The organism is Microbacterium sp. cx-55 (assembly GCF_021117345.1).
Classification (GTDB): Bacteria; Actinomycetota; Actinomycetes; order Actinomycetales; family Microbacteriaceae; genus Microbacterium.
The window spans coordinates 1,372,538-1,600,111 of record NZ_CP088261.1; the positions used below are offsets into that span (position 1 = coordinate 1,372,538).

At 68.8% G+C, this 227,574-nt stretch carries 230 protein-coding genes and 2 tRNA genes (2 of these 232 only partly in view); 118 read left to right on the top strand and 114 right to left on the bottom strand.

Features of this window, described 5'->3' with window-relative positions; genetic code table 11:
* From ftsZ to LQ938_RS06365, 7 genes are all read left to right on the top strand, one after another.
* Positions 1–178, top strand: partial view of a cell division protein FtsZ gene (ftsZ, locus tag LQ938_RS06335; protein WP_228360646.1) — the 3' end only. Its footprint begins 980 nt before the window's first position; 178 of the gene's 1,158 nt are visible here — the last part of the coding sequence; the start codon falls outside the window, past its left edge; it ends in the stop codon at positions 176–178.
* 135 nt (positions 179–313) lie between these two features.
* Positions 314–973 (top strand): YggS family pyridoxal phosphate-dependent enzyme, encoded by a 660-nt coding sequence (locus LQ938_RS06340; protein ID WP_223721637.1) that lies wholly within the window; start codon positions 314–316, stop codon positions 971–973.
* 33 nt (positions 974–1,006) lie between these two features.
* Positions 1,007–1,468 (top strand): cell division protein SepF, encoded by a 462-nt coding sequence (locus LQ938_RS06345; RefSeq protein WP_223721454.1) that lies wholly within the window; start codon positions 1,007–1,009, stop codon positions 1,466–1,468.
* A gap of 6 nt (positions 1,469–1,474) precedes the next feature.
* Positions 1,475–1,774, top strand: a complete 300-nt coding sequence (locus LQ938_RS06350; RefSeq protein WP_223721453.1) for a YggT family protein — start codon at positions 1,475–1,477, stop codon at positions 1,772–1,774.
* 89 nt (positions 1,775–1,863) lie between these two features.
* The gene (locus LQ938_RS06355; RefSeq protein WP_223721452.1) at positions 1,864–2,475 is read left to right on the top strand and encodes a DivIVA domain-containing protein; all 612 of its coding nucleotides are present in this window, start codon (positions 1,864–1,866) and stop codon (positions 2,473–2,475) included.
* Positions 2,476–2,483: 8 nt separating this feature from the next.
* A complete protein-coding gene (locus LQ938_RS06360; RefSeq protein ID WP_223721451.1) occupies positions 2,484–3,155 on the top strand; it encodes a signal peptidase II in 672 nt (223 codons plus the stop codon).
* A gap of 1 nt (position 3,156) precedes the next feature.
* Positions 3,157–4,077 carry an RluA family pseudouridine synthase gene (locus LQ938_RS06365; protein WP_223721450.1) on the top strand — a complete coding sequence of 307 codons (921 nt, stop codon included), beginning with the start codon at positions 3,157–3,159 and terminating at the stop codon, positions 4,075–4,077.
* A 15-nt stretch (positions 4,078–4,092) separates the two neighbouring features.
* Here the strand turns inward: LQ938_RS06365 and LQ938_RS06370 are convergent, their stop codons facing one another.
* Positions 4,093–4,563, bottom strand: a complete 471-nt coding sequence (locus LQ938_RS06370) for an NUDIX hydrolase (RefSeq protein WP_223721449.1) — start codon at positions 4,561–4,563, stop codon at positions 4,093–4,095.
* Positions 4,564–4,716: 153 nt separating this feature from the next.
* Here LQ938_RS06370 and dnaE point away from each other — a divergent pair, with 153 nt between their 5' ends.
* The 5 genes from dnaE (at position 4,717) to LQ938_RS06395 (ending at position 12,308) form a co-directional block, all read left to right on the top strand.
* The gene (gene dnaE / locus LQ938_RS06375; RefSeq protein WP_231341371.1) at positions 4,717–8,187 is read left to right on the top strand and encodes a DNA polymerase III subunit alpha; all 3,471 of its coding nucleotides are present in this window, start codon (positions 4,717–4,719) and stop codon (positions 8,185–8,187) included.
* A gap of 89 nt (positions 8,188–8,276) precedes the next feature.
* Positions 8,277–9,362, top strand: a complete 1,086-nt coding sequence (locus LQ938_RS06380) for a hypothetical protein (RefSeq protein WP_223721447.1) — start codon at positions 8,277–8,279, stop codon at positions 9,360–9,362.
* Positions 9,363–9,440: 78 nt separating this feature from the next.
* Complete coding sequence (gene hisD, locus LQ938_RS06385; RefSeq protein WP_223721446.1) at positions 9,441–10,742, top strand: histidinol dehydrogenase; 1,302 nt, start codon at positions 9,441–9,443, stop codon at positions 10,740–10,742.
* Between the two features lie 12 nt (positions 10,743–10,754).
* Entirely contained in the window at positions 10,755–11,231 is a 477-nt protein-coding gene (gene nrdR, locus LQ938_RS06390) for a transcriptional regulator NrdR (RefSeq protein ID WP_223721445.1), read from the top strand.
* Between the two features lie 42 nt (positions 11,232–11,273).
* Positions 11,274–12,308 (top strand): quinone-dependent dihydroorotate dehydrogenase, encoded by a 1,035-nt coding sequence (locus LQ938_RS06395; RefSeq protein ID WP_223721444.1) that lies wholly within the window; start codon positions 11,274–11,276, stop codon positions 12,306–12,308.
* 103 nt (positions 12,309–12,411) lie between these two features.
* Here the strand turns inward: LQ938_RS06395 and LQ938_RS06400 are convergent, their stop codons facing one another.
* Positions 12,412–12,969 (bottom strand): DUF3043 domain-containing protein, encoded by a 558-nt coding sequence (locus LQ938_RS06400; protein ID WP_374197463.1) that lies wholly within the window; start codon positions 12,967–12,969, stop codon positions 12,412–12,414.
* A gap of 57 nt (positions 12,970–13,026) precedes the next feature.
* Between LQ938_RS06400 and LQ938_RS06405 the strand changes: the two genes are divergently transcribed.
* From LQ938_RS06405 to LQ938_RS06430, 6 genes are all read left to right on the top strand, one after another.
* Positions 13,027–14,421, top strand: a complete 1,395-nt coding sequence (locus LQ938_RS06405) for a dipeptidase (protein WP_223721442.1) — start codon at positions 13,027–13,029, stop codon at positions 14,419–14,421.
* Between the two features lie 80 nt (positions 14,422–14,501).
* Positions 14,502–14,867, top strand: a complete 366-nt coding sequence (erpA, locus tag LQ938_RS06410) for an iron-sulfur cluster insertion protein ErpA (protein ID WP_223721441.1) — start codon at positions 14,502–14,504, stop codon at positions 14,865–14,867.
* A 155-nt stretch (positions 14,868–15,022) separates the two neighbouring features.
* Positions 15,023–15,919, top strand: a complete 897-nt coding sequence (ctaC, locus tag LQ938_RS06415; RefSeq protein ID WP_223721440.1) for an aa3-type cytochrome oxidase subunit II — start codon at positions 15,023–15,025, stop codon at positions 15,917–15,919.
* A gap of 2 nt (positions 15,920–15,921) precedes the next feature.
* On the top strand, positions 15,922–17,685 hold the full coding sequence (gene ctaD, locus LQ938_RS06420; protein ID WP_223721439.1) for an aa3-type cytochrome oxidase subunit I: 1,764 nt from the start codon (positions 15,922–15,924) through the stop codon (positions 17,683–17,685).
* Position 17,686: 1 nt separating this feature from the next.
* Positions 17,687–18,124 carry an aa3-type cytochrome oxidase subunit IV gene (gene ctaF, locus LQ938_RS06425; RefSeq protein WP_223721438.1) on the top strand — a complete coding sequence of 146 codons (438 nt, stop codon included), beginning with the start codon at positions 17,687–17,689 and terminating at the stop codon, positions 18,122–18,124.
* A 3-nt stretch (positions 18,125–18,127) separates the two neighbouring features.
* Complete coding sequence (locus LQ938_RS06430) at positions 18,128–18,922, top strand: PP2C family protein-serine/threonine phosphatase (RefSeq protein WP_223721437.1); 795 nt, start codon at positions 18,128–18,130, stop codon at positions 18,920–18,922.
* A gap of 10 nt (positions 18,923–18,932) precedes the next feature.
* On the opposite strand, the gene LQ938_RS06435 is transcribed toward LQ938_RS06430, so the two are convergent.
* From LQ938_RS06435 to ctaE, 6 genes are all read right to left on the bottom strand, one after another.
* Positions 18,933–19,346, bottom strand: coding sequence for a rhodanese-like domain-containing protein (locus LQ938_RS06435; protein ID WP_223721436.1), 414 nt, complete (start codon positions 19,344–19,346; stop codon positions 18,933–18,935).
* Positions 19,347–19,419: 73 nt separating this feature from the next.
* Positions 19,420–20,598, bottom strand: a complete 1,179-nt coding sequence (gene hpxO, locus LQ938_RS06440; RefSeq protein WP_223721435.1) for an FAD-dependent urate hydroxylase HpxO — start codon at positions 20,596–20,598, stop codon at positions 19,420–19,422.
* A gap of 110 nt (positions 20,599–20,708) precedes the next feature.
* Positions 20,709–22,499, bottom strand: a complete 1,791-nt coding sequence (gene qcrB, locus LQ938_RS06445) for a cytochrome bc1 complex cytochrome b subunit (RefSeq protein WP_223721636.1) — start codon at positions 22,497–22,499, stop codon at positions 20,709–20,711.
* 50 nt (positions 22,500–22,549) lie between these two features.
* Positions 22,550–23,629: a cytochrome bc1 complex Rieske iron-sulfur subunit gene (gene qcrA, locus LQ938_RS06450; RefSeq protein ID WP_223721434.1), complete on the bottom strand. Its 1,080-nt coding sequence runs from the start codon at positions 23,627–23,629 to the stop codon at positions 22,550–22,552.
* Positions 23,630–23,662: 33 nt separating this feature from the next.
* Complete coding sequence (gene qcrC / locus LQ938_RS06455; protein WP_223721433.1) at positions 23,663–24,466, bottom strand: cytochrome bc1 complex diheme cytochrome c subunit; 804 nt, start codon at positions 24,464–24,466, stop codon at positions 23,663–23,665.
* 19 nt (positions 24,467–24,485) lie between these two features.
* The gene (gene ctaE / locus LQ938_RS06460) at positions 24,486–25,121 is read right to left on the bottom strand and encodes an aa3-type cytochrome oxidase subunit III (protein ID WP_223721432.1); all 636 of its coding nucleotides are present in this window, start codon (positions 25,119–25,121) and stop codon (positions 24,486–24,488) included.
* Between the two features lie 166 nt (positions 25,122–25,287).
* Between ctaE and trpD the strand changes: the two genes are divergently transcribed.
* The 3 genes from trpD (at position 25,288) to LQ938_RS06475 (ending at position 28,313) form a co-directional block, all read left to right on the top strand.
* Positions 25,288–26,349 (top strand): anthranilate phosphoribosyltransferase, encoded by a 1,062-nt coding sequence (trpD, locus tag LQ938_RS06465; RefSeq protein ID WP_223721431.1) that lies wholly within the window; start codon positions 25,288–25,290, stop codon positions 26,347–26,349.
* Positions 26,350–26,448: 99 nt separating this feature from the next.
* Complete coding sequence (locus tag LQ938_RS06470; protein WP_223721430.1) at positions 26,449–26,943, top strand: aromatic ring-opening dioxygenase LigA; 495 nt, start codon at positions 26,449–26,451, stop codon at positions 26,941–26,943.
* 92 nt (positions 26,944–27,035) lie between these two features.
* Positions 27,036–28,313 carry an MFS transporter gene (locus tag LQ938_RS06475; protein WP_223721429.1) on the top strand — a complete coding sequence of 426 codons (1,278 nt, stop codon included), beginning with the start codon at positions 27,036–27,038 and terminating at the stop codon, positions 28,311–28,313.
* Here LQ938_RS06475 and LQ938_RS06480 read toward each other — a convergent pair.
* Positions 28,244–29,179, bottom strand: coding sequence for a 5'-3' exonuclease (locus LQ938_RS06480; protein ID WP_223721428.1), 936 nt, complete (start codon positions 29,177–29,179; stop codon positions 28,244–28,246). The two genes, LQ938_RS06475 and LQ938_RS06480, sit on opposite strands and share 70 nt — an antisense overlap.
* A 45-nt stretch (positions 29,180–29,224) precedes the next feature.
* Here LQ938_RS06480 and LQ938_RS06485 point away from each other — a divergent pair, with 45 nt between their 5' ends.
* Positions 29,225–30,223: a PHP domain-containing protein gene (locus LQ938_RS06485; RefSeq protein WP_223721427.1), complete on the top strand. Its 999-nt coding sequence runs from the start codon at positions 29,225–29,227 to the stop codon at positions 30,221–30,223.
* 4 nt (positions 30,224–30,227) lie between these two features.
* Here LQ938_RS06485 and LQ938_RS06490 read toward each other — a convergent pair whose 3' ends face one another.
* Genes LQ938_RS06490 through LQ938_RS06500 form a run of 3 tightly spaced genes read right to left on the bottom strand, consistent with a single transcriptional unit; the run spans position 30,228 to position 34,287 of the window.
* Complete coding sequence (locus tag LQ938_RS06490; RefSeq protein ID WP_223721426.1) at positions 30,228–30,743, bottom strand: hypothetical protein; 516 nt, start codon at positions 30,741–30,743, stop codon at positions 30,228–30,230.
* A 3-nt stretch (positions 30,744–30,746) separates the two neighbouring features.
* A complete protein-coding gene (locus LQ938_RS06495; protein ID WP_223721425.1) occupies positions 30,747–32,774 on the bottom strand; it encodes a primary-amine oxidase in 2,028 nt (675 codons plus the stop codon).
* A gap of 40 nt (positions 32,775–32,814) precedes the next feature.
* A complete protein-coding gene (locus LQ938_RS06500; protein ID WP_223721424.1) occupies positions 32,815–34,287 on the bottom strand; it encodes an APC family permease in 1,473 nt (490 codons plus the stop codon).
* 221 nt (positions 34,288–34,508) lie between these two features.
* Between LQ938_RS06500 and LQ938_RS06505 the strand changes: the two genes are divergently transcribed.
* A complete protein-coding gene (locus LQ938_RS06505) occupies positions 34,509–36,023 on the top strand; it encodes an APC family permease (protein ID WP_223721423.1) in 1,515 nt (504 codons plus the stop codon).
* The gene (locus LQ938_RS06510; RefSeq protein ID WP_231341361.1) at positions 36,004–36,726 is read left to right on the top strand and encodes a helix-turn-helix domain-containing protein; all 723 of its coding nucleotides are present in this window, start codon (positions 36,004–36,006) and stop codon (positions 36,724–36,726) included. The genes LQ938_RS06505 and LQ938_RS06510 overlap by 20 nt, the downstream gene beginning before the upstream one ends.
* Before the next feature lie 27 nt (positions 36,727–36,753).
* Here LQ938_RS06510 and LQ938_RS06515 read toward each other — a convergent pair whose 3' ends face one another.
* The gene (locus LQ938_RS06515; protein WP_223721421.1) at positions 36,754–37,476 is read right to left on the bottom strand and encodes a hypothetical protein; all 723 of its coding nucleotides are present in this window, start codon (positions 37,474–37,476) and stop codon (positions 36,754–36,756) included.
* Between the two features lie 71 nt (positions 37,477–37,547).
* Positions 37,548–38,072, bottom strand: a complete 525-nt coding sequence (locus LQ938_RS06520; RefSeq protein WP_223721420.1) for a hypothetical protein — start codon at positions 38,070–38,072, stop codon at positions 37,548–37,550.
* A 92-nt stretch (positions 38,073–38,164) separates the two neighbouring features.
* Here LQ938_RS06520 and LQ938_RS06525 point away from each other — a divergent pair, with 92 nt between their 5' ends.
* A complete protein-coding gene (locus LQ938_RS06525; RefSeq protein WP_223721419.1) occupies positions 38,165–38,755 on the top strand; it encodes a nucleoside deaminase in 591 nt (196 codons plus the stop codon).
* 24 nt (positions 38,756–38,779) lie between these two features.
* Positions 38,780–39,142: a TraR/DksA family transcriptional regulator gene (locus LQ938_RS06530; protein WP_223721418.1), complete on the top strand. Its 363-nt coding sequence runs from the start codon at positions 38,780–38,782 to the stop codon at positions 39,140–39,142.
* Between the two features lie 13 nt (positions 39,143–39,155).
* Here LQ938_RS06530 and LQ938_RS06535 read toward each other — a convergent pair whose 3' ends face one another.
* From LQ938_RS06535 to LQ938_RS06545, 3 genes are read right to left on the bottom strand one after another with little or no spacing between them, the layout of a single operon-like run.
* Positions 39,156–40,193, bottom strand: a complete 1,038-nt coding sequence (locus tag LQ938_RS06535; protein ID WP_223721417.1) for an FUSC family protein — start codon at positions 40,191–40,193, stop codon at positions 39,156–39,158.
* Entirely contained in the window at positions 40,193–40,681 is a 489-nt protein-coding gene (locus LQ938_RS06540; RefSeq protein ID WP_223721416.1) for a hypothetical protein, read from the bottom strand. Before LQ938_RS06540 ends, LQ938_RS06535 begins: the two co-directional genes overlap by 1 nt.
* A gap of 9 nt (positions 40,682–40,690) precedes the next feature.
* Complete coding sequence (locus LQ938_RS06545) at positions 40,691–41,434, bottom strand: LON peptidase substrate-binding domain-containing protein (RefSeq protein WP_308116156.1); 744 nt, start codon at positions 41,432–41,434, stop codon at positions 40,691–40,693.
* 57 nt (positions 41,435–41,491) lie between these two features.
* On the opposite strand from LQ938_RS06545, the gene LQ938_RS06550 reads away from it, so the two are divergent.
* From LQ938_RS06550 to LQ938_RS06570, 5 genes are all read left to right on the top strand, one after another.
* A complete protein-coding gene (locus tag LQ938_RS06550) occupies positions 41,492–41,893 on the top strand; it encodes a YchJ family protein (RefSeq protein ID WP_223721415.1) in 402 nt (133 codons plus the stop codon).
* 91 nt (positions 41,894–41,984) lie between these two features.
* Positions 41,985–42,629: an SDR family oxidoreductase gene (locus LQ938_RS06555; protein ID WP_223721414.1), complete on the top strand. Its 645-nt coding sequence runs from the start codon at positions 41,985–41,987 to the stop codon at positions 42,627–42,629.
* 38 nt (positions 42,630–42,667) lie between these two features.
* Positions 42,668–43,786 (top strand): NAD(P)-binding domain-containing protein, encoded by a 1,119-nt coding sequence (locus tag LQ938_RS06560; protein WP_223721413.1) that lies wholly within the window; start codon positions 42,668–42,670, stop codon positions 43,784–43,786.
* Between the two features lie 34 nt (positions 43,787–43,820).
* Positions 43,821–44,393, top strand: a complete 573-nt coding sequence (locus LQ938_RS06565) for a flavin reductase family protein (RefSeq protein WP_223721412.1) — start codon at positions 43,821–43,823, stop codon at positions 44,391–44,393.
* A gap of 218 nt (positions 44,394–44,611) precedes the next feature.
* Positions 44,612–45,859, top strand: a complete 1,248-nt coding sequence (locus LQ938_RS06570; RefSeq protein WP_223721411.1) for an MFS transporter — start codon at positions 44,612–44,614, stop codon at positions 45,857–45,859.
* On the opposite strand, the gene LQ938_RS06575 is transcribed toward LQ938_RS06570, so the two are convergent.
* The gene (locus LQ938_RS06575) at positions 45,808–46,893 is read right to left on the bottom strand and encodes a hypothetical protein (protein ID WP_223721410.1); all 1,086 of its coding nucleotides are present in this window, start codon (positions 46,891–46,893) and stop codon (positions 45,808–45,810) included. The genes LQ938_RS06570 and LQ938_RS06575 overlap by 52 nt on opposite strands.
* Positions 46,894–46,990: 97 nt before the next feature.
* Here LQ938_RS06575 and LQ938_RS06580 point away from each other — a divergent pair, with 97 nt between their 5' ends.
* Positions 46,991–47,209 (top strand): SCO4848 family membrane protein, encoded by a 219-nt coding sequence (locus LQ938_RS06580; protein WP_223721409.1) that lies wholly within the window; start codon positions 46,991–46,993, stop codon positions 47,207–47,209.
* A 17-nt stretch (positions 47,210–47,226) separates the two neighbouring features.
* Complete coding sequence (trhO, locus tag LQ938_RS06585; protein WP_223721408.1) at positions 47,227–48,138, top strand: oxygen-dependent tRNA uridine(34) hydroxylase TrhO; 912 nt, start codon at positions 47,227–47,229, stop codon at positions 48,136–48,138.
* Positions 48,139–48,180: 42 nt separating this feature from the next.
* Here trhO and LQ938_RS06590 read toward each other — a convergent pair whose 3' ends face one another.
* Positions 48,181–49,554: an HNH endonuclease signature motif containing protein gene (locus LQ938_RS06590; protein WP_223721407.1), complete on the bottom strand. Its 1,374-nt coding sequence runs from the start codon at positions 49,552–49,554 to the stop codon at positions 48,181–48,183.
* Between the two features lie 132 nt (positions 49,555–49,686).
* Between LQ938_RS06590 and LQ938_RS06595 the strand changes: the two genes are divergently transcribed.
* Entirely contained in the window at positions 49,687–50,250 is a 564-nt protein-coding gene (locus tag LQ938_RS06595; RefSeq protein ID WP_223721406.1) for a ribonuclease H family protein, read from the top strand.
* Between the two features lie 57 nt (positions 50,251–50,307).
* Here LQ938_RS06595 and LQ938_RS06600 read toward each other — a convergent pair whose 3' ends face one another.
* Positions 50,308–51,273, bottom strand: a complete 966-nt coding sequence (locus LQ938_RS06600) for an arsenic resistance protein (RefSeq protein WP_223721405.1) — start codon at positions 51,271–51,273, stop codon at positions 50,308–50,310.
* A gap of 60 nt (positions 51,274–51,333) precedes the next feature.
* On the opposite strand from LQ938_RS06600, the gene LQ938_RS06605 reads away from it, so the two are divergent.
* The gene (locus LQ938_RS06605; RefSeq protein ID WP_223721404.1) at positions 51,334–52,383 is read left to right on the top strand and encodes a zinc-dependent alcohol dehydrogenase family protein; all 1,050 of its coding nucleotides are present in this window, start codon (positions 51,334–51,336) and stop codon (positions 52,381–52,383) included.
* 10 nt (positions 52,384–52,393) lie between these two features.
* On the opposite strand, the gene LQ938_RS06610 is transcribed toward LQ938_RS06605, so the two are convergent.
* From LQ938_RS06610 to LQ938_RS06620, 3 genes are all read right to left on the bottom strand, one after another.
* Positions 52,394–52,933 (bottom strand): hypothetical protein, encoded by a 540-nt coding sequence (locus LQ938_RS06610; RefSeq protein ID WP_223721403.1) that lies wholly within the window; start codon positions 52,931–52,933, stop codon positions 52,394–52,396.
* Positions 52,934–53,133: 200 nt separating this feature from the next.
* Positions 53,134–53,877, bottom strand: a complete 744-nt coding sequence (locus LQ938_RS06615) for a YidC/Oxa1 family membrane protein insertase (RefSeq protein WP_223721402.1) — start codon at positions 53,875–53,877, stop codon at positions 53,134–53,136.
* A gap of 108 nt (positions 53,878–53,985) precedes the next feature.
* Entirely contained in the window at positions 53,986–54,270 is a 285-nt protein-coding gene (locus tag LQ938_RS06620) for a DUF6412 domain-containing protein (protein WP_223721401.1), read from the bottom strand.
* A 101-nt stretch (positions 54,271–54,371) separates the two neighbouring features.
* On the opposite strand from LQ938_RS06620, the gene LQ938_RS06625 reads away from it, so the two are divergent.
* The 3 genes from LQ938_RS06625 to LQ938_RS06635 are packed head-to-tail and all read left to right on the top strand — an operon-like array spanning position 54,372 to position 57,647.
* Entirely contained in the window at positions 54,372–55,223 is an 852-nt protein-coding gene (locus LQ938_RS06625) for an aldo/keto reductase (RefSeq protein ID WP_223721400.1), read from the top strand.
* Between the two features lie 30 nt (positions 55,224–55,253).
* Positions 55,254–56,711: a cryptochrome/photolyase family protein gene (locus tag LQ938_RS06630; RefSeq protein WP_223721399.1), complete on the top strand. Its 1,458-nt coding sequence runs from the start codon at positions 55,254–55,256 to the stop codon at positions 56,709–56,711.
* A gap of 45 nt (positions 56,712–56,756) precedes the next feature.
* Entirely contained in the window at positions 56,757–57,647 is an 891-nt protein-coding gene (locus LQ938_RS06635; protein ID WP_223721398.1) for a helix-turn-helix transcriptional regulator, read from the top strand.
* Here LQ938_RS06635 and LQ938_RS06640 read toward each other — a convergent pair.
* The gene (locus LQ938_RS06640; protein ID WP_223721397.1) at positions 57,631–58,917 is read right to left on the bottom strand and encodes an NAD(P)/FAD-dependent oxidoreductase; all 1,287 of its coding nucleotides are present in this window, start codon (positions 58,915–58,917) and stop codon (positions 57,631–57,633) included. The two genes, LQ938_RS06635 and LQ938_RS06640, sit on opposite strands and share 17 nt — an antisense overlap.
* Positions 58,918–58,992: 75 nt before the next feature.
* On the opposite strand from LQ938_RS06640, the gene LQ938_RS06645 reads away from it, so the two are divergent.
* Positions 58,993–60,072 (top strand): DNA glycosylase AlkZ-like family protein, encoded by a 1,080-nt coding sequence (locus tag LQ938_RS06645; protein WP_223721396.1) that lies wholly within the window; start codon positions 58,993–58,995, stop codon positions 60,070–60,072.
* A gap of 33 nt (positions 60,073–60,105) precedes the next feature.
* A complete protein-coding gene (locus tag LQ938_RS06650) occupies positions 60,106–60,906 on the top strand; it encodes an isocitrate lyase/PEP mutase family protein (RefSeq protein ID WP_223721395.1) in 801 nt (266 codons plus the stop codon).
* A gap of 88 nt (positions 60,907–60,994) precedes the next feature.
* Here LQ938_RS06650 and msrA read toward each other — a convergent pair whose 3' ends face one another.
* Positions 60,995–61,543 carry a peptide-methionine (S)-S-oxide reductase MsrA gene (msrA, locus tag LQ938_RS06655; RefSeq protein ID WP_223721394.1) on the bottom strand — a complete coding sequence of 183 codons (549 nt, stop codon included), beginning with the start codon at positions 61,541–61,543 and terminating at the stop codon, positions 60,995–60,997.
* Positions 61,540–62,004, bottom strand: a complete 465-nt coding sequence (gene msrB / locus LQ938_RS06660; RefSeq protein WP_223721393.1) for a peptide-methionine (R)-S-oxide reductase MsrB — start codon at positions 62,002–62,004, stop codon at positions 61,540–61,542. Before msrB ends, msrA begins: the two co-directional genes overlap by 4 nt.
* 182 nt (positions 62,005–62,186) lie before the next feature.
* On the opposite strand from msrB, the gene LQ938_RS06665 reads away from it, so the two are divergent.
* From LQ938_RS06665 to LQ938_RS06685, 5 genes are all read left to right on the top strand, one after another.
* Positions 62,187–63,008, top strand: coding sequence for an SDR family NAD(P)-dependent oxidoreductase (locus tag LQ938_RS06665; RefSeq protein WP_223721392.1), 822 nt, complete (start codon positions 62,187–62,189; stop codon positions 63,006–63,008).
* Between the two features lie 29 nt (positions 63,009–63,037).
* Complete coding sequence (locus LQ938_RS06670; RefSeq protein ID WP_223721391.1) at positions 63,038–63,745, top strand: NUDIX hydrolase; 708 nt, start codon at positions 63,038–63,040, stop codon at positions 63,743–63,745.
* Between the two features lie 52 nt (positions 63,746–63,797).
* Positions 63,798–64,895: a M4 family metallopeptidase gene (locus tag LQ938_RS06675; protein WP_223721390.1), complete on the top strand. Its 1,098-nt coding sequence runs from the start codon at positions 63,798–63,800 to the stop codon at positions 64,893–64,895.
* Positions 64,870–65,178: a protealysin inhibitor emfourin gene (locus tag LQ938_RS06680; protein ID WP_223721389.1), complete on the top strand. Its 309-nt coding sequence runs from the start codon at positions 64,870–64,872 to the stop codon at positions 65,176–65,178. The genes LQ938_RS06675 and LQ938_RS06680 overlap by 26 nt, the downstream gene beginning before the upstream one ends.
* Before the next feature lie 101 nt (positions 65,179–65,279).
* Positions 65,280–65,762 (top strand): pyridoxamine 5'-phosphate oxidase family protein, encoded by a 483-nt coding sequence (locus LQ938_RS06685; RefSeq protein WP_223721388.1) that lies wholly within the window; start codon positions 65,280–65,282, stop codon positions 65,760–65,762.
* 22 nt (positions 65,763–65,784) lie between these two features.
* Here LQ938_RS06685 and LQ938_RS06690 read toward each other — a convergent pair whose 3' ends face one another.
* Genes LQ938_RS06690 through LQ938_RS06700 form a run of 3 tightly spaced genes read right to left on the bottom strand, consistent with a single transcriptional unit; the run spans position 65,785 to position 67,999 of the window.
* A complete protein-coding gene (locus LQ938_RS06690; protein WP_223721387.1) occupies positions 65,785–66,375 on the bottom strand; it encodes a hypothetical protein in 591 nt (196 codons plus the stop codon).
* Complete coding sequence (locus LQ938_RS06695) at positions 66,372–67,208, bottom strand: endonuclease/exonuclease/phosphatase family protein (RefSeq protein ID WP_223721386.1); 837 nt, start codon at positions 67,206–67,208, stop codon at positions 66,372–66,374. The genes LQ938_RS06690 and LQ938_RS06695 overlap by 4 nt, the downstream gene beginning before the upstream one ends.
* A complete protein-coding gene (locus LQ938_RS06700; protein ID WP_223721385.1) occupies positions 67,205–67,999 on the bottom strand; it encodes a glycosyltransferase family A protein in 795 nt (264 codons plus the stop codon). The genes LQ938_RS06695 and LQ938_RS06700 overlap by 4 nt, the downstream gene beginning before the upstream one ends.
* A 209-nt stretch (positions 68,000–68,208) precedes the next feature.
* Here LQ938_RS06700 and LQ938_RS06705 point away from each other — a divergent pair, with 209 nt between their 5' ends.
* On the top strand, positions 68,209–68,739 hold the full coding sequence (locus LQ938_RS06705; RefSeq protein WP_223721384.1) for a hypothetical protein: 531 nt from the start codon (positions 68,209–68,211) through the stop codon (positions 68,737–68,739).
* Positions 68,736–69,278, top strand: a complete 543-nt coding sequence (locus LQ938_RS06710; RefSeq protein WP_223721383.1) for an RNA polymerase sigma factor — start codon at positions 68,736–68,738, stop codon at positions 69,276–69,278. The genes LQ938_RS06705 and LQ938_RS06710 overlap by 4 nt, the downstream gene beginning before the upstream one ends.
* A 19-nt stretch (positions 69,279–69,297) precedes the next feature.
* Here the strand turns inward: LQ938_RS06710 and LQ938_RS06715 are convergent, their stop codons facing one another.
* From LQ938_RS06715 to LQ938_RS06725, 3 genes are read right to left on the bottom strand one after another with little or no spacing between them, the layout of a single operon-like run.
* Positions 69,298–69,609 carry a hypothetical protein gene (locus LQ938_RS06715; RefSeq protein ID WP_223721382.1) on the bottom strand — a complete coding sequence of 104 codons (312 nt, stop codon included), beginning with the start codon at positions 69,607–69,609 and terminating at the stop codon, positions 69,298–69,300.
* 51 nt (positions 69,610–69,660) lie between these two features.
* Complete coding sequence (locus LQ938_RS06720) at positions 69,661–69,999, bottom strand: DUF2834 domain-containing protein (RefSeq protein ID WP_223721381.1); 339 nt, start codon at positions 69,997–69,999, stop codon at positions 69,661–69,663.
* Entirely contained in the window at positions 69,996–70,340 is a 345-nt protein-coding gene (locus tag LQ938_RS06725; RefSeq protein ID WP_223721380.1) for an HNH endonuclease, read from the bottom strand. Before LQ938_RS06725 ends, LQ938_RS06720 begins: the two co-directional genes overlap by 4 nt.
* 180 nt (positions 70,341–70,520) lie before the next feature.
* Between LQ938_RS06725 and LQ938_RS06730 the strand changes: the two genes are divergently transcribed.
* A complete protein-coding gene (locus tag LQ938_RS06730; protein WP_223721379.1) occupies positions 70,521–71,258 on the top strand; it encodes an alpha/beta fold hydrolase in 738 nt (245 codons plus the stop codon).
* Positions 71,259–71,280: 22 nt separating this feature from the next.
* Positions 71,281–71,820, top strand: a complete 540-nt coding sequence (locus LQ938_RS06735; protein ID WP_223721378.1) for a TetR-like C-terminal domain-containing protein — start codon at positions 71,281–71,283, stop codon at positions 71,818–71,820.
* A 5-nt stretch (positions 71,821–71,825) separates the two neighbouring features.
* On the opposite strand, the gene LQ938_RS06740 is transcribed toward LQ938_RS06735, so the two are convergent.
* Both LQ938_RS06740 and LQ938_RS06745 read right to left on the bottom strand, forming a co-directional pair.
* Positions 71,826–72,428: a response regulator transcription factor gene (locus LQ938_RS06740; protein WP_223721377.1), complete on the bottom strand. Its 603-nt coding sequence runs from the start codon at positions 72,426–72,428 to the stop codon at positions 71,826–71,828.
* Complete coding sequence (locus tag LQ938_RS06745) at positions 72,425–73,657, bottom strand: sensor histidine kinase (protein ID WP_223721376.1); 1,233 nt, start codon at positions 73,655–73,657, stop codon at positions 72,425–72,427. Before LQ938_RS06745 ends, LQ938_RS06740 begins: the two co-directional genes overlap by 4 nt.
* Before the next feature lie 149 nt (positions 73,658–73,806).
* Between LQ938_RS06745 and LQ938_RS06750 the strand changes: the two genes are divergently transcribed.
* Complete coding sequence (locus tag LQ938_RS06750; protein ID WP_223721375.1) at positions 73,807–74,304, top strand: small multidrug efflux protein; 498 nt, start codon at positions 73,807–73,809, stop codon at positions 74,302–74,304.
* A gap of 16 nt (positions 74,305–74,320) precedes the next feature.
* On the opposite strand, the gene LQ938_RS06755 is transcribed toward LQ938_RS06750, so the two are convergent.
* From LQ938_RS06755 to LQ938_RS06775, 5 genes are all read right to left on the bottom strand, one after another.
* The gene (locus LQ938_RS06755) at positions 74,321–75,544 is read right to left on the bottom strand and encodes a C2 family cysteine protease (protein WP_223721374.1); all 1,224 of its coding nucleotides are present in this window, start codon (positions 75,542–75,544) and stop codon (positions 74,321–74,323) included.
* On the bottom strand, positions 75,541–75,888 hold the full coding sequence (locus LQ938_RS06760) for a hypothetical protein (RefSeq protein ID WP_223721373.1): 348 nt from the start codon (positions 75,886–75,888) through the stop codon (positions 75,541–75,543). Before LQ938_RS06760 ends, LQ938_RS06755 begins: the two co-directional genes overlap by 4 nt.
* Positions 75,888–76,172: a hypothetical protein gene (locus LQ938_RS06765; RefSeq protein ID WP_223721372.1), complete on the bottom strand. Its 285-nt coding sequence runs from the start codon at positions 76,170–76,172 to the stop codon at positions 75,888–75,890. The genes LQ938_RS06760 and LQ938_RS06765 overlap by 1 nt, the downstream gene beginning before the upstream one ends.
* A 2-nt stretch (positions 76,173–76,174) precedes the next feature.
* On the bottom strand, positions 76,175–76,471 hold the full coding sequence (locus LQ938_RS06770) for a hypothetical protein (protein ID WP_223721371.1): 297 nt from the start codon (positions 76,469–76,471) through the stop codon (positions 76,175–76,177).
* A 124-nt stretch (positions 76,472–76,595) separates the two neighbouring features.
* On the bottom strand, positions 76,596–78,008 hold the full coding sequence (locus LQ938_RS06775) for an HNH endonuclease signature motif containing protein (RefSeq protein ID WP_223721370.1): 1,413 nt from the start codon (positions 78,006–78,008) through the stop codon (positions 76,596–76,598).
* A 212-nt stretch (positions 78,009–78,220) separates the two neighbouring features.
* On the opposite strand from LQ938_RS06775, the gene LQ938_RS06780 reads away from it, so the two are divergent.
* Together LQ938_RS06780 and LQ938_RS06785 are read left to right on the top strand one after the other, a co-directional pair.
* Positions 78,221–81,259, top strand: coding sequence for a DEAD/DEAH box helicase family protein (locus LQ938_RS06780; protein WP_223721369.1), 3,039 nt, complete (start codon positions 78,221–78,223; stop codon positions 81,257–81,259).
* Positions 81,260–81,365: 106 nt separating this feature from the next.
* Entirely contained in the window at positions 81,366–81,827 is a 462-nt protein-coding gene (locus LQ938_RS06785; protein WP_223721368.1) for a hypothetical protein, read from the top strand.
* On the opposite strand, the gene LQ938_RS06790 is transcribed toward LQ938_RS06785, so the two are convergent.
* The 5 genes from LQ938_RS06790 to LQ938_RS06810 all read right to left on the bottom strand — a co-directional run bounded on the left by LQ938_RS06790 (position 81,793) and on the right by LQ938_RS06810 (position 90,131).
* Positions 81,793–84,327 carry a beta-glucosidase family protein gene (locus tag LQ938_RS06790; protein WP_223721367.1) on the bottom strand — a complete coding sequence of 845 codons (2,535 nt, stop codon included), beginning with the start codon at positions 84,325–84,327 and terminating at the stop codon, positions 81,793–81,795. The two genes, LQ938_RS06785 and LQ938_RS06790, sit on opposite strands and share 35 nt — an antisense overlap.
* On the bottom strand, positions 84,324–85,553 hold the full coding sequence (locus LQ938_RS06795) for an MFS transporter (RefSeq protein ID WP_223721366.1): 1,230 nt from the start codon (positions 85,551–85,553) through the stop codon (positions 84,324–84,326). Before LQ938_RS06795 ends, LQ938_RS06790 begins: the two co-directional genes overlap by 4 nt.
* Positions 85,547–87,604, bottom strand: a complete 2,058-nt coding sequence (locus LQ938_RS06800; protein WP_223721365.1) for a hypothetical protein — start codon at positions 87,602–87,604, stop codon at positions 85,547–85,549. Before LQ938_RS06800 ends, LQ938_RS06795 begins: the two co-directional genes overlap by 7 nt.
* Before the next feature lie 169 nt (positions 87,605–87,773).
* The gene (locus LQ938_RS06805; protein WP_223721364.1) at positions 87,774–88,430 is read right to left on the bottom strand and encodes a TetR/AcrR family transcriptional regulator; all 657 of its coding nucleotides are present in this window, start codon (positions 88,428–88,430) and stop codon (positions 87,774–87,776) included.
* Positions 88,431–88,718: 288 nt separating this feature from the next.
* The gene (locus LQ938_RS06810) at positions 88,719–90,131 is read right to left on the bottom strand and encodes an HNH endonuclease signature motif containing protein (protein WP_223721363.1); all 1,413 of its coding nucleotides are present in this window, start codon (positions 90,129–90,131) and stop codon (positions 88,719–88,721) included.
* Between the two features lie 260 nt (positions 90,132–90,391).
* Here LQ938_RS06810 and LQ938_RS06815 point away from each other — a divergent pair, with 260 nt between their 5' ends.
* The 3 genes from LQ938_RS06815 to LQ938_RS06825 all read left to right on the top strand — a co-directional run bounded on the left by LQ938_RS06815 (position 90,392) and on the right by LQ938_RS06825 (position 93,186).
* Positions 90,392–90,937 (top strand): hypothetical protein, encoded by a 546-nt coding sequence (locus LQ938_RS06815; protein ID WP_223721362.1) that lies wholly within the window; start codon positions 90,392–90,394, stop codon positions 90,935–90,937.
* A 72-nt stretch (positions 90,938–91,009) separates the two neighbouring features.
* Positions 91,010–92,086 carry a hypothetical protein gene (locus LQ938_RS06820; RefSeq protein ID WP_223721361.1) on the top strand — a complete coding sequence of 359 codons (1,077 nt, stop codon included), beginning with the start codon at positions 91,010–91,012 and terminating at the stop codon, positions 92,084–92,086.
* 143 nt (positions 92,087–92,229) lie between these two features.
* Positions 92,230–93,186, top strand: coding sequence for a hypothetical protein (locus LQ938_RS06825; protein ID WP_223721360.1), 957 nt, complete (start codon positions 92,230–92,232; stop codon positions 93,184–93,186).
* Between the two features lie 179 nt (positions 93,187–93,365).
* On the opposite strand, the gene LQ938_RS06830 is transcribed toward LQ938_RS06825, so the two are convergent.
* A complete protein-coding gene (locus tag LQ938_RS06830) occupies positions 93,366–93,857 on the bottom strand; it encodes an FBP domain-containing protein (protein WP_223721359.1) in 492 nt (163 codons plus the stop codon).
* A gap of 208 nt (positions 93,858–94,065) precedes the next feature.
* On the opposite strand from LQ938_RS06830, the gene LQ938_RS06835 reads away from it, so the two are divergent.
* From LQ938_RS06835 to LQ938_RS06850, 4 genes are all read left to right on the top strand, one after another.
* On the top strand, positions 94,066–94,437 hold the full coding sequence (locus LQ938_RS06835; protein ID WP_223721358.1) for a DUF3054 domain-containing protein: 372 nt from the start codon (positions 94,066–94,068) through the stop codon (positions 94,435–94,437).
* Between the two features lie 70 nt (positions 94,438–94,507).
* The gene (locus LQ938_RS06840; RefSeq protein WP_223721357.1) at positions 94,508–94,765 is read left to right on the top strand and encodes a hypothetical protein; all 258 of its coding nucleotides are present in this window, start codon (positions 94,508–94,510) and stop codon (positions 94,763–94,765) included.
* Positions 94,766–94,796: 31 nt separating this feature from the next.
* Positions 94,797–95,459, top strand: coding sequence for a deoxyribose-phosphate aldolase (gene deoC, locus LQ938_RS06845; RefSeq protein WP_223721356.1), 663 nt, complete (start codon positions 94,797–94,799; stop codon positions 95,457–95,459).
* A gap of 70 nt (positions 95,460–95,529) precedes the next feature.
* Complete coding sequence (locus LQ938_RS06850; protein WP_223721355.1) at positions 95,530–96,090, top strand: NYN domain-containing protein; 561 nt, start codon at positions 95,530–95,532, stop codon at positions 96,088–96,090.
* A 16-nt stretch (positions 96,091–96,106) separates the two neighbouring features.
* On the opposite strand, the gene LQ938_RS06855 is transcribed toward LQ938_RS06850, so the two are convergent.
* Positions 96,107–96,541, bottom strand: a complete 435-nt coding sequence (locus LQ938_RS06855; protein ID WP_223721354.1) for a GNAT family N-acetyltransferase — start codon at positions 96,539–96,541, stop codon at positions 96,107–96,109.
* Positions 96,538–96,981: a GNAT family N-acetyltransferase gene (locus tag LQ938_RS06860; RefSeq protein WP_223721353.1), complete on the bottom strand. Its 444-nt coding sequence runs from the start codon at positions 96,979–96,981 to the stop codon at positions 96,538–96,540. Before LQ938_RS06860 ends, LQ938_RS06855 begins: the two co-directional genes overlap by 4 nt.
* A gap of 198 nt (positions 96,982–97,179) precedes the next feature.
* On the opposite strand from LQ938_RS06860, the gene LQ938_RS06865 reads away from it, so the two are divergent.
* A complete protein-coding gene (locus LQ938_RS06865; RefSeq protein WP_223721352.1) occupies positions 97,180–97,509 on the top strand; it encodes a hypothetical protein in 330 nt (109 codons plus the stop codon).
* A gap of 92 nt (positions 97,510–97,601) precedes the next feature.
* On the opposite strand, the gene LQ938_RS06870 is transcribed toward LQ938_RS06865, so the two are convergent.
* On the bottom strand, positions 97,602–98,678 hold the full coding sequence (locus tag LQ938_RS06870) for an LLM class flavin-dependent oxidoreductase (protein ID WP_223721351.1): 1,077 nt from the start codon (positions 98,676–98,678) through the stop codon (positions 97,602–97,604).
* A gap of 295 nt (positions 98,679–98,973) precedes the next feature.
* Here LQ938_RS06870 and rpsA point away from each other — a divergent pair, with 295 nt between their 5' ends.
* The 8 genes from rpsA to uvrB all read left to right on the top strand — a co-directional run bounded on the left by rpsA (position 98,974) and on the right by uvrB (position 109,950).
* A complete protein-coding gene (rpsA, locus tag LQ938_RS06875) occupies positions 98,974–100,434 on the top strand; it encodes a 30S ribosomal protein S1 (RefSeq protein ID WP_223721350.1) in 1,461 nt (486 codons plus the stop codon).
* 117 nt (positions 100,435–100,551) lie between these two features.
* Positions 100,552–101,115 carry a GIY-YIG nuclease family protein gene (locus tag LQ938_RS06880; protein ID WP_223721349.1) on the top strand — a complete coding sequence of 188 codons (564 nt, stop codon included), beginning with the start codon at positions 100,552–100,554 and terminating at the stop codon, positions 101,113–101,115.
* A 98-nt stretch (positions 101,116–101,213) separates the two neighbouring features.
* Positions 101,214–102,995 (top strand): sensor histidine kinase, encoded by a 1,782-nt coding sequence (locus LQ938_RS06885; protein WP_223721348.1) that lies wholly within the window; start codon positions 101,214–101,216, stop codon positions 102,993–102,995.
* Positions 102,992–104,197: a hypothetical protein gene (locus tag LQ938_RS06890; RefSeq protein WP_223721347.1), complete on the top strand. Its 1,206-nt coding sequence runs from the start codon at positions 102,992–102,994 to the stop codon at positions 104,195–104,197. Before LQ938_RS06885 ends, LQ938_RS06890 begins: the two co-directional genes overlap by 4 nt.
* A 51-nt stretch (positions 104,198–104,248) precedes the next feature.
* A complete protein-coding gene (locus LQ938_RS06895) occupies positions 104,249–105,994 on the top strand; it encodes a PAS domain-containing sensor histidine kinase (RefSeq protein WP_223721346.1) in 1,746 nt (581 codons plus the stop codon).
* The gene (locus tag LQ938_RS06900; RefSeq protein ID WP_223721345.1) at positions 105,991–107,178 is read left to right on the top strand and encodes a hypothetical protein; all 1,188 of its coding nucleotides are present in this window, start codon (positions 105,991–105,993) and stop codon (positions 107,176–107,178) included. The genes LQ938_RS06895 and LQ938_RS06900 overlap by 4 nt, the downstream gene beginning before the upstream one ends.
* 49 nt (positions 107,179–107,227) lie before the next feature.
* A complete protein-coding gene (gene coaE, locus LQ938_RS06905) occupies positions 107,228–107,824 on the top strand; it encodes a dephospho-CoA kinase (RefSeq protein WP_223721344.1) in 597 nt (198 codons plus the stop codon).
* Positions 107,825–107,883: 59 nt separating this feature from the next.
* On the top strand, positions 107,884–109,950 hold the full coding sequence (gene uvrB, locus LQ938_RS06910) for an excinuclease ABC subunit UvrB (RefSeq protein WP_223721343.1): 2,067 nt from the start codon (positions 107,884–107,886) through the stop codon (positions 109,948–109,950).
* Positions 109,951–110,014: 64 nt separating this feature from the next.
* On the opposite strand, the gene LQ938_RS06915 is transcribed toward uvrB, so the two are convergent.
* Entirely contained in the window at positions 110,015–110,257 is a 243-nt protein-coding gene (locus LQ938_RS06915) for a hypothetical protein (protein WP_223721342.1), read from the bottom strand.
* Positions 110,258–110,296: 39 nt separating this feature from the next.
* Between LQ938_RS06915 and LQ938_RS06920 the strand changes: the two genes are divergently transcribed.
* The 11 genes from LQ938_RS06920 to LQ938_RS06970 all read left to right on the top strand — a co-directional run bounded on the left by LQ938_RS06920 (position 110,297) and on the right by LQ938_RS06970 (position 122,242).
* Positions 110,297–110,728 carry a MarR family winged helix-turn-helix transcriptional regulator gene (locus tag LQ938_RS06920; RefSeq protein ID WP_223721341.1) on the top strand — a complete coding sequence of 144 codons (432 nt, stop codon included), beginning with the start codon at positions 110,297–110,299 and terminating at the stop codon, positions 110,726–110,728.
* Between the two features lie 91 nt (positions 110,729–110,819).
* Positions 110,820–113,717: an excinuclease ABC subunit UvrA gene (uvrA, locus tag LQ938_RS06925; protein ID WP_223721340.1), complete on the top strand. Its 2,898-nt coding sequence runs from the start codon at positions 110,820–110,822 to the stop codon at positions 113,715–113,717.
* A gap of 2 nt (positions 113,718–113,719) precedes the next feature.
* Complete coding sequence (gene uvrC, locus LQ938_RS06930; protein WP_223721339.1) at positions 113,720–115,645, top strand: excinuclease ABC subunit UvrC; 1,926 nt, start codon at positions 113,720–113,722, stop codon at positions 115,643–115,645.
* 27 nt (positions 115,646–115,672) lie between these two features.
* Positions 115,673–116,557, top strand: a complete 885-nt coding sequence (rapZ, locus tag LQ938_RS06935; protein WP_223721338.1) for an RNase adapter RapZ — start codon at positions 115,673–115,675, stop codon at positions 116,555–116,557.
* Between the two features lie 38 nt (positions 116,558–116,595).
* Positions 116,596–117,573, top strand: coding sequence for a DNA-binding protein WhiA (whiA, locus tag LQ938_RS06940; RefSeq protein ID WP_223721337.1), 978 nt, complete (start codon positions 116,596–116,598; stop codon positions 117,571–117,573).
* A 160-nt stretch (positions 117,574–117,733) separates the two neighbouring features.
* Positions 117,734–118,360, top strand: a complete 627-nt coding sequence (locus LQ938_RS06945) for a superoxide dismutase (RefSeq protein ID WP_223721336.1) — start codon at positions 117,734–117,736, stop codon at positions 118,358–118,360.
* Between the two features lie 148 nt (positions 118,361–118,508).
* A complete protein-coding gene (gene gap / locus LQ938_RS06950; protein WP_223721335.1) occupies positions 118,509–119,519 on the top strand; it encodes a type I glyceraldehyde-3-phosphate dehydrogenase in 1,011 nt (336 codons plus the stop codon).
* A 10-nt stretch (positions 119,520–119,529) separates the two neighbouring features.
* Positions 119,530–120,747, top strand: a complete 1,218-nt coding sequence (locus LQ938_RS06955) for a phosphoglycerate kinase (protein WP_223721334.1) — start codon at positions 119,530–119,532, stop codon at positions 120,745–120,747.
* Positions 120,735–121,526: a triose-phosphate isomerase gene (tpiA, locus tag LQ938_RS06960; RefSeq protein ID WP_223721333.1), complete on the top strand. Its 792-nt coding sequence runs from the start codon at positions 120,735–120,737 to the stop codon at positions 121,524–121,526. The genes LQ938_RS06955 and tpiA overlap by 13 nt, the downstream gene beginning before the upstream one ends.
* Before the next feature lie 106 nt (positions 121,527–121,632).
* Positions 121,633–121,884, top strand: a complete 252-nt coding sequence (gene secG / locus LQ938_RS06965; RefSeq protein ID WP_223721332.1) for a preprotein translocase subunit SecG — start codon at positions 121,633–121,635, stop codon at positions 121,882–121,884.
* A gap of 1 nt (position 121,885) precedes the next feature.
* Entirely contained in the window at positions 121,886–122,242 is a 357-nt protein-coding gene (locus tag LQ938_RS06970; protein ID WP_223721331.1) for an RNA polymerase-binding protein RbpA, read from the top strand.
* 71 nt (positions 122,243–122,313) lie between these two features.
* Here the strand turns inward: LQ938_RS06970 and pgl are convergent, their stop codons facing one another.
* From pgl to tkt, 6 genes are read right to left on the bottom strand one after another with little or no spacing between them, the layout of a single operon-like run.
* Complete coding sequence (pgl, locus tag LQ938_RS06975; RefSeq protein ID WP_223721330.1) at positions 122,314–123,096, bottom strand: 6-phosphogluconolactonase; 783 nt, start codon at positions 123,094–123,096, stop codon at positions 122,314–122,316.
* The gene (locus LQ938_RS06980) at positions 123,093–124,037 is read right to left on the bottom strand and encodes a glucose-6-phosphate dehydrogenase assembly protein OpcA (RefSeq protein WP_223721329.1); all 945 of its coding nucleotides are present in this window, start codon (positions 124,035–124,037) and stop codon (positions 123,093–123,095) included. Before LQ938_RS06980 ends, pgl begins: the two co-directional genes overlap by 4 nt.
* The gene (zwf, locus tag LQ938_RS06985) at positions 124,034–125,584 is read right to left on the bottom strand and encodes a glucose-6-phosphate dehydrogenase (RefSeq protein ID WP_223721328.1); all 1,551 of its coding nucleotides are present in this window, start codon (positions 125,582–125,584) and stop codon (positions 124,034–124,036) included. Before zwf ends, LQ938_RS06980 begins: the two co-directional genes overlap by 4 nt.
* Positions 125,585–125,599: 15 nt before the next feature.
* The gene (locus LQ938_RS06990) at positions 125,600–127,222 is read right to left on the bottom strand and encodes a glucose-6-phosphate isomerase (RefSeq protein WP_223721327.1); all 1,623 of its coding nucleotides are present in this window, start codon (positions 127,220–127,222) and stop codon (positions 125,600–125,602) included.
* A complete protein-coding gene (tal, locus tag LQ938_RS06995; protein ID WP_223721326.1) occupies positions 127,219–128,325 on the bottom strand; it encodes a transaldolase in 1,107 nt (368 codons plus the stop codon). Before tal ends, LQ938_RS06990 begins: the two co-directional genes overlap by 4 nt.
* Entirely contained in the window at positions 128,322–130,421 is a 2,100-nt protein-coding gene (gene tkt, locus LQ938_RS07000; protein ID WP_223721325.1) for a transketolase, read from the bottom strand. Before tkt ends, tal begins: the two co-directional genes overlap by 4 nt.
* Positions 130,422–130,558: 137 nt before the next feature.
* Here tkt and LQ938_RS07005 point away from each other — a divergent pair, with 137 nt between their 5' ends.
* The gene (locus LQ938_RS07005; protein ID WP_223721324.1) at positions 130,559–131,485 is read left to right on the top strand and encodes a heme o synthase; all 927 of its coding nucleotides are present in this window, start codon (positions 130,559–130,561) and stop codon (positions 131,483–131,485) included.
* A gap of 65 nt (positions 131,486–131,550) precedes the next feature.
* Here LQ938_RS07005 and LQ938_RS07010 read toward each other — a convergent pair whose 3' ends face one another.
* The gene (locus LQ938_RS07010) at positions 131,551–131,943 is read right to left on the bottom strand and encodes a dinucleotide-utilizing enzyme (RefSeq protein WP_223721323.1); all 393 of its coding nucleotides are present in this window, start codon (positions 131,941–131,943) and stop codon (positions 131,551–131,553) included.
* Between the two features lie 120 nt (positions 131,944–132,063).
* The gene (locus tag LQ938_RS07015; protein ID WP_374197457.1) at positions 132,064–132,999 is read right to left on the bottom strand and encodes a COX15/CtaA family protein; all 936 of its coding nucleotides are present in this window, start codon (positions 132,997–132,999) and stop codon (positions 132,064–132,066) included.
* Between the two features lie 249 nt (positions 133,000–133,248).
* On the opposite strand from LQ938_RS07015, the gene sufB reads away from it, so the two are divergent.
* From sufB to LQ938_RS07050, 7 genes are read left to right on the top strand one after another with little or no spacing between them, the layout of a single operon-like run.
* Positions 133,249–134,667 (top strand): Fe-S cluster assembly protein SufB, encoded by a 1,419-nt coding sequence (gene sufB / locus LQ938_RS07020; protein WP_223721322.1) that lies wholly within the window; start codon positions 133,249–133,251, stop codon positions 134,665–134,667.
* Entirely contained in the window at positions 134,667–135,848 is a 1,182-nt protein-coding gene (sufD, locus tag LQ938_RS07025) for a Fe-S cluster assembly protein SufD (RefSeq protein WP_223721321.1), read from the top strand. Before sufB ends, sufD begins: the two co-directional genes overlap by 1 nt.
* Positions 135,845–136,174 carry a non-heme iron oxygenase ferredoxin subunit gene (locus LQ938_RS07030; protein WP_223721320.1) on the top strand — a complete coding sequence of 110 codons (330 nt, stop codon included), beginning with the start codon at positions 135,845–135,847 and terminating at the stop codon, positions 136,172–136,174. Before sufD ends, LQ938_RS07030 begins: the two co-directional genes overlap by 4 nt.
* 11 nt (positions 136,175–136,185) lie before the next feature.
* Positions 136,186–136,956 carry a Fe-S cluster assembly ATPase SufC gene (sufC, locus tag LQ938_RS07035; RefSeq protein ID WP_223721319.1) on the top strand — a complete coding sequence of 257 codons (771 nt, stop codon included), beginning with the start codon at positions 136,186–136,188 and terminating at the stop codon, positions 136,954–136,956.
* Between the two features lie 9 nt (positions 136,957–136,965).
* Positions 136,966–137,295 carry a metal-sulfur cluster assembly factor gene (locus tag LQ938_RS07040; protein WP_223721318.1) on the top strand — a complete coding sequence of 110 codons (330 nt, stop codon included), beginning with the start codon at positions 136,966–136,968 and terminating at the stop codon, positions 137,293–137,295.
* Positions 137,296–137,303: 8 nt separating this feature from the next.
* Entirely contained in the window at positions 137,304–138,473 is a 1,170-nt protein-coding gene (locus LQ938_RS07045; protein ID WP_223721317.1) for a MalY/PatB family protein, read from the top strand.
* A gap of 31 nt (positions 138,474–138,504) precedes the next feature.
* A complete protein-coding gene (locus LQ938_RS07050) occupies positions 138,505–139,437 on the top strand; it encodes a siderophore-interacting protein (RefSeq protein WP_223721316.1) in 933 nt (310 codons plus the stop codon).
* A 6-nt stretch (positions 139,438–139,443) separates the two neighbouring features.
* Here LQ938_RS07050 and LQ938_RS07055 read toward each other — a convergent pair whose 3' ends face one another.
* From LQ938_RS07055 to LQ938_RS07075, 5 genes are all read right to left on the bottom strand, one after another.
* Positions 139,444–140,277, bottom strand: coding sequence for an ABC transporter ATP-binding protein (locus LQ938_RS07055; RefSeq protein WP_223721315.1), 834 nt, complete (start codon positions 140,275–140,277; stop codon positions 139,444–139,446).
* On the bottom strand, positions 140,274–141,320 hold the full coding sequence (locus LQ938_RS07060) for a FecCD family ABC transporter permease (protein ID WP_223721314.1): 1,047 nt from the start codon (positions 141,318–141,320) through the stop codon (positions 140,274–140,276). The genes LQ938_RS07055 and LQ938_RS07060 overlap by 4 nt, the downstream gene beginning before the upstream one ends.
* Positions 141,320–142,366: a FecCD family ABC transporter permease gene (locus LQ938_RS07065; protein ID WP_374197456.1), complete on the bottom strand. Its 1,047-nt coding sequence runs from the start codon at positions 142,364–142,366 to the stop codon at positions 141,320–141,322. The genes LQ938_RS07060 and LQ938_RS07065 overlap by 1 nt, the downstream gene beginning before the upstream one ends.
* Before the next feature lie 28 nt (positions 142,367–142,394).
* Positions 142,395–143,426, bottom strand: a complete 1,032-nt coding sequence (locus LQ938_RS07070; protein WP_223721313.1) for an iron-siderophore ABC transporter substrate-binding protein — start codon at positions 143,424–143,426, stop codon at positions 142,395–142,397.
* A gap of 84 nt (positions 143,427–143,510) precedes the next feature.
* Positions 143,511–144,140 carry a biotin transporter BioY gene (locus tag LQ938_RS07075; protein WP_223721312.1) on the bottom strand — a complete coding sequence of 210 codons (630 nt, stop codon included), beginning with the start codon at positions 144,138–144,140 and terminating at the stop codon, positions 143,511–143,513.
* Positions 144,141–144,305: 165 nt separating this feature from the next.
* On the opposite strand from LQ938_RS07075, the gene LQ938_RS07080 reads away from it, so the two are divergent.
* The gene (locus LQ938_RS07080) at positions 144,306–145,904 is read left to right on the top strand and encodes an ABC-F family ATP-binding cassette domain-containing protein (RefSeq protein ID WP_223721311.1); all 1,599 of its coding nucleotides are present in this window, start codon (positions 144,306–144,308) and stop codon (positions 145,902–145,904) included.
* Between the two features lie 42 nt (positions 145,905–145,946).
* On the opposite strand, the gene LQ938_RS07085 is transcribed toward LQ938_RS07080, so the two are convergent.
* Genes LQ938_RS07085 through LQ938_RS07100 form a run of 4 tightly spaced genes read right to left on the bottom strand, consistent with a single transcriptional unit; the run spans position 145,947 to position 147,922 of the window.
* Entirely contained in the window at positions 145,947–146,792 is an 846-nt protein-coding gene (locus LQ938_RS07085) for an SURF1 family cytochrome oxidase biogenesis protein (protein WP_223721310.1), read from the bottom strand.
* The gene (locus LQ938_RS07090; protein WP_223721309.1) at positions 146,789–146,995 is read right to left on the bottom strand and encodes a hypothetical protein; all 207 of its coding nucleotides are present in this window, start codon (positions 146,993–146,995) and stop codon (positions 146,789–146,791) included. Before LQ938_RS07090 ends, LQ938_RS07085 begins: the two co-directional genes overlap by 4 nt.
* Positions 146,992–147,366, bottom strand: a complete 375-nt coding sequence (locus LQ938_RS07095) for a DUF3099 domain-containing protein (protein WP_223721308.1) — start codon at positions 147,364–147,366, stop codon at positions 146,992–146,994. Before LQ938_RS07095 ends, LQ938_RS07090 begins: the two co-directional genes overlap by 4 nt.
* A gap of 40 nt (positions 147,367–147,406) precedes the next feature.
* Positions 147,407–147,922, bottom strand: a complete 516-nt coding sequence (locus tag LQ938_RS07100) for a DUF4190 domain-containing protein (RefSeq protein WP_223721307.1) — start codon at positions 147,920–147,922, stop codon at positions 147,407–147,409.
* Positions 147,923–148,068: 146 nt separating this feature from the next.
* Between LQ938_RS07100 and LQ938_RS07105 the strand changes: the two genes are divergently transcribed.
* Positions 148,069–148,779 carry a beta-ketoacyl-ACP reductase gene (locus LQ938_RS07105; protein ID WP_223721306.1) on the top strand — a complete coding sequence of 237 codons (711 nt, stop codon included), beginning with the start codon at positions 148,069–148,071 and terminating at the stop codon, positions 148,777–148,779.
* A 9-nt stretch (positions 148,780–148,788) separates the two neighbouring features.
* On the opposite strand, the gene LQ938_RS07110 is transcribed toward LQ938_RS07105, so the two are convergent.
* Positions 148,789–149,490, bottom strand: a complete 702-nt coding sequence (locus tag LQ938_RS07110; RefSeq protein ID WP_223721305.1) for an alpha/beta fold hydrolase — start codon at positions 149,488–149,490, stop codon at positions 148,789–148,791.
* 143 nt (positions 149,491–149,633) lie between these two features.
* Between LQ938_RS07110 and LQ938_RS07115 the strand changes: the two genes are divergently transcribed.
* Positions 149,634–150,080 (top strand): iron chaperone, encoded by a 447-nt coding sequence (locus LQ938_RS07115; protein ID WP_223721304.1) that lies wholly within the window; start codon positions 149,634–149,636, stop codon positions 150,078–150,080.
* Positions 150,081–150,084: 4 nt separating this feature from the next.
* Here LQ938_RS07115 and serB read toward each other — a convergent pair whose 3' ends face one another.
* Together serB and glgC are read right to left on the bottom strand one after the other, a co-directional pair.
* Positions 150,085–150,723: a phosphoserine phosphatase SerB gene (gene serB / locus LQ938_RS07120; protein ID WP_223721633.1), complete on the bottom strand. Its 639-nt coding sequence runs from the start codon at positions 150,721–150,723 to the stop codon at positions 150,085–150,087.
* A 25-nt stretch (positions 150,724–150,748) separates the two neighbouring features.
* A complete protein-coding gene (gene glgC / locus LQ938_RS07125) occupies positions 150,749–151,993 on the bottom strand; it encodes a glucose-1-phosphate adenylyltransferase (protein ID WP_223721303.1) in 1,245 nt (414 codons plus the stop codon).
* A 46-nt stretch (positions 151,994–152,039) separates the two neighbouring features.
* Here glgC and glgA point away from each other — a divergent pair, with 46 nt between their 5' ends.
* The 3 genes from glgA (at position 152,040) to LQ938_RS07140 (ending at position 154,407) form a co-directional block, all read left to right on the top strand.
* On the top strand, positions 152,040–153,230 hold the full coding sequence (gene glgA / locus LQ938_RS07130) for a glycogen synthase (RefSeq protein WP_223721302.1): 1,191 nt from the start codon (positions 152,040–152,042) through the stop codon (positions 153,228–153,230).
* 48 nt (positions 153,231–153,278) lie between these two features.
* Positions 153,279–154,064, top strand: a complete 786-nt coding sequence (locus LQ938_RS07135; RefSeq protein WP_223721301.1) for an ABC transporter ATP-binding protein — start codon at positions 153,279–153,281, stop codon at positions 154,062–154,064.
* Positions 154,065–154,155: 91 nt separating this feature from the next.
* Positions 154,156–154,407 carry a type B 50S ribosomal protein L31 gene (locus tag LQ938_RS07140; protein WP_223721300.1) on the top strand — a complete coding sequence of 84 codons (252 nt, stop codon included), beginning with the start codon at positions 154,156–154,158 and terminating at the stop codon, positions 154,405–154,407.
* A 57-nt stretch (positions 154,408–154,464) separates the two neighbouring features.
* Here the strand turns inward: LQ938_RS07140 and LQ938_RS07145 are convergent, their stop codons facing one another.
* A complete protein-coding gene (locus LQ938_RS07145; RefSeq protein WP_223721299.1) occupies positions 154,465–155,196 on the bottom strand; it encodes an exonuclease domain-containing protein in 732 nt (243 codons plus the stop codon).
* Between the two features lie 99 nt (positions 155,197–155,295).
* Between LQ938_RS07145 and LQ938_RS07150 the strand changes: the two genes are divergently transcribed.
* Positions 155,296–156,195, top strand: coding sequence for an alpha/beta fold hydrolase (locus tag LQ938_RS07150; protein WP_223721298.1), 900 nt, complete (start codon positions 155,296–155,298; stop codon positions 156,193–156,195).
* Here the strand turns inward: LQ938_RS07150 and LQ938_RS07155 are convergent.
* The gene (locus tag LQ938_RS07155) at positions 156,155–156,718 is read right to left on the bottom strand and encodes a CGNR zinc finger domain-containing protein (protein ID WP_223721297.1); all 564 of its coding nucleotides are present in this window, start codon (positions 156,716–156,718) and stop codon (positions 156,155–156,157) included. The genes LQ938_RS07150 and LQ938_RS07155 overlap by 41 nt on opposite strands.
* A gap of 72 nt (positions 156,719–156,790) precedes the next feature.
* Between LQ938_RS07155 and LQ938_RS07160 the strand changes: the two genes are divergently transcribed.
* Entirely contained in the window at positions 156,791–157,795 is a 1,005-nt protein-coding gene (locus LQ938_RS07160; RefSeq protein WP_231341364.1) for an EamA family transporter, read from the top strand.
* Here LQ938_RS07160 and LQ938_RS07165 read toward each other — a convergent pair.
* Genes LQ938_RS07165 through LQ938_RS07180 form a run of 4 tightly spaced genes read right to left on the bottom strand, consistent with a single transcriptional unit; the run spans position 157,767 to position 161,556 of the window.
* Positions 157,767–158,240, bottom strand: coding sequence for an Lrp/AsnC family transcriptional regulator (locus LQ938_RS07165; protein ID WP_223721295.1), 474 nt, complete (start codon positions 158,238–158,240; stop codon positions 157,767–157,769). The two genes, LQ938_RS07160 and LQ938_RS07165, sit on opposite strands and share 29 nt — an antisense overlap.
* A gap of 59 nt (positions 158,241–158,299) precedes the next feature.
* Entirely contained in the window at positions 158,300–160,051 is a 1,752-nt protein-coding gene (locus LQ938_RS07170; RefSeq protein ID WP_223721294.1) for an alkaline phosphatase family protein, read from the bottom strand.
* Positions 160,052–160,091: 40 nt separating this feature from the next.
* Complete coding sequence (locus tag LQ938_RS07175; RefSeq protein ID WP_223721293.1) at positions 160,092–160,688, bottom strand: histidine phosphatase family protein; 597 nt, start codon at positions 160,686–160,688, stop codon at positions 160,092–160,094.
* Between the two features lie 25 nt (positions 160,689–160,713).
* Entirely contained in the window at positions 160,714–161,556 is an 843-nt protein-coding gene (locus LQ938_RS07180; protein WP_223721292.1) for a Sir2 family NAD-dependent protein deacetylase, read from the bottom strand.
* A 201-nt stretch (positions 161,557–161,757) separates the two neighbouring features.
* Between LQ938_RS07180 and LQ938_RS07185 the strand changes: the two genes are divergently transcribed.
* Entirely contained in the window at positions 161,758–162,567 is an 810-nt protein-coding gene (locus LQ938_RS07185) for a TrmH family RNA methyltransferase (RefSeq protein WP_223721291.1), read from the top strand.
* Between the two features lie 30 nt (positions 162,568–162,597).
* On the opposite strand, the gene LQ938_RS07190 is transcribed toward LQ938_RS07185, so the two are convergent.
* Complete coding sequence (locus LQ938_RS07190; RefSeq protein WP_223721290.1) at positions 162,598–163,470, bottom strand: SGNH/GDSL hydrolase family protein; 873 nt, start codon at positions 163,468–163,470, stop codon at positions 162,598–162,600.
* A gap of 83 nt (positions 163,471–163,553) precedes the next feature.
* On the opposite strand from LQ938_RS07190, the gene LQ938_RS07195 reads away from it, so the two are divergent.
* Together LQ938_RS07195 and LQ938_RS07200 are read left to right on the top strand one after the other, a co-directional pair.
* Positions 163,554–165,485, top strand: a complete 1,932-nt coding sequence (locus LQ938_RS07195; RefSeq protein WP_223721289.1) for a DEAD/DEAH box helicase — start codon at positions 163,554–163,556, stop codon at positions 165,483–165,485.
* Between the two features lie 109 nt (positions 165,486–165,594).
* Entirely contained in the window at positions 165,595–166,692 is a 1,098-nt protein-coding gene (locus LQ938_RS07200; RefSeq protein WP_223721288.1) for a VIT1/CCC1 transporter family protein, read from the top strand.
* Between the two features lie 44 nt (positions 166,693–166,736).
* Here the strand turns inward: LQ938_RS07200 and LQ938_RS07205 are convergent, their stop codons facing one another.
* The 3 genes from LQ938_RS07205 to LQ938_RS07215 all read right to left on the bottom strand — a co-directional run bounded on the left by LQ938_RS07205 (position 166,737) and on the right by LQ938_RS07215 (position 168,893).
* Positions 166,737–167,228, bottom strand: a complete 492-nt coding sequence (locus LQ938_RS07205; protein WP_223721287.1) for a MarR family winged helix-turn-helix transcriptional regulator — start codon at positions 167,226–167,228, stop codon at positions 166,737–166,739.
* Positions 167,229–167,348: 120 nt separating this feature from the next.
* Positions 167,349–168,554, bottom strand: a complete 1,206-nt coding sequence (locus tag LQ938_RS07210; protein WP_223721286.1) for an ice-binding family protein — start codon at positions 168,552–168,554, stop codon at positions 167,349–167,351.
* A gap of 254 nt (positions 168,555–168,808) precedes the next feature.
* Positions 168,809–168,893, bottom strand: a tRNA-Leu gene (locus LQ938_RS07215).
* Positions 168,894–169,120: 227 nt separating this feature from the next.
* Between LQ938_RS07215 and LQ938_RS07220 the strand changes: the two genes are divergently transcribed.
* Together LQ938_RS07220 and LQ938_RS07225 are read left to right on the top strand one after the other, a co-directional pair.
* Entirely contained in the window at positions 169,121–170,434 is a 1,314-nt protein-coding gene (locus tag LQ938_RS07220) for a M20/M25/M40 family metallo-hydrolase (RefSeq protein ID WP_223721285.1), read from the top strand.
* 100 nt (positions 170,435–170,534) lie between these two features.
* On the top strand, positions 170,535–171,368 hold the full coding sequence (locus LQ938_RS07225; RefSeq protein WP_223721632.1) for an undecaprenyl-diphosphate phosphatase: 834 nt from the start codon (positions 170,535–170,537) through the stop codon (positions 171,366–171,368).
* Between the two features lie 25 nt (positions 171,369–171,393).
* On the opposite strand, the gene LQ938_RS07230 is transcribed toward LQ938_RS07225, so the two are convergent.
* On the bottom strand, positions 171,394–172,257 hold the full coding sequence (locus LQ938_RS07230; protein WP_223721284.1) for a PAC2 family protein: 864 nt from the start codon (positions 172,255–172,257) through the stop codon (positions 171,394–171,396).
* Between the two features lie 158 nt (positions 172,258–172,415).
* Here LQ938_RS07230 and LQ938_RS07235 point away from each other — a divergent pair, with 158 nt between their 5' ends.
* The 9 genes from LQ938_RS07235 to lnt all read left to right on the top strand — a co-directional run bounded on the left by LQ938_RS07235 (position 172,416) and on the right by lnt (position 182,306).
* The gene (locus LQ938_RS07235) at positions 172,416–173,108 is read left to right on the top strand and encodes an HAD family hydrolase (protein WP_223721283.1); all 693 of its coding nucleotides are present in this window, start codon (positions 172,416–172,418) and stop codon (positions 173,106–173,108) included.
* Entirely contained in the window at positions 173,105–174,136 is a 1,032-nt protein-coding gene (locus LQ938_RS07240; RefSeq protein ID WP_223721282.1) for a tRNA (adenine-N1)-methyltransferase, read from the top strand. The genes LQ938_RS07235 and LQ938_RS07240 overlap by 4 nt, the downstream gene beginning before the upstream one ends.
* A 4-nt stretch (positions 174,137–174,140) precedes the next feature.
* Positions 174,141–175,076, top strand: coding sequence for a peptidylprolyl isomerase (locus LQ938_RS07245; protein ID WP_223721281.1), 936 nt, complete (start codon positions 174,141–174,143; stop codon positions 175,074–175,076).
* Between the two features lie 31 nt (positions 175,077–175,107).
* Positions 175,108–176,112 (top strand): helix-turn-helix transcriptional regulator, encoded by a 1,005-nt coding sequence (locus LQ938_RS07250; RefSeq protein WP_231341366.1) that lies wholly within the window; start codon positions 175,108–175,110, stop codon positions 176,110–176,112.
* Positions 176,109–177,077: a helix-turn-helix transcriptional regulator gene (locus LQ938_RS07255; protein WP_223721279.1), complete on the top strand. Its 969-nt coding sequence runs from the start codon at positions 176,109–176,111 to the stop codon at positions 177,075–177,077. The genes LQ938_RS07250 and LQ938_RS07255 overlap by 4 nt, the downstream gene beginning before the upstream one ends.
* A 66-nt stretch (positions 177,078–177,143) precedes the next feature.
* Entirely contained in the window at positions 177,144–177,413 is a 270-nt protein-coding gene (gene tatA / locus LQ938_RS07260; protein WP_223721278.1) for a Sec-independent protein translocase subunit TatA, read from the top strand.
* Between the two features lie 63 nt (positions 177,414–177,476).
* Positions 177,477–178,232, top strand: coding sequence for a twin-arginine translocase subunit TatC (gene tatC, locus LQ938_RS07265; protein WP_223721631.1), 756 nt, complete (start codon positions 177,477–177,479; stop codon positions 178,230–178,232).
* Positions 178,229–180,700 carry a DEAD/DEAH box helicase gene (locus tag LQ938_RS07270; RefSeq protein WP_223721277.1) on the top strand — a complete coding sequence of 824 codons (2,472 nt, stop codon included), beginning with the start codon at positions 178,229–178,231 and terminating at the stop codon, positions 180,698–180,700. Before tatC ends, LQ938_RS07270 begins: the two co-directional genes overlap by 4 nt.
* 61 nt (positions 180,701–180,761) lie before the next feature.
* Positions 180,762–182,306 (top strand): apolipoprotein N-acyltransferase, encoded by a 1,545-nt coding sequence (lnt, locus tag LQ938_RS07275; RefSeq protein ID WP_223721276.1) that lies wholly within the window; start codon positions 180,762–180,764, stop codon positions 182,304–182,306.
* A gap of 28 nt (positions 182,307–182,334) precedes the next feature.
* On the opposite strand, the gene LQ938_RS07280 is transcribed toward lnt, so the two are convergent.
* A complete protein-coding gene (locus LQ938_RS07280) occupies positions 182,335–182,712 on the bottom strand; it encodes an RNA polymerase-binding protein RbpA (protein WP_223721275.1) in 378 nt (125 codons plus the stop codon).
* 164 nt (positions 182,713–182,876) lie between these two features.
* Positions 182,877–183,659 carry a glycerophosphodiester phosphodiesterase family protein gene (locus LQ938_RS07285; RefSeq protein ID WP_223721274.1) on the bottom strand — a complete coding sequence of 261 codons (783 nt, stop codon included), beginning with the start codon at positions 183,657–183,659 and terminating at the stop codon, positions 182,877–182,879.
* A 116-nt stretch (positions 183,660–183,775) separates the two neighbouring features.
* Between LQ938_RS07285 and LQ938_RS07290 the strand changes: the two genes are divergently transcribed.
* Positions 183,776–184,546 (top strand): SDR family oxidoreductase, encoded by a 771-nt coding sequence (locus LQ938_RS07290; protein ID WP_223721273.1) that lies wholly within the window; start codon positions 183,776–183,778, stop codon positions 184,544–184,546.
* A 65-nt stretch (positions 184,547–184,611) separates the two neighbouring features.
* Here LQ938_RS07290 and LQ938_RS07295 read toward each other — a convergent pair whose 3' ends face one another.
* The 3 genes from LQ938_RS07295 to LQ938_RS07305 form a co-directional block, all read right to left on the bottom strand.
* Complete coding sequence (locus LQ938_RS07295; RefSeq protein ID WP_223721272.1) at positions 184,612–185,163, bottom strand: HdeD family acid-resistance protein; 552 nt, start codon at positions 185,161–185,163, stop codon at positions 184,612–184,614.
* Between the two features lie 110 nt (positions 185,164–185,273).
* Positions 185,274–186,191 (bottom strand): AEC family transporter, encoded by a 918-nt coding sequence (locus tag LQ938_RS07300; RefSeq protein ID WP_223721271.1) that lies wholly within the window; start codon positions 186,189–186,191, stop codon positions 185,274–185,276.
* 65 nt (positions 186,192–186,256) lie between these two features.
* A complete protein-coding gene (locus LQ938_RS07305; RefSeq protein ID WP_223721270.1) occupies positions 186,257–186,841 on the bottom strand; it encodes a Dps family protein in 585 nt (194 codons plus the stop codon).
* Positions 186,842–187,002: 161 nt separating this feature from the next.
* On the opposite strand from LQ938_RS07305, the gene LQ938_RS07310 reads away from it, so the two are divergent.
* From LQ938_RS07310 to LQ938_RS07330, 5 genes are all read left to right on the top strand, one after another.
* A complete protein-coding gene (locus tag LQ938_RS07310) occupies positions 187,003–188,814 on the top strand; it encodes a glycoside hydrolase family 15 protein (RefSeq protein ID WP_223721630.1) in 1,812 nt (603 codons plus the stop codon).
* Between the two features lie 38 nt (positions 188,815–188,852).
* Positions 188,853–189,311 (top strand): helix-turn-helix transcriptional regulator, encoded by a 459-nt coding sequence (locus tag LQ938_RS07315; protein WP_223721269.1) that lies wholly within the window; start codon positions 188,853–188,855, stop codon positions 189,309–189,311.
* Complete coding sequence (locus LQ938_RS07320; protein ID WP_223721268.1) at positions 189,308–189,718, top strand: VOC family protein; 411 nt, start codon at positions 189,308–189,310, stop codon at positions 189,716–189,718. Before LQ938_RS07315 ends, LQ938_RS07320 begins: the two co-directional genes overlap by 4 nt.
* A gap of 89 nt (positions 189,719–189,807) precedes the next feature.
* Positions 189,808–192,183, top strand: coding sequence for an ATP-binding cassette domain-containing protein (locus LQ938_RS07325; protein ID WP_223721629.1), 2,376 nt, complete (start codon positions 189,808–189,810; stop codon positions 192,181–192,183).
* Positions 192,180–192,656 carry a hypothetical protein gene (locus LQ938_RS07330; RefSeq protein WP_223721267.1) on the top strand — a complete coding sequence of 159 codons (477 nt, stop codon included), beginning with the start codon at positions 192,180–192,182 and terminating at the stop codon, positions 192,654–192,656. Before LQ938_RS07325 ends, LQ938_RS07330 begins: the two co-directional genes overlap by 4 nt.
* A gap of 91 nt (positions 192,657–192,747) precedes the next feature.
* Here LQ938_RS07330 and LQ938_RS07335 read toward each other — a convergent pair whose 3' ends face one another.
* The 14 genes from LQ938_RS07335 to polA form a co-directional block, all read right to left on the bottom strand.
* Positions 192,748–192,990 carry a PLDc N-terminal domain-containing protein gene (locus tag LQ938_RS07335; RefSeq protein ID WP_223721266.1) on the bottom strand — a complete coding sequence of 81 codons (243 nt, stop codon included), beginning with the start codon at positions 192,988–192,990 and terminating at the stop codon, positions 192,748–192,750.
* 80 nt (positions 192,991–193,070) lie between these two features.
* Complete coding sequence (locus LQ938_RS07340; protein ID WP_223721265.1) at positions 193,071–193,748, bottom strand: hypothetical protein; 678 nt, start codon at positions 193,746–193,748, stop codon at positions 193,071–193,073.
* Between the two features lie 133 nt (positions 193,749–193,881).
* The gene (locus LQ938_RS07345) at positions 193,882–194,949 is read right to left on the bottom strand and encodes a FecCD family ABC transporter permease (RefSeq protein ID WP_223721264.1); all 1,068 of its coding nucleotides are present in this window, start codon (positions 194,947–194,949) and stop codon (positions 193,882–193,884) included.
* Positions 194,949–195,929: an iron chelate uptake ABC transporter family permease subunit gene (locus LQ938_RS07350; protein ID WP_442922922.1), complete on the bottom strand. Its 981-nt coding sequence runs from the start codon at positions 195,927–195,929 to the stop codon at positions 194,949–194,951. Before LQ938_RS07350 ends, LQ938_RS07345 begins: the two co-directional genes overlap by 1 nt.
* A gap of 92 nt (positions 195,930–196,021) precedes the next feature.
* The gene (locus tag LQ938_RS07355; RefSeq protein WP_223721262.1) at positions 196,022–197,017 is read right to left on the bottom strand and encodes an ABC transporter substrate-binding protein; all 996 of its coding nucleotides are present in this window, start codon (positions 197,015–197,017) and stop codon (positions 196,022–196,024) included.
* Positions 197,018–197,138: 121 nt separating this feature from the next.
* A complete protein-coding gene (locus tag LQ938_RS07360; RefSeq protein WP_223721261.1) occupies positions 197,139–197,918 on the bottom strand; it encodes a siderophore-interacting protein in 780 nt (259 codons plus the stop codon).
* Positions 197,919–197,920: 2 nt separating this feature from the next.
* Positions 197,921–198,790, bottom strand: coding sequence for a helix-turn-helix transcriptional regulator (locus tag LQ938_RS07365; protein ID WP_223721260.1), 870 nt, complete (start codon positions 198,788–198,790; stop codon positions 197,921–197,923).
* 148 nt (positions 198,791–198,938) lie between these two features.
* Entirely contained in the window at positions 198,939–201,512 is a 2,574-nt protein-coding gene (locus LQ938_RS07370) for an excinuclease ABC subunit UvrA (RefSeq protein WP_223721259.1), read from the bottom strand.
* Positions 201,509–201,766 carry a DUF6458 family protein gene (locus LQ938_RS07375; protein WP_223721258.1) on the bottom strand — a complete coding sequence of 86 codons (258 nt, stop codon included), beginning with the start codon at positions 201,764–201,766 and terminating at the stop codon, positions 201,509–201,511. Before LQ938_RS07375 ends, LQ938_RS07370 begins: the two co-directional genes overlap by 4 nt.
* Before the next feature lie 82 nt (positions 201,767–201,848).
* Entirely contained in the window at positions 201,849–202,616 is a 768-nt protein-coding gene (locus LQ938_RS07380) for an SGNH/GDSL hydrolase family protein (RefSeq protein WP_223721257.1), read from the bottom strand.
* 4 nt (positions 202,617–202,620) lie between these two features.
* The gene (locus LQ938_RS07385; RefSeq protein WP_223721256.1) at positions 202,621–203,976 is read right to left on the bottom strand and encodes an MFS transporter; all 1,356 of its coding nucleotides are present in this window, start codon (positions 203,974–203,976) and stop codon (positions 202,621–202,623) included.
* 17 nt (positions 203,977–203,993) lie between these two features.
* Positions 203,994–205,031: an LLM class flavin-dependent oxidoreductase gene (locus LQ938_RS07390; RefSeq protein WP_223721255.1), complete on the bottom strand. Its 1,038-nt coding sequence runs from the start codon at positions 205,029–205,031 to the stop codon at positions 203,994–203,996.
* Between the two features lie 72 nt (positions 205,032–205,103).
* Positions 205,104–206,777 carry a DUF885 domain-containing protein gene (locus LQ938_RS07395; protein WP_223721254.1) on the bottom strand — a complete coding sequence of 558 codons (1,674 nt, stop codon included), beginning with the start codon at positions 206,775–206,777 and terminating at the stop codon, positions 205,104–205,106.
* A 42-nt stretch (positions 206,778–206,819) separates the two neighbouring features.
* Positions 206,820–209,459 (bottom strand): DNA polymerase I, encoded by a 2,640-nt coding sequence (gene polA / locus LQ938_RS07400; protein WP_223721253.1) that lies wholly within the window; start codon positions 209,457–209,459, stop codon positions 206,820–206,822.
* Positions 209,460–209,522: 63 nt separating this feature from the next.
* On the opposite strand from polA, the gene LQ938_RS07405 reads away from it, so the two are divergent.
* Positions 209,523–209,954 carry a hotdog fold thioesterase gene (locus LQ938_RS07405; protein ID WP_223721252.1) on the top strand — a complete coding sequence of 144 codons (432 nt, stop codon included), beginning with the start codon at positions 209,523–209,525 and terminating at the stop codon, positions 209,952–209,954.
* Positions 209,955–210,073: 119 nt separating this feature from the next.
* Here LQ938_RS07405 and LQ938_RS07410 read toward each other — a convergent pair whose 3' ends face one another.
* Positions 210,074–210,688 carry an ANTAR domain-containing response regulator gene (locus LQ938_RS07410; protein WP_223721251.1) on the bottom strand — a complete coding sequence of 205 codons (615 nt, stop codon included), beginning with the start codon at positions 210,686–210,688 and terminating at the stop codon, positions 210,074–210,076.
* Between the two features lie 147 nt (positions 210,689–210,835).
* Here LQ938_RS07410 and LQ938_RS07415 point away from each other — a divergent pair.
* Positions 210,836–210,918: transfer RNA gene (locus tag LQ938_RS07415), tRNA-Leu, on the top strand.
* Between the two features lie 28 nt (positions 210,919–210,946).
* On the opposite strand, the gene LQ938_RS07420 is transcribed toward LQ938_RS07415, so the two are convergent.
* A complete protein-coding gene (locus LQ938_RS07420; protein ID WP_223721250.1) occupies positions 210,947–211,606 on the bottom strand; it encodes a hypothetical protein in 660 nt (219 codons plus the stop codon).
* Between the two features lie 104 nt (positions 211,607–211,710).
* Positions 211,711–212,562: a transposase gene (locus tag LQ938_RS07425; protein ID WP_223721249.1), complete on the bottom strand. Its 852-nt coding sequence runs from the start codon at positions 212,560–212,562 to the stop codon at positions 211,711–211,713.
* Between the two features lie 63 nt (positions 212,563–212,625).
* On the opposite strand from LQ938_RS07425, the gene LQ938_RS07430 reads away from it, so the two are divergent.
* On the top strand, positions 212,626–213,657 hold the full coding sequence (locus LQ938_RS07430; RefSeq protein WP_223721248.1) for an NADPH:quinone reductase: 1,032 nt from the start codon (positions 212,626–212,628) through the stop codon (positions 213,655–213,657).
* Positions 213,658–213,723: 66 nt separating this feature from the next.
* Here LQ938_RS07430 and pyk read toward each other — a convergent pair whose 3' ends face one another.
* The 12 genes from pyk to hisG all read right to left on the bottom strand — a co-directional run.
* Positions 213,724–215,172, bottom strand: coding sequence for a pyruvate kinase (gene pyk / locus LQ938_RS07435; protein ID WP_223721247.1), 1,449 nt, complete (start codon positions 215,170–215,172; stop codon positions 213,724–213,726).
* A 45-nt stretch (positions 215,173–215,217) separates the two neighbouring features.
* Positions 215,218–216,684 carry a glutamate synthase subunit beta gene (locus tag LQ938_RS07440; protein ID WP_223721246.1) on the bottom strand — a complete coding sequence of 489 codons (1,467 nt, stop codon included), beginning with the start codon at positions 216,682–216,684 and terminating at the stop codon, positions 215,218–215,220.
* A complete protein-coding gene (gene gltB / locus LQ938_RS07445; protein ID WP_223721245.1) occupies positions 216,677–221,266 on the bottom strand; it encodes a glutamate synthase large subunit in 4,590 nt (1,529 codons plus the stop codon). The genes LQ938_RS07440 and gltB overlap by 8 nt, the downstream gene beginning before the upstream one ends.
* Before the next feature lie 52 nt (positions 221,267–221,318).
* Complete coding sequence (gene lgt, locus LQ938_RS07450) at positions 221,319–222,338, bottom strand: prolipoprotein diacylglyceryl transferase (RefSeq protein WP_223721244.1); 1,020 nt, start codon at positions 222,336–222,338, stop codon at positions 221,319–221,321.
* 314 nt (positions 222,339–222,652) lie between these two features.
* Positions 222,653–223,441, bottom strand: coding sequence for a tryptophan synthase subunit alpha (trpA, locus tag LQ938_RS07455; RefSeq protein WP_223721243.1), 789 nt, complete (start codon positions 223,439–223,441; stop codon positions 222,653–222,655).
* Entirely contained in the window at positions 223,438–224,709 is a 1,272-nt protein-coding gene (trpB, locus tag LQ938_RS07460; protein ID WP_223721242.1) for a tryptophan synthase subunit beta, read from the bottom strand. The genes trpA and trpB overlap by 4 nt, the downstream gene beginning before the upstream one ends.
* A complete protein-coding gene (gene trpC, locus LQ938_RS07465; RefSeq protein WP_223721241.1) occupies positions 224,706–225,482 on the bottom strand; it encodes an indole-3-glycerol phosphate synthase TrpC in 777 nt (258 codons plus the stop codon). Before trpC ends, trpB begins: the two co-directional genes overlap by 4 nt.
* A gap of 2 nt (positions 225,483–225,484) precedes the next feature.
* Positions 225,485–225,715, bottom strand: coding sequence for a DUF6704 family protein (locus LQ938_RS07470; RefSeq protein ID WP_223721240.1), 231 nt, complete (start codon positions 225,713–225,715; stop codon positions 225,485–225,487).
* Between the two features lie 45 nt (positions 225,716–225,760).
* Positions 225,761–226,366 carry a Trp biosynthesis-associated membrane protein gene (locus LQ938_RS07475; protein WP_223721239.1) on the bottom strand — a complete coding sequence of 202 codons (606 nt, stop codon included), beginning with the start codon at positions 226,364–226,366 and terminating at the stop codon, positions 225,761–225,763.
* On the bottom strand, positions 226,366–226,722 hold the full coding sequence (gene hisI / locus LQ938_RS07480; protein ID WP_223721238.1) for a phosphoribosyl-AMP cyclohydrolase: 357 nt from the start codon (positions 226,720–226,722) through the stop codon (positions 226,366–226,368). Before hisI ends, LQ938_RS07475 begins: the two co-directional genes overlap by 1 nt.
* Positions 226,719–227,483, bottom strand: coding sequence for an imidazole glycerol phosphate synthase subunit HisF (gene hisF / locus LQ938_RS07485; protein ID WP_223721237.1), 765 nt, complete (start codon positions 227,481–227,483; stop codon positions 226,719–226,721). Before hisF ends, hisI begins: the two co-directional genes overlap by 4 nt.
* A protein-coding gene (gene hisG / locus LQ938_RS07490; protein ID WP_223721236.1) for an ATP phosphoribosyltransferase crosses the window boundary here: on the bottom strand, positions 227,483–227,574 show its 3' end. Its footprint extends 751 nt past the window's final position; the window shows 92 of its 843 coding nt (coding positions 752–843); the start codon falls outside the window, past its right edge; it ends in the stop codon at positions 227,483–227,485. The genes hisF and hisG overlap by 1 nt, the downstream gene beginning before the upstream one ends.

The window sequence follows — 227,574 nt, forward strand, 5'->3', positions numbered from 1 at the left end:
GCGCCCGGCGGTCAACCCGCTGACCACGCCCGACCCGGCCCCGATCGCCGAGAAGCCTGCGCCGCCCGTGCCCGTCGAGAAGCCGGTGGCCGTGCCGGTCGCGGCGAACGCCGAGCCGACGTCGTACGACTCCGCCTTCGGTGATGACGACCTCGACATCCCGGACTTCCTCAAGTAGGTCCGAGACACCCACTCGGGCGAGCCCGCCGGCCAGGTCGTCGGCGGGCTCGCCCGCACCACATCCCGCCCGTTCCGCCCCGCAGGAGGATCCGTGACCGACGCACCGAGCGCGCCGCTCTCCGAGCGTCTCGCGATGATCGACGAGCGGATCGCCGACGCCGCCCGGGCGGCCGGCCGGAACGCCGATGACATCACCCGCATCGTGGTGACCAAGTTCCACCCCGCGTCGCTCGTCGATGAGCTCTCCGCTCTCGGGGTCGGTGACGTCGGTGAGAATCGCCAGCAGGAACTCTCCGCGAAAGTGGGCGAGGTGCGGCCCGCGGGCCCGCTTCGCTGGCACTTCATCGGTCAGGCGCAGACGAACAAGGCGCGCGCCGTGCGTGCCGCTGCATCCGTCGTCCATACGGTCGACCGTGCCCGGTTGGCGGATGCTCTCGATCGGGCCGCCGAGCCGAGCGACGATCCGCTCGATGTGCTCGTGCAGGTCAACCTCACGGACGACGCGGACCGCGGGGGAGTCTCGCCCGAGGGGCTCGACGCCCTCGCCGCGCACGTCGCCGGATGCCGCACCCTTCGCCTCCGCGGGATCATGGCCGTCGCCCCCCTCGACGAAGAGCCCGCCCGAGCGTTCGCCCGGCTGCACGGCTACGCAGAACGACTGCGCGCGATCGTTCCCGACGCGCGCTGGATCTCTGCCGGAATGACCGGCGATTTCATCGAGGCGATCGACGCAGGCGCGACACACCTGCGGATCGGCTCGGCAATAACGGGTCCGCGCCCCTTGCGCGGATAGCCTCGAACTGACGAGCAGCAAACGGAGGATGCGATGTCGAACCCGCTGAAGAAGACCATGGTGTACCTGGGCCTCGCCGACGAGGAAGAGGTCTACGAGGAGCCGGCTCCCACGCGCGTGCGCAAGAGCGAGCAGGCCGTCGAGAAGGTCGCTGCGCCGATCACGCCGCTGCATCGTCCGGCGGTCGTGCGTCAGCCCGCCGTGGGTGCGGTCACCGAGATCCTCACGGTGCACCCGAAGCAGTACCGCGACGCGCAGATCATCGCGGAGAACTTCCGCGATGGCGTGCCGGTCATCATCAACCTCTCGCAGATGAGCGACGCCGACGCGCGTCGGCTGATCGACTTCGCGAGCGGGCTCTCCCTGGGTCTCTACGGGCGTATCGAGCGCGTGACCAGCAAGGTCTTCCTGCTGTCGCCGGAGAACGTCGCGGTGTCGGGAGACGGAGCGGTCGCTCAGGCCGATCCTGAGGCCGCCCCCTTCACTCAGCCGTAATCGATCGTGGAGATCGTCCGCCTCGTCGCATCGGTAGCGAACGTCCTGCTGTTGATCTACGTGCTGGTGCTGCTCGGGCGCCTGATCCTCGATTACATTCCCATCTTCAACCGTGAGTGGCGTCCCCGTGGCGTGGGACTCGTGGCCGCAGAACTCGTCTACACGGTCACGGACCCGCCCATCAGGCTGCTCCGTCGCTTCATCCCCCCGCTCCGCATCGGGCCGGTCGCGATCGATTTCGCGTTCGCCCTTACGATGCTGATCTGCTTCGTCCTGCTGTCGGTGACGCGGTCCCTCGCGGGCTGATTCGTCCCCGACTATGCTGTTCGAAGCGGCCCGTCCGCGGGCATCCCCCTGATATCGGCATGCCGCCACGCCCCGAAAGAGGAATCATCATGGCATTGACTCCGGATGACGTCGTCACCAAGCAGTTTCAGCACGTTCGCTTCAAAGAGGGTTTCGACCCCGACGAGGTCGACGACTTCCTCGACGAGATCGTCGTCGAGTGGCGCAAGACGATCGCCGAGAACGACGAACTGAAGGCGAAGCTCGCCGCGTTCGAGTCCGGTGACGCGACTCCCGCCGAGGCACCCGCGAAGGCGCCCGAGGTCGAAGAGGTCGTCGTCGAAGAGGCCGTCGTCGAGACGCCCGCCCCGGCTCCTGTGTCGAGTGAGGGCGGCACCGCCCAGACGGCCGGAATCATCGAGCTCGCTCAGCGTCTGCACGACGAGCACGTCGCCGACGGCAAGGCGCAGCGCGACCAGCTCATCTCCGACGCTCAGGCGCAGGCCGCATCCATCGTCGCCGAGGCCGAGGCCAAGGGTCGCGAAGAGATGGCCCGCCTCGACAAGGAGCGCACCGTTCTCGAGAGCCGCATCACCGAGCTCCGTCAGTTCGAGCGCGACTACCGCTCGCAGCTGCGCGGTTTCATCGAGGGCCACCTGCGTGACCTCGAGTCCTCCTCGAGCGGTACCGGCAACACCCCGGTCTCGGCTATCGGCCTCTAGGTCGGCCGTTGACGGCTCGACCCCCTTTGCGGACGGCGGCGGCCGGCGTCATCATCGCCTCTCTGGCGGTGCTGGTGCTGGCCGCCGACCAGTTCGCGAAGTTCCTTGCAATCGCCTTCCTGCCCAGTGAGCAGGCCGTTCCTGTCATCGGGGACGCGTTGGTCTTCTACCTGATCCGCAATCCGGGCGCCGCATTCTCGTTTGGTGAGAGCGTGACCTGGGTCTTCACGATCGCCCTCGCCGCGGTCGCCATCGCCATCGTGATCATGGCGCGGCGTATCCACTCGCGTGCGTGGGCCGTGATCCTCGGACTTCTGCTCGGCGGAGTGCTGGGCAACCTGACCGATCGGCTTCTTCGCGCACCGGGATTCGCCGTCGGTCATGTCGTCGACTTCATCTCGACACCGTGGATGATGCCGGCGATCTACAACGTCGCCGACATGTTCATCGTGACGATGATGATCGGCGTCGCCATCCTCGTGCTGATCGGACTGCGGTTCGACGGCACGCGTGACCGCGCGTCCACTTCGACGGATGCGGATGCCTCCGACGCCCCGCCCGAGGGCGACTCCGACGCAGCCACAGACCCCGCAGTTGTTGATGCGCGCGACCCGCTCTTCCCCGTTGCAGACCCGGATGCGGGCGCCCCGCCGCGTGCGGACGAACCGCGCCGGACCTGACGTGGAATCGCGTTCGCTTCCCGTCCCGGACGGGCTCGAGGGCGTCCGGGTGGATGCCGCCCTCGCGAAGCTGCTGGGGTTCTCCCGCACCTTCGCCGCGGATGTCGCCGATGCCGGCGGGGTGACCCTCGACGGTCGCGGCCTGGGCCGGTCGGATCGGCTCCGCGCGGGCGGGTGGTTGTCGGTCGAATGGACCCCGAAGCGGGAACCGGAGATCGTTCCGCTGGCCGTGCCCGATCTCGGCATCGCCTACGACGACGATGACATCGTCGTCGTCGACAAGCCGGCGGGAGTTGCGGCGCATCCGTCGCTCGGATGGGACGGGCCGACGGTGCTCGGCGCTCTCGCGGCGGCCGGCTTCCGTATCGCGACCACCGGTGCTGCCGAGCGCCAGGGGGTCGTGCATCGGCTCGACGTCGGCACGAGCGGTCTCATGGTGGTGGCGAAGACGGAGTCGGCGTACACCGCGCTCAAGCATGCGTTCAAAGAACGCGAGGTGGAGAAGATCTACCACACGGTGGTGCAGGGGCATCCTGACCCGCTCGCGGGCACGATCGACGCCCCGATCGGGCGCAGCCCCTCGCACTCGTGGAAGTTCGCGGTGCGGCCCGAGGGCAAGGACTCGGTCACCCACTACGAGACGCTCGAGGCGTTCCGCGGCGCTGCGCTGCTCGAGGTGCACCTCGAGACGGGGCGCACACATCAGATCCGCGTGCACATGGCGGCGCACCGCCATCCCTGTGTCGGCGACCCGCTGTATGGGGCCGACCCGACGATCGCGGCCAAGCTCGGCCTGACCCGGCAGTGGCTGCACGCGCATCAGCTGGGTTTCACGCATCCCGCCACGCGTGAGAGCGTCACCTTCACTTCGGCCTACCCGGCCGACCTGGCGCACGCGCTCGAGGTGCTCCGCGGGGACTGAACGCGTCTCGTCGGTTCAGCGTCCGCCCTCGAAGCGGGTCGGTCCGTCTTCGCGCGCCGCGGCGATGCGCGCGCGCATCTCGTCGGAGACGCCCTGCAGGTCATCGAGCGGGTACCAGCCCACCTCGGTCATCTCGCCGTCTGCCGGGTACGGCTCGCCCTCGATCCAACTGCACCCGAAGGTGAGATCGAGGTAGTCGCTCTGGTCGCCGTTCTCGTAGGTGACCCGAGGGATCTGGTGCACCCAGGCCAGGCGATCGACGCGGATGCGGACGCCCGCCTCCTCCTCGGCCTCGCGCACGGCGGCCGTCGCGGGCTCCTCGCCGGGGTCGATGATGCCCGTGATCGGCGTCAGTGCGCCGTTGTCGCTCCGCCGCCCCAGGAGTACCTCGCCGCCTCGGATGATGACGGCGGTCACACCGCTGAGGGGGAGCGGGCGGGTGCCCACGAAGCGGCGCAGGTCGAGGACGAAGTCGGGTGTGGGCATGGCCTCGACGCTAGCGGAGCAGGGGGCGACGCCGCATCCGTCCGCGCCGCCGCACGCGACTCGCCGACCGGGGCGAGTGTCGGAGTCCGAACGTAGACTCGACGAGTGGCAGCCGACTCTTTCGCTCATCTGCACGTGCACAGCGAGTACTCGATGCTCGACGGGGCGGCCCGGATCGGGCCGATGGTGCAAGAGGCCGCGCGTCTCGGGATGCCGGCCATCGCCGTCACCGACCACGGCAACACCTTCGCCGCGTACGAGTTCTACAAGACGGCCAAAGCCGAGGGCATCAACCCGATCATCGGCATCGAGGCCTACGTCACGCCGGGGACGCACCGCTCCGACAAGTCCCGCGTGCGCTGGGGCGGTCCCGAGCAGTCGAGCGACGACGTGTCGGGGTCGGGCGCGTACACGCACATGACCCTGTGGTCGCAGACGAGCGGCGGCATGCACAACCTGTTCCGCCTCTCATCCCGGGCCAGCATCGAGGGCTACTACTTCAAGCCGCGCATGGACCGCGAGCTGCTGCAGACCTATTCCGGTGGCCTCATCGCGACGACCGGATGCCCCTCGGGCGAGGTGCAGACCCGCCTCCGCCTGGGTCAGTACGATGCCGCGCGCGCGGCGGCCGCGGAGTTCCAAGACATCTTCGGCAAAGAGAACTACTTCGCCGAGATCATGGATCACGGGCTGTCCATCGAACGCCGGGTGATGACCGATCTGCTGCGTATTTCGAAGGACCTCGACATTCCGCTGGTCGCGACGAACGACTCGCACTACACGCATCAGCACGACTCGACGAGCCACGCCGCGCTTCTCTGCGTGCAGTCCGGCTCGACCCTCGATGACCCGAAGCGGTTCAAGTTCGACGGCGACGGGTACTACATCAAGTCGCCGGCGGAGATGCGCCAGATCTTCCGTGATCACCCCGAGGCCTGCGACAACACGCTGCTCATCGCCGAGCGGTGCCAGGTCGAGTTCAACACCGAGGCGAACTACATGCCCCGGTTCCCGGTGCCGGATGGCGAGACCGAGGAATCCTGGTTCGTGAAAGAAGTCGAGAAGGGTCTCGAGTTCCGCTACCCGGCGGGGATCCCCGACACCGTCCGCGCGCAGGCCGAGTACGAGACCGGCGTCATCGTGCAGATGGGATTCCCGGGTTACTTCCTGGTCGTCGCCGACTTCATCAACTGGGCCAAAGACAACGGCATCCGCGTCGGGCCGGGGCGTGGTTCCGGTGCCGGTTCGATGGCCGCCTACGCGATGCGCATCACCGACCTCGATCCGCTGCAGCACGGCCTGATCTTCGAGCGGTTCCTGAACCCCGACCGTGTGTCGATGCCCGACTTCGACGTCGACTTCGACGACCGCCGTCGCGGCGAGGTCATCCAGTACGTGACCGAGAAGTACGGCGACGAACGCGTCGCGCAGATCGTCACCTACGGCACGATCAAGGCGAAGCAGGCGCTGAAGGACGCGGGTCGTGTGCTCGGCTTCCCGTTCAGCATGGGCGACAAGCTGACCAAGGCGATGCCCCCCGCGGTGATGGGAAAAGACATGCCGTTGGACGGCATGTTCAACCGCGATCACCCGCGCTACAAAGAGGCATCCGAGTTCCGCACTCTGATCGAGACCGATCCCGAGGCGAAGACCGTGTTCGACACGGCCGTCGGCCTCGAGAACCTGAAGCGGCAGTGGGGCGTTCACGCGGCCGGCGTCATCATGTCCAGCGACCCGCTGATCGACATCATCCCGATCATGCGCCGCGAACAGGACGGCCAGATCGTCACCCAGTTCGACTACCCCGCGTGCGAGTCGCTCGGCCTCATCAAGATGGACTTCCTGGGGCTGCGCAACCTCACGATCATCAACGACGCGGTCGACAACATCGAGGCCAACCGCGGCGAGAAGCTCGTTCTGGAAGACCTCACCCTCGACGATCAGGCCTCGTACGATCTGCTCTCGCGCGGCGACACGCTCGGCGTGTTCCAACTCGACGGCGGGCCGATGCGATCGCTCCTCCGGCTCCTGAAGCCCGACAACTTCGAAGACATCTCGGCGGTCATCGCGCTGTATCGTCCGGGTCCGATGGGCGCCAACTCGCACATCAACTACGCGCTGCGCAAGAACGGCCAGCAAGAGATCACCCCGATCCACCCCGAGTTCAAGGAGTCGCTCGCGGAGATCCTGAACACCAGCTACGGCCTGATCATCTATCAAGAGCAGGTCATGGCGATCGCACAGAAGGTCGCCGGGTTCAGCCTCGGCCAGGCCGACATCCTGCGCCGGGCGATGGGTAAGAAGAAGAAGTCCGAGCTCGACAAGCAGTTCGCCGGGTTCCAGGCCGGTATGCACGCGAACGGCTACTCCGATGAAGCGGTGCAGAAGCTCTGGGAGATCCTGCTGCCGTTCTCCGACTATGCCTTCAACAAGGCGCACTCGGCCGCCTACGGGTTGGTCTCCTACTGGACGGCCTACCTCAAGGCGCACTATCCCGCGGAGTACATGGCGGCGCTCCTGACGAGCGTGGGGGACTCCAAAGACAAGATGGCGGTGTACCTGAACGAGTGCCGCCGGATGGGGATCCGGGTGCTGCCTCCGGACGTGGGGGAGTCCATCCGGTACTTCGCCGCCGTCGGGGAAGACATCCGCTTCGGCCTCGGCGCCGTGCGCAACGTCGGCGCCAACGTCGTCGACGGGATCATCGCCGCGCGTGCCGATGACAGCTTCGTCAGTTTTCACGACTTCCTGACGAAGGTGCCGCTGCACGTCGCCAACAAGCGCACGATGGAATCCTTGATCAAAGCGGGTGCATTCGACTCGCTCGGATCGACCCGTCGGGCGCTCCTCGAGATCCACGAGGACGCGACCGAGGCGGCCGTCGAGACCAAGCGGAAGGCCGCGACTGGCGCGATCGGGTTCGACTTCGACAGCCTCTACGACGAGGCCGAAGAGATCATGCCGGCCAAGGTGCCCGAGCGACCCGAGTGGACCAAGAAAGACAAGCTGGCGTTCGAGCGCGAGATGCTCGGGCTCTACGTGTCCGATCATCCGCTCGCCGGGCTCGAGATCCCGCTCGCGAAGCACGCCTCGATCGGCATCCACGACCTGCTGGCCGCAGAAGACATCGCCGACGGCGATCAGGTGACCGTGGCCGGGCTCGTCACGAGCGTGCAGCACCGGGTGGCGAAGGCGAGCGGCAACCCCTACGGCATGATCACCGTCGAAGACTTCAACGGCGAGATCACCGTGATGTTCATGGGCAAGACCTACACGGAGTTCCAGTCGCAACTCGTCGCGGACTCGATCATGGTCGTCCGCGGGCGGGTATCGCGGCGCGATGACGGCATGAACCTGCACGCGCAGAGCTGTTTCTCGCCCGATCTCGGGGCGGTGGACGCCTCCAGCGACCTCGTGCTCGTCGTTCCCGAGCAGCGGGCGACCCAGTCGGTGGTCGAAGACCTCGCGGCGGTGCTCGCCCGCCACCGCGGTGACACCGAAGTCGTCCTGAAGCTGCACCGCGATGGCATCGCGAAGGTCTTCGAGGTTCCGCATCCGGTGACCGTCAGCGCCGATCTCTTCGGCGACCTGAAGGGACTTCTCGGCCCGAACTGCCTCGGCTGAGCCTGCCATGGTCGCGGTGGCCTGCCGCGATTAGTATCGAACCCGACCTCCCCCCGGCCCGATCGGGCCCGCGCCCGGAAGGATGCGACATGACCGATGACCACACCCCGGCGAACTCCGTGACGGAGTTCGACCCCGATGCCCCCGAGCACGACGCGTCGCACGACGTCTCGGCTCCCCGCGACGACGCCGCTCTGCAAGACGGTGCCGTGCCCGAGACGTCCGCGACAGAGACGGCGGAACCGCCGCAGTACGGGGTCGGACCGTTCTCGATCCGCGAGGTCGTCCTCGCCGGGATCTGGGCGCTCGGGTTCCTCTTCTCCTTCTTCTCGATCTTCTCGCCGGGTTTCGAATCGGTCTGGACGAGCGGGCTCACGTGGGTGCTCACGATCGGCACGCCCACCGTCGCCGTCTTCCTGATCGTGCTCCGTCGCCTGTCGCCGGGCGGCATCCGGCGCGTCGGATCGCTCGGTATCGACCAGTTCGCGTCCGTCGCGTTCTCGGTCTCCGCCGTGCTCTGGCTGCAGATGGTCTGGGCATCCGTCACCTCGCTCGCCGACAACGGCGTCACCCCCTACAGCTGGGTGGTGTGGGTCGAGCTCGTGCTGATGACCGCCGGCGTCGTCTTCACCGTGTTCGCCCCCTTCGTGCCCGGGATCGGTGAGGACTTCCGTTACCGCGCAGAGATCGTCGCGCACCGGAACGCCCGGCCGCTGCGCCCCGTGACCGTACGCCCGGCGGCACCTCGCCCGGTGCGTCAGCCCGCTCCGTCTCCGGCTCCCGCGCCCGCTCCCGAGTACGCGACGGGCGCATACCCGGCCGCGGACAACGCGACGGGCGCTCAGCCGGCGTTCGCCGCGACGCAGGAGAACGCCACGGCCGTGTACGACACGGGCGAGTTCCGCCCCTTCGGCGACGCGTTCGTCGAGACCGGCGCTCAGCAGACCATCGACCCGGATCCCGAGCCCGTCGCCGAGCCCGCCGCGCAGCAGCCGTTCTGGGCGCTCGCTCCGGTCGAACGCGAAGTGCTCGACGAGCGCGGCGCACCGTTGTTCGTCATCGGACCGACAGCGTGGGCGCTCGTGATCGAGGATCGCGGCGAAGTGTTCGTCGTGCGCCACGAGGATGGTCGCATCGGTTACCTGCACGACGTCACGGACGTGACGCGCGGCTGACCCGCGAACCTGCGAACGCGGCGGCCCGGGGCGACCCGGCCGCCGCGTTCCCGTGTGCGCAGCCGGTAGCCTGGACGGATGCTCCGCACCATCGATCTCCGCGGCCGCACGCTCTCTGCGGCCGAGCTGCTGGCCGCCGTTCCGCGGGCCGGCGTCGCCCGCGACACCGCTCTCACGACCGCTGCCGAGATCGTCCGTGATGTCGCGCTTCGCGGCGAGGCCGCCGTACGCGAGCAGGCCGAGCGATTCGACGGTGTGTCGGGTCACGCGATCCGCGTTCCGAGCGTCTATCTCGATGAGGCACTCGACACACTGGATGCCGGTGTCCGTGCGGCGCTCGAAGAAGCGATCACCCGCGTGCGTGCCGCATCCGCCGCCCAGGTACCACCCGCGGTCGTGACCGAGCTCGCCCCCGGTGCCCGCATCACTCAACGCTGGCAGCCGGTGCGCCGCGTCGGGGTATACGTGCCGGGTGGCAAAGCGGTCTACCCGTCGAGCGTGATCATGAACGTCGTGCCCGCCCAGGTGGCGGGCGTCGACGTCGTCGCGCTCGCCTCGCCGCCGCAGCGCGACCAGGACGGTCGCATCCACCCGACGATCCTGGCCGCGGCGCGTCTCCTCGGCATCGACGAGGTCTACGCCATGGGCGGCGCGGGGGCCATCGGTGCCTTCGCCTACGGGATCGATGCGCTCGGCCTCGATCCGGTCGACGTCGTCACGGGCCCCGGCAACAACTTCGTCGCGGCCGCCAAACGGGCCGTCGCCGGTGTGGTCGGCACCGACTCGGAAGCAGGCGCGAGCGAGATCCTCATCGTCGCCGACGAGACCGCCGATGCGGGAATCGTCGCGGCCGACCTGATCAGTCAGGCCGAGCACGACGAGCAGGCGTCGTCCGTTCTCGTCACCACTTCGCCGGAGCTCGCCGACGCGGTGCGCGTCGAACTCGCGGCACGTGTCGCGCGGACGCGCCACTCGGTGCGCGTGACGGCCGCCTTCGACGGGCCGCAGTCGGCGATCGTGCTCGTCGACGACCTCGCGCAGGCGACGGCCTTCAGCAACGCCTACGCACCCGAGCACCTCGAACTTCATCTCGCCGATCCGCGGCCCGAGACTTTCGTGAACGCCGGCGCGGTGTTTGTCGGAGACCAGACGCCCGTGAGTCTCGGCGACTACCTCGCCGGCAGTAACCACGTGCTGCCGACCGGGGGACAGGCGCGGTACGCACCCGGATTGTCTGCCGCCACGTTCCTCCGTCCCCAGCAGGTCATCGAATACGACCGCGCGGCGCTGGCCGAGGTGCGCGACGCGATCGTGACTCTCGCCCAGGCGGAAGCGCTTCCCGCGCACGGCGAGGCCGTCGACGCCCGTTTCGAGAGTTAACCTGTCGCTGCCATGCATTGCCCTTTCTGTCGCCATCCCGATTCCCGTGTCATCGATTCGCGCACGAGCGACGACGGTCTCAGCATCCGTCGTCGTCGTCAGTGCCCCGAATGCGGAGGGCGTTTCTCGACGATCGAGACCGCGAGCCTGAACGTCATCAAGCGTTCGGGGGTGATCGAGCCCTTCAGCCGCGAGAAGGTCATGTCGGGCGTGCGCAAAGCGTGTCAGGGGCGACCGGTCACCGACGCCGACCTGGCCTTCCTCGCGCAGCGCGTCGAAGAGGCCGTGCGGCAGACGGGTTCGTCGCAGATCGACACCAACGAGATCGGGCTGGCCATCCTCGGCCCGCTCCGCGAGCTGGATGAGGTCGCGTTCCTGCGCTTCGCGAGCGTCTACCAGGCCTTCGACTCGCTGGAGGACTTCGAAGCGTCGATCAGCCAGCTGCGGGAGGACCGCGCGCGGCGACTGTCGGCCGAGCCCGCGGACTGACGCGCCGAAGAGCGAGGCCGCACGGCGGTAACCTGGGCAGCGATGTATCCGCTCATGTTCCGCCACGTCCTCTCCCGCATGGACCCGGAGACGGCTCACCACGCCGCCGTCCTCGTGATCCGGATGCTGGCATTCCCGCCGTTCTCCTGGGCGGCCCGCGCCCTCACGAAGCCCGACCCGGCGCTCCGCACCCGCGCCCTCGGGCTCGAGTTCGCGTCTCCGTTCGGTGTCGCGGCCGGGTTCGACAAGAACGGCGTCGCCGCCGCGGGGCTGCACTCCCTCGGGTTCGGCCACGTCGAGGTGGGCACCATCACGGCAGTCCCGCAGGAGGGAAATCCTCGCCCGCGACTGTTCCGCCTCATCCCAGACCGTGCGGTCATCAACCGGATGGGGTTCAACAACGACGGAGCGGCCGCTGCAGTCGTGCGGCTGCAGAAGCTCCGCCGCCGTTCCCGGCGCGCGGTGCTCGGCGTCAACATCGGCAAGAGCCGAGTCGTCGATGTGGCGGACGCGACCGACGACTACGTGCGGAGCACGCGACTGCTCGCGCCGCTCGCGGACTATCTCGTCGTCAACGTGTCGTCGCCCAACACGCCCGGGCTGCGGGGGCTGCAGGCGATCGAGACGCTTCGCCCGCTGCTGGAGGCGGTGCACGCGGCATCCGGATCCACTCCGCTCCTCGTGAAGTTCGCCCCCGACCTCGAGGACGATGAAATCCGAGCCGTCGCGCGTTTGGCCGTCGAGCTGGGGCTGGCCGGAGTCATCGCGACGAACACCACGATCTCCCGCGCGGGACTCCGCACCTCCGACGCCGTCGTCGAGGCCGCAGGCGCGGGCGGTCTCTCCGGGGCGCCGCTCAAGGGACGAGCCCTCGAGGCGCTCCGTCTGGTGCGAGCCGTCGTCCCGGCCGAGTTCTGCGTGATCTCCGCCGGCGGTGTCGAGACGAGCACCGACGTGCAGGAGCGACTCGCCGCCGGCGCGACGCTCGTGCAGGGGTACACGGCACTCCTCTACCGCGGCCCGCTCTGGGCGCGTCAGATCAACCGCGGCCTCGCCGCCGCATCCGCCCGGCGCTGAAAAAACCGCGAGACCGCAGTCCTTCGGCGAGACAGTGGCTCGAAGCCGATGTCTCGCCGCGAAATTGCAGTCTCGCGGGTATGGGCGATGGGGGCGCGTGCGCTCAGGCGGGGCGCTGGCCGCGCTTCACCTGCGCCTTGGGCTCGCGCATGAAGCGCATCTGCACCGTGCGCATCGCGCCGTACCAGCCGAGCCCGCGTTCGACGCGGTCCTCGCCGAACTTGGCGCGGGTCGCCTTCTTCACGCGGAACGACGTGAGCACCATGTCGAGCACCGCGACGACGATAAAGACCCAGAGCAGCACGTACGAGTAGAACTGCAGGAACGGGATGTTGACGAACATCAGCAGTAGCACGACGACCATCACGGGCATCACCATCTCGGCGATGTGCCAGCGCGAGTCGACGTAGTCACGGACGAAGCGCCGCTGCGGCCCCTTGTCGCGCGGCTGCATGTAGCGCTCGTCGCCGGCGGCCCGACCGATCCGCGCCTTCTCGCGCTGGGCAGCGAGCTCGGCGCGGGCGCGCGCCTTCGCCTCTTTGGTGTCGGCGACCAGGGGACGCTTGCGTGCGGCTTCCTGCTCGGCGCGGCTGGGCGTCGGGCGCCCCTTGCCGCTCGCGGAAGTAGGCTCGGCGTCGAGCGGAGCGGAGTCAGCGGTGATCTTGGCCACGGGAGTTCCCTCGGGAAGCGGATGGGGGTTCGACTTAAGATTACCCGCATGACCTCGGAGACACCCCGAAATTCCGCCGTGCATGATTCTGTCGCCGCCGGCATCCCCACCGCGCTGGCCGATCTCGGTGCGCTGGTGCGCATTCCCTCGATCGCCTGGCCGGCGTTCGATCAGACCGCCCTGGAGCGGAGCGCCGATGCGGTCGCCGCGCTGGCGACGAGTACGGGCGTGTTCGATCGGGTCGACGTCACGCGGTCTCGGATCCCGGGGACGGACGAGTTCGGGCAGCCCGCCGTGCTCGCGACGCGCGCCGCACGGAACGGGCGACCGACCGTGCTCCTCTACGCGCACCACGATGTGCAGCCGACCGGCGACGACGACCTGTGGGAGACCCCGCCTTTCGAACCGACCGTGCGGGAGGGCCGGCTCTACGGGCGCGGCGCCGCCGACGACAAAGCCGGCGTCATGGTGCACATCGCCGCGTTGCGCGCGCTGAAGGAGATCGCCGGCGACGACCTCTCCCTGGGCGTCGCCCTGTTCATCGAGGGCGAGGAGGAGTACGGGTCCCGTTCCTTCGGACAGTTCCTGAGCGACAACGCGGACGCCCTCCGCAGCGACGTCATCGTGGTGGCCGACTCGGGGAACTGGGATGCGGAGACCCCCGCGCTGACGGTCTCGCTCCGCGGCAACGCGCGATTCACGCTCACCGTGCGGACGCTGGATCACGCGTCGCACTCGGGCATGTTCGGGGGAGCGGTGCCGGATGCGTTCATGGCCACCGTGAAGCTGCTCGCGACCCTGTGGGACGACGACGGCGCGGTCGCTGTCGACGGGTTGCTCGAGCGGGACGCGGAAACGCCCCCGTACGACGAGGCCACGCTCCGCGACGAGGCGGGACTTCCCGACGGCGTGTCGCCGGTCGGGCGAGGTTCGATCCTCAGCCGGATCTGGAACAAGCCGTCGATCACCATCACCGGCATCGACGCGACGAGTGTGGAAGCGGCCTCCAACACGCTCGCTCCGGAGATATCCGTCGTGATCTCGGCGCGGGTCGCTCCGGGCCAGCGCGCCGAGCAGGCGTACGCGGCGATCGAGACGCACCTGCGCGCGCACGCGCCGTTCGGGGCGCAGCTCACGTTCACGGATGTGGACTGCGGTGACCCGTTCCTCGTCGACACCAGCGGATGGGCGGTCGAGGCAGCGCGTGCCGCGCTCAGCGTCGGTTACGGCGTAGACGCGGTCGACGTCGGCATCGGCGGGTCGATCCCGTTCATCGCCGACCTGATCGAGCAGTTTCCGGGCGCACAGATCCTGGTGACCGGCATCGAGGACCCGCACACGCGCGCGCACAGCCCGAACGAGTCGCTCCATCTCGCGACGTTCCGCCGCGCCGTGCTGTCCGAAGCGCTGCTGCTCGAGAACCTGGACTCGCGAACGATCTGAGGATCACCGGCGCCCAGGCCCGAGACGCGTCGTAGAATCGAGAAGTCCCGCGTCGTGCGGGCCCGCACCGAAGGAGAGTCATGACCGACACCGCACTGTCGACCGACCAGGCCACCCAGCCCCACGGTGTGGCGCTCAGCGATGCCGCCGCCGACAAGGTCAAGAACTTGCTCGAGCAGGAGGGCCGTGACGATCTGCGTCTGCGCGTCGCCGTCCAGCCCGGCGGATGCAGCGGCCTGATCTACCAGCTCTACTTCGACGAGCGTTACCTCGATGGCGACCAGACGGTCGATTTCGGTGGCGTCGAGGTCATCGTCGACGACATGAGCGTTCCGTACCTGGATGGCGCGACGATCGATTTCAAGGACACGATCTCCGAGCAGGGGTTCACGATCGACAACCCCAATGCTTCGGGCTCCTGCGCCTGCGGCGACAGTTTCCACTGACCTGCAATTCAGTTCGCGCAATCGGCGCGGTCGGCCCCGGAATTCCGCGGTTCGGCCGCGCCGATTGGCATATGCAGCCTGGACGGATGGCCTGAATAGGGTGAGACCTTGCCCTAGACTGAAGGAAGCTTCATCCGCAATCTGAAAGGTGCGCCGTGCCCTCGAAACGTCGTATCCGCTGGGCCGTTCTCCCCTTGGGGATCGCGTCGGCTGTCATCCTCGCCGGATGCAGCACGTCCGAGCTGCACGGCTTCCTTCCCGGCTTCGTCGAGGACGGTACTCCCACCACGAACCGCACCGACATGGTCGCGGGTCTCTGGGTCAACTCCTGGATCGTGCTGCTCGCGGTCGGAATCGTCACCTGGGGCCTGATGCTCTGGGCGATGATCGCCTACCGCCGCCGCAAGGGTCAGACCGGGCTGCCCGTGCAGCTGCGTTACAACATGCCGATCGAGATCTTCTACACGGTCGTGCCGTTGATCCTGGTGGTCGGCTTCTTCGCCTTCACGGCGCGCGACCAGACGATCCTCGAGACCCAGTACGACGACCCCGACGTGTCGATCACGGCGATCGGCAAGCAGTGGGCCTGGGACTTCCAGTACGGCAACGACGACACCCCGAGCGACGAGCCGGTCTGGTCCATGGGTATCCAGGCCCAGACCGATGCCGCGGGCAACGTCGACCAGGCGCAGCTGCCGACCCTCTACCTCCCCGTCGACAAGAGCGTCAAGATCCAGCTCGAATCGCGCGATGTCATCCACTCCTTCTGGATCGTGGACTTCCTCTACAAGAAGGACATGTACATCGGGCGGGACAACTTCTGGTCCTTCACGCCGACCCGTGAGGGAACCTACGCCGGCAAGTGCGCCGAGCTCTGCGGCGAGTACCACTCCGCCATGCTCTTCAACGTGAAGGTCGTCAGCGAGGACGAGTACGAGCAGTACCTCGACTCCCTCCGCGACAAGGGGCAGACGGGCGACATCCAGGACGCCTACGACCGGCTCGGGAACAACCCGGGCACCGGCGGCACGAACGCCGAGGGAGACGAGTAATCATGGCGACGACGCTTCCGCTCCAGGAGAAGGGCTCGTCCCGACCGACGACGCTGCCCCCTCGTCAGGCCGCCCTGCTCAGCGCCACGCGCGTCGAGCAGAAGGGCAACATCATCGTCAAGTGGATCACCTCCACTGACCACAAGACGATCGGGTACATGTACCTGATCGCGTCGTTCCTGTTCTTCCTGCTCGGCGGCGTGATGGCACTCATCATCCGTGCCGAGCTGTTCGAACCCGGGATGCAGATCGTTCCCACGAAAGAGCAGTACAACCAGCTCTTTACGATGCACGGCACGATCATGCTGCTCATGTTCGCGACGCCGCTGTTCGCCGGATTCGCCAACGCGATCCTTCCGCTGCAGATCGGTGCTCCCGACGTCGCGTTCCCGCGTCTGAACGCATTCGCCTTCTGGCTCTTCCTCTTCGGCTCGACCATCGCGGTCGCCGGCTTCCTGACCCCCGCGGGCGCGGCATCCTTCGGGTGGTTCGCGTATCAACCGTTGGCCAGTGCGTCGTTCACACCCGGCGCCGGAGGCAATCTCTGGATGCTGGGCCTCGGCATCAGCGGTTTCGGCACGATTCTCGGCGCGGTGAACTTCATCACCACGATCATCACGATGCGTGCCCCCGGCATGACCATGTGGCGGATGCCGATCTTCTCCTGGAACACGCTGGTCACCAGCATCCTGGTGCTGCTCGCGTTCCCGATCCTGGCCGCAGCGATCTTCGCGGCCGCCGCCGACCGCGTGCTCGGTGCGCACATCTACGACCCGCAGAACGGTGGCGTGCTCCTCTGGCAGCACCTGTTCTGGTTCTTCGGTCACCCCGAGGTCTACATCATCGCTCTGCCGTTCTTCGGCATCGTGTCGGAGATCTTCCCGGTGTTCAGCCGGAAGCCGATCTTCGGATACAAGACGCTGATCTACGCCACGATTGCCATCGCCGTGCTGTCGGTCGCCGTCTGGGCGCACCACATGTACGTCACGGGTGGGGTGCTGCTGCCGTTCTTCGCTTTCATGACGATGTTGATCGCGGTCCCCACGGGCGTGAAGATCTTCAACTGGATCGGCACCCTCTGGCGAGGCTCCGTGACGTATGAAACGCCGATGGTGTTCGCGCTCGGCTTCCTCGTGACCTTCGTCTTCGGTGGTTTGACCGGCATCATCCTGGCGTCGCCGCCGCTCGACTTCCACCTGTCGGACTCGTACTTCGTCGTCGCGCACTTCCACTACGTCGTCTTCGGTACCGTCGTGTTCGCGATGTTCGCCGGGTTCTACTTCTGGTGGCCCAAGTGGACCGGCAAGATGCTCAACGAGCGCATCGGCTACATCCACTTCTGGACGCTGTTCATCGGCTTCCACATGACCTTCCTCATCCAGCACTGGCTGGGCGTCGATGGCATGGTGCGTCGCTACGCGGACTACTCGGCCGCCGACGGCTGGACCTGGCAGAACCAGGTGTCGACCATCGGCTCGATGATCCTCGCCGCATCCGTGATCCCGTTCCTCTTCAACGTGTGGATCACGGCCCGGAAGGCCCCCTCCGTCACGGTCAACGACCCCTGGGGATACGGTGCATCGCTCGAGTGGGCGACGTCGTGCCCGCCGCCGCGTCACAACTTCACGTCCATCCCGCGCATCCGCAGCGAACGCCCCGCGTTCGATCTGAACCACCCCGAAGCGGCCGTGCCGGTCGGCGTGGGTCCGGCGAAGGATGCCCCCGATGCCCCGGTTGTCGACACGGCCGAGGGAGAGGTCAAGTAACGTGCGCACGAACACCACGATCTGGTGGATCCTGGTCGGCTTCTTCGTCTTCATCGATGTCGTGTACATCGGATGGAGCGTGCTGGCGCATCCCGAGATTCAGCCCTGGTACAAGGCGATCGAGTGGGTGGGTTCGATCGCGCTGCTGTTCGGTGCGCTGATGGCCGCCATGATCGGCTTCTACACTCAGCGCGTCTACATGGCGCAGGGCGGGGAGCTTCCCGAGGACACCCTCACTGCCGACATCGACGATGGCGACCCGGAGCTCGGCGAGTTCAGCCCGTGGTCCTGGTGGCCCATCGTGCTCGCCGCCTCTGCCGCCATCGCCGCGATCGGCCTCGCGGTCGGTACGTGGATGGTGCCCATCGGATTCGCGGTCTTCGCCATTGCCATCGTCGGCTGGGTGTTCGAGTACTACCGCGGGTATTTCGCGCGCTGATCCGTGTCGATCCGGTTGAATCCGGCCGTCGTCTCCGACATCGGCCCCCATCGTGCCTCCAATCAGGACGCAGCGTTCACCGCGTCCTGGGGAGCCGCGGTTGCCGACGGCGTCGGTGGCGGTCCGTCGGGCGACCTCGCCTCGGCCGCGCTCGTCCATCGGCTGGTGCCCGGCCCGATGCGGATCACCGAGCCGGAGGAGTTGCTCGCCCGCATCCGTGAGGCGAACTGGGACCTGCGCGCACACGTGCGCCGCGACCCCAGCCTGCAGGGAATGGCGACGACGTTCACCGGGATCTTCGTGACGCCCGATGACCGACTTCTCCTCGCGCACACGGGGGACTCGCGCGCCTACGTTCTGCGCCACGCCCAGCTGCTGCGGCAGACGCGCGACGACTCCTACGTGCAGGCGCTGGTCGACAGTGGGTTGCTCGCTCCGGAGGCTGCCGCATCCCACCCGCGTCGCAACATCATCACCGCGTCGCTCGGCGGCGGGGAAGAGGATGTCGTCTCCGTCGCAGAGCGGGAGGCCGTGGTGGGGGATCGCTGGCTGCTGTGCAGCGATGGAGTGAGCGACTACCTCGATGATGAAGAGATCGGGCTCACGCTCCTCCGTCACCGCGACGTCGGGTCCGCCGCTGAGGCGCTTGTCGCCCTGGCTCTCGACAGTGGCTCTCGCGACAACGTGACCGCGGTCATCTGCGACGTGGTCGACGGCCTTGCCGATCTGCACGAACGAGCCGCGTTCGCCGGTTCGGCCGCGGAGCGGTTCCAGGAGCAGCTCGACGTCATCGCCTGACTCCTTCGGGTCAGGCCTTGTCCCGCACGACCATGACGAGCGGGTCGAAGGTGCGTGGGAGTTCTCCCCGGTCGTTCTCGGTGGGCTGGCCCTCGCGCGCCCAGTACTCGAACCCTCCGATCATCTCGCGCACCGGGTAGCCCAGGAGTGCGAACTCGCGGGCGCCCTTCGCGCCGGCGTTGCATCCCGGGCTCCAGCAGTAGACGACCACGGCGGTACCGGCGGGGATCTCGACGGGCGCCCGCTCCGCGATCTGCCGATACGGCATGTGTATGGCACCGGCGACTCGACCCTGAGCCCACGCCTCATCGCCGCGTACGTCGATGAGCACGACATGCTCACCGTTCTTCTGAGCCGCGTACACGTCGGAGGGGTCGGTCTCGTGGGTGAGTTTCGTCGAGAAGAAGTCGAGGGCGTCGGTCATCGTCCGAGCCTAGGCCGGGCGTACCGCCGCCGACCCTGATCAGGCAGACGCCCGTCGGCGGATTCCTGCCGGATCAGGCCAAGAGCCCGCCGATCGAAACGGGGCTGTCGGCGATGTTGCCCACGATTCCCCGGATGACGTTCTCGCCGGTCTCACGCCGCAGGCCGTCGTACCAGGCCTCGGTCACGTCGGGCTCGAAACCGTGCGTCTCCGCGGCGCGCTTGCGGGCGCGCAGAACCAGATCGGCCGCGCGCTGCGTGCGGGCGTGCTCGTAGCGGCGCAGGGTGTCTTCGATGCCGAGTGAGGTGGTGGCGAAGAGCAGGCCGAGCACGTAGCTGTCCTCGAGCGCCGAACACGCTCCCTGACCGATGTCGGGGGCCGTGTTATGCGCGGAGTCGCCCAGCAGGACCACACGACCGCGCGTCCAGGTGTGGAACGGGTCGACGTCCCAGATCTCGACCCGGTTGAAGGATGTCGCCGGATCGATCGAATCGAGAAGTGTCTGCACGCCCGGGGCCCAGCCGGCGAACGCCTCGCGCAGGGGTGCGATCCCGGTGGAACGGTCGTAGGGGATGCCGGACGGCTGGGGTACGTCGCAGAAGAAGTAGAAGCGATCGCCGGCGACGGGCATGACCGAGACGCGCTTTCCTTCCGCGACGTACGTGGTCCACTGGTCGACCGGTCCGACGCGCGTGTCGATCGGGACGAGCCCGTTGAAGTTCGTGTAGCCGGAGTAGCGGCGTTCGGTCGGAGTGCCTCGGACGTAGTCGCGTGTCAGCGACCGCGCGCCATCCGCGCCGATGACGAGATCCGCCGTCGCCGTCTCACCGTTCTCGAAGGTCACGGTCACCTCGTCGTCGGTCTGCGAGATCGACTGCATCCGCATCCCGAGATGGATGCGGTCGGCACCGACGGTGTCCATCAGGAGGCCCTGCAGATCGGCGCGGGCGACGGGGTAGGAGCGTTGACCGGTCTGATCGGTGACCGGGTCGAGGCTGAACCGGCACATCGTGTCGCCGGTGTGGCCGTCGACGTAGGCCATGGTGTCGAGGTGGCCGCCGAGCGCCGCGACCTCGTCGCGCAGACCCAGCCAGTTCAGGACCTTGACGCCGTTCGGCCACAGTGAGAGGGCTGCGCCCACCGGACGGTTCTCACGGATCTGGTCGTAGATGCGCACATCGTGGCCGAGTCGCTGCAGGGCGATGCCCGCGCTCGTTCCGCCGATACCTGCGCCGATGATGATGACTCGCACTCCGTTACCGTAACCGGGCGCTGTCACGGCGATGTTACAACCACCAACATCGCACGCTACGGAAATGACGAATGCCCCGGCGGTCTGCCGGGGCATTCGGTGTCACAGCCTCAGCTGCGCGGTTCGTCGTCCTTCGGAGCGTTCAGCTCTTCGAGACGCTTCGGTGACGGGAACTCGACCTCGGCCTTGTCGTGCAGCGAGATGGTCGGGCGACCCTCCTTCTCCGCGCGTTCCGTCGCGCCAGCGATCTCGGCGTCTTCCTCGGAGTCGATGTGATCGAGCGTGTGATGCTGGTGAGCGACCGCGGCATCGAGCTCGGCCTGCGTCAGCGGTACGAGACGGTCCTCGAAGAACCAGCGCGAGATCGACGCGCGGAGGTTCTCGTGCCACGGGATGCGCCCCTGGGCGTTCGGACGAACCACGAGAGGCTCGTTCACCTCGTTGTCGACCAGCTTCCAGCGCTCGTACTCGTCGACGGGCTGGTGCACCTCGATGTACTCGCCGCCGGGGAGGCGGACGATGCGACCGGACTCGTAACCGTGCAGAGCGATCTCACGATCCTTCTTCTGCAGCGCGAGAGCCATCCGCTTCGTGACGAAGTAGGCGATGATCGGGCCGATGATCAGGAGCGCCTGCAGCGTGTGGATCACTCCCTCCATCGTCACCCAGAAGTGCGTGGCGATGATGTCGGAGGATGCCGCTGCCCACAGGACCGCGTAGAACGTCACGCCAGCGGCGCCGATCGCCGTGCGGGTGGCCGCGTTGCGCGGACGCTGAGCGATGTGGTGCTCCCGCTTGTCGCCCGTGACCCACGCTTCGATGAACGGGTAGATCAGCACGAGGACGATGAACAGGCCGAGGACTGCCAGCGGCAGGATGATGTTCCACGACCAGGTGTGGTCGAGGAAGACGGTCTCCAGGTGCGGCGGAACGAGGCGCAGCGCACCATCCGCGAATCCGATGTACCAGTCCGGCTGGGTACCGGCCGACACCGGGGAGGGGTCGTACGGTCCGTAGTTCCAGATGGGGTTGATCGTCACGAGCGACGCGATCAGCACGATCACACCGAACGTGATGAAGAAGAAGCCACCCATCTTCGACATGTAGACGGGCATCATCGGGTAGCCCACGACGTTGCTGTTCGTGCGGGCGGGACCGGCGAACTGCGTGTGCTTGTTGATGATCATCAGGATGAGGTGCAGCGCCAGGAGCGCGACGAGGATCGCCGGAAGCAGCAGGATATGCAGCGTGTAGAGGCGGCCGACGATGTCGGTTCCGGGGAACTCTCCGCCGAAGAGGAGGAACGAGATCCAGGTGCCGACGATCGGGATGCCCTTGACCATGCCGTCGATGATGCGGAGGCCGTTACCCGAGAGCAGGTCGTCGGGGAGGGAGTACCCGGTGAAGCCCTCGGCCATCGCCAGGATGAAGAGGATGAAGCCGATGACCCAGTTGAGCTCGCGCGGCTTGCGGAAAGCACCCGTGAAGAACACGCGGAGCATGTGCACGCCGATGCCCGCCACGAAGACGAGGGCGGCCCAGTGGTGGATCTGGCGAACCAGCAGACCACCGCGGACGTCGAAGGAGATGTGCAGGCTCGACTCGAGCGCCGCAGACATCTCGATGCCGCGCATGGGCTCGTACGCACCGAAGTAGTGCGTCTCGACCATGGATGCCTGGAAGAAGAACGTGAGGAACGTGCCCGAGAGCAGCACGACAACGAACGCCCACAGGGCAATCTCACCGAGCATGAACGACCAGTGGTCGGGGAAGATCTTGCGACCCAGCTCTTTCACGAGCCCCGAAAGGCTGGTGCGCTCGTCGAGATAGTTCGCCGCAGCGCCGACGAAACGGCCGCCGAGCGGCTTACCGTCGCGACCCGCGGGGGGAGCCGTCGTCACGCCCGAGGCAGGCTCGGTCGTGACGTTCTCCGTGGGGTGGGTGACGGTACTCAATGACGCTCCCAGAAGCTCGGGCCGACGGGTTCGGTGAAGTCGCTGCGTGCGACGAGGTAGCCCTCGGCGTCGACCGTGATCGGCAGCTGGGGAAGGGGACGCGCGGCCGGGCCGAAGATGACCTTGGCGCCGTCGGCGACGTCGAACTGCGACTGGTGGCACGGGCACAGCAGGTGGTGGGTCTGCTGCTCGTAGAGCGCCACCGGGCAACCGACGTGCGTGCAGACCTTGGAGTAGGCGACGATGCCGTCGTACGACCAGTCCTTGCGGTCCTCGGCCTCGATCAGCTTCTCCTGCGGCATGCGCATGAGCAGAACGATCGCCTTGGCCTTCTCCTCGAGGTACCCGTCGTGGTGGCTGACGCCGGCGAGCTCTTCGGGGATCACGTGGAAGGCGGAGCCCAGGGTGACCTCGGATGCCTTGATCGGCTCGCCGCTGGGGTCGCGCGCCAGGCGCGTGCCCTCGGTCCACATGGTGTGGCTGAGCAGGTGCACGGGGTCGCCCGCGTAGGGGTTCGCGGCGCTGTTCTGCGGAGCGAGACCGCGGAAGAGGACGACGCCGGGGATCACCGAGGCGACGAGTGCGGCGAACAGCGAGTTCCGGATCATCGTGCGGCGCCCGAATCCGGACTCCTCGTTCGCGACCTCGAAGTTCGCGATGACGGCTTCGCGCGTCGAGTCCCGACCGCGCGTGGCGTGGCGCGGCTCGATGAACTCCTTGTCGGACATGACGGCCTTCGACCAGTGGATCGCGCCGACGCCGATGGCGAGCAGCGCGAAGGCGATACCGAGGCCGATGAAGAGGTTGTTGTCGCGGATCGCGGCGAGCGATCCGCTCTCGATCGGGAAGATCAGGTACGCGATGACGGCCCAGATGGATGCCGCAACCGACAGGTAGAAGAGCGTGTAGACCGTGCGTACGGCGCGCTTCATCGCCGCCGGGTCCTTGTCCGTGATGCGTTCCCTGTGGTCAGGAAGACCGGGGTTCTGCACCGGGTCGGACACTGCCACAGCGAGACCACTCGACGGCTTCCAGGAAGCCCTCTCGTGCTCTAGCGGGTCGCCCTCGTGTGCCATGGTGCTCCTCGTGCGTTCGTTCGTGGGGGACGGTTAGTTCGACTTCGCGGTGATCCACACCGTGATGGCGATCAGTCCGCCGATCCCGAAGATCCAGATGAAAAGGCCCTCGGATACCGGACCGAGCGACCCGAGCGAGAATCCGCCGGGCGATTCGTTGTCCTGCATGTAGAGAAGCGCGGAGATGATGTCGCGCTTGTCTTCGGCCGAGAGGTTCATGTCGTTGAACACGGGCATGTTCTGCGGGCCGGTGACCATGGCCGCGTACATGTTCAGTGCGCTCGTGGTGTGCAGGTTCGGGGCGTACTTGCCCTCCGTGAGAGCGCCGCCGGCGCCCGCGACGTTGTGGCACATGGCGCAGTTGATGCGGAAGAGCTCGGCGCCCTCCGACACGTCGCCCTGACCGTCGAGGACCTCGGCCGCCGGGTAGGTGGGGCCGGGGGCGATGGACTGCACGTAGCTGGCCATCGCGTCGATCTGGTCCTGCGTGAACTGCACCGGCTTCTGCGGTGCCTGCGGCGCCTGCGCCTGGAGCGGCATCCGGCCCGTGGAGACCTGGAAGTGAACGGCCAGCTCGCCGACGCCGTACAGCGAGGGTCCGCTTTCCGTGCCCTGGACGTCGAGTCCGTGGCAGGTGGCGCAGTTGGCCTGGAACAGCTTCTTGCCGTCTTCGACGGTGAGCGTGGATGCCGCAGCCGACGTGTCGGTCGTTGCGGCCATCGCGGCCGATGCGCCGGCGTACACGCCGCCCGTCAGCAGCAGGCCGATGCCGATGAGGGCAGCGGCGGCCAGGGGGCTGCGACGACCGGACTGCCGACGCTTCTTCTCTCGTGCCATGAGTTCGTGGGGCTCCGCTCTATCGCAGGAAGTAGATGACGAGGAACAGGGCGATCCAGACCACGTCGACGAAGTGCCAGTAGTACGACACGACGATCGAGGTGGTCATCTCCTTGCGTCCGAAGTTCTTGACGGCGTACGCGCGGCCGATGACGAGCAGGAACGCGACGAGTCCGCCCGTCACGTGCAGGGCGTGGAAGCCGGTGGTGATGTAGAAGGCCGACGCGTACGAGTTGGCGCTGATCGGCATGCCCTCGGCGATGAGCTGGGCGTACTCCCATACCTGACCGGAGACGAAGACGGCGCCGAGGAAGAAGGTGAGGAAGAACCACTCGACCATGCCCCACTTGAGCGGGTTCTTGTCGGTGCGGTACGGCTGGTAGCGCTCGGCGGCGAACACACCCATCTGGCACGTGACCGACGACAGCACGAGGATGATCGTGTTGACGGTGGCGAAGGGGACGTTCAGCAGCGAGGACTCGTCGGCCCACAGCTCGGGGGAGGTGCTGCGCAGCGTGAAGTAGATCGCGAACAGGCCGGCGAAGAACATGACTTCGCTGCCGAGCCAGACGATGGTGCCGACGGCGACCGGGTCTGGCCTCTTAACCTTGCGAAGGGCCTGGGAATACGTCGCTGGGGTCGTCACAGTGTCCATTATGACCGATATCGGCTGCCTGTTCTCGCACCGCGTACCTGTGCGGAAGCCGCGTCGCGGCTTAGGGGAACCTAAGAAATAGGCCAGAGTGCGCGGGGAGTCGCGTCCTACCGGGACTTTGCCCCGGTGCGGCCCGAACCGCGGGCGGTCGATAGGCTTCGGAGTCATGGTGGACCTTCACGACTGGCCGACGATTCTGACCCGGCTGCTGGCTCGACGCGACCTCAGTATCTCCGAGTCGACCTGGGCGATGCGAGAGGTCATGGCCGGCGCGGCGACGCCCTCGCAGCTCGCCGGATTCCTCATCGCCCTCCGCGCGAAGGGCGAGACGGTGGACGAGATCGTCGGGTTCCGCGACGCGATCCTCGAAGCGGCGCTGCCGCTGCCGGTCGATTCCCACGTGCTCGACATCGTCGGCACGGGCGGCGACCGGTTCGGAACCGTGAACATCTCGTCGATGTCGGCGATCGTCGCGGCGGCCAGCGGTATCCCGGTGGTCAAGCACGGCAACAAGGCGGCCAGCTCGTCGTCGGGGTCCTCCGACGTGCTGCGCGCCCTCGGTGTGGACCTGGCGCTGTCGCCCGAGGCGGTGGCGGAAACTCTTGCCCGAACGGGGATCACCTTCGCCTTCGCGGCGGCGTTCCACCCCGGCTTCCGGCATGCGGGACCGACCCGGGCGGAGTTGGGGGTGCCGACCGTCTTCAATTTCCTGGGACCGCTCTGCAACCCGGCGCGGGCCGAGGCGAATGCGGTGGGCGTGGCGCATCTGGATCGCGTGCCGCTCATCACGGGTGTCTTCCGGACGCGGGGTGCGACGGCGCTCGTGTTCCGCGGCGACGACGGCCTCGACGAACTCACGACGACCGGGCACAGCCGGATCTGGGAGATCTCCCGCGGTGACGTGCACGAGCACGACCTGGACCCGCGCGACCTCGGGATTCCGCTCGCGCGCATCGAGGACCTGATCGGCGGCGGCCCCGAGCACAACGCCGAGGTCGTCCGTCGGGTTCTGGCCGGTGAGCGCGGGCCCGTCCGTGACATCGTGCTCCTGAACACCGCGGCGGGCATCGTGTCGTTCCGCCTGTTCCAGGATCCGGCGCAGGCGCAGCGCTCCATCGTCGAACGCCTCGCCGAGGCGAAGGATGCCGCCGCCGCAGCCGTCGACAGCGGCGCGGCCGAGGCGAAGCTCGCGCACTGGGTGGCGACGACCACCGAGCTCTCCGCCTGAACGGGGAGTTCGATTAAACACGGCGCGGTGTCGCGGGCGTGAAGTGGTCAGACCTCTAACGTGAGCATCAACAGCCCGCGATCCCCAGGAGGAACGCTCATGTCCGCAACCACCGCACCCACCGTCGATGTCATCGACACCCCGACCAAGAAGGTAGGCCTCGTCAAGCTCGCCGGCATCCTCGGCATCCTCGGCGGCATCGCATTGATCGTCGTCGGCCTGGTCGTCTGGATCATGGTCTCCTCGCAGCTCCGCGCCGAGAACATCACCGTGCCCGACGATGCCGCCGCGTTCCAGGGGCAGACCGTCGCGGGCCCGTTCACCGCGTACGTGCAGGCGGACATCATCCAGCACCACGCGCTGGCCGCATCCGATGGCAAGACCTACGCCCAGCTCGACCAGGACGACCCGGTTCGGGCGACGCTGATGAACGCGTCGTTCCTGCGGGCGTCTCTGTTCACCTCGGTCGTGTCCTTCGGCGTCGCGGCGTTCGCGATGGGCATCGGTGTGCTCTCGATCATCTTCGGCGCGGCGATCCACCGCCTCGCGTCCGTTCCGGTGATCGTGAAGCGCGCCACGGTATCGAGCAGCTGAGGTCACGGGTCGCCCCGCACCACCGCCTCCTCACGGCGGGTCCGCATCGATGCGGGCCCGCCGTCCGCGTTCGCCCTTCCTAGACTGGATCGGTGATCCGCCCTCCCGCATCCCGAGCCGCGTTCCCCTGGCTCGTCGTCGTGGGAGTTCTCGTGGCGGCCCTCAGCCTCCGCGGACCGATCGTCGCGCCGACACCGGTGCTGCGCGACATCGAGACCGATCTCGGTATCGGCGCGAGCACCGCAGGCCTGCTGACGACCGCGCCCGTGCTCATGTTCGCGCTCCTGACGCCGGTCGCCGCGATCGTGATCCGTCGGGCAGGTGCGGAGATCGCCCTTCTCGTGACGCTGCTCGGCGTTCTGGTCGGCACGGCGATCCGCGCGCTCCCCGGGTTCCCTTCGATGCTCGTCGGGATGATCGTGATCGGCGCGGCGATCACGATCGGGAACGTCGTCATCCCCGTCGTCATCCGCCGCGATGTTCCGCCGGAACGCGTCGGCATCGTGACCGCGTCGTACGCGGCGACCCTGAACGTCGGTTCGCTCATCACATCGCTCCTCACGGCGCCGCTCGCGGAGGTGGTCGGCTGGAACCTCGCCCTCGTCGCCTGGTCGGTGCTCTCCTTCGCGGGAGTGGCGGTCTGGGGCGCCCACCTGAGGCGGGAACGACGTCGCGCCGCCCATCCCGTTCCGATCGTGCGATCGGAGCCCCGGCCGCACCGCACCGATCTCGACCCGGAGACGATCACGGGGCCGCTGCCCATCGTCGCGCCGGCGTCATCGTCGGTCTTCCTCCGCCCCGCGTCGTGGTTGCTGCTGATCGCTTTCGCCCTGCAGGTCACGATCTACTACGCGCTGTCGACCTGGCTGCCGACCCTCGGAGCCGACCGCCTCGGCCTGGACTCGGCGACGGCGGGCGCGCTCGCGTCGATCTTCCAGGGCGTCGGGGTGCTCGGCTCGTTCGTCGTGCCGTTGCTCGCCCGCGTCGCCCCGCGCATCGTGCCGACCCTCGTGATCAGCGCCAGCTGGCTGCTGCTGACCGGCGGCATGCTGGCGGCGCCGGAGCTCACCTGGCTCTGGTTGTCGTTCGGTGCGATCGCGCACTCCGGCGGGTTCGTCGCCATCTTCTCGGCTCTGGTGAGCGTTGCGCGGACGGATGCCGAGGCCACCACGATGTCTGCCCTCGTGCAGGGCGGCGGCTACGGCATCGGCGCCTTCGGCGCACCCATCGCCGGGGCGTTGCACGAGGCGACGGGAGGGTGGGACGTGGCTCTGTGGGGGATGCTGGGGCTGGCGGTGCTCTACGCCGTCGCGCTGACGTCGGCGATGGCGGTCGCTGCGCGATCGAAGGCCGACCCGAGTCCCCACTGAGCGGTGAAGGATGCGGCCGCGCCGCGGGCATCCGCCGTCAACGGTGCGAGCGCCGTATCGGGTACGTCGAGGGGGAGGTCCCGGACCACCTTCACGACCGTCGGTGCCACGGTGAGGTAGTCGGCGCCGGCCTGCACCTTGGCCTGGGCGCTCGCGCCCATTCCCTCGCCGCGTTCGGCGGCTGCGATGATGCCGGCGAGGTCGCCGTGGGCGGCGAGCAGGGTCGCCGCGGTCTTCTCGCCGATGCCGGCCACCCCCGGAAGACCGTCGGATGCATCACCGCGGAGAACCGCGTAGTCGACGTACTGCGCGGCGCGAATGCCGTATTTCGATTGGACGGAGGAATCGGTGAGCACTTCGAGGTTGCTCATCCCTCGCGCCGTGTACACGACGCGCACATCGGCCTCGTCGTCGATGAGCTGGAAGAGATCGCGGTCGCCGGTGACGATGTCGACGGGCATGCCCGCATCCGTTGCCAGCGTGCCGATGACATCGTCGGCCTCGTGCTCGGCCGCGCCGACGATCACGACGCCCAACAGCCCGAGCGCCTCGCGGATGAGCGGCACCTGACGCTCGAGCGGGTCGGGGACCTCCTCGACATCCGGTCCCGCCGCGACGGCCTCGACCACGCGATGGGTCTTGTAGCTCGGGATCAGGTCGACGCGCCACTGCGGACGCCAGTCGTCGTCCCAGCACGCCACGAGGTGCGTCGGGCGGTACGTGCTGACGAGTTTCGCGATGATGTCGAGAAAACCGCGTACGGCGTTGATCGGGCTGCCGTCCGGGGCGGTGACCTTCTCGGGCACTCCGTAGAACGCGCGGAAATACAGGGAGGCGCTGTCGAGGAGCATGAGTCGGTCGGTCACGCGCTCATCCTGTCACGGGGGCTCGGCGCGCGGCAGACTGGGCGGATGGACCCGCTCGATGCCCTGAACGAGATCGCGGCGCTGCTCGAACGCGAACGGGCGTCGCGGTACCGCTCGAAAGCGTTCCGTGCCGCCGCGAAGGCGTTCGCGGAGCTGCCGGAGGCGGCGCGAACCGACCTCGGCCGCATCCAGCGAACGAAGGGCATCGGCGACACCACGTTCCGGGTGATCCGCGAGGCGATCGAGGGCGGGGTTCCGGACTACCTGGTCGAGCTCCGGGGGAGCGCCGGGGTCGCGGCCGTCGAGAGCGGCTTGCGCGCGCTGCTCCGGGGCGACCTGCACGCCCACTCGGACTGGTCGGATGGGCTCACCCCGATCGATCAGATGGTGGATGCGGCACGCGCGCTCGGCCACGAGTACCTCGCCCTTACCGATCATTCACCGCGGCTCCGGGTCGCGAACGGCCTGAGCGCCGAGCGATTGCGGGCGCAGATCGACCTCGTCGGCGGGTTCTCGGGCGACGGATTCACGCTCCTCACCGGAATCGAGGTCGACATCCTCGACGACGGGGCCCTCGATCAGGAGCCGGAGTTGCTCGATCGCCTGGACGTCGTGGTCGCGAGTGTGCACTCGAAACTCCGAATGGAGTCGCCCGCCATGACCCGCCGGATGCTGGCCGCAATCCGCGACCGGCACACCGACGTGCTGGGCCACTGCACGGGACGACTCGTGGAGGGCGCGCGGGGGACGCGCCCCGCATCCGTCTTCGATGCGCCCGCGGTCTTCGCAGCATGCGCCGAGAACGCCGTGGCGGTCGAGATCAACGCGCGTCCGGAGCGGCAGGATCCCCCCGATGAACTGATCGCGATCGCCCTCGAGGCGGGATGCCTGTTCTCCATCGACAGCGACGCGCACGCGCCCGGCCAACTGTCCCTGCTCGATCACGGCGCGCGCCGTGCGGAGGCGGCGGGTGTTCCCGCGGAGCGGATCGTCACGACCTGGCCGCTGGATCGGGTGCGCCAGTGGCTCGCCCGGGAGCGCTGAACGCTCACACCACGATGGCCGCGGCCATCACCACGGTCGCCAGCCCCATCGCGCCGAACTGCGCGCGCACGAGTCGCCCGTGCGCGCGCTGCGCCGCGATCGCGGACCACGCCCCGTACGCGATGGATGCCACCACGAACAGGCCCGTCGTGGCCCCGGCGCCCAGTCCGTGCGCATGCGCCGGAGCAGCAGCGGAGGCGGGCGCCATCGCGAGCAGCAGCGCTGCCATCGCGACGAGTCCGAGCGCGGCGTGCACCGTCATGAGGGCGTCGTCGTCGGAGCGGGGCCGGTGCCGGCGGCGCGGGCTCCGCAGTGCCGCCAGCCCGACCGCGCCGACGATCAGCAATGCCGCCCAGTACGGGCGCGGGACGATGCCGAGGAGCGCCGCATCCACCATCGCGAGCAGCATGATGACGGATGCGGCGAGTTCGGGCACACGGACCCGCCGCCGGTCGGCCGCCACACAGCAGGCCGACGCGGCAGCGGGGACGAGCGCCCAGACGTGCAGGGCCTCGTTCACGGTTCAGTGGTGCGCGTGCGAGCCGTGATCATCGAGCCCGGCTTCCGGGCCGTGACCGTGGGCGTGCGCATCGTGGTGGCCGGGTGCGCAGTGCGCGCTCTGCGGTGCCGGCACGTTCAGCACGGGGCTCCGCTCGAAGAAGTTGTACGGCTTGAGCGTGAACTTGGCGTAGTCCATCGGCATGACCGGCCAGTCCTCGTTGCGAGGGAAGTGCGTGAGACCGAACGTGTGCCACAGCACGACGTCCTCACCGACGAGGGGCTCGTCGCCCGCGATGAAGGCGGGAATCCCCGCACCTCCCGGATGCTGGTTCACGAAGTCGCCGGCGGCGTAACGCTCCGCAGGGTCGTACTTCGTGACGAACAGGTTCTTGGTCGCGAACGCCGCGCGTGCGGCGATGGAGGAGTCGGGATCGGCGAGGAGTACCGGAGTCTCCGTCGGGAACAGCACGTAGGACGTGGGCTGGCCCATCGACGTCGACTTCTCGGTCGATGCGATCTGCCACACGCGGTTCACGGCGCCATCCGCGACACGACCCGACACGCCCTCCGATTCGATCGGTGTCACGCGCTTCGTGAAGGCGTTGCCCGCCGGGTTGGCGGAGGAGATCGGCAGGCGCACCGCGTCGATCTCGTTCACGACGTTGGCGGTGCCGTCGACGGTCATGTCGAGCCGGGCGGAGAAGAGGTGCTGGTGGTAGGGGGCGCCGAGTCCCGGAGCGACCTCGGAGGCGTACGGGTAGGGCGAGCCGTCGTCGTTCGCACCCGGGTACGCCGACGTGAACAGGATGCCGGTGAGCTTGGCCTCGCACTCGATGGTGCCGTCGAGGTACAGGTACCAGAAGAACCCGTAGTCGTAGTTGCCGACCGTGGTGAAGAACGAGATCACGAGCCGACGCGACCGGCGCACCTCGCTCGCTCCGGTGAAGATGTCGGTGTGCTTCCAGAGCGTGCCGAAGTCCTCTTCGTGGATGCAGACGCCGTTGCGGACGGTGCGGGGCAGCCCGAGCTCGTCGGCGATGGTGACGTCGAGGTACGTGATGTCGCCGACGCAGTCGCAGCCGAGCTCCAACTCGTTCGTGTACCGCCCGAACAGGTACTCGCCGGTGTCGAAGTAGTTCTGCCAGAAGCGGTTCGGCGCCGGATCGGCATAGGGGACGACCATCTCGCTGATCGATCCGCGGTACATGACGGGCCTGCCCGCGAACGCCAGCTGGCGCACCACGAGCCCCTCGCGGGTGTCGAACCCGATACGGAGGTCCCACTCGCCCCAGGTGAGGTGTTCCCCATCGACCGTGAAGCTCGATCCCTCCGGCTGCGTGATGACGATCGGCTTCAGCCCCTCCAGAGGCGGTCCCTGCAGCTCCGGGTCGTCGTAGTTGCCGCTCGTGGCGGGAATCTCGAATCCGGGAGTGTCGACGATGCGGATGACCCGACGATCGGCGACGTCGATGTAGGCGGTGAGACCGTCCACCGGGTGCGCCCACGGGTGGTCGGCCGGGTAGTCCTGGCGGAACGCGAAGGTACGCAGGATGCGGCGTCCGACCTCGTCCTCGTACCCGTAGCTGCCCGCGCTCAACGGCACGAGCACCACGTCGGCGACCGTGAGGCCGCGGGCGGCGAGTGCCGCGACCCATTCGGCGCTCTCGTTCGCGATGATCCCGACCTCTTCGAACTCCGCATCCAGGATCGGCAGCTGCCCGTCGCTGCCGTCGAGTTCGACCTGTGAGAGCACCGTGCCGGCGTCGATCGAAACGATCATGTCGAGCGATCGGGTGGTGGCCATGTCGAGCAGCTGCACCCGCGCCGTCCGTTCCGGCACGGGCCCGCCCGCCTGCCACTGGGCGATCAGGCTTTTCGACGGCTCCTCGAGGCCGACGTAGGCGAAGCGGGTCGTCGGGGTTGCATCCGGGCGGCCGAGCACGATGCCGCGCACGGCCTCGATCTCGGCGCCGGTCAGTGACGACAGCGGATGCTGCGGGGCTTCGGGCGCGGTGTATTCGGACGAGGTGGCGGTATCGAGGGTACTCATGGGGAGATCTCCTGACGGTGTCGCGGGGGAGGGAAGCGGGTCACGCGATCGAGTCGGTGAGTTTCGTGTAGGCGGCCGGGCGGCGTCGGCGGATCCACACGGCCTGCAGATAGCCGAAGACGGGGAAGACGACGACCAGCGCCAGCAGGAACCAGCTGACGGCGCCGAAGACGGGGGTGCCCTCCGCATCGACGTCGCCCACCATGAGGGGGAAGTACACGACGATCAGCGCGGCCGACAGGATGAGCCCGACGAACCCTAGGGCCGGGGCGATGACCGTGTTCCAGATCCGGCGATCCTGACGGGTCCGCGCGAAGTACACGATCACCGCGATCGACGTGACGGCCATCAGAAGCGCGATCGCGAGCGTCGCGACACCGGCGAACCAGGTGAACACCTGCAGCACCGGGTCGAGCTGGAACACGGCGAAGACCGCGATCAAGACGACCGAGGTGATCGTCTGGACCAGCGACGACGCGTGCGGGGAGAGGTGACGGTGGTGCACGGCGCCCAGGCGATCGGGCATGACGCCCGCACCGGCCATGGAGTGCTGATAGCGAGTGAGGACGTTGTGGAACGACAGCACGCACGCGAACATCGACGTGATCAGCAGCACGTTGACCGTGACCTCGCCGACGATGCCGAGATACTGCGCGACCGTCCGGAGGATCAGCGTTCCCGGGTTCTCCGCCGCAGCGTCGAGGACGCCATCCGGTCCCCACGCCATCACCAGCGCCCACGAGGCGAGCGTGTAGAACACGCCGATCCCGATGACGGCGCCGTACGTGGCGCGCGGGATGGTGCGGTTCGGGTCACGGGCCTCGTCTCGGAAGATGGCCGTCGCCTCGAACCCGATGAAGGCCGCGATCGCGAACATGAGGCCGACGCCGGGGGAACCGCTGACGACGTTCTCGGGGGCGAACGGCGCGAGACTCAGTCCCTGGGCGCCGCCGGAGAACACCACGGCGGCGACCAGAACGAGAACGATGCCGACCTCGGCCACGAGGAGCACGCCGAGGACCTTGCTGGAGAGGTCGATGTGCCGGTAACCGAGGATCCCCACGAGGGCCACGGTCAGCAGCGAATAGATCCACCAGGCGATCGCGGGTCCGCCGAGCGAGGTGACCGTGACGCTCAGGATGTAGCCGACGTAGCCGTACACCGATACCTGGATGGTCGTATAGGTCAGCATCGCCGTCCATGCCGCCGCGAGGCCCGTCGATCGGCCGAGACCGTAACCGACGTAGGTGAAGAACGCCCCCGGCTTCGGCACGTGCCGTGTCATCGCCGCGAGGCCGACCGCGAAGAACAACAGAATGACGGCGCTGATCGCGTACAGGGCGGGGAACCCGGCGCCGTTGCCGAGCAGGATCCCGAGGGGGGCCGCGCCACCGACGACCGTGAGGGGGGATGCGGCGGCGACGACCATGAAGATGATGGCGGTCACCCCGAGCGATCCCTGAAGACTGCGGGCCGGCGCCGAAGCGACGCCGGGAGATTCGATCCGGGTCATGAGAGTCCTTGTCGGGTACGTGGTCGGGGAGCGGGACGGTTCGGGAGCGAGCCTTCCGGTCGGCCGTTGCCCTGCCGTCACCGCGCGAAGAAGACCTGGTACGCGCCGAACGGGACACCCGCGGTCCCCTGTCTCATTCGGGTGTCACGTCGCGGAAACACCGACGTCGCGACGGGGCAATCAGCACTGGATAGCGTCGGCGCAGCATCCGGAGGTGACCCATGACCGCTCTCGAACGAGCGATAGCGCGCCCGGATCCGGTGAGTGATTTCGGATCGCGCTCGCCGCTGCACGGCCTCGCGCGGCGGAGCGTCGGGTTCTTCGACGTGCTCGCGCAGTCCGTATCGGCTGTGGCGCCGTCGGCGGCCGCCACGACCGTGGTGCTCCTCGTCGCGGGGGTCGAGCCGTCGGCGACCGTGCCGGCCGTGCTGCTGGCCGGCATCCTGAGCCTGTTCGTCGCGCAGACGGTCTCGCAGTTCGCGCGCCGTTTCGCCGCCACGGGAGCGCTGTACACCTACGCGGTGCGTGGACTCGGCCCGGTGCCCGGCCTGGCCGCCGGCGCCGCGATCATCGTGGGGTACGCCGCGATCGCGATGTTCGCCCTGCTCGGCGGCGCGTATTACACATCGATGCTGCTCGGTGCGCTCTGGCCCGCGGTGCACGGACCGGGGGCAATCGCTGGCACCCTCCTCGCGGAGGCGCTGCTGCTGGTGCTCGTGCTGGTGCGCGGCATCCGTATCTCCTCGCGTGTCGCGCTCGTGGTGGAGGCGGTGTCCGTGGCGATCATCGCGGCTCTCCTCGTGGCGCTGCTGGTGCGGATGGGGCCCATCGATCCGTCGGTCCTGCTGCCGGCGGATGGCGTATCGCTCGCGACCGTGGGGGCGGGCGCACTCGTGGCGCTGACGGCGTTCGTGGGCTTCGAGAGCGCTGCGACGCTCGGGGTCGAGGCGCGGACCCCGCTTCGCACCGTCCCTCGCGCCATCGCCTGGACCGTGCTGGTCTCGGCGGTTCTGTACCTTCTCGCCGCCGTGACCCAGGTGGCGGGTTTCGCCGCGATCGACGGCTCGATCGCGGACAGCGCCTCACCCATCAACGAGCTGAGCGCGGCATTCGGGTTGGGCGGATGGGGCGTGCTGGCGGACGTCGGGATCGCTGCATCCTTCCTCGCCTGCGCGATCGGCTCGGCGACGGCCCTCACTCGTGTCGTGTTCACGATGGCGAGGGACGGCGTCGTGCCGAAAGCCATCGGCCGCACGCATCGGCGCTGGGGCACCCCGACGGGCGCGTTGATCGTGTGCCTGCCCGTCATCGTGCTCGTCCCGCTCGCCCTCGTGCTCGCCGGGGTCGACATCCGTGCCGCGATGCACGTGACGATCGCCCTGGGCGGCGCGGGGTACATCGTGGCGTACGTCCTGGTGTGCGTGGCGGCTCCCGTGTTCCTTCGACGCATCGGCGAGCTGACGGTGGGCGGTGCGCTCATGGCGCTGTTCAGCGCCGCGGCCCTGACCGCCGCCCTGGCGGCGTTCTTCATCGTGGATGCGGCGGGCGGCGGCGCGGTGGTCTGGCTCGCGGTGGCCGTGGCGATGGCCGCGACCGGGGCGATCGCCTGGCGGCTTCGCGGAGGTCGCCGCCTCCCGGAGCGGATCGGCACCTACGACGAGCCGATCGCGACGCAGGTGCTGGGCGGAGTTCCCCGCGCCGATCAGGCGGCGGGTGGTGACACCGTTCGTGGCTGAGCGCGAGTCCGCTCCGGCCGTCCCGACCCTCACCGCGCGCCAGCCCCGCGCGATCCATAGCGCGCTTACCGTGCTGGAGTGCGTCGCCGCCCTCGGCGCCGGTGTCACGGCGCGGGAGATCTCCGATGCCCTGAAGCTGCCGCGCGCGACGACCTATCGGCTGCTCAACCTGCTGGTCGAGGACGAGTACCTCGTGCGGACCCCGGATCTTGCCGGGTTCGCGCTCGGGGCGAAGGTGACGCAGCTGGCAGCAGTCGCGTCTCCCGTTCGCATCACGACGGCGGCCCGGTTGGTGCTCGCGGAGACGCGTTCGGCGCTTCGCGGGGGTGTGCATCTCGTGCTCTACGACCACGGCCGGGTGATGGTCGCGGATGCGGACCCGGATTTTCCGTTGAGCGATGAACTGCGCCTCGTCCGCGAACCCGCACGGTATGCGCTCGGGCGTCTTGCCTACCTCGAGAGCGGGGCGCACGACGACATCACCCGCGCGGCCGCGGCCGATCTCGCCCGCTACGGAGCGACACGGCAACTCGGCGAGAACACGCCGGGCACGGCATGCGTCGCCCGGCCGATCCGTGATGTGGACGGCAGATTGGCCGCGGCGATCGGCTTCTCCGGACCGCTGCGACGGGCTCAGGAGCCGGAAGAGGTGCTCACGGTTCTCCGCGGCGCGGCCGAGAGGCTAGCGCCGCTGCTCACCTAGTGCGTGCGTCGTGCGGTCGGCGTGGCGTCAGCATCCGGGCCCGGTCGGGTTCTCCACGCACGTGCGGTCGACGAGCGCCGTGCGGGCCTCGACGATCTGCACGGGGTGGCCGCCGGTCGTCGCCTCGACGATGCCGTCGATCTCGCGCCATCCGCCACCGTCGAAGCTGACCTCGGGCGCGTACTGCACCGTCACCGCGGCGATGTAGTCCCCGCGCGCCGGATAGGCATGGCTCGTGCCGGTGGGCGTGAACTGCGCCTGACCGAGCGCGGTCCACGACGCGCCGCCGGACGCCGCGGTCCGCGTCGCACCGTCGCCGTACGCGAAGCGGTAGCCGATGGGGGTGAACCGCACGACCACGTCGTATCCGAACAGAGTGCCCGGAATGCTCTGCGCGGATGCGGCCGACACCAGGTTCGTCGGCATCCCGACGATGCCGATACCGGCGGGTTCGCTCGCCAGAGACGGCGCAGCCGGCCGGAACGACGCGATGTCCGCGAGCGTCACGTCGGGGAGCCCGACCGCCGTGTAGTTACCCCGGCACAGCACGGTCTCGCACCCCGGGCGCAGCAGATTGCCGTTCTCGTCGTAACGCGGGGCGTCGGGATCGACGGGAGCGCCGCTGTTGCCGCCGTTACTGTTGCCGCCGTTGTTGGCGCCCGGACCGGTATTACCGCGGCCGGGGCCGCCGCCGGTTTGCGCTCCGATGTCGATCTGCGAGCCGGAATTCTCGACGGAACACGCACCCACCGCGACCAGGTCTGGACTGCAACTTGTCGCGGCGGATACTGCCGTGAGAATTCCCAGAGTCAGAACCAAGCTCAGCACTGGTCTTCCCCGATCAGCTGGCTGTCCGAAATCAGCCACACATCGGAATCGCGAACAAGATCGACGCTTAGCCGACTCACTGTTGCCCGATCAGCGGGAGTCTTGTCTTGTCCTGAATCGTCAACCACGCGAGTCTCACTAGAGTCCAGACAGACGACTATGGAGACCTGGTCCGGAAGCTCGAAGGTGCTAGGTAGCACTCGCTCTACAGATGACGCTCCAGTGATACGAAGTCCAGCCTCATCTAACTGGCGCTGAGAGTCCACATCGGAATCAAGCGCGTTGCCCGATAAGAACTGTTCAGGAGTCGGATTGCCGGTAGGGTCCTCGCGTCGTCGGTTCAGGGCGTCCACATAAGCGCGGTAGGTCTCCTCGGCGGCGGCGAACGCCTCTGCCTCGTCCGTGAATCCGGTGGCGCTCGGCGTCGGAGCAGGCGCGGGTGTCGTGCAGGCGGCAAGCGTCATCATCCCGGCCACCGCGAGGGTAGCCAGCAGCGCGCGGAACGGACGACGGATCACACGCACACCGTAACCGTCCCGCATCCGGCGCCGCAGCCGTTATCCACAGCCGCCGTAACAGCGCCGACACACGGACCGGCGAAGATGGCGGAATGCACCTCGCGTCCTCTCTTTCTGCGTCCCTGCCCGCGTGGCTCCTCGGTGAGCTCGATGACCTGCCCGCCGTGCTGCCGACGCTCGAGGACCGGATGGACCTCGTCAACGCGCTCGCGGACCGCAACTGGCGCGAGGGCAGCGGCGGTCCGTTCGCCGCGATCGTCGTCGACGCCACCACCGGCGCGCTCGTCTCGGCGGGGGTGAACGTCGTGTTGGCGTCCGGTCTCAGCTCGATGCACGCCGAGGTGACGACGCTGAGCCTCGCGCAGACGGCCCTCGGCCGCTGGGACCTCGGCGCGGAGGGCGCTGATCTCGAGCTCGTCGTCAACTGGCGTCCGTGCGTCATGTGCTACGGCGCGACCATGTGGAGCGGCGTCCGATCGCTCGTCGTCGCCGGCGAGGGTCCGCTGCTCGAGGAGCTCACGAAGTTCGACGAGGGCCCGGTCGTGGCGGACTGGGCGGCGCAGTTCGAGGCCCGCGGCATCCGCGTCTCCATCGGCACGCGTCACGATGAGGCCGTCGCGGTATTCGCGGCCTACGGCGACAGCGACTCGATCGTCTACAACGCACGCGGAGCCGTCGACTGACCGACGGGCTTATCGTGGCCTGCGATGACGGATGCGGATTTTCGGGCCGAGTTCGATGCCCGGCTGGAGGCGCTCCGTGCGCAGGCGGTGCGTGACGCGATCACGCGCGGAGACGCGCTCGGCGGCGTCCTCGCCGCGCGCGGTGACCCAGCCGGCGCGGACGACGAGCACGACCCCGAGGGTGCGACGCTGTCGGACGAGTGGTCGCGCCTCGAGGGACTGCGGATCGGCGCCGTGCGCGAGATCGCGGAGATCGACGCGGCGCGCGCCCGGCTCGACGCGGGAACGTACGGCATCTGCATCCGCTGCGGGCGCTCCATCCCGGTCGATCGGCTGCGCGTGCGACCCACCGCGACGATGTGCGTGACCTGCGCGGCGCTGGGCTGAATCCCGGCGAGCGTCAGTCGGCGTCCGACCGACGGCCGGCTTCGACGAGGCTGTGATGGATGCGGTGCAGGTCTTCGAGCAGAGACCCGATCAGGATCCAGTGCGTGGCCGACGGACGCGTGATCTGCAACGGCGTCGTCAGGGCCGGCGGTTCTTCGACGACCGCTGCCGGGGGCTGACCGACCCGCTCGACATCGTGGGCCGCCCGGCGGAGCTGCTCCGCGATCGCCCGCACCTGCGGCTCGTCGACGAGATCAGGGGAGTAGTGGTCGTAGACCGCGCGGGTCATCCCCGTGACCTGCGTCACGATCGGCGTGTACAGCTCGACGGTCCGGGTGAGCTCCGCCAGCTCCGCACGATGCCGACCGCTCCGCGGATTGAGCGTGAGGGACTCCGAACCCGCACGGATCGCGGCGTCGGCGGCGTCGCGCATCGGACGCATGAGGCGCGCTTCGAGCATGAGTTCCTCGAGCTGCCCGCGCGTGCGGACGCTCGTGAGGGCGTCGGCGAGCCGGTCGAGGGATGCCGACAACTCGCTGCCGAGCCGCGCCGTCGACTCACGAGCCGGCGCCAGGGCCACCGGCGGCACCAAGAGCACGTTGACCACGACGCCGATCGCCGCGCCGAGGATCGTCTCGATGACCCGGTCGAGCGCGTAGTCCGGCGTCGCGGTGCCGAGGGCGAGCACGAGGATCGCGCTGATCGCGATCTGAGTGGCCGCCCCCGGAGCGAGGCGCAGTGCCCACGCGATGAGCAGACCGCAGGCCGCGGCCGTCAAGATGACCCAGGTGCCGCTGCCGAAGAAGAGTCCGAGTGTCGTGGCGAGCAGGACGCCGAGGATCACTCCGACCGACCGCTCCACCGCCTTGCTGAACGACTGGTTGAGGCTCGGCTGCACGACGAGCAGCGCCGCGATCGCGGCGAACACCGGCAGGGGTCCCGGGATCAGCCACTGTGACAGCAGCCAGGATCCGATGACCGCGATGGCGGACTTCACCACCAGCAGCAGCGGAGTGCGCTGCGCGGCGCGGATGGCGGCCGGAAGACGCATCAGGGCTGCCGGGCGCGTAGCTTCCGCGCCGCCTCCGCGGGGGTGGTGCCGAGCTCCCGCTCGGCGAAGGTCAGGTCGTATCCGCCGCTGGTGCGGCGAGTGGCGCGCAGCGACTCGGCGTCCGTGCCGGACGGATCGCCCGCGAGCAGCGCGTCGGTGCGGCGGAACCGCACACCGAGCTCGCCCTGGGGTGTGGTGCCGATCCGGTCGATGTCGGCCCACGGTGCGCGACCGATCTTCGCGACACGGATGCCGTCCGCATCCGCGCGGAGGATCGTGGAGTGCCGCAGCTGATTGATGATCGAGACGCCGCCCCCGACCCCGAAGATGCCGATGGCGGCGGTACCGGCGATGAGCGCGAGAACGTTGTCGCCGTTCAGGAGCACCACGAACACGCCGAGCACCGCGGCGGCCAGACACACGGCGCCGAGCGCGAACAGGCGCCCGCGCGGGGTCACGAATCGGATGCGGGACGAATCTTCACTCACCCGCACAGCCTATTCGCCGGGTCCGCGCCCCGCGCCGGGCGACGCGTCGCCATCCGTGTCCTCGTCGTCGTCGTCATCGTCATCGTCCGAGCCGGTGTCGTCCGCCCGCAGGAGGTCGTCGAGGGCCGCGTCGAACGCCGCGTCGGTGCCTGCGGAGGTGAGCAGCGGTTCGGCCTCGATCACGAGATCCAGGGTCTGTCGGAGCAGGGCGCCCGTAGTCGGGGACTGCAGCAGGCGATGCTGGTCGAGGGGGCCGAGCGGAGCGATCCCGGCCAGCTGCCACGACGAGGTGAGGGGGTCTTCCGACAAGGGGATGCTCGCATCCCAGGTGCCGTCCGCGTACTCCGTCGACCGTGCGAGCACGCGGCGCACCGAACGCTCGACCTCGTCGCGAAGCGGTGCCAGTTCGTCTTTCCAGGCGAGTTCGGGCACCTCCTCGACGAGCGCACGCGGGTAGGGGTCGTCGTCCAGCCACTCGCGGACCCGGATGCGGCGATCCCCGTACGCGACGATCACGATGTCGTCGGCACCGGGGGCGACCCGGGCGATGCGCGCCATCGTGCCGAACGGGAATCGCTCGTCGCCCCCGCCGGCCTCGTGGCCGCGTTCGATGAGCGTCACCCCGAACGACGGCGTCTCGTCGTCGAGCAGGCGTCCGAGCATGACGCGATAGCGCTCTTCGAAGATGCGCAGGGTGAGGGGCATGGCGGGCAGCAGCACCGTACCGAGGGGGAACATGGCGACCGGCTCCATCGCCCCAGTCAACCACTCACCGCACGGCAGCGGGCGGGTACCGCCTAGGCTGCCGATATGCCTGGCTTTCCCGTCGTGACAGGCGACGCCTCGTGCCCGTGCGGCAGCGGTGAGACGTACGACGGATGCTGCGCCCCCGCCCTCCGCGGAACCCCACCGGCCACGGCGGAGGCGCTCATGCGCTCCCGGTACACCGCGTTCGTCGTGGGCGACGGCGCGTATCTGCGGGGAACCTGGCACCCGGGTACGCGTCCGGACGATGTCGATCCCGACCCGGCCCTCCGTTGGACCGGTCTTTCGATCCTCGGCACCCGCGAGGGGATGCCGGGAGACACCCGCGGCCGCGTCGAGTTCCGCGCCCGATACCGCGCCGGCCGTGAGCGCGGCGAGCTGCACGAGGACAGCCGCTTCGTCTGGCAGAGCGGACGCTGGTGGTATCTGGACGGCGTCATCGGCTGACGGCCCGCGCCGGCCTGTCAACCCGCGCGCCGACGGGGCGCGAGGTTTCTATGGTGGACGGGTACCCCCGTCACTCTCAGAAGGAGTCTCCATGTCCCGCATCCTCGTCTTCGGCGGTCACGGCAAGGTCGCTCTCCTGCTCGAGCCGCTGCTGGCCGAGCGTGGCGACGACGTCACCGCCGTCATCCGCAACGCCGATCACTCCGAGGAGGTCGCCGCGACCGGGGCCACCCCGAAGGTCGCGGACGTCGAGAAGCTCGATGTCGACGCGCTCGTCGAGCTGCTCGCGGGCTACGACGCGGTCGTCTGGTCGGCCGGCGCCGGCGGCGGCACCGCCGAACGCACCTACGCCGTCGACCGTGACGCCGCCATCCGGACGATGGATGCCGCTGTCCGCGCGGGCGTTCCGCGGTACGTGATGGTGTCGTGGATCGGGTCGTCCCCCGACCACGGCGTCGACCCCGACAACTCGTTCTACGCGTACGCCGACGCGAAGCTCGCCGCCGATGAGCACCTCCGCGCCACCGACCTGCAGTGGACCGTCCTCGGGCCGGGAACGCTCACTCTGGACGCCCCGACGGGCGCGATCACGACCTCGCCCGAGGGCAGCGGCGACGTGTCGCGCGCCGATGTCGCCGCGGTCATCGCCCAGGTGCTCGCCGACGACAGCACCGCCCGGCGCACCATCCGGTTCGGCGCCGGCGAGACCCCGATCGCAGACGCCCTCCGCGCCTGACACGGAATGCCCCGCGCCGGCCGCGCGTTGACGATCGCGTGAATGCACAACGCGTCGACGTGGTCGTGATCGGCGCGGGGCAGGCCGGTCTGTCTGCGGCCTACCATCTGCGGCGGCGAGGATTCGCGCCGGTCGGCCGCGCCCTCCCCGGAGAACGCACCTTCGTCGTGCTCGATGGCGACGACCGCCCCGGCGGCGCCTGGCAGCACCGGTGGAAATCGTTGCGGATGGCGACCGTGAACGGGATCCACGAGCTGCCCGGCTTCCCCGTTCCGCCGGCCGATCCGCGCGCGTCGAGCCGCGACGTGTTGCCGGCGTACTTCGCCGAGTACGAGGAGGAGTTCGCGCTCGACGTGCGGCGCCCCGTGCGCGTGCGTGCCGTACGTCGTGCCGCGGAGCCGGATGCGGGACTCATCGTCGAAACCGACCACGACGGGTACGCCGCGGGCCACGTCATCAACGCCACCGGCACATGGACTCGTCCGTACTGGCCGGCTTATCCGGGCCGTGACCGGTTCCGGGGGCGTCAGCTGCACGTCCACGACTACGTCTCGGCGGCCGAGTTCGCCGGGCAGACCGTCGTGATCGTCGGTGCCGGAATCTCCGCGGTCCAGCTGCTCGAGGAGATCTCGCACGTGGCGAGCACCTACTGGGTCACGCGCGACGAGCCGCAATGGGCGCGGGAGGACTTCGACATCCCGGCGCGGGTTGCGGCGATCGCGGGGGTCGAGGAACGCGTGCGGCAGGGACTCCCGCCGGGCAGCGTGGTCTCGGTCACCGGAATGCACCACACGACGTGGTCGCGCGCGGCCGAGGCGCGCGGGGTGCTGGTGCGCCACCCGATGTTCACGGCGATCGAGGAGAACGGCGTCCGGATGCCGGACGGATCGTTCGTGCGCGCCGACGTGATTCTCTGGGCGACCGGCTTCCGGGCCGCCATCGACCACCTCGCGCCGCTCCGGTTGCGGACGGCCGCGGGCGGCATCCGTGTCGAGAACTCGCGGGCGACCGACGAACCGCGCCTGTTCCTCATCGGCTACGGCCCCTCGCAATCGACGGTCGGTGCCAACCGGGCCGGCCGCGCGGCCGTGCAGCAGATCGTCGCGGATCTGGATGCCGCACCGGCCCCTGCGTTGCGCCATGTTTCGCGCACGTGACCTGATCGAAACAAGAAGGATCTACCGTCGCATCATGAGTATTCACGCGTCGCACACCCCGGATGAACTGATCGACCCGGAACGGGCGATCAGCGCTTCGCTGTCTGCAGACGAGTTCAAGGCGCTGTTCCGTGGGCACCCCGGCGGCGTCGCGGTCATCACCGCCGAAGGCCCGGACGGCCCTGTATCGCTGACCGCGACCTCGGTGTCGTCGGTGAGCGCCGAGCCGCCGCTCCTGATCTTCTCGATCTCCGCACTCTCGTCTGCCGCTCCCGCCATCCTCGCGGCGGAGACCGTCGTGGTGCATCTGCTCGACAGCGACGACATCGACGTCGCGAAGCTCGGCGCGACGAGCGGGATCGACCGGTTCGCCGACCACGACTCGTGGACCCGCCTCGTCACCGGCGAGCCCGTCTACAACGGCGTGCGCGCGTGGGTGCGTTGCAGCATCATCGAACGCATGAACGCCGGCGGATCGACCGTGATCGCCGCGCACGCGCTCCAGTCCAGCCTGAACCGCGACGTCGAACCGGGCGCGCACGGCAACGCGCTGGTCTACCACAACCGCACCTGGCACCGTCTCAGCGACGACTCGCGCGTGCACTGACCGTCCTCTCCGGCCGGTTCCGCCTCCCCCTGTCGTAGACTGGGGGAGGCGCCTAGCGCGCCACGGCTGTGGCAGCATCCGCGACGACGACTCGATGCCGCCCCCCGATCGCCACTTTCCGGCGCGGGCGCCGAGAGTGCAACTACCTGCTGATGGAGCAAGGCGGCACGCCGCTGAGTCCGCGCGGAGGTTGTGCCTTGGCACCCGAGCAATCCACTTTGATCCACCACACCGGGTGGGGATACTTTCCCATCGCGTTCATCGCCCGGCTGCCGTTCGCGATGATGGTCGTGGGTGTTCTGACACTCGTGACCAGTGCGAGCGGTTCTGTCGCGCTCGGCGGACTCGCCTCGGCTGCAGTCGGCATCGGTGTCGTGATCGCCGGTCCGGTCATCGGTGACGCCGTCGATCACCACGGCCAGCGCACGGTGCTCGTGCCGGTCGGTCTGATCAACGGTGTGCTTCTCGCGCTGTTCCCGCTCGTCGTGCTGTCGGGGATGCCCGATGCGATGGTGCTGATCGTGGCGGGACTGATCGGGGTGACCGCGCCTCAGGCCGCCGCGATGAGTCGCAGCCGTGTGATCGCGATCATCCGTGACCGGCTGCATCCGGATACCCGCGGCCGCACATTCACGCGCGCCATGTCGTACGAGTCCGCCGCGGATGAGACGGCGTTCGTGATCGGCCCGTTCCTCGTCGGCATCTTCGCGTCGTTCATCGCCCCCTGGGCGCCGATCGCGATCGCCGCGGCCCTGAGTTTCGTCTTCGTCACGGCGTTCGCACTTCACCCGACCGGCGTGCTCGCGACATCGAGCGAATCCGAGACCGCGCCCCGTGCACCGTTCTCGGCCGTCCTGAGCCCGCGCGTGCTGGTGCTGGTGGGAGGCACGTTCGCCGTCGGACTGTTCTTCGGCTCGACGCTCACTTCTCTCACGGCCTTCATGGAATCCCGCGGCGCGGGCGCGGATGCGGGGCTGCTGTACGGCCTGATGGGCATCGGTTCCGCGGCCCTCGCGTTGGCCGTCGCGGTGCTGCCGGCACGTTTCGCATTGCGCTGGCGTTGGCTCGTCTTCGCCACGGTGATGGCGGTGTCGGCGTCGGCGTACGCAGCGACGGATGCGGTGTCCGGCCTCGTCGTCACGCTTCTCGTGATGGGGCTCGGCGTGGGCCCGGCGCTCGTGACGATCTTCAGCTTGGCGGGGGAGCGGAGCCCGGCGGGGCGCTCGGCCACCACGATGACGTTGCTCGCGTCGTCGTTGACGCTCGCTCAGGCCCTGTCGTCAGCCCTGGCGGGGTCGATCGCGGAGACCGTGTCGATTCCGCTCGCCCTCGCGCTTCCCGCCCTCGCGGCGCTGCTCGTGCTGGTGTTCGGGGTGCTGAATGTCGCCGTTGAGCGTCACGATGCCCGCGTCCACTACAGCGTGACGTACGCCTCGATCGTGGCGCCCGCGGGCAGCGGCTCGTAGAAACTCAGTTCGAACGTCTGCTCGGCCCCGGCGGGAAGCTCGTCGACGTAGGTGCCATCGGCCGAGATCAGGGTGCCCTCCGCGTCGCGCGTGAGGACGATGACCTGCGCGTAGAGCTGATCTCGCGGGGTGCCATTGACGACCCGGCCCGTGACGGCGGGGATCCCGTACTCGTCGGTCTGCTGCACGTCTTCGACGGTGACGATTCCCGCCTCATCGGGTCCGAGGATCCGCGCGTCGTCCTTGTCGGGTAGCTGCAGTCGGACGTCGGTGATCGTCGCGTCGCCGGCGTCGAGGAATGATCCCACGATCGCCGTGGGGCCGGGCTGGATCGTCAGGTACTGCTCATGCGTGTCCACGACGGTGCCGCTCGCGTCGAGCCCCTCGACCAGGATGATGCTGTCTTCGAAGATCGCGTCGGGGTTGGGGTTGTCGAGCACGACGCCGTAGTTCCAGATCCCTTCGGCGAGGTTCGTGGGAGTCACGACGACCTCGCCCGCCACCAGATCGAGCCCCGCGCCGTATTCGATCGGTCCGTCGGGAACGAACTCCCCATCGTTCGGGAAACCGTCGGTGTAGGGCGCGTCATAGGGGCGGGGTGCGAATCCGAACGGGTCGGAGACCGTGAACGCGGAACCGATGGCCACAGCGAAGATCACGCCGATGACAGCGAGCGCGCTGGCGCCCGCGGAGGTCGCGATCGCGGCGATACCGAATCCCTTGCCGCCGTGGCTGCGGCCGATGACGGCGATGAGCCCGCAGATGAAGCCGGCGAGGAGGGCGGGCACGGCGAGCACTGCCACGAGCGGGAGCGCGAGGGCGCCCACCCCCGCGAGGCAGAAGGCGACGATCGCCAGGGAGGCGGGGCGGGGGTCGCGTCCGCGCGGTTGCACGGATGACGGAGCGTACGTCGCGCTCGGAGACGGGATCAGCACGGGGGCCGCGCCGGGATACGGCTGCGTGTAGCGCTGTCCGGGACGAATCGTCGGCGGCGACGGCTCTGCTGCCTGCGGTGGGACGGATTCGTCGCTCATGCCGGGGCTCCTCGCCGCAGGGATCGGATGCGGGTGCTCCGAGCCTAGAACTCCGGCCGTGCCCGCGCGTGTGCGCTGTGGAGAATACGCTCGAGGGATGCAGATCTTCCTCGCCGTGCTCCTGCTCGTGAACGCGATCTACAACGTGGTCGTGTGGCCGCGATTCTTCCAGCGGGTCGCGAAAGATGCGCGTGCGCGTGACGCCGCCGGCAAGCGGACGGCGTTCTTCCGCGTGCACGCGGTGCTGATCGGCATCGCTCTGCTGCTCGCTGTCGTCTCTGCGGTCGCCGGCGTCTGGGCGCTCGTCACGGTCTGACGACCTACGATTGGCCGGTGTCCGTCGCCAAGATCCTGCTGTTCTATCGCTTCGTCCCGATCGCCGATCCGGAGGCCGTGCGGTTGTGGCAGCGGGATCTCTGCGAGCTGCTCGGGCTCCGTGGCCGCATCCTCATTTCTCGCGATGGCATCAACGGGACGGTGGGCGGTGAGCTCGACGCGGTGAAGACCTACCGCCGGAAGACGCTCCAGTACGCTCCGTTCGCGGACATGGACGTGAAGTGGTCGGAAGGCTCGGGACTCGACGACCAGGGCATGAGCCTCGACTTCCCCCGACTGTCGGTCAAGGTGCGTGACGAGATCGTCAGTTTCGGCGCTCCGGACGAGTTGACGGTCGACGCGGACGGTGTGCGCGGCGGGGGGACTCCGCTTTCTCCGGCCGAGGTCAATGCTCTCGTTGCTCGGCGGGGAGATGATGTCGTCTTCTTCGACGGGCGGAACGCCTTCGAGGCGGAGATCGGCCGGTTTCGCAATGCCGTGGTTCCGGATGTGGCCACCACTCGCGACTTCGTGGCCGAGCTCGAATCTGGGCGTTACGACCACCTGAAGAACACCCCGGTCGTCACGTACTGCACCGGCGGCGTGCGGTGCGAAGTGCTGTCGAGCCTGATGGTCGCGAGAGGGTTCCACGAGGTGTACCAGCTCGACGGCGGCATCGTGCGATACGGCGAGGCGTTCGGCAACGACGGACTGTGGGACGGATCGCTGTACGTCTTCGACGGCCGAGGCGCCGTCACGTTCGGGCCCGACGCGGAAGTCCTGGGCACGTGCGCCGGATGCGGCGCTCCCGGAGACCGCATCGGCGACTGCACGGATTCCGCTTGCCGCGTTCGGGTGGTGCTCTGCCGAGACTGCCTCGCCGGTGCCGCCGTTCCGTGCCCGGACCACGCCGCGACCGTTCCCGGGTGACGCGATAGCCGCTCCCGGGTGACCTCATGACCCGCCTGCCCGTCAGAAGGGTGGTGGGTCGTTGTCGGGTGTGAACCGCGCGGTCCCTCCGTGTCTTGTGGGTGGGGTCGTGGTGTGGGTGTGGCCGAGGGGCGTGGTCCAGTGGAGGGTTCCGCCGGGGTGTTGGGTGACGGTCCAGGGGGCGCTGTGTTTGAGGGTGTGGTGGCGTCGGCAGAGGTGGGCGAGGTTGTCGGTGCGGGTGGGGCCGCCGTGGGCGTGGGGGATGGTGTGATCGATGTCGCAGTGGATGGCGGGGGTGCGGCATCCGGGGAATCGACAGTGTTGGTCTCGGGCTTGGAGGTGTCGGGTTGTGGCGGCGGTAGGGGTGTACCGGTCGGTGGTGAGCACGGTGCCGGTGATGGGGTGGGTGAGGACCCGGTCGAATCCGGTGCTGTTTCCGAGGAGTCGGCGGGCGGTGTCGGGGTCGATGGGTGAGCGTCCGGTGAGTTCGGCGGGGTCCTCGGATACGCCGGCGGCGGTGAGGACGGGGACCACGACCTGGATGGTCGCGCGGATCGCGCCGAGTTCTCCGGGCTGATCCCCGGTCACCGTCGGATCCGCGCCGGGAGTGCTGGTGAGGAGCATGTCGGCGACGAGGTCGGCGCGGATGTGGTCGAGGGTCCGGTCATCGGACGCGATCACCTCCTGCCGCTCGCGCTCACGTGCGCTCGCGACATCGACGCCCACCGCAGCGCCATCCTCATCCGCGACGTGGCGGCGTGTTCGGTCGCGGACGTTCTTGATCAGGCGGCCTTGTTGGGTGAGGCGGTCGTGGATCGCGTGCGCGAGGAGGGCGGGGAGGATGACGACGAGTTCCGCCATTCCGTCCTCGAGTGGTACGACGCGAACGCCACGGCTTTCTCGGGCGTCCTGGTGGCGCTCCGTCAGGGGTCGGGGGTGAAGTTTCTCCGCCAGCATCCCGAGCAGGTGTTTCGCGCCGGCCGGGGTTTCTGCTTCGCAGACGGGGACGGCGGCCTGGTCGAATAGCTCCCGGTCCTCGCCTGCGAGGGAGAGCCCGGCGTCGACGACGGCGCGCACGTGCCCCTGGGTGATCCGGCCCGCCTCCCACGCTGTCACCGTCTCCGGGAACCCGGAAACGAGCGTGTCAGCATCGCTCATCCGGCGTTGCACGGTGCGATCAGACAGGCGGGTCGCGCAGGCGATCTCCGCCGCCACCGACCGCATCGCCATCTCGCGCTCCCGCACCGCGTTCGATCGGCTCACTCGCTCCGCGTACGCACCGGCTCGCGCGAAAGCCCGCACGGCTGCCGCCTGTGCCGTCGCCAACGCGCGCTCCGCGGCGACCACACTGGCCACCACCGCGGCCCGTTCGGCATCCTCACCGCCAGGAATGCTCACCTCGACATTCGAACGCATGTTCTAATCGTAGTGGACACCTCCGACATCCACACCCCCGATCACCCCCACAATCCACATCCGTGGACAACATCCCCGCACCCGCCCCTGCGGAGGACAAGTCGCCCGACCGCGACCTGAAAGAATGGACCAATGCCTCCCGCACCCGATCAGCAGCTCGATTCCTACACGCTCGCGACCGACGGCGCATGCAAGGGCAACCCGGGGCCGGCCGGGTGGGCGTGGGTCGGCGAGGACGGTCAGTGGGCGGCGGGCTCGATTCCCGAGGGCACGAACAACATCGGCGAACTGCTCGGCCTCCTGTACGCGATCCGCGATCACCCGCACGTCACGAACCTCACGGTGCAGGCCGATTCGAAGTACGCGATCGACACCTACAGCTCATGGATGGACGGCCACGCGCGCCGGGGCTGGCTGACGAGCGCGAAGAAGCCGACCGCGAACCGCGAGATCCTCGAACAGCTCATGGAGGCCCGTGAGGAGCGCCGTGCGGCGGGACTTCCGCCGGTCATCCTCGAGCACGTCCGCGGGCACAGCGGGCATCGGCTGAACAGCTGGGCGGATGAGCGGGCCGTCCGGGCGTCGCAGCACGCGGCGAAGGGCGAGGAGCTCATCTGGACCTCCCACCGCGGGCTCGACCCGCTCGACGTGTCCGTCGACCCGCCGCGTTCCGCCGGCGACCGTCCGCGCCGCTAGGCCGACACAGGCTCCCGACGCACGCCCCGCGACGCCTGAGACCTCACGGACGATCGATCAGGGCGCGAGCCGCGGCACCACGCGCACCATGATGATCATTGCGACCAGCTCGACGAGCGTCTGGGTGACCACGACGAGAGGTGCGAGCGAAAGGTCGGGGGGCAGCGCGAGAGCGAGCGGCAGGACGACGAGCGAGTTGCGGGTGACGCCGCTGAAGATCAGGGCGCGGGCGGCGCCCGCATCCGCTCGCACCACGCGAGCCGCAGCCCAGCCGAGCGCGATCATCACGACGACGAACGCGGCGTAGAGCGGCAGGAGACCCCAGAGCTCGCTCAGTCTGGCGCCGACGGCCCGCACCTGAGAGGCGACCACGACGCCGAGGGTCAGCATCATGAGCGGCACCATGAGCGAGGGCAGCCCGCTTTCGGCCCGCCGCGCCGCCGGGATGCGCGCGGCGAGCAGCTGCACGAGGATCGCCAGCCCGAGCGGGAGCGCGATCAGCACGAGGAACGCGCGGATGAACGGGGCTGCGTCGATCGTGGCGAGAGCATCCGCTCCCGCGAATGCCCACAGGTATCCGGGCAGAAGGAGGAGTTGAGCGACCATCAGGAGCGGAGCGGCGGCGAGCAGCCGGTCGCTTGCCCCACCGGCGATCCGGGTGAACACGATCACGTAGTCGACGCACGGTGTCAGAAGAACGAGAAGCACACCGATCAGCATTGCTTGGTCGCCGGCGACGAAACGGGACAGCCCGTAGACGACGCACGGGACGACGACGAAGTTCAGGAGTCCGAGGGTGAGCAGAAACCGACGGTCGCCGAGAGCGTCACGGATGCGGCGGAACGGCACGGTCAGGAACGTGACGAAGAGCAGGGCGCCGAGCGCGGGCTCGATGGCGACCTCGAGCGCCGCGCTCGCGGGAATAGTGATCCCGACGCCCGCGCCCAGGGCGATCGCGAGGAGATACAGCGCGACCTGGTGACGCTCCGCGACGTCGGAGTACGCGCCTCTCCGGTCTGCCACGCCCTCGACACTATCCGGACCCGCGGGCGTTCTTCCTCGCGCGCTGCGTAGGCTGGATGCATGCTCGCCACCGTCATCCACGCCGCCCGTGACATCCGCGTCGAAGAGGTTCCCGACCCGCAGCTCTCCACCGGACGCGACGCCATCGTGCGCGTCGTCGCCGCGTGTGTCTGCGGTTCCGACCTCTGGCCGTACCGGGGCGTCACCGCGACGGACCGACCGCACCGCATCGGTCACGAGTTCGTCGGGATCGTCGAGAGCGTGGGGGACGACGTGCAGAACGTCGCGCCCGGCGATTTCGTCATCGCCCCGTTCTACGTGTGCGACGGAACGTGCGCGAACTGCCGCAACGGTGTCAGCACCTCGTGCCTCAGCGGCGGATGGTGGGGCGGCGACGTGCACGACGACGGTTTCGCCGACGGCGGCCAGGGCCAGTTCGTTCGTGTTCCGCTCGCCGACGGCACCCTCGCAGTGGTTCCGGGGCCGATCGGCGACGAGGAGATCCCCGGCCTGCTGACTCTGAGCGATGTCATGGGTACCGGGCACCACGCGGCGCTGTCGTCGGGTGTGCAGCCCGGTGACAGCGTCGCCGTCGTGGGGGACGGCGCGGTGGGGCTCTGCGCCATCATCGCCGCCAAGCGGTTGGGTGCGACGACGATCATCGCGATGTCCCGGCATCCGGAACGTCAGGCGCTCGCCCGCGAGTTCGGCGCGACGCACATCGTCGCGGAGCGTGGTGACGAGGGTGTCGAGAGGGTGCGCGAGCTCACCGACGGCATCGGTGCCGACCGCGTGCTCGAGTGCGTCGGCACGAAGGAGTCGATGGATCAGGCGCTCCGTTCGGCGCGTCCGGGCGGGATGGTCGGATACGTGGGCGTGCCGAACGGCGGCCCCGAACTTCCGATCGGTCGGATGTTCGGGTCGAACGTCGGCGTCAACGGTGGCGTCGCGCCGGTGCGCGGCTACATCGAGGAACTTCTGCCGGACGTCCGTTCCGGCGCCATCCGTCCGGGTCTGGTCTTCGACCTGGAGCTTCCGCTGACGGAGGCGGCCGAGGCGTACGCCGCGATGGACGAGCGTCGGGCGACGAAGGTCCTGCTCCGTCCCTAGAGCGCGAGCCTCAGGGTGTGACGGACTCTGACGGCGCGTCGTCGATCGGTGGCGCGGGCAGGGGCGCTGGTGCTTGCTCGGACGGGAGTCCTTCGTCGTCGCCCGGCTCTTCGCCCGGGATCGGCGGGGTCGGCGTCGTGCTCGGACCGGGGGTGGGGGTCGATGTCGGCGGCTTCGGCGTCGGCGTCGGATCGGGTGTGGGAGTAGGTGCGACCGGCTGCTCGGGAGCCGGGGCGGGCACTGGCGCCGGGGCGGGCACCGGGTCGGAGCTGACGAACGGCTTCCACGGTTCGCTCACGGAGCGTCGGAATGTCGTCGGAGGTGCGGTGGGGTCGACTTCGCGCACCTGCAGCGGCGGCTCAACGCCGATCGCCGCTTCCATCTCGTCGGGGGAGTCGGCCTCGGTGACACTCAGGATCTCGGCTGCTTGGGCCGTGCGGCCGCTCGCGGACTCGTCGGACACGTTCAGCGCGATCGAGGTGACGGCGGTCACGGCGAGGGCGCCCGCGCATGCGGCAGCGACGATGACAACGCGGGTGTGTGCGCGCACGTAGCTCCTCTCGCCGCACCGAGAATCACGGGAAGTCACTCGGTGGAAAGTGTCGGGGTGGCTTCCATATTCACGTGCTCCACAGCGCGAGTCAATGCGAGCGCGCCGGGATTATGTCCGGAGAGCACGTTAAACCCCAGTTCATGAGCACGATCTGAAAAACCAGGGCGGATGCGGGATCCGACGGTGGTCCGGCCGTGTCAGGAACTCCGCGACTTCAGCGGGTACCGACGCCGCAGGACGAGGCGCTGCACGAGCGTCCAGACCACCGTCACGGCCAGGTACAGGCCCGCGGCCAGGGGAACGAAGACGGCGACCACCGCGGAGGCGAAGGAGAGGAACCCGAGTGCGTGGAGCGCGAACGACGGGGTGACGTCGCTCGTCACGACCGGTCGGAAGGCGCGACGGGTCACCTCGCCGGCCGCGATGATCATCAGGAGCACGGTGCCGAAGACGGCGATGCTCGCCGGATCGAGCGCCCCCGCGGAGACGATCCCCGCGAGGCTGCTGCCGAGAGGAACGCCCGCGAGAGTCTCCGACAGCAGCGCGTTGTCGCGCCCCGCCAGGACCGGATGCAGAAACACCGCGTAGAGAATGCCGACGATGGGCGCTTGCACGAGCAACGGCAGGCACCCCGCCAGCGGGGACGCGTGCTCGTCGCGATAGACCTGCATCGTCTCGCGCTGCATGCGCTCGGGATCGGTGCGATATCGCTGCTGGATGAGGCGTAGACGCGGCGCGAGCCGCGCGCGGGTCTGCTCCGCTTTCGCTTGCGAGACTCCGGCGGGGATGAGGAGGGCGCGCACGATCAGCGTGGTCAGAATGACCGCCGCGGCCGCAGCCGAGGCGCCGGTGAAGGGTTCGAGAACAGAGGAAAGGGCGAGAAGCGCGCGGTAGGCGAGGTCGAGGAGGGCGGTCACGGGCGGGAAGGCGAAGATGTCCACGGAAGGATCCGTTCTGCGAGGTCGATCGGGAAGGTGATCGGCCGCGACGGAACGCCGCATCCTCGCCGGTCGGGGGCGAGGGAGAGAAGGAGCGTTGCGCGGCGGCGTCTAGAGGACGAGGGCCGCGTGGCCCGGTGCTCGCGGGCGCGGGTGCCCGGACGCATCCGGATCGCTCTGCGTGAGCGGAGAGGACACATCGATGCTGCGACGAGGGGTCGCGGAGGGATCCGTTCCCGCTGCCACACCGGCGAAGGCGGTAGCCGCCACGACGATAAGGGCGGCGGCGATCACGAGCACGACGGCGGCGAGCGCGGATCCGTCGGACAGGACCGCACCGCTCGTCAGCCAGACGAGCGAGAGGATGGCGTGCAGTGCGTCGGTGAATGCGGGCACAGCGCTCCTCCTTCGCTCCTCGGTGTGTGCGATCACGGTAGCACTCGATGATCGGCGTCAAGCCGGGGCCACGTGGGGGTGGCCCTCCGTACGCTGGGGTCATGGCAGACCAGCACACCTCCGTTCCCACCGTGGCGCTCAACTCGGGCCACGCCATCCCGCAGCTCGGCTACGGCGTCTTCAAAGTCGACCCGGCGAAGACCGAGAAGTACGTCACCGAGGCCCTCGAGGTCGGCTACCGGCACATCGACACGGCAGCGATCTACGGCAACGAAGAGGGTGTCGGCCGCGCGATCGCGTCCAGCGGAATCCCGCGCGACGAGCTCTTCATCACCACGAAGCTCTGGAACGATCGCCAGGCGGGCGACGAACCCCGCGCCGCGATCCAGGAGAGCCTCGAGAAGCTCCAGCTCGAGTTCGTCGACCTGTACCTGGTGCACTGGCCCGCCCCGGCCAACGGCAACTACGTGAACGCCTGGACGACGCTCGTGTCGCTGAACGAGGCCGGGCTCGCGCGGTCGATCGGTGTGTCGAACCACTTGGTCGAGCACCTCGCACAGCTCGAGGCCGCCACGGGCACGCTGCCCGCGGTGAACCAGCTCGAGATCCACCCCGCCTACCAGCAGCGCGAGGTCGTCGAGTGGTGCACGTCTCGCGGTGTCCACATCGAAGCGTGGGGTCCGCTCGGCCAGGGCAAGTACGACCTGTTCGGCACCCCGGCTGTCGCCGACGCCGCCGCGGCGCACGAGCGCACGCCCGCCCAGGTGGTGCTGCGCTGGCACCTGCAGAAGGGCTTCATCGTCTTCCCGAAGACCGTGAATCGCGAGCGGATGGCGGAGAACTTCGCGCTGTTCGACTTCGCGCTCTCCGATGCTGAGGTCGAAGCGATCACGGCACTCGATCCGCAGGATGGCTCGGGCCGCGTGGGCGCGCACCCGTCCGAACTGAACTGATCCCGGCATCCGGAACGAGAGGCGCTGCGCGTGAAAGCGGCCCTGATCCTCGCGACTCAGCAGTTCGAGGATCACCCGGCCTTCCACGATCCCGACATCGACGAGTTCTTCGTCGTCGAGTCCGCGCAGCGCTTCTCCCGGTTGCCGTACCACCGGCACAAGATCGTGCTGCTGCTCGCGGCGCTTCGGCACACGGTCGACAGGCTCCGCGCGGACGGGCGCACCGTGCGTGTCGTCGCTCTCGAGGACGACCTTTCGTTCGCTCGCGGAGTCGAAGAACTGGCGACCCGGCACGGCGCCGACGGTCTGGCGTGGATGAGCGCGACCGATCGGGGAGTCGACGAACGGATCCACGCGTTGTGCACCCGGCTCGGCCTTCGCAGTCGGGTGTATCCGGATGCGCTGTTTCTCACTCCGGCAGAGGCATCCGACGAGTGGTTCGCCGCGCATCCGACGCCCGTCATGGAGACGTTCGTGCGGTGGCAGCGTCATCGCACGGGGATTCTCATGGACGGCGAGAAGCCCGTCGGCGGGCGGTGGAACTTCGACGCCGATAATCGGCATCCGCTTCCGAAGCGCGGGGTGACGGTGCCGGCGCTTCCTTTTCCGTCGCCCGATCCGATCACCGCCGGTGTGATCGCCGAGGTGAACGAGCGGTTCTCCGATCATCCCGGTGATGCGGCGCAGTTCTGGCTCCCGGTGACCCCGGATGCGGCGCGCCAGTGGCTCAACACGTTCATCGCCGAACGGTTCCGCGATTTCGGGCGCTACGAAGACGCGATGTCGCGCGACCAGCCGTTCCTGTTCCACTCGGTGATCTCGCCGATGCTGAACATCGGGCTGCTGACGGTCGACGAGGTGATCACGGCCGCGACGACCGCGGGCGACGACGTGCCGCTGGCGTCGGTCGAAGGCTTCGTTCGCCAGATCATCGGATGGCGGGAGTACATGCGCGGCATGTACCGGGCGCATCCGGAACTCGACGGTGCGAACGCGTTGGGACTGAGCCGGCCGCTCGAGGACTGGTGGTACACGGGGAAGGGAATCCCGGTGGACGTGCCGGTGCCTGTCCGGTCGGTGCTCGAGAGTGTGCATCGCTGGGGGTATGCGCACCACATCGAACGGCTGATGGTGCTGGGTAACTGGTTCCTCCTGCGGGGGTACGCCCCCGCCGAGGTGAACCGCTGGTTCTTGGCGCTGTTCGTCGATGCCTACGACTGGGTGATGGTGCCGAACGTGTTCGGGATGAGTCAGTACGCCGATGGCGGGCTGGTCGGCACGAAACCGTATATCTCCGGCGGGGCATATCTGCAGAAGATGGGGTCGTGGTGGTCGTCGGCACAGCAGGCGAAGGAGTCCGCGTTCACGGGCGCGTACTGGCGGTTCCTCGATCAGCACGAAGACGCGCTGGCGGGCAATCCCCGCATGTCGCTGCCCCTCGCGCAGATGCGGTCGCGGCGCGCGGCGAGCGAGTCCGCAGGCGGGTAGTCGCAGGGCCTCCCACGGCGTCCGGAGTGTGATTAGCGTGGAGGGATGAGTGACACCCGTGCGGAGATCCGAGAGTTCCTGAGTTCTCGACGGGCGCGCATCTCGCCCGAGCAGGCCGGGCTGCCCGCATACGGCGGCAACCGGCGCGTGAGCGGACTCCGGCGCGAAGAGGTGGCGATGCTCACGGGCGTCTCGGTCGACTACTACGTGCGGCTGGAGCGGGGCAATCTCGCGGGAGCCTCCGAGAGCGTGCTGGACGCGCTGGCGCGAACCCTGAGCCTTGACGAGGCGGAGCGGCAGTACCTGTTCGACCTCGCTCGGAACGCCGGACCGGCGCCGCGGCGTCGACCGCCGGTGACGAGCGATGTGCGGCCGGCGATCCGACAGGTGCTCGATGCGATGGCCGATGCTCCCGCCTGGGTGCGCAACGGCCGGCACGACATCCTCGCCGCGAACAGCATGGGTCGTGCGCTCTACGCGCCGGTCTTCGACGACCCGCGGCGCCCGGTCAACACGACCCGGTTCACGTACCTGAATCCCGCCGCACGCGAGTTCTGGCGCGACTACGACCAGATCGCCGACGACGCGGCGGCGATGCTCCGGTTGGAGGCAGGACGCAACCCGCACGATGAGGGGCTCATCCGCCTGGTGGGGGAGTTGTCGACGCAGAGCGAACTCTTCCGCCAGCGGTGGGCGTCACGGGACGTGAAGTACCACCGCAGCGGGATCAAACGGCTCCACCACCCGGTGGTCGGCGACCTCGACCTGAACTACGAGTCGATGGAGCTTCCCAGCGAGCCGGGGCTGGTCATGAACGTCTACACCGCGGCGCCCGGCTCGCCCACGGCGGATGCGTTGATGCTGTTGGCGTCGTGGGTCGCCGATCAGAACCGGCGGGCCGCCCCCGATCACCAGAAGGTCACCCCCGAGGCGTGACCTCTCCCGGCACGCCTGCACCCGCACGGTCGCGCAGGACGGCCCGTGCGATGCGGTCACCTGACACGAGCGCGCCCTGGATGGACGCGGTGTCGCGGTTGTCTCCGGCCAGATAGACACCGTCGCGGATGCGGGCGGGTCGGGTCGGCCGCAGCGGCGCCGTCTGCGCGGGCAGCGCGTGCGGGATGTCATCGCGGCGGATGAGGTGCCAGCCCGCCACCGATCCGCCCCAGATCTCGCCGAGATGGCGGCGCACCTCCGTCTCCACCGGCCCGCCGCCGGTCGAGGGCAGCAGACATGTCGCCTGCACGAGGTGCCGGCCGGGAGGTGCATAGGAGGGCGCGGCGTTCGACATCACCGCGGTGTTCACGACCGGGCCGCGGCGGCGTCCGTCGACCCGCAACATGCCGGATTCGGTCGGCGGCACCTCCGCTTCGAACCACCACGTCTGCAGACCGCGGGTCTGAGCGGACGGCACACCGACGAGCGCCGGCACCGCCTCCGAGCCGACCGCGATGATGACCGTCTGCGCTCTGAGGGTGTCGGCACCGGCCACGGCGACCTCCGTGCCGCGGGCGCCCGACCGGAGCCCGGTGACGCGGTGACGGAGTCGGATCGAGGCCCCCATCAGTCGGGCCATGCTCGCGAGCTGCGCGGGGACCGCCTGGATGCCGTGCTCGGGAACTCCCGGGCGACCCAGCGCGAACATGCGGATGAGCAGCCGGACGAACGCGTCGGATGTTTCGAGCGTGTCGTCCGCGACGACGCCGGCGAGGAACGGCTCGAGCACCTCGGCGCGAAGTGCGCCGTGCACGCCCGCGCGACGCCATCCGGTCGCGAGTGACGCGTCGGCGCCGGTGAGCGCGGTGCGCGGCCTCACGATGGTCGGCCCCGCCCACCGCGCGAGAGCCGAGAGTTCGCGCGTCGATAGCAGCCCGCTGCGGAGGGTTGCGGGCAGAAGTCGGGGGTGATGGAGCGGATGCGCGAGGGTCGCGACCCCGCGGTCGCGCCGCACCTGCACGCCCACCGGGAACTGCTGCAGTCCGAGGGCACGCACATCGACCCACCGCCCGACGGCCGGGTAGGCGGGATTGAGCAGCTGGAAGCCGCGGTCGAGGAGGAAGCCGTCGACCGCATCCGTGCGCTGCCGACCGCCGACCGCCTCCGCCGCCTCGAGCACGACGACGTCGAGTTCCGCCTGCGCCAGCACGCTCGCGCAGCGCAGCCCCGCCAGGCCCGCGCCGACGATGATCACCTCGTGTGCGTCCACGGGGCGAGCCTAGGCCTGCGGGCGGTGCGCGTGGCGGGGTGGTGCGGCGCCCGCGCGCGTCGGTAGCCTGACCGCGTGACCCACCGGTTGACGGCAGACGAGGCTCGGCGGATCGCCGTGCGAGCGCAGTTGCTCGATGCCGATCGCCCCGGCGACGTCGTGGAGGTGGCCGAGCAACTCGGCTACATCAAGATCGATCCCACCGCCACGATCGCGCCCGCGGAGCACACCGTGCTCTGGTCGCGGATCGGATGGTCGTACGAACCGGGCCAGCTGTCGAAGGCGGTGGAGCAGGACCGGCTGCTGTTCGAGTTCGACGGTGCCTTTCGGCCGATGAGTCTGCTGCCGCTCATGCTGCCCGGCATGCGCCGGTGGCCGCAACGCGAGAGCAGCCGCCAGTGGCTCGAGGCGAACGCCGCGTTCCGCGACGACGTGCTGGCGCGCCTTCGCGACGGCGGCCCGCTCTTCGCCCGCGAGATTCCCGACACCGCGGTCGCGCGGCGCGGCACCGACGGATGGTCGGGGCCGAATCAGGTTCCGCACATGCTCGACTTCCTGAGCCGCCAGGGCAAGGTGGCGATCGTCGGCCGCGACGGGCGTCACCGGCGGTGGGATCTCGCCGAGCGGGTCTACCCGCAGAACTTGCCCGACTACGCGTTCGATGACGCCGAACGGATGCGGGAGGAGCGCCGACTCCAGGCCGTCGGCATCGCTAAGGAGAAGTCGCCGTGGACGCCGGTCGGGGCGGCGGGGGAACCCGCGACGATCGAGGGCAGCGCCCGGAAGTACCGCGTCGATCCGGAGGCGCTGGCCGCCCTGAACGACGACCGCGGCGGTCGGGTGGCTTTCCTCAACCCCTACGACAGCCTGCTGTTCGACCGCCCGCGCCTGCGCGAACTCTTCGCGTTCGACTACGTGCTCGAGCAGTTCAAGCCGAAGCCCCAACGCCGGTACGGCTTCTTCGCGCATCCGATTCTGATGGGCGACCGATTCGTGGGGATGCTGGATGCCGAAGTGGACCGTACCCGGGAGGAGTTGCGGCTCGGCGCCATCTACGAGTTCGTGCCGTTCGATCCGGAAGAGACCGAGATGGTGCGGGCCGAACTCGCGGAACTCGGCGAATGGCTCGGGATGCCGGTCACCGGACTGGACTGACGCCATCTGGCCCCGCTCCGTTAGCGTGGCGGTATGACCGAGCACACGAATGCCCAGCACAAGACTCAGGCCGAACGCGCGCAGGCGCTGTCGGCCCTGCATGCCGCCCCCGAGATCCTCCGCGTCGTCAACGTCTGGGACGTCGTGTCGGCCAAGGCCATCCTCGACCTTCCGGAGACCCGAGCCCTCGCCACCGCCGGGCACTCCATCGCCGCGACCTTCGGCTACGCCGACGGCACCATCCCGCTCGAGACGACACTTGACCTCGTCAGCCGCATCGTCGCGGTCGCGGGCGACGTGCCCGTCTCCGCCGACCTCGACGACGGCTACGCCGATGCGGGGGAGACCGTGCGTCGCGCGATCGGCGTCGGAATCGTCGGAGCCAACGTCGAAGACCGGCTCCGCCCTCTCGCCGAGGCCGCGGCCCGCGTGGAGGCGATCGTCGCCGCAGGTCACGCCGAGGGCGTGCCGTTCGCGCTGAACGCGCGCACCGACGCGTTCGTGCGTGGCGGTGACCGCCCGGTCGAGGAGTCGATCGCGGACGCGATCGAGCGTGGTCGCGCGTATCTATCGGCCGGCGCCGACGTGATCTTCGTCCCCGGCGTGCTGAACGCCGACGTCACCCGTCAGCTCGTCGAGGGCATCGGCGAGCGCAAGGTCAGCGTGATCGGACTGCCGGGCGCGTTGGCTGCCGCCGAGTACGAGGCGCTCGGCGTCGCCCGCATCTCGTACGGACCGACCACCCAGCGGGTCGCGCTGACCGCACTGCAGGACGTCGCGAAGAGCCTCTACGCCGACGGCGTTATCCCCGCCGGTACCCGCGCGCTGAACTGATCCGCACCCGCACCGGTACGTGAGGCCGGAGCACGAAGAAGACGACGGATGCGGCGCCGAGGCCGCATCCGTCGTCTCTGTCTCGGGGTTACGCCGACGCGGTCGCGCTGCGCTTCGGAAGCACCCAACCGGGACGCACGAAGTGGCAGGTGTACCCGTTCGGGATGCGCTGCAGGTAGTCCTGGTGCTCGGGCTCGGCCTGCCAGAACGGGCCCGCGGGCTCGATCGTGGTGACGGCCTTGCCGGGCCACAGCCCCGACGCGTCGACGTCGGCGATCGTGTCGCGGGCGACCTGCTCCTGCTCGGGAGAGAGCGGGAAGATGGCCGACCGGTAGCTGGTGCCGATGTCGTTGCCCTGACGGTTCAGGGTCGACGGGTCGTGGATCTGGAAGAAGAACGCCAGGATGTCGCGGTAGGTGGTCTTCGAGGGGTCGAACACGATCTCCACGGCCTCCGCATGACCGGGGTGGTTGCGGTAGGTCGCGTGCTCGTTGGTTCCGCCGGTGTACCCGACGCGCGTGGAGATCACGCCCGTCTGGTGGCGGATGAGCTCCTCGGCGCCCCAGAAACAGCCGCCCGCCAGGACGGCGGTCTCGGTGCCGGGGCTGCGGGTGATGGATCCGGTGTCGGTGGTCATGCGACGTCCTCCTGCGTGGTGGTGAAGAGTGTGCGGTAAGAACCGTAGCCCTGCTCCTCGAGCTGGGCGACGGGGATGAAGCGGAGTGCGGCGGAGTTCATGCAGTAGCGCATGCCACCGGCTTCGCGCGGGCCGTCATCGAACAGGTGCCCGAGATGGCTGTCGGCGCCGGCCGAGCGCACCTCGGTGCGCTTCATCCACAGCGTACGGTCTGTCTTCTCAGTCACGGCGTCGGAGTCGATCGGCCGGGTGAAGCTGGGCCACCCCGATCCGCTCTCGAACTTGTCGGCCGACGAGAACAGGGGCTGACCCGACACGACATCGACGTAGATGCCGTCCTCGTGGTTGTCCCAGTAGCGATTGCGGAAGGGCGGCTCGGTGCTGTCCTCCTGGGTCACGCGGTACTCGTTCGGGGTCAGGCGGCTGAGCGCCTCGGGAGTCTTGCGGTAGTCGTTGCTCACGGTGTCCTCCTTGTTCGCCACCGCTGGCTGCGGCGTCTTAGGGGTCAACGGCCGCGGCTCTGGATTTGGTCCCGCGAACCTGGGAGCGGGCTTTGAGTTGTGTCGGCTCTGCGGTGGGCGCAATCCCGGGCCCACCGCCAGGCATCGTGCATACGATGACGGGACCGACCACAGGAGGAAACGTGCCGCGCACAATCGTCATCACCGGAGCAAGCGACGGAATCGGCGGCGCATCCGCACGCCAATTGCAGGATGCGGGCGAGACGGTCGTCATCGTCGGCCGGAACCCGGAGAAGACGGATGCGGTGGCCCGACGCCTCGGCGCGGATTCGTTCATCGCCGACTACAGCGACCTCGCGCAGGTGCGGGACCTGGCGGCGGCGCTGCTCGAGACGTATCCGCGGATCGATGTGCTGGCCAACAACGCCGGCGGCATCTTCGGCGACCGCGTCACGACCGTCGACGGGTACGAGTTCACCTTCCAGGTCAACCACCTGGGCGGCTTCCTCCTCACGAACCTCCTGATGGACCGCCTCATCGAGAGTCAGGCGTCGGTCATCCAGACCTCGAGCCTCGCGGCGCAGCGCTTCTCGCGATTCGACATCGACGACCTGCAGGCGGAGAAGAAGTACTCCGCGAGCACGGCCTACGGCAACGGCAAGCTCGCCAACATCCTGTTCACGAAAGAACTGCACCGGCGCTTCCACGAGAACGGTGTCCACGCGGTCGCGTTCCATCCCGGGGCGGTCGCGAGCGGGTTCGCGGGAGCATCGAGCGGACCATGGAAGTTCATGTACACGAACCCGCTGACGGCGCGCCTACTCACCTCGACCGAGGTCGGTGGCGCGAGGCTCACGTTCCTCGCACTCGGCAAGCCGAGGGTCGACTGGGAGCCGGGTCAGTACTACGCGAACAACCGGCTCGCGAAGACGACCCGTGTCGCCGACGACCCCGGGGTGGCGAAGATGCTCTGGGAGCGGAGCGCGGAGATGGTCTCGCTCTGAGCGCACCGGGGTCGGCGTAGCCTGATCCCATGCCGTCAGATGCCGCCCTCCGGACCGCGCGGGAGCAGCTCGTCGACCTGGCCCGCGGCGACGGTCTCGCGGGTGCGGCGCATGCGCTGATCGATCTACCGACCGTGCCGGATCCGCGCCCGGCGGCGATCCTCATCCTGTTCGGCGTGCTCGATGGTCGGCCGAGCACCGCGGAGACCCAGGCGTCCGCGGTCTCTCGCGATCTCGACGTGCTGCTTCTTTCTCGCGCAACGACCCTGCGCGCGCATCCCGGACAGGTCGCCTTTCCCGGCGGTCGCCTCGATCCGGAGGATCTCGGTCCCGTGGATGCGGCGCTGCGCGAGGCGCGCGAGGAGACCGGGCTCGATCCCCGAGGCGTCGATGTGCTCGGCGTTCTCCCCGATGTTCCGCTCGCCTTCTCCGGCCACGTGGTGACGCCGGTGCTCGGCTGGTGGCGCCATCCGACGCCGGTCGGGGTCGTCGACACCGCCGAGTCCTCGGATGTCTTCCGGGCACCCGTGGCCGATCTGCTCGACCCCGCGAATCGCGGCGTGACCGTCCTCCGTCGTGACGGGCGAGAGTTCCGCGGGCCGGGATTCCGGGTGGCGCACACCACCGGTGAGCACCTCGTGTGGGGGTTCACGGCGATGCTGCTCGACGCGCTGTTCGATCGACTCGGGTGGACCGAGCCGTGGGATCAGGCGCGCGAACTGCCGCTCGTGCTCTGAGGCTTTTCGCCATCCCGGTGACGACGTCGGAGGGGGAGGCTAGGGTCGCGACATGGCGAGATCTACATCCGATACCGAGTCCGTCGCGGCCGTCCACCAGGGCATCGTGCCGTCGTACCTCCTCGACCGTCTGGCGCAGTCGACGCGTTTTCCGCGCGCAGCGGATGCGGCGCGCCAGACGCTCACGATCGGACGACCGCCGCGTCGCGCGCGCATCGAGCTGTCGATCGACGCGTCCGGCAACCTCGTCGCGGAGGTGAGTGCCGCCCCGGACCGCACGATCAGCGACGCACAGAACACGGAGACGTTGCCGGGCGTACGCGTGCGGACGGAAGACGAGCCGCCGGTCGATGACGTGGCCGTGAACGAGGCGTACGACGGACTCGGAGCGACGTTCGAGCTGCTGCTCTCGGCCTTCGGGCGCACCTCGATCGACGGTGCGGGCGCGGCACTCGAGGCGACCGTGCACTTCGGCGTCGATTACGACAACGCGTTCTGGGACGGCGAGCGGATGGTGTTCGGCGACGGTGACGGGGAGGTCTTCCTCGGCTTCACCGGCTCGGTCTCGATCATCGGCCACGAGCTCGGGCACGGCGTCATCCAGCACACGGCGGGGCTCGAATACCAGGGTCAGTCGGGGGCCCTCAACGAGTCCATCGCCGACGTGTTCGGTGCGTTGACCGAGCAGTATCAGCGGGGCGACACGGCGGAGGATGCCACCTGGCTCATCGGCGGCGGGATCTTCGGCCCGGCCGTCGAGGGCCGTGCGCTGCGGTCGATGATCGAGCCCGGAACGGCGTACGACGACGACCAGCTCGGTCGCGATCCGCAGCCCGCTCACATGCGGGATTATGTGGAGACGGCGGAAGACAACGGCGGCGTGCACCTGAACTCGGGCATTCCCAATCGCGCGTTCGCCCTTGCTGCGATCGCTCTCGGCGGGCCGGCCTGGGAACGCGCCGGGCTCGTCTGGTATCGGGCGCTGACCGGTGGGCTGGGTCCGACCGCGACGTTCGCCGAGTTCGCCGAGGCAACGATCGCCGCGGCGACGGCGCAGTACGGTGAGGACTCGGAGGTTTCCGCGGCGGTGCGGACCGCGTGGACGACGGTGGGAGTGACGGTCGATGAGCGAGGCGGAGCAGGCGACTGATCGCCCGATCACCGTCGCCGTCGTGCGGTCCGGCGGCATCGCCGGCATCCGTCGCACGTGGCAGATCGAACCGCCCGCTGACGTCGCATCTCGGTGGGTCGCGCTGATCGAGCGCTGCCCGTGGGACGATCCGGCGCCGGCTCGGCGGGGCGCCGATCTCTACACGTGGTCCATCCGCGCACGGGTCGCCGGCCGCGAGTGCGCGCGGGAGATTCCGGATGCGGAGCTCTCGGGGCCGTGGCGTGTGCTGGTCGATGCGGTCCAGACGGCAGCGAAGGCCTGAGTCGGCATTGACTGCGACGGGCGCCGCTGTCAAGCGCTCGCCTTTCCGAGGAGTCTGCCGTTCGATCGATGAGTACCTGTTCTCTCGAAGAAAGGCCTCCGATGACCGCTACACCCGAAGAGCTGCACAAGCTCAACGACCTGCTCAAGGACTTCCGGTTCGCGATGCTCACCACCCGCGCGACCGACGGCACGCTGACGGCGCACCCGCTGTCTGTTCAGGAGAGCGAGTTCGACGGCGACCTGTGGTTCATCGTCGGACGCAACGCGCCCGCCGTGCAGCACGTGCAGGTCGACCCGATGGTGGGAGTCTCGTTCAGCTCGAACAGTTCGTGGCTGTCGCTCGCCGGCTCGGCCGAGGTCGTCGACGACGCAGCGAAGCTGACGCAGCTGTGGAACTCGGCGGTGGACGCCTGGTTCCCGAATGGCCCGGAAGACCCGAACGTGACGCTGCTTCGCGTGAACGCGCTGAGCGGCGAGTACTGGGACAGCCCGGGAGGCCGCGTCGCCACGATCGCCGCCTTCGTCAAGCAGAAGGTCACGGGCGAGAAGTTCGAGGCCGACAACGAGAAGTTCGACCTGTAGACGCACCGCCGTTCCGCATCCGTCACGGCCGGGGGAGAGCATCCTCCCGGTCGAGGCGGATGCGGGTGAGCATGACCCCGCCCACGAGTGCCCCGAGACCCCCGATCGCCATATCGCCGATGGAGTCCTGGTACGCGACGTAGATCTCGTCGCTGATGAACCGCCAGCCCGCCCACTCCACCATCTCCCAGAGCGCGCTGATGGCCAGACCGATGGCGGCGGTGAGGACGAGCGGCGCGCGTCGCGGCACTGCGATGCCGCGCAGGTCGGGCACGACCCGCGCGCGGGACAACGCGAGATAGAGGATCACGGCGAGCACACCGGTGCAGGCGAAGTGCACGACGAGGTCCCACCAGGAGATGCGGGTGTAGAGGTCGAGGACGTTGCTCCACGCGGCGGTGAGCACGACTACTCCGTAGACGACGTCGAACCCGGAGCGCACCCCGACGAAGCGGGGCACGAGCAGCGCAGGGAGCGAGAACGCCAGGATGCCGGCATCCGTCGGCTCGAACACGACCGCGGCGATCAGAACGCTCACCAGCCCCGCGACGCGGAGGGCGTCCGCCGCCCACTCGCCGATACCGTACGGCCGGCGGAGGAAGTTCCTTCTCACGCGGGGGGCCGATCGGTCGGGAAGCGCAGGACGGTCTGCACCGGCAGATGGTCGGAGGGCCAGCGCCCATCGATGCGGTGCGCGTTGATGCCGATCGTGCGCACCTCGACCCGAGGGGTCACCGCGATCCAGTCGATTCGCGTGCCGAACCGGCGCGGCGGACGGTAGTTCGTGTACGTGCTGAGCTGCGGAGAGACGCGGACGGATGCGGTCTCCCACGCATCCACGAGGTGATCGCCGGCGAACAACTCGCGAAGCGCGGGCGACGTGTCGTCCGCGTTGAGATCCCCGGTGACGACCGCGGGAAGCGACTGCGCGGCGATCCGCCGGCGCACGAACTCCGCCGCGCGCACGCGGGACGCCCGCGAGATGTGGTCGAAGTGGGTGTTGATCGCGAGGAACCGCGCCGACGTGACGCGATCGCGGAACTCCGCGCTGACAGCGATGCGCGGCACCAGATTGCCCCAGGAGCGGGAACCAGCGGTGGCCGGCTCATCCGAGAGGGCGAGCTGCTGCCACGTCAGGAGCTCCAGGCGGTCCGTGTCGTAGAGGATGGGGCATCCCTCGCCCTGTCCGTCGCGTTCGCGCCCGTGCCCGATGACCCGGTAGGTCGGCCCGAGTGCCGCGGTGAGGGCGCCCAGCTGCACCGGCATGACCTCCTGCGTGCCGAGGAGCGTGGGACGCTCGGCCCGTAGCAGACGCTGCATCCGCGGCTCGCGATCGCGCCACTCGTCGACCCCGCGGACGAGCGGCCCGTTCATCTTGCGTCGGATGTTGTACGTCATGACGTGCAGATCCGGCGGCGGGACGGGGCCGATCAGGGCGTCGCTCATCGTTCGTAGGCCTCTCGCGTGCGGGTGGCGTGCCGCATCCGGCGCAGCAGCATCCGCTCCCACCGTACGGGTGGGAAGTCGCGGGGCCAGTGCAAAACGACGGTGCGGATCCCGCGGTTCAGTCGGCGCGCGAACGCGACGCCCTCCGAGAACGGGCGCATCGAGATGCCCATGGCCGCGCCCGGGAGGGAGCGGATGCGGAACCGTTCCCCAAGGTGGAACGCGAGGTCGAGGTCGTCGTGCACCTCGGTGTCGTGACGATGCACAGTCGCGCTGACCCGACTCCATGCCGTTCGGCGCATGGCGAGATTGGAGCCGAAGAGCGGCAGGTGGCCGAGCGCGAGCACGCCGGCGACGGCGTAGGCGCCGAGGTACGCAACCGCCAGGCTCGAGCGGAGGGGACGCGGCCCGTCGACGAAGCGCGCGCCGCCGGTGAACGCCGCGACGTCGGGCCGGCGACGGAAGCCGCGTTCCATCGCTTCGACCCACGAGTCGGCGGGCAGGCAATCCGCATCCAGACGCAGGATCAGGTCGCTCGTCGCGGCGTCGTACCCGGCCGACGCGGCCGCCGGGATTCCGGGTGTGTCGCAGCGAACGACGACGGCCCCGGCCTCGCGGGCGACGGTCGCGGAAGCGTCGGAGGAGCCGTTGTCGACGACGATCACTTCATCGGGCGCGCGCGTCTGGAGTGCCAGCGCGCGCAGGCAGCGACGGAGTTCGTCGGCGTCGTCCTTGACGGGGATCACCACGGTCGTGGTGAGAAAGGGGGGTGGCGGCGTAGCGCGGGTCACGTCGTCTCCTCGGTGTCGTGTTTCACGCTATGCCGCTCGGTTGCCCGTGCAGGCCGCTTGACCGTCCGCACATCGGCGTCTATGCCGACGTGCGCGGTCGTGTCGATCCCGGAGGGCGGGCGGCACTCGGTATGGGATGGAGGCGATCGTGCAACGTTTTCCGCGGTCCCGGCCATGAACAGGGTGTACCGACGGACCGAGGAGGAACTGTGAACGATTCACATGTCGACGAAATGCTTCGTGCGAGCGCCCCTGCGGCGTTCGCCACCGATCCCGCTGTGCGCGCCGAGCTCGACCGCGCTGTGGTCTCATCGCGCGCGATCGCCGTTCGCGGGCGGCGGATGCGGCGGCTGAGCTGGGTGGCGCTGCCGGTGATCGCCGTTCCGGCGCTCTCGCTGATGACGACCGGTGGCACGGATCCGCGGATGTCGCCCGACTTCGTCATCCCCGTCACCTACACGACCGACACCGGGCGCCAGGTCGACTGCGCGATCGAGCTGTTCAACGGCGAGATGGACTACGTCGAGACGAACACCCAGGCGGTCGACTACTTCCGCGGCCAGGACTGGAGCCGGGTCGGGCAGGAGATCTACGAGAAGGCACTCGTCTACGAAACGACGCGCGCCGTCTCGCCGTGGGCTCAGGCCGAAAACGATGTGCTCATGGCGAATGCGCCGGACGGCCTCTTCGTCGACGGCGGCATGGGCTCGGACTCGACCTGCAGCGGTGAGCTGCATTGAGCCTCTCGGATGGCCGCCGCGGGCACGCGGACGAGACCCGCGCGGCCCGGATCGCCGACATCGTGCGGCGCGAGTCGGGGTCGCTTCTGGACTATTTCGCGCGGCGCACGTCGTCTCGCGAGGATGCGGCGGACCTCCTCGGCGACACGCTGGTGATCGTCTGGCGTCGCGAACGCGCCGTGCCCGAGGACGCCGCGGAGGCGCGCATGTGGATGTTCGGTGTCGCGCGCCGAGTGCTGTCGCAGCATCGCCGATCCAGCGGACGGCGCCTTGCGCTGAGCGAGCGACTCGGCCACTACCTGCGCGACAGCGAGCGCCCTCCGGAGAGCGCAGAGACGGGCGATGTCCGCGCGGCGATCGCTCAGCTGAACGAGGGGGATCAGGAGATCATCCGGCTCGTCTACTGGGATGGATTCACGCTCGCGGAGGTGGCGCAGCTCCTCGCGATGAACCCGGCGACCGTGCGCAGCCGACACGCGCGCGCCCGCATCCGGCTGCAGGGTCTTCTGACTCCGGCGGTCGGGGAGGAGGTTCGGTAGCCTCCGGCCGGATGTTCCGTCAGTCGGACGTCATTCGCACGCTCCACTCCATGCTCGCCAGGGCGGCGGCCAGGCGCCGGGCGTGTTCACGGGCGAGGTCGAGCGATGAGTCGGAGCAGACGTCGATGGCGATGGGTGGCGGGTCTGCGAACTTCGGGATCTGCACCTCGGCCCAGACGTTCGGGGCGAGTCCCACCCGCGGAAATGCGGTTCCCGCATTCTCGACGTGCGAGTCGGCGGCGAACGCGACGACGTCGAGTGCGTCGAGCTTCGTGATCGGCATGTCGACCACGAGAGTGACGACGAACGGGCCGCTGGCGGTGTCGCGCATGATTGCCCAGCATTCCATGCCTGCGCAGGTCGCGGGCGATGATCGTGCGGTCTACGGTTCGCGTCGGTCGTGCTGCATCCGGCGTTCCCGCATCGCGAGGAACAGGGGGAAGGTGAAGGCGATCGCCGTCACGCCGGAGAGCACGATGTAGATCCAGGCGCGCTTCATCCCGAGACGACGGGACTCCACCACGATGAAGACGGCTCTGACGACGGCGACGACGAGAAGGTCGATGCCGATCGACGACACCGCGGGGCCGCCGCCGAAGATGTCGCCCAGGTAGTTGCGTCCGGCGACGATCGTCCACGTGTTGAAGAAGAAGGTGCCCACGAGACCGACGAGCGCGAGCGCGAGGTAGACGATGGCGCGGGGTGTCCAGTGATGTCTCACGAGGCGCGCAACTCCCTCATGATCTCGGCCCAGCGCACGAGGAAGCGCGGCTCGTCCAAGCGGCGCCGCCGCATCCACGAGGTGACCTCTTCGTTGCTCTTGCTCGCGTTGCACGACCCGCAGGCCGGCACGACGTTCTCGATCGTGTAACGCCCGCCGCGCGAGATCGGCAGCACGCAGTCCTTCTGGAGGGCCGCGCCGTCAGCGCCGCAGTAGGCGCACGCGGCCCACGCGTCGAGAATGCGGAACCACTCCGCGCCGGTGAGGTCGCTTCCGGATGCGGCGACCCGCCGCGTACGCCGGCGCGCGGCTCGCGCCTTTCGCGTCTGGGGGACAGCCATGGGCCGAGAGTATCCGCGGATGCGGCCGCAGCCCACGAGACACCCCGCGACTCCAGAGCTATTGACAGTAGCGCTGTGGCTAAGTAGGTTAGCCACAGCGCGAATCAGCCGCAGACCACGTTCCTCGCCCGCCCGAACCAGGGGCGCATCGCTTACGACCTGCAGGGCAATGGCCCGCTGGTGGTGCTGGTTCCCGGGATGGGCGAGATCAGGTCGACGTATCGCTTCCTGGTCCCCTCGCTCGTCGCGGCGGGCTACTCGGTCGCGACGACCGATCTTCGCGGGCACGGCGACAGCGATGCGACGTTCACGAGCTACGGCGACGTCGACACGGCCGGCGACATCGCGGCGCTGATCGGCGAGCTGGGCCGCCCGGCCGTCGTCGTCGGCAACTCCATGGCCGCGGGAGCCGCCGTCATCGTCGCCGCCGAGCACCCGGATCTCGTGTCGGGGCTCGTGCTGGTCGGGCCGTTCGTCCGCAATCCCCCAGCGAATGCCGCGCTCACCCTGATGTTCCGGATCATGATGGCCCGGCCGTGGGCTGCGGCGGCGTGGAAGGCCTACATGCCGACCCTCTACGCCGGCGCCAAGCCCGCCGATTTCGCGGAGTACCGGGACGCGGCCATCGCGGCCATGAAACGGCCCGGGTACACGCGCGCCTTCAGCCTCACCACCCGCACCGACCATGCTCCGGCCGAAGCGCTGCTCGGTTCCGTCACGGCGCCGACGCTCATCGTGATGGGAGAGCAGGACCCGGACTTCCCCGACCAGCGGGGCGAGGCCGACTGGATCGGCACGGCGCTCGGGGGCGAGGTCGTGATGGTCCCGGATGCCGGCCACTACCCGCACTCGCAGCAGCCGGCGGTCACCGCATCCGCCATCGTCGACTTCCTCAGCCGTGCGGCGCACCGTGCCTAGGGCGGGACTGGACCGGGCAGTCGTGATCGACCGTGCCGCGGAACTCCTCGACGCGCCGGGCGCGGAGGGCCTGAATCTCGCCGCCGTGGCGGCGAGCCTCGGGGTCAAGACGCCGTCGCTGTACAAGCACATCGACGGAATGCCGGGCGTGCTCCGCGGGGTCACGCTGCGCGCGAAGGCCGAGCTCGGGACGGTGATGGGTCAGGCCGCGATCGGCCGTTCGCGCGACGAGGCGATCACGGGGATGTCCATGGCGTATCGGACGTGGGCGCTCGCCCACCCCGGACAGTACGCGCTGACCGTGCGTGCTCCCGCGGCGGACGACGCCGAGGATACGGCCGCCTCCGCTGCGGTGATCGACGTCATCTACGCGGTCCTGGCCGGGTACGAGCTGCGCGATGAGGATGCGGTGCACGCGACCCGGTTCTTCCGCGCGGCACTGCACGGCTTCGTCTCCCTCGAGACGAGTGGCGCGTTCGCGCTGGCGGTCGATCGGGAACGCAGCTTCGAGCGTCTCGTGCAGAGCGTCGTCACTGCACTCTCGACGTGGGCACGGGAGTAACGGCGTCAGATCCAGCCGCGCTCCTGGGCGAGAACCGTCGCCTGCTGGCGTGAGGACACGGCGAGCTTGCCGAGTGCGGACGACACGTGGTTTCGGACGGTGCCGGGAGACAGATGCAGCGTGGCCGCGATCTGCGCGATCGTCTCGCCGCGTTTGCCCGCCCGCAGCACGTCCAGTTCGCGGTCGGTGAGCGGGCTCCGCTCGTCGGCGAGCGCGTCTGCCGCGATCTCCGGGTCGACGTAACGGCGCCCCGCCGCGACTCGGCGGATGATGTCGGCCACCTCTTCGGCGCGGCGGGACTTCGGCACGAACCCCTCGACACCCGCCTGCAGAGCCCGGCGGAGGACGCCGGGCCGCGCGTGCCGCGTCACGACGATGCAGCGTGCCGCGCTTTTGCCGCGCAAGCGCTCCGCGACCTCGACGCCGTCGAGGCCCGGCATCTCGAGATCGAGCAGGCAGATGTCGGGGGACAGCCGCAGCGCCTCGGCGACTGCGTCGGTTCCGGTGCGGCATTCGGCGACGATCTCCAGATCGTCCTCGAGTCGCAGCAGCGAGGCGAGAGCCGTCCGGATCATGTCTTCGTCATCGGCGATGAGCACGCGGATCATGTCGGATCCCGTTCGGTCGGAGCCGCCGGGAGCGACACCGTCAGCTCGAAGGTGTTGGCGGACCGTCCGACGCGGATGTCGCCGCCGACGGCGTTCGCGCGTTCGGTCATCCCGGCCAGTCCCGACCCGTCACCGGTCTCGTCCTCCCCGGTCTCGTCGTTCGCGATCCGGTACACCCACTGCGCGGCGTCGCGCTCCAGCGACAGGCGGGCCCAGCGTCCGCTCCCGTGCTTGAGCACGTTCGTGACGCTCTCGCGAACGATCGGTCCGAGCACGTCGGCGGGCGCGTCGACGGCGGCCGCATCGACCTCGGCGTGCACATCGACGCCCGCGGATCGCAGCAGGTCGACGGCGTTCGCGAGTTCGTCCGGCAGGGGCACTCCGCGGAACGCGGCGGCGAGATCTCGCGTGCCCTGCCGGGCCGCATCCACCGCCGCCTGCGCGCGAGTGATCTCGGCCGCGGCCGCTTCGGGGTCGCGATCGATGAGCCGCTGGGCGAGTTCGAGCTGCAGGGCGATGACCTGCAGGTGGTGGCCCTGCAGATCGTGCACGTCATTCGCCAGCCGGAGACGCTCTCTCGTTGCCGCGAGGAGGCTCTCGGCCTGCCGCGCCCGATCGAGTTCCAGAACGATGTCCCACCACCACAGCGACGATGCGGCGATCACCGGCAGCATCGTGGCGAACAGCGCCGGCACGAAGAATCCGTTGGGCTCGACGTGAGAAAGATCCGACCAGGATGCCTCGGCCACCCAGACCGCGACGAGGGCGACGGTCACCGCGAGAATCACACGCCACCGGATGCCCGGCAGCCACGGACGCACGCTGAGGGCGTAGGCGAAGATGCTGGCCCCCGCCATCCACGACCCCGCCGCGAGACCGAGGAGCACTCCTCCCATCACCACGCCCACGAGGGCGATGGCGTCCGGGCGGGGGAGCCGGCCACGCTCCTCGTCGCCCCCGGCCAGCACGACCGGACGGTACCCGCGGAGGAGGAAGACGACACCGGCGTGCACGACGATCAGGGAGATACCCGCGAGCGCGAGCCGCCAACTGAGCCCCGCGCCCTCATCGTGGCGCACCAGGATCCAGACGAGCCACTGCAGCGTCGCCACGACACCGAAGAACACAATGCCCCCGACCGTGTACCACCAGGTCGCGGTCACGCTGCGCGCCAGTGCGCGCTCCCCGATACGCGGGGCGTCGCTGCGCGCCGGGATCGGTGAGGTCATGACACCACGGTAGGACAGCGAGCGTGGCCGGGTCGTGCGCGCGGGACGGGTCGTGACATTCGTCACGGGTCGGATGCTGCATCCTCACGGCTCGTCGTGACACCGCAACACTGCCGAGAACCGGGCGCCGCCGATGAGATGGAACCACTATGAATCCCCTCGCCGAACTCATCCTCAACTTCCAGAACCTCGTCGCCCAGCTGCCGGAGTGGGCCCAACCCCTCATCGTCGCCGTCGCCGGTGCCGTGCCCTTCATCGAGGGCGAGGGGGCCGCGACGATCGGCATCGTCGGCGGTGTGAACCCGGTGGCCGCCGCGATCGCTGGTGCGCTCGGCAACTTCATCGCGGTCGCGCTCGTCGTGCTGCTCGGCGCGCAGATCCGTGCGGCCATCGCGCGCCGACGGAAGACGCCGGCAAAGCCGCGGTCTGCGCGTATGGAGAAGTTCCAGCGCGCCTTCAACCGCTATGGCGTGGTGGGCGTGAGCCTGCTCGGCCCCCTGCTCCTGCCGACGCACTTCACCGCTGCCGCGCTCACCGGTGTCGGTGTGCCGAAGGGTCGCGTGCTCGTCTGGCAGGGCGTGGCGATCGCGTTGTGGACAACGGCCCTCACTCTGATCGTGACCGGCGTGATCGCGGTCGCGGTCTGAAGGTCCGCGTTCGGCGTCAGTCCGTGACGTCGGTGTAGGTCGCGCGCCAGAAGAGGTCGGCGACGTCTTCGGCCGACACCTTGAACTCGCCGCCGCCGTCGGCGCTGTTGCCGGGGCCCCAGGGATTGCGCATCCAGACGCTGCCATCCGCATCGATCCGGGTCACCGCGTACGAGTGCTTGTTGACGATGTCGATCTCGCGGGTGGAGCCGTCCGGGCCCTCGACGGTGATCGTGTGATCGCCCTCGCGCGGCGACGACAGGACGACCTGGCCGCCGTTCGCGAGGTTCTCGCGCAACGGATCGATCTGGCTCTCCGTCAGCCCCGCGTGAGACTCGTTTTCCACGACCTCGACGTCGCGGCCGGTGATGATCGTCATTGCGTCTTCCGGCTCCCCGCCGTCGAGGAAGCCGTATCCGTACTCCTTCTCGATCGCCGCCTCGTAGAGCGCGGCGATCGAGGCCTTGTCGCCGGGCAGCCAATCGCCGTCGGACTGTCGCGCACCGTTGCTGAAGACCTTGTCGACGAAGACCTCTGTGGGCTCGCCGTTCTCGTAGAGCGTCACCCAGTAGCCGTTCTTCTCCGCATCCCAGCGCACGTTCTCGCGGACGAAGTCGTCGCCTTCGTCGGAGCCGAGGAGTGCGACGATGCTGGACAGCATGAAGCAGTCGCCGATCGAACCTTGGTCGACGTCGTCGGCGTCGAAGGCGTTCTCGTCGGTGATCGACTCGTTGACGGGCTGATCGGGCACGGTGTCGTCGTGGGTCCACCAGCCGAACGGATCCCACCAGGCGTTCCCGTCGGCGTCGTCGTCGATCGCCGCCCGGAGTTCGTCGGCTGCACGGGCCGCGGCCGCTTGGATCTCGCCGGCGGCGCCGAGAGCCGCGAGTCGCGCCCGGCCTGCATCGAGCAGCGCGCCGACGTCGAGGGGATTGTCGCGCACGGCCTGTCGCGCCGTCTCGAACGACGCGGCCGCCGATTCGTACGCGGCCCGGTGCCTGCGCAGCTCACCGGCGTAGCGCTGCAGCGTGGCGGCGCCGGTGCGGTAGGTCTCGGCGAGTTCGTCCGCATCCTGTTCCACGGTCTGCTGAGCCTCGGCGTAGGCCCGAGCGGCCTCGCCCTCCCATTCGTCCGCGGTCGCCGTTCGGATGCGGCGCGCCGCGGCGCGCGTCGACTCGGCCAGAGTGTCGAGCCGGGCGGCCGCGGCCTCGATCGCGTCGGGGTTTCCGAGGGTACTCACCACAGTCTCCATCCCACGTTGACGGTCGGTCCGGCACCGTCTTCGGCGCCATCGGATTCGGTGTCATCGGACTCGCCGTCGACCGATCGGACCTCGATGACGCACCAGGGTGCGATGCGTACGCGTTCTCCGGCGGCGAGGGTGGCACGCCCGTCGTCTCCCCACACGAGGGTGGCGGTGTCGCTCGCCTCGAGGATGCCGACCTGCACCCCGCAGACGTTCCCTTGCGAACCCGCAGGAACGGCCGTCTGGCCGCCGATGAGGCCGGCGTAAACGATGGCGGCGACCGCGCCGAGGACGGCGATGATCCCGACCAGACGCCCGGGTGTGCGGCGCCCGGCCATCACCGGTCGCTGGCGTCGGGGACGCGGATCTCGACGGATGCGGACGCATCCGAGCCGTTCGCTTCGAGCGCGATGCCGACCAGCCGAAGCGTGCCCCCGCCCGGCAGCGGCGCCTCTTCGCCCTCGGTGAGGGTGTGCGACGAGCGTCCGTCGGGGTGGGAGATGCCGAATCGGGCGGTGATCCCACCGCCGTCACCGGCCGGGCGTAGATCGGTCGAAATGTAGCCGATGCGGAACCCATCGCCGCGGTACTGCGTGCCCTGACGGAGAACTGTCTGCGTCACACTCATGCGCTCGGCACCTCGGTCGTGGCGAGCTGATCGATGACGCCCTGTTCGAAGGACGCCATGTCGGAGCGCGCTCCGGCGAGCCCGTCGGCCAGACGAGTGGTCTGTGCGGCGGTGTGCGCGCGCAGCCGGTCGATCGCGAGCTCGTACGACGCGGCGGCGGCCGCGAGGACGTCGGATGCGTAGACGCCGGCGTCCGTGGGCAGTTCGACGGAACCCTCGGTGAGGGCGTCGGCGGCGGCGCGCAGCCGGTCGGTCGCGGTGTCCAGCTGGTCGAACGACATGGCGATGCTCATAGTTCCCCCTCCGGCCAGTGTCGCACGGTGCGGCGCCGCGAACCCGGCCATCCACAGGCGGATGTTCCGCCGCCAGCGCTGTTGACGCCGGTCAGTTCCGAGATGTGCGACTCCTGCATGCCACCTAGACGGAGTTCTCCCACGGTGGTGGTTCGTCGTCTCGTCGCGCCGTCGTCATGACGTCTCGGTAGGGCGACCGCTCGTCGTCGGGTGTGAAGTGCACCGCGGTGGGTGGCGACGGATCGGGATACCTCTCGCCGAGCGGCGATGTCCACTCGACGACCCCGTCGTCGAACATCTGCACGCGCCAGGCGGTGAACTGTTTCATGGAGTGGTGTCGTTGGCAGAGGCATTGCAGGTTGTCGGTGCGGGTGGGTCCGCCGTGTGCCCAATCGTGGACGTGGTCGATTTCGCATCGGATGGCGGGGGCGGCGCATCCGGGTGCCCGGCATCGCTGGTCGCGGCCGGTGATCTGTCGGCGGAGGGCCGGGGGGATGTCTCGTCGGTCGACGGCGAGGACTTGCCCGGTGACCGGGTGGGTAAGGATGCGGTCCCAGCCGGTGGCCGAGCCGCCGGCGAGGCGCCGGGCGGTGTCGGCGTCGATGGGTGCGCGTCCGGCGAGGTCGGCGGGGGAGTCGTCGGTGCCCAGCAGGGTGAGCACGGGCACGACGACCTGCACGTGCGCCCGGATCGCACCCAGGGTGCCTGGACCATCGTCGGTGCGGGTGGGATCGGAGGCGGGCTGCGCGGTGAGGGCCATGTCGGCGAGGAGGTCGGCGCGCACCTGGTCGATCGTGCGGGTGTCGGTGGCGTACGCCGTGTCTTCGGGGTCATCGGGAAGCCCGGCGGCGCGGGATTCCCGCAGCCGCTGTGCGGCCCCGGTGCGCAGGTCGGTGAGGGCGCGGGCCATCCGTGTGGCGCGGTCGTAGATGCCCTCGCCGATGACGGTCGGCACGATGAGTCCGAGGTGGCTCATGCCGTCGACCAGCGGCGTGAGGAACACGCGGCGCTCTTCGCGTGCGTCGGCGTGACGTTCGGTGAGGGTGCGCGGATGCAGCCGCTGGGCGAAGATCTCGAGGCCGGCGCGGACGCGTCCGGGAGTGTCGGCCTCGCACCGCCGCACGGCTTCCGCGTCGAACGCGGCACGCGCCTCGGGCGGCAAGACGGCTCCGGTTTCGACGATCAGGCGCACGTGCCCCTCGTGGATGCGGCCCTCCGCGAGGGCGTCGAGGGTGAGGGGATAGTCGCCGACGAGTTCAGCGGCGGCGTTCATCCGACGCTGCATGGTGCGGTCGGAGACCCGCGAGCGGGCGCCGAGTTCCAGAGCGATCGCGCGCTGTGCCATGTCGTGATCGCGCACCCTGCGCGGAGAACTCGCGCTCTGCGCTCGAGCCAGCTCCTCGGCCCGAGCGAGGGCACGGGTCAGCTGGGCCTTGCCCGCCGCGATCACCGCATCCGCCTGCTGCACGGCGTGCGCGATCTCGCTCAGCGTCGCCTGGTCGGCGTCGCTGAAACCGATGACCCCGTCACGGCCCATGGCACCCCTTCTGAGACGGCGGCAACGCGGTGACGTTGTCGCGGCTCGCCGGGGCACTCGGCGATGAAACGGATCGAGAGCGGCTGCTTCCGACCTGAGATAAGTCTCGCACCGACCTCCGACATCGCCCCCACGCGGGCGAGCGCGAGGGCACGAGCGTGGAAAACACCGCCACACGGAGTGCGAGCGAGAGCAGATCGTAGGCTGACGGAATGCCTTCCTCGACGCACACACCGCTGTCTTCGTGGCAGTTCGGGGGTCGGCTCCGGCAGTACCAGGCCGACGTGCTCGCCGAGGTGGGTGTCGACACGGCGGTCGGTCTCGACGGAGGCAGGTCGCTGCACATCGTGGCGCCGCCCGGGTCGGGCAAGACACTGCTCGGCCTGCTGCTCGCGGCCCGTCGCGGACGCCGGGCGGTCGTGCTCGCGCCGACCGTGACCATCCGGGAGCAGTGGGCGCGGCAGGCGGTCGCTCTCGCGCCGCATCCGAAAGCGGTGTCGGAAGACCCCCAGCGCCTCGGCGACCTCACGGCGCTGACGTATCAGTCGCTGAGCGTGCTCGACACGGCCCACCCGTTCGCCGCACTCGCCCGAGCGCGCTGGATCGACGAGCTCGAATCCGACGGTCGCTCTGCCGAAAACGCGAACACGTGGCTCGACGAGCTCGCCTCCGCTCATGCCGCGGCGTACCGCTCCGGGATCACGCGTCGATCGCGCACCCTCCGTCGGCAGCTCATCCGGGAGGATCCGGACGTGCTGGCGACAGCGCTGCATCCGAATGCTCTCGCGCTCATCGACCGTCTCGTCACGCACGGGGTCGAGACCATCGTGCTCGACGAGTGCCACCACCTGCTCGACCACTGGGCGCTCGTCGTGGCGACCCTCGCGGCGCGTATCCGCGCTGCCGGACGCGAACCGCTGCTGATCGGACTCACCGCGACCCTGCCCTCACCCGACGACGCCGACGAGTACGACAACTACACCTCCCTGCTGGGAGAGGTGGATCACGAGGTGCCCGTGCCCGCGGTCGTCCGCGAGGGCAACCTCGCGCCGTTCCGCGATCTGGTGCGCTTCACCGAGCCGACGGCCGAGGAGCTGCTGTTCCTCAACGCGCACGCTGAGGGGCTGACGGTGCTGCTTCGCCACACGTTCGCGGGTGACACGGGGGTCGGGTTCCTCCTCGATGCGCTGCAGCCGCAGCCCGCGCCACAGCCGCAGCCCGCGCCGCAGCCCGCGCCAGTGTCGCCGGGCGCGCGCGGCGACCTCGAACCGCCGGCGCCCCCGCCCCGCGGCGAGGAGACGGATGCGCGACTGGCTGCGGCATTCGCCGCCGACTTCGCGGGGGCGGAGGCTGCCGCGGCTATGCTCTCGGCGGTTGCGCCGCAGGATCCGCTCGTCGCCCATCTGCCCGACGTCGCGCGCCGGCCGCCCACGACCGACGAGTCGCTGCGGCTGCTCGCGCGCTTCGCGCTCGATCGGCTGCTGCCCGACCCGACGGCCGCACCGCGGTGGGAACGCATCCGTCGCACCCTCGCCGACTTCGGTTTCGCCCTCACCGACCGCGGCGTGCGTCGCACGCGCGACCCCGTCGACACGATGCTCGCCTCGTCGCTGGCGAAGGACTATGCCGCGTGCGACATTCTGCGCATCGAGCGCTCGGCGCTCGGCGACGATCGCCTGCGGGCGCTGATCGCCACGGACTACGCCGAGCACGGCAACACACAGGGCGGGCTCGTCGGCACGGCGGGTGCGCTCCGCACCTTCGCCGTGATCTCGGCGGATGCATCGACGGCGGGACTGCGTTCCCTGCTCGTCACGGGTAGCCGCACACGAGTGGCTACCCGGGACGCCGACATGCTCATGCGGGCGCTCACAGACCTGCTCGGTGTGCCGGTCGCCGCCGCACCGCTCGTCGATTCGCCACAGGTATCGGAGGTGCACGCCCCCGGTGTCGCATCGGCGTCGCTCGTGCGGGCCGCATCCGTGCTGCTGACCCGCGGTGACCTGCACGTGGTGGTGGGCACTCGGGGGCTCTTCGGCGAAGGGTGGGACTGCCCCGCGGTGAACACGCTGATCGATCTCACGGCCGTCGCGACCGCATCGGCGACGCAGCAACTGCGCGGGCGCACGCTGCGTCTTGACCCGGCGTGGTCGCAGAAGGTCGCGCACAACTGGACGGTCACGGCCATGCTTCCGCCCGGCTTCGCGCTCTCAGCGGCGCCCGACCTCGCGCGCCTGCACCGCAAGCACGCTCGCCTCTGGGGGTTAGAGGTCGACGACCCGTCGCGCGTCGTGCGGGGGATCACGGGGGCGTTGTCGTCCACCCGGCGCGAGGGCCTCCGCTCCGGGCTCTCGGCCGCGCACCTCAACGACCTCCTCGTCATTCCGGCGCGGTCGGCGACGCGGAACGAGTGGCGGATCGGCCAGCCGTACGCGGATGCGGAAGGCGTCAGCACCCTCGTCGCCCGACGGCGGTCGACACCCGTGTTCCGAACGAGTGTCGTGTCATCGCGCGCGCTGGGCGGCGCACTCGGCGCACTGGTGGCCGCCGCGGTCGGGGTCAGCGGCCTGGCCTGGACCGTCATCGAACCGTCGGCGGCGGTCGGCGTCGATGCGCTCGTCCTCGCGGCGGCGGTGTGGTTCGGCGTTCCGGTGTGGACGTCGTGGCGCGACGCCCGGGTGCTGCGGACCGGCGGTGCGGAGTCGTATCGGCGCATCGGCGCCGTCGTGTGGAACGCCCTTCGCGCGGCGGGGCGGGTGGCTGACGGTCCCGCCACGGTGCGCGCGGAGACGGGCTCCGCGCCGCCGCCGGGTGACCCGCGGGACGCACCGGCGCTTGCCGTCCTCGACGCCATCAGCGTGTGGGTGACGGATGCTGCGCTGCCCGACCAGCGGACGTTCGCCGATGCGCTCGGTGAACTCTTCGGCCCGGTGCGCACGCCGCGATTCTTGCTCGAGACCGGTCGCGGAGGCAGGTCATGGCTCGTGCGGACGGTGCTTCGAGGCCATGGTCCCGCCCACTTCCTGGCGGTACCGACGGCGATCGGCCGGCGCCGAGCGGATGCCGAGACATTCGCCCGCGCCTGGAACAGGGAGGTCGGCCCGGTCCTGCTTCACGCGATGGACGACCCCGCCCGGCTCGCCGTGCTGGCGCGCGCGCGGAGAGCGGGCGGTGGCGCACCGAGTGGTCTGCGCGATGCCGTGCGCGACGACGTGGTGTCCGCCGTCGTCGTGCGGGAGGAGTGGCGCTGACATCGCGTCGCGTCCTGTCCTCCCCAGTCATCCGCAGCCGGCGAGACGTGCACAGATGCGCGTGCGGGCGGGTGCGGCCCCGGCAGCGGCGACGAAAGTGGAGCGCATGACCGAACCCACTGTGCGCTTCGAGCGCGACCACGCCTTCGCCTCCGACGTCGACCTCGAGGAGATGATCGCGGACCTGCTTCACGGGGCGAATCGGCGCCAGCTCTGGATGCTGTTCCTCGGTGAGGACGACGTGCTGCTCGACCCGATCGTGCCGTGCGACGACTACCCCGACGACCCGGCACTCACCGCCCGCACCGACGATCTCGGCACCGTAACGTTCCCGACGATCCTGGCGCACCGCGTTGCGAGCTTGCGGGAGCTCATCGGCTTCGCCTCGGTGGTTCTCGTCTGGGAGCGCCGAGGGTCGGATCTCCTCACGCCGACCGATATCGCGTGGTCCCGAGCGATGGCCGAGTCCGCGGCGGACGTCGGTGTGGACCTGCGCGTGCAGTTCGTGCTGCACGACCGAGGGGTGCGGCAGATCACTCCGGTCGACGACGGCGCCGCGGCGGCCTAGTGCGGCGAATCCGCTCGATTCCGGCCGATCGTTCGAAGGCGTCGCGGGTGATGCGCTCGATTCGGCGACCCGACGCGAGTGCCCCCACGAGATGACGCAGACCGCGGAACACGCGGCCGTTCGCGACCTCGAGTACCGCATCCGTTACCGGGCGCGTTGCCGACGTCATCTTGTGGAGGGTGCGGAACGGCGCGTAGTAGATGAACTGCGTCTCGAGATCCGGATGCGCCGCCGCATCCGCCCGCCGTTTGCGCCGCTCGAGGAAGCCGAATGCGAATCGCACCAGCCGGCTCGGCGACTGTCCGAGACGATCGATGGGCGTGTTGACCCGGAACAGCGGCACCGCCCATCCGTCATCCGGGAGATCGCGACCCAGCAGTGCGCGGAACGCGGCGTCGGGCACGTCACGCACGTCGCCTCGTGCGTAGACCGCCAGAGCGGGGTCGGGGGTGCCCGCGGGCACGGTGCCCGCGACGTGGATCGTGGCCGACAGTGGCAGGTCGGCGCTGTTCGGACCCACGAGAACCTCGTACTCGCCCTGCTCGATCTCCCAGCGTCCCGAGCGGACGTCGAAGAAGCGGAAGGTTCGCGCACCGAACGGCACCGTGACCGTGCGGCGTTCCCCCGGTGCGACGCGGATCTTCGACCACCCCTTGAGCTCTCGATCCGGGCGGTACACCGCGCTCGAACCGGTGCGGCGTACGTACAGCTGGGGAACGTCGGCGCCTGCGGCCGCGCCGACGTTGGTGACGGTGAACGTCGCGCCGTCCACGTCGACGGTGAGATCGGCGTAGGCGAACCGCGTGTAGCCGAGCCCGAAACCGAACGGGAATGCCGGTGCCACGCCCGCGCTCGTGTGAAAGCGATACCGCGCGAAGAGGCCCTCGCGATACTCCGCCGTGCGGCCCTGGGCGGGATAGCCGCTCGACGTCGGATCGTCGGCGGCGCTCACCGGCATCGTCTCCGCGAGCCGGCCCCCGGGTTCGACGGTTCCGGTGAGGACGTCCCAGATCGCCTCGGCGCCCGCCTGGCCGCCGAGGTAGCCGTGCACGAGCGCCGTCGTCAGATGCAGCCACGGGGTTTCGATCGGGCCGCCGCCGGACAACACGACGACCACCGGAGTACCCGTCGCCGCGACGGCCCGCAGCGCGTCCACCTGCGCTGCGGGGAGATGCAGATGGGGGCGGTCGATACCCTCGGATTCGTCCGCATCCGGCAAGCCGAGTGCGACGACGGCCACATCCGCGGTCGCGGCCGCACGCCCCGCCGCGGCCGTCAGCGCCGCATCGGGCCGTCCGTCGAGCGCGAACCCGGGAGCGTACGCGACGAGTTCGAGACCCGCATCCGCGATGGAGCTCAGCAGGGTGGTCAGTCGAGTGGGGTTCACGATCGACGACCCGGCACCCTGATACCGCGGGTGCTCGGCGAATGCGCCGATCAGCGCCACCCGGGCTCCCGGCGCCAGCGGCAGGATCGTGGACTCGTTCCGCAGGAGCACCGCACTCTCGGCGGCGGCGCGGCGGGCGAGACGGTGGTGCGCCTCGGTGTGGTTGCCCGGCATCGGTCGCGCCTCGGCGGTAACCCGCCGGACGAGCGTGAGCAGTTCGTTCACCCGTGCGTCGAGATGCGCCTCGTCCAGCCGCCCGGTCTGAATGGCGCGCACGATCTCGCGCGCGGATTCGAAGCCGGGGGAGGGCATCTCCAATGTGCCGCCGGCGGCGATCGACGCGGCCGGGCCGTCTGCACCGCCCCAGTCCGAGATCACCGCGCCGTCGAAGCCCCACTCCTCGCGCAGGATATCGGTGAGCAGATGCCGATTCTGGTGCGCGTACGTTCCGTTCACGAGGTTGTAGGACGACATCAGCGCCCACGGTGCGGCCTCCGTCACGACGATCTCGAACGCGGTCAGGTACAGCTCGCGAAGGGTCCGCTCGTCGATCACAGAGTCCGACACGAGTCGCCGAAGCTCTTGGTTGTTCGCCGCGAAATGCTTGGGAGTCGCCGCGACACCCTGCGACTGGATGCCGCGAACGTAGGCCGCGGCGAGTCGCCCGGCGAGTTCGGGGTCTTCGGAGAGGTACTCGAAGTTGCGCCCGCCGCGCGGGTTCCGCTTGATGTTGAGGCCCGGGCCGAGCAGCACGTGCACCCCTCGCGCGGTCGCTTCCTGCCCCAGAGCGATGCCGATCTCCGCGGCGAGCTCCTCGTCCCAGCTGTTCGCGATCGTCGCGGCCGGCGGAAAGCAGACGGCGGGCTCGCTCCCGCCAAGACCGAGATGGTCTGCGTCTCCCGGCTGCTTACGGATGCCGTGCGGGCCGTCCGACAGCCAGATCTGCGGAACCCCGAGCCGCGGAATCGGCCGGGTCTGCCACACGTTCGCGCCGCTCACCAGGGCGGCCTTCTCGATCAACCGGAGGTCGGCGGCAGTCGGCGGCATGGGGGCCTTTCGGGCGTAGGCGGGGCGGCCCGCATCCGTCGCCATCGCGGACATGGAGGCCGTCATCGGATCCTGCCCAGAAACGGCAGCACGAACAAGGCCAGCAGTGCGACGACCGCGGTGGCCGCGTACAGCGCCGGGTAGCCGCCCAGGCTCGTCACGACGGGCGCGGCGATGACTGGCGCGAGAACCTGCGGCAGGGTGCTCGCGATGTTCGCGACACCGAGCAGTGTCGCGCGCGTGCGCGGGTCGGGCAGGGCATCGGTCACGATCGCGACGTCGACGGCGAGGAAGAGTCCGTAACCGACGCCCAGTACCAGCACCGCGGTCACGATGAGCGGTACGTCGACGGCGAAGGCCATCAGCACGGCGCCGACGGCGAGGACGATCGCCGCGCCGGCGGCGACTCCGCGTCGACGGCGGAGCCGGTCGGAGAGCGCGCCACCCACGCCCGCCGCAATGCCGGCGACCACCACGTAGCACGCGGTGAGCACGAGGATCCACGTGCCGGGGTCGTCGATCTGGGCTCGATCCGAGAGGAAGTAGTACAGATACAGCAATCCGAGCGCGCTGACGAGGTTCAAGAGGAACCGCAGGCCGAAGGCGGCGACGAACGTCCGGTCGACGCGCAAGCCGCGCCGCGTCGGCGCCGCCGCAGCGCCCGTGGCGAGAGGTTCCGCTGCGGCGTCGGGCACACCGGGGCGCGTGATCAGGATCGGCAGCACCAGCAACGGCACCGCGACGGCGATCGCGATGTAGCCGAGCGCGCCCTCGCCGAGTGCGACGGCGAGCGCCGTGCCGACGATGGTTCCGGTGAGCTGCGCGATGCCGAAGAGCGACCCGACCAGCCCGCGCCGCTGTTCGGGCACCCGGTCAGCGATCAGCGCGGCCAGTACCGCGAATGGTCCGTTCAGACCCACCTGTGTCAGCACCCAGCCGAGCACCATCATGGGCGGGGATGCGGCGGCCGCCAGCACCAGGAGACCGGCGACTCCGACGCCGAGCCCGATCAGGAGCACGGGCGCGCGACTGCCCGTGCGGGCGCGGAGTCGATCGGAGAGCACGCCCCACAGCGGATTCGCGATCATCGACGCCGCCGCACCCGCGCCGGTGACGAGAGCCAGCAGCCCCTCTTTGCCGCCGTCGACGGCGATCAGCGCGGACTGCGCCGGCAGAAGAATCTGGATGGGCCCGAACCAGCCGACCGCAACCCCGACGGTCGCCGTGACGAGGGCGGCGATCCACCCTCGCCGCGGGCCCGCGGTGACGTCCTCGTGCGTTCCCGTCACCATGCGAGCGACGCCTCCCACATCTGCACGTACTCCTCAGCGCCGTTCATCAACTGCTCCTTCAGCTCGGCGCCGTCGGCCCCCGCCGTGCGGATGATGTCGGCGACCCAGTCGGCGTAGAGGCCGTACTGCGCGACTCCATCGGCGTTCAGATCCCACGTGCGCTGCCCGAACACCTGGCGATCGAAGACGGCACCGTTGGGAGCCGTGAACGGATACCCGAGCGGATCGGACGTTGCATCGAGCCGTGCACCGGGTTGCGCGGCCAATCCGTTCACGTCGGAGCTGTACCCGTACGACGTGAGCACGCCGCTTCCCGCGGCGGTCGTGTTGGCATTCCACTCGGAGAGGAAGTCGGGCTCGCCGTTTCCGGCATCGGATGCGGCGTACGCGTAGCCCGCCACGAAGCCGCCATCCTGCGCGACCCGTGCCGTCAGCGAGCGGTCCGACCAGGTGTGCACCGCCGCCAGACCGCGGTAGCCCGCGTCCTCGGCGATGTCGAGCACCGCCTGCGCCGTGGCGACGCCCATGTGATCGACGTGGATGATCATGCCGCGGTCCATCATCTGCTCGATGAGGTACTCCCCGAGCTCGGTGAGTCCTCGTACGTTGCAGATCGGGCCCGTCGGGTACACGGGCAGCACGGCCCCGGCAGCCGACCCGGATGCGGCAGCCAGAAGCGCGGCGATCCCGTCGTTCGTGATCGGCTGCGTGTTGTCGGCCGGCCCCGTGCAGCTCTGCGCCATCCAGAAGTGGCCGGTGCTGAGGTAATTGCCGACGTTGAGCGCGACTCCGGTCACGCCGGCATCGAACCGCGTGCCGCCGAACGCGTTGTCGAACTTGTGCACCGGGTAGAGCCCGCTGACCCCCATGGTCTCGAGCTCATCGAGCCCCGCGTCGACATCGGCCTCGTCGCACTGCGCGACCCCGTCTATCTCGCGGCATCCGAATGGTTCGGAGATCTCGACGCCGATCGTGACGGCGAGCTTTCCCTCGGCCGCGATCTCGCGCACCTGCGCGGGAGTCGTGGCGATCCGGAACCACCCCTCACCGACGCCGCCGGACTGGGCGTCGATGTAGTCCTGCATCTCGTGCAACAGGTCGGCCTGCGCGCGAATCTGCTCCATCTCGTCGCAGCTGGTGACGCGGGTGGGGTACAGCTCGCAGATCACCCGGTTTCCGACCAGGAGCGCGTTGAATACGCGCAGCCCGCCCTGCCAGGCTCGTTCGATTCCGCCGTAGTACGCCTGCTCGTGAAGCAGGCTCGTGGGAGTGGGCCAGTCGGTGAACGTCGGCCAGCCGTCATCGCCGCCCAAGGGATCCGTTCCGCCGATGATGGCTTCGAACAGCGCCCCCGCTCCCGCGGCGTGCGAGGGGCACCCGGCGAGGGCGTCCTCGATCCCGCCCTCCGCGAACGGGGCGCCGCAGATCAGCTCGCCCCCGAACGCCGCGCTCGCAGCGGGGTGCGCGTGCGCGTCGATCAGGCCATTGATCGTGCCATCGGCGTTGACCGCGGATTCGGTCGGGCCGCTGATCACACCGGTTGTCGCGGCGGCAGGCTGGGCGCAACCGGATGCGGGAACGAGAGCGAAGGAGGCATCCGATGTCGTCAACTGCCCCGACCGACTCCCGATCAGCGCACCGGTCAGGGTCGAACGGATGCGGTACCCGTTGGCGCCGACCGAGATCGTCCAGTCTGCGCGATCGCCGTACTCGGTGCCGGCCCATACCCAGTTCGCGACGCTCAGATACAGAATCGCCCCCGTCGAGTCGTAGAGGCGGTACCGACCGAGGTCCGTGGCCTCGACCGCGAAGGGCTCTGCCGTGGCGACGGTACCGCGCGTGCCGTAGCCGACGCTCTCCCGGGTGAGGTAGTTCGACGGTCCGGCGGTCGTCCCGGTCGTGGTCACGCGAAGGGTGACGCATCGACCGTCCAGGTCGTTCGCGGGCGTCTCTGCGGTGGCGATGCTGGCCTGGGCGGGAATCAGGGTGAAGAGAAGAGCGAGGGTGGCGGTGAGGGCGATGGGCAAGGTGCGGCGTACTCGGATCGTCATGGCGACTCCTCTGAGGGGTGCTACGGACTGTGGATGCGGGGGAGCAGACGGTGCATGGTGTGGATCTCTGGTGTGTCGAGTGGAGCGGGTGGGGCACGAGCCCGGGGGCGCGTGGCGAAACGGGTCGAGGGAAGAGGGCGCCTCCGTCGCCGCGGAGGCGCCCCGGAGGTCAGTCGTCGTCGGGGCGGGGTTCGCGGGCGACGCGGGAGACGGCGGTCGTTCCGCCGGCGTCCGGACTGTCGGCATAGACGGCCAGCGCGCGCGCGACGAACGCGGCGGTTCGTCGCGCGGCGGCCGTGTCGTGATCGGCGAGCCATCCCAACGTGATCCCGTCGAGCGAGGCCACCAGGAGACGAGCGAGGTCGGGCAGGGGCGCCGTCCACCGGGTGCGGGTGAGCTCCGCCGCGTACTGAAGAACCTCGGCAGCCGTGCCGAAATAGCTCTCCCACTGGGTGCGCATCTGGCCGTCGGCGTCTTGGCGCCGTGCGAAGAGCCCGAGTTCGAGCAGCGCCAGCTCCCGCTCGGGTTCGGCGGCGAGCAGATCTATGTAACCGTTCAGTCCGCTCAAAAGAGCGGCCTGCACGGATGTCGCGTCGACCGATCGGGTTTCCGCGACGAACCGTTCTTGTTCGGTCACCGCCTCCACGACCGCGCTCATCAGCTCGTCGTGATTCTCGAAGATGTAATGGAAGGCCCCGAGCGGCATCTGCGCCTCCGTAACGATCGCTCGGGTGGTCGCCGCGGCGACACCGCTGCGGGCGATGACGCGGATGGCGGCGGCGATGAGCTCCTCGCGCCGCTGCGAGGGCGGAATGCGTCGCATCATCGCGCGTCGGTTTCGACGCTCCGGCGCGGATCGGCGGAGTAATTGGCGATCAACCCGGGGTCGGTGCGGGCGGTGCGGAGGTGCGTCGGCATGCGTTCTCCCTGAGTTGTACAGATGTCCAACTCAGTATGCAGATGGCCTGGGGAGCGCGAAAGCACTGGTCAAGGGTCTTAACACGGCGGAAACGCAGAGCGACGCGCGGCGGGTACGACCCTCGCTGCCGCGGCCCGTGTAACCCGCGGTGCTGGTGTGGCGGCGCGGGTCGGCTCGTCGGTGCGTGCCCGGGTCTTAGGCGGAGTTCTCCCAGGGTGGGGGTTCGTCGTCTCGTGGGGTGTCGGTGATGAGGTCGCGGTAGGGGGAGTGAGGGTCGTCGGGGGTGAAGTGGACGGCGGGTGGTCGGGGCTGGTCGGTGTAGGTGGTGCCGAGTGGTGAGGTCCATTGGATGGTGCCGCGGTCGAGCATTCGTACGTGCCAGGCGGTGAATTGTTTCATCGAGTGGTGCCTCTGGCAGAGGCTGTGGAGGTTGTCGGTGTGGGTGGGGCCGCCGTGGGCCCAGTCGCGGATGTGGTCGATTTCGCAGCGGATGGCGGGTGCGGCGCATCCGGGTGCCCGGCAGTGTTGGTCGCGGCCGGTGATCTGTCGGCGGAGGGCTGGGGGGATGTCTCGTCGGTCGACGGCGAGGACTTGTCCGGTGATGGGGTGGGTGAGGATGCGGTCCCAGCCGGTGGTGGAGCCGCCGGCGAGGCGCCGGGCGGTGTCGGCGTCGATGGGTGCGCGGCCGGCGAGGTCGGCGGGGGAGTCGTCGGTGCCGAGCAGGGTGAGGACGGGCACGACGACCTGCACGTGCGCCCGGATCGCGCCGAGAGCGCCAGGTCCGTCGCCGGTGCGGGTGGGGTCGGTGGCGGGGTCGCCGGTGAGGGCCGTGTCGGCGAGGAGGTCGGCGCGCAGCTGGTCGATCGTGCGGGTGTCGGTTGCATGCACAGTGTTTTCGGGGTCGTCGGGGAGGCCGGCGGCGCGGGATTCCCGTAGCCGCTGTGCGGCCCCGGTGCGGAAGTCGGTGAGGGCGCGGGCCATGCGGGTGGCGCGGTCGTAGATGCCTTCGCCGATGATGGTGGGCACGATGATTCCGAGGTGGCTCATGCCATCGGCCAGGGGAGTGAGGAACACGCGGCGGTCCTCGCGTGCCTCGGCGTGACGTTCGGTGAGGGTGCGGGGGTGGAGGCGTTCGGCGAGGATCTGAAGCCCGGCACGCACCCGCCCGGGAGTGTCTGTCTCGCACCGCCGCACGGCTTCCGTCTCGAACGCCCTGCGCGCGTCGGCGGGCAGCACTGTGCCGGTGTCGACGATGAGACGCACGTGGCCTTCGTGGATGCGGCCGCCGGCGAGGGCGTCGAGGGTGCGGGGGTAGTCGTTCGCGAGCGTCGCGGCGGCGTTCATCCGGCGTTGCATGGTGCGGTCCGACACCCGCGAGCGGGCACCGAGTTCCAGTGCGATCGCGCGCTGGGCCATGTCGTGGTCGCGGACCCGGCGGGGCGAGCTCGCGCTCTGGTCACGGGCGAGTTTCTCGGCGCGCGCCAGCGCGCGGGTCAGCTGCGCTTTGCCCGCGGCGATGACGGCATCCGCTTGCGCGACGGCGTGCGCGATCTCGCTCAGCGTCGCCTGGTCGGCGTCGCTGAAGCCGACGATCCCCTCACGGCCCATGGCACCCTCACGAAGACTCCGGCAACGCTCACGCGCTGCCATCGCTCGCCGGGGCACTCGGCGAAGAAACTCATCGAGAGCGGTTGCTCCCGACCTGACACAAGTCTCCCACCCACCACCGACATCACCCCCGATGAGTTGTTCACACGTTGTCGTCTCCCGCTCCGGCGCTCCGACGGGGCACGGTAATCTCACGGCGTGAATTCTCGTCGTCGCCGCTTTCTGGTTGCCTCTCTTCTCGTCCCGGCTCTGCTCACCGGATGCTTCGCCGGCGAGTCCGTCGGCCCGCCGGCCCGCCCGCGGGCGCGTCCGCGCCGTCGGACGGTGCTGCCGCAAGCCCGCCTGCGAGCGAATCCTCCAGCCAAGGAGTACCGAGTATCTCGAGCTGCGATGAGATCGGCGCGATCGTCGCCGACTACATCGTCGGCATCCCCCTGGACGAGGAGAATTCGTACACCGACGCCGATGCGGTGTCGTGTGTCTGGTCACCCAGCGCTGACGAGGTCGACGATCTCACCGAGATCCAGACGTTCTCGGTCGACATCTCCGAGGGCGACGAGGAAGTTCCCGACCCCGAAGAGGCCGCGGCGTACGGCATGGACCAGTACTTCACCGACCCGAGGCTGGACGACCTCGGAGGCGTCGGACTGTGGATATCGGCGGACACCGCCGTGGTCGGTGGCGGCACTGGGTCGGTCTTGGTGCCCGGCATCGAGATCACCATCACCGACGCGCGTTTCGGCCAGAACGCCTACCTCGACAAAAACAGCCTGGTGACCCTCGCGCTCCAGATCCTGGATCTCTGAGCGCGAGCGCCAGAGAGCGCGCGACAACGCGCAATGAACCGGTTCATCCACTCGACTGATTGGCGTTCCCAGATGTCGTCACAGATCCCGTTCGCCGCGCACATCCCCGGCATCCCTATGACGAGAAGGAGGCAGGCCGTCACCGTCGTCAGCGCCGGGCTGATGTTCGCGATCGTGACGGCGGTCGTCTTCTTCGGGGTCGTGCTGGAGATACAGGGCGCGATGCAGGCATGGCAGGCGATGGTCGAGGTGAGCGCGGGGTTCCGGTCGGCGTCGGCGACTCTGCTCGGGGTGGTCGTGAGCAGTGTTCTGGTGCTGCGAATCACCTTCGCGGTGGTCGATCGGCGGGAGTTGAACGCAGCGGAGCATGCCGCGGCCGAGCGGCGGTTCGAGACAGGAACAGTGCTCTGCGTCATGGTCGCGGTGCCGTTGGCGGCCATGGCGCTCCCGGCCATGCTGGTGCGGGTCGATCGGGTGGGGGAGGCGGTGGGTGTGATTGCGATTGTCGGACTCATATGCTTCTTCGCGTTCTGGGTAGGCGCTTCGTGGGCGCCGAAGGCGCGGGTGCAGCGCGAGCGCCTCGTGTCTTCGCGCGAGCAAGCGCTGGCGCGCGTGGCAGCGGCATCCAGCATGCGTGCACAAGCCGCCGGCGCGGCATGGCGGGCGATAGCTGGGTGGGTGACGGTGACAGCGACCGTGATTGTGGGCTCGTCCGCGCTGGGGGCGGTCGTACTTCGTTCGCCGGGTGCGGGTGATGCCTCTGTCTGGGCAACGGTCTGGCTTACCGTCACTCTCGTCGCCTCCAGCTGGTACGGCGTGTTCCTCGCGCAGGGCGCGCGGTACGTGGGTCGCGGCTTCATCTCCCTGCTCGTGGGTGCGGTGGGATGCGCCTTCGCCGGGAGCGGATGGCTGGCGATGTTGGTGGTGCAGATCATAGGCTTCGCTCACACTCGGGATGGCGGCTGGTTGTGGTGGGGCTTGGCCTTTTCGGCCGCAGGGGTCTTCTTCGTCGCGCTTGCGCTCGGCCGCCCGACGCGCGCGCGGACTTCGCTCGCCCTCTCGGTGGCCTCGCTTCTCGAGCGCCATGATCGCCGCACCATCGATAGGTGTGATGAGCAAATCCGTGCCCTCGAGATCGTTCTGAAGTGATATCGGGAGGAACTCTCGCTCCGCAGCACTGTTTGGGGCTTCCTTCGTCGCCTGGGCGCACGGACACACGGTTGAGCTGTGTACTTGGATCGTCCCGTGGCGGGTGAGCTGACTGAACGAGAAGACACGCCAATAGGCAAACGATGCGCGCACGGCAGGATATCTTCGGGACCGTGCTGTACGCCGTCGAAGTAGTTACGACCACTGCGCCCGCGTGGCTTGAAGCCGGCGCGGCGGTTGCCGCGCTTATCGTGGCCGTCGCCGCCGTGCTCATGTCGCTTCGATCGCATGTGGTCGACAAAAGTGCGTTCTTGGCGCAGCGTCGAGCTGATTGGGATGCTCTCGCCGACGACTGGGCGCTCGTTCTGATCCTCCTCAACGGTGAGGGCTTCTACTACTCGAACGCGTCGCCCGCCGAGCGCGAGCGCATTGCTCAGCTTCGAGCAGATGTGAACGCGGGCCGGGCGGACACCGATGATGTGCGTCGCGAGGCCGCCGCCGTGCGTCGCGTCGCGCGCTTCTTCGCAAGCGCAGGCGACGCGCTCGTGAGGGGTGACTGGACAATGCGCGAGGCCTACGCACTTCTCGGGCCGGACGTCGCCCGCCACTACGCAACCGTTCTGTGGGTTTCGCATCGAAAGCTGGCTCGCCCAAACGGCCCCGGTAGTTTCGGATGGTCTGGCGCTGTCGACTCGGTGACGGAGTTCAACTTCTACGACGAGCAAGATGTTCTTTACGTACTCGCATACCTGATGCGTGCTGAGCAATGCAGGCGCGGCGACACATATCCGCACTTCGTGATCGGGCTTGCGAAGGAGCTCCGGTCGGGGGAAGACGTCAAGCTTCGAATCGTGCTCGGCCGAGCGTCACGAGCTCGCGGGAGGTGGGCGCCGCGAACTGAACTTCGCCGTCTTCTTCGGCGAGCAGTCCGGCCTACGATCGACGCCGTGTTCGCCCGCGATCCCGACCCGATCGTGGAGCAGTCCGACTATGTGCTCATCCGTCCTGTCGGGCGCTCGATGAAATGGGTTCTGCGTCGTGTCGCCAGAGTTCGCGCACAAGCGGCCCAAGTGATTCCGCCGTGGAGCCCCGCACGCTGACCCGCATTGCCCTCGTTTCCTCGCCCGCGCCGAAGCAATCTCCTCTTCCGTGTTCAGGAGTACACCAAATCGGCCAATGCCCTGTGCGCCTCTCGAGGGCATCACCGCGGCGGTCGATCGCTACGTCGCGATGACGCGCGCCACCGAACGGCTCGTGGTGCTCGCCGAATGATTTCGGTTCAGCGGCCGTCGCGCAGACTCGACACGAAGTTCGTGACGTTCTCGCGCAGCATGTCGATGCGACGATCCCGCGCGGCTTCCCGGTCGAATCCGAGATAGGCGGAGGGCGGAAGCCGTCGCACGTTGCGGGAGCATTCGAAGTTCGCGCACACGAGCGTGCCCACGGTATCGCCACGGCGCCCCGCATCGCCGACGCGCTTCGCGGTGAACAGCACCACGTCGTTCGGCAGCTCGACGTCGCTGCACCATGAGCACTGCGGACGGGACCGGGCCTTCGTGTCCGCCTCGCGAAGGATCAGGCCGACGGCTTCGCCGTCGAGCTCGGCGATCACGTAGCCGACCTGGGGGAGTTTGCGGTCCCGCCATCCCAAGAAGTCGGCGCGGTCCCACGCTGTCTCGGCGAGATCGGTCGGAACGAGGATGTGCGCGCGTTCGCTGCGGGACGCGTTGATGAAAGATGCCCGGATGCGGGCCTCGGAAAGGGGAAGCATGATTCTTCCTTCACGGAGCGGCCGCCGAACGAGGCGGCGGAAAGATGACCCGTCGGGGTCGGGAAAGGGGAGGACAAGGAGGGAGCAGAGGCTCTACCTCGCGCCGGCGCAGAGAGCGCCGACGACCTCCCCACACCCGACGGGCAGCTCACGATCATGCATGAGCCCAACGATACGCCCGTGGGGTCGGAGTTCGTAGGCTGAGCGAGTGAGGTCATCCGCATCCCGTGCCGCGAGCGCATTCGTTCTCGACGCAGTCCTCGTGATCGTCTTCGCCGCTACCGGGCGCGCCAGTCACGAGGAGAGCCCGTGGGCGGGTCTGGCGCTCACCGCGTGGCCGTTCCTCGCCGGGCTCGTGCTCGGCTGGCTCATCACGCTCGCGTGGCGGGCGCCCTCGTCGCCGGTGCGCATTGGCCTCGGCGTCTGGGCGATCACCGTCGCGGGCGGGATGCTGCTGCGCGCCGCATCCGGGCAGGGGACCGCTCTTCCGTTCATCATCGTGGCGTCGATCGTGCTGTTCGTCGCGCTCGTCGGGTGGCGGATCATCGCCGCCGCGGTTGCGCGGCGGCGGCGCGGCTGAGCGGAGCGAGGCCGATTTCTCCGTCGGGTGGCGGAGTTTTGCGCGGGGACGGCTCCATAGGGTGAAGAGCATGGACATCGCGCGCCTCTCTCGTCTGGTTTTCGGTGATCGTCGCGATCCGCGAAAGGCGATCGCCGAGATCTTCCCCGACCTCGACAGCTGTGCATCCGAGGCCCGGGCTTTGGCTTGGGCGGGAACCCGCCTCCGGTCCGCCGACGTCGACCCGATCGACGAGGTGCGCAGCATCGCCGTGCTGCGGGAGGCCGAGCCGCGGCTCGGGTTGAAGGCGGCGCGCTACTTGGCGCACCACCTGGCGCTCCGGGCCTGAGGCGGTCGTCGCGGCTGAGATAGTAGAAGGTATGACTGAGAACATCGCCCGATACGTCGACCACACGCTGCTCAAGCCCGAGGCGACGTCGGCGGATGTCGCGGCCACGATCGCGGAAGCGGCGGACCTCGGCACGTACAGCGTCTGCCTGTCGCCGTCGGTGCTTCCCGTCGATCTTCCGGAGGGCCTGAAGCTCGCGGTCGTCGTGGGATTCCCGAGCGGCAAGCACCACTCCGAGATCAAGGCCGCCGAGGCCTCGCTCGCCGTGGCCCAGGGAGTCGATGAGATCGACATGGTGATCGACATCGGCGCGGCGATCGAGGGGCGTTACGACGCGGTCGAATCCGACATCCGTGCGGTGCGGGATGCGGCGCCGCACCCCATCGTGCTGAAGGTCATCATCGAGTCCGCGGCGCTGTCGGACGACGCGATCGTCGCCGTCTCGAAGGCCGCCGAGGCGGCGGGCGCGGACTTCGTCAAGACGTCGACCGGTTTCCACCCGGCCGGTGGTGCCTCGGTGCACGCGGTCGAACTCATGAAGCAGACCGTCGGCGATCGCCTTCAGATCAAGGCATCGGGCGGCATCCGGACCCGTGCGGATGCGGAGGCGATGATCGCCGCCGGTGCCACCCGCCTCGGACTGTCCAGCACTCGCGCGATCGTCGAGGACGGCGTCGCCTCCGGCACCTACTGACGACACCCGATCCCGCGGAAGGCACCGCATAGGATCGAGCACGACGCGCGCTGCGCGGGAAGGTCGTCGCATGCACTCCAGCAGCACCAACACGTGGGTTCTCGTCGACGGCGAGAACATCGACGCGACGCTCGGCGGATCGATCCTCGGCCGACGCCCGCAGCCCGATGAGCGCCCGCGCTGGGACCGCATCCTGAGCTTCGTCGAGCGCAGTTGGTCGCAGCCGGCCCGCGGTCTGTTCTTCTTGAACGCGACCACGAACGTGCCGATGACGTTCGTGCAGGCGCTCAAGGCCATGGACTACGAGCCGGTGCTGCTGTCCGGTCCGCCCGAGTCGAAGATCGTCGACATCGCCATCCAGCGGACCCTGCAGGCGCTGCGCGACCGCGACAGCGACGTCGTCCTGGTCAGCCACGACGGAGATTTCGTCGAGGACGTCGAGTCGCTCATCGACGGAGAACGGCGCGTCGGCGTGCTGGCGTTCGCGGAGTTCCGGAGCTCGACCTACTCGGCTCTGCCCGGCCTCACGTTCTTCGATCTCGAGTACGACGCCCGCGCTTTCGACGCACCGTTGCCGCGCATCCGCGTCATCCCGATCGACGAGTTCGACCCGGCTGCGTTCCTCGGCTGAGGCCGGCGAATCCGCGTCAGGCGGGCCGATACGTCATGTACACGTCGACGTCGTCGGACGTGTCTTCGACGAAGGAGTGCCGTTCGTAGAGCCGCTGCGCGGCGCTGCCCTGCAGCACGTTCAGTCGAAGCGGCCGCGGATCGGGGTCGGCGAGGATGTCGCGCAGCACCCGACCGCCGATTCCCCGTCCCTGCAGATGCGGCGCCAGGTAGAAGTGCTCGAGCCACCGCACGTCTACCTCCGGCCGGACCGACACGCACCCGACGTCGACGCCGTCGACGATGACCACGCGGGTGTTCTGCGCGTCGAAGACGTTCCGCATCCGCTCTCTGACCCGAACCGGGTCGTACCGGCCGAGGCGTTCCAGGTCGTCCCGCAGCACGACGGCCCGGAGCTCGACGAGCCACTCGAGATCTGCCGCCGTGCTCGGCCGCAGGGCGACGGCTGTCACAGCCGGATCTGGTACTGGATCATGCCGCTGCGGGTCGCGACGCGGTCGTACAACTCGCGGGCGACACTGTTGCTCTCGGCGGTCAACCAGTAGACCTTCGCGCAGCGCTCGTCCGCGGCCCAGGCGCGCACGTGTTCGATGAGCGCTCGTCCCGTTCCGCCTCCCCGCGCGTCGGGGGAGACGAAGAGGTCTTCCAGATAGCAGTAATCGCCGGTCGACCAGGTCGCCGGGTGCGTGACCCACTGCACGAGACCGATCACGGTGTCGTTCTCGTCGCGGGCGAGGGCCGCGTGCATGCTCGATTCCGAATCGACGAGACGCGCGAACGTCGCGTCCGTGGTCGCGTCGTCGAGCGCCGTCTCATAGAACGCCAGATACCCGCTCCAAAGAGCGAGCCAGTCGTGGCGATCCGACGTCGTGAGCGGGCGGATCGTGACCATCCGACCAGCCTACGGATGCGGCGCGCCGCTCCTCGCCCCGATCCGGGCTCGGTCCGCGACCGCGCGTGCGGTGAGTGGGTCAGAATGAATCGTCGTCGCGGTATCGCCCGCCGTCGATGGCGCCTTCGTTCTTCCTGCGGGCGGGACGCGGCCGGACGAGGAATCGTTCGGCCTAGCGGAAGAGATCCTGAGGAGACGATGACGATCGACGGCATGTCCGAGGTGTTCGGCACCCGCGCCGGCGCTGTGCTCGAAGCCCGGATCGAGCGCGCGCGGATGCATCCGGCTAAGCGCGTCGGGCTGGGTATCGCCGCGCTGGCGATCTCGGTGGCCACCGGCGGAGGGGGCGGCGACGACGTGCTCCCGGGCTTCGACCTCGTCGTCACTCGGCGCGACACCGGCACGGAGGTACTGCGGGCCCGCGTCGGTCATCTCGAGGAAGCGGATCGCGTCCTCACGCAGACCCGACGAGACCTCGACATGATGACGGTCGAGCAGTTCGTCCGGGAATGGCGCGCAATCGACTGACGCGCGCGCGGTCGGCGTTCACTGCCGCTCGAGGCAGAGTAACCGCTCGCGATCGTCCGGGGGGAACGACGCCTCGCGGACCGTGACCGCGCTCAGACGGCGCTCCGAGCGCCGCCGCCGATCGGTGTGCCGTGCGAGCGACCTGCGGTGTTCGGCTTCCACCCCAGCGCGGGCGCGACGTACTTCGCGAACGATTCGACGAGTCGCAGATTGAACTCGACGCCGAGCTGACTCGGGATCGTGAGCATGAGGGTGTCGGCGGAGCGGATCGCCTCATCCGCCAGCAGTTGCTCGACGAGAGCGTCCGGTTCGCCGGCGTAGGTCTTGCCGAAGGTCGACCGCATCCCGTCGATGATGCCGATCTGGTCGCCGCCCTGCGCGCCACCGAAGTACATGGCGTCCTCGCGGGTGGTGATCGGGAAGATGCTGCGGCTCACCGAGACGCGCGGCGTGCCGGCGTGACCGGCGTCCTTCCACGCGGCGCGGAAGGCATCGATCTGCTGCGCCTGTAGTAGGTCGAACGGCGTGCCGTCTGCCTCCGTCAGAAGCGTCGACGACATGAGGTTCACACCGATCCGGCCGGCCCATTCGGCCGTGTCGCGGCTTCCCGCGCCCCACCAGACCCGTGAACGCAGGCCGGGGGACTGCGGCTCGATCTGCTGCCGACCGGTGCCGCCGCCGAACGGGCTGTCGGGGTCGCGCTCGGCGAGCCCTTCCCCGTCGATGGCGCGGAGGAAGAGGTCGAAGTGCTCCCGCGCCAGGTCGGCGCCGCGGGGGTCGTTCGAACCGGTGTAGCCGAACGCCTCGTAGCCGCCGATGACGGACTCGGGTGAGCCACGGCTCACGCCGAGCGCGAGTCGGCCGTCGCTGATGAGATCGACCGCGGCCGCCTCCTCGGCGAGGTACAGCGGGTTCTCGTAACGCATGTCGATCACGCCGGTGCCGACTTCGATGCGCTTCGTGCGCGCCGCGATCGCGGCGAGCAGCGGCATCGGAGAGGCCTGCTGACGGGCGAAGTGGTGCACACGGAAGGCGATGCCGTTGACGCCGAGCTCGTCCATGCCGACGCCGAGGTCGATGGCCTGCAGCATCGAGTCCTTGGCGGTGAGGATGCGGCCGCCACCGAGAGGGCCGTAGTGCCCGAACGAGAGAGTTCCGAAACTTTCCATATCCCGTGCAAGCGCGTGCACTCCGGTCCTATTCCCTTGAATGCACATGAATCGGTGCTGCGTGGCGCCAGATGACGGCGGCTCTGCACCCGCATACCGGCGACGAGCTCGTTCTGATAGCCTGAGGTGTCACTCGTTTGATTCGCCGTTTCGGCGTGCGCGCGTGACATCGCAGGAAATCAATTCGCTTCGCCTCGGCTCGACTCATCCGTCGTTCCGGCGGGCACCGCATCGTGACATCACGATCGCACGTGCCGAGGCCTGAGACCCCAACCCAACAAGGACAACCCACTACATGACTACCGCAACGACCGCCCCGGCCATCAAGCAGGTCGCGATCAACGACATCGGATCTGCTGAAGACTTCCTGGCAGCGGTCGAGAAGACCCTCAAGTTCTTCAACGACGGAGACCTCATCGAAGGCACCGTCGTCAAGATCGACCGCGACGAGGTGCTCCTCGACGTCGGTTACAAGACCGAGGGTGTCATCCCCTCCCGCGAGCTCTCGATCAAGCACGACGTCGACCCCAACGAGGTCGTCAAGGTCGGCGACGCTGTCGAGGCCCTCGTTCTCCAGAAGGAGGACAAGGAAGGCCGCCTCATCCTGTCCAAGAAGCGCGCACAGTACGAGCGTGCGTGGGGCGATGTGGAGAAGATCAAGGAGAACGACGGTGTTGTCACCGGCTCCGTGATCGAGGTCGTCAAGGGTGGTCTGATCGTCGACATCGGCCTCCGCGGATTCCTCCCGGCGTCGCTCATCGAGCTGCGTCGTGTGCGCGACCTGACGCCGTACCTCGGCCAGGAGATCGAGGCGAAGATCCTCGAGCTCGACAAGAACCGCAACAACGTGGTCCTGTCGCGCCGTGCGCTCCTCGAGCAGACGCAGTCGGAGTCCCGCTCCAACTTCCTCAACAACCTGCACAAGGGCCAGGTCCGCAAGGGCACGGTCTCGTCGATCGTCAACTTCGGTGCGTTCGTCGACCTTGGCGGAGTGGACGGCCTCGTGCACGTCTCCGAGCTGTCGTGGAAGCACATCGAGCACGCCTCCGAGGTCGTCGAGGTCGGGCAGGAAGTCACCGTCGAGATCCTCGAGGTCGACCTCGACCGTGAGCGCGTGTCGCTCTCGCTCAAGGCGACCCAGGAGGACCCGTGGCAGGTCTTCGCCCGCACGCACGCCATCGGTCAGGTCACGCCCGGTAAGGTCACCAAGCTCGTTCCGTTCGGTGCGTTCGTGCGCGTCGCAGACGGCATCGAGGGCCTCGTGCACATCTCCGAGCTGTCGGGCAAGCACGTCGAGCTCGCCGAGCAGGTCGTGTCGGTCGGCGAAGAGGTCTTCGTCAAGGTCATCGACATCGACCTCGAGCGTCGCCGCATCTCGCTCTCGCTGAAGCAGGCGAACGAGTCGGTCGACCCGTACGGCACCGAGTTCGACCCGGCCCTCTACGGCATGGTCACCGAGTACGACGAGAACGGCGAGTACAAGTACCCCGAGGGCTTCGACTCCGAGACCAACGCGTGGAAGGAAGGGTTCGACACCCAGCGCGAGGCTTGGGAGCAGGAGTACGCCGCGGCACAGGGTCGCTGGGAGGCTCACAAGGCCGCCGTCATCAAGGCCGCCGAGGCCGAGGCCGCGAACCCGAGCACGGTCGACTCGAGCACGGGCTCCTCGTCCTTCTCGAGCGACTCCAGCAACGCCGGCACCCTCGCCGACGACGCTGCTCTCGCCGCGCTTCGCGAGAAGCTGTCGGGCCGCTGATCCTTCAGCGTTAGCATCCGATCCACAGGGGGTCGGAACCTTCGGGTTCCGGCCCCCTGCGCCGTTCTCGGAAGCATCCGCTCGGGGTGTGTCGGGGGAGGCGCGTACCGTCGGGGCGTGCCCGATGAACGACGTTCCTGTGCCATCGCGGACGGATGCGGCGGCCCCGTGCCCGCAGCGTCCCCGCTGCCGCTCTGCGAACTCCACCTCGCCCTCGCCGCGGAGGCGTCCGTCGACGTGCACGGCGAGACCGATCTGCTCCCCGCACCGTGCCGTCGATGCGGATCGCCGCTGGGTGCGCGGTTCCGGTCGGGATGGATCTGTGCGGTCTGCGACTGGCACCACGGCGAGGTCGTCGACGGCGAGCTTCCGGCGCCGAGACTCGACATCGTCTACTACCTCGGGTTCCGCGACCGGGTGAAGATCGGAACGACGGTGAATCCGCGTCAGCGATTCGCGGCCATCCGCCACGATCGGGTGCTCGCGTTCGAGCGTGGCGACCGGATGCGGGAGCACCTGCGACACGCCCAGTTCGCCGAGGAGCGGCTCGGGCGGAGCGAGTGGTTCGTCCGCAGTTCTGCGCTCGACGCCCACATCGACACGCTTCGCGGCGACGTGAACCCCTGGACGCGATACGCCCAGTGGCAGAGCGCTGCTCTCGCGGTCGGGTTCATCGGATGAGGGCGAGCTGCCGAATGCCGTGACGGCGTGTCCCCTCTTCGGGGGACGCCGCGGCGTGCGGGCGGGGGGCATCCGCGCCGAGGCGATAACGTCGGGGTATGAGCCACGAAGAGACCGCGGGAGTCCCCGTCGCGGATCGTGTCGTCGACTCCTCCGGGCTGCGTCGAAGGATTCGGCAGGCGGCCGCATCCTTCGAACTTCCCCCCTTCCTCGAGAACGGCCGGGGCCGGACGACGGCCCTGCTGCAGCTCGCGCTCTGCGCGGTGGTCATCGTTCTCGTCGTCGTGGTCGTCTTCGTGCCCCTCAGCGGTGACGTGAGCCTGTTCTGGCTCGGCGCGATCATCGTGCTCGCCGCGGGAGGGGCGGCGGTACTGGTTCCGTGGGCCGTGCTTTCGCCCTGGTGGATCATCGCGATCCCGCTCATCGACATCGTCGGCATTCTGCTGCTGCGGCAGGCGCAGCCGTCGGCAGGGTTCGACGCGCTCTTCTTGGTTCCGATCGTCTGGCTGTCGATCTTCTACGGCCTGTTCGGCTACTTGATCGGCGTCGTCGCCGTGCCCCTCACAGTGCTGACGACCGTCCTGATCGATGGAACACAACCCTTCACCTACACGATCATCGTTCTGCCGGCCGTGGCGTTCGTGCTGGCGTCGATCAGCCTCCTGCTCTCGCGGCAGATGACCGCGCAGCGGGTGCTGTTCTCCCGGCAGACGGGCACGATGGCGCGGACCCTCCGGCGTGCGCAGAAACAAGAAGAGCTCCTGGCGGAGGTTCTCGACACGATCGATTTCGGCGTCATCCGCATCGCCGTCGACGGATCGACCACGGTCGCGAACGAAGCGCACGCCCGCCTGCAGCGCGCTGCGCGCTCCGCGGCGTCCGGTCTCGACGAGCGTGGTGCGTCGTACGGCGCGGATGGCGTCACACCGCTCGACCGGGCCGACATCCCGTTCGCTCGTGCCGCACGCGGTGAAGTGTTCGACAACCAGATCGTGTGGTTCGGCGGGGAGGGCTCCCGGCGTCGTGCGTTGAGCGTCACCGCACGCAGGACGCGCGCGGTCGACGGTGCCGACAGCGGAGCCGTGATCGTGTCGCGCGATGTCACGAGTGAACTGACCGCCCTCCGCGCCCGCGATTCGCTGGTCTCCTCGGTTTCGCACGAGCTCCGCACCCCGCTCACGTCGATCATCGGCTACCTCGAGCTCGCGGTCGACGATCCGAACGTGCCCGCGCGCGCCCGGAAGAACCTCGAGATCGCGGAGCGGAACGCCGCACGACTGCTCGGCATCGTGTCCGACATCCTGACGGCGTCGAGCCGCTCGGAGATGTCGGCCGACCTGACCATCTCGCAGCAGGACATCGATGTCGCCGAGGTGCTCCGCGCGAGCGGTGAGGCCTGGGAGCCGACCGCGGCCGAGCGCGCGATCGAGATCGACATGGACGGGATCCGTCCTGCGCCGGCGTACGCGGATCCGCTGCGGATGCGGCAGGTGATCGACAATCTGATCAGCAACGCCGTGAAGTACAACCGCGACGGCGGCTACGTCGCTCTCGCGGTGCACTCGGATGGTCTTGCCACGAGCATCACCGTCACCGACAGCGGAATCGGTCTGAGCAGCGACGAGCTCCATCGCGTCTTCGAGCGCTTCTTCCGCGCCGGCGACGACGAGGCGACCGGAACAGGTCTCGGTCTCTCGATCAGTCGGGAGATCGTGCGCGCCCACGGCGGCGAAGTCACGGTCACGAGCGCCGTGGGTGTGGGATCCACCTTCACCGTGATCCTGCCGGCGACCGCGGACAGCCTCGACGACCCCGATGGTGAGGCGCGGACCGTCTCGTTGGACGAGAGTACCGGGCCGGGGAACGGGGCTCGCCGATGATCCTCGACCCCGCAACGTCTGCGCTGATCGCCTCGGTGGTCGTGGCGAGCGCGGCGGTCACATTCATCGCGACGGCGCTCGCACCGCGCTTCGCGTCGACCGGGGCGCGGCTGTGGGGTTTGGCGCAGGTCATGGCGCTCGTCTCGGTGTTCTGCCACCTCGTCGCCGGCGCATCGGCGGTGGCCATCGAAGCGAACTGGGCGGTCGCACTCGGTAACGGCGCCGTCGTCGTGTCGATCGGATGCCTGCTCCTCGGCTTCCGCGCCTACAGCGGCAACGAGGTGCAGGGCCCGGCGCTCATGGTCGTGGCGCTCGGGTTCCTCACCGTCGCCGCGTGCGCGATCGACGCCCCGGGACCGCGCGAGGGCGGCGGGGAGATCGTCACCTACCTCTCGATCACCGTGCTGTCGCTGGGCGCCGCCTGGCATGCCGTGGCGGGACGCACGCGGGAGTACGCGATGGCCTGGATCTTCGCCGGATGCCTCGTGGTGTGGTCGCTCTTCTCGCTCATCCGCGTCGCCGTCGTCGTGTTCTGGGGGGCCGAGGTGCTTTACCAGCAGTGGTGGGGCGAGGTCGGCACGTCGCTGGTCCTGGTGAGCGTCGGAGTCGTGTCGACGATCGCGATCTTCGTGCTGCGGGCCACGCTCGCGGGGGAGTCCGTCGTGCGCGCGAAGACGGCGGCATCCGATGACGTCCTCGCGCCCCAGGCGTTCGTCGAGTCCCTTCGCGGCGTGCTGCACCGCGCCAGCGCCCGCACCGAGCTCGTGGTCGTCATCGCGGTGCTCGTCGAGGATGTCGGGGCGATCACGGCGTCGTTCGGTCGGGACGTGGCGGATGCGGCGACGCGGATCCTGCGTTCGGCGGTCCGCGCGTACGCGTCGCCGGTCGCGATCGTCGGAGAGGGGACCGATCCGAACATCGTGCTGGTCGCCACGACGGCGACGAGTCCCGCGGATGCGCGCCGTCAGGCGGGGCTGCTCTATCGCGGCGTGGTGCAGAGCTACGTCGGACAATCGCGCATCGTCGTTCCGGGAGTCGGTGTGGGCGTCGCGCTCAGTCAGACGCTCGGGTACGCCGCGGAGACGCTGGAAGAGGGCGCCACGATCGCGGCGGTCCTCGCGTCCGAGAGCGATGAAACGTCCGTCGTATTCGCCACCGTGCACAGCCTGCCGGAGGACCCGTTCCCGGCCGATCGGGTGTGACGGTGCGCACGCGCGCCATCCCGCACGCGCCGACGCGATAGCGTGCACGGTATGGCACGGCGCGACGGAGAGACGGGGCCGGTGCTGACGCGCCTCCGGGCGGCGTTCCGTTCTTCTCTCCTCGGCGAGCGGCACTCGCGGTCCGCAGCCGTGCGCGGCCGATCCGCGGCGCTGAACCAGCTGCTCCTGTGCGCTGTCGTTCTGATCGTCAGCAGCCTGGCGTTGTTCATCGGCTCGCATCCGAACGGGACGCTCTTCCTCGCGGCCGTCCTGCTCGTGTTCGCCGGCGGTGCGGCCGCGCTCGTGGTGCCGTGGTCGCAGCTACCGCAGGGGTGTGTGATGGTCATCCCCGTCATCGACATCGTCGCGATTGGGCTGCTGCGGATGGCGGAGCCGGCCGGAGGTCTCGGGCTCCTGTGGGTCTTCCCCGCCATCTGGCTCGCGACGCTCGGCGCGGTCGGCTTCGCTTTGCAGTTCGTGCTGATCACGGTGTTGTACTGGGCGATCGTGGCCACCTCGCCGGGAACGACGACGACCGTGACCTATGCAGTGGTGCTGCTGCCCGTCGTGATCATGTCGGTGGCCACGACCGTGTTCGTCAGCAATCGCCGCTCGCAGGCGCAGCAGAGCCTCCTCGATCGCCAGGCCGTGCTCCTCTCGGGAGCGCTGCAGCGCGCACAACGACAAGAAGAGCTCATGACCGAGGTGCTGGACGCCGTCGATTTCGGCGTGCTCCGCATCGCGCCCGATGGCACCGTCGCCGTCGTGAACGAGGCGCTGGGTCGCTTCCAGAACGCGATCCCCGGTTTCGGCATCCAGGACCGCGAACTCGACAACGCCTACCGTCCCGACGGAACCACCCGGATCCACCAGGACGAGCGGCCCCTCGTCCGCGCGATCCAGGGAGAGGTGTTCGATGACCAGGTGGTCTGGTTCGGACACCCCGACGAACGACGGACCGCGATGAGCATGACCGCGCGCCGGATGCGGGACGCCTACGGCGCCGATGCAGGCGCGGTCCTGATCGCGCGCGATGTGACGCGCGAACTGACGGCCCTGCGAGCGCGGGACCGCCTGGTCGCCTCGGTGTCGCACGAGTTGCGCACCCCGCTGACCTCCGTGCTGGGCTACATCGATCTGGCGCTCGACAACCTCGACCGGCCCGAGGCCGTGCGGAAAGACCTCGAGATCGCGGGGCGGAACGGCGAACGCCTGCTCGAGATCGTGGCCGATATCCTCGCGGCGTCGAGTTCGTCGCGGTTGTCGGTGGACATGCGGATCTCGCCGGAGGACGTGGATGTCGCCGACATCGTGCGCGCCTGCGCGGAAGCGTGGCGCCCGCGCGCGGCCGAGCGGGCGGTCACGATCGTCACGGGCGATGTCGAGCCGGCCCGGGCGTTCGCCGACCCGCTGCGGCTGCGGCAGGTCGTCGACAACCTGGTGAGCAATGCCGTGAAGTACAACCGCGACGGCGGCGAAGCATCCATCGGCTGCGCGAGCGACGGCGAGTCGACGTGGATCGTCGTCCGCGACACGGGGCCGGGCATGACGCCCGTCGACCAGGAGCGTCTGTTCGAGCGATACTTCCGTGCCCGGAACGATGTCGAAGGCACCGGCCTCGGCCTGTCCATCAGCCGCGACATCGCTCGCGCGCACGGAGGCGACATCACGGCGCGGAGCGAGCGCGGCGTGGGGTCCACGTTCATCGTGCGATTGCCGGCCACCTCGCGGGCGGCAGCGACCGCCGATGCGGCGGGGGACGAGCCCCGACGAGACGCCGGAGAGGCGCGCACGTGAACTTCGATCTGGCGACCGCGTCGCTCATGACGGCTTTCGTCGCGAACGTGGCGGGCGTGCTGTTCATCGTCGACACCCTCTTGCGCCGCGATGACGCCGCCGGGCGGATCTGGGCGATCGCGTTTCTCAGCGGGATGGCGACGACCGTCGCCTACGCGCTGTGGGCATCGGGTGCCGGTGGTGTCGTGGCCATCGCCATCGGCAACGCCCTGTTCGTCAACACCACGGGCTGTATGTGGCTCGGATCGCGGAAGTTCAACGAGCGCCGGATGGGGCCCGCCGCGATCGTCGTGGTGTTGGCGGGCATCCTCGTCGCGGCTGCCGTTCTGGCCGAGGGGTCGAGCGGCGGGGACTGGGCGGGTTGGCTGGTCATGGGGCTCTCGCTCGTCGGGTTCGCGGCTCTCGCGGCCGTCGAGACCACGCGATACCCGATGGGCAGGATCGGCACGGCCCGTGTGCTGACCGCCGTCCTCGCCGTGGAATGCGTGTTCTACCTCGCCCGATCGATCGTCTTCGTCACCGCCGGGCCCGACAGCGACCTGTTCCAGGTCTGGTTCGGCTCGCTGATCGCGAACTTCGTCACGATCGGGCTGACGATCGTCGCGGTGGCGGTGTTGTCGGTGCTGCGCGCGGGTCGGGCCGAACTCCGCGGATACTCCTGGATGACACGCGTCGGCTCCAGCTCGGACGGCATCCTGCTCGGATCCACCATCACGACGGCGCTCGAGGACGTCGTGGAGCGGGCGGGCTGGCGGGGCGACCTGATCGCGCTCATCGCCGTCAGAGTGGAGGGGATCGCGCAGATCCGCACGGCATTCGGCGCCGATGTCGCCGGCGACGTGACGCACGCGTGGCGACAGGGGGTACGCCGCTTCGCGCCGTCCGCGTCGCTCGTCGGCGAAGACGGCGAGTACACGCTGCTCGTCATCGCGCCCGCCTCGACGGCCGCCGACGCTCGCCGTCAGGCCGGCACGATCTACCGCGGGCTGTTCGAGGCGTTCGGCCGGGTGTCGGATGCCGTCATCCCCGCGGTCGGCGTCGGGGTCGGCCTCACCGAGACGGTCGGCTACGACCCGAAGGCTTTGCTCTGGGCGGCCCGTGAGGCATCCGAGATCGCCGCGACGAGCATCGAGTCGTCGGTGCTCTTTGGCGGCGCCTCGACGATCGGCGAACGCGGAGACTGAGTCCCGCGCCGGGATCGGTGCGGCGCCCCGCGCGTGGCATGCTCGTGGAATGCCGCTCATCGCTCTCACCGGGGGCATCGCCTCGGGAAAGTCCACCGTTGCGCGCCGACTCGCCGAGCACGGTGCGGTGATCGTCGACGCCGACGCGCTCGTGCGCGATGTGCAGGCGCCGGGTTCGCCGGTGCTTGCGGCGATCGCCGCCGAGTTCGGGACAGAGCTCCTCGGCGCGGACGGCGCTCTCGACCGCGCGGCGCTCGGCGCGATCATCTTCTCCGACGACGAGGCGCGGCACCGCCTGAACGCCATCGTGCATCCGGCGGTGCGCGCCGCATCCGCCGATCGATTCGCACAGGCCTTCGCCGCGGATGCGGACGCGGTGGTCGTCTACGACGTTCCGCTGCTCGTGGAGGCGCGGGTCGATGACCCGTGGGAACTCATCGTCGTTGCCCACGCTCCGTCGGCGGTTCGGCTCGAACGCCTGGTGACGCTGCGCGGTCTGACGCGCGCCGAGGCCGAGAAGCGGATCGCCGCGCAGGTGGACGACGATGCCCGCCTCGCGGTCGCAGACGTGGTCATCGACACGGCCGGGTCGCTCGCGGAGACCCACGCGCAGGCCGACGCGCTCTGGGAGCGCCTGCGCGCCTGATCCGTCCGCGCGGGGCGCAACCCGGCCCCGATGTCGGAGGGTCCACCTACTCTGGAAAGGTGCAGACCACCCGATCCGTTCGCCCCTTCGAGGTCATCAGCGAGTACATCCCCAGCGGCGACCAGCCGCAGGCGATCGCCGACCTCGCCGCCCGTATCAATGCCGGTGAGACCGACGTCGTGCTGCTCGGTGCGACCGGTACCGGCAAGTCCGCGACCACCGCGTGGCTGATCGAGCAGGTGCAGCGCCCGACGCTCGTCATGGCGCACAACAAGACCCTCGCCGCTCAGCTGGCGAACGAGTTCCGCGACCTCATGCCCAACAACGCGATCGAGTACTTCGTCTCGTACTACGACTACTACCAGCCCGAGGCGTACGTCCCGCAGACCGATACCTTCATCGAGAAGGATTCGTCGGTCAACGCCGAGGTCGAGCGCCTCCGCCACTCGACGACGAACTCGCTGCTGAGCCGTCGCGACGTCGTCGTGGTGTCGACCGTCTCCTGCATCTACGGCCTCGGCGCACCGGAGGAGTACCTGCGCGCGATGGTGGCGCTCCAGGTGGGGGAGCGGTACGACCGTGACGCCCTCATCCGTCAGTTCATCGCCATGCAGTACAACCGCAACGACGTCGACTTCTCACGAGGAAACTTCCGGGTGCGCGGCGACACGATCGAGATCATCCCGGTGTACGAGGAGTACGCCATCCGGATCGAGCTGTTCGGCGACGAGATCGAAGCGCTGTACATGCTGCATCCGCTGACCGGCGACGTGATCCAGAAGATGGATTCCGTGCCGATCTTTCCGGCGTCGCACTACGTCGCCGGAACCGATGTCGTGCAGCGCGCGATCGGCACGATCGAGGCCGAGCTTGCCGAGCGGCTCGCCGAATTCGAGCGTCAGGGCAAGCTCCTGGAGGCTCAGCGGCTCCGCATGCGCACGACGTTCGACCTCGAGATGCTGCAGCAACTGGGCTTCTGCTCGGGCATCGAGAACTACTCGCGTCACCTCGACGGCCGCGAGCCCGGCGCTCCGCCGCACACCCTCCTCGACTTCTTCCCCGACGACTTTCTGCTGGTGATCGACGAATCCCACGTGACCGTGCCGCAGATCGGCGCGATGTACGAGGGCGACGCATCCCGCAAGCGCACCCTCGTCGAGCACGGATTCCGACTGCCGTCCGCCATGGACAACCGGCCGCTCCGCTTCGACGAGTTCAAGAACCGCGTCGGCCAGACCGTGTACCTCTCGGCGACGCCGGGCAGGTACGAGATGGGCATCGCCGACGGCATCGTCGAGCAGATCATCCGGCCGACCGGCCTCATCGACCCCGAGATCGTGGTCAAGCCCTCGAAGGGGCAGATCGACGATCTGCTCGAGGAGATCCGGATCCGCGTCGAGCGCGACGAACGCGTGCTCGTCACGACGCTGACGAAGAAGATGTCGGAGGAGCTCACCGACTTCCTCAGCGAGCACGGGGTGCGCGTGCGCTACCTGCACTCCGATGTCGACACGCTCCGCCGCGTCGAGCTGCTGTCGGAGCTGCGCTCGGGTGTGTACGACGTGCTCGTCGGCATCAACCTGCTTCGAGAGGGCCTCGACCTGCCCGAGGTGTCGCTGGTGTCGATCCTCGACGCCGACAAGGAGGGCTTCCTCCGCAGCGGCACGTCACTCATCCAAACGATCGGCCGCGCCGCGCGAAACGTCTCGGGGCAGGTGCACATGTACGCCGACAAGATCACCGACTCCATGCGGTTGGCGATCGACGAGACGGATCGTCGGCGCGAGAAGCAGGTGGCGTACAACCTCGAGCACGGCATCGATCCCCAGCCTCTACGCAAGAAGATCGCCGACATCACCGACGCGTTGATCCGCGAGGGTGCCGACACGAAGGCGATGCTGGCGCGCGATCCGGGTCGCAAGGGTAAGTCGCCGACGCCGAACCTTCGTCGCGAGGGCATCGCGGCCGAGGGGGCGACGCAGCTGGAGTCCACGATCGAGGATCTGACGAATCAGATGCTGGCGGCGGCATCCGAGCTCAAGTTCGAGCTCGCCGGTCGCCTCCGTGACGAAGTGCAAGACCTCAAGAAAGAACTCCGCGCCATGGAGCGCGCCGGGCACGCGTAAGGGCCGGGAAGAAGACCCCGCGCGGCGCGATCGAGATCAGGGGCAGCGCCTCAGGGCCAGCGCCTCAGGGGCAGTGCATGAGGGGTTTCGGCCCCGACCGGTCGAACGTGTGCGCCGACATCGGCGCCCCGCACAGGGGGCACGGGCGCTCGGTGCGCACCGGCTCCGGCGCGGTCTCGTACGGACCGACGGATGCCGGACCGGCAGCGCGAATGAGGGAGGCGTTGATCCACTGGTACCACCCACCGGCGGCGCGCACGCGCTGACGCAGGGGGAGTCGTGGGGAGTCCGCATCCATTCGTGCCATGATGATTAGTGTACTAACTAATTGCGCTAGAGTCGCGGAATGTCTGATGATCTGCTGCGCCTCGAGAATCAGGTGTGCTTCGCACTCGTCACGGCGGCGCGCAACGTCGTGTCCATCTACCGACCTGTTCTCGAGCCGCTCGGGCTGACGCACCCGCAGTACCTCGTCATGCTGGCGCTCTGGGAGCAATCGCCGCGCGCGCTGGGTGAACTCGCTGCAGAGCTCGCGATGGAGCCCGCCACCCTGTCGCCGCTCGTCAAACGCCTCGAAGCGCAGGGCCGGGTGACGCGCACGCGCCGACCGAGCGACGAACGCGTGCTCGAGATCGGCCTCACGGGTGAGGGGCGCGACCTGCGTACAAGAGCCCTCGCCGTGCCGGAGCAGATCATGGCTCGGGTGGGAATGGACGCCGCGGCCCTCGCGAGCCTTCGGGACGCCCTGAGCCCCTTCGCCGGCCGCCTAGAGGGTTGACACTGAGCGCGGACGCGCGGAGTGTACCGCCGCGGGTCCGCCGCGAGCGAAGCGCGGACCCGGTGTCGGTGGCCCTGCCTAGACTTGACCGGTGCCCATTCTTCCCGTGTCCGAACTCGCCCACGCCGCCGGAACACTCAGCGTTCGCGGTGCCCGCGTCCACAACCTGAAGAATGTCGATCTCGACATTCCGCGTGAATCGATGGTGGTGTTCACGGGTCTTTCCGGGTCGGGAAAGTCGAGCCTCGCGTTCGACACGATCTTCGCCGAGGGCCAGCGTCGCTACGTCGAGTCCTTGAGCTCCTACGCCCGCCAGTTCCTCGGTCAAGTCGACCGCCCCGACGTCGACTTCATCGAAGGTCTCAGCCCCGCGGTGTCGATCGACCAGAAGTCGACCAACCGCAACCCGCGCTCGACCGTCGGCACGATCACCGAGATCCACGACTACATGCGCCTGCTGTGGGCGCGCATCGGCATTCCGCACTGCCCCGAGTGCGGTGAGGTCATCCAGCGGCAGACCGTGCAGCAGATCGCCGACCAGCTCATGGAGCTCCCCGATCGCACGCGTTACCAGATCGTCGCGCCGGTCGTGACCCAGAAGAAGGGCGAGTTCGTCGACCTCTTCAAGGAGCTCAGCGCGAAGGGGTATGCCCGTGCCGTCGTCGATGGTGACCTCGTGCAGCTCGCGGAGCCGCCGACACTCAAGAAGAGCTACAAGCACGACATCGCGGTCGTCGTCGATCGCCTGGTCGCGAGCCCCGACATCCTGTCCCGGGTCACCGACTCGGTCGAGACGGCGCTGGGCCTTGCCGGCGGCATGATGCAGGTCAACTTCGTCGACGACGAGGGCGACGACGCATGGCAGAACTTCAGCGAGAAGCTCGCCTGCCCGAACGGCCACCCGCTCCAGCTCACCGAGATCGAGCCGCGCACCTTCTCGTTCAATGCGCCCTTCGGTGCGTGCCCCGCCTGCTCGGGTCTCGGCACGCGCATGTCGGTCGACGTCGATCTGATGCTCGCAGACGAAGACCTGTCGATCCGCGAGGGCGTCATCATCCCTTGGACCACCCAGGGCAAGGGGCTGTTCCAGTACTACGAGCGACTGCTCGAGGGCCTCGCCGACGACCTCGGGTTCTCGCTCGACAAGCCGTGGCGGATGCTGCCGCAAGACATCAAAGACGCCGTGCTGCGCGGTGACAACTTCAAGGTCTCGGTGAAGTGGAAGAACCGGTACGGCCGCGAGATGCGGTACACGTCCGGCTTCGAGGGCGTCGTGCCCTACATCGAGCGCCAGTACGCGCAGGCCGAGTCCGACAGCGCTCGGCAGCGCTGGGGCGAGTACCTCCGAGAGGTGCCGTGTCCCGTCTGCGATGGTGCGCGTTTGAAGCCCGAGGTCCTCGCCGTGCAGGTGCACGGGCATTCCATCGCCGATGCGTCGCAGATGAGCCTGTCCGACGCGCAGAGATTCTTCGACACGCTCGACCTCACCGATCGTGAGGCCAAGATCGCCGCGGCCGTGCTGCGGGAGATCCGTGCGCGCCTCGACTTCCTCATCCAGGTCGGGCTCACCTACCTCTCGCTCGCGCGCGCGGCCGGGTCTCTCTCCGGCGGTGAGGCGCAGCGCATCCGGCTCGCCACGCAGATCGGTTCGGGCCTCACGGGCGTGCTGTACGTGCTCGACGAGCCGTCGATCGGCCTGCACCAGCGCGACAACCGGCGTCTCATCGAAACGCTGATCGCCCTGAAGAATCTGGGCAACACCCTGATCGTCGTGGAGCACGACGAGGAGACGATTCAGGCGGCTGACTGGGTCGTCGACATCGGACCGCGCGCCGGCGTCGACGGCGGCAACGTCGTGCACTCGGGTCCGTACGAGCAGCTCCTCACCGACGAGAACTCCCTCACCGCCGCGTACCTCTCCGGTCGTCGGCGCATCGAGGTGCCGGCCAAGCGCCGCCCGATCGACAAGAAGCGTCAGATCTCCGTCGTGGGGGCGCGGGCGAACAACCTCCAGAACGTGACGGCCACCTTCCCGTTGGGCGTTCTGACCGCGGTCACCGGGGTCAGCGGTTCGGGCAAGTCCTCGCTCGTGAACGGCATCCTGTACGAGGTGCTGGCGTCGAAGCTGAACGGCGCGCGTCGCGTTCCCGGCAAGCACACCCGTGTCACCGGCCTCGACAATCTCGACAAGGTCGTACACGTCGACCAAGCGCCGATCGGCCGCACTCCGCGTTCCAACCCGGCGACGTACACGGGAGTGTTCGACCGCATCCGCAATCTGTTCGCCGAAACCCCCGAGGCCAAGGCGCGCGGCTACCAGGCCGGCCGGTTCAGCTTCAACGTCAAGGGCGGGCGCTGCGACGCCTGCTCGGGTGACGGCACCATCAAGATCGAGATGAACTTCCTGCCCGACGTCTACGTCGACTGCGAGGTCTGCCACGGCAAGCGATACAACCGCGACACGCTCTCGGTGCACTACAAGGGCAAGAACATCGCCGAGGTGCTCGAGATGCCGATCGCGGAAGCCGCGGATTTCTTCGAGCCGATCCAGGCGATCCACCGATTCATGAAGACACTGGTCGACGTGGGGCTCGGGTACGTGCGTCTCGGGCAGTCGGCGACGACTCTCTCCGGAGGAGAGGCGCAGCGCGTCAAGCTCGCCACCGAACTGCAGCGCCGATCGAACGGGCGCAGCATCTACGTGCTCGACGAACCGACCACGGGCCTGCACTTCGAAGACGTCAGCCTCCTGCTCGGAGTGTTGAACAGCCTGGTCGACAAGGGCAACACCGTGATCGTCATCGAGCACAACCTCGACGTCATCAAGTCGGCGGACTGGGTCATCGACCTGGGTCCCGAGGGCGGATCGGGCGGCGGCATGATCGTCGCGACCGGTACGCCCGAGAAAGTCGCGCGTACGGAGGGCAGTCACACCGGCGCGTTCCTGGCCGAGGTGCTCGACGCCGGCGAGCGGCGCAAGGCGGGCTGATCGTGCCGTCCGTTCTGCCCTATCGGCCGAAGCAGGGCGAGATCCCCACGAGTCCGGGGGTGTATCGCTTCCGTGATGCCGAGGGCCGCATCCTGTACGTCGGCAAGGCGAAGAACCTGAGGGCGCGGCTCTCGAACTACTTCGCTCCGCTGCACACGCTGCACGAGCGCACGCGCCGGATGGTGACGACCGCGTCGTCGGTCGAATGGACCGTCGTCGGCAGCGACGTCGAGGCGTTGCAGCTCGAGTACATGTGGATCCAGGAGTTCACACCGCCCTTCAACGTCCGCTACAAGGACGACAAGTCCTACCCGTACATGGCGATCACCCTCGCCGACGAGGCGCCACGGGTCATCGTGACGCGCAACCGGCGCATCAAGGGGGCGAAGTACTTCGGGCCGTACCCGAAGATCTGGGCCGTGCACGACGTGATCGATCTCATGATCAAGGTCTTCCCCATCCGCACCTGCTCGGATTCGTCGTACAAGAAGGCGATGGCGACGGGTCGTCCGTGCTTCCCCGGCCAGATCGGCCGATGCGGCGGCCCCTGCTCGATGAAGGTGACGATCGACGAGCACCGCGCGATGGTCGATGACTTCGTCGCGTTCATGTCAGGTGGAGACCAGCGGTTCACGAAGGCGCTCTCGGCCCGGATGCGGGAAGCCGCCGCGGCGATGGACTACGAAGCGGCCGCCGACTACCGCGACAAGCTGCAGGCGATCGAGGCGGTGCTGGTCAAGAGCGCCCTGGTTCTGCCGGATGACACGGATGCGGACCTCTTCGGGATCGCGGAGGACGAACTCGCCGCCACGGTGCAGCACTTCGTCGTCCGCGGTGGGCGCGTGCGCGGGGTGCGCGCGACGACGATCGAGAAGGAGATCGACATCTCCGGCGCGGACCTCGTCGACCAGGTCATCCAGCGCACGTACGGTGATGCCTCCGCGGCCGACATCCCGAAGCAGGTGCTCGTGCCGACGCTTCCGGAAGATGCCGCCGAGCTCGAGCAGTGGCTTCGGGACAAGCGCGGCAAGGGCGTGACGATCCAGGTCGCCCAGCGCGGCGGGAAGGCCGACCTGATGCGCACGGCGACGATCAACGCGCAGCAGGCCCTGATGCTCTACAAGACGCGGCGCACGAGCGACTACGTCGCTCGGACGCAGGCGCTCACCGATCTGCAGGAGGCGCTCGAGCTCGCCGAAGCGCCGCTGCGGATCGAATGCTACGACGTCTCGCACCTGTCGGGAACGAACGTGGTGGCCTCGATGGTCGTGTTCGAGGACGGCCTGCCCCGGAAGGATCAGTACCGCACGTTCGGGATCCCCGAGACGACCGACGACACCGACTCCATCCACCAGGTCATGACGCGTCGCCTCGCGTACCTCGATCGCCCCGAGGAGCAGTCGGATGCGGAGATCGCGGCGGCCGCCATCGACGTCACGGCGTCCGCCGACGGCGACGAGGTCGTGGCGACGACCCGCAAGCGCCCGCGGTTCGCGTACCCGCCCCAGTTGCTCGTCGTCGACGGCGGACAGCCTCAGGTGGCGGCTGCGGCGCGTGCGCTGGCGGACTCCGGTCACACCGAGATCGCGCTGTGCGGCATTGCGAAGCGTCTCGAGGAGGTGTGGCTGCCGGGGGAGGACTTCCCGGTCATCCTGCCGCGCACGTCGGAGGCGCTCTACCTCTTGCAGCGCCTGCGCGACGAAGCGCACCGGTTCGCGATCACGCACCAGCGCAAGCGTCGCAAGCGCGACATCTCGAGCGTGCTGTCCGAAGTCCCCGGGCTCGGCGACACCCGGATCAAGGCGCTGTTGCGGCACTTCGGGTCGGTCGCGGCGCTCCGGGAGGCGACGCCGGAGCAGATCACGGAGCTGCCCGGCATCGGTCCGAAGCTCGCGGCGACGGTGCACGAGCACCTGACGAATCGGTAGGCTGGAAGCTCGACGACAGGGGTAGACATGTCGGAACCCGCGGTGACGACCAGCGCCGGTGAGGTGCTCATCGTCACGGGTATGTCCGGCGCCGGGCGATCGACCGTCGCGAACGCGCTCGAAGACCTCGACTGGTACGTGGTCGATAACCTTCCGCCGACCATGCTGCGTCCGCTTCTGGAACTCTCCGAGCGCGCCGGGGGAGCGGTGCCGCGGGTGGCCGTCGTCGTCGACGTGCGCGGACGCGACCTGTTCGGCAGTCTGCCCGAGATCACTCGGTCGCTCCGCGACGGCCGGCACTTGCGTCTGGTTTTCCTGGACGCGAGCGACGACGTGCTCGTCCGCCGGTTCGAGGCCGTGCGTCGTCCGCATCCGCTGCAGGCCGGCGGCACGATCGTCGATGGAATCCACCGCGAGCGCGCGCGTCTCGCGCCGCTCCGGGAGAACGCCGACCTCATCGTCGACACGTCGTCGTACAACGTCCACCAGCTGACGAGCCGCGTCGCGGAACTGTTCGCGGCCGAGGGCGCGGCGCCGCACACGGTCACGCTCATGAGCTTCGGCTTCAAGTACGGGCTTCCGGCGGATGCCGACATCGTCGCCGACATGCGTTTTCTTCCGAACCCCTACTGGACCGACGAACTCCGCTCGTTGACCGGTGAAGACGAGAAAGTGCGCGATTTTGTGCTCGACCAGGAGGGCGCCCGCGAGTTCCTCGACGCCTACTCCGCTGCGCTCGCCCCCGTTCTCGCGGGTTATCAGCGCGAGAACAAGCGTCACTCGATCATCGCGATCGGGTGCACGGGCGGCAAGCATCGCTCGGTCGTGATGGTGCGAGAACTCGCGGAACGGCTCGCCGAGGTGCCGGGTGTTGCGGTGGGTGTGACGCATCGCGACCTCGGTCGCGAGTAGGCTGGAATGTCGTTTCCCGCCCCGACCCGAGGAGTGCCGTGCCCCTGACCGCCGACGTCAAGGCCGAGTTGATCGCCGGACGCGACCCGCGTCCCTCTGCGAGAGTGGCCGAACTGACGGCGATCCTGCGCTTCGCGGGAGGGCTGCATTCCATCGCCGGTCGCGTCGCCGTCGAAGCCGAGGTCGACTCCGAAGCGCTCGCGCGACGGGTCGCTCGTGAACTCGTCGAGATCTACGGAGTGCGCCCCGAACTCGCCCACGTACAGGGCACCTCGGGCCGCACCGGGGGTTCGTACGCGGTGCGCGTCATCGAGGGCGGCGAGACGCTCGCGCGGCAGACCGGTCTACTCGATCAGCGCCGCCGCCAGGTGCGCGGCCTGCCGAACAAGCTCACGACCGGCGCCCGTCATGACCTCGCCGCGATCTGGCGTGGCGCATTCCTCGCGACCGGAACGCTGACCGATCCCGGCCGTTCCGCCGCGCTCGAGGTCTCCTGCCCCTCCGGAGAGGCCGCCATGGCCCTCGTCGGCGCGGGACACCGCCTCGGCATCCCCGCCAAGGCCCGCGAGGTGCGCGGCGTGCCGCGCGTCGTCGTGCGCGAGGGAGAGGCCATCCGCTCCGCCCTCCACGAGATGGGCGCGCGGAAGGCCGCGCAGGACTGGGAGCAGCTGCGTCAGCGCCGCGAGGTGCGCGCCGGGGTCAACCGCCTGGTGAACTTCGATGACGCGAACCTGCGCCGCTCCGCTCAGGCGGCGGTGGCCGCATGCGCGCGGGTCGAGCGGGCGCTCGAGATCCTCGGTGACTCCGTTCCCGAGCACCTGAAGGCTGCGGGCGACCTGCGCCTGGCCCATCGCGACGCGAGCCTCGACGAGCTCGGCCACCACGCCGATCCACCGATGACAAAGGACGCCGTGGCAGGCCGCATCCGGCGCCTTCTGGCGATGGCCGACAAGCAGGCCGAGATCGACGGCGTGCCGGGCACGGAGTCCGCCGTCCCCGTCGGCGCCGACGACTGACCCGCACGGGCGGACGGATGCGGCGCCGACACGCGCGGCCCGTTCGTCCTGTCATTCGGGGGAATCAAGGCTCTCGAATCCGGGTTGCCCCTCAGTAGGATGGGGTCGTCCCCTCGTCGCTCCGAGGACTTCGGCGCGGCGCCGACAGGAAGAAGAGATTATGGCAAAGTACACGCTGCCCGAACTCACGTACGACTACGCCGCGCTCGAGCCGAGCATCAGCGGAACGATCATGGAGCTGCACCACAGCAAGCACCACCAGGCCTACGTCACCGGCGCCAACACCGCGCTGGAGCAGCTGGCCGAAGCCCGGGATTCGGGCAACCTGGCCAACATCAACAAGCTCGAGAAGGACCTCGCGTTCAACCTCGGCGGCCACACGAACCACTCGATCTTCTGGACGAACCTGTCTCCGAACGGTGGCGACAAGCCGACCGGCGAGCTGGAGTCCGCGATCACCGACCACTTCGGTTCGTTCGACAAGTTCCAGGCCCACTTCACGGCCGCGGCGCTGGGCGTCCAGGGCTCCGGATGGGCGGGTCTGTTCTGGGACTCGATCGGTGAGAACCTCATCATCCAGCAGTTCTTCGACCAGCAGTCGCAGTTCGCCGCTGGCTCCGTGCCGCTGCTGCTGCTCGACGTCTGGGAGCACGCGTACTACCTCGACTACAAGAACGTCCGTGCCGACTACGTCAAGGCGTTCTGGAACATCACCGACTGGGCCAATGTTCAGACCCGCTTTGTCACGGCTCGGGAGAAGACGGCAGGCCTGCTGGTAGTGTCATGATCAGGTGAGGATGCCGCGCAGCCCTCGCTTTTGCGGGGCTCCGGCATCCTCTTCTTCGGAGCCGATGCACCCTGTTTTCGGTTCCGTCCCGGGGGTCCATCTCGGGAAAGATAAGGCGCTACGGCGCGACGAGAAAACGGGAGACACCGTGTCTGTCAAGATCGGCATCAACGGCTTCGGCCGTATCGGACGCAACTACTTGCGCGCAGCACTCGCGCAGGGAGCTGACCTGGAAATCGTGGCGGTGAACGACCTCACCGACAACAAGACGCTCGCGCACCTGCTGAAGTACGACTCCGTCGGCGGCCCGCTCACCGAAGAGGTGTCGTACGACGCGGACTCGATCACCGTCGGCGGCAAGAAGATCAAGGTCTTCGAAGAGCGCGACCCCGCCAACCTCCCCTGGGGCGAGCTGGGAGTCGACATCGTCATCGAGTCGACCGGCCGCTTCACCAAGGCCGAGGACGCGAAGAAGCACGTCGCCGGCGGCGCAAAGAAGGTCCTGATCTCGGCACCCGCCACGGGTGACGACGTCACGATCGTCATGGGTGTCAACGAGGGCGACTACAACCCCGAGACCGACGCCATCATCTCGAACGCGTCGTGCACCACGAACTGCCTCGCGCCCCTCGCGCAGGTCTTCAACGACGCGTTCGGCATCGAGCGCGGCTTCATGATGACCGCACACGCGTACACGGCCGACCAGAACCTGCAGGACGGCCCGCACAGCGACCTTCGTCGTGCCCGCGCCGCGGCGATCAACATCGTTCCGGCCTCGACCGGTGCCGCGAAGGCCATCGGCCACGTGCTGCCCGAGCTGAACGGCAAGCTGAGCGGTTCCTCGTACCGCGTGCCCGTGCCCACCGGCTCCATCGTCGACCTCACGATCGTCACCCCCACCGAGGGCCTGACCGTCGAGTCCGTCAACGCCGCGTACAAGGCTGCGGCGGCCGACGGTCGCCTCGCCGGCTACCTGCAGTACACCGAGGACCCGATCGTCTCCAGCGACATCCAGGGCAACCCGCACTCCTCGATCTTCGACTCGGAGCTGACCAACGTCAGCGGCAACCTGGTCAAGGTCTCGGCGTGGTACGACAACGAGTGGGGCTACTCCAACCGTCTCGTCGACCTGACCGAGTACGTCGCAGAGAGCCTGTAAGCGCCTCATCATGGCACTGCGCACCCTTGCCTCGCTGGGGTCGCTCGCCGGTAAGCGCGTCATCGTCCGTGCTGACCTCAATGTCCCCTTGCGGGACGGGGTCATCACGGACGATGGTCGCGTTCGGGCGACGCTTCCCACCCTCAACGCCCTGATCGATCAGGGCGCCCGCCTCATCGTCGCCTCCCACCTGGGACGACCCTATGGGGCACCCGACCCGAAGTACAGCCTCGAGCCGGTCGCGCAGCGACTGTCGGAGCTGCTCGGAAAGCCCGTCGCGTTCGCTCGCGACACGGTGGGGGTGTCGGCCCACGAGGCTGTCGCCTCGCTTCAGGACGGCGACGTCACCGTCATCGAGAACCTCCGATTCAATCCCGGAGAGACCTCGAAGGACGAGGGCGAGCGCCGTGCGTTCGCGCAGCAGCTCGCCGAGCTCGGCGACGCGCTCGTCTCGGACGGGTTCGGTGTCGTGCACCGCAAGCAGGCCAGTGTCTACGACCTGGCCGAGCTGCTCCCGTCGGCGGCCGGTCTCCTGATCGAGACCGAGGTCGACGTGCTCGACCGTCTGACCGAGAACCCCGAGCGCCCGTACGCGGTCGTGCTCGGCGGGTCGAAGGTCAGCGACAAGCTGGGCGTCATCGCGCACCTGCTGCCGCGAGTGGACACGATCCTGGTCGGCGGCGGAATGATGTTCACGTTCCTCGCGGCCGAGGGTTACCCCGTGGGGGCCAGCCTGCTCGAGAAGGACCAGATCGAGACCGTCAAGGGATACATCGCGACGGCCAAGGAGCGCGGCGTCACGCTGATCTTCCCGGTCGACGCCGTCGTTGCTTCGTCGTTCAGTGCGGATGCGGACCACGTGGTCGCCGCCGCGGACGCTCTCGAAGACACTCCGTACGGTTCCTCCGGTCTGGGCCTCGACATCGGGCCGGAGACCGCGAAGATCTTCGCGGACGCCATCCGCGGCAGCAAGACCGTGTTCTGGAATGGGCCGATGGGCGTGTTCGAGATGCCGGCCTTCGCGAGCGGAACCAAGACCGTCGCTCAGGCGCTCACCGAGGTCGACGGACTGTCCGTCGTCGGTGGCGGCGACTCCGCGGCCGCCGTGCGTCAGCTCGGGTTCTCGGACGACCGTTTCGGTCACATCTCCACCGGCGGCGGAGCGAGCCTGGAGTTCCTCGAAGGTAAGAAGCTCCCCGGACTGGAGGTCCTCGGATGGTCGCTGTGACCAGAACACCGCTCATCGCGGGTAACTGGAAGATGAACCTGGACCACCTCCAGGCCGTCGCGCTCGTGCAGAAGCTGCACTGGACGCTGAAGGACGCGAAGCACGAGTCCGACACCGTCGAGGTGGCACTGTTCCCGCCGTTCACCGATCTTCGGACGGTGCAGACCCTCATCGATGCCGACAAGATCCCGTTCGCCCTCGGCGCGCAGGACATCTCGACGCACGATTCGGGCGCGTACACGGGTGAGATCTCGGGCGCGTTCCTCGCCAAGCTGGATGCCGCATACGTGATCATCGGGCACTCCGAGCGTCGCGAGTACCACGCCGAGTCGGATGAGGTCGTGGCCGCGAAGGTCGCTGCGGCCCTCCGCCACGGGCTTCGCCCGGTGATCTGCGTCGGTGAGACCGCCGCAGACCTCGAAGAGTTCGGCGCGAGCGCTGTTCCGGTCGGCCAGTTGCGCGTCGCCCTCGAGGGCGTCGCGGCGGACGCCGAGATCGTTGTGGCGTACGAGCCGGTCTGGGCCATCGGCTCGGGCCAGGCGGCGACGCCCGATCAGGCGCAGGAGGTGTGCGCGAAGCTCCGCGAGGTGGTCGCGGAGACCCTCGGTGCCGACGCGGCCGCGCGTACCCGTGTGCTCTACGGCGGGTCTGTGAAGTCGAGCAACATCGCCAGCTTCCTGCGTGAGCCCGACGTCGACGGCGCGCTCGTCGGCGGGGCGAGCCTCGTTGCGGACGAGTTCGCTGCCATCATCCGATTCCAGAAGCACGTCGGCGTGTGACACTTCCGGGAGGCCGGTCCGACCGGCCTCCCGGAAGCGTCCGCCCGGCTCGCTATACTTAACCCTTGTGCGGTCCGACGGGTCGCCGGGAAAGGGTACGACCACAGTGCAGATCCTCGAGTTCGTGCTCCAGGTGCTCCTCGGCATCACGAGCCTTCTGCTGACTTTGCTCATCCTGCTGCACAAGGGCCGCGGTGGCGGCCTCTCCGACATGTTCGGTGGCGGAATGAGTTCGACCATGGGATCATCCGGCCTTGCCGAGCGCAACCTGAACCGCTTCACGGTCGTTCTCGCGCTCACCTGGTTCGTCTCGATCGTGGCCCTGGGTCTGGTCACCAAGTTCTCCGGACTGGTCTGACATGGCCACCGGAGGCAACGCGATCCGCGGCACTCGTGTCGGCGCCGGCCCGATGGGCGAGCAGGATCACGGGTACCACGCCGACCGCGTCGCGGTGTCCTACTGGGATGCCCTCGGCAACGAGACGACCCGGTACTTCGCTGCCGGCATCACCGAAGACGAGATCCCCGACACGATCGACTCCCCGCACTCGGGGCTCCCGGCCGGTCGCGACCAGGCGAACCCGCCGGCCGTGGCGAAGGCCGAGCCCTACAAGACGCACCTCGCCTATGTGAAAGAGCGTCGCACCGACGACGAAGCCGTCGAGCTCCTCGACGATGCGCTCAAGAAGGTTCGCGATCGGCGCGGTCAGAGCTGACCACCGGTACATGATGAAGGGGCGGATGCAGCTGCATCCGCCCCTTCATCATGTGAGCGACTCGGCGCCGCTCAGTAGTCGATGTCGATGAGCTCCGGCGGCACCTTGCCGGCGGCCGCCTCATCGACGAAGAACACCGTCCGTTTGCGTCCCTTGGCGCCCGCTGCGGGAACGCTCTGGTAGCTGGCTCCGGCGAGGGCCAGGCCGAGCGCCGAGGCCTTGTCTGGGCCGACCAGCACCATCCAGACGCGCTTGGAGGAATTGATCACCGGTCGCGTCATCGTGATGCGTTCGGCGGGCGGCTTGGGCGACTCGCGCACCGGCACCGCCGCACGATCGGTGATGCTGATCTCCGGGCGGTCGGGGAACAGCGACGCGATATGCGCATCGGGTCCGACACCCAGGAAGCAGACGTCGAACGACGGCCAGGCGCCGACCGCCGGGTCGGCGAATCGTGCGAGCTCGGCCGCGTAGGCGTCCGCCGCCGCGTCGAGATCGAGACCGTCGTCGGACGCGGCCATCGCATGGATGTGATCGGCCGGGATGTCGATCAGGTCGAAGAGAGTCGCCGCGGCCACCGCGTCGTTCCGGTCTGCGGAGCCGCGCGGAACGAACCGCTCATCACTCCACCAGAAGTGCACGAGCGACCAGTCGATCTCGGCACGTCGCGGGTGGGCGGCGACGGCAGCCAGCACCTGGCCCGCCATCGATCCGCCCGTCAGCGAGACATGCGCGAGCTTGCCCTCGACAACGCGCTTCGATACGCGGCTGAGCAGTCGCGAAGCCACCGCCCGAGCGAGGGCGTCGGGGTCGGCGCGAACGACGACCTGCTTCTCCGCGACCTGCGATGTCATCGGGTCTCGCTCTCCGTGCGGGATTCGACCAGGTCGCACCCCTCCGTGATCACGCGCCCGTACAGCGCGTCGGGGTCGAGACGGCGGAGCTCCTCCGCCAGGCACTCACGCAGCGAGCGGCGCGGGAACGCCAGCTCGTGCGTCGGCTGCCCGGGCTGGGTGAGCACGGCGGTCGCCGGGTCGGGACGCTCCAGGAGGATGTCGCCATCCTCGCGGGTGAGCCGCACCGACTTGATGCCGTGCGCCCACTCCGACGCGTCGAGATAGCGCCACGACACATCGATCTTCAGCTGCAGCGTGAGCCATGCCGCGAGAAGCGGAGTCGACGGGGAATCCGCCCCACCCAGAACCTCGGCGGCGGTGACCTCCTGGTACGGCGGCTGGTCGAGCACCGCAGCGAGCTGTTCGCGCCACCGGGTGAGCCGGGTCCAGGCGAGATCGGTGTCGCCGGGAGCGTAGTTCGCGCCGAGTCCCTGGACCCACGTGTGCGGGTCTTCCTGGGTTGCCGCATCCGTGATGCGACGCTGAGCGATTCGGCCGAGCGCGGACTGCGACGGGACGGGCGGGGTGTCCTCGGGCCACCACACGACGACCGGGGCATCCGGAAGAAGAAGTCCCGTCACCAGGCTCTCCGTGTTGGAGCCTGCGGCGCCGTACGCGTGCAGCAGGACGACCTCGCTCGCGCCGGCGTCTCCGCCGACACGGATCTGCGCGTCGAGCCGAGCGTCGCCGTCCGGAGTGTCTAGCAGCACGATGACGCGCATGGGGTGTTCCCGCGAGGCATCGTTCGCGGCCTCGATGGCCTCTTCCTCGATGCCGCGCCGCGTGGCGATCACGAGCGTCAGGACGCGGCCGAGGGCCACTGCCCCGCCCTCTTCGCGCACGTCGATGAGGGCACGGGAGATCTTGCTGACGGTCGTGTCAGGCAGGTCGACGATCACGGGCGCCTCCAAGTGCGTCCATCGCGGGAGAGGAGCTCGTCCGCCGAGCTCGGACCCCACGAACCGGGGGAGTACTGCTCGAGAGCGCCGCCCTGAGCCTCCCAGAACTTCTCGATCGGGTCGAGGATCTTCCAGCTGAGCTCGACCTCTTCGTGGCGCGGAAACAGCGGCGGATCGCCGAGCAGAACGTCGAGGATGAGGCGCTCGTACGCCTCCGGGCTCGCCTCGGTGAACGCATGGCCGTAGCCGAAGTCCATCGTCACGTCGCGCACCTGGTTGTCGGCGCCGGGAACCTTGGAGCCGAACCGGATGGTGACGCCCTCGTCGGGCTGCACCCGGATGACGAGGGCGTTCTGGCCTTGTCCTGCCGTGGCGCTGCGCCCGAACAGCAGCTCGGGCGACTGCTTGAAGACGACTGCGATCTCGGTCACGCGTCGGCCGAGGCGTTTTCCGGTGCGCAGGTAGAACGGCACATCGGCCCAGCGTCGCGTGTTGATCTCGAGCTTGATGGCGGCGTACGTCTCGGTCGTGGAGTTCGGGTCCATCCCGTCCTCTTCGAGGAAGCCGCGCACCTTCTCGCCGCCCTGCCATCCGCCGCCGTATTGACCGCGAGCGGTCGCGAGGCTCAGATCCTCGGGCAGCGTCACCGCGGCGAGCACCTTCTCCTTCTCCGCCCGCAACTGCGTCGCGTCGAAGCTGATCGGCTCCTCCATCGCGGTGAGCGCGAGAAGCTGCAGGAGATGGTTCTGGATGACGTCGCGAGCCGCGCCGATTCCGTCGTAGTACCCGGCGCGTCCGCCGACGCCGATGTCCTCGGCCATCGTGATCTGCACGTGGTCGACGTAGTTCCGGTTCCAGATCGGTTCGTACAGCTCGTTGGCGAAACGGAGCGCGAGGATGTTCTGCACCGTCTCCTTACCGAGGTAGTGGTCGATGCGGAAGATCGAATCGGTCGGGAACGCGGAGCGGAGCGCGTCGTTCAGGGCGCGGGCCGAGTCGAGGTCGTGGCCGAACGGCTTCTCGATCACGACGCGGCGCCAGCGGTCGGAGGCATCCGCGGTGTCATCCACGAGCCCCGACGCCTTCAACTGCTGCGCGACGATCGGGAAGTCCTTCGGCGGAATCGACAGGTAGTACGCGTGGTTCCCCATCGTGCCGCGTTCGACGTCGAGCGTTTCGACCGTCTCACGAAGACGGCGGAACGCGTCGAGATCGTCGAACTCGCCCTGCACGAAGCGGATGCCCTGCAGGAGCTGGGCCCAGGTCTCCTCGCGGAACTCGGTGCGCGAGTGCTCCTTGACGGCCTCGTACACGACCTGGGCGAAGTCCTCGTCCTCCCAGTCGCGACGCGCGAAACCGACGAGTCCGAAGCCGGGAGGCAGCAGACCGCGGTTGGCCAGGTCGTAGACGGCGGGCATGAGCTTCTTGCGTGACAGGTCTCCTGTCACGCCGAAGATGACGAGGGCGCTGGGTCCCGCAATGCGGTTCAGGCGCCGGTCGTCCGGGTCGCGCAGGGGGTTGTGCCCGCGCGAGATCTCGACAGTCATCGGGTCGATCTTCTCCTATTGAGCGGCTTCGAACAGGGCGAGAACATCGGCCTGGGAATCGGTGAGGGTGAGCGTGACGACCGGACGGCCGTGGCCTTCGGCGAGGACGGCGGCATCGCCGGCGGCCTGCGCCTCGATCAGCTGACCGAAGGTGAAGGGACGGCCGGGGATCTCGACATCGACCTCGCCCTGCTGCAGGATCTGCAGGTAGACGCCGTTCGCGGGGCCGCCCTTGTGGTACTGACCGGTCGAGTGCAGGAACCGCGGGCCCCAGCCGAACGTGGTCGGCCGCCCGGAATCTGCGGCGACGAGCTCGCGGAGCCCCTGGAGGGGAGCGAGTCCCTGCCGGTCGACGTACGCCTGGATGGACACGTAGCCGTCAGCCGGAATCTGCGCCCACAGGGCGTCGAGGACGCCCGCGATGGTTCCCGATGCCGCGAGCGCCGGGTCGGACACCCGCACCTCGACGCCGTCTGTCGTGAATGCGGGCGCCACGCGAGCGGGCCGCGCCTCGAGGAGAGCGCGGGTCGCGGACTTGGCCGACTCGACATCGGGCTGATCGAACGGGTTGATGCCCAGCATCCGCCCGGCGATCGCCGTCGCGTACTCCCAGACGATGAACTGCGCGCCGAGCGATCCGCTCACGAGCACCTCGCCGTGGTGACGCTCGAAGAGATGATCGTGGTGCACGTCGTCGACCAAACGAACGAGCTGCACATCGTCCGGGGTGTTCTCGACTTCCGGCGACACGGGCAGCAGGACGACGGGCAGGATGCCGGTGCCGTTCTTGCCCGTCGACTCGGCGATGAGCTGCTCGATCCAGTCCGGAAGGCCGATGATGTGCGTTCCGTCGGTGATGAGACCGAGCTTGTCGCGGCGAGGTTCGCCACCGGCGATCGCGGCTGCCAGCACGAGAGCGGGATTGCGCGCGTCGTCGATCGCGACCTCGAGGAGCGTCGCCTCCGCCTCATCGAGAAGCTCGTCGAGATCGACCCCGGCAAGCCCCGTCGGAACGAGTCCGAAGGCCGTCAGCGCCGAGTAGCGCCCGCCGACGGTCGGGTCGGCGGTGAAGACCGTGTACCCGTCTGCCCGCGCGGACTCCTCGAGCGGTGAACCGGGGTCGGTGACGACGATGATGCGCGACGCGGGATCGATCCCGACGTCGCGGAAGGCCGTCTCGAACGCGCGCTTCGCGGAATCCGTCTCCACGGTCGACCCGGACTTCGACGACACGACCAGCGCGGTCTGCGCCAACCCGCCGAGCTCGGTGTCTCCGTCGATGGCGGCGAGCACCTGGGCGGGCGCCGTCGAGTCGAGGATCACGAGCGGCACGCCCGCGGTCTGGGCGATCACCTCGGGAGCAAGCGACGAGCCGCCCATACCGGCGAGCACGATGCGGGTCACACCGTCGGCACGAAGCACGTCGCGGAGCGTCGTGATCTCGTCGACGAGCGGACGGGAGACCGAGACGGCCTGCACCCACCCGAGCCGCCCGGCGGCGTCGTCCGCCGCCGAGGCGCCCCAGAGATCCGGGTCACCCGCCGTGATCCCCGACGCGACGAGGCTCTCGACGAGCGCGGGAAGGGTATCCGAAACGACGTCACGGACCCGTCCACTGAGGTGGAGGTCGAAGCTCATCGTGCGGCCTTCAGCGCCTCCGCGACCGTACCCTGCAGCTCGTGCCAGGAGACGATGAACTTCTCGACGCCCTCGTCCTCGAGCACCTGCGTCGCGTCGACGACGTCTACGCCGACCGCCGCGAGGCGGTCGAACACGTCGTGCGCGTCGGCGTAGTTGACCGTGATCGTGTCGCCCGTGATCTCCGCGTGGTCGAAGGTCGCCTCGAGCGTCTTCTCCGGCATCGTGTTGACCGTGCCGGCCGCGACGAGCTCGGTCACGTACAACGTGTCGGGGAGCGCCGGATCCTTGACGCCGGTGGATGCCCACAGCGGACGCTGCACGTTCGCCCCCGCCGCGAGGAGGGAGGTGGCGCGCTCGGTCTCGAACTCCCGCTCGAACAGCTCGTAGGCGAGTCGCGCGTTCGCGATGCCCGCCCGGCCGATGAGCGCGGTCGCCTCATCCGTATCGATCGCCTTCAGTCGCTTGTCGATCTCGGTGTCGACGCGCGACACGAAGAACGAGGCGACGGAGTGGATCGTGGAGAGGTCCAGGCCCGCGTCGCGCGCCTTCTCGATGCCGGCGAGGTACGCGTCGATCACGGCGGCGTACCGCTCGAGGCTGAAGATCAGCGTGACGTTCACCGAGATGCCGGCGCCGATCACCTCGGTGATGGCGGGCAGGCCGGCCTTCGTCGCGGGGATCTTGATGAGAGCATTCGGCCGGTCAACCTTGGCCCACAGCTTCTTAGCCTCCGCGACAGTGGCCGCGGTGTCGTGTGCGAGGTCGGGGGAGACCTCGATCGACACGCGCCCGTCGACTCCGCGCGTCGCGTCGTAGACGGGACGGAAGATGTCGGATGCGGACTGCACGTCCTCGGTGGTGATCTCGAAGATCGCCGCGTCGACGCTCGCGTCGGCAGCGGCCAGCGTGGCGACCTGCTCGGCGTACGCCTCGCCCTTGGCCAGCGCGCCGGCGAAGATCGTCGGGTTGGTCGTGACGCCGGAGACGTTTCGCTCGGTGATCAGCGCAGCGAGGTTGCCGGTCGTGATCCGCTCGCGCGACAGGTCGTCGAGCCAGATGCTGACTCCGGCGGCGGCGAGCTGTTCGGTGGGGGTGCTCATGCGTGGGTCTCCTTGATCGTCTCGCGTGCCGCGGCGATGACGGCTTCGGTCGTGATGCCGAACTTCTGGAACAGGGTCTTGTAGTCGGCAGACGCACCGAAGTGCTCGATCGAGACGGATCGTCCCGCGTCGCCGACGATGGCGTGCCAGCTGAGCGCCGTTCCGGCCTCGACCGACACGCGCGCCTTGATGGCCTTCGGCAGCACGCTCTCGCGGTACTCCTCGTCCTGCTCGGCGAACCACTCGAGCGACGGTGCCGACACGACCCGTGCGTGCACGCCCTCGGCCGCGAGCGCCTCGCGCGCCTCGACGGCGAGCTGGACCTCGGAACCGGTACCGATGAGGATCACGTCGGGCGTGCCGTTGGCCGCCTCGGCCAGAACGTATGCGCCCTTGGTGGCGAGGTTCGCCGAGGCGAACTCGTCACCGGATGCGGCGCCCGTGCCACGCTCGAACACCGGGATGTTTTGGCGGGTCAGGGCGATGCCGCTCGGGCCGGTCTGGCGGCGCAGCATCTCGAGCCAGACGACGGCCGTCTCGTTGGCATCCGCCGGACGCACGAGAGCGAAGTTCGGGATGGCGCGGAGGGTGGCGACCTGCTCGATGGGCTGGTGCGTCGGACCGTCTTCACCCAGCGCGACGGAGTCGTGCGTCCACACGAAGATCGTCGGGATGTTCATGAGGGCGGCCAGACGAACCGGCGGGCGCATGTAGTCGCTGAAGATCAGGAAGGTGCCGCCGAAGGGCCGGGTGGGTCCGTGCAGCTTGATGCCGTTGAGGATCGACCCCATGGCGTGCTCGCGGATGCCGAAGTGCAGAACGCGCCCGTAGGGCGAACCGCTCCACTCGTGGGTCGACCATTCCTCCGGGATGAACGACGACGCGTTCTTGATGGTCGTCAGGTTCGACTCGGCGAGGTCGGCCGATCCGCCCCAGAGCTCGGGGAGCTCGGCGGCCAGCGCGTTGATGACCTGGCCGGAGGCGGCGCGGGTCGAGACCTCCTTGCCGGCGGCGAACACGGGGAGCGCGTCGGCGATGTTTTCCGGCAGCTCGCCGGAGAGCAGACGATCCAGGAGCGCCTTGCGCTCCGGGTTGGCCTCGGCCCATGCGTCGAATCCGGTCTGCCACTCGGCCTTCGCCGCTTCGCCGCGCTCGACGAGCGAGCGGGTGTGCGCGAGCACGTCGTCGGCGACGTCGAAGTTCTTCTCCGGGTCGAACCCGAGCACCTTCTTCGTCGCGGCGAGCTCGTCGGCGCCGAGCGCCGAACCGTGGATCTTGCCGCTGTTCTGCTTGCCGGGGGAGGGCCATCCGATGATGGTCTTCAGGATGATGATCGACGGCTTGGCCGTCTCGCCCTTGGCGGCCTCGATCGCCGAGTACAGCTCGGGAACGTCTTCGACGTACTGACCGGAGGCCTTCCAGTCGACCGTCTGCACGTGCCATCCGTATGCCTCGTAGCGCTTCGCGACATCTTCGGTGAAGGCGACGTTGGTGTCGTCCTCGATCGAGATCTGGTTGGCGTCGTAGATGACGACCAGGTTGCCGAGCTGCTGGTGACCGGCGAGCGAGGATGCCTCGCTCGTGACGCCCTCTTCGAGGTCACCGTCGGACGCGATGACGTACACGAAGTGGTCGAACGGTGAGGTGCCTTCGGCGGCCTCGGGATCGAACAGGCCGCGCTCGTAGCGGGCCGCGTACGCGAACCCGACGGAGGAGGCGAGACCCTGGCCGAGCGGGCCGGTGGTGATCTCGACGCCCTTGGTGTGGCCGTACTCCGGGTGGCCGGGGGTCAGCGAACCCCAGGTGCGGAGCGCCTGCAGGTCGGACAGCTCGAGGCCGAAGCCCCCCAGATACAGCTGCACGTACTGCGTGAGCGACGAATGGCCCGCAGACAGGATGAACCGGTCGCGGCCGAGCCAGTGGGGATCCGCCGGGTCGTGGCGCAGCACGTGCTGGTACAGCAGGTACGCGGCCGGCGCGAGGCTCATTGCGGTGCCGGGGTGCCCGTTGCCCACCTTCTCCACGGCATCGGCCGCGAGGATTCGGGCCGTGTCCACGGCGCGCTCATCGATCTCATCCCAACGCAAATCGGCCACAGGACCGCCTTTCAGAAGAGGAGCGCCGCGCCGTTCCGGATTCCCATCACGTCGGTGCGTGCGGGGGCCGGGGCGGGGCGCGTGTGTTGTTTCAGCATAGACTGGAGGGACGTGACAGCGGGGCGATTGCGGGGCAGATGGACATCACGACGAGTGCGACGCTCGACGCATCCGAGGTACGCCATTCCCTTCGCCGCACGGTCCGCGCCTACATCTCGCTGACAAAGCCCCGGGTTCTCGAACTGCTGCTGGTGACGACCGTTCCGGTCATGATTCTGGCGCAGAACGGCCTCCCGAATCTTTGGCTCGTGCTCGCGACCGTCGTCGGCGGATCGCTCAGCGCCGGTTCCGCGGCGGCCTTCAACATGTACCTCGATCGCGACATCGATGCGCACATGCAGCGCACCGAGAACCGCCCGCTCGTGACGGGTGAGATATCGCCGCGTGGCGGATTGATCTTCGCCTGGACCCTCGCGGTCGTCTCGACCGTCTGGCTGCTGCTGACGACGAACTGGCTGGCCGCATCGCTCTCGGTCGCCGCGATCTTCTTCTACGTCGTCGTCTACACGATCATCCTCAAGCGGCGCACCGAGCAGAACATCGTCTGGGGCGGCATCGCGGGCTGCTTCCCGGTCGTGATCGGCTGGAGTGCGGTCACCGGATCGCTCTCGTGGACACCCGCCATCCTCTTCCTGCTGGTCTTCCTGTGGACGCCGCCGCACTACTGGCCGCTGTCGATGAAGTACAAGACGCAGTACGAGGACGTCGACGTCCCCATGCTCGGCGCGACGCGTTCGGGATCGCAGGTCGGTTTGCAGGTCATCCTGTACGCCTGGGCGACGGTCGCGTGCTCGGTGCTGCTGATCCCGGTGGCGTCGATGGGCATCGTGTACTCCGCATCCGCCGTCGTCTTCGGCGGCTGGTTCCTCTACGAGTCACACCGCCTCTACAACCGCGCCGTGCGCGGCACGGAGCCCCGCCCCATGCGCGTGTTCCACGCGTCCATCACCTACTTGACGCTCCTGTTCGTGGCGATCGCGATCGATCCGCTGCTTCCGTTCTGAGTCTCTGAACCAACGAGAACGGCCCCGGTCATCTGACCGGCGCCGTTCTCGTTTCCCGCGGTGGTTCAGCGGTTCGCGGGCTCCGACTCGGTCGGTGCCTCGGACGCCGGGGCGGTGACGACGGGCTCGTCGGCCGGGATCTCGACCTCCGGCTCCTCCTGCTGCCAGGAGATGGCCTCGACGACCTCGACGGGGCGTGCCGTGAAGGTCTTCGCGGCGCCGAGCGCGAGCGCGGCGATCAGTCCGACGAGTCCCGCGACGATGAATGCGGCGGCGAAGACGACCCAGGCCTGGCCTCCGTAGACCTCGACACCGGTGGCGCTGCCGTCGAGCAGCTTCGCTTCCATGACCGTGAGCTTGTCGACCGTCAGCCAGACGCCGAAGCCGATGCTGGCGGCGGATCCCACGACGAGGCCCCAGAAGGGGATGCTGCGTGTCAGGCGGGGACGTGTGTTCATGTGGGGCGAACTCCTCAAACGGGCGGCAACGGTTGCCGCGCCATCCGCCACCCTGCCCGGCCGTTCCTGGTGCGCGCGATGCGTCGCCTATGCATCCGCTGTGTGCGCAAGGCCGTTCGGCTACTCGCCGGACGCCCGCTTCAGCCGGAGCACGACGACGGTCATGGTCGCGGCGGTGAGCGCCGCGAGCACCATGTGCACGCCGACGGCCAGCTCGGGAAGGCCGTTGCGCGCCTGATAGAGGCCCACCGCGATCTGGACGACCTCCACCGCGAGAAGGGCGGTCAGCCAGCGGCGCACGGGGTAGCGGCGCAGCCAGGCCAGGGCGGTGAGCACGAGCGTGAGGGCGAACAGCGTGTACCCCGGCCACGAGTGCACGTGCTCGAGGATCTCGGCGTCGAACCCGTTGCGGGCCGCCGCCGCGTCGCCGGAGTGCGGACCGGCGCCGGTCGTCAGCACACCGACGACGACGGTGACCGCCAGCACCAGCGTCGTGACGTGCGTGGCGATCGCGAACCCGCGCGGCACGGTGAGCCGGCGAGTTCCGCCGGGCTCGTCCATCCGGGCGAGGAATGCGGCGCCGACGCAGACGAGCACGACCGACGCAATGTAGTGGAACCCGACGATGAAGGGGTTCAGGCCCGTCAGGACGGTGATGCCGCCGACGATCGCCTGAGCGAGGATGCCGAGCAGCACGATCGCGGCGAGGACGAACAGATCGCGGCGCTCCCGCCGCATCCGCCAGAGGAGGACCACGACGATCACGGCGAGGATGCCGACGAGTCCGGTCAGCGTCCGGTTGCCGAACTCGATGATTCCGTGGATGCCCATCTCGGGCGTGTTGACGATCGACTCCGCGGTGCACGTGGGCCACGTCGGGCAGCCGAGCCCGGATCCCGTGAGCCGCACGGCGCCACCCGTGCCGATGATGAGCACTTCCGCGACGAAGGACATCCACGCGAACACGCGGATGCGGGTGTCCACCCGGTCCGGAAGCCATCCCGCGAAGCGCGCGAGCGCGCCGGTTCGGTCGTTCGTCTGCGTACCGGCAGCCATTGTTCGCGCCTTCCGAAATGCGGTCGCGCTTCGGGTTCGCGACCCGGCGCCGCCGCCCGGCGAGGGGGCGGTACCTGTAGAATCAAGGGGTTCGGGATGCGACGCCAACGCGTTCCGCATCACTGACAGTTTAGGTGCACAGCCTGCGCCTTCTGATCGGGCCGGAAGCGGCATCCCCTCGCGAACTCGCGCGAAACGGAATGCCGGCACGGATGACACCGTTGGGCCCTAAGAGGAGAGTGACACACCATGTCGGATGTGCTGATCGATCGACCGGAGCTTGCGGGCCTCGGAGTGTACGAATTCGGATGGCACGACGCGGATGCGGCCGGTGCCAGCGCGAAGCGCGGCCTGACCGAAGCCGTCGTGCGCGACATCTCGGCGCTGAAGGCCGAGCCCGAGTGGATGCTGAAGAACCGCCTGAAGGCGTACCAGCTGTTCGGACGCAAACCCATGCCGACCTGGGGCGCCGACCTCAGTGACATCGACTTCGAGAACATCAAGTACTTCGTGCGTTCGACGGAGAAGCAGGCGCAGTCCTGGGAGGATCTCCCCGAAGACATCCGCAACACGTACGAGAAGCTCGGCATCCCGGAGGCGGAGCGTTCCCGCCTCGTCTCGGGCGTCGCGGCCCAGTACGAGTCCGAGGTCGTCTACCACCAGATCCAGGAGGATCTGGAAGCGCAGGGCGTCATCTTCATGGACACCGATACGGCCCTCCGCGAGCACCCCGAGTTCTTCACCGAGTACTTCGGTTCGGTCATCCCCGCGGGTGACAACAAGTTCGCCGCGCTGAACACGGCCGTCTGGTCGGGCGGTTCCTTCGTGTACGTCCCGAAGGGCGTGCACGTCGAGATCCCGCTGCAGGCCTACTTCCGGATCAACACCGAGAACATGGGTCAGTTCGAGCGGACGCTGATCATCGCGGACGAGGGTTCGTACGTGCACTACATCGAGGGCTGCACGGCGCCGATCTACAAGAGCGACTCGCTGCACTCCGCGGTCGTGGAGATCATCGTGAAGAAGAACGCCCGCGTTCGGTACACGACGATCCAGAACTGGTCGAACAACGTCTACAACCTGGTGACCAAGCGTGCGATCGCCCATGAAGGCGCGACCATGGAATGGGTCGACGGCAACATCGGCTCGAAGGTCACCATGAAGTACCCGTCCATCTACCTCATGGGCGAGCACGCCAAGGGCGAGACGCTGTCGGTCGCCTTCGCCGGGCCCGGTCAGCACCAGGACGCCGGCGCGAAGATGGTGCACATGGCGCCCTACACGCAGTCGTCGATCGTCTCGAAGTCGATCGCTCGCGGCGGAGGTCGTGCGGGTTACCGCGGCGAGGTCCGCGTCGACGCCAACGCCCATCACTCCGCCAACACGGTGCGCTGCGACGCGCTGCTGGTGGACTCGATCTCGCGGTCGGACACCTACCCGGCGATCGACATCCGCGTCGACGACGTGCAGCTCGGTCACGAGGCCACCGTCTCGAAGGTCAGCGAAGAGCAGCTCTTCTACCTCATGAGCCGCGGCCTGGCCGAGGACGAGGCGATGGCGATGATCGTGCGCGGGTTCATCGAACCCATCGCGCGCGAACTGCCGATGGAATACGCACTCGAACTCAACAAGCTCATCGAGATGGGCATGGAAGGATCCGTCGGCTGATGAGCTCGGCAACTCAGGCCCCCGCGGAGACGCACACGGAGGGCCACATCGATCCTGCCGCGGCATTCGTGCCCGTGCAGACCCGCTCCGAGCGACTGCGCTCCTTCGATCCGTCCGATTTCGGCGCGCCGACCGGCCGCGAGGTCAACTGGAAGCACACGCCCATCGCCCGCGTGCAGCGCCTGCTGGACGACGCACCGGGTGACGGGGGGGCCGTCGGGATCAGCGTCTCCGGGCCGTTGGCGGCAGCCGGTCTCGCCATCGGCGCGGCGCCCCGCGGCGAGGTCTTCCGCCCGGAAGACATCTCGGCCGCGATCGCCTGGTCGCGTTCCGCGGAGGCGCTGTACCTCAGTGTTCCGGCGAACGCAGAACTCGACGAACCGTCGGTCATCGACCTTCGCGGCGTCGGCGGACGCGCGCACCAGCACCTCGTGATCGAAGCCGGAACGAACTCCCGCGCGACTGTCATCCTCCGCCACGCGGGGGCGGCGGCATTCGCTCAGAACGTTGAGATCATCGTCCGTGATGGCGCCGACCTGACGGTGCTCACACTGCAGGAGTGGGACGACGATGCGGTGCACCTTTCGGCGCACCAGTCCCGCGTCGACCGCGATGCGCGACTGCGGCACATCGTCATCAGCTTCGGCGGAGGTGTCGTGCGGGTGAACCCCAGCGTCGAACTCGCCGGTTCCGGCTCACGCGGCGAGCTCTACGGCCTCTCCTTCGCGGATGCGGGTCAGCACCTGGAGAGCCAGGTTTACATGTTCCACAAGGGACCGCAGACCTCCGGCGACGTTCTCTACAAGGGAGCGCTCCAGGGCGACACCGCCCGCTCGGTCTGGATCGGCGACGTGCTGATCGGACCGTATGCGGTCGGCACCGACTCGTACGAGGCGAACCGCAACCTCGTGCTCACCGACGGCGCCCGTGCCGACTCGATCCCGAACCTTGAGATCCAGACCGGCGACATCCGCGGCGCCGGACATGCGAGCGCGACCGGTCGGTTCGACGACGAGCAGTTGTTCTACCTGCAGGCGCGCGGAATCGGTGAAGACGAGGCGCGCCGCCTGGTCGTCCTCGGATTCCTGATGGAGATCGTGCAGAAGATCGGCATCCCCGAGCTCGAGGACGGCCTCGTCGGGCGCATCGAGGCGGAGCTCGCCGAGGGAGAACTTCGGTGACGGCGGTGCGCGTCTGCGGGCTGAGCGAACTCGAGCAGGACACCGCCCGCCGGGTCGAGATCGACGGTGTCGCAATGGCCGTCGTGCTCGACGGCGAGGGCGAAGTGCATGCGATCGGCGATGTCTGCACGCACGGCGACATCTCGTTGTCCGAGGGCTTCGTCGAGGGCGACACGCTCGAGTGCTGGGCGCACGGATCCGCATTCTCGCTCCGCACCGGACACCCCCTGAACCTGCCGGCGTACGAGCCGGTCCCTGTCTACGCGGTCACGATCGACGGGGACGATGTGCTCATCGACCCGGCCGTGACCAAGAACGTCAACTGAAGAGGAACACCATGTCTGTCCTGGAGATCCGCGACCTGCACGTGACGGTCGAGACCGATGAGGGCGTCACCCCCATCCTGAACGGCATCACGCTGACCATCCGCACGGGTGAGACGCACGCCATCATGGGCCCGAACGGGTCGGGCAAGTCGACCCTCGCCTACACGATCGCCGGCCACCCCAAGTACACGGTCACGAGCGGTTCGATCACGCTCGACGGCGAGGACGTCCTCGCCATGACGGTCGACGAGCGCGCCCGCGCGGGCCTGTTCCTCGCGATGCAGTACCCGGTGGAGATTCCGGGCGTGACGGTGACGAACTTCCTGCGCACCGCGAAGACCGCCATCGACGGCGAGGCTCCCTCGATCCGTACCTGGACGAAGGACGTCAAGTCCGCCATGAAGGACCTTCGGATGGATGCGAAATTCGCGTCCCGCAACGTCAACGAAGGCTTCTCGGGCGGAGAGAAGAAGCGCCACGAGATTCTCCAGTTGGAGCTGCTGAAGCCGCGCATCGCCGTGCTCGATGAGACCGACTCGGGTCTCGACGTCGACGCGCTGAAGATCGTGTCCGAGGGCGTCAACCGTGCGAAGTCGTCGAGCGATCTCGGCGTGCTGCTCATCACGCACTACACGCGCATCCTGCGCTACATCCAGCCGGACTTCGTGCACGTTCTCGTCAAGGGACGCGTCGCGGAAGAGGGCGGGCCCGAGCTGGCCGAGCGGCTGGAGAACGAGGGATACGACCGATTCCTCGAGCCCGTCGCCGACGCGGACGCGTAGACTCGCGCCATGACCGCGACTCTCACGAACGAGAAGTACGACGACGTCACCGAGGCCCTGAAAGACGTCATGGACCCGGAACTCGGGATCAACGTCGTCGACCTCGGCCTCATCTACGACCTGGCCTGGGACGACGAGAACGACGCTCTCATCATCCACATGACGCTCACCTCGGCCGGCTGCCCGCTGACCGACGTGCTGGAGGAGCAGACGGCGCAGGCGCTCGACTCCGTCGTCGATCGGTTCCGCATCAACTGGGTATGGATGCCGCCGTGGGGCCCGGAACGGATCACCGACGACGGGCGCGACATGATGCGCGCCCTCGGCTTCGCGATCTGAGCAGGTCCGTGCGCGCTGAGCCTCTCGAGGCGCTGCCGCTGTCGCAGCTCCGGGAGCGGCAGAGCACGAAGTGGCGGACGTACCCGGACGATGTGCTGCCGCTGTTCGTCGCCGAGACGGACTTTGCCCTGGCGCCCGCGATCACCGAGGCGCTCATGCGAGCCGTCGCTCTCGGCGACACCGGGTACACGCCCGAGGACTCCGGCATCCGCTCCGCCTACGCGGGGTTCGCCGAGCGTCGCTTCGGCTGGTCGCCGGATCCTGCACGGATGCGGACGACGGCCGACGTCATCTCCGGCGTGGTGGAGATCCTCCGCCGCGTGACCGTGCCCGGGGATCGGGTCGTGGTCACTCCGCCGGTGTACCCGCCGTTCTTCGAGTGCGTCCCGGAGGCGGGTGCGGTCGCCGAGCGCGTGCCGCTGCGCCGCGGCCCGAACGGCTGGAGCCTCGACCTCGAGGGGATCGAGGCGGCGCTGGCCGGGGGAGCTCGTGCGGTTCTGCTGTGCAACCCGCACAATCCCACGGGCACCGTGCATTCGCGGGAGAGCCTGGTTGCGCTCGCGGAGCTGGCCGACCGGTACGGCGCGACGGTCGTGAGTGACGAGATCCATGCGCCGCTCACCCACGCGGAGGCCGAGTTCACGCCGTTCCTCGCCGCATCCGCTGTGTCGGCGCGCGTCGGCTACGCGGTCGTGTCGGCGAGCAAGGCGTTCAATCTGGCCGGTCTGAAGTGCGCGATCATGGTCACCGCGGACGACGCCACGACAGCGGTCGTGCGAGCCCTTCCGGAAGAGGTGGAGTGGCGGACGGGGCTTTTCGGAGCCCTCGCCGGAGTAGCCGCATTTTCGCCGGAGAGCGATGCCTGGCTCGATTCGCTGCTCGTCTCGATCGATCGGAACCGCCGGCTCCTCGAGGATCTGCTCCGCGATCATCTGCCGGAAGCCGTGTACCGGGTGCCGGAGGCCGGCTATCTGGCGTGGGTCGACCTGTCCGCGCTCGGGTGGGGCCCGAATCCGGCCAAGCGAATTCTCCGCGACGCCCGGGTCGCCCTGCACTACGGTCCGGCGTTCGGGGCCGAGGGTACCGGGCACGTGCGTATCAATCTGGGGTGCGCCCCCGAGGTGCTCACGGAGGCGATCGAGCGGATCGGCGCGCTCGTCGCACACCGTTCGAATTGAGCGAGAGCGAAGGTAAGGCTACCCTCATCAGGTGACGACTCTTTCGGCCACGAGGCCCGCCTACCGCCCGTACCTCGCCACCGTGATGCGGGTGAACCGTTTGTCGCCGAGCTTCGTGCGGATCACATTCACGAGCCCGCAGTTCACCGATCTCGGTACCGCGGGGCTCGACCAGCGGGTCAAGATCCTCTTCCCCGGGCCGGACGGGACGGTGTGCGACGTGGGTCAGACCGACCCGGAAGCCATTGCTGCCGCCGCCTGGTACGACCGCTGGCGCGCGCTGCCCCTCGAGGCACGCACCCCGTTCCGGACGTACACCGTTCGCCGCGCTGCACCCGATGCGCTCGAACTCGACATCGACTTCGTGCTGCACCACGAGCCCGGTCCCGCGGGCGCGTGGGCGGATGCGGCCGCCCCCGGCGACGAGCTCGTCATTGTCGGTCCCGATGGGGGGAGCGAGGACTGGCGGCTCGGCATCGACTGGCATCCGGGCACGGCCCGGCGGTTGCTGCTCGCCGGCGACGAGACCGCTGCGCCCGCGATCTGCAGCATCCTGGAGTCCCTCGACGCCGATCATCTGGTCGACGCCTTCATCGAGGTCCCCGGCGCCGCCGATGTGCTGCCGGTGTCGTCATCCGCGAACCTCCGGTGGCTTCCGCGCGGAGAGCGCGCGCACGGCGAGGCGCTGATCGAGGCGGTCTCCGCGTGGGCCGACGCCTCGCGTGACGTGCTGACGCGTGCTGGCGCCCCCGCGCCGCAGACGCTGGAGGAGATCGACGTCGACGTCGACATGCTGTGGGACAGTCCCGAAGACGCTCAGGGGGAGTTCTACGCGTGGATGGCGGGAGAATCGGCCACCGTGAAGACTCTGCGCCGGCTGCTCGTGACGGCGCACGGCGTCGACCGCCGCCGGGTCGCGTTCATGGGCTACTGGCGCAAGGGCCTGTCCGAGCGCACCGGGTGAGCGGAGTCAGGCGCCCTGGTGCGCCACGTCGTCGGGTTCGACGACGGTGTGGTGCCGGCCCATCGGCACCACCATCGGGCGGCCGGTGAGCGGGTCGGAGATGATGCGGCTGTTCAGGCCGAACACCTCGCGCACGGTGGCGGCCGTGAGCACGTCGGACGATGTGCCCGAGGCGACGATCGCGCCGTCCGCCATGGCGACGAGATGGTCGGCGTAGCGCGCGGCCAGGTTCAGATCGTGCAGCACCATGACGATGGTCGTGCCGCGCTCCCGGTTGAGGTCGGTCAGGAGATCGAGGACGTCGATCTGGTGGCTGATGTCGAGGAACGTCGTGGGCTCGTCGAGGAGCAGCACGTCGGTCTCCTGCGCGAGCGCCATGGCGATCCAGACGCGCTGGCGCTGCCCGCCGCTCAGCTCGTCGACCGGTCGGTCGGCCAGGTGCACCGTCCCCGTGGCGTCCAGCGCGCGGGCGATCGCGTCGTCATCGGCCTGCGTCCAGCGCGCGAGCGCGCCCTGGTGCGGATGCCGGCCGCGGCTGACCAGATCCGACACGGCGATGCCGTCGGGCGCGATGGGCGACTGCGGCAGCAGACCCAGCACGCGCGCCACCTGCCGCGTGGGCTGGCGGTGGATCGCCTTTCCGTCGAGCAGGACGCTGCCGGAGGTCGGCGCGAGCAGACGTGCCATCGACTTCAGGAGCGTCGACTTGCCGCAGGCGTTCGCACCGACGATCGTCGTGATGCGCCCAGCAGGGACCTCGAGGTTGAGGGCGTCGACGATCACGCGGTCGCCGTAGCCGAGGGTGACCCGGTCTGCGGCGAGGGAGCGGTGAACGGTCATATCGAGGATCCTCCGGTACGGCTGCTGCGGATGAGCAGATAGACGAGATACGGCGCTCCCAGAACGCCGGTGATGACACCGACGGGGAGGCGCGTGCCGAACGCGTACTGCGCGGCGAAGTCGGCCACGAGCACGAGCAGACCGCCGACGAGACCGGCGGCCAGCACCGGGGAGCCGACCGGCCCGAGGATGCGGACCGCGATGGGGCCGGCGAGGAACGCCACGAACGAGATGGGCCCGGCCGCCGCCGTGGCGAAAGCGAGCAGGATCACGGCCAGTACGATCAAGACGATCCGGCGTCGCTCCACCCGCAGCCCCAGGGCCGCCGCGGTGTCATCACCGAGTCGCAGGATCTCCAGATCCCGAGAGCGGAGCAGGAGAAGCGGCACCACGATCACCATGACGAGGGCCAACGGGATCGTGCGGTTCCAGGTCGCGTCGTTGAGGTTTCCGGTGATCCACCGCATGGCGGTCTGCAGGTCCCACTCCGCTGCGCGCGAGATGACGTACGACACGACGGCGTTGAAGATCGCCGCGACGCCGATGCCGACGAGGATGAGCCGCGCGCCCGAGCCGCCCTTCTTGTAGGCGAGCACGTAGATGAGGAGCGCGGCGGCGAGTGCCGCGCCCGTCGCGAGAAACGAGACGGGGGTCTCGTCGAGCGACAGGACGACGATGCCGATCACGGCCGCGGCGCTCGCGCCCGAGCTGATGCCGATGACGTCCGGACTGGCCAACGGGTTTCGCAGCATCGTCTGGAAGACCACGCCGCCCATCCCGAAGCAGATGCCGGTCAACACCGCGGTGGTGGCCCGGGGGAGTCGCAGTTCGCCGACCGTGAAGGATGCGCCGGGTACCTGCTGCCCGACGATCACGCCCCAGACCTCGGCCGGTGTGTAGAAGGTCTGGCCGAGCATCAGCGAGAGCGCGAAGGCGACGGCGGTCACCGCGGCGAGGGTCACGCAGACCGCGACCCACCGGCGTGAGCGGGTGCGGCGACCGTGCCGGACGAGCGCGACGGTGTCGGGGGAGATCCGGGTCATCACAGGGCACGCACCTTCTGGCGTCGCACGATCGCGATGAAGAACGGGGCGCCGATCAGGGCGGTGATGATGCCCACCTCGATCTCCTGGGGGCGGGCGATCACGCGGCCGACGATGTCGGCGCCGGTCAGCAGAATCGCGCCGCCGATCGCGGAGAACGGGAGCAGCCACCGGTGATCGACGCCGATCAGCAGACGGCAGATGTGGGGGACGACCAGCCCGACGAACCCGATGGGGCCGGCGACGGCGGTCGCGGCGCCGCAGAGGATGATCGCGCCGAGCGTCGACACCAGACGTGCGGTGCGGACGCGTTCCCCGAGCCCCGCGGCGAGTTCGTCACCGAGCGCGAGGGTGTTCAGGGCGGGCGCGCAGAGCAGGCAGATGACGAGCCCGACGGCGAGGAAGGGCAGAACCTGGACGATCGTGGGCATCGTGGCCCCGCCGACCCCGCCGACCTGCCAGAAGCGGAACTGGCTCATCACGTCGATGCGGGGAAGCAGGATGGCGCTGACCAGCGAGGTGAACGCGACCGCGGTGACGGCGCCGGCCAGGGCGAGCTTGAGCGGCGTCGCACCCCCTCGGCCGATCGAACCGATAGAGTACACGAACACGGCGGCAAGGGCGGCTCCGGCCATCCCGAACCAGATGTAGTCGGCGGGTGCGGACAGTCCGAGGTAGGCGATTCCGATCACCACGACGAGCGATGCGCCGCCGTTGATGCCGAGGATCTGCGGATCGGCGAGCGGATTGCGCGTCGCACCCTGCAGCACGGTACCGGCGACGGCCAGGGCGGCGCCGACGAGGATCGCGAGGATGGTGCGGGGGATGCGCTTGTTCACGGCGGCGGCCGCCGTGGTGTCGGTCGAGCCCGTGACGCCCGCCCAGATGTCGGTCCATCCGACGGCGCGCGCCCCGAAGGTCACCGAGAGGAGGGCGATCGCGACCAGTGCGACGACGAGGATCGTCAGCCAGATCGCCCGTCGCCGCCCCCAGCGACGCCGAAGCGGCGTGCGGGGGGCGGCGACGGGAGGTGTCGTGGTGCTCACGACCGACGTGCGCTTCGGCTGATGGGCATCAAGAAGCCTTCTCGGCCGCCTCGCCCACGACGCGGATGTAGTCGTCGCCCTCGGCGGAACCGATCGTGAGGGGGCTCGGGGTGATGACGGTGGACAGGGTGGTCGCGCTGTCGATGATCGCGATCGCGCCGTCCGCCACCGCGGGGATGCGCGAGAGCAGCGGGTCGGCCTGCAGGGTGGCGACCATGTCGTCAGAGCCGTACGCGACGATCAGCTGGACGTCCTGGAAGTCCTCGATCTGCTCGGCGCTCGTCTGGAACCAGAATGTCTCGGATGCATCCGACTGCTCGGCGACGTACGCGGCCGATCCCAGACCCATCTCCTCGAGGAAGCCGACGCGGGGGTCGCGGGTGCTGTAGTAGTTCACGTTGCTGAGGTCGGTGGGGTCGTAGTAGGTGAGGAGGAAGTTCTTCCCCGCGAGAGCCGGGTACTTCGCCGCCTCCGTCGTCACGTGATCCTCGAGCGAGGTGACGAGATCCTTCGCCTCCTGCTCGAGACCGAGCGCCGTGCCGTCGAGGATGGTCATGTCCTGCCAGGAGGTGCCCCAGGCGACATCCTGGTAGGTCACCACGGGGGCGATCTTGGTGAGCGTGTCGTACTGCTCCTGCGTCATGCCGGAGTATGCGGCGAGGATGACGTCGGGGCGCGCATCCGCGATGGCCTCGTAGTCGTAGCCGTCGGTCTCGTCCATCAGCACCGGAGTCTCGGCGCCGAGCTCGTCGAGCTTCGCCTTCGTCCAGGGGAGGAGTCCGTCGCCGTCTTCATCGCCGTAGGTCACCTTCGGCATGGCCACCGGCACGACGCCGAGGGCCAGTGCCGCATCCTGGTTGCCCCAGTCGAGCGTCACGACGCGCTCCGGCTGAGCGTCGATCGTGGTCTCGCCGAAGGCGTTCTCGATCGTGACGGGGAACGCGCCGTCGGGTGCGGCGGCCGAGTCGGTGGACGTGGTGCTCGAGGCACCTGTGCTGCAGCCGGTGAGGAGCAGGGCGGCCGCCGCGACAGCGACGAGGGCAGAGCGTGTACGCGACACGAGACCTCCAGAGATCATGTAAGGGATGCCTTACCTTACATATATGCCCTGCCCGGTTGCCAACCGGAGCTCCTCCCGCGTGGGTCAGCGCGAGCGGTCGACCTTGCGCACCACGGTCCACACGAGGGGGAGCAGAACCGCGACGAACGCGGCCTTCACCAGGCCGGGCACGATGAACGGAATGACGCCCGACGCCATCACCGAGGCGAACGAGACGGACTGGCCGAGCACCTGGGCGAGGATCAGCGCCATGTAGGGCACACCGACCAGGAACGGCACGACACTCGCCGCGACGAAGCCGACGAAGGCGAGGACAGGCTTGCGGTCCCAGGCGCGCTCGGCGAAGTAGCCGGCGACGAACGCGGCCGGGATGAATCCGAGGATGAAGCCGAACGAGGGGGCGAGAACATATAGCGGTCCGCCGACGCCGCCGGCGAAGACGGGCAGCCCGGCGAGTCCGGAGAGAAGGTACGTGGCCATGCTGGCCGCACCACGACGCGCACCCAGAGCCGCTCCTACCATCACGACGCCGGCGGTCTGCCCGGTGATCGGCACGGGACCGATGAAGAACGACACCCGCGCGAGCAGGGCGACCACGAGGACACCGGCCACGACGAGCGCGGCATCGACGGCGAATGCGCGAGCTCGGGTGGACGGGCGAGCGACGATATCGGCCAGGACACGGCGGCCGGATGCGGGAACGGCGACGGACATGGTTCTCCTCAGACGTCGGGCCCGCCGCAGTCGTGCGGGCGTCGCGACTCATCCTAGGGCGACTCCGCGCGCGCGATGAGGAGGGCGGACGCCGGATGCCGCGGCTCGCCGTAGAATCGATGTGGCGATTCCGCCGAAATCCACCCCGAAGAACGGACGTCACCTGTGCTTGCCGTGCACAACCTCGAAATCCGCGTGGGCGCTCGCGTGCTCATGTCCGACGTCGATTTCCGGGTCGGGCAGGGCGACAAGATCGGGCTGGTCGGTCGGAACGGTGCCGGGAAGACCACGCTCACCAAGGTGCTCGCGGGAGATCTGATCCCCGCGGACGGTGCGGTCGAGCGCACCGGCGAGCTGGGCTACCTGCCGCAGGACCCGCGCACGGGCGACCCGGAGATGCTCGCGCGCACCCGCATCCTGGACGCCCGGGGGCTCGGTACTCTCGCGATCGGGATGCAGGAGTCCTCGCTCGAGATGGCCGACGAAGATCCCGAGGTCGCCGCGAAGGCCATGCGCCGGTACGGCTCGCTGACGGAGCGCTTCGAAGCGCTCGGCGGCTATTCGGCCGAGGCCGAGGCCGCCTCGATCGCCCACAACCTGTCGCTGCCCGACCGCATCCTCGACCAGCCGCTGAAGACGCTCTCCGGTGGTCAGCGCCGTCGCATCGAGCTCGCCCGCATCCTGTTCTCGGACGCCGACACGATGATCCTCGACGAGCCGACCAACCACCTCGACGCCGACAGTGTCGTGTGGCTCCGCGAGTTCTTGAAGAACTACAAGGGCGGGCTGATCGTGATCAGCCACGACGTCGAACTCGTGGGCGAGACGGTGAACCGGGTGTTCTACCTCGATGCGAACCGTCAGGTCATCGACGTCTACAACATGAACTGGAAGAACTACCTGCGCCAGCGGGTCGCCGACGAGGAGCGCCGCAAGAAGGAGCGCGTCAACGTCGAGAAGAAGGCGACCGCGCTGCAGCTGCAGGCCGCTCGCTTCGGTGCGAAGGCCTCGAAGGCCGCCGCCGCGCACCAGATGGTCGCGCGCGCCGAGAAGATGCTCTCGGGCCTCGACGATGTGCGTCAGGATGAGCGCGTCGCGAAGCTCCGGTTCCCGAAGCCCGCTCCGTGCGGCAAGACGCCGCTGATGGCGCGGGGGCTGTCGAAGTCCTACGGCTCGCTCGAGATCTTCACCGACGTCGACCTCGCGATCGACCGCGGTTCCCGGGTCGTCATCCTCGGCTTCAACGGTGCGGGAAAGACCACGCTGCTCCGGATGCTGGCGGGCGTCGACATTCCCGACACCGGCATCATCGAGCCCGGCCACGGCCTGAAGATCGGCTACTACGCGCAGGAGCACGAGAACCTCGACGTCGGTCGCTCGGTGCTCGAGAACATGATGTCGGCGGCGCCCGACATCACCGCCACCGAGGCGCGGAAGGTGCTGGGATCGTTCCTGTTCACCGGCGATGACGTGCTGAAGCCGGCCGGGGTGCTCTCCGGTGGCGAGAAGACACGCCTCTCGCTCGCGACCCTCGTGGTCTCGAGCGCGAACATGCTGCTGCTCGACGAGCCCACCAACAACCTCGACCCCGCCTCGCGGGAAGAGATCCTCGGCGCGCTGGCGCACTACGAGGGTGCCGTGGTGCTGGTCTCGCACGACGAGGGCGCGGTCGAAGCGCTGAACCCCGAGCGTGTGCTCATCCTTCCGGACGGCGTGGAAGACATCTGGGGTCGCGACTACGCCGACCTCGTCGCGCTCGCCTGACCGTCATCGCCGCCCCTCGCTCGGTGGCGGTCCCGCGCCGGGTCAGTGACCGATGTGGTCGAGCAGGGCGTCCTCGTCGACCGCATCCCGGTCGGTACGACGCGCGCGCGCCGGACGAGGAGCGTCGGGGACCCGGTCCTCGGCAGCGTCTTCGCGGGCGTGCTTCACCTCGGTACGGATGATGTAGCCGATGAAGACGAACCCCATGATCGCGAACAGGATCCACTGGATTGCGTAGGACAGGAACGGTCCGGGGTCGATTGACGGGGCATCGAGCGGCTGCGGACGTTCGGTCGGTGCCGGGTCCTCCGTCGCCAGGATGCCGTACGCGCTGGTGATCGTGTCGGGCCCCGCGGTCTCCGCGATGAGCGGTAGCGCGATCGTGGGCACCTGCCCCGCGGGGGCGCTCCGGCCCGATGTGGGAAGAGCCTCACCGGGCCGCATTCGCACCGTGATCGTCACGTCGCCCGCGGGCGGCGCAGCGATGACGGCGGGGCCGTCGCCGGATTCCGCCGGCGGAACCCAACCGCGGTTGACGATGAGGATCCGGCCGTCGTCCGCCCGGAACGGAACGAGCACCTCGAAGGCAGAGGTGCCGCCGTGCGGCCGGTTGCGCACCACCAACTGGTCGTCCGGCAGGTAGCTGCCCTCGACCGCCACGGGATGCCACTCGAGCTCCCCGTCGAAGACATCGACGGACGACACCGCGTCATCGAGCGCGAGCGGTGCCGCGTCGTAGTTCCGCTCGGCGAGAGCGAGTTGCTCGGCGCGCGCGTCATTGCGGGAGAACTGCCAGTTCGACAGCATCACGCAGATGATCGCGAAGATCAGCGCGATCGCGGCGTACACCGACCAACGGACCGCCGCGGGGGCCGTCTTCAGGTTCACGCGGGGCGCTCCGCATCCGTCAGCGCCGCGACCGCCACGGGAAATGAGCGCGACGTCAGAAATCCGCGCAGATAGTCGACGTGCGCGTCGCACGCGACCCACGTCTTACGGCGATCGGCGGTGTGGATACGGGGATTACGCCACTCGATGCGCCAGCTCGCGCTGTCGCGGCATCCTGCCCGTGAGCACATCGCATCGGTCATTCTTCTGGCTTTCGCAGCGGCGTTTCGGTGATCCGGATGACGCGGTCCATGGGCTCCGCGGGGGCCGCCGGGGCAGCGGCCTCGGTCCGGGGCGCCGGTGCCTCCAGCATCCGTTCCGGATTGATGACCTCGGGACCGTGCGTGTCTTCTCCGACGTTCGCGATGACCACCGCGATGTAGGGGAGGAACACGGCTCCCGCGGCGAAGACCCAGGTGTACCAGCCGTAGGGCGTCACGAGAGCCATCGCGATGAAGCAGGCGATGCGGATGCCCATGGTGATCATGTACTTCGTGACCCGCGAACCTTCGTCCTCGCGCGGGGCACGCGGCAACGAGGTGGCCGACTGAGGGGTCTTCGAGGCTTTCTTCACGGTGCGTCCAGCCTACGCCGGACGCACCGCGACGGACCCGTCAGGAGAGCGAGCCGTAGGAGCTGTAGTACGAACCGGCCGTGCTGAAGAGCGCGACGAACCAGATGACGACGAAGATGCCGATGATCAGAGAAAGCGCGACGCCGACCCAACCGATCACGGTGCCCGCGATCGCAAGGCCGCGACCGTTCTCTCCGCTGCTCTTGAGCTGGCGGAGCGAGAGGTGACCGGTGATGACGCCGGCGACCGATCCGACGAACGGCAGGAAGACGAAGCCCGAGATCGAAGCGATCAACGAGATGATCGCGAGGACGTTGGTCTTCGGCGTGACCGGATACGGCGTGTACGACGGTGCCCCGTACGCGGGCTGTGACCCGTATGCGGGCTGGGCGCTGTAGCTCGGCGCCTGCGCGCCGTACGCAGGCGGAGCCCCGTACGCGGGCGGCGGGTACGCGGGCCCTGCGCCAGGTGCGGGCGGGGCCACCGGGGGTGCGGTGGGCGGCGTGGTCGGCGGAGTCGGCGGCGACTGCGGGTTGTCGGGGATCGGATCGCTCATGGGATGCCCTTTCATCGGCTCGAACCCCAGCGTTTCAGCGCACGCTCCACACTGTCAAACGCAGCCGTCATGCATCGGAGCCGCCGATAGGCTGTTCAGTTGAGCCCGTCGCACCGCGGCGGTGCGCCCGACCCGAGGAGAACGTCATGTCGACCGAACGCGTGGTGCTGGTGACCGGAGGCAACCGAGGCATCGGTCGCGCTATCGCTGAACGTTTCGTGGCAGATGGGTACCGCGTCGCAGTGACGGCTCGCTCGGGTGAGGGCCCGGAGGGCACCCTGACCGTCCGCGCGGATGTCACCGATGCGGCGGCCCTCGATGCGGCCTACACCGAGATCGAAGCGAAACTCGGTCCGGTCGGGATCGTCGTCGCGAACGCCGGGATCACCCGCGACACGCTGCTGCTGCGGATGAGCGAGGACGACTTCGATGACGTCGTCGCCACGAACCTCGGCGGCACCTTCCGGGTGGTCAAGCGGGCAGCGAAGGGCCTGCTGCGGGCGCGCTGGGGCCGCGTCATCCTGATCTCCAGCGTCGTCGGACTCTACGGATCTGCGGGTCAGATCAACTACTCGAGCTCGAAGAGCGGCCTGGTGGGCTTCGCCCGATCACTGACCCGCGAGCTCGGTTCGCGAGGAATCACCGCGAACGTCGTCGCCCCCGGATTCATCCAGACCGACATGACCGCGGCTCTCCCGGAGGAGACGCAGGCCGAGTACAAGCGGAACATCCCCGCCGGACGCTTCGCGAGCCCCGAAGAGGTCGCGGGCGTCGTCGCGTGGCTCGCCTCCGACGATGCGGCGTACATCTCCGGTGCGGTCATCCCCGTCGACGGCGGACTCGGGATGGGTCACTGAGCCCGACCCTCACGCGGTCCGGTCGACCGCCGCGGCGATGGCGGCGCCCAGACGTTCCGGCTGCGAGAACTGCGGCCAGTGACCCGAGGCGAGTCGGACGACCTCCGAATCGGCGACTCGCGCGAACTCCTCCGCGGCTGCCGGCCACTCCGTGAGCATTGCGAGGAAGGCCGCCTGATCGGCGGAACCGGCGAGCACCGTGACCGGTACCGAGAAGCGCCGCTCATCGCGGAGTTCCACGGGATCCGTCGGTACTCGGCTCGGAACGGATGCGGTGAACGCTGCCGCGGCGCTACGGGTCTGCGGGTCGAGATCTGCGACGTCGGGTTCGTCGAAGAAGGTCCATCCGGGGAACGGGATGACGCCGTCGATCACCGGAAACTCCGAGATGATGCCGCCGGTCGGGGGCAGCGCGGTGTCGACCAGGATGACGCGTGCGACGCGGCCGGGGCGAGCATCCGCCGCGCCCCACACGACGTTGCCACCTCCGCTGTGACCCACCAGGACGACGGGGTCATCGGACGCGTCGATCCGAGCGACGACGGCATCGATCCAGTCCGCGATGCCGATACCCGCGGAGTGCTCGGCATCCGCCCCGGTCCCGGGCATCGTCAGGGCGACGGGGCGATGCCCGGCGGATTCGAGGGCGGGCGCCACCGCCTCCCACGATGATGCGTCAAGCCACAGACCGGGAACGAGCAGGATGTCCATGCTCGGCACGATACGCCGCACCGGCGACACCCGAACAGGTCAGGAACGAAGAAGTGGATGAGGCACCCCGCTCGGTAACGTGAGCCGTGTCGGCCGTCCCGCGAGGTGCGGGGGAGGATGCCGGCGGGAATGAGACGAGACCCATGGCCGCGAACGACGACACCGCAGGCGGATTCACCGCGGAAGAGAAAGCCGCGATGAAGGACCGCGCGGCCGAGGCGCGGAAGGCGAAAGCCCGGAAGGGCAAGCAGTCGCCGGCGGAAGATGCCGCGGACGTGCTCGCGAAGATCGCCGAGCTCGGAGACGCCGACCGGGCGCTCGCGGAGCGCGTGCACGACATCATCGCGAAGGCCGCGCCCTCGCTCGCGCCGAAGCTCTGGTATGGAATGCCCGCTTACGCGAGGGACGGCAAGGTCGTGTGCTTCTTCCAGGGTGCCGACAAGTTCAAGAGCCGATACTCCACGCTCGGGTTCAACGACGCCGCGAACCTCGACGACGGCGCGATGTGGCCGACCGCGTTTGCTCTCACCGACGCGGCGTCCATCGATGAGCAGGCCATCGCGGCACTCGTGGCCCGCGCGGTCGGCTGAGTCCTCACGGCAGCAGCGCGATGACCTCGCGAAGATCGACGGGGCCGACGACCAGATCGGCCTGCGCCCGGACCGCGGGTTTGGCGTTGAAGGCCAGCCCGAGCGCGGCGGCGCCGAGCATGAGCAGGTCGTTGGCGCCGTCGCCGATCGCGACGGAACGTCTCGGATCCACGCGGTAGGTGTCGCACCACTCCTGCAGCGCCCGGGCCTTCGCGGCCGCATCCACGATGTCGCCGTCCACTTCGCCGGTGAGGAGTCCGTCCGCCACCCCGAGGCGGTTGGCCCGCCACACGTCGACACCGAGGGACGGGGCGAGTTCGTCGAGGATCTCGTGGAATCCGCCCGAGACCACCGCGACGATCCCGTCGCGCTCGTGGACTGCGGCAACCAGCTCGCGAACGCCCGGAGTGGGCTCGATGCGGGTCTGCACGCGCGCGAACGCGGACGTGGGGACGCCGCGAAGCGCGGCGACCCGCGAGCGCAGGCTCGAGGCGAAGTCGACCTCGCCGCGCATCGCGGCCTCCGTCGCCGCAGCGACTTCGGCGCCGCGCCCGGCTTCGTCGGCGAGGAGTTCGATGACCTCGTTGCGGATCAGGGTCGAGTCTGCGTCGAGCACGACGAGCAGCCGCGCGGGGGAGGGAATCACCCCTCCACCGTAGCGGCGCAGATCACTGCTCGACGCGGATGCCCTTACCGACCACCGTGATACCGGAGTCTGTCACGGTGAAGCCGCGCTGCAGGTCGCGTTCCCGGTCGACGCCGACCGTCGCGCCGTCGGCGAGCGACACGTTCTTATCGAGGATCGCCCGATGGATGCGGGCCCCTGCCCCGACCCGGACTCGGTCGAAGAGCACGGAGTCGGTGATCGTGGACCCCCCGCCCGCGAGCGTCCAGGGTCCGACCACGCTTCGCTCGAGGTGGGTACCGGAGAGCACGGAACCGAGCGACACGATCGAGTCGATGGTGTTGCCGATCCTGCCCTGCGCGTCGCGGACGAACTTGGCCGGCGGCGAGTTCACGAGCTGCGAATGGATCGGCCACTGCATGTTGTACAGGTTGAAGATCGGCAGCGTCGAGATCAGATCGAGGTGCGCGTCGTAGAACGAGTCGATCGTGCCGACGTCCCGCCAGTAGGCGCGGTCGCGGTCGTTGGATCCGGGAACGTCGTTGCGGATGAAGTCGTAGACGGCCGCCTCGCCACGGTCGACGAAGTACGGCACGATGTCGCCGCCCATGTCATGGTTCGAGGTCGGCACCTCGCCATCCGTCTCGACGGCTTCGATCAGCGCGTCGGTGTCGAAGATGTAGTTGCCCATTGACGCCAGCACCTCGTGGGGGCTGTCGATGAGTCCGGCCGGGCTCTGCGGCTTCTCGAGGAACGCGCGGATGCGGGTCGGGTCCTCCGGCTCGACGTCGATGACGCCGAACTGGTTCGCCAGACCGATCGGCTGTCGGATCCCCGCGACGGTCGCGCGTGCACCCGAGGCGATGTGCGCGTCGAGCATCTGCGTGAAGTCCATGCGGTACACGTGATCGGCGCCCACCACGACCACGATGTCGGGCTGCTCGTCGTTGATGAGGTTGAGGCTCTGCAGGATCGCGTCGGCCGAACCCGAGAACCACCTCTTGCCGAGCCGCTGCTGCGCCGGCACGGACGCGACGTAGGCGTCGAGCAGCGCGGACATCCGCCACGTCTGCGAGATGTGCCGGTCGAGGCTGTGCGACTTGTACTGCGTCAGCACGACGACTTGCCGAAGGCCCGAGTTGATCAGGTTCGAGATGGCGAAATCGATCAGGCGATACTGCCCTCCGAACGGAACCGCGGGCTTTGCCCGATCGGCCGTCAGCGGCATGAGTCGCTTTCCCTCGCCGCCGGCGAGGATGATCCCTAGGACCTTGGGTGTACCCGGCATGCCCCCACACTATGCCGGGCAGAGTGCCTGTACTAGCGTCCTTGACATGCGCGTTGACATCATTTCCAAGGAGTACCCGCCGGCTGTCTACGGCGGCGCTGGAGTTCACGTGACCGAACTCGTCAAGGCGCTTCGGGAGCGGATGGATGTGCAGGTGCGCGCGTTCGGCGAGCCCCGCGACGAGGCCGGGACGAGCTCGTACCCGGTGCCGTCCGAACTCGCGAGCGCGAACCCCGCTATTCAGACCCTCGGGACGGATCTCGAGATCGTCGGCGACGTCGCCGGGGCCGATGTCGTGCACAGCCACACCTGGTACGCGAACTTCGCCGGGTACGTCGCGTCGCTCCTGCACGGCATCCCGCACGTCGTCTCGGCGCACAGCCTCGAGCCGCTGCGCCCGTGGAAGGCGGAGCAGCTCGGCGGCGGGTACGCGGTGTCGAGCTTCGTGGAGCGGACGGCCTACGAGTCGGCGGCGGCCATCGTCGCCGTGAGCGGCGGTATGCGGGCCGACATTCTCCGGAGCTACCCGCAGGTCGACCCGGAGAAGGTGCACGTCATCTACAACGGCATCGACGTGGAGGCATGGCAGCCGGTGGACGACGTCGAGCTCCTCGCGACGCTCGGCATCGATGCCGCGCGGCCCTCGGTCGTCTTCGTCGGTCGGATCACTCGGCAGAAGGGCCTGCCGTACCTGCTGCGCGCAGCGCGACTGCTTCCGCCGGAGGTGCAACTCGTCCTGTGCGCCGGAGCTCCCGATACCCCGGAGATCCTCGCCGAGGTCGAGGGGCTCGTCCGGGAGCTTCAGGAGACGCGTGAGGGAGTCGTGTGGATCGACCGCCACCTGCCCCGCCGCGAACTGTGCGCGGTGCTGACCTCTGCGACGACCTTCGTCTGCCCCTCGATCTACGAGCCGCTCGGAATCGTGAACCTCGAAGCCATGGCGTGCGGCGCCGCGGTGGTCGGCACCGCGACCGGCGGAATCCCCGAAGTCGTCGAGGACGGCGTGACCGGTCGCCTCGTGCCGATCGAGCAGGTGCAGGACGGCACCGGCACGCCGGTCGACCCGGACCGCTTCGTGGCCGATCTCGCGCGGGTGCTGACCGAGGTCGTCTCCGATCCGATCCGCGCGCGGGAGTACGGCGCGGCGGGTCGCAAGCGCGCGGCGGACGAGTTCAGCTGGGCCCGGATCGCGGAGCAGACCGAGCAGCTGTACCGCTCGCTCGTGGGCGCCCGGTGACCTCGGCGAGGCGGCGACCCGCCGTACCCGGCAGCTAGGCTGGGGACCATGCCGCAGGTGCTGGAGTTCTCTGACGTCGTCGTCCGCCGCAATGCGAGAGACATCGTCTCTCACCTGGATTGGCGGGTGGATGCGGACCAGCGCTGGGTGATTCTCGGCGCGAACGGCGCGGGCAAGACCACCGTGCTGCAGCTGGCCGCGTCGCTCGAGCACCCGACGGCCGGATCGGTCACGATCCTGGGGGAGCGGCTGGGGCGCACGGACGTGTTCGAGCTGCGTCCCCGAATCGGGTTCGCCTCATCCGCGATGGCGAAGCGCATCCCCGCGGACGAGACCGTCCTCAACGTCGTGCTGACCGCCGCCTACGCGGTCGTCGGCCGCTGGAACGAGGAGTACGACCGGATCGACGAGCGCCGTGCGCTGCGCGTTCTCGCGGAGTGGAAGCTCGATCACCTCGCCGACCGCACCTTCGGCACGCTGTCGGATGGTGAGCAGAAGCGCGTGCAGATCGCGCGATCGGTGATGACCGACCCCGAGCTGCTGCTGCTCGATGAGCCGACTGCGAGCCTCGACCTCGGTGCGCGCGAAGAGCTCATGGCGTTGCTCGGCGGGTACGCGCAGGTCGCAACCACGCCGGCGATGGTGATGGTCACCCACCACGTCGAAGAGATCCCGGTCGGATTCACGCACCTGCTCCTGCTCCGCGATGGCGCGGTCGTCGCGGCCGGGCCCATCGCCGAGACCCTCACGGCCGAGAATCTGTCGACGACGTTCGGCATGCCGATCCTCGTCACCGAGGTCGAAGGCCGCTACGCGGCACGCGCCGCGCACTGAACCGGATGCGGCGTTCCGCGCCGAACCTGGTAGACTTGACCCTTGGTGCGTCACGCACCTACGACTTTTGACGCCACCCCAAGGATTCCTCATGAAGACTGACATTCACCCCGGCTACAAGGCCGTCGTTTTCCGCGACCTCGGTTCGGGCGAGACCTTCCTCACGCGCTCCACGGTCAGCAGCGACAAGACCATCGAGCTCGACGGAGTCGAGTACCCCGTCATCGACGTTGAGATCTCGTCCGCGTCGCACCCGTTCTACACGGGCAAGCAGCGCATCATGGACTCGGCCGGTCGCGTCGAGAAGTTCAACCAGCGCTTCAAGAACTTCGGCGCCAAGTAAGCCGCGTACGGAAGGCCCCGCTTCGGCGGGGCCTTCCGTCGTTCCGGCTGCGTGTGATCAGCGGATCGGCCACCGGCCGTCGACCGTGTCGTCCGGATCGATGCGCCCAATGCGCACGAAGTACTCGGTGAGGCTCTCGGCCTGTTCGCGCGCCCAGCCGATCTGCTGGGTATGGAGTTCGACGCCGTCGGCGGGCAGGCGATACCCGAAACGATCGGCGAGAGCCTGCGCGATGCGGCCCGCGGCGATGGCGTCCGCGGCCGCGTCGTGTGCGCCGAGGAGCGGCACCGCGTAGTGCTCGGCGACGACGCCGAGCGTGCGCTTGCCGCGGCGGTAGCGATCGACGGCTTTGTCGAGCACGAGCGGGTCGATGACGGGCGTGGGTGCCACGATCGGCGCGTGGCCGTAGCGGAGCGCCTCGTGCTTGAGCATCGAGAAGTCGAAGGGTGCGTTGTAGGCGACGACGGCGATGCCGCGTGCGAAGAGATCACGGAGAGCGTCGAGGATCTCACCGACCACCTCGGCGGCGGGGCGCCCGTCCGCCCGTGCCCGCTCGGTCGTAATGCCGTGCACCGCGGTCGCCCCGGCCGGGATCTCGATCCCCGGATCGGCCGCCCACGCGTGGGCCTCGCAGACGTGGCCGTCGGAGTCCAGGACCCCGACGTGCGCGGTGACGATCCGATCGTTCACGGTGTCGATCCCGGTGGTCTCCAGATCGAAGACGCCGATGCGTTGCGCCCACTCCGGCCTGTCGAAAAGCGGAAGGGTCTCGGCCGGCCACGGGTTCATGCCGCTCACGGTACGCGAGGCCGCCGACACGCCCCGACGGGCACGCCGCCCCACTCCCGGGTTCGCTCGGGAGCAGGGCGTGACTCGTAGACTCGGGTGGTGACAGTTCCGCATCCGTACGCCGATCTGCTCGCGGCGATCTCCGTTGCGCGTCACACGCGCACGGTTCTCGGCGGTCAGACCGTCTACTGGGTCTACGGCGACGCGGATGCGGAGACGACGCTGCTCGTCGTCCACGGATTCCGCGGTGAGCATCACGGTCTCGAGCCGGTCATCGCGTACCTCCCGGGGCTGCGGATCATCTCGCCCGACCTCCCCGGTTTCGGGGAGAGCCCGGCGCTTCCGGGACGGCAGCATGACATCGCGACCTACGCCGCGTGGCTCGCCGAGTTCTCGGCGGCGGTCGCTCCGGGTGCCGTGGTGCTCGGGCACTCGTTCGGGTCGATCGTGGCCGCGGCGGCCGTGGCCGACGGGTTGCCGACGCCCCGCCTCATCCTCGTGAACCCGATCGGGGCGCCGGCTCTCGAGGGGCCCCGCGGCGTCCTGACCCGGCTCGCGGTGTTCTACTACCGCGCGGCGGCGCGGCTTCCGCGCCGGATCGGTGACGCCGTGCTGCGCAGTCGGGTCATCGTGCGGGTCATGAGCGTGTCGATGGCGAAGACGCACGACCGTACGCTGCGGCGCTTCATCCACGACCAGCACGACACGTACTTCTCGCGGTTCGCGGATCGCGATGTGCTGCTGCAGGCCTTCGTCGCCTCGGTGTCGAACGATGTGCGGGCATCGGCGCCGCGCATCCACGTGCCCGTCCTCCTCGTCGCGGCAGAGCGCGACGACATCACCCCGATCGAGGCGGAACGGCGCCTGGCGCGCATGTTCGCCGACGCGGAGCTCGTGGAGATCCCCGATGTCGGGCATCTCATCCACTACGAGACCCCGCGTGCCGCCGCGGACGCGATCAGGCGGTTTCTTCCGCTTTCCGACGCCGGTACGCGTTGACGTTCATCCGATTGCCGCAGTTGCCGGTGTCGCAGTAGCGCTTGGACTTGTTCCGCGAGTAGTCGATGTAGACCGAGCGGCAATCGTCCGCCGAACAGACGCGGACGCGGTCGTACTCGTCCGCGCGAATGACGTCGATGAAGGCCATGGCGGTTTCGACGAGGATGCGGGTCGAGAGCTGCTCGTCGTCCTCCGCCGCGTGGATGTGCCACTGCTCGTAGCCCGCGTGCGAGACGAGTTGGGGGAGCGCGCGGGCATCGCGGAGCATGGCGTTCACGAGCGGCACGGCGTCGTCGCGGCGGACGCCCCAGAGTCCCTGCAGGCGAGGGCGGATGGCGCGGAGCGCCGCGAGTTCTTCGGCGTCTCGCTGCAGTCGCCCGGTGTACACGCGCTCGTCGAGGAACCGGTTTAGATCGGCTATGTCGACGAGCCCGTCGTGGCCCTCGGAGGACGTGACCGGCAGGGTGTTGACCAGGTCGACGGCAGCGGCGAGCGCCAACTGAGTGTCATGGATGAAAACCATCTTGACTCCTGACAGGGTGATCGCTAGTGTCACAAGCGTAACCCCACTTCACTCATGACAGGCGGCGAGCCGATGGCGATATCGACGGCGTCCACACCGATCATCGGCGATTCCTCGCGCCCCTCCGGTGCGCCACGCGCGGCCGGACTCATGATCGGGCTCACGTCGGCCCTCGCGTTCTCGTCGAGCGGGCCGCTCGTCAAGCCGCTCCTGGAGGCGGGGTGGACGCTCGGCGCAGCGCTCCTCATCCGCATGGGTCTGGCCGCTCTGGTGCTCTCGCCGGCCCTCGTCATGGCCGTGCACCGCCGGCCCGGCCTGCTCCGCCGCGAGGGCCGACTGATCGTCGGGTTCGGTCTGACCGCCGTCGCCGGATGCCAGTTGTTCTACTTCGCCGCCATGCAGCGGATGCCGGTCGCCGTCGCTCTGCTCATCCAGTACTTGGCACCTGTCCTGCTGGTTCTGCTCGCGTGGGCGCGCACCCGCCGTGCCCCGTCCCGCACCGTGATCGCGGGGTCGATCATGGCGCTCGTCGGCCTGGTGCTCGTCGTCGACATCTCCGGTGCGCGCTTCGACCTGCTCGGCACCGGCTTCGCGCTTCTCGCCGCGTGCTGCGTCGGGGCCTACTTCCTGCTCTCCGAGCGCGCCGGAGAAGACCTCCCGCCGCTTGCGCTGGCTGCGGGCGGCCTGGTCGTCGGCGCCGTCCTGATGGCCGTTCTGTGCCTCGTCGGCATCCTGCCGTTCGCGATGCCCCTGGTCGGCGTCGAACTCGGCGGCATCGAGCTTCCGGCTCTCCTGCCGATCCTGTGGGTCGGTTGCATCGCGACCACGCTGGGCTACGCGCTCGGCGTGAAGGCGGTGCCGCTTCTCGGCTCGCGCGTCGCCTCCTTCGTCGGTCTGTCCGAAGTGCTGTTCGCTCTCGGTTTTGCCTGGCTGCTCCTGGGCGAGACGCCCGGGATCTGGCAGATCGTCGGCGGAGTGCTGATCGTGGGCGGCGTCGTGCTCGTGCGACGAGACCGCAACGGGGCCGCCGAACCGCGCGGTGAGGCCGCTAGCGTTCCGGTCGTGCCAGTTCCATGAGCGGGACGATCCGGTAGGGGATCACCTCGTCCATCACGAGCGACGTCTCGGTGCGTTCGACGCCGTCGATCGAGAGGATGCGGGCGTCGGTGTCGAACAGATGCTGCGCATCTCGGCACGCCACGCGCACGAGAAGATCGACCGCGCCGCTCAGACCGTGCGCCTGGACGACCTCGGGGACGAGCGCGAGATGCTCGCGGATACGCGGGAGCTCGTGCTGCCGCACGACCACACTGATGTACGCCTCGATCGGAAAGCCGAGCGCCTGCGACGAGATCGCACGCTGATAGCTGAGGAACGCACCGGTGCGGTCGAGACGGCTCATGCGCGCCTGCACCGTGTTGCGAGAAAGACCGAGCCGGTCGGAGAGGGCGACCACGGTCGCGCGGTGGTCCTCCGCGAGGGCGCCCAGCAACTCCAGATCGATGCGGTCCAGGTTCGACATAATGCTTGACGTTAGCAGTCCCGGCGCGGCGTGATCGAGCAGAATGCGCAGCGGCGATCTCAGGTGCCGGTCGGGGACGGCGACGGCGTGCTTCCGCCCGTCGTGAAGAGACCCAGACCGTGCGCCGTGAGGATGTCGAACGCGTCCTGGTACGTCTCCGGCTCCGGATGCCCCGGCTCGCCGTACTTGGCCAGGAGCAGCCCGAGGAGTCCCTTCGCGGGCGACGTCAGAGGCTTCGTCGAGGACTTCAACTCGGCGACCTCGTCCTCGTTCAGAAGGGGCGGAACGTAGGCAGGCGAGACGGTCGGCCAGGTGGACGCCGGCCGCGGCTCGGTCAGATTGGTGACGTCGAAGAGGGTCTTCGCATCGCGATCACGATCGGTCAGCGGCTCGAGACCGTGCAGGGCACTCAGGGTGGCGATGACCGCGCCGTGGTGCCGTTCGTCGTGGATGATCGTGCCCGCCTTCGTGTATGCGGACACCGCGATCGCGGGAACGCGCGGACCGAGGCGATCGAATCCGAACCCCATCTCGCCGTCGGACGAGTCCGGATGCGGCGGAACGGCCGCGGGCGGCGGAACGTGATCGTAGGTACCGCCGTGCTCGTCGAACGTCAGCAGGAGCAGGGTGTTCAGGGCGTGCGACCCGGTGGGGGAGTCGGCCGTCCGCACCGCGTCGTAGACGCGGGCGACGAGTGCCTCACCGGCGCGGACGTCGGACACCGCCGAGTCGAAGACCGGAACACCGTCGACCTCGCTGTCGCGCAGCACGCCGAACGGCGGGTGGAAGTCATTGTGGTTGTAGACCATGCGGGGCTCGATGAACGCGTACGCGGGCAGCGCTCCGTTCGCCGCATCCGCGAAGAACTCATCCATGTACGCGAAGTGGTCGGTGCGCCAGAACTCCTCGAGCGCGGGCGCGTGCATGACGCCGGTGAGGGAGATGAGCTGCTGCTCGTCGAAGTAGATCTTCCAGCTCACTCCGGCGTCGTTCAGTCGGTTGAAGATCGTCGGGGTGTCGGGAGCGTCCAGCCACTTCTCGTAACCGCCATCGCCGCGGTTGGTCACGAACCCGTGCGACGTCGAGGCGTGGAAGAAGGAGCGGTTGCAGTAGGTCTGGCTGGGCACGGCGCTGTGCCAGTGATCGAAGACCGCGAACTCCTTCGCGAGCGTCGAGAGTACGGGGAGCATCGCGGGCGCGAAGCCGCCCATGATGACGTCCGCACGATCGGGGTCGGGCTCCCGGCCGTGGCTCGTGCGCCGGAAGTTGGCGATGTAATCCCGCACGAACCCGCCCATCGTCGGAGTCGCACCGGCCGGAGGCGCGTTGTACGGCGAACGCAGTCCGTGCGACCAGTCGGTTTCGTTCGAGGGCGGATCGACCGTGCCGAACAGCTGCGTGTTCACGTGCGGGTAGGTTTCGCCGGGATCTGGCTCCGGGGCGCACATGATGTCGTCCGTGCTGCCGGTGTAGATGTGGGCGGGAACCACGCGGCCATCCGGTGCGGTGTTGGAGTGATCGCCGAATGCGAGCCCCTCGAACGTGTCGCCGGCCGGCAGATTCGCGGGCGTGTACAGGTGGCCCAGCAGATTGTCGAACGAGCGGTTCTCGCCCATCAGCACGACGACGTGCGCGAACCCCGGAACCTGCTCGCTCGTCGGGCGGCGAGCCGCATCCGTCACCGCCCATGCCGCCGCGCCCGCGCCGCCGCCGAGGGCGAGTCCGCCGAGGGTCAGTCCGCCCACCCGGAGGAATTCTCGGCGCGACGATGTGCGGTCGCGTTCGGGGCGCGAGGGGGAACGCGGCGTCATGCCACCCGACAGTAGTGCACCGGGAGAGAGGACCGGCGGATCACCCGGCGGCGTACGACAACAACCGGATGCGGTCGCCCTCCCATCGGAGGTGGTGCACGGAACCGTTCGCCAGCCGCTCGCCCGGGATGGGGAACGCGTCTTCGCTCGCGTGTCCGATGACCTCTCGGATCAGGGCGCCGTGGGCGACGACGATGACCGTCGACTCGCCGGGAGCGGACTCCGACCGGATGTCGCTCACGACCCGGGTCAGGCCGCGGAGGGCGCGGGCGCGCACGTCCTCGCGCGACTCCGCGTTCGGAACCTGCGCCGTCGGCCACGGCCCCCAGCGCTCGGCGAAGACCACGTCGGTCTCGCCCTCGGCGTCCCCGTAGCCGCGTTCGCGGAGTTCGGGATAGGTGCGCGGGCCACCGAGACCGAGTTCTGCACCGATGATCTCGGCCGTCTCCCGAGCGCGGGAGAGGTCGCTGGAGACCAGACGGACGGTCTCGGGATCGACCTCGTCGCGAAGACGCAGCGCTGTGTCACGCGCCTGCGCGCGGCCGGTGTCGTTGAGGGGGATATCGGTCGATCCCTGGATGCGGCGCGCGCGATTCCAGTCGGTTTCGCCGTGGCGGACGAGGATGAGTCGGGTCACAGTCCTGCTCTTCGTGGAGAGATCGTCAGCGGAGCGAGGGAAGCGCATCCGCAAGAGCCGTGAGCACCTCGCTGGTGCCGGCATCGACTTTCACGATAGCTCGCGCGTCGACGCGGGTCTCCCCGCGGTTGATGATCACGACCGGAAGCTTGCGCCGTCGAGCCCGCTCGACGAGCCGGATCCCGGAGTTCACCACGAGGGACGAACCGGCGACGAGCAGGGCGTCGCTGGTCTGCACCAGCTGCTCGGCCTCCCGGAACTTCTCGGCCGGGATGAACTCGCCGAAGAACACGACATCGGGCTTCAGCACGCCGCCGCAGACGCTGCAGTCCGGGATGCGGAAGCCTTCTGCGCTCTCGGGCGTCACGTCGCCGTCGGGGCCGAGGGGGAGGTCCGCATCCGCATTCAGCCACGGGTTGTCGGCCTCGACGCGAGCCGCCAGATCGCGGCGGTCGAAGACCTGACCGCACTGCAGGCATCCGACCCGGCGCATCGTGCCGTGGAGTTCGACGACGCGCCGGCTTCCTGCCCGCACGTGCAGCCCGTCGACGTTCTGGGTGATGACGCCCGTGGTGACGCCGTCGAGTTCGAGGCGTGCGAGCGCGCGGTGCCCGTCGTTGGGGGCGGCGGCGGCGAACCGGCGCCAGCCCAGGTGGCTCCCGACCCAGTAGCGGCGGCGAGCCAGTTCGCTGGAGAGGAACTCCTGCACCGTCATCGGGGTGCGCACCGGAGCGCCCTGCCCCCGGTAGTCCGGAATGCCCGAGTCGGTGGACACCCCCGCACCTGTCAGCACCGCTACTCGGCGCCCGGCGAGCGCGTCGATCGCTCGTCCGACCTGCGCCACCGTGGCAGCATCCCCATCCGTCACGACTGGCACAGTACCTCCTGCACCTGAGCCTACGCCCGCTGGTTTACGCGCAGGTTTCGTCGCGCGGGCGCAGATCCCCCTCTCCATCCGCGAGACTGGATCTTCGCGCCGAGACCGCGGGGTGACCCCACTGTCTCGGCGCGAAGATCCCGTTTCGCGGTCGGCGGCGCGGGGTGAGGGCGACGGGCGGGTGGAGGACGGATGCGGATAGAGAAGGTGGCGGATGCGGATGACGCACGCCTCGGCGACTACCGGAACCTCACCGATGTGGCGCTTCGGCGCGTGCTGGAACCGGCCGGCGGCCTCTACATCGCCGAGTCCGCGAAGGTCATCGAGCGAGCCCTGCGCGCCGGTCACGTTCCGCGCTCCGTGCTCGTGCAAGACAAATGGGTCGACGACATCGCGGCGATCCTCGGCGAACGGGACGTGCCGGTCTACGTGACGGACTCGGCGACCGCTGAGCAGATCACAGGATACGCGGTGCACCGCGGGGCACTCGCGGCGATGCACCGGCCCGAGCTTCCCGACCCGGCCGAGGTGCTCCGCGGAGCCCGCACCGTCGTCATCCTCGAAGACATCGTGGACCACACGAACGTCGGCGCCGCGTTCCGCGCGGCCGCCGGCCTCGGGGCGGATGCGGTCCTCGTCACCGAACGGTGCGCCGATCCGCTGTACCGGCGGAGCGTTCGGGTGAGCATGGGCACCGTGTTCCAAGTGCCGTGGACCCGCCTTCCGGCGTGGCCGGCGGCCCGCCGTCTGCTCGATGAGGCCGGAGTGCACGTCGCCGCTCTGGCCCTCGCGGACGGGGCGACCGACCTGCACGTGTTCGCGGCGGACCGCCCGGAGCGCGTCGCACTTCTTCTCGGCTCCGAGGGTGACGGACTCAGTCGAGCCGCCCTTCGCGCGGCCGATTCGGTCGTCACGATTCCGATGGCCGGTGGCGTCGACTCCCTGAACGTGGCCGCGGCGAGCTCCGTCGCGCTGTGGGCACTCGCCCACCCGCCGCGCTGACCGCGACCCGGGCGCCCCGGTGAGCTGTGGTCAGTCGCTCGTTCCGCGTTCCGCATCCGTCTGCGGCACGGCGTACATCGCCAACGCCTCGGGGCGTTTCGCGCTGACGGTGTCGCCGGAGGACTGATTGCGCAGGCGCCGCAGCACCCACGGTACGAAATGCGTGCGTGCCCACACCAGGTCGCCGCTCCGCGCGGAACGCCAGGTGAGTCGAGGAATCGGCTCGGGCTGCATGGGGGTGAGGTCGTTCGGCACGTTCAGTGCCCGCAGCACCATGCGGGCGACCTCGTGGTGGCCCAACGTGTTGAAGTGGAGGCGGTCGTTCGCGAAGAACCGGCCGTCCTGCACCTCTTTCAGGGCCCACTGATCGGCCACGATGCAGTCGTAGCGCTCCGCGATCGCACGGACGTTCTCGTTGTAGATCGCGACCTTGCCGCGGAACGTCCGGAGCACGGGGGAGAAGTCGGTGTCGATGCCGGTGAAGACCACGACGGTCGCGCCGGAGGACGTCAGGCGGATGACCGCGTCTTCGAACTGCGCGCTGATCTCGTCGGGATCGGTGCCGGGGCGGATGACGTCGTTGCCGCCGGCGCAGATCGTGATCAGGTCGGGCTGCAGGGCGAGCGCGGGTTCGATCTGGTCGGCGATGATCTGCGCGATCAGCTTTCCGCGCACGGCGAGGTTGGCGTACGCGAAGTTGGGTACGGCGCCGGCGAGGACTTCTGCCACGCGGTCCGCCCACCCGCGGTTACCGCCGGGGGATTCGGGGGAGGGATCGCCGATCCCTTCCGTGAAGCTGTCGCCGATGGCCACGAATCGCCGCCAGGGGTGCGTGCTCGGGTTCTCGGCCGGGAGGGCTGCGGCCACGGGAAGATCGGTCGGGTCCGGCGCGGCGCTGGTCATCGCGGAAGTGTCGTCAGGGGCGTTCGGTTCAAGAGTCATCGCGTCACCACGTCGTCAGCCTAACGCGGCACCATCGCGCCGCGATGTCGGCGGCGTCGCCTATCGTTGACAGTCGCGATCGAGAGCGGAGCGGAGGTGATCTCGTGAGCGAAGACGAGCTTTTCGGTGCCCACGCGGACGCATCGACGGAACCCGACGGCGGTCATATCGGAAGCTTCGCGGCAGAGCATCTGTCGCCCACCTACCCGCAGCGCGCGCCGTGGGGAACGGCCCAGCGACTGCGTGCGTGGCAGGCGGAGGCGCTCGACCTGTACTTCTCGCTGGACGGGCCGGACGGTCCGGGCAAGGGCCCTCGGGACTTCCTCGCCGCGGCGACCCCCGGCGCCGGGAAGACGACCTTCGCGTTGCGTCTGGCGAGCGAGCAGATGCGACGCGGTGTCGTGGACCGCCTTGTCGTCGTCGCGCCCACGGAGCACCTGAAGACCCAGTGGGCGGATGCGGCGGCCCGGGTCGGGATCCGACTCGACCCGAACTTCAGTAACCGGCACGCGATGCCGTCCCGCCAATATCACGGCGTCGCGGTGACCTACGCGCAGGTCGCCGTGAAGGCATCCGTCCATCAGGCGCTCATCATGGACAAGCGCACGCTCGTGATCCTCGACGAGGTGCATCACGGCGGCGACGCGCTGAGCTGGGGCGATTCCCTCCGTGAGTCGTACGCCCGGGCGACGCGACGGCTGCTGCTGTCGGGGACGCCGTTCCGATCCGACACGGCCCCCATCCCGTTCGTCGAGTACCACCCGGATCAGCACGGGATCCGGGTGTCGCGCACCGACTACGCCTACAGCTATCGGCGCGCGCTCGAAGACGGCGTCGTGCGCCCCGTGCTCTTCATGGTCTACGCCGGCCATATGCGCTGGCGCACGAAGACCGGCGACGAGATGGAGGCTCAGCTCGGGCAGGACAACACGAAAGACATCACCTCGCAGGCCTGGCGTACCGCGCTCAATCCCGACGGCGAGTGGATGTCGGCGGTGCTCCGATCCGCAGATCGACGCCTGTCCGAGGTGCGCGCGACGGTGCCGGATGCGGGCGGGCTCGTCATCGCGACCGATCAGACCGCTGCCCGCGCGTACGCCGCGATCCTCCACGAGATCTCCGGCGAGCCGCCGACGGTCGTCCTCTCGGACGAAGCGGAAGCGTCGGGGCGCATCGAGACGTTCGCGAACTCCGAGTCCCGTTGGATGGTCGCGGTCCGGATGGTGTCGGAGGGTGTCGACGTGCCGCGCCTGGCCGTCGGGGTCTACGCGACCTCGGCCTCGACCCCGCTGTTCTTCGCCCAGGCCATCGGCCGCTTCGTGCGGGCCCGGCGCCGCGGCGAGACGGCGACCGTGTTCCTGCCGAACGTTCCGCAGCTGCTCGCGCTCGCGAACGAGATGGAAGCGCAGCGCGACCACGCCCTCGACCGCGACAGCGACGCGGAAGACATGTGGGACGCCGAAGAAGACGCGATGAACGCGGCGGAGCGCGAAGACAAGGCGTCCGATTCGCTTCTGGAGGAGGGCAGCTATCAGGCGCTCGACGCGCACGCGCACTTCGATCGGGTCCTGTTCGACGGCAAGGAGTTCGGGCAGCTCGCCGTGCCCGGAACGCCGGAGGAGGAGGAGTTCCTCGGGCTTCCCGGCTTGCTGGAGCCCGAGCACGTGCACGAGCTGTTGATGCAACGTCAGGCGCGGCAAGGGCGGCACCGGCAGGCGCGGGAGGCCCGCGAGGAAGCCGATCCCGAACGCACGCCATCGGATGCAGACATCCCGGCTCCGCTGCACCGCACGTTGAAAGAGCAGCGCCAGCTGCTGAACAGCCTGGTCGGTCTGTACGCACGACAGTCCGGGGAGGCGCACGGGCAGGTGCACGCGGAGTTGCGGCGAGTGTGCGGAGGCCCCGCGGTGTCGAACGCGACCGTCGCTCAGCTGCAGGCGCGCATCAACCTCCTGCGTGCTCGCGTTCGCGCCTGATCGCTCGAGTTCGGTTCGCCGAACCACGCGCGATGCGGCAGGTCGCTAGCCTCGAGCACGTCGCGGCCTTTCCTCGATCGCGGCACCCGTGCGCACGGGAAGGAATCCCATGTCAGAACCCGTCCTGCCGGCGACACCGTCTGCGCGCGTCCGTCGGCGCTGGGCCCGCTATCTCGTCAACGAGCGCGCGGAGGCGACCGTGTACCGCAACCTCGCCGGTCGGCGAGCGGGGGAAGAGCGGGAGATCCTGCTGGCGCTTGCGGCGGCGGAAGGCCGTCACGAGCAGCACTGGCTGGACCTGCTCGGCGGCGAGCCCCGTTCGCTGCCCCGTTCCTCGACGGGGACGCGCCTGCTCGGTTGGATGGCCGAGCGGTTCGGCTCGATCTTCGTCCTCGCGCTCGCGCAGAATGCCGAGGGGCGTTCGCCCTACGACGACGATCCGTACGCGACGCCGGCGATGCGCGCGGATGAGAAGATCCACGCGGAGGTCGTGCGCGGGCTCGCCGCGCGAGGGCGGCGGCGGTTGTCGGGCACCTTCCGTGCCGCGGTCTTCGGCGCCAACGACGGGCTCGTGTCGAACCTGGCACTCGTCATGGGCATCGGTGCCACCGGCGTCGGCGCGCAGTTCGTGCTCTTCAGCGGGATCGCCGGCTTGCTGGCGGGAGCACTGTCGATGGGGGCGGGGGAGTTCGTCTCGGTGCGATCGCAGCGCGAGCTGTTGGCGGCTACGGAGCCGAATAACGATGCGGATGCGGTGCTGCCCGACCTCGACCTGGACGCGAACGAGCTCGCGCTGGTCTACCGTGCGCGGGGGCTGAGCGAGGAAGAAGCCGGTGCGCGCGCCCGGCACGTCGTGGAGGTGGCGCAGGCGGCCGAGCGGGGAACGCCCTATCGCCTGCCGACCGAGGCGACCGACGCGCACGAGACCATCGGCGGTGCGTGGGGAGCGGCGTTGTCGAGCTTCCTCTTCTTCGCCTCCGGCGCCATCATCCCCGTGCTGCCGTGGATCTTCGGCATGGCGGAGACGCCCGCCGTGCTCCTGGCTCTGGCGCTCGTCGGCATCGCGTTGCTCGGGACCGGCGCCACGGTCGGTCTGCTGTCGGGCGGCCCGCCGCTCCGGCGCGCCGTTCGGCAGCTCGCGATCGGTTTCGGCGCCGCAGCCGTGACGTACGCGCTGGGCCTCTTGTTCGGCGTCGGATCCGCCTGACTGCTGCCTACGCCTCTGCCGCGGCATCCGCCACAGCCGGTTGCTCAGGCGGGAACGAGGCCGCCGCGGTCGAGGGAGCCGGTCACCGCGGCCAGCAGCGTGACGATCCGTCGGGACTCACGCGGCGAAAGCCCGGAGATCAGGGTGCGCACATCCGCACTCGACGGCCCGATCGCGGCCGTGATCTGCTGGCTCACCTGCGCGGTGAGATGCAGGTGGTGACCTCGCCCGTCGCGCGGGTTCTCGGTGCGGGTTAAGAATCCGCGTTCGATCATCCGCGCGACGATGAGCGAACTCGCACCGTTCGTCAGGCCGAGGTTCCGAGCGACGTCGATCGCACGGACGGGTTGGCCGAGTGCCTCGAGCCGCGCGATGAACTCGAGAGCGACGATCTCGTTCGCACGCACATTCAGTTGGTCCCGCAGGCGGAAACGCAGGAGTGCGTTGGACGTCTGCAAGGCAGACAGGGCTTCAAGAACCGGGACGGATGCGGGGATCGCGGCGTCGGCGGGGAGAGAGGTAGCAAAGCTGCTCATTCTGGACCTTCCGTAGAGGAGTCCGCGAGCATCCGTCAAAAGTCGGTGAACATCCGCAGGTCTTGAGCGAATCACATTCGCAAGAGGGGGGTTGCCGCTCCCCAAGGAGCGGCAACCGTGCTACGAAGAGCGTCGGACGCCCACGCTGCGTCGACGGTTGGCGACGGTCATCGCGACCGCACCCGCGCCGATCAGCAGAACCGCACCGAAGAGGACGACGGGGTTGAGTTCGCCGCCCGTCGCGGGGAGTTCGGCGCCGTTCTCGGTTCCCGGTCCGGGGCCGTTGTTCGTGCCGTTACCGGTCACCGGCGGCGAGAAGACGGTGATCGTGTACGTCTCGCTGTCGGTCGTGGTACTTCCGTTGGACGCCGTGACGGTGAAGGTCGTGGTGCCGGGCGTCGTCGGAGTGCCGGAGATGACTCCCGACGTGCCGTCGAGCGCGAGCCCGACCGGGAGCGTGGTGGTCGTGAAGGTCGGCGACGGTGTGCCAGACGCGGTGACGCCGAAGGAGTAGGGCGTGCCGGCGGTCGCAGCGGTCGGGCCGCCGGAGGTGATGGTCGGTGCGACCGTCTCCGACGGTGTGCCGGACGCGGGGCACGCGGTCGGAACGGTGATCGTGTTCGATTGGAGAGTGACCGCGGCATTCCGGGCGAGGAGTCGGCCGATGATGGTGGCGCCGGTGGTCGCCGTCACGGACTGGTCGGCGATGACCGTTCCCTGGAACTGCGCTCCGGTACCGATCGTGGCGGAACTGCCGACCTGCCAGAAGACGTTGCACGAGCTCGCGCCACCCGTGATGACGATCCGCGTTCCCGACCCGATCGTGAGGGTGGACGCTGCCTGGAACACCCAGACGGAGTCCGCACTGCCCGCGAGCGTGAGCTGGCCGTTGTTCGACAGGGCGATCGCCCCGCCGTTGTAGACGCCGGGCGTCAGCGAGAGACCCGTGAGTTCGGTGATGCCGGTCGTATTCGGGGTGAGCGATGCTGCCGTGTTGTAGGCCGTGGTCGCGTCGAGTTGCGCCTGCGTGGCGACGGCGTCGGTTTGGTGAGTGGTGCCGGTGACGGCACCGTTGGGCGCGCCGCCGAATCCGGTGATGGCGGAGCCCGGGGAGATGCCGAGGTCTCCGTTCACGGTCGTCGAGCCCGTGTTGGTCACTTCGCTGGCGCCCAGGACGCCGAATGGGGCGGCGGTGCCGAGATTGACGGGGCCGTCGATGACGGTGTCGGCGGATGCGGCGGACGCGCCACCGAACATGAAGGCGGCGGCGAGTCCCAGACTCGTCGAAATCGCAAGGAACGAGCGGGTGGACGGCGTGCTGGCCATGATGGCCCCTGCCTAAGTGGGAGAGGCACATATGAAGTGTCGTCGACACCCGCGTGATCCCCGGTACCCGAGGTATACATCATCCGGCCGGAAAACGGGGCGAATAGTTCACAGACTCACGCAATTGACCAAAAAATAAGCGGAAAGTAGTTCACCGACTCGAGCAACTTCGGGCGAATGGCCGTGCGGGTGTCGCTGCGCTCCTCGCTCCGAGGCGACGAAAAAGGCCCCCTTTCGGGGGCCAATTCCTTCTGTGCGCGAGGGGGGACTCGAACCCCCACGCCCTAATACGGGCACTAGCACCTCAAGCTAGCGCGTCTACCATTCCGCCACCCGCGCATTGGGTGTTTTCGGTTTTGCAACCGAGGAATGACATTACCACGTCCCGCACGGGCCCTCGAACCGGGCCGGGTTCCCGCGTGTGTCGCACCCGCATCCGCGAAACAGCAGTGGGGCCACGAGACCGCGGCCCCGGACCGACGTCTCGTGGCGAAAGTGCCGTCTCGCGGCCCGAGGGGGTCGCGGTGGGGACGGAGGCGAGGCGGGCGGGCGGTAATCTGAACGCCATGACCGAGCACGCCGCATCCGGGAACTCCGAGTTCCCCGAAGTCGTGCGGCTCGCTCGCGACCTCATCCGCATCGATACGACGAATCACGGCGGCGGTCGCGCGGTCGGTGAGCGCGAAGCCGCCGAGTACGTCGGCGCCTACCTCGAGACGCTCGGACTCACCCCGGAGTACTACGAACCGATACCGCGCCGCACCAACGTGTCGGTGCGAGTGCCCGGTCGCGACCGGTCGCTGCCGGCCCTCGTCGTGCACGGTCACCTCGATGTCGTTCCGGCCGTGGCCGAGGACTGGAGCGTCGACCCGTTCGCCGGCGAGATCCGCGACGGGATGCTGTGGGGCCGCGGCGCCGTCGACATGAAGAACATGGATGCGATGATCCTGACGTCCGTCGCCGACATCCTGCGCTCCGGCGACGCGCCCGCCCGCGACCTCGTCGTGACGTTCTTCGCCGACGAGGAGAACGGCGGCGTGGAGGGTTCGACCCTCGTCGTCCGCGACAGGCCGGAATGGTTCGCGGGCGCGACGGAGGCGATCAGCGAGGTGGGCGGATTCTCCGTCGACGTGGGCGACCGGCGCGCATACCTGCTTCAGGTCGGCGAGAAGGCGTTGCTGTGGCTTCGTCTCGTCGCCCGCGGTGCGGCCGGTCACGGTAGCCGCGTGCACCCGGAGAATGCGGTCACCCGCCTCGCCGAGGCGGTGGCTGCCATCGGGCAGACGAAGTGGCCGGTGCGTCTCACCCCGACCACGACCCAGTTCCTCGCCGCCCTCGCCGAGACGGCAGGGCTTCCGCTCGACGACCCGGATGCGATCGCCGGATCCGCGGGTCCGGCCGCCGCATTCCTGCAGGCGACGCTGCGAACGACGGCCAACCCGACGGCCCTCACCGCGGGGTACAAGCACAATGTGATCCCGGATCGCGCGGAGGCGCTCATCGACGTCCGGGTGCTGCCGGGTACGGAAGACGCCGCGCTGGCCGACATCCGCCGCATCGTGGGGGACGACATCGAGATCGAGACGGTCGTCCGCGACATCGGACTCGAGACGCCGTTCTCGGGGGATCTCGTGGATGCGATGGTCGCGGCCCTCGGCCGACACGATCCCGACGCTCCGGTGATCCCGTACCTCATGGGGGCCGGTACCGACAACAAGGCGCTGTCGCGACTCGGTATCACCGGATACGGCTTCGCCCCGCTGCGTCTCCCGCGCGGTCTCGACTTCACCGGGATGTTCCACGGGGTCGACGAGCGGGTGCCGTTGGACGCCCTCGTTTTCGGCCAGCGTGTTCTCACCGACCTGCTCCGCACGTACTGACCGACCTGCTCCGCACGTACTGACCGACCTGCTCCGCACGTACCGATTCACCTGCTCCGCACGTATTGATCCACTCGCTCTCACCGAAGGACCGTAGATGCTGCATTTCCTCGAGGCGCTCCTGCTCGGATTCGTTCAGGGGCTCACCGAGTTCCTTCCGGTCTCCTCCAGTGCGCACCTGCGCATCCTGGGAGCCTTCCTGCCGACCGCCGAAGACCCGGGCGCCGCGTTCACCGCGATCACCCAGATCGGGACGGAGGCCGCGGTCGTCATCTTCTTCTGGCGCGACATCGTGCGGATCGTCTCGCACTGGTTCGGTTCGCTGACCGGACGCATACCGCGCAATGACCCCGACGCCCGGATGGGCTGGTTCATCATCGTCGGGTCGATCCCGATCGTCGTGCTCGGACTGCTGTTCCAGGACCAGATCGAGGGCGTGTTCCGTTCGCTCTGGCTCGTCGCGGGCATGCTGATCTTCTTCGGCGTGCTGCTCGGGATCGCGGATGCGGTCGGCGCGCGCAAGCGCAAGTTGAACGAGCTGAACGTCGGTGACGGTGTGGTTTTCGGTCTCGCGCAGTCGTTCGCGTTGATTCCCGGCGTCTCCCGCTCGGGCGGCACGATCACGGCCGGACTGTTCCTCGGCTACGAGCGCGCAGCCGCGGCCCGGTACGCCTTCCTGCTCGCGATCCCCGCGGTGTTCGGCAGCGGGCTCTACCAGCTGTACAAGGTGGTCCGCGAGCCCGAGATCGACCCGCCGTACTCGCTGTGGGAGACCGGCGCAGCGACGGTCGTCGCGTTCTTCGTCGCGCTCGTCGTGATCAAGTACTTCATGGCCTGGATCTCGAAGCGCAGCTTCCTGCCGTTTGTCATCTACCGAGTCGCGCTCGGCGCGTTCGTGATGGTCATGCTCGCGACCGGAGTGATCCAGGCCTGAGCGCGGCGCGTCGAGCAGAGGCGGGTCAGCGGCGCGGGTCGTCGCGGCCGGGCTTGCTCGGCCCGTCGCCCCGACGCTTGAGATACTGCTCGAACTCGCGGGCGATCGCATCGCCGGATGCCTCGGGGGAGTCCCAGGTGTCGCGCGTGCGCTCGAGCTGCTGGATGTACTCCGTCATCTCCTCGTCGTCGGCGGCGGCGGCATCGATCGACGCCTCCCACGCGGCCGATTCGGTGGCGAGTTCCGCGCGCGGAACCTTTGCCCCGGTGAGGTCCTCGAGACGGTCCAGGAGTGCGAGCGTCGCCTTGGGTGACGGGGTGTGCCCGGCAACGTAGTGGGGCACGCTCGCCCAGAGGCTCGCGGTCGGGATGCCGGCGGCATCCGCGACGTGGCCGAGGACGCTCATGATCCCGACCGGTCCTTCGTAGGTGCTGCGCTCCAGCTCCAGCGACGTCCGGAGGCCCTCGTTCTCGCTGCCGGCGAAGACGGAGATCGGCCGCGTGTGCGGCACGTCCGACATCATCGAGCCGAGCGACACGATCCCGGTGATGTCTTCACGCAGGGCGATGTCGACGAGTTCGTTCGCGAAAGCCTGCCACGCGCGGGCGGGTTCAGCGCCCGTCAGCAACCAGAGCTGCGTACCGCGCATCGGCCGCTCGGGACGCAGCATGGTCGTCTCCGGCCACTTCAGCGAACGACGTCCTTCGGAATCCAGCACGGCGTGCGGGCGCGTGTACTGATAGTCGAAGTAGAGTTCCGGATCGACGGAGTGAACGGGCTCGTAACGGCCCTGTTCGCGCAGCAGAGCGACGGCGGCGGATGCGGCTTCGCCCGCATCGTTCCAGCCGTCGAACGCGGCGACCAGTACGCGACGCCCGAGTCCTTCCACGCGATCCTCCTCCGCCCCGCGGCGCGGGATCACTCCAGGATAGGCGCAGGTCGCTTCCGTGGCGCCGGTGAGGGGCCGTGCATGACGCGGTCCCGTCCGGACCCCTCTCTGTCGGGTGCCCGGACGGCGGGAGGGGAGCCGATCGTTAGCATGGGGAGGTGACCCGCTCTCTTCCCGCCGCAGTCCTCTGGGACATGGACGGCACGCTCGTCGACACGGAACCGTACTGGATGGCGGCGGAGAAGCCGCTCGTGGAGAGCTACGGCGGCACATGGTCGCACGAGCAGGCGCTGACTCTCGTCGGACTGGGGCTCGAGGACGCTGCCCGCATCCTCCAGCAGGCCGGCGTGCGGTTGTCGACGGGAGAGATCATCGACACGCTCACGGGGAGCGTCATGACCGCTCTCGCCGAGCAAGGCATCCCGTTCCGTCCCGGCGCGCGGGAACTCCTCGCCGATCTCCGCGCCGCGGGGATCAAGACCGCACTCGTCACGATGTCGCTCCGTCGCATGGCGCTGACCGTGACCGACTTGATGGATTTCGACGCATTCGACCTCGTCATCGCGGGCGATGACGTCGTGCGTCCCAAACCGTTCCCCGACCCGTACCTGCAGGCGTGCACCGCCCTCGGCGTCGACCCCGCCGACACCGTGGCGATCGAGGATTCACCGAACGGTCTCCGCTCGGCGGTCGCCGCCGGCACCACCGCGCTCGGTGTGCCCCACATGGTCTCGCTCGAAGGCATCGGCGCGTCCGCGCTCTGGCCCTCCCTCGACGGCCGACTCGCCCGCGACATCGCCGAGCTCCACACCGCGCATTCCGCGCGCCGCCGAGAGGACGCCGCACTGTGAGCGGACAGATCACCGCTCCGCGCGGTCCCTTCCGTTTCGGCGACCGCGTGCAGCTCACCGGACCCAAGAACCGGTTGCACACCATCACCCTTCGTGAAGACGGCGAGATGCACACGCATCACGGCGTCCTCCGGCACGCGGATCTCGTCGGCCTGCCGGACGGTTCGGTCGTGACCGGCAGCGGTGGGCACGAGTACCTGGCACTGCGTCCGCTGCTCCGCGATTTCGTGATGTCGATGCCCCGCGGCGCGGCGATCGTCTACCCGAAGGATGCGGCGCAGATCCTCGCTCAGGCCGACGTGTTCCCCGGAGCCGTCGTCGTCGAGGCGGGGGTCGGATCCGGCGCGCTCGCGCTCTGGCTGCTGCGCGGGATCGGCGCGGAGGGGCGCCTGATCTCGTTCGAGCGGCGGGAAGACTTCGCGGAGGTAGCGCGGGCGAACGTGGAGACCTTCCTCGGCGATCGACCCGACAACTGGAACCTCGTCGTCGGAGACCTCGCCACGCAACTCACCGAGACGGTCGCACCCGGGTCCGTCGACCGAGTGGTGCTCGACATGCTGGCGCCCTGGGAATGCATCGATGTCGTCGCCGAGGCGCTCGCCCCCGGCGGGGTCGTCATCTGCTACATCGCCACCGCGACGCAGCTCAGCCGGGTGGCCGAGTACCTGCGCGGAACCGGGCTCTTCACCGAACCCGAGTCGAACGAGACCATGGTGCGCGGCTGGCACGTCGAAGGACTGGCCGTCCGGCCGGATCACCGGATGGTGGCGCACACCGGATTCCTTCTCTCGGCGCGTCGGCTCGCGCCCGGTTCGGTCGCGCCGGAACAGAAGCGACGCGCGTCGAAGTCGAGTTACGGCGACGAGGACGTGGAGCTGTGGACGCCGGGTGCCGTCGGCGACCGCGTCATCAACGACAAGAACCTGCGCAAGCGCGTCCGTGAGGCGCAGCGGGCCGCCGAGGGGGCGCGGTTGGCCGCGGGTGCCGCGGCGGCGGACGAAGCCGACGAGGCCGAGCGCATAGACTGACCCGGTGCGTAGACTCCCCGCCGCTGTCGCTGCCCTCGGACTCGTTGCGATCGCTCTCGTCGGTTGCTCCTCATCGCCTCAGGCGTCGTGCGAGCGGACCACGGAGCCGGGCGCTCTCGAGAACCTGATCTCCGTCTCCGGAGACGTCGGGTCCTCTCCGGAGGTCGATGTGCCCACTCCGTTCCACGCCGGTTCCGTCGAGTTCGCCGATTTCGCGACCGGTGACGGCACGAAGCTGGTCGACGGGCAGCAGATGTTCGATATGGGCATCACGATCGTCGACGGTGCAACGGGCCAGACCATCGCCGACCAGGGCTACGACGGGGGCGCCGCCCCGGTGTCGCTGGACAACTGGAGCAACGCCGTGCCGGGCTTCGCCGACGCGCTCGCGTGCGCTTCGGAGGGTTCGCGCATCGTCATCGGGATCCCGGCCGATTCGCTCGGCTCGATCGCCCAGCTCCCGATCTCGGACGGCGCGGATGCGGTGGCCGTGCTCGACATCACGAAGGTCTACCTGTCGGCGGCCGACGGCGCGGACCAGTTCAACGACAGCCCGGGACTGCCGACCGTCGTGCATGCACCCAGCGGACAGCCCGGCATCATCGTGCCGGATGCGGTCGCGCCGACCGAGCCCGTCGTCCAGGTGCTCAAGCGCGGAGACGGCGAGGCGCTCGAGAACGGCGACACCGCCCTCCTGGCGTACACCTCGGTCGCCTGGGACAAACCGAATGAAGTCTCGCGGACGACCTGGGGCTCCGAACCCCAGGCTGTGCCGATCTCGGCGGGCGATGACGTCGTGCTGAACGCGCTCACCGGCCAGACGGTCGGCTCGGAGATCATGGTCATCGTGCCCACGGGTGGGGGCTCGAGCGGTGCGCCCGCGAGCGCGGACATCTACGTGTTCGACGTGCTCGGCATCTCGCCGGTCGCGGCCGGCTGAGCTGCCGCCGCATCCGTCCCCCGGTCCTAGGATGGGGGGCGTGCCTTCGACCGATGCTCTGCGCGCCGCGCCCGAGGAACGTCTGGTCAACCTGGTCGTCGCGCTCATGGCGACGGAGCAGGGACTGACGAAGGACACGATCCTCTCGTCGGTGTCGGGGTATCGCGAGCAGGCCGAAGCGGGTGCCTCCAAAGACGCGCTCGAGAAGATGTTCGAGCGTGACAAGGACAATCTGCGCGGGATGGGCGTCCCGATCGAGACGATCGGCGACTACGCCGACCCGGACGATCTTCGCGAAGCCCGCTACCGCGTGCCGATGGCCGAGTACGCCCTGCCGATCGACATCGACTTCACCGCCGCGGAGATCGCGCTGCTGAACCTGGCGGGGAGCGTCTGGAGCGAGAGCTCCATGTCGGCGCCGGCGCGAAGCGGTCTGCGGAAGATCCGCGCTCTGGGCAACACGGTGGACGAGCGGATCATCGGCTACTCGCCGAAGATCAGCGTCCGCGACCATGCTTTCGCTCCGCTGCAGCGCGCGATCGAGCTGGCCCGCACCGTGACCTTCCCCTATTTGAAGCCCGGCGAAGCAGCGCCCCGGTTGCGGCGCGTGCGTCCCCTCGCTCTGGTCGAGTACGAGGCGCGGTGGCACGTGCTCGGGCACGACACGGTGGCGGATGCGGAGCGCACGTTCCTGCTGTCGCGCATCACCGACGCCGTCGTCGTCACCCGCGAGAGCTTCGATCCCGCGCTCCGACGGGGTGCGGGGGAGCGGGCGCTGGACGGTTTGCGTCAGCTCGCCCTCTCGCAGACCGCCCTGGTGGAGGTGCACCCGGGCACAGAGGCTGCGCTCCGGCTCGCCCGACGCGCCAGCCCCGCACCGCAAGGACTGCGCGTGCCCTATGTCGACGCGCACATCCTCGCCGATGAGCTCGCCTCCTACGGTCCGGAGGCGCGCGTCGTCGAACCCGCGCACCTGCGGGCGCTCGTGATCGACCGGCTGCGCGGCACCCTGGAACGCAACGGAGGCGTCGCATGAGCGCGCCGCGTCCGCTGCTCGCCACGGAGCGCGCCGCCCTCATCATGCAGCTCGTGCCGTACCTGCTGGAGCTCGGCGAGGTGTCGGTCGCCGACGCCGCCGCCGCCTTCGAGGTCGCCCCCGAGCAGATGCGGGAAATGGTCGAGAAGCTGACGGTCATCGGGCGTCCGGGCGACGGCGGCTACTGGCAGTTGCCCAACGACCTCTTCGACATCGACTGGGATCTCCTCGACCAGCAGGACCGCATCGCGCTCACCCACACGGTCGGTCTCGAGCGGGCGCCGCGGCTCACGGCCCGTGAGGCGGCCGCGCTGCTCGCCGGTCTCCACCTCACCGGCTCGCTGCCGGGGTTCGGGGGCAGCGAGATCGTCGCGGGCCTCCTCGCGAAGCTCGCGCGCGGCGCGGCATCCGTTCCGGCCGACGTGATCGTGGCGCCCGCGCCCGTCGACTCCGCGCGGGACGTCGTGGGCACGGCCCTCCGCACGGGGGTCGCGGTGACGTTCACCTACAAGACTCCGGATGCGGCCGCGATGACCCGCACGGTCGACCCGGTCAAGGTGCACATCGCCGATGCGCAGTGGTACCTGCAGGGGTGGGATCACCTCCGCGACGGTATGCGCACCTTCCACCTGGATCGGGTCAGTGACCTCGCGCTCACCGACATCCCGGTCTCGCACGCCGGCGAGCCCGTGCCGGACCTTTTCGAATCGGGCTCCTTCGACGTCGAGGCGCGGATCCGATTCCCCATGGCCGTGGCGCCGCTGTTGGGCGACTACCTCGAACGCGCCCAGGTAGAGGTGTCGGGAGCGGTCGGGGTTGCGACCATGCGAATCGCCGACGAGCACAGCCTGCGCCGACTCGCCGCGCGTCGCGGGGGCGGCGTAGAGATTCTCGAGCCGCTCGCCGCTCGCCGCGCCGCGGCCGAATGGGCCGCGGCCGGTCTCGCCCAATACAGCGAGGACTGACCCGCCTCCCGCCCCGCACGACAGGCCCGGGGTAGACTGCTGTCACGCCCGCGGAAGGACTTCGACATGCTGCAGAATCTCACCGGATGGCACTTCCTGATCATCCTCCTCGTCATCCTGCTGCTTTTCGGCGCCGCGAAGCTGCCCGCCCTCGCCCGGAGCCTCGGCCAGTCGGCCCGCGTGTTCAAGGGTGAGATGAAAGAGATGAAGAAGGACGACGAGCAGGCCGGTTACCCGGCATCGACTCCTCCCTCCGCTCCCGCGTCGCAGGTCGGCACGACGGTCCCCGGCGATTCCGCATCCCGGACCGACGGGACCGACTCCACGCCCCGCTAGCCGTCCGTGTCGACGGCACGCACCGCGCGCATCGGCAGAGGCAAGCGTTCGCCCGAGGGGCGGATGACGCTCGGGCAGCACCTGGTGGAGCTGCGGAAGCGGCTGATGATCTCCGCCCTCGCGATTGTTGTGGCAATGATCGCGGCGTTCTTCCTCGCCGAGCAGGTCATCCAGCTCCTCTCGGTACCCATCGCCATGATCGCCGAGCAGCGTGGCACGGAGTTCGCGAAGCTGAACTTCACGTCCATCACGGCCGGGTTCGACCTTCGGTTGCGGATCGCGTTCGCGATCGGTCTCATCGCGTCGGCACCCGTCTGGATCTGGCAGATCTGGGCGTTCCTGATGCCCGGGCTGACCCGTAAAGAAATCCGCTACACGGTCGGATTCCTGGCCGCGGCCATACCGCTGTTCTTCGCGGGAACCGCGGTGGGGTGGCTGGTCATGCCCCACATCATCGAGCTCATGGCGCAGTTCGTGCCCGCGCAGGGCGCGCTGTTCTTCGACGCTCAGTACTACTACGACTTCATCCTCAAGCTGCTGCTCGTCGTCGGTGTCGCGTTCGTACTCCCGGTCTTCCTCGTCGCGCTGAACTTCGCCGGGGTGATCTCGGGAATCGCGATCCTGAAGGGATGGCGCATCGCCGTTCTGGTCTCGGTCATCTTCGCGGGCCTCGCCACCCCTGCCGCCGACATCTTCTCGATGCTGATGCTCGCGGGAATCCTGATCGTGCTCTACATCGCGGCCGCCGGGATCTCGCTACTCGTGGACCGGCGTCGCAACAAGCGCAACGAGACCCTTCTGGAGACGACGACGCCATGACCGAGCCGAGCCCGGCCGAACGATACGCCCGCGCGACGAGCGCGCGACAGCATCCGGAGACGGCGGAGTTCGCGAGTCGGCAGGCCTTCACGCTCGATCCGTTCCAGATCGACGGATGCGAATCGCTCGAAGAGGGGCGGAGCGTGCTGGTGGCCGCGCCGACCGGCGCGGGCAAGACCATCGTGGGGGAGTTCGCCATCCACCTCGCGATGAGCACGCCCCGCGACAAGGCGTTCTACACGACGCCCATGAAGGCGCTCTCGAACCAGAAGTTCCGCGAACTCGTCGAGGTGTACGGCGCCGAGAACGTCGGGCTGCTGACGGGTGACACCAACATCAATGCCAACGCCCGGGTCGTCGTCATGACCACCGAGGTGCTGCGCAACATGCTGTACGCGTCGTCTTCGGCGCTCCGGGATCTGCGGTTCGTGGTGATGGACGAGGTGCACTACCTGGCCGACCGATTCCGCGGCGCCGTGTGGGAGGAAGTCATCATCCACCTCCCGCCGGAGGTGCGACTCGTGTCGTTGTCGGCGACGGTCTCGAACGCGGAGGAGTTCGGCGACTGGCTCGACACGGTGCGCGGCGAGACCGACATCATCGTCTCGGAGACCCGCCCGGTTCCCCTCGAGCAGCACGTGCTCGTGCGCGGAGATCTGCTCCCGCTCTTCGACGATCGTGCGGGGGTCGCGACGGCGCAGGTGAACCAGGAACTGCTGCGCATCCGCTCGGCGACGGGGCAGACCTACGAGCGCAACCGCAACGCGATGCAGAATCGGCGGGCGGACGGCCAGCACCGCCGCCCCCACAAGGGTGGGCAACGCGCCATCCGCCCCGCGAACTCGCGGCGGATGGAGCGGATCGACCGCCCGGAGGTGATCGAGCTGCTCGCTCGCGCCACCCTGCTCCCCGCGATCTTCTTCATCTTCAGTCGGGTGGGCTGCGACGCGGCCGTACAGCAGGTGCGGCGTTCGGGGGTGCGGCTGACCGACGCGGACGAGCGGCGTGCCATTCGCGAACTGGTCGAAGAGCGCACCCGCAATCTCGCCGAGGAAGACCTGGCCGTGCTGGGGTTCTGGGAGTGGCGCGAGAATCTCGAGCGGGGCGTGGCCTCCCATCACGCCGGCCTTCTTCCCGCCTTCAAGGAGATCGTCGAAGAACTCTTCCGGCGCAAGCTCGTCAAGGTCGTCTTCGCGACCGAGACCCTCGCGCTCGGCATCAACATGCCGGCGCGCACGGTCGTGCTCGAGAAGCTCGAGAAATTCAACGGCGAAGCGCGTGTTGCGATCACCTCGGGGGAGTACACGCAGCTCACCGGTCGCGCCGGGCGCCGAGGCATCGACGTCGAAGGTCACGCGGTCGTGCAATGGACCGAGGGGATGGACCCGCAGTCCGTCGCCGCGCTCGCCTCGCGGCGCACCTATCCGTTGAACTCGAGTTTCCGGCCCACGTACAACATGGCCGTGAACCTGATCGATCAATTCGGCCGCCCCGCGGCGCGCGACATCCTCGAGTCGTCGTTCGCGCAGTTCCAGGCCGACCGCGCGGTGGTCGGCCTCGCTCGCGAGGTGCGTGCGGCTGAGGAGTCGCTGCGCGGGTACGCCGAGGCCATCGCCTGCGACCGCGGAGACTTCGCGGAGTACGCCGCCATCCGGGTCGCTCTGGGCGAGGTCGAGAACCTCAATCGGAAGGACGCCACCGCGTCGCGCGCGACGAGAGATGCCCGTCAGCAGGAACGCGAGTCGCTGCGCAAGCGCATGCAGCGGCATCCGTGTCATTCCTGCCCCGAGCGCGAACAGCACTCGCGGTGGGCCGAGCGTCACCGTAAGCTCGCGCGACAGGTCGACCGGATGCGGTCGCAGATCGAGGCGCGCACCGGAACCGTCGCGCGCGTCTTCGACCGCGTCGTGGAGGTCTTGACCGCGCTCGACTACGTGCGGGTCGAGTTCGACGGCAGCGCGACCCTCACGGCGGCCGGCCGGACGATGCGTCGCATCTACGGAGAGCGCGACCTGCTCGTCGCCGAGTCGATCCGCACCGGGATCTGGGACTCGCTCGACGCGCCCTCGCTCGCGGCGCTCGTGTGCGCGCTCGTGTACGAACCCCGGCGCGACGAGGCCGGCCCCGGCGAGCGGGGTCTGCCGCGGGGCCGGTTCCGTGATGCGTTGACCGCGACGGAGTCGCTGTGGCAGCAACTCGACGACCTGGAGCAGGACCATCGGCTGCCCGGCTCCGAGCCGCCCGCGAGCGGGCTCTCGCAGGCGATGTACTCCTGGGCGCGCGGTGCGCTGCTCGACCGCGTCCTGAGCGAGGCGGACATGGCCGCGGGAGACTTCGTGCGGTGGGTGAAGCAGACGATCGACCTGCTCGACCAGCTGTCTCTCGTCGCCGACGCCCCGCTCGCCTCGACGGCGCGAACGGCGCTGGATGCGGTGCGGCGCGGAATCGTCACCTACGTCGCGGGCTGAACGCACGGGGCGATGTCGACGCACGGCGTCCTCACGGCCAGCCCGGCTCTAGGCTGATCTAATGACCCGAGAACGGCCGCTGCTCCCGTTGTGGGCCGCGGCTCCGACGGCCGTCGGAGCGGGACTGCTTCTCACCTTGGCGTTCCCCGCGGTGAGCTGGTGGCCGGTCGTTTTCGTCGCGATCCCGCTCGCGCTGCTGCCGTTGATCGGACGCCGGGCCTGGGCGGCTCTCCTGATCGGCACCCTCTTCGGGGCGGCGTTCTTCCTGGTCAACGTCTCGTTCACGGCGCGGTACCTCGGGCCCATTCCGTGGCTCGCGTTGTCGCTTCTCGAGGCCGCACTGACCGGCGTCGGCGCGGTTCTGATCACCTGGGCCTACCGCTGGGTTCCGCGCGTGCTCCGCGGCGACATCGCCCGAGTGACGGCCCTGCCGGCACTCGTGGCGGGTCTGTGGACGCTGCGGGAGCAGTGGCTCGGGTCCTGGCCGTACGGCGGTTTCCCCTGGGGACGGATCGGCGTGACGCAGGCATCCGGCCCCCTGGCCGAGGTCGCATCGTGGGTCGGCATGTCGGGTCTGACCTTCCTCATCGTCTTCGTGTGCGCCGCGGCGGTCGAGTACGTCCGCATCCGACGCCTGCGTGACGTGCGACTCGTGCTCCCGGCCGCGGTCGTCGCCGTGGCACTCGTCGCGGTTCCCGCCTTTCCGACCACGGATGCGGGGAGCATGCGGGTCGGGTCCGTACAGGGAAACGGCCCCGCGGGGTACTTCGACCGGCGGAGCGCCGGAGACATCCTGGCCTCCCAGCTCTCGGCGACCGCGCCGATCGTGGACGAGCAGATGGACGTCCTCGTCTGGCCCGAGGGCGGAATCGATTCCGATCCCACGAACAATGCCGCAACGGCCGCGACGCTCGATGCCCTCGCCGAGCGCGTGGACGCACCGCTGATCGTCAATGCGGCCACTGCCCGCGGCGACGAGTACTTCAACACGTCCATGCTCTGGCAGGCCGGCGACGGTGCCGTGCAGACCTACGACAAGATCCACCCGGTACCCTTCGGCGAATACGTGCCCGACCGCCCGTTCTTCGAGGCCCTCGCGCCCGACCTGATCGGTCTCATCCAGCGCGAATACACCCCGGGCACCTCCGAGCCGGTGTTCGATCTCGGCGACGCAATGGTCGGGCTCGCGATCTGCTTCGACGTCATCTACGACGACGTGATCTGGGCGGCGATGAACGGCGGCGCCGAGGTGTTCATGTTCCAGACGAACAACGCCGACTTCCGCGGCACGGATGAGAACCTGCAGCAACTGGCGTTCGCCCGCATGCGCGCCATCGAAACGGGCCGCTCGGTCGTCAACATCTCGACGGTCGGCACGAGTCAGGTGATTGCACCCGACGGATCCGTCATCGAGGGGCTCTCGGCCGATGAGGCGGGGGCGATGCTCACCGACGTCCCGCTCCGGACCGGCCTGACCCCGGCCGTTGTTCTGGGGCCGTGGGTGCACGGAGTGCTGGCCGGGGGGAGTGCCCTCGGGCTGATCCTTGCGGGCGTCATCGCCGCCGTCATCCGGCGCCGGGCACGCGAAACGGCGCCGTCCCTCTAGAGGGGACGACGCCGTGCGTTGCCAGTGGTCAGGCGGTCTTCTTGTTCACGTCCTCGCCGGCGCCGCGGCGCGAGCGGATGAATGCGAGACGCTCTTCAAGAAGCTCTTCGAGCTCGGGAATGCTCCGGCGTTCGAGCAGCATGTCCCAGTGCGTGCGGGCGGCCTTCTGGTCGCCCCGGTCGACCGTGACGGTAGTGCCGTCGACGCTCAGGACTGCTTCGCCACCGCACGTCCGGCACTCCCAGGTCTGGGGTGCATCGGCGTCAGCGGCGAAGTTCAGTGTGGTTTCCTTGCCGCACGTGCTGCACACGTAGGTGTGCTGTGTGCGCTCATGGAAAACGACGCCCTCTTCGCTCTGTAAGCTCTGGGCGCCGAGTCGAATGCCGCGGAGACTGCGGTCTGCCATTGTGTGGTCCTCTCGTCGCGTATCTTTCCGGTATAACGTGTTCGGATGGGAGGATCATCCGAAGCACCTATGCCTGGTCTGAACTCCCAGGTGATGCACAGCCGCGAATGCGCTGCGACATGGTTAGGTGCACCCGCTATTCCGACGGACGTCTGACCTCCTCCTCAGGTATGCGGGGGAGCGAGAGCCTCCAGCGCGATGTCGGCGTGATCCGTGACGATGCCGTCGACGCCGAGAGCCCGGAGGCGGCGCATCTGCGCCACATCGTTCACGGTCCAGACGTGCACTTCGACTCCGGAGCGATGCGCCGCACCGATCAGGCGCTTCGTCAGCACGCGCACCGGGCCGCGCCGCTCGGGGATCTGCAGAGCGTCCAGGCCGGCAAGCGCCGCGCTCGTCAGTCGCGCCGATCCCGTGGCGACGGCAGCGAGCACTCGAGCGAGCCGGGCGCTGCCGGCCGATGTGGCGGGGATCAGGGCGGGGCGCGTCGCGCGTGCGGTGGCGAGGGCGGCCTCGCGCCGGGCATCCGAGAAGCTCGTGAGCAGCACCCGCTCGGCGTGGTCCGCGACGATCTCGCCGGCGGGCTCCGCCGCCGCGGCGACCTTCACATCGATGTTGAACCGAAGGTCGGGAAAAGCGGTGAGCGCCTGAGCGAGGGTGATCAGACCTCCGCGCGGGGCCATCAGGTCTTCGAGCTCGTGCAGCGACACGTGCGCGAGGCGTCTCGGGTCGCCGGTCACCCGCCGAAGGTCTTCATCGTGGAACAGCACGACGACGCCATCGGCGGTGAGGTGGCAGTCCGACTCGACGTACACGGCTCCGGCCGCGTGAGCGGCGGCAACGGCGGCGAAGGAGTTCTCGGCGACATCCTTCTCCCCGTCCGGAACGAGACCGCGGTGAGCGAGAACGCGCGGCACATCGGTGCCGATGAAGTAGGGGTGTGTCACGGGAACCTCCACGCGCCACGGTACCCGCCGTGACGAGGACGGCGCCGTTGGTAGGGTCGAAGCGGTCGTCGCGATTCGTCGCGCGGCGCATCCGCATCCGAGATCCTGGAGTTCCCGTGTCCCACCTCACCCCCCTCGAACCCGGCACGCTGACGGGTAAGACCGCGCTGGTCACCGGCTCCTCCCGAGGGATCGGTGCCGACACGGTGCGGTACTTCGCACAGGCCGGCGCGAACGTGGTCATCAACTTCCGGAACAAGGCGCCGCGGGCCGAGAAGCTCGCCACCGAGCTCCGCGGTCTCGGCGTCGAGGCGCTCGTCGTCGGCGCGGACCTCACCGATCCCGAGTCGGTGCGCGCCATGATGGCCGAGGTGGAACGCACCTTCGGCTCGCTCGACATCCTCGTGCTGAACGCATCCGGAGGCATGGAGAGCGGGATGGCGGAGGACTACGCGCTGCAACTCAACCGAGATGCGCAGGTCGACGTGCTCGAGAGCGCGCTGCCCCTGCTCGGCAGCGGCGCACGCGTCGTCTTCGTCACGAGCCACCAGGCCCACTTCATCCGTACGACGCAGACCATGCCCGAGTACGAGCCCGTGGCCCGCTCCAAGCGCGCGGGCGAAGACGCTCTGCGCGAGCGGATCCCCGCGCTGTCCGACCGCGGTGTCGAGTTCGTCGTCGTCTCCGGCGACATGATCGAGGGCACCATTACGGCGACTCTGCTCGAACGCGCCAACCCGGGCGCGATCGCCGCACGCCGGGGCGACGCCGGCAAGCTCTACAACGTCGCGGAGTTCGCCGCGGAGGTCGCTCGCGCCGCCGCGGACCCGATCCCCGCCGACAACACCCGCCTCGTCGGCGACACGTCGTCGTTCGACGCTGCGTAGCCCGCACGAAGAAGCGCCCGCCACCGTTCGGTGTGCGGGCGCTTCTTCGTGCGCGGGACGAACCCTTAGACGCTCTTGCCGAACGTGAACGCGCGGATGATCTGCAGGATGCCGAGCAGCACGAGCGACACCCCGACGAACAGCCAGAGCAGCGCGACGTAGAGCGGGGAGAACAGCAGGGTCACACCGGCGAGGAGGCTGACGATCGCGAAGAAGACCGTCCAGCCGCGCGAGCCGGCAGATCCCAGGGTCGTGAGCGCGACGACGCCCTCGACGATCCACGTCACTCCCACGAACACGCCGACGAAGATCGCGAGGAAGACCGTCGTGTCGCCGAGGTTGGCGAGCGCGATCACGCCCGCGACGACGAACAGAACCCCGAGCACGATGTGGCCGACGCGCGCCCACCCGCTGAGGGTCTTCGAGAAGACCCCGATGCCGGCGTAGACGAGCCCGGTGACGATCGCGTACACGGCGATGATCGCGGTGCCGACAGCGGCCGTCTTCAGCGGCCAGACGAGGATGAGGATGCCGACGATGAGCGCGACAGCGCCACCGATGCCGAGCGCCGTGCGGATGCCGCCGACCACGCTCTTCTCTGCGGAAGCAGTAGTCATGGAGTGCCCTTTCTGAAAGAAGCCTGTGAACTCACTTGTCACCATAGCGTGAGGACGGACGCCTGGTGAGGTCCGGGCCGAGCGGGCGACATTGGACGTCTTGTGCAGGCTCACTGGAAGAGCAGCACCGCGGCGATCAGGACGGGGACGCAGCCGATCGTGGTGAGCAGGATCGTGTCGCGGCTGACGGTCTCGCCCACACCGTAGCGCTGGGCGTAGTTGAAGACGTTCTGCGCGGTGGGGAGAGCGGCGAGAACGACGACGACGAGCGTGTCGGCGGCGCTCAGCCCGAACATCGTGGCCACACCCCACGCGATCACGGGCATCACGATCAGCTTCAGTGCACTCGCGACGACGACCTCGGCGCGATGCCCGGCGGCCCCCAGCACGCGTTGCCCGTGCAGCGAGATGCCGTAGGAGATGAGGAGCACGGGCACGCAGGCGTTCGCGATCAGGAGCGAGGGCTCCAGGATCACCGGCGGAAGATCGATGTCGAAGACCGAGACCAGGGTGCCGAGAACCGACCCGACGACGATGGGATTCGTAACGGTGCGGGTGAGGATTCGGCCGAACGACCGCTCGCCGCTCGTCGTCGCGTCGAGGATGCCGAGCGTCAGGGGAGTGAAGAGCAGAAGCTGCATCAGGATCACGGGCGCCGGGAAGGCGGCGCTCCCCAGCAGGTACAGCGAGAGCGGAATGCCGATGTTGTTGGAGTTGACCTGACCGGCCGAGAGCGCGCTGATGACGGTCTCCGGGATCGAGCGTCGCCACACGAGGCGGGCGAGAAGGCCCTGCACTGCGATGACGACGACCGCCGCGATCGCCGACACCGGCAGTAATGCGGAGAACAGCGAGTGCACATCGGCCTGTGCCAGGACGGTGAACAGGAGGAACGGCGAGAGGACGTAGAAGGTCAGTCGGCTCAGGACGTGGCGGGCGTGCGGTCCGAGCAGATCGATTCGGCCGAGGATGTAGCCGACCACGATGGCCAGGCCCACCACCACGAATCCCGTCAGTACGTCCAGCATCCGTCCAGCGTAGAACGCGACGAAGCGCCGCCCTCACCGAGAGGACGGCGCTTCGTCGAGGCTGATCAGCGCTTGCGGGGCACGCGGTTCTCGGCGCTGACCATCCACGACAGCTGCTCGAGACGCTCGAGGATCGAGTGCAGGATGTCGGCGCTGGTCGGGTCTTCGTCGTCGACGTCATCGTGCACGTCGCGGCAGGTGGCGGTGACCGCATCCAGTCGTTCGGTCATGAGGTCGATGACCTCGGTCGTTGCGATCTCGCCCTGGGGGATCTCGGGAAGGGTCGTCGTCTCGGCCACGACATCGCTGCGGCCGTCCGGCAGCGCGTGCAGCGCACGCATGCGCTCGGCGACCGTGTCGGCGAACTCGCGCGCGGCCTCGATGATCTCGTCGAGCTGAAGGTGGGTGTCGCGGAAGTTGGTGCCGACGACGTTCCAGTGCGCCTGCTTGCCCTGCAGCGAGAGTTCGATGAGGTCGACGAGCACCTTCTGCAGGTTCTCGCTGAGCGACTCGGACGCGGTGAACCCGCGTTCGGCGTTCTGTTCGCCGGTCAAACCGGCGCCGCTGCCGCCGCGTGCGGGTCGCCGCTGGTTTCGCGTGGGGGACTTCTCGGTTGCACTGGATGCGGCGGACGTGGACTTCGTAGCCATCGGGATACTCCTTCATCGGTTGCGATTTCCACGCTAGGCAGGGGCCTCCGCATCCGCCCGCCCTTGCCCCCGCTCTGTCGAGGTGGTAGCCGTTACACGGCGCACCGGATGCGGGCAAGGGGCGGTCCGCGGGTCGGTTCCTGCTTAGCGTTGACCGGATGATGGCTGACCCGAACTCCGCGCCCGATGCCCTCGGCGAGCCGCTGGACTCGTACGCCGCCATCGGTGACGGGCGCACGATCGCCCTCATCGGCCGGCGCGGCCAGATCGACTGGATGCCCGTGCCCGACATCGGTGCAGAACCGGTGTTCGCGCGTCTCCTCGACGACGACGACGGCGGATGCATCGAGCTGGAGCCGACGACGGAGTATTCGGTGACCCGGCGCTACCTGCCGGGGACCAACGTGCTCGAAACCACGTTCACGACGGCGTCGGGAGTCGCGCGGGTCACCGATGCGCTCGTCGTCGGGGTCGCCGGCCGGTTGCCCTGGTGCGAGCTGGGCAGGCGGGTCGAGGGAGTGCGCGGCGAGGTCTCGTTCGCCTGGCGAGTGCAGCCCGGCACCAAGCTCGGCACGGCGTCGCCGTGGATCGAAACCACCGAGCGCGGCGCGATCATCCGCTGCGGCGACACCGCGATCGCTGTCGTCGGAGACGGACACGCACCCGAGGAACCCGACGCCACCGCCGCCTCGGTCGTCCTCCGCGGCACGATCAACACGACCGCGGATTCGCGGCACCTGCTCGTGGTCGTCGCCACGCACGACGAGCCGCTGCGGTTGCCGGACCCGGCGAACGTCGACCGCGGCATCGACCGCACGATCGACAGTTGGCGGATGTGGTCGCGCGAGTTCTCGTACGACGGCCCGTGGGCGGATGCCGTTCAGCGCAGCGCGCTCGCGATGAAGCTCCTCGTCTACGCCCCCACCGGGGCGATCGTCGCCGCCGGAACGACCTCGCTTCCGGAGACCGGACGCGGCGGCAAGAACTGGGACTACCGATTCGCGTGGGTGCGCGACGTGGCCTACACGGTGCACGCGCTCGTCGGGTTCGGCCTCCGCGAAGAGACGCACGCGGCGCTGTCGTGGTTGAGTCGCGCGATCCGCACGCACGGATCTCCCGACCCGCACGTGTTCTACGGGCTGGACGGCGTGCCCACCGACGGTGTCGAGTTCCGGGATGCGCCGGGCTGGAAGGGGATCGGACCCGTCGTGGTCGGCAACCCCGCCCAGGGGCAATTACAGCTCGGTGTCTACGGCGACGTGTTCGCGGTCTGCCGCACCTACGTGGATGAAGGGAACGTGCTCGATCACGGCACCGCGCGACTGCTCGGCGAACTCGCCGACCGGGTGTGCGACCTGTGGCGGACGCCGGATTCGGGCATGTGGGAACTCCCCGAAGCCCGGCACTACATCTCCTCGAAGATGGGATGCTGGCAGGCGCTGAACGATGCCGTGCACCTGAACGAGCGCGGGCAGGCGCCGGGGCGGGCGGAGCGGTGGGCCGCCGAGCGGGAACGCATCCGGGCATGGATCGACGATCACGGGTGGGATGAGGAGCAGGGCGCCTACGTGATGGCGGCCGGCAGCCCCGACCTCGATGCATCCGTCCTCCTGCACGCGCCGAGCGGCTTCGACCGCGGCGAACGGATGAGCCGCACGATCGATGCCCTGACCCGGCAACTCGGGGTCGGGGACCTGCTCTACCGCTACAGCGGGGCGGCCGCAGAGGAGCACACCTTCCTCGCCTGCGCATTCTGGCGGGCGGGCGCTCTCGCGTGCGTCGGTCGGTACGACGAGGCCATCGCGAGCATGGACCGGCTGATGGAGACCGCGAACGACGTCGGCATCCTCCCCGAGATGATCGACGCCTCGGACGGGTCGTTCTGGGGCAACCTGCCGCAGGCGCTCAGTCACCTGGCGCTGGTCACGACGGCCCTGACGATCCGCGAGGTCGCACCGGACTGGGTCGCGTAGCGCTCGCCTCCGCGGCTCTCGCGTGGGACCATCGGGACGTGACCGCGTCCTCTGATGACACCGCGCGCCTGCGTGAGCTGGTGCTGTTGCGGCGTGTGCGCGACCGCATCGATCGCGACTACGCCCAGCCCCTCGATGTGCCCGCGCTGGCGCGCGGGGTGAACCTGTCGGAGGGGCACCTCAGTCGTCGATTCCGTGCCGCATACGGCGAGTCGCCGTACAGCTATCTCATGACGCGGCGGGTCGAACGCGCGATGGCGCTTCTTCGTCGCGGTGACCTGACCGTCACGGAGATCTGCTTCGCGGTCGGGTACGGCTCCGTCGGGACCTTCACCACGCGCTTCACAGAACTCGTCGGACACTCGCCGACGGCGTATCGCGCCCGGGCATCACGGACGGCTCCGGAGATGCCGGGGTGCCTCTCGAAGCACGCGACGAGACCGGTCAGGAATCGAGAAGCGCGTGACGGCGCATCGGGCCTAACGTCAGCGCTATGAACATCACCATCCATTACGCCTTCCTCCCGCACACGGATGCGGACGCCTCGCTCGCCTTCTATCGCGACACCCTCGGGTTCGAGGTCCGCAACGACGTCGGATACAACGACATGCGGTGGATCACGGTCGGGCCGATCGGCCAGCCCGAGACCTCGATCGTGCTGCAGCCGCCGGTGGCCGACCCGACGATCACGGACGACGAGCGGCGCACCATTCTCGAGCTGATCGCGAAGGGGTCGTACGGCGCGCTGACGCTCGCGACCGACGATCTCGACGGGCTCTTCGCGAAGCTCGAAGCCAGCGGCGCCGAGGTCGTGCAGGAACCCGCCGATCAGCCCTACGGCGTGCGCGACTGCGCGTTCCGTGATCCGTCGGGCAACCTGCTGCGCATCAGCGAGATCCGCTGAGCGCAGAGTCCGCGAACGTCGGGGCTCTGCCCTACGATCGCACGCAGGGAGCGGGGGAGACCCGCTCGGGGGGAGCGCACACCGTGACCATGCCGACGACCACCACGACAGACCGCCATCCTGCCGACCTGCACGACGTGATCCGCGTGCAGGGCGCGCGCGAGAACAACCTCCGTGACATCGACGTCGAGATCCCCAAGCGGCGACTGACGGTGTTCACCGGGGTCTCCGGATCGGGCAAGAGCTCGCTCGTCTTCGGCACGATCGCCGCCGAATCGCAGCGCATGATCAACGAGACGTACAGTGCGTTCGTGCAGGGTTTCATGCCGTCGCTCGGACGCCCCGACGTCGACGTCCTCGAGGGTCTGACGACGGCGATCATCGTCGACCAGGAGCGGATGGGCGCGAACGTGCGTTCCACCGTCGGCACCGCGACCGACGCGAACGCGATGCTGCGCATCCTGTTCAGCCGACTGGGTGAACCGAGTCTGGGGTCGCCGCAGGCCTACTCCTTCAACGTCGCGTCGGCACACGGTGCGGGGGCGGTGACCGTGGAGCGGGGAGGTGAGAGCAAAGCGGTCCGCGCGTCCTTCCGCGTGCTCGGCGGGATGTGTCCGCGCTGCGAGGGGATGGGTCACGTCACCGACATCGATCTCGCTCAGATCTTCGACGAGAGTAAATCCCTGGTCGAAGGGGCGATCACCGTTCCCGGATATACGGCGGACGGGTGGATGGTGCGCATCTTCTCCGAATCGGGCTTTCTTCCGCCGAAGAAGCCCATCCGTGATTTCACGGCTGCCGAACGGAAAGACTTTCTCTATAAGGAACCGACGAAGGTCAAGCTCGCCGGTGTGAATATGACGTACGAGGGACTCGTGCCCAAGGTGCAGAAGTCGTTCCTCTCGAAAGATCGGGAGGCGATGCAGCCTCACATCCGCGCTTTCGTCGACCGGGCCGTGGCGTTCGCCGTCTGCCCGGACTGCGCGGGCACGCGGTTGAACGAGGGTGCCCGGTCGTCGAAGATCGGGGGCGTCAGTATCGCCGATGCCTGCGCCATGCAGATCAGCGATCTGGCCGTCTGGGTGCGGGGGCTCGACGCGCCATCCGCCGGTCCGCTCCTCGAGAAGCTCAGTCAGACACTGGACTCGTTCGTTCAGATCGGCCTCGGATACCTGTCGCTCGATCGCCCGGCAGGTACCCTGTCGGGCGGCGAGGCGCAGCGGACCAAAATGATCCGGCACCTCGGGTCCTCGCTCACCGACGTCACCTACGTCTTCGATGAGCCGACCGTCGGCCTGCATCCGCACGACATCGAGCGGATGAACGCGCTGCTGCTCCAGTTGCGCGACAAGGGCAACACCGTGCTCGTCGTCGAGCACAAACCCGAGACCATCGCGATCGCCGACCGGGTCGTCGACATCGGGCCGGGTGCCGGAACGGCCGGCGGCACGATTTGCTTCGAGGGAACGGTCGACGAGTTGCGGGGGAGTGGCACACTCACCGGTCGGCACCTCGAAGATCGCACGGCACTCAAGGAGCGAGTGCGCGAGCCGCGTGGCGTTCTCGAGATCCGTGGCGCGACGGCGAACAACCTCCGGAACGTCGACGTCGACGTTCCGCTGGGTGTGCTCGCGGTCATCACGGGTGTCGCGGGCTCGGGGAAGAGCTCGCTCATCCACGGCTCCGTTCCCGCATCCGCGGACGTGGTGTCGATCGATCAGGGCGCCATCAAGGGGTCACGTCGCAGCAATCCCGCAACGTACACGGGGTTGCTTGAGCCGATCCGGAAAGCGTTCGCGAAGGTCAACGGCGTGAAGCCCGCGCTGTTCAGCGCGAACTCCGAAGGCGCATGCCCCGCCTGCAACGGCGCGGGTGTGATCTACTCCGACCTCGGCATCATGGCGGGCGTCGCCACTGTGTGCGACGTGTGCGAGGGGCGCCGGTTCGACGCATCGGTCCTCGAATACCGGCTGGACGGGCGCGATATCAGCGAGGTGCTGGCGATGCCCGTCTCCGAAGCGGTGGAGTTCTTCGCGGAGGGGGAGTCCCACATCCCGGCGGCCCACGCGATCCTGACGCGGCTCGACGATGTCGGGCTCGGTTATCTCACCATCGGGCAGCCGCTCACGACCCTATCGGGCGGGGAACGCCAGCGGTTGAAGCTGGCGACGCGCATGGGAGATGCGGGGGGCATCTACGTTCTCGACGAGCCGACGACAGGTCTGCACCTGGCGGACGTCGAACAGCTTCTCCGGCTCCTGGATCGCTTGGTCGACTCCGGAAAATCTGTGATCGTCATCGAACACCACCAGGCCGTTATGGCCCACGCGGATTGGATCATCGACGTCGGGCCGGGCGCCGGCCACGACGGTGGGCGGATCGTGTTCGAGGGGACGCCGGCGCAACTCGTCGCGGATGCGACGACGCTGACCGGTCAGCACCTCGCGGCGTACGTCGGTCGATGACCGAGGTGCGCGTCTACTGCGTCGAGTACGAGCTCGAGGACGACGGGGAGGTGCTGACGGTGGGAGACCGCATCCGCCGCGTCGTCGTTCCTTACGGCACGGGGGAGTACTTCGGCACCGAGCTCGATCGGACTCCGTGGATGTTCGATCGCGCGGGTTTCGCAGCACCCGGCTTGGGGGGCCGCGTGCTCGAGGGCGTCGTCACGAGGATTGACGCGATCTACGTGCAGCGGCCCGTCGGGCAGCATGTGGTGCGGGGGAGTGCGCAGCTGGAGCCGCTGCCGTCGACGGATGACTGGCGTCGGCCCGAGCTTCGGACTCTCACTCCGTCCATCCCTCCGGGTTTCACGGGCACGTACTTCTGGGCGACCTATGAAGACCCCCGCATCGGCGATGAAGACTTCAGCGGCTGGGTCATCACCGTGGATACCGATCTGCCGCTGGGTGCCACGGAGGCGGAGAGCTCTGAGTGAACGAGATCTGTCGGCAAGAGTGCTGCGGTTGCGGGCCGGACGGCGTCTCAGCATGCGTTTGCATACACTTGGCGGCGATCCGGCCGCGACGTTATGTCACATCGGGCCGAGTCGCAGCGTTGCGGCGTCCGATGGCGAGCCACGTGATCGGGCCGATGATCGGGACGAGAACGGTCAGCAGCGTCCAACCGAGCGTCTGCCCACCGGTGAGTCGTGTTGCGTGCCGTGCCAGTGACACCAGCGCGGCGAGCATCAGCGTCAGCAGCGCGGCGGTCACCAGCGCCCACGCGATGTCGTTGCCATCCGGCAACAGTGGATTCACGGAGACGCTCATGCGGACACTGTACGAGCTGCGGCGGGCGCTCCCCAGAGTGAGATAGCCCGGATCGCTTATTGCCGATAATGTACATTATGTCAGATCGTCGCGAAGGTTAGCCGCGCCTCGACGCCGGGAGCCGGGACGAGCACCAGCGCAGGCGTATGCGCATGGCGCGCGGATGGCGCAATCCCGCAGGTGCCGGGCTCCTCGCCGACGAGGATGGGCAGCGTGAACGCGGGGACGCCCTTCGGGGGCGGGGCGATGCCGTCACTCTGATCGATCCGGTACCAGACCTGCAGGGACCCGTCCTTCTCCGCGACCGTGTACGCGCCGTCGAAGAACGGGTGGTAGCCGTCGTCTCCGGAGGTGTCTGCGACGGCTGTGACGTAGATGCCATCCGTTCGGTATACGACTCCGCCTCCCGCGAGCAGAAATGACTTCTCCGCGACCACGTAGCCCGTCTCGCGCCCCGCACTTACGAGAGGCACGACGGTCACTGACGACGTCACCCAGAGGAAGCCGCCCGCGAGGACGGCCGCCGAAAGCGCTGTAGTTCGTACGGGGACGAGAAGTAAGAGCCACCACCGACGCGCCGGGATTGCGCACAACGCCGCGGCGAGTGCGCTGAAGCCGACCAGCACGGCAAGCGTCAGGAGCCGATGCGAGTCGAACGTGTCGATGAGAATGGAGACCTTGCCATCGGAGGACTCGCCCACCCGCACCACGAAAACGGTGATCGCGATCGACGCGGCCAGTGCGATGGCAGCGACCATAACCAGGGCGCGACGGACCCGCATGTCCCGAGGACGCGTGGAGTGCGGGCAAGCACGGAGCACGACGTCAGCCTATGAGCGTTCACGGCGCATCCTGTGTTGTCCGCGGTGGATTCAGGGCGATGACCCGTGATCAGCCCGTGGGTCTGTTCTGCCGAATAAGCAACCAGACGAAGTACGCCCCGCCGACGACGACGGTCATGACTCCCACCGGGAGTTGGGTCGGGGCGAACGCGCGCTGGGCGGCGATGTCCGAACACAACAGGATGATCGCACCGGTGAGGCCGGCGGGAATCAGCGCAATCGTCGCGCTGCCGCGCAGTCTCGCGGCGATCTGCGGTGCCACGAGTGCAACGAATGCGACGGGACCGACGGCGGCGGTCGCGATCGCCACGAGAAGGATTCCGCACAGTAGAGCTCTCAGGCGGACGGCCTCGACGCGGACCCCGAGGGCCTGCGCGAGGTCGTCGCCGAGTTCGAGTTGGCGGAGCGCCGGCGCCTGCGCGAGCAGCGCCGGACACACCACGGCGAGGAGACCGAGTACGGGCCAGAGTTGGTCGTACCCGACCCCGTTCAGGGAGCCGCTCCCCCACGCCGCGGCCTGCATCGCATCGTCGAGATCGGCGCGGGTCGACAGCCAGCTGTTGACCGACGCGAGTGTCGCCGAAACGCCGATACCGATGATGATCAGCCGGAACCCCTGGATGCCGCCGCGGTACGCGAGCGCGTAGACCAGCAGTGCGGTCACCACACCGCCCGCCACCGCACCGATCGCGGTCAGCAAATACCCGCCGCCGAAGATCAGGATGACGACGAGCCCGCCCGTGTACGCCCCCGTCGTGAACCCGATGATGTCGGGGCTGCCGAGAGGATTTCGGGTCAGTGACTGGAACACCGCTCCGCTCATTCCCAGGGCTGCTCCGATGACGATCGCCAGCAGCGCCCTCGGCAAGCGCCACTCCCCGACGACCAGACGCGCCTGCGGCGAACCGCCTCCGCCCAAGGTGGCCAACACATCGACGGGCGAGAGGACGTAATCGCCCACGCTGAGCGCCACGAGAAAGAACACGCCGGTCACCGCGGCCAGCAGTACGCAGAGCGCCAGGGTTCTGACGTCGACCCGCGCCGACAACGCGGGCAGCGCTCCCTTCCCCGCCGTGCGGATGACGAGCGGCGCACGACGCGTTCCGTTCCCGCGCATCACAGCCCGGTGATCTTCCTGCGGCGCGCGAGCAGCACGAGCACCGGAGCGCCGATGAACGCCGTGATGATGCCGACCTGCAGTTCTTGCGGCGGCACGATGACCCGCCCCACGACATCCGCGATGAGCAGCAGAATCGGTGCGCACACCGCGGTGTAGGCGATGATCCACCGCTGGTCGGGCCCGACGAACCAGCGGACGACATGCGGGACCATGAGCCCGAGGAACGCGATCGGGCCGGCCGCGGCCGTAGCGGCCCCGGCCAGGAGCGTCACAGCGACGATCACCAGAACCCGCGTGCGAACGACACTCGCACCCAAGGACCGGGCCAGGTCCTCGCCGAGAGCCACGGCGTTCAGCGGCGCGGCGACGAGCGCGGCGATGACGAGCCCGATCGCGATGAACGGAAGGACGGCCCAGAGCACGTGCTCGTCACGCGACGTGAGGCTGCCTGCTCCCCAGAACCGCATCCCGTCGAAGACGGATGGGTTCAGAAGCGAGATCATGCTCGACATTCCGCTGAGCATCGCCCCCAGTGCGACCCCGATCAAGGTCAGGCGAATGGGCGTCGCGCCCGCGGGGCCGCGGGAGCCGATGGCGAAGACGAGCATCGTCGCCGCGGCGGCGCCCGCGAAGGAGAACCAGACATATCCCTGGATGTTGCCTACCCCGAACCAGCCGATCCCGACGGTGACGAGGAATCCCGCACCCGCGTTCACCCCGAGAATGCCGGTATCCGCGAGCGGGTTGCGGGTCAGCGCCTGGATGAGCGCTCCCGCGACGCCCAGCGCCGCGCCGACGGCGGCGCCGATGAAGGCGCGCGGGAGACGCAGGCCGACCACGATCTCGTACACCTCTCCGGATCCGCGGCCCTGCGCGGCGTCGATGAGAGTTCGCACGACCTCGCCCGGCGGGATGTAGCGCGCACCGACCGCGAGACTCCCGACGACGGTCACGGCGAGCACTCCGGCGAGCACGATCAGCAGGCTCGACCGCGCCCCTGCCCCCCGCACTCTCGTGGGGGCAGGGGCGCGAGGGAGGCGCCCGACGGCCGACGTCGACGGGGCGATTGTCAGCTCGCCGACTCGGGGATGAGAACGGTCTGTTCGACCGAATGCAGCCAGTCGAGCGCGGTGCCGTAGTCGGTCACACTCGACCAGACGCCGTACACGCTGCCCGACTGGGCGGCGGGGAGCGCGGTGAACAGCGGCGTCTGCACCGTGCCCGCCAGCGATGCAGACAACTCCCCTGCGGGGTTCGCGCCGGTGACGATGATCTCCGCCTCGCCCAGCACGGACGTGGTCAACTCGGGTGAGATGTACATCCAGCCTTTGTCGCCGTCCTCTTCGGCGGGGATGCTGGGTGTGGTCGCCGCGCCGAGGTCGTCGAAGAACAGGGCGCCGACGGCGCCGCCCGGGTAGAGCACCGAGAACCCGCCCTCGACGTCGCCGTCGCCGATCGCCGCCCAGGGGCGAGCCAGCACGTCGGCGTACTCGTCCTGCACCCGCGCCAGCTCGTCCTCGTAGAGGGCTTCGGCGGCGGAGAACTCGTCGGCGTGGCCGACGACATCCGCCACGCTCGCTCCGATGGCCCGCCAGTCGCCGCGGTACTCGCCCTCGAAGATGGCGGTGGGCGCGATCTGCGAGAGCTTTTCGTACGTCGCCTCGTCGATCTCCAGGACGTCGCCGACGATGAGGTCGGGTTCGGCGGCGAGAACCGCTTCGATGTTCAGATCGAAGAAGGCGCCGACGGTGTCCGCGCTGGCGATGAGATCCTGCTGTGCGGCCGTGAACGAGTCCGCGTACGCCGAGTAGTCCTGCATCGCCACCGGGGTGACTCCGACCGCAGCGAGCTGCCAGGGCGTGTCGTACGACACCGCGACGACGCGAAGCGGTTCGACGGGCACGGTGACGTCGCCGTAGGCGGTGTCGACGGTACGAGTCTCGGATGCTGCGGCCGATGCATCGGGCGCCGTGTCGGCGGGCGTGCAGGCCGTCAGGCCGACGAGCGTGAACGCGAGAGCGATGGGCAGGGCGATACGGGCGCCGACGGAAGCGGTGCGGGGCATGAACGATCTCATTTCAGCGAAGATTAGGTAAGCCTTACCTACTCCACGATCGTAACCGTGTCCCCATTGCGCTAGTTGGACAATGTGTACCTTTTTCTTGACAGCCGCCTCGTACGGTGAGTCAGTCCCGATCCTGCTCCACGTGTCCGCTCGCGCCCGCGGTCCAGTAGCCCACGGCGCGGTGGCGGTCCCGGCTGAGCCCCCACGCCATACGCACGTGCGACCGCACGCGCCGCGCCGCCGCCGCCTCGCACGCGATCCAGGCGTACCCGGGCCCATCCGGCACATCGCTCTCCGCCACCGCGGCGGGCAACGCGCTGGTGCGTCCGCCGGATCCGATGATCCACGTCCACTCGACGTTTCCGCGTGTGGGGATCTCCTGTCGGTCCTGCTCCCCCGGGACTTCGACGATGGCGCGGGCGCGGGCTCCGGCGGGGAGTTCCTCCACGATGCGCGCGAGTCCCGGCAACCCGGTCGCGTCGGCGACGAGCAACTGCCACTGACTGTCCGCCGGCGGCGCGTAGTACGACCGAGACGGTCCGCCGTGGAAGACGCCGACGATGTCGCCGGCCTCGGCGTTCTCGGCCCAGCCGGACGCGACTCCGCCCTCGTGGACGACGAAGTCGATGTCGAGTTCCTGTCCGTCGTCGTGCACCGCACGCACGGTGTAATGGCGCCACGGCGGTTCGTCGTCGGTCGGGGCGTGCCCGTACTCGCGGTCGTTGAAGAATGCGACGTCCGCATCCCGCTCTCCTGGCCGGGGAAACGCGAGGTCGATGCGCTCATCGCCACCGCCGTCGGTGTGCCAGCGCCAGTCTCCGACGGCACGCAACCGCACGCGGATGGCGGAGGGGGTCAGTCGTGTCGTGCGGACGACCGCCGCGGGCTCGCAGAATGCCATGGTCAGCTCTCCTGGGTGGGGGTGTCGTCGCGACGGCCGGAGGTCGCTGCGCCGAAGGAACGGAAGTAGGCGGCAGGCGTGTGGCCCGTGGCCTGTCGGAAGAGTTGGATGAAGGTGCTCGAGTTGGTGTACCCGACGTTCCGCGCGACCGTGATCACGGACTGGCCCGCGGCGATGTCGATCAGGGCGCGCCGCATCCGCACGTTGATGCGCCACTGCGTCAGGCTCGAACCGGTTTCGCGCTCGAACCCGCGGTTCACGGTGCGTCCGCTCACCCCGATCGTCCGGCCCCACTCGTCACTCGTGCCGCTGTCGGCGGGGTTCTGGGCGATCTTCTCCGCGATCGCCCTCAGCTCGGCGCTCCGGGGCATGTGCACGTCGAGCGTGGCGGAGCGGACGGGCGCGAGCAGGTCGACGACCAGTTGTTGGATCCGCATCCGCACGTCGGTCGTCAGCTCGGCGTTCTTGTTGGCGAGAAGCAGTTCCCGCAGCACCGGTGTGACGCCGATCCCGGTGGCGATCTGCCACGGGACGGTGACGCGATCGGCCGAGAAGTACGTGACGTAGAACGATGTTCCGGGTTCGGCCGTGACGTGGTGGGTGGTTCCGGCGGGGATCCAGATCCCCAGTCCGAGCGGGGTGACCCACAGCCGTCCGTCTGCTTCGACGGTCAGCACGCCGCTATCGGAGAAGATCAGCTCGTGTTCATCGTGCACCCCGTCGGTCCACTTCTCGTGGCTGGTGCTGACGATCGACTGCGTCGTCAGGAGCCACGGTTCGTGGGTCAGGGCATGCGTCACGTCATCCGGCGCTGATGACGGGTCTGCGTCGGATGGTGCATCCGCCGCCGCTGCGTGTCCAGAATCAAGCATCGGGCTCGAGTGTAACGCGATCCGTCTACTCGTCGTGGGTGACGACGCTTGCGCGCTGTCGTGAACGTGCGCGTCGTGAACGTCCGCGTCGGGAACGTGCGCGTCGGGAACGTGCGCGTCGCGCCCCGCGCTGCGCGTCAGCGGCGGATCAGGCCCGCAGCGATCTGCGTCGTTCGAGCGCCGCCGTGAGGTACGGCCCGGTCGGGCTCGACGGGTGCGCCGCGACGGACTCGGGCGTGCCTTCGGCCACCACGGTGCCGCCGGCCGCTCCCGCGCCGGGACCCATGTCGATGACCCAGTCGGCCTCCGCGACGATGCGCATGTCGTGCTCGACGATGATGACCGTGTTGCCGCCGTCGACGAGGTGCTGGAGGTGGGTGATCAAGCGGTCGGCATCGGCGGGATGCAGCCCGGAGGTCGGTTCATCCAGAAGGTAGAGCGTGTCGCCACGGGTGGCACGACGCAGCTCGGACGCGAGCTTCACGCGCTGCGCCTCACCACCGGACAGCTCGGTCGCCGGCTGACCGAGCGACACGTACCCGAGGCCCACGTCGAGGAGCGCATCGAGGTGGCGGCACACGTCGGGGTCGTCCGCGAAGACCTCGCGCGCACGAGTGACGCTCAGCGACAGGACGTCGGCGATCGTGTGCCCCGCCAGCTCGATCTCGAGCGTCTCCGGGTTGTACCGTGAACCGCCGCACGTCGCGCACGGTGCCTGCACGGTGGGCAGGAAGAGCAGCTCGACCTCCATCGTCCCCTCCCCCTTGCACGTGGGGCAGCGACCACTCGGCAGATTGAATGAGAAGCGACTTGCGTTGTAGCGGCGTCGGCGCGCTTCCGGCGTTGCGGCGAACAACAATCGCACTCGATCGAACAGGCCGGTGTAGGTCGCGACATTCGACCGGGGCGTGCGGCCGATGGGCTTCTGGCTGACCTGAACAACGCGGCGGAGTCGATCCGCCGGTCCGGTCGCCCGTCCGGAGGTGACAATCGGTGCGGCACCGAGCAACGGATCGTCGGCGGATGCTGTCTCGGTCTCGCCCGCGGCACTCTCGCCCACGTCGCTGGCCAGACTCTCGCGGAGGAGGTCGGGAAGCGCCTGGCTCACCAGGCTCGACTTGCCGGACCCCGAGACTCCGGTGACCGCCGTCAGCGCACCGAGGGGGAACGTGACCGACAGCTCGCTCAGGTTGTTCCGGCTCACGTTCTCGAGCGCCAGGCGCGCGTCACCCGACCGGCGGGGCCGGCGCTCAGTCCGCGGGGTGTCCGCATCCGCGAAGAGATAACGGCGGGTGACGGACTGCTCGACGCCGCGCAGGCCCTCCAGCGGACCGGAGTACAGCACCGAGCCGCCGGCCGCGCCGGCGCCCGGACCGATGTCGACGATCCAGTCCGCGTGACGGACGACGTCGACCGAATGCTCGACGAAGAAGACCGTGTTGCCGGTGTCCTTCAGCGTGCCGAGGATTCGCAGCAGCGCCTCGGTGTCGGCCGGATGCAGCCCCGCGGACGGCTCGTCCAAGACGAAGACCACGCCGAACAATCGCGAAACGACCTGGGTCGCGAGGCGCATGCGCTGGAGCTCCCCCGATGACAACGTGATCGTCGTCCGGTCGAGGGAGAGATATCCGAGCCCGAGGTCGATGAGCGGGGTCACGCGTACGAGGAGCTCGGAGATGAGACGCTGCGCCGCCAGACGCTGCTCGGGGGCCAGCGCCTCACCGCGAGCGACGGACGCGCTCGGGATCCAGTCCGGCTCTTGCACGCGACGCATCAGCGCCGCCAGATCGTCGAGCGTCATCGACGACACCTGCGTGATGTCACTGCCCTCGAAGGTGACCGCGAGAGCGTCGGGCTTCAGCCGAGTGCCGTGGCAGGTCGGGCACTCGACGCTCACCATGAACGAGGCCGCGCGTTCCCGCATCCGGGCGCTCTTCGAGTTCGCGAACGTGTCCAGCACGTAGCGTCTTACGCCCAGGAACGTGCTCATGTAGCGCGGTTCGAGCCCGGCGGCGACCGCCCGTCGTACCTCTGCCGGAGGGCGATCGGTGAAGACCGGCACCTGCGGAGAATCATCCGTGTAGAGCAGCCATTCGCGCTGATCGGGCGCGATATCCCGCCAGGGGATGTCGAGGTCGTAGCCGAGTGAGATCAGACTGTCGCGGAGCTGCTTGCCGTGCCACGCGGTCGGCCATGCCGCGAGCGCGCCGTCGTTGATCGACAGCCCTTCGTCGGGAACCATGAGCTCTTCGGGCACGTCGTACACGCGACCGAGACCGTGGCAGGTGGGGCAGGCGCCCTGCACCGTGTTCGTGGAGAAGTCCTCTGCCAGCAGCATGGGCGCGCCATCCGGGTACGTACCGACGCGGGAGAACAGCATCCGTACGACGTTCGCGATGGTGGTGGCGCTGCCGACCGTCGATCGTGCCGTGCCGCCCGAGCGCTGTTGCGGGAGGGCGACCGCGGGCGGGAGGCCGTCGATCGCATCGACGTCGGGCGCACCGACCTGCTCGATCAGACGCCTTGCGTAGGGTGCGACCGATTCGAAGTAGCGGCGTTGGGACTCGGCGTACAGCGTGCCGAACGCGAGCGAGCTCTTTCCGGAACCGGAAACGCCCGTGAAGGCAACGAGCGCATCGCGCGGGATGTCGACCGCGACATCCCGGAGATTATGCTCCCGCGCCCCACGGACGCGGACACCGCTCTCGTGAGCGGGCGTCACACCGTGTCGTCGGTCGAACGCGTGGTGCGGCGCGTGACGCGCTCACCGGCGGTCGGGTCGACGGCCGTGCGGGTCACGGTGTCGGTCTGGCGGCGACGCGCGAGCAGCACGATGCCGATGACGAAGACGACCGCACCGGCGCCCATCAGGATGTAGCCGATCAGGTCGAGGTTCACACCCGGGACATCGACGTTGATGGCGAAGGCGAGAATTGCTCCGATGACGAATAGGGCGATGCCCCCACCGATACTCACAGTGGCCTCCTGATAGCTGGCGAACGGTACGACGCCATCATGGCGGACGGGTCAGACACGCTCCCGGGGCTTGACAGCGCGCTCAGGCGACGGGGCTCACGGGCGTCCACTGCCCGAACTTCGGCAGCCGTCCGTCGCCCGAGGACCGACCCGTCAGACGCCGACGCACCCACGGGCCGACGTGAGTGCGGTAGTACGCGGCTCCGCGGAGCCGCACCGAGCGGTCCTCCTCGGTCAGCGACCACCAGTCGTGCGGCGGAGTGTGGCCGAGAGAGGTCAACACCCGCGCCGCGACGCGGTGGTGTCCACGAGAGTTCATGTGCAAGCGGTCTTCCGACCAGTAGTCCGGCCGCGAAAGCTCGTCGTCGGGCCAGTTCAACGCGCGGAACACGTCGTCGCGGCCAGCGATCCGGTCGACGACCGCCACCGAGAGCTCGTCGCCGCGGCGCTGCACGAGGCGGCCCATCGGCAGGTGGGCCGACGGATTCGCGCCCGACAACAGGATCACCCGGACGCCTTCCGCGTCGCACCGCTCGAGCACACGCGTGAACGCGTCGGCGACGTGAGCGATCGTCGTGCGCGGCCGGAGCATGTCGTTGCCCCCGCCGTTGAACGACAGGTGGGTCGGGCGCAGCGCGAGTGCGGGCTCGAGCTGCTCCTCGACGATCGGCCAGACGAGCTTCCCGCGGATGGCGAGGTTCGCGTATGAGATCGGCTCACCCACCGCATCCGCCCATCCCTGGGCGACGATGTCTGCCCAGCCGCGAACGGTCCCGTCGGGCAGCTCGTCGCCGACGCCCTCGGTGAATGAATCGCCGATCGCGACGTAGCGGATAGAGGGTGCAGGCACCGGCTCAGCTTAGGGCCGGCGACTGCTCATCGAGCGCGCGGCCACGACGGTCGGCGAGACCGAAGGTCGCAGCCCCCGCGATCACGAAGAACGCGGCGAACACCACGAACAGGAGCGGTGCGCCGCCGAGCGCGAGCAGCGGCGGCACCGACAGCGGGGCGAGGATGGAGGCGATTCGTCCGATGCCGGCCGCCCACCCGCTGCCGGTCGCCCGCAGCGGTGTGGGGTAGGTCTCGGGAGTCACGGCGTACAGCGCACCCCATGCCCCGAGATTGAAGAAGGACAGCGACATTCCGGTGACGATGACCATGACCTCCCCGCTCGATACCCCGAACAGCACGGCGGAGACGGCGGACCCCGCGAGGAACACGACAAGAGTGATCCGCCGACCCCACCGCTCGATCGCCCACGCGGCGACGAGGTAGCCGGGGAGCTGGGCGAGCGTGATCAGCAGCGTGAAGCCGAACGACCGCACCAGGTCGTAGCCCTGCGAGACAAGGATCGTGGGAATCCAGATGAACGCGCCGTAGTACGAGAAGTTCACGCAGAACCAGACGATCCAGAGGCTCGCGGTGCGGCGACCGAGACCGGGCGCCCACAGAGCCGCGAGTCGATCGCGGGCGGATGCGGCCGGCGCCACGGGCGCCACGACCAGCGGCGGCGATGTGCTCAGGTGACCCGCGGACCGCTCCAGAGCGGTCACGATGTCGTCGGCTTCGGTGTACCGGCCGCGGGACGCGAGCCAGCGCGGCGACTCCGGCAGGCCCCAGCGCACGATGAGCGCATAAACCGCCGGCACTGCCCCGAGCGCGAACGCCCACCGCCAGCCATCAGCGGACGCGGGAATCACGAAGTAGCCGATGAGGGCGGCCGCCGTCCAACCGATCGCCCAGAAGGCCTCGAGCAGCACGACGAGTCGGCCCCGCATCCGCGCCGGTGCGAACTCGCTCACATAGGTGGAGGCAACGGGAAGCTCGGCGCCGAGGCCGAGACCGACGATGAATCTCAGCACCAGCAGCGCGGCGAGCCCGCCGACCAGTGCGCTGGCACCTGTGGCGATCCCGTAGACGAGAAGGGTCACAGCGAAGACCTGCCGTCGACCGAACCGGTCGGCGAGGAGACCCCCGACGCTCGCTCCCACGGCCATCCCCACGAACCCGATCGACGCGATCAGGCTCGTCTCCGCCGGCACGAGGTCCCACTGCTGGGCGAGCACGGCGATCACGAACGAGATGATGCCGACGTCCATGGCATCGAGCGCCCAGCCGAGACCCGACCCGGTCAGCACCTTCAGATGCTTGCGGGTGAAGGGAAGGTCGTCGAGTCGTTCGCCGAGCGGCAGCACGGAAGGAGCAGTCATCGCGGATCCTCGATCGATCAGTCGTCGGCGAGCATGTCGCGCACAAGCGGGACGACCTTCGACCCGTACAGCTCGATGGAGTGCAGCATCCGCTCGTGCGACAACGTGCCGTTCGAGAACTTGAGGTCGAAGCGGTCGAGTTTCAGCGTGCGGACGGTCTCGGCGATCTTCCGCGCGACGGTCTCCGGCGACCCGGCGTACATGGCGCCGCCCGGACCGACATCGTGCTGGAACTGCAGCCGGCTGTACGGCGGCCATCCGCGGTCGCGGCCGATGGCGTTGCGGTTGACCTCCATCGCCGGATACGCCTCATCCCAGGCCTGCTGGTCGGTGTCCGCGATGTGCCCGGGCGAGTGCACGCCCACCGGCAGACGATCACGGCCGGCACCGTCCAGAGTGCGGTGGAAGAGATCGACGTACGGGCGGAAACTGGAGGCGGGTCCGCCGATGATGGCGAGCATGAGGCCGAACCCGTAGCGCGCCGTGCGGAGCACGGATTCGGGCGACCCGCCCACGCCGACCCACGCGCGGATGCCGTTCTCGGTCTTCGGGAAGATATCGGCGTTTGTGAGGCCGGCACGGGTGGTTCCCGACCACGTCACCGGCTTCTCGTTCATCAGCCGACTGAACAGATCGAGCCGCTCCTCGAAGAGCACTTCGTAGTCCTGCAGGTCGAAGCCGAACAGCGGGAAGGACTCGATGAACGACCCGCGCCCGAGGATCACCTCGGCCCGCCCGTTCGAGATGGCGTCGAGCGTCGCGAACCGCTCGTACAGTCGCACCGGGTCATCCGAGGACAACACGGTGACCGCCGTGCCCAGGTGGATGTTACGGGTGCGGGCCGCGGCCGCCGACAGCACAATCTCGGGGCCCGACACCGCGAACTCCCGACGGTGGTGCTCCCCCACGCCGAAGAACGACAACCCCACCTCGTCGGCGAGGACCGCCTGGTCGACGACGTTCCGGATGGTCTGCGCGTCGGTGAGCAGCGCGCCGCTCTCATCGGCGGTGACATCTCCGAACGTGTCGAGCCCGAACTCCACTGCAGCGCTCATGCCGCCCTCACTTTCGATTCACGTGCATGTAACGGGCGTGGCGCACGCGCTATTCCGCGTCGGCGGGTCGAATCAGGACTGCAGCGCCGACCGCAGGGTGTCCAGGCCCACACCGCCGACATCGAGAGCGCGCTTGTGGAAGTCCTTGATTGAGAACGCGTCGCCCTGCGCCGCACGGGTGTCGTCTCGGATCTGCTCCCAGATGCGCTGACCGACCTTGTACGACGGCGCCTGTCCCGGCCAGCCGAGGTAGCGGTTGACCTCGAACTGGATGAACTCGTCGGACATGTTGACGTTGCGGCGCATGAAGTCCAAGGCGTACTCGTGGTCCCACACGCCCGTGCCGTCCAGGCGCGGCTTCTTCAGGTGCACGCCGATATCGAGGACGACGCGGGCCGCCCGCATCCGCTGGCCATCCAGCATGCCCAGCCGATCGGCGGGGTCATCGAGATAGCCGAGCTGTTCCATCAGTCGTTCCGCGTAGAGCGCCCAGCCCTCCGCGTGACCCGACGTGCCGGCGAGCAATCGGCGCCACGAGTTCAGCTGCCCGCGGTTGTACACGGCCTGCGCGATCTGCAGGTGGTGACCGGGAACGCCCTCGTGATAGACCGTCGTGAGTTCCCGCCAGGTGTCGAACGACGTGACCCCCTCGGGAACCGACCACCACATGCGTCCCGGGCGGGAGAAGTCGTCGGTCGGGCCGGTGTAATAGATGCCGCCCTCCTGCGTGGGCGCGATCATGCACTCGAGTCGGCGAATCGGCTCGGGGATGTCGAAGTGCGTGCGGCCGAGCTCGGCGACGGCCCGGTCGCTGGTCGCCTGCATCCACTCGCGAAGCGCGTCCGTGCCGTGCAGCTTGCGCGAATCGTCGGACTCGAGGTACGCCACGGCCTCCTCGACCGAAGCCCCCGGAAGGATCTCGTGAGCGATCGACTCCTGCTCGGCGACCATGCGCGCGAGTTCTTCGACCCCCCACTCGTACGTCTCGTCGAGGTCGATCGTCGCCCCGAGGAAACGGCGGGAGTGCAGTGCGTAGAGCTCGCGACCGACCGCATCCTCTTCGGAGGCGACCGGGGCGAGCTCCGTGATGAGGAACTGGGCCAGCGTGTCGTACGCCACGCGTGCGGCTCCCGACTGGTCGGCGAGCTCCCGTGCGAGCGAGGCAGGCAGGTGACCTTCGGCGGGGTCCGCGTCCGCCACGAACACCGCGAAGAAGCCGTTGTCGGCGGTGTACCGGTCGATCTGCGTCGCCACCTCGGACACCTGGCGGCGTGCCGGCGTCACGCCTGCAGCGATGCCGGCACGCAGGGTCTCGATGTATCCCTCGATCGCTGCCGGAACGCCGCCGAGGCGCTGGGCGATGACGGCCCAGTCCTCCACCGTGTCGGTCGGCATGAGGTCGAACGCCGAGCGGATGTCTTGGGCGGGCGAGGCGATCACGTTCAGATCACGCAGCGACGCGTTCGCCGCGTGGAGCTCGAGATCCAGTCGCAGTTCGCGGCCCAGGTCTTCTTTCGTGACCGCGTCGATCGCGTCGACCGGGATGGCGCGGTCGAGGCGCTCGAGTGCCGCGCGTGCTGCCTCGGCGTACCGCTCCGCACCGGTGGGCGAGTAGTCGCCGAACCGTCCGTTGTGCTCGAATCGGCCGATGTAGGTCGCGACCGTCGGGGCGAGTTCTGCCACGGTGTCGACCCACTCTTCGGCGATCTCATCGATCGAGGTGGGGATGCGCGATGGTTCCGTCATGCCATCGAGCCTACGCAGGCCGGGGTGACCGGCCAACCCGGGTCAGTGACCGGCGATGTTCCAGTCGGTGCCATGACCGATCTGCACATCGAGCGGCACGGTGAGGGTGGCTGCGTCGCCCATCCGGTGGCGAACGATCTGTTCTACGGCGTCCCACTCCCCCGGCGCGACTTCCACCACGAGTTCGTCGTGGATCTGCAGGAGCACCCGGGAAGAGAGCTGCTGGGCGCGGAACTCCTCGTGGATGCGGAACAGCGCGATCTTCATGATGTCGGCGGCGCTGCCCTGGATGGGGGCGTTCAGCGCCGCGCGCTCGGCGTTCTCGCGAAGCACCCGGTTGGGGCTGGCGAGGTCAGGGAACGGTCGGCGGCGCCCGAAGATCGTCTCGGTGAACCCGTCGATCCGCGCCTGCTCGACCGAGGAACGGAGGTAGTCGCGCACCGCGCCGAACCGGGCGAAGTACTCGGTCATGAGCTGCTTCGCCTCGGACTGTTCGATGCGCAACTGCTTCGACAGTCCGAACGCCGACAGCCCGTACACGAGCCCGTACGACATGGCCTTGACCTTGGTGCGCATCGCCGGCGTCACATCAGCCGGGTCGACGCCGAACACGCGTGCACCGACGAACCGGTGCAGGTCTTCGCCCGAGCGGAACGCTTCGACGAGACCAGGATCTTCCGACAGATGCGCCATGATGCGCATTTCGATCTGCGAGTAGTCGGCGGTCAGCAGAGTCTCGTACCCCGCGCCGACTTCGAACGAGGAGCGGATGCGGCGGCTCTCCTCGTTGCGGATCGGAATGTTCTGCAGGTTCGGGTCGGTGCTGGAGAGCCGGCCGGTCTGGGAGCCCGTCTGCAGGTACGTGGTGTGGATGCGCCCGTCGGCGCCGATCGCGGCGTCGAGGGACTCGATGATCTGACGCAGCTTCGTCGCCTCGCGGTGCTGCAGCAGGAGATCGAGGAACGGATGCGGGTTCGAGTCCTGCAGATCCGCGAGCACGGCAGCATCCGTCGAATACCCGGTCTTGGTCTTGCGGGTCTTCGGCAGCTGGAGGTCTTCGAACAGCACCTCCTGCAATTGCTTGGGCGACCCGAGGTTCACCTCGCGGCCGATCGCGACGAACGCGTCTTGCGCGATGCGTTCCGCGCGTGCGCCGAGCTCGGCCGAGAACGTCGACAGCTTCTCGTGCGAGACGGCGACGCCGGCGAGCTCCATGTCGGCGAGAGTGACGAGCGTCGGCAGCTCGATGTCGGTGAGCACCTCGGCCACGCGTCCGGTGACCTCGGCGCGGAGCGCGGCTCCGACGCGGAGGACGAACCAGGCCAGCTGCCCGGGAGTCGCCCCCTCGGTCTCGGGGACGAGCTGCGCCGGGTCGGCTTCGGGAAGCTTCTCGCCGAGGTAGCGGTCGACGAGGTCTGCGAGGGTCTTGTCAGGAAAGCTCGGGCGGATCAGCCATCCGGCGATCAGCGTGTCGAACGCGAGTCCGTGCAGGCGCACCCCCGCGCGGTGCAGGGCTTTGACCTGACCCTTCGCGTCGTGCAGCACTTTCGGGGCCGCGGAGGCGAGCCAGGGCGCGATCGCCGCGGAGATCTCCTCCGTCCAGGTGGCTTCGACCACCGACTCGGTCGTGGCGATTCCGATGCGCGCCGGAAGACCGTTCTCGATTGTGACCGTCAGCGCGCGCTCATCGGAGTCGGACTCCAGCCACGCGGTGAGCGCGGCAGCATCCGTCTCACTCGCCTGCGGGACGGCGACCGAGGGTGCGGTCGTCGCCGAGCCCTCGGAGGCGTCGGTTCCGGTCGCCTCGAACACGCGCGGGAGGAGCGTGCGGAACTCGAGCCGGGCGAAGATGTCGCGCACGGCTTGCGTGTCGATCGGCTGGCGGAGGAGGTCGGCGGGAGTGACCGGCAGCTCGACGTCGGTGAGAAGCCGGTTGAGGGCGCGGTTACGGCGCACATCATCGATGTGGTCGCGGAGGTTGCCGCCGACGACACCCTTGATCTCGTCGGCGTGGGCGAGGAGTTCGTCGAGCGAGCCGTACTGGGTGAGCCATTTCACCGCCGTCTTCTCGCCGACCTTCGGAACTCCGGGCAGGTTGTCGCTCGTCTCACCCACGAGGGCTGCGATCTCGGGGTACTGGGCGGGCGGCACTCCGTAACGCTCCTGCACCGTCTCGGGCGTGTAGCGCTTGAGCTGCGAGACGCCCTGCACACTCGGGTAGAGCAGCGTGACCTCGTCGTTCACCATCTGGATGGAGTCGCGGTCGCCCGAGCACACGAGCACGTCGTAGCCCGCCTCGACGCCCTGCGTCGCGAGGGTCGCCAGGATGTCGTCAGCCTCGATGTCTTCTTTCGTCAGCACCGTGATCTGCATCGCGCGCAGGCACTCCTGCAGCAGCGGGATCTGGCCGGAGAACTCGGGCGGGGTCTCGCTGCGCGTCGCCTTGTAGGCCGGGTACTCGCGGGTGCGGAACGACACGCGTGAGGTGTCGAAAGCGACTGCCACATGGGTCGGGTTCTCGGCCTTCAAGAGGTTCACGAACATCGACAGGAAGCCGTAGACCCCGTTCGTGTGCTGACCGTCCTTGGTCGTGAAGTTGTCGACCGGCAGCGCGTAGAAAGCGCGGAACGCGAGCGAATGGCCGTCGACGACCAGAAGAGTAGGCTTTGCGGAGTCCGTCACCCTGCCAGCCTAATCAGCGGCGCAGACACCACGACACGGGCGAGGAAGCGAGGACCTGCCGCGATGACCGAAACGACGCCCCCGCTCGATGGGATCGCCTGGGCCATGCAGCGCGGCAACGGCGCACTGGCCGACAAGATGGGCTTCGAGTGGGTCGAGCTGACGGTCGATCGTGCCGTGGCGACCATGCCGGTGGCGGGCAACACGCAGCCGGTGGGCCTGTTCCACGGAGGCGGCTACGTCGTGCTCGGCGAGTCGCTGGGCTCCATGTCGGCGAACCTGTACGCCGGCCCCGGCAAGCTCGCCGTCGGAGTCGACATCAATGCGACGCACACCCGGTCCGCGACGTCTGGTCACGTCACGGGCGTCTGCACGCCGATCCACCTGGGCCGCACGATGACGGTGCACGAGATCGTCGTGAGCGACGATCAGGGTCGGCGGTGCTCCACCATCCGCATCACGAACCTCATCAAGGACGCGCCCGCCGAGCGCTGAGGCTCTGTGGCGCGAGCGGGTCTTGCGGCCTTCTCTCCGCGAGACGGGATCTTCGCGCCGAGACCGTGGGGTTACCCCGCTGTCTCGGCGCCCGGATCCCGTTTCGCGGTCGGGAGGGACTACTTCTTCGCGGCCAGCTGTTCGATGATGGCCTTCGCGACGTCCTGCATGGTGAGACGGCGATCCATGGATGCCTTCTGAATCCAGCGGAAGGCCTCGGGCTCGCTGAGGCCCATCTTCTCGTTAAGCAGACCCTTGGCCCGGTCGACGAGCTTGCGGGTCTCGAAGCGCTCGACCATGTCGGCGACCTCGGCCTCGAGCGTGATGATCTGCTCGTATCGGGCGAGGGCGATCTCGATCGCGGGCAGCAGGTCGTTGGGCGTGAAGGGCTTCACGACGTACGCGAGAGCGCCGGCTTCGCTGGCCCGCTCGACGAGCTCCTTCTGGCTGAACGCGGTCAGCAGCACGACGGGAGCGATGTGGTTCTTGCTCAGCTTCTCGGCGGCGCTGATGCCGTCGAGCTGCGGCATCTTCACGTCCATGATCACGAGGTCAGGGCGGAGGTCGGTCGCCAGCTGCACGGCGGTTTCACCGTCTCCGGCTTCGCCGACGACGTCGAAACCGTTGTCGCGCAGGATCTCGACGATGTCGAGACGGATGAGCGACTCGTCCTCTGCGACCACCACGCGGCGGGGTGCGGACGGCGTGTTGGCGGGGGCATCCAGGTCAGTCACTCCTGAATCCTACGGCACGGCCTGTCACGGCGCGGCGTGCACGCGCGCGCGGGGCGGATCGGGTTCCGGATGCATCCGCGCCCACGCCCCGAGGACGGTGCGCACCTGCGCTAGTCTCGATGGCGGCGTGCGACTCAGTTGCCGCGTGCCGGTGTGGCGGAATGGCAGACGCGACCGACTCAAACTCGGTTGCCCGAAAGGGCGTGTGGGTTCGACTCCCACCACCGGTACTTCTCTGGTATCCGCGGCGATGCGCCGTCACTGCGGGGCTGCGCCTGTCGCGAACCACGTCAGGGCCTGCCGGTAGTGCGCGCTGTCGGAGCGCGTCTCTTCCGTGACGAGGAGCGCAGTGGCGCTCAACCTGCGCGTGTACTGCCCCTGACACGGAATGCTCACCACGGTGGTCAGCCCCGCGCGCCAGGCAGGAACGAGCGCGTCGAGGTCGCGCCGTTCCGGGGTCCCGTCGTGCCCGCGTGTCAGCGCGGCAAGGTACCGATCCGTTCCTTCTCGATCCCAAGAGACATAGGACGGATCGGTGAGGGCGTCTGAGCCGAACTCGCCTGCCCAACTCGGGCCGACGATCTCGTCCAGGAGCGACTGGCGTTCCGGTGAGCCGGACGCCGTGTGACTCAGACGATCGAAGACTGCGGGGTCCGGGTTCTGCCCCGCGTGTGCGAGAACCTCAGCCCAGATCCGAGGCCAGGCGTCCCGCCACGTCGACCTCGTGGAGTCATCCACCTGCACCGCGGCGGGTTGCGGGGCGTCGGACAGCAGAGGGAGGAGCGGGAGGACGTCAGGCCGCAGGGCGTGCGCTTCGCGGATCCACAGCATCTCGATCAGGTGCTGTGGACGATCGTCGACGGTGAGGGCCATGTCGTGCGGCCACGGGTTGCCCGGGATCGGTGTAGAGGAGCGCATGGGGCCAGTTCAGCGCACTCGACCACGGACGTAAAGGAGCGGTCATCGCGCCGCACTCTCGCACGCCGAGCTCCACTTGACGCCCGCCGGGCGTGTCGGCGGGATCAGGGTCGCCACGGTACGGCGTTCCGCGCTCGCTCGGCTTCCCGCTCCGCGGCACCCGCGCGCGATCGTGCCTCGGCGCTCTCCCGGCGCAGGCGTTCGGCGTCGGATGCAGCCGCCTCCGCATCCGCCACGGCACGATCGAGCGCGACGCGCAGGTCGTCGGCTCGCGCGCGCAAGGACCTCGCCTGTTCCTCCGCCTTCGCGCTCCGTGCGTCGGCTCGCTCCGCGTCGCGCACGGCGGCGGACGCCGCGTGCTCCGCTGTTCGCGCCGCATCTTCCGCCGCTTTCCGCGCGCGGCGCTCGGCCAGGTCGTTCCGCACCGGGCTCGCCGCCCGAGCTGCGCCGTCGGGCGCCGAGCCGGCCACGTACTCGCTCACGGCCTCACCGTCGAGCTGGCCCGCCTCGAGCGGTGCGAGCAGCCGGCCCGTCAGCACCGCCGCGGCGACCACCTCATCCACGACGGCCGCGTTGATGGTCTGGGTGACCGCGTCTCTGGCCGACGGACTCAGGGGCGTGCCCGCCGCCTGGGCGAGGTCCGCCGCCCGCTTCGCGAGCGACGCGACGAGCTGTCGGCGCTGCCGACCCAGCTGCGTGAGCTCCTTCGCGTCCAGATCATCCTGCGCGTCGCGGAGGGCGGCCGAGAGCTCAATGGCCTCGGCGAGCTGCCCCTCGCGGACCAGGATGTTCACCGCCCATGCGGAGACCGCGGGCTTCCGAAAAGCCTTGATCGTCGAAGCCGCAGCTCCGGATGCGGATGCCGCCGCCGCGTTCCGCGCGGCCGTGAACTGGGTGGGCGAAAGACCGTAGAGCGCGGCGGCCACCGCATCCGCTTCGTCCTCGATGCCGGCCATGTTCTCATTCTGCCGGTCGCTCCGCGCGGAATGATCCCGGTGCTCCCGCGCTTGCATCGGGGTATGAGAGCAATCGTCTACTCCCGCACCGGTGCCTCTTCGGTCCTTTCCATTGTCGAGCGGGAGCCGGCGACGCCCGGTCCGGGTGAGGTCCGCGTGCGCGTCGCCGTCTCGGGCGTGAACCCGACCGACTGGAAGGCGCGCGCCGGCAACGGTGCTGCTCCCGACTTCGCCGAGATCGTCCCGAATCAGGACGGCGCGGGCGTCGTCGACGCGGTCGGAGGCGATGTCACGCACGTCGCCGTCGGCGATCGCGTGTGGGTGTACCTCGCCGCTCACCAGCGACCCACCGGAACCGCCCAGGAACGGACGGTGCTGCCGGCCCGTCACGTCGTCCGCTTGCCGGACGGCACCGGCTTCGACGTCGGAGCGAGCCTCGGAGTGCCGGCGATGACCGCGCACCGTGCGCTGACGGTTCACGAGTTCGGACCCGTCCGCCTCTCCCCCGGCGCGCTCGACGGGCGTGTCGTGCTCGTGCAGGGAGGCGCGGGCGCCGTCGGTCACGCGGCGATCCAGCTTGCGGTCTGGGCCGGTGCCACCGTGATCGCCACGGTGAGCAGCGAGGCGAAAGCCGCTCTCGCCCGCGCCGCCGGCGCCCATCACGTCCTTCAGTACCCGGACGAGCAGCTGTCGACCCGCATCCGGGACCTCGCCCCGAACGGCGTCGACCACATCGTCGAGGTCGCCCCGGCCGTCAACGCCGCTCTCGATGTCGAGGTCGCGGCCAACCACGCCAGCGTCGCGTATTACGCCAACAACAACGGGAACGACTTCACGGCGCCGATCGTCGCGAGCTTCGCGAAGAACATCCGTTGGCAGGGACTCCTGCTCTACACCGTCGGCGAACCCGCCCTCGACGCCGCCGCACAGGACATCACCGCGGCTCTCGACGACGGTGCGCTGCCGGTCGGCGCCGCGTCCGGACTTCCGCTCACATGGTTCGATCTGGACGACACCGCTGCGGCACACGATGCCGTCGCGCAGGGTGAGATCGGCAAAGTACTGATCCGCGTTTCCGCAGACGTGCCGGAGTAGTCGCCTCCACCACGAAGAGGAGGGGCCCCGACTCGGGACCCCTCCTCTTCAAGCACCTGCCGGCTGCTACTCGCCCGACTTGTAGATGGGCGCGAGGCCGTTGACGGCGTCGCCGATCCGGTGGATGCGGATGTCGTTGGTCGAACCCGCGATTCCGGGAGGGGAACCGGAGATCACGACGACCTTGTCGCCCTCGACGGCCAGGCCGTGCGAGAGGAAGAAATCATCGACCTGCATGAACATCCGGTCGGTGTGCGGCACGTGCTCGACGAGAGACGAACGGATGCCCCACGTCAGCGCCATCCGACGACGAATCGCCGGGTCGGGCGTGAACGCCATCATCGGGATGTGCGGGCGCAGACGCGACATGCGCCGCGCGGTGTCACCGGACTCGGTGAAGATACAGAGCCACTTCGCCTCGACGAACTCCGCGACCTCCATCGCGGCGAGCGTGATCGCGCCGCCCTGGGTGCGGGGCTTCGTGTTGAGCGGCAGGATGCGGTCGAGACCGTGCTCCTCGGTCGAGGCCACGATGCGCGCCATCGTCTCGACGACACCCACCGGGTACTTGCCGACGCTGGTCTCGCCCGAGAGCATGACCGCATCCGCACCGTCGAGCACGGCGTTCGCGACGTCGGACGTCTCAGCGCGCGTGGGCACCGGGTTGTCGATCATCGACTCGAGCATCTGGGTGGCGACGATGACGGGCTTCGCCATCCGGCGGCAGAGCTCGACCGCACGCTTCTGCACGATCGGCACGGCCTCCAGCGGAAGCTCGACACCGAGGTCGCCGCGGGCGACCATGATGCCATCGAACGCGTCGATGATCTCTTCGAGGTTGTCGACGGCCTGCGGCTTCTCGATCTTGGCGATGACCGGGATGCGCAGGCCTTCCTCGGCCATGATCTCGTGAACACGATCCACGTCCTCTGCGCTGCGCACGAAGGAGAGGGCGATCACGTCGGCGCCGGCGCGGAGGCCCCAGCGAAGGTCGGCCTCGTCCTTGTCGGACAGGGCCGGCACGTTGACCGCGACGCCGGGCAGGTTGATGCCCTTGTTGTTCGAGACGGGGCCGGCGACGATCACCTTCGTGGTGACGACGACACCATCGGTCTCGACGACCTCGACGCGCACCTTGCCGTCGTCGATCAGGAGGAAGTCACCCGGCTTCACGTCCTGAGGCAGGCCCTTGAAGGTCGTCGAGACGATCTCCTTCGTGCCGAGGATGTCTTCGACCGTGATCTTGAAGATGTCGCCGACAGCGAGGAAGTGAGGTCCTTCGGCGAACTTGCCGAGACGGATCTTCGGACCCTGGAGGTCGACGAGGACGGCGACCGCCCGGCCCGCGTCATCCGCGGCCCGACGCACGTTCGCGAAGTTCGCGTCGTGCACGGAGTAATCCCCGTGGGAAAGGTTGAGGCGGGCAACGTCTACACCTGCGTCGATGATCGCGCGGACCATCTCGTAGGACGATGTTGCCGGGCCGAGGGTTGCGACGATTTTCGCGCGTCTCATCGGTGTGTTGTGCTCCGGTTCATTGGGTGGGGGAACGCGTTCAGCCTACGCGCGCTGCAGCCCGATGGCGACATCGTCCGGTTGAACGGGCGAGGGCAGAGCGGTGTCTCCCATGAGGTAACGGTCCACGGATGCTGCCGCCGCGCGGCCTTCCGCGATCGCCCACACGATGAGGGACTGTCCGCGACCCGCGTCGCCGGCGACGAACACGCCGGGCGTGGTGGCCTGGTAGTCCTTCGCGCGTTCGACGTTGCCCCGGTTCGTGAACTGCGTGCCCAGCTGCGTCTCCAGCTCGGTGCGCTCCGGGCCCGTGAAGCCGAGCGCGATGAGCACGAGGTCCGCCGGGATCTCCCGCTCGGTGCCGCTCTTGGGTACGCGGCGTCCGTCGATGTACTCGGTCTCCGCGACGCGCAGCGAGCGCACCTCGCCGACCTCGTTCGCAAGGAACTCGACCGTGGAAGCGAGGAACATCCGCTCGCCGCCCTCTTCGTGCGCAGAGGAGATCTCGAACAGGGTCGGCGTCGTCGGCCACGGCTGGTTCTCGGCGCGCTCCGCCGGCGGCTGCTTTCCGATGGCGAGGTTCGTGACGCTGAGGGCGCCCTGCCGGTGCGCCGTTCCGATGCAGTCCGCGCCGGTGTCGCCGCCGCCGATGACGACGACGTGCTTGCCTTCGGCGGAGATCTGGTTGTGCACCTGGTCGCCGGCCACCGCGTGGTTGGACTCGACGAGGTACTCCATCGCGTAGTGCACGCCCGCCAGATCCCGGCCGGGGATGGCGAGGTCGCGCGGCACGGTCGAGCCGGTCGCGATGACGACCGCGTCGTAGCGCGTGCGCAGGTCGGACCAGCTGATGTCACGGCCGATCTCGACTCCGGCGCGGAAACGGGTGCCCTCGTCTTGCATCTGCCGCAGGCGCGACTCGAGGTGCTTCTTCTCCATCTTGAAGTCCGGGATGCCGTAGCGCAGAAGTCCGCCGATGCGGTCGTCGCGCTCGAAGACGGCAACCGTGTGCCCCGCGCGCGTCAGCTGCTGTGCGGCGGCCAGACCCGCGGGACCCGAACCGACGACGGCAACGGTCTTTCCGGTCAGACGCTCCGGCGGCTCCGGCTCGACCCACCCGTGTGCGAACGCATCGTCGATGATCGAGACCTCGACCTGCTTGATCGTGACCGGCGGCTGGTTGATGCCCAGCACGCACGAGCTCTCGCACGGCGCCGGGCACAGCCGGCCCGTGAACTCGGGGAAGTTGTTGGTCGCGTGCAGGCGCTCGATGGCCGCACGGCCCTCCCCGCGCCAGGTCAGGTCGTTCCACTCCGGAATCAGGTTGCCCAGCGGGCAGCCCTTGTGGCAGAACGGCACACCGCAGTCCATGCAGCGACCCGCCTGACGGCGGAGCACGGCGGAATCGCCCGGCTCGTACACCTCTTTCCAGTCCATGATGCGAACCGGAACCGGTCGGCGAGAGGGAAGCTCCCGCTCCGTGACCTTCAGAAAACCTTTCGGGTCAGCCACCCGTCACCTCCATGATGCGGCCCCAGACGACGTCGCCATCGGGGTCGAGCCCCTCGGCCAGCGCCTGTTCGCGGGTCTGCAGCACTGCTGCGTAGTCGCGCGGAACGATCCGCACGAAGTTCTTCACTTCCTCCTCGAAGTTCTCGAGGAGGTTCGCTGCCAGCACGGAGTCCGTCTCGGTGACGTGACGCTGCAGCAGGTCGCGGAGGATCTCCGCATCGCCCGACCCGAGCGGGCCGAGTTCGAGCTCACCCGAGGCGAGCGAGTCGCGGTTGACGAGGTTCTCGTCGAGGCGGTGGATGTACGCCGTGCCGCCCGACATCCCGGCGCCGAGGTTGCGTCCCGTCGCGCCGAGGATCACCGCGAGGCCGCCCGTCATGTACTCGAGCGCGTGGTCGCCCACGCCCTCGACGACGGCCGTCGCCCCGGAGTTGCGAACCAGGAAGCGTTCGCCCACCGAGCCGCTCAGGAACATCGTGCCCTGGGTGGCGCCGTAGCCGATGACGTTGCCGGCGATGACGTTCTCGGATGCGGCGAAGGTCGCGCCTCGCGGCGGCCGAACCACGATCTGACCGCCCGACAGGCCCTTACCGACGTAGTCGTTCGAGTCGCCTTCGAGCCGCAGGGTGATGCCCGCCGGCATGAAGGCGCCGAAGGACTGTCCGGCCGAGCCGACCAGGTCGACCACGATCGAGTCGGACGGAAGACCGTTCTGGCCGTGCGCCTTCGTGACGTGGTGACCGAGCATCGTGCCCACCGCTCGCTCGGTGTTGCGGATCGGGAGCGAGATCCGGACGTGACCGCCGCGCGCGATGACGTCTTGCGCGCGCTCGATGAGTCCGACGTCGAAGTGCTCCTCGAGCTCGTGCAGCTGGCCGCGCAGGTTTCGACGCGGTTCCTCGTCCGAGAACGCGGGGCCCTCGAGCACGGGAGCCAGGTCGAGACCGCTCGCCTTCCAGTGCTCCACGGCGCCGTTGACGTCGAGGAACTCGGTGCGGCCGATGGCCTCGTCGAGGGTGCGGAAGCCCAGCTCCGAAAGGTACTCACGAACCTCTTCGGCGATGAACTCCATGAAGTTGACGACGAACTCCGGCTTGCCGTTGAAGCGGGCGCGGAGCACCGGGTTCTGCGTCGCGACACCCACGGGGCAGGTGTCGAGATGGCACACGCGCATCATGATGCATCCGGAGACGACCAGCGGAGCGGTCGCGAAACCGAACTCCTCGGCGCCGAGCAGGGCGCCGATGACGACATCGCGGCCGGTCTTCAGCTGGCCGTCGACCTGCACCACGACACGGTCGCGCATGCCGTTCAGCATGAGCGTCTGCTGCGTCTCGGCGAGGCCGAGTTCCCACGGCGTTCCGGCGTGCTTGAGCGAGTTCATCGGGCTGGCCCCGGTTCCGCCGTCGTGGCCGGAGACGAGGATGACGTCGGCCAGAGCCTTCGCCGTTCCCGCGGCGACCGCGCCGATCCCCGACTGGCTCACGAGCTTCGCGTGCACCCGAGCGGACGGGTTCGCCCGCTTCAGGTCGAAGATCAGCTGCTTGAGGTCTTCGATCGAGTAGATGTCGTGGTGCGGGGGCGGCGAGATGAGGCCGACACCGGGAGTGCCGCCGCGGGTGCGGGCGACCCACGGGTACACCTTCTGCGGGGGCAACTGACCGCCCTCGCCGGGCTTCGCACCCTGGGCGAGCTTGATCTGGATGTCGTCGGCCTCGGTCAGGTACAGGCTCGTCACGCCGAACCGCCCGGAGGCGACCTGCTTGATAGCGCTGCGCCGGCGCGGGTCGAGCAGACGATCGACGTCTTCTCCGCCCTCGCCCGTGTTCGACTTCGCGCCGATGCTGTTCATCGCGATCGCGAGCGTCTCGTGCGCCTCCTGCGAGATCGAGCCGTAGCTCATCGCTCCGGTGGAGAAACGCTTGACGATCGACGCGACGGACTCGACCTCATCGATCGGCACGCGCGGACGCACACCGGTCTTGAGACCGAACAGGCCGCGGAGCGTCTTGAGCTCCTGAGCCTGGTCGTCGACGAGCTTCGTGTACTCCCGGAAGACGTCGTAGCGCCGTTCCCGCGTCGCGTGCTGCAGCCGGAAGACGGTGTCGGGGTTGAACAGGTGCGGCGAGCCGTCTCGACGCCACTGGTACTCCCCGCCGGTCCAGAGCCGCTCGTGGGCACGGGCGGCCGCATCCTCGGGGTACGCGAACGCATGGCGCGCCGCGTTCTCCGTGGCCACGACCGAGAGTCCGACGCCGCCGAGCTTCGACTCGGTGCCGGTGAAGTAGGCGTCGATGAACTCCTGCGACAGCCCCACCGCTTCGAACACCTGGGCGCCCGCGTAGGAGGAGACGGTCGAGATGCCCATCTTCGACATGATCTTCAGGACGCCCTTGCCGAGCGCCTTGATGAGGTTCGCGACGGCCTTCTGCGGCGCGATCCCAGTGATGTAACCGGCGCGCACCAGGTACTCAACGGTCTCCATCGCGAGGTACGGGTTCACCGCGGATGCGCCGTAGCCGATCAGCGTCGCGACGTGGTGAACCTCGCGCACGTCGCCCGCCTCGACGACGAGCCCGACCTTCATCCGCGTCTCCTTGCGGATCAGGTGGTGGTGCACGGCCGCGAGCATGAGCAGAGACGGGATCGGCGCGAGGTCCTTGTTGGAGTCGCGGTCGCTGAGCACGATGAACTCCGCGCCGTCCTCGATCGCGCGGTCGACCTCGGCGCACATCTGCGTGAGGCGCTTCTCCATGCCCTTCGCGCCCGCGGCGGCCCGGTACAGGCCACGAACGGTCACCGAGGTGCGTCCGGGCAGCGCCGTGTCGATGTGCTGGATCTTCGCGAGTTCGTCGTTGTCGATGACGGGGAAATCGAGAGTCACCGTGCGCGCGTGATCGGCGCCCCAGCTGAGCAGGTTCGGCTCGGGGCCGAGTCCGAGCGACAGCGACGTGACGACCTCTTCACGGATCGAGTCGAGCGGAGGGTTGGTCACCTGCGCAAACTGTTGGGTGAAGTAGTCGAACAGCAGACGCGGGCGGTCGCTGAGGACGGCGACGGGGGTGTCGCTGCCCATCGCCCCGAGCGGCTCTGCGCCCGTCTGACCCATCGGGGTCAGCAGGATGCGGACCTCTTCCTCGGTGTAGCCGAACGTGCGCTGACGACGGGTGATCGAGGCGATCGGGTGCACGATGTGCTCGCGCTCGGGCAGCTCGGAGAGGCGCACGCGCCCCGCATCCAGCCATTCCTGCCACGGCTCGAGCTCAGCGAGCTGCTGCTTGATCTCGCCGTCGCCGACGATGCGCTGCTGCGAGGTGTCGACGAGGAACATCCGACCCGGGCGAAGGCGTCCGCGGCGCTTGATGCGCTCGGCCGGGAAGTCGAGCACACCCGTCTCGCTGCCGATGACGACCAGGCCGTCGGTGGTCTCGGTCCACCGACCGGGACGCAGGCCGTTGCGGTCGAGCGTCGCACCGACGACCGTTCCGTCGGTGAAGATCAGCGCGGCGGGGCCGTCCCAGGGCTCCATCTGCATCGAGTGGTATTCGTAGAACGCGCGGAGCTTCGGATCCATGTCCGGCTGCTTCTCGTACGCCTCCGGCACCATCATCATGATGGCGTGCGGCAGGCTGCGACCGGTGAGGGTCAGCAGCTCCAGGACCTCGTCGAACGACGCGGAGTCGCTCGCGCCTTCGGTGCAGATCGGCAGCAGCGGACGGATGTCGCCGAGCACCTCGGACTCGAGCTGCGACTGGCGCGCCCGCATCCAGTTCCGGTTGCCGTTGACGGTGTTGATCTCGCCGTTGTGCGCGAGCATCCGGAGCGGCTGCGCGAGCGGCCACGAGGGGAACGTGTTGGTCGAGTACCGGGAGTGCACCACCGCGAGCTCGGACGCGAAGCGCTCGTCCTGCAGGTCGGGGTAGAACGGCTCGAGCTGGAGCGTGGTGACCATGCCCTTGTAGCCGAGCGTGCGGCTCGACAGCGACACGAAGTAGGCGTTCAGTTCGTTCCGGGTGCGCTTGCGGAGGCGGAATACCCGACGGTCGAGCTCGATCCCCGACAGTGCGGGGGCGTCGCCCGACGCGGGACGCGAGAGGAAGAGCTGCTCGAACACGGGCCGCGCCTCGAGCGCCAGCTTGCCGAGGTGCTCCTCGACGGTCGGCACCTCGCGCCATCCGAGAACGACCAGGTTCTCGGATGCGGCAAGCCGCTCGATCCCGGACTTCTGCGCGGCGCGCTCGTCGTCATCGCGCGGGAGGAAGGCCATTCCCGCCGCGTACTCCCCCACCGGCGGCAGGTCGAACTCGACGACCGCTCGGAGGAACGCATCCGGCATCTGAGTCAGAATGCCGGCGCCGTCACCGGTTCCTGCATCCGACCCGATCGCACCGCGGTGCTCCAGGTTCCGGAGCGCGGTGAGTGCCAGGTCGATGATGTCGTGACCGGCTTCACCACGCAGCGTCGCCACCATGGCGAGACCGCAGGCGTCCTTCTCGAACGCCGGGTTGTACATCCCCTGCTTGGCGGGGAAATCGGCGAGGGTCTGCGACCCGTGCGCGCGATGACGGGGGCTCGAAGCCATACCAACCGTCCTCATGTTGTTGCTTTTACGGGGACGACGTCGGCCCTGGGAGTTATTCGAGACGTCCGGAGCTTGTGGCTGTGCGCTCGGTGCTGACTTCTGCTGCGGGCGGTTCGCTCACGTCAACGAAGTCGTCGGTGTCTTGCGAGTGTAGCGCCGTCTTGTCTACCCATTCGCGACCCGGCCGATACGGCGAGGGCTCGAGTCCCGGATGGCGGCGCTTCTGCACGATCACGATGACGAGTCCGATGACCACACCGATGATCGCCGCCCACACGTTCGAGCGGAGCCCGAAGTAGATCTCACTCGGGTCGATCCGGATGTTCTCCCAGACGATTCGGCCTGCGCTGTACCAGATCAGGTACAGACCGAACAGACGACCCCACTGGAGCGTGAAGCGCTTTCCGGCCCACAGGATGACCGCGGCGCCGAGCAGATTCCAGATCACCTCGTAGAGGAAAGTCGGCTGGAAAAGCGTGCCGTCTGGCAGTCCCGCCGGGATCGCGGCGTTGCCCGGATCGATCTCCAGTCCCCACCACGCATCCGTCGGCTGACCGAACAGCTCCTGGTTGAAGTAGTTGCCGAATCGGCCCATCGCCTGCGCGATCAGCATGCCCGGAGCCACCGCATCCGCGAACGTCCAGAACCGGATCCCGGTCCAGCGGCAGCCGATCAACGCGCCGATGGCGCCACCGATGAGCGCACCGTAGATGGCGATGCCGCCCTCCCAGATGGCCCAGACGGTGCCCGTCCGCCACGCGATCTCACCGTTCTCGAACGTGAACAGCACCCACGGGTTGCTGCCGTCGCCGAAGTAGAACCCCGGGTGGGTCAGCACGTGGAAGATGCGCGCTCCGATGATCGCGATCGGGATCGCGAACAGGCAGATATCGATGACGACCCACGGCTCTGCACCGCGTCGGCTGAGCCGACGGTTCGTCAGCAGCACCGCCACGATGATGCCGGCGATGATGCACAGCGCATAGAAGTGGATGCGCAGCGCACCGATCTCGAAGTAGCTGATCGAGGGGCTCGGGATGCTGCCGAACACGGAAAGTGCCGAGAAAGTCACGACGGCGAGTCTACTGGGCTGTCGGACGTGCGCCGCGCGCCGTGCTTCGTGGAGGCAGGCGGGGTTGGCAGCGCGCTACAACTCCTCCAGAACCCGTCGCTCGGAGCCCCCAGCGGCGTGCGGGTACCGGATTGAAGGAGTTGTGGCGTGCGGGGCGTCGTGTCGCCGCGGGTTCGCTCCGCTCTGCCGACCGACCGCTGCGCTCCCGCGATGGCGGATCGCGTGCGGTCTACGGCGACAACTCCTCCAGAACGAGCGTCGCGGTGCCATCTGACACCCGAACGGCCGGGATTGGAGGAGTTGTGCGCTGCGGGTCAGGCTGAGCGGGTGCCGTCGGCGAGAGCTCGAGCGGTGCGGGCGAGCTCGTCGAGCCCGCCGTCACGAAGCGCGCGGACGAGCGCGGTCCCGACGATCGCCCCGTCGGCGTAGTCCAGAACGCCGGAGACCTGATCTGCCGTGGAGATTCCGATGCCGACGCACGCGTGCTCGACGCCGTGTTCGCGAAGACGCGCCACGAGGGTCCGTGCCGCCGCATCCAGCTCGGCGCGCTCCCCCGTGATACCCATCGTCGAGACCGTGTAGACGAACCCGGTCGAGTTTCGCGCGACGAGCTCGAGGCGTTCGTCCGTCGACGTCGGTGCGGCGAGGAAAACGCGGTCCAGGCCCGTCCGCTCGCTCGCGGCGATCCAGTCGGCCGCCGCCTCCGGCGTGATGTCGGGGGTGATCAAACCCGCGCCGCCGGCCGCGGCGAGCTCATCCGCGTATCGGTCGACACCGTACTGGAACACCGGGTTCCAGTACGTCATGACGAGAACCGGGATGTCGACACGGGAGGCGATCTCTTGCACGGCCGGGAAGATGTCGCGCAACCGGAAGCCGCCGGCCAGCGCGTGCTGGGTCGCCTCTTGGATGACGAGACCGTCCATGACCGGATCGGAATACGGCGGGCCGAGCTCGAGGATGTCGGCTCCGTTCTCCGCGAGCGTGACGGCCGCCTCGATGCTTGTGCGGAGATCCGGGAACCCGAGCGGCAGATAACCGACGAACGCTCCGCGCCCTTCGGCTTTCGCGGCATCGATCGCCGCGGCGACGCGCGAGCTCACAGCTCCGTCCCCTCGCCCTTGGCTTCCTCCGTGGGCGCGGGAACGTCCACGGGTGATCCGTCATCGCCGGCTTCGGCGTCGTACAGCTCGAAGTAGCGGGCGGCGGTGTCCATGTCCTTGTCGCCGCGACCGGAGAGGTTCACCACGATCACCGACTCCGGACCGAGCTCGGGGCCGAGTCGCACCACGGCCGCCAGGGCGTGCGCCGACTCGATGGCGGGGATGATCCCCTCGGTGCGCGAGAGCAGGCGCAGCGCCTGCATCGCCTCGTCATCGGTCGCCGGAATGTACTGCGCGCGACCGATCGACGAGAGCCACGCGTGCTCGGGGCCGACGCCGGGATAGTCGAGCCCGGCCGAGATCGAATGGGACTCCACCGTCTGACCGTCTTCGTCTTGCAGCACGTACGTCTTCGCGCCGTGCAGGATGCCCGGTCGCCCGCGCTCGATGGAGGCCGCGTGGCGCGGGGTGTCGACGCCGTCGCCGGCGGCCTCGACGCCGTACAGCGCGACACCCTCGTCGTCGAGGAACGCATCGAACATGCCGATCGCGTTCGACCCGCCGCCGACGCACGCGAAGACCGCATCCGGAAGCCGGCCGATCGTCTCGAGCATCTGCGCGCGAGTTTCTTCGCCGATGATCTTCTGGAAGTCGCGCACCATGGCCGGGAACGGATGCGGTCCTGCGGCGGTGCCGAAGATGTAGTTCGTCGTCTCGACGCTCGACACCCAGTCGCGGTACGCCTCGTTGATCGCGTCCTTCAGCGTGCGGGAGCCGGTCGTCACCGGGATGACCTCGGCGCCGAGGAGCCGCATCCGCGCGACGTTCAACGCTTGACGCTCGGTGTCGACCTCGCCCATGTAGATCGTGCAGTCGAATCCGAAGAGCGCCGCAGCGGTCGCGGTCGCCACACCGTGCTGTCCTGCCCCGGTCTCGGCGATCACGCGCGTCTTGCCGAGGCGCTGCGTGAGCAGCGCCTGCCCGATGACGTTGTTGATCTTGTGGGACCCGGTGTGGTTGAGGTCTTCGCGCTTGAGGAAGACCCGTCCGCCGCCCGCGTGCTCGGCGAACCGGGCGACCTCGGTGAGCGCGGACGGTCGGCCGGCGTAGGAGTTCAACAGCCCCGTCAGCTCGGTGGCGAACGCGGGGTCCGCCATGGCCGTCTCGTAGACCTCGGTCAGCTCGTCGATCGCGGCGATGAGCGATTCGGGCATGTACCGGCCGCCGAACTCACCGAAGAACGGACCTTTGGCATCGCGGAGTTTCATGAACCGACCTCCAGGAAGGATCGCAGGGTGGCGACGGGGTCGCCGGTGACGAGGGCTTCGCCAACGAGCACGACGTCCGCGCCCGCGTCGCGATAGTGGCGGACATCCGCGGGCTGCAGCACGGCGGACTCGGCGATCTTGACCGCATCCGCAGGGAAGCTGTCGGCCAGGCGGCCGAACAGGTCACGGTCGAGTTCGAACGTGAAGAGGTTGCGGGCGTTCACGCCGATGAGTCGCGCCCCGAGATCGGCGGCGCGGGCGAGCTCATCGGCCGAGTGCGTCTCGACGAGAGGCGTCATCCCGAGCTGTCGCACCAGGTCGTGAAGCTCGACCAGCAGCGGTTGCTCGAGCGCCGCGACGATCAGCAGCACCAGGTCGGCACCCGAGGCGCGCGCCTCCAGCACCTGATACGGGGTGGCGATGAAGTCCTTGCGCAGCACCGGCAGCGCCACGGACGCGCGCACGGCCTCGAGGTCGGCGAGGCTGCCCTTGAATCGGCGACCCTCGGTGAGCACGGAGATGGCGCTCGCTCCGCCCTGCTCGTAGAGCGACGCCTGGTGGGCCGGATCGGGGATGGCGGCGAGATCACCTCGTGAGGGGCTCGCGCGCTTCACCTCGGCGATGATCTTGACGCGGTCGGCGGGGGCCAAGGCGGCCAGCGCGTCGAGCGCGGGGGTCTGCGCGAGTGCCGCGCGTTCCACCTCGGCGATCGGACGCACAGCGGCGCGGGCCTCGGCATCTTCCACCGCGCCGGCCATCAGGTCGGCGAGCACGCTCAGTGCTCTTTCGCGATGTACTTCGACCCGTTGGCGCCCCAGCCGGCGCGCGACATGATCCAACCCACGATGGCGCCGATCACGAGCAGAACCACCGAAGCCCACACGAGCGCCGGCAGGTCGAGCACGAAGAACAGGGTGCCGAAAGCGACGGCGACGAGCATGATGATGACCGCCGTCCATGCTGCCGGGGAGTGTCCGTGGCCCGGGTCGCCGATGGGGTTGCTCATGAGTCTCCTTCGCGTGGCGCGGGCATCTCGTGCCCGGCTCTCAGTCTAGCGGGGGGTCTGCAGGGTCGTTGGATCGTCGCCACGGCTGAGGTCGTCCCACGAGTCGACGGCATCGAGGGGTCCATCGGTTGTGCGTCGCGCGTCCCGACGGGCGGCAGCCTCGTACTTGCGAGTCCCGCTCGGCCACCGCATCCCGGTCACGACGACGAAGACACCGACGGCGGCGAGGACGAGCGCCGCGAGCGCTGCGACGAAGGGCCACGCCGTCGTCGATGTCGACGACACGAGGTCGCCGACCGCCGAGTCGCCGGCGATCCCGGTGACCTCGGTGACGCTCGGGGTGATGGCCGATGCGGGCACCCCGACCAGGAGCGGCACGACCAGCGTCGCGAGCAGCACGGCGATCAGCACCGTGAGGAGGCCGAACACGAGCCGCAACGCGCGCCCGACGATCGACAGCGCCGCGCCGAGAGCCAGTACGGCGAGGCTCAGCGGGGCGAGAACCGGGATGGCGGTGGCTCCCGCCACGGCGACATCCGACGTCGCGCCGCCGGTCAGCACCACGTGCACCCAGGTCTGGGTCGACGAGATGACGCCCGCGGCTCCCGCGAGGAGAGTCACAAGGACCGACGTCGAGCGGGCGCGCCGCATCAGCGATCGCCGCGCACGGGGTCGAGGTCGTCGCTGTCGAAGCAGGTGCGGGTACCGGTGTGGCACGCGACCCCGACCTGATCGACGCGGACGAGGATCGCGTCCCCGTCGCAGTCCAGGCGGGCGCCCTTCACCAGCTGCATGTGACCCGAGGTGTCGCCCTTGCGCCAGTACTCCTGGCGTGAGCGCGACCAGAAAGTCACCCGACCGGACGTGAGTGTGCGGCGGAGGGCCTCCGCATCCATCCATCCGAGCATCAGCACCTCACCGGTGTCGTACTGCTGGATGATCGCCGCCACGAGTCCGTCGGCCGTGAACGTCACCCGGGAGATGCGCTCGTCGAGCGTCTCACTCATGCGCGCACCTCGATTCCGGCGTCGGTCAGGGCGGACTTCACGTCGCCGACCGTCAGCTGCGCGGAGTGGAAGACGGATGCGGCGAGCACCGCATCCGCGCCGGCCTGGATCGCGGGGGCGAAGTCCTCGGCCGCACCGGCACCGCCCGACGCGATCACGGGCACCCGCGCGATCTCGCGCATCAGCGTGACCAGCTCGAGGTCGAACCCGTCCTTGGTGCCGTCGGCGTCGATCGAATTCACGAGCAGCTCACCGGCGCCGCGTTCGATGGCTTCCTGCGCCCACTCGACGGCATCGAGCGTGGTCAGGGTCCGGCCTCCGTGCGTCGTCACGACGAAACCCGACGGCGTGAGCGGCGCGCGCTTCACGTCGAGCGAAAGAACGAGCACCTGCGCACCGAAGCGGTCGGCGATTTCGTCGATGAGAGCGGGACGGGCGATGGCCGCCGAGTTCACGCCCACCTTGTCGGCGCCCACCCCGAGCAGACGCGCGACATCCTCCGCGGAGCGCACTCCCCCGCCGACCGTCAACGGGATGAACACCTCTTCGGCGGTGCGACGCACCACGTCGTACGTGGTGGCGCGCTCGTCGACCGTCGCCGTCACATCGAGGAAGGTGAGTTCGTCAGCGCCCTGCTCGAAGTAGAGCCGCGCAAGTTCGACCGGGTCGCCCATATCGCGGAGATTCTCGAAGTTGACGCCCTTCACCACGCGCCCGGCGGCCACGTCCAGGCACGGGATGACCCGGCAGACGAGGCTCATCAGAGCCTCGCGGCGTGGATTTCGGTGACCAGGATGGCGCGCGCGCCAATGGCGTAGAGCTCGTCCATTACCTGATTCACGTTCTTCCGCG

Bases quoted from the DNA above. Each gene is read 5' to 3' on its own strand.
- LQ938_RS07135 (WP_223721301.1), top strand. From the start codon at position 153,279: ATGCCGCAGGTGCTGGAGTTCTCTGACGTCGTCGTCCGCCGCAATGCG.
- LQ938_RS07330 (WP_223721267.1), top strand. From the start codon at position 192,180: ATGACCGAGGTGCGCGTCTACTGCGTCGAGTACGAGCTCGAGGACGAC.
- LQ938_RS07470 (WP_223721240.1), bottom strand. From the start codon at position 225,715: ATGAGCAACCCCATCGGCGACCCGGGCCACGGACACTCCCCGGCAGCA.
- LQ938_RS07325 (WP_223721629.1), top strand. From the start codon at position 189,808: ATGCCGACGACCACCACGACAGACCGCCATCCTGCCGACCTGCACGAC.
- ctaE (WP_223721432.1), bottom strand. From the start codon at position 25,121: ATGGACACTGTGACGACCCCAGCGACGTATTCCCAGGCCCTTCGCAAG.
- LQ938_RS07305 (WP_223721270.1), bottom strand. From the start codon at position 186,841: ATGGCTACGAAGTCCACGTCCGCCGCATCCAGTGCAACCGAGAAGTCC.
- LQ938_RS06775 (WP_223721370.1), bottom strand. From the start codon at position 78,008: ATGGGCCGTGACGGGGTCATCGGTTTCAGCGACGCCGACCAGGCGACG.
- LQ938_RS07340 (WP_223721265.1), bottom strand. From the start codon at position 193,748: ATGGTCGCTGCCATCGCACTGGCCGCGTCGATCGCGATCACCGTTTTC.
- LQ938_RS06650 (WP_223721395.1), top strand. From the start codon at position 60,106: ATGACCGAGCACACGAATGCCCAGCACAAGACTCAGGCCGAACGCGCG.
- LQ938_RS06625 (WP_223721400.1), top strand. From the start codon at position 54,372: ATGGCAGACCAGCACACCTCCGTTCCCACCGTGGCGCTCAACTCGGGC.
- LQ938_RS07100 (WP_223721307.1), bottom strand. From the start codon at position 147,922: ATGAGCGATCCGATCCCCGACAACCCGCAGTCGCCGCCGACTCCGCCG.
- LQ938_RS06550 (WP_223721415.1), top strand. From the start codon at position 41,492: ATGCCTGGCTTTCCCGTCGTGACAGGCGACGCCTCGTGCCCGTGCGGC.
- LQ938_RS07365 (WP_223721260.1), bottom strand. From the start codon at position 198,790: ATGCTTGATTCTGGACACGCAGCGGCGGCGGATGCACCATCCGACGCA.
- LQ938_RS06760 (WP_223721373.1), bottom strand. From the start codon at position 75,888: ATGGCCGGGCGCCGCACACCCGGGCGTCTGGTCGGGATCATCGCCGTC.
- LQ938_RS07075 (WP_223721312.1), bottom strand. From the start codon at position 144,140: ATGTCCGTCGCCGTTCCCGCATCCGGCCGCCGTGTCCTGGCCGATATC.
- LQ938_RS07155 (WP_223721297.1), bottom strand. From the start codon at position 156,718: ATGGTTTTCATCCATGACACTCAGTTGGCGCTCGCCGCTGCCGTCGAC.
- LQ938_RS07425 (WP_223721249.1), bottom strand. From the start codon at position 212,562: ATGGCCGGCATCGAGGACGAAGCGGATGCGGTGGCCGCCGCGCTCTAC.
- LQ938_RS07295 (WP_223721272.1), bottom strand. From the start codon at position 185,163: ATGACTACTGCTTCCGCAGAGAAGAGCGTGGTCGGCGGCATCCGCACG.
- hisI (WP_223721238.1), bottom strand. From the start codon at position 226,722: ATGAGTGAGACGCTCGACGAGCGCATCTCCCGGGTGACGTTCACGGCC.
- LQ938_RS07005 (WP_223721324.1), top strand. From the start codon at position 130,559: ATGGACATCACGACGAGTGCGACGCTCGACGCATCCGAGGTACGCCAT.
- LQ938_RS06395 (WP_223721444.1), top strand. From the start codon at position 11,274: ATGTATCCGCTCATGTTCCGCCACGTCCTCTCCCGCATGGACCCGGAG.
- LQ938_RS07010 (WP_223721323.1), bottom strand. From the start codon at position 131,943: ATGAACACACGTCCCCGCCTGACACGCAGCATCCCCTTCTGGGGCCTC.
- LQ938_RS06920 (WP_223721341.1), top strand. From the start codon at position 110,297: ATGTCTGATGATCTGCTGCGCCTCGAGAATCAGGTGTGCTTCGCACTC.
- LQ938_RS07405 (WP_223721252.1), top strand. From the start codon at position 209,523: ATGACCGAAACGACGCCCCCGCTCGATGGGATCGCCTGGGCCATGCAG.
- LQ938_RS06740 (WP_223721377.1), bottom strand. From the start codon at position 72,428: ATGATCCGCGTGCTCATCGCCGATGACGAAGACATGATCCGGACGGCT.
- LQ938_RS06590 (WP_223721407.1), bottom strand. From the start codon at position 49,554: ATGCGTTCGAATGTCGAGGTGAGCATTCCTGGCGGTGAGGATGCCGAA.
- LQ938_RS07205 (WP_223721287.1), bottom strand. From the start codon at position 167,228: ATGAGCAGCTTTGCTACCTCTCTCCCCGCCGACGCCGCGATCCCCGCA.
- LQ938_RS06345 (WP_223721454.1), top strand. From the start codon at position 1,007: ATGTCGAACCCGCTGAAGAAGACCATGGTGTACCTGGGCCTCGCCGAC.
- LQ938_RS06370 (WP_223721449.1), bottom strand. From the start codon at position 4,563: ATGCCCACACCCGACTTCGTCCTCGACCTGCGCCGCTTCGTGGGCACC.
- LQ938_RS06885 (WP_223721348.1), top strand. From the start codon at position 101,214: ATGAGCCACGAAGAGACCGCGGGAGTCCCCGTCGCGGATCGTGTCGTC.
- LQ938_RS07195 (WP_223721289.1), top strand. From the start codon at position 163,554: ATGTCGGCGGCGTCGCCTATCGTTGACAGTCGCGATCGAGAGCGGAGC.
- LQ938_RS06485 (WP_223721427.1), top strand. From the start codon at position 29,225: ATGGACCCGCTCGATGCCCTGAACGAGATCGCGGCGCTGCTCGAACGC.
- rpsA (WP_223721350.1), top strand. From the start codon at position 98,974: ATGACTACCGCAACGACCGCCCCGGCCATCAAGCAGGTCGCGATCAAC.
- LQ938_RS06545 (WP_308116156.1), bottom strand. From the start codon at position 41,434: ATGGAGCCGGTCGCCATGTTCCCCCTCGGTACGGTGCTGCTGCCCGCC.
- LQ938_RS06820 (WP_223721361.1), top strand. From the start codon at position 91,010: ATGTCGTCACAGATCCCGTTCGCCGCGCACATCCCCGGCATCCCTATG.
- LQ938_RS06745 (WP_223721376.1), bottom strand. From the start codon at position 73,657: ATGACCTCACCGATCCCGGCGCGCAGCGACGCCCCGCGTATCGGGGAG.
- ctaD (WP_223721439.1), top strand. From the start codon at position 15,922: ATGGCGACGACGCTTCCGCTCCAGGAGAAGGGCTCGTCCCGACCGACG.
- LQ938_RS06695 (WP_223721386.1), bottom strand. From the start codon at position 67,208: ATGAGCGACGCCCTGATCGGCCCCGTCCCGCCGCCGGATCTGCACGTC.
- LQ938_RS06435 (WP_223721436.1), bottom strand. From the start codon at position 19,346: ATGACCGACGCCCTCGACTTCTTCTCGACGAAACTCACCCACGAGACC.
- nrdR (WP_223721445.1), top strand. From the start codon at position 10,755: ATGCATTGCCCTTTCTGTCGCCATCCCGATTCCCGTGTCATCGATTCG.
- LQ938_RS06915 (WP_223721342.1), bottom strand. From the start codon at position 110,257: ATGGCACGAATGGATGCGGACTCCCCACGACTCCCCCTGCGTCAGCGC.
- LQ938_RS06860 (WP_223721353.1), bottom strand. From the start codon at position 96,981: ATGGTCACGATCCGCCCGCTCACGACGTCGGATCGCCACGACTGGCTC.
- coaE (WP_223721344.1), top strand. From the start codon at position 107,228: ATGCCGCTCATCGCTCTCACCGGGGGCATCGCCTCGGGAAAGTCCACC.
- LQ938_RS07475 (WP_223721239.1), bottom strand. From the start codon at position 226,366: ATGCGGCGCGCCCGCTCGACGTCGGTCCTTGTGACTCTCCTCGCGGGA.
- LQ938_RS06840 (WP_223721357.1), top strand. From the start codon at position 94,508: ATGGACATCGCGCGCCTCTCTCGTCTGGTTTTCGGTGATCGTCGCGAT.
- LQ938_RS07170 (WP_223721294.1), bottom strand. From the start codon at position 160,051: ATGACGCCGCGTTCCCCCTCGCGCCCCGAACGCGACCGCACATCGTCG.
- LQ938_RS07115 (WP_223721304.1), top strand. From the start codon at position 149,634: ATGGCCGCGAACGACGACACCGCAGGCGGATTCACCGCGGAAGAGAAA.
- qcrC (WP_223721433.1), bottom strand. From the start codon at position 24,466: ATGGCACGAGAGAAGAAGCGTCGGCAGTCCGGTCGTCGCAGCCCCCTG.
- trpB (WP_223721242.1), bottom strand. From the start codon at position 224,709: ATGAAACTCCGCGATGCCAAAGGTCCGTTCTTCGGTGAGTTCGGCGGC.
- LQ938_RS06670 (WP_223721391.1), top strand. From the start codon at position 63,038: ATGCCGTCAGATGCCGCCCTCCGGACCGCGCGGGAGCAGCTCGTCGAC.
- LQ938_RS07220 (WP_223721285.1), top strand. From the start codon at position 169,121: ATGACCGAGCACGCCGCATCCGGGAACTCCGAGTTCCCCGAAGTCGTG.
- LQ938_RS06850 (WP_223721355.1), top strand. From the start codon at position 95,530: ATGCACTCCAGCAGCACCAACACGTGGGTTCTCGTCGACGGCGAGAAC.
- LQ938_RS07390 (WP_223721255.1), bottom strand. From the start codon at position 205,031: ATGAGCGCTGCAGTGGAGTTCGGGCTCGACACGTTCGGAGATGTCACC.
- gltB (WP_223721245.1), bottom strand. From the start codon at position 221,266: ATGGCTTCGAGCCCCCGTCATCGCGCGCACGGGTCGCAGACCCTCGCC.
- LQ938_RS06555 (WP_223721414.1), top strand. From the start codon at position 41,985: ATGTCCCGCATCCTCGTCTTCGGCGGTCACGGCAAGGTCGCTCTCCTG.
- LQ938_RS07185 (WP_223721291.1), top strand. From the start codon at position 161,758: ATGCGGATAGAGAAGGTGGCGGATGCGGATGACGCACGCCTCGGCGAC.
- sufB (WP_223721322.1), top strand. From the start codon at position 133,249: ATGTCGGATGTGCTGATCGATCGACCGGAGCTTGCGGGCCTCGGAGTG.
- LQ938_RS07280 (WP_223721275.1), bottom strand. From the start codon at position 182,712: ATGGCAGACCGCAGTCTCCGCGGCATTCGACTCGGCGCCCAGAGCTTA.
- LQ938_RS06680 (WP_223721389.1), top strand. From the start codon at position 64,870: ATGAGCGAGGCGGAGCAGGCGACTGATCGCCCGATCACCGTCGCCGTC.
- LQ938_RS07040 (WP_223721318.1), top strand. From the start codon at position 136,966: ATGACCGCGACTCTCACGAACGAGAAGTACGACGACGTCACCGAGGCC.
- LQ938_RS06715 (WP_223721382.1), bottom strand. From the start codon at position 69,609: ATGCGCGACACCGCCAGCGGCCCGTTCGTCGTCACTCTCGTGGTCGAC.
- erpA (WP_223721441.1), top strand. From the start codon at position 14,502: ATGACCGACACCGCACTGTCGACCGACCAGGCCACCCAGCCCCACGGT.
- pyk (WP_223721247.1), bottom strand. From the start codon at position 215,172: ATGAGACGCGCGAAAATCGTCGCAACCCTCGGCCCGGCAACATCGTCC.
- LQ938_RS06355 (WP_223721452.1), top strand. From the start codon at position 1,864: ATGGCATTGACTCCGGATGACGTCGTCACCAAGCAGTTTCAGCACGTT.
- LQ938_RS07145 (WP_223721299.1), bottom strand. From the start codon at position 155,196: ATGAACCCGTGGCCGGCCGAGACCCTTCCGCTTTTCGACAGGCCGGAG.
- LQ938_RS07165 (WP_223721295.1), bottom strand. From the start codon at position 158,240: ATGTCGAACCTGGACCGCATCGATCTGGAGTTGCTGGGCGCCCTCGCG.
- sufC (WP_223721319.1), top strand. From the start codon at position 136,186: ATGTCTGTCCTGGAGATCCGCGACCTGCACGTGACGGTCGAGACCGAT.
- trpD (WP_223721431.1), top strand. From the start codon at position 25,288: ATGGTGGACCTTCACGACTGGCCGACGATTCTGACCCGGCTGCTGGCT.
- LQ938_RS06565 (WP_223721412.1), top strand. From the start codon at position 43,821: ATGAGTATTCACGCGTCGCACACCCCGGATGAACTGATCGACCCGGAA.
- LQ938_RS06495 (WP_223721425.1), bottom strand. From the start codon at position 32,774: ATGAGTACCCTCGATACCGCCACCTCGTCCGAATACACCGCGCCCGAA.
- LQ938_RS07090 (WP_223721309.1), bottom strand. From the start codon at position 146,995: ATGACCGATGCGATGTGCTCACGGGCAGGATGCCGCGACAGCGCGAGC.
- glgC (WP_223721303.1), bottom strand. From the start codon at position 151,993: ATGCCGGGTACACCCAAGGTCCTAGGGATCATCCTCGCCGGCGGCGAG.
- LQ938_RS06970 (WP_223721331.1), top strand. From the start codon at position 121,886: ATGGCCACCGGAGGCAACGCGATCCGCGGCACTCGTGTCGGCGCCGGC.
- dnaE (WP_231341371.1), top strand. From the start codon at position 4,717: ATGCTCGACGGGGCGGCCCGGATCGGGCCGATGGTGCAAGAGGCCGCG.
- LQ938_RS07200 (WP_223721288.1), top strand. From the start codon at position 165,595: ATGTCAGAACCCGTCCTGCCGGCGACACCGTCTGCGCGCGTCCGTCGG.
- LQ938_RS07160 (WP_231341364.1), top strand. From the start codon at position 156,791: ATGGCGATATCGACGGCGTCCACACCGATCATCGGCGATTCCTCGCGC.
- LQ938_RS06990 (WP_223721327.1), bottom strand. From the start codon at position 127,222: ATGAGCTTCGACCTCCACCTCAGTGGACGGGTCCGTGACGTCGTTTCG.
- hisD (WP_223721446.1), top strand. From the start codon at position 9,441: ATGCTCCGCACCATCGATCTCCGCGGCCGCACGCTCTCTGCGGCCGAG.
- LQ938_RS06825 (WP_223721360.1), top strand. From the start codon at position 92,230: ATGCGCGCACGGCAGGATATCTTCGGGACCGTGCTGTACGCCGTCGAA.
- LQ938_RS07140 (WP_223721300.1), top strand. From the start codon at position 154,156: ATGAAGACTGACATTCACCCCGGCTACAAGGCCGTCGTTTTCCGCGAC.
- LQ938_RS07060 (WP_223721314.1), bottom strand. From the start codon at position 141,320: ATGACCCGGATCTCCCCCGACACCGTCGCGCTCGTCCGGCACGGTCGC.
- tal (WP_223721326.1), bottom strand. From the start codon at position 128,325: ATGAGCACCCCCACCGAACAGCTCGCCGCCGCCGGAGTCAGCATCTGG.
- LQ938_RS06865 (WP_223721352.1), top strand. From the start codon at position 97,180: ATGACGATCGACGGCATGTCCGAGGTGTTCGGCACCCGCGCCGGCGCT.
- LQ938_RS07420 (WP_223721250.1), bottom strand. From the start codon at position 211,606: ATGCGCTCCTCTACACCGATCCCGGGCAACCCGTGGCCGCACGACATG.
- LQ938_RS06580 (WP_223721409.1), top strand. From the start codon at position 46,991: ATGCAGATCTTCCTCGCCGTGCTCCTGCTCGTGAACGCGATCTACAAC.
- LQ938_RS07255 (WP_223721279.1), top strand. From the start codon at position 176,109: ATGAGCGCGCCGCGTCCGCTGCTCGCCACGGAGCGCGCCGCCCTCATC.
- LQ938_RS06535 (WP_223721417.1), bottom strand. From the start codon at position 40,193: ATGCGTCTTCCGGCCGCCATCCGCGCCGCGCAGCGCACTCCGCTGCTG.
- LQ938_RS06830 (WP_223721359.1), bottom strand. From the start codon at position 93,857: ATGCTTCCCCTTTCCGAGGCCCGCATCCGGGCATCTTTCATCAACGCG.
- tpiA (WP_223721333.1), top strand. From the start codon at position 120,735: ATGGTCGCTGTGACCAGAACACCGCTCATCGCGGGTAACTGGAAGATG.
- LQ938_RS07335 (WP_223721266.1), bottom strand. From the start codon at position 192,990: ATGAGCGTCTCCGTGAATCCACTGTTGCCGGATGGCAACGACATCGCG.
- LQ938_RS06340 (WP_223721637.1), top strand. From the start codon at position 314: ATGATCGACGAGCGGATCGCCGACGCCGCCCGGGCGGCCGGCCGGAAC.
- LQ938_RS07250 (WP_231341366.1), top strand. From the start codon at position 175,108: ATGGGGGGCGTGCCTTCGACCGATGCTCTGCGCGCCGCGCCCGAGGAA.
- LQ938_RS06675 (WP_223721390.1), top strand. From the start codon at position 63,798: ATGGCGAGATCTACATCCGATACCGAGTCCGTCGCGGCCGTCCACCAG.
- LQ938_RS07210 (WP_223721286.1), bottom strand. From the start codon at position 168,554: ATGGCCAGCACGCCGTCCACCCGCTCGTTCCTTGCGATTTCGACGAGT.
- LQ938_RS06815 (WP_223721362.1), top strand. From the start codon at position 90,392: ATGCTTCGCCGGCGAGTCCGTCGGCCCGCCGGCCCGCCCGCGGGCGCG.
- LQ938_RS06890 (WP_223721347.1), top strand. From the start codon at position 102,992: ATGATCCTCGACCCCGCAACGTCTGCGCTGATCGCCTCGGTGGTCGTG.
- LQ938_RS06785 (WP_223721368.1), top strand. From the start codon at position 81,366: ATGACCGAACCCACTGTGCGCTTCGAGCGCGACCACGCCTTCGCCTCC.
- sufD (WP_223721321.1), top strand. From the start codon at position 134,667: ATGAGCTCGGCAACTCAGGCCCCCGCGGAGACGCACACGGAGGGCCAC.
- LQ938_RS07430 (WP_223721248.1), top strand. From the start codon at position 212,626: ATGAGAGCAATCGTCTACTCCCGCACCGGTGCCTCTTCGGTCCTTTCC.
- LQ938_RS07320 (WP_223721268.1), top strand. From the start codon at position 189,308: ATGAACATCACCATCCATTACGCCTTCCTCCCGCACACGGATGCGGAC.
- LQ938_RS06595 (WP_223721406.1), top strand. From the start codon at position 49,687: ATGCCTCCCGCACCCGATCAGCAGCTCGATTCCTACACGCTCGCGACC.
- LQ938_RS06895 (WP_223721346.1), top strand. From the start codon at position 104,249: ATGGCACGGCGCGACGGAGAGACGGGGCCGGTGCTGACGCGCCTCCGG.
- glgA (WP_223721302.1), top strand. From the start codon at position 152,040: ATGCGCGTTGACATCATTTCCAAGGAGTACCCGCCGGCTGTCTACGGC.
- LQ938_RS07105 (WP_223721306.1), top strand. From the start codon at position 148,069: ATGTCGACCGAACGCGTGGTGCTGGTGACCGGAGGCAACCGAGGCATC.
- LQ938_RS07055 (WP_223721315.1), bottom strand. From the start codon at position 140,277: ATGACCGTTCACCGCTCCCTCGCCGCAGACCGGGTCACCCTCGGCTAC.
- LQ938_RS07110 (WP_223721305.1), bottom strand. From the start codon at position 149,490: ATGGACATCCTGCTCGTTCCCGGTCTGTGGCTTGACGCATCATCGTGG.
- LQ938_RS06500 (WP_223721424.1), bottom strand. From the start codon at position 34,287: ATGACCCGGATCGAATCTCCCGGCGTCGCTTCGGCGCCGGCCCGCAGT.
- LQ938_RS06605 (WP_223721404.1), top strand. From the start codon at position 51,334: ATGCTCGCCACCGTCATCCACGCCGCCCGTGACATCCGCGTCGAAGAG.
- LQ938_RS06505 (WP_223721423.1), top strand. From the start codon at position 34,509: ATGACCGCTCTCGAACGAGCGATAGCGCGCCCGGATCCGGTGAGTGAT.
- LQ938_RS06800 (WP_223721365.1), bottom strand. From the start codon at position 87,604: ATGACGATCCGAGTACGCCGCACCTTGCCCATCGCCCTCACCGCCACC.
- lnt (WP_223721276.1), top strand. From the start codon at position 180,762: ATGACCCGAGAACGGCCGCTGCTCCCGTTGTGGGCCGCGGCTCCGACG.
- LQ938_RS06530 (WP_223721418.1), top strand. From the start codon at position 38,780: ATGACGGATGCGGATTTTCGGGCCGAGTTCGATGCCCGGCTGGAGGCG.
- LQ938_RS06725 (WP_223721380.1), bottom strand. From the start codon at position 70,340: ATGGCTGTCCCCCAGACGCGAAAGGCGCGAGCCGCGCGCCGGCGTACG.
- LQ938_RS06525 (WP_223721419.1), top strand. From the start codon at position 38,165: ATGCACCTCGCGTCCTCTCTTTCTGCGTCCCTGCCCGCGTGGCTCCTC.
- LQ938_RS07270 (WP_223721277.1), top strand. From the start codon at position 178,229: ATGACCGAGCCGAGCCCGGCCGAACGATACGCCCGCGCGACGAGCGCG.
- rapZ (WP_223721338.1), top strand. From the start codon at position 115,673: ATGTCGGAACCCGCGGTGACGACCAGCGCCGGTGAGGTGCTCATCGTC.
- msrA (WP_223721394.1), bottom strand. From the start codon at position 61,543: ATGACCACCGACACCGGATCCATCACCCGCAGCCCCGGCACCGAGACC.
- LQ938_RS07345 (WP_223721264.1), bottom strand. From the start codon at position 194,949: ATGCGCGGGAACGGAACGCGTCGTGCGCCGCTCGTCATCCGCACGGCG.
- LQ938_RS06795 (WP_223721366.1), bottom strand. From the start codon at position 85,553: ATGGTGACGGGAACGCACGAGGACGTCACCGCGGGCCCGCGGCGAGGG.
- LQ938_RS07300 (WP_223721271.1), bottom strand. From the start codon at position 186,191: ATGCTGGACGTACTGACGGGATTCGTGGTGGTGGGCCTGGCCATCGTG.
- LQ938_RS07015 (WP_374197457.1), bottom strand. From the start codon at position 132,999: ATGGCTGCCGGTACGCAGACGAACGACCGAACCGGCGCGCTCGCGCGC.
- LQ938_RS07190 (WP_223721290.1), bottom strand. From the start codon at position 163,470: ATGACCAGCGCCGCGCCGGACCCGACCGATCTTCCCGTGGCCGCAGCC.
- LQ938_RS06470 (WP_223721430.1), top strand. From the start codon at position 26,449: ATGTCCGCAACCACCGCACCCACCGTCGATGTCATCGACACCCCGACC.
- LQ938_RS06805 (WP_223721364.1), bottom strand. From the start codon at position 88,430: ATGATGCGACGCATTCCGCCCTCGCAGCGGCGCGAGGAGCTCATCGCC.
- LQ938_RS06870 (WP_223721351.1), bottom strand. From the start codon at position 98,678: ATGGAAAGTTTCGGAACTCTCTCGTTCGGGCACTACGGCCCTCTCGGT.
- LQ938_RS06770 (WP_223721371.1), bottom strand. From the start codon at position 76,471: ATGAGCATCGCCATGTCGTTCGACCAGCTGGACACCGCGACCGACCGG.
- tatA (WP_223721278.1), top strand. From the start codon at position 177,144: ATGCTGCAGAATCTCACCGGATGGCACTTCCTGATCATCCTCCTCGTC.
- LQ938_RS06685 (WP_223721388.1), top strand. From the start codon at position 65,280: ATGACCGCTACACCCGAAGAGCTGCACAAGCTCAACGACCTGCTCAAG.
- LQ938_RS06635 (WP_223721398.1), top strand. From the start codon at position 56,757: ATGAGTGACACCCGTGCGGAGATCCGAGAGTTCCTGAGTTCTCGACGG.
- LQ938_RS06810 (WP_223721363.1), bottom strand. From the start codon at position 90,131: ATGGGCCGTGAGGGGATCGTCGGCTTCAGCGACGCCGACCAGGCGACG.
- zwf (WP_223721328.1), bottom strand. From the start codon at position 125,584: ATGACTGTCGAGATCTCGCGCGGGCACAACCCCCTGCGCGACCCGGAC.
- LQ938_RS06955 (WP_223721334.1), top strand. From the start codon at position 119,530: ATGGCACTGCGCACCCTTGCCTCGCTGGGGTCGCTCGCCGGTAAGCGC.
- LQ938_RS06405 (WP_223721442.1), top strand. From the start codon at position 13,027: ATGACCTCGGAGACACCCCGAAATTCCGCCGTGCATGATTCTGTCGCC.
- LQ938_RS07385 (WP_223721256.1), bottom strand. From the start codon at position 203,976: ATGACTGCTCCTTCCGTGCTGCCGCTCGGCGAACGACTCGACGACCTT.
- tatC (WP_223721631.1), top strand. From the start codon at position 177,477: ATGACGCTCGGGCAGCACCTGGTGGAGCTGCGGAAGCGGCTGATGATC.
- LQ938_RS07355 (WP_223721262.1), bottom strand. From the start codon at position 197,017: ATGCCCCGCACCGCTTCCGTCGGCGCCCGTATCGCCCTGCCCATCGCT.
- deoC (WP_223721356.1), top strand. From the start codon at position 94,797: ATGACTGAGAACATCGCCCGATACGTCGACCACACGCTGCTCAAGCCC.
- LQ938_RS07395 (WP_223721254.1), bottom strand. From the start codon at position 206,777: ATGACGGAACCATCGCGCATCCCCACCTCGATCGATGAGATCGCCGAA.
- LQ938_RS06575 (WP_223721410.1), bottom strand. From the start codon at position 46,893: ATGAGCGACGAATCCGTCCCACCGCAGGCAGCAGAGCCGTCGCCGCCG.
- LQ938_RS07310 (WP_223721630.1), top strand. From the start codon at position 187,003: ATGGCTGACCCGAACTCCGCGCCCGATGCCCTCGGCGAGCCGCTGGAC.
- hisF (WP_223721237.1), bottom strand. From the start codon at position 227,483: ATGAGCCTCGTCTGCCGGGTCATCCCGTGCCTGGACGTGGCCGCCGGG.
- pgl (WP_223721330.1), bottom strand. From the start codon at position 123,096: ATGACATCGCAGGTCGCGGAGAAGCAGGTCGTCGTTCGCGCCGACCCC.
- LQ938_RS06380 (WP_223721447.1), top strand. From the start codon at position 8,277: ATGACCGATGACCACACCCCGGCGAACTCCGTGACGGAGTTCGACCCC.
- LQ938_RS06750 (WP_223721375.1), top strand. From the start codon at position 73,807: ATGAATCCCCTCGCCGAACTCATCCTCAACTTCCAGAACCTCGTCGCC.
- LQ938_RS06945 (WP_223721336.1), top strand. From the start codon at position 117,734: ATGGCAAAGTACACGCTGCCCGAACTCACGTACGACTACGCCGCGCTC.
- LQ938_RS07360 (WP_223721261.1), bottom strand. From the start codon at position 197,918: ATGGCATTCTGCGAGCCCGCGGCGGTCGTCCGCACGACACGACTGACC.
- qcrA (WP_223721434.1), bottom strand. From the start codon at position 23,629: ATGGCACACGAGGGCGACCCGCTAGAGCACGAGAGGGCTTCCTGGAAG.
- LQ938_RS06780 (WP_223721369.1), top strand. From the start codon at position 78,221: ATGCCTTCCTCGACGCACACACCGCTGTCTTCGTGGCAGTTCGGGGGT.
- LQ938_RS06790 (WP_223721367.1), bottom strand. From the start codon at position 84,327: ATGACGGCCTCCATGTCCGCGATGGCGACGGATGCGGGCCGCCCCGCC.